196 protein-coding genes (2 of these 196 cut by a window edge) are annotated in these 230,686 nt (G+C 36.0%); 100 read left to right on the top strand and 96 right to left on the bottom strand.

Annotation, left to right across the window (positions count from 1 at the left end; translation table 11 throughout):
• The 4 genes from LPB89_RS13220 to LPB89_RS13205 all read left to right on the top strand — a co-directional run.
• Positions 1 to 1,158: the 3' portion of a BatA and WFA domain-containing protein gene (locus LPB89_RS13220; RefSeq protein WP_230702247.1), read on the top strand. Its footprint begins 771 nt before the window's first position; the window shows 1,158 of its 1,929 coding nt (coding positions 772-1,929); the start codon falls outside the window, past its left edge; the stop codon is at positions 1,156 to 1,158.
• 150 nt (positions 1,159 to 1,308) lie between these two features.
• Positions 1,309 to 2,565, top strand: a complete 1,257-nt coding sequence (locus tag LPB89_RS13215; RefSeq protein WP_230702246.1) for a dihydroorotase family protein — start codon at positions 1,309 to 1,311, stop codon at positions 2,563 to 2,565.
• 4 nt (positions 2,566 to 2,569) lie between these two features.
• A complete protein-coding gene (locus LPB89_RS13210; RefSeq protein ID WP_230702245.1) occupies positions 2,570 to 2,896 on the top strand; it encodes a hypothetical protein in 327 nt (108 codons plus the stop codon).
• 94 nt (positions 2,897 to 2,990) lie between these two features.
• The gene (locus LPB89_RS13205; RefSeq protein ID WP_230702244.1) at positions 2,991 to 3,635 is read left to right on the top strand and encodes an alpha/beta hydrolase; all 645 of its coding nucleotides are present in this window, start codon (positions 2,991 to 2,993) and stop codon (positions 3,633 to 3,635) included.
• A gap of 115 nt (positions 3,636 to 3,750) precedes the next feature.
• Here the strand turns inward: LPB89_RS13205 and LPB89_RS13200 are convergent, their stop codons facing one another.
• Together LPB89_RS13200 and LPB89_RS13195 are read right to left on the bottom strand one after the other, a co-directional pair.
• On the bottom strand, positions 3,751 to 4,254 hold the full coding sequence (locus LPB89_RS13200; protein ID WP_230702243.1) for a hypothetical protein: 504 nt from the start codon (positions 4,252 to 4,254) through the stop codon (positions 3,751 to 3,753).
• Between the two features lie 12 nt (positions 4,255 to 4,266).
• A complete protein-coding gene (locus LPB89_RS13195) occupies positions 4,267 to 5,031 on the bottom strand; it encodes an MBL fold metallo-hydrolase (protein WP_127337097.1) in 765 nt (254 codons plus the stop codon).
• Positions 5,032 to 5,121: 90 nt separating this feature from the next.
• Between LPB89_RS13195 and LPB89_RS13190 the strand changes: the two genes are divergently transcribed.
• Positions 5,122 to 6,582 (top strand): TonB-dependent receptor, encoded by a 1,461-nt coding sequence (locus LPB89_RS13190; protein WP_230702242.1) that lies wholly within the window; start codon positions 5,122 to 5,124, stop codon positions 6,580 to 6,582.
• A 336-nt stretch (positions 6,583 to 6,918) separates the two neighbouring features.
• On the opposite strand, the gene bcp is transcribed toward LPB89_RS13190, so the two are convergent.
• The gene (gene bcp / locus LPB89_RS13185) at positions 6,919 to 7,371 is read right to left on the bottom strand and encodes a thioredoxin-dependent thiol peroxidase (RefSeq protein ID WP_230702241.1); all 453 of its coding nucleotides are present in this window, start codon (positions 7,369 to 7,371) and stop codon (positions 6,919 to 6,921) included.
• A 165-nt stretch (positions 7,372 to 7,536) separates the two neighbouring features.
• Between bcp and nth the strand changes: the two genes are divergently transcribed.
• Entirely contained in the window at positions 7,537 to 8,190 is a 654-nt protein-coding gene (gene nth, locus LPB89_RS13180; RefSeq protein WP_230702240.1) for an endonuclease III, read from the top strand.
• A 115-nt stretch (positions 8,191 to 8,305) separates the two neighbouring features.
• Here the strand turns inward: nth and LPB89_RS13175 are convergent, their stop codons facing one another.
• From LPB89_RS13175 to LPB89_RS13135, 9 genes are all read right to left on the bottom strand, one after another.
• On the bottom strand, positions 8,306 to 9,361 hold the full coding sequence (locus tag LPB89_RS13175; protein WP_230702239.1) for a lipopolysaccharide assembly protein LapB: 1,056 nt from the start codon (positions 9,359 to 9,361) through the stop codon (positions 8,306 to 8,308).
• Between the two features lie 709 nt (positions 9,362 to 10,070).
• Entirely contained in the window at positions 10,071 to 10,214 is a 144-nt protein-coding gene (locus tag LPB89_RS13170) for a hypothetical protein (RefSeq protein ID WP_167470925.1), read from the bottom strand.
• A 50-nt stretch (positions 10,215 to 10,264) separates the two neighbouring features.
• Positions 10,265 to 10,849: an RNA polymerase sigma factor gene (locus tag LPB89_RS13165; RefSeq protein WP_127337092.1), complete on the bottom strand. Its 585-nt coding sequence runs from the start codon at positions 10,847 to 10,849 to the stop codon at positions 10,265 to 10,267.
• Between the two features lie 332 nt (positions 10,850 to 11,181).
• A complete protein-coding gene (locus LPB89_RS13160; protein WP_230702238.1) occupies positions 11,182 to 11,940 on the bottom strand; it encodes a family 16 glycosylhydrolase in 759 nt (252 codons plus the stop codon).
• A gap of 83 nt (positions 11,941 to 12,023) precedes the next feature.
• Positions 12,024 to 13,688 (bottom strand): family 16 glycosylhydrolase, encoded by a 1,665-nt coding sequence (locus LPB89_RS13155; RefSeq protein WP_230702237.1) that lies wholly within the window; start codon positions 13,686 to 13,688, stop codon positions 12,024 to 12,026.
• A gap of 11 nt (positions 13,689 to 13,699) precedes the next feature.
• Positions 13,700 to 15,322, bottom strand: a complete 1,623-nt coding sequence (locus tag LPB89_RS13150; protein WP_230702236.1) for a PKD domain-containing protein — start codon at positions 15,320 to 15,322, stop codon at positions 13,700 to 13,702.
• Between the two features lie 12 nt (positions 15,323 to 15,334).
• Positions 15,335 to 16,834, bottom strand: coding sequence for a RagB/SusD family nutrient uptake outer membrane protein (locus LPB89_RS13145; protein ID WP_230702235.1), 1,500 nt, complete (start codon positions 16,832 to 16,834; stop codon positions 15,335 to 15,337).
• Between the two features lie 11 nt (positions 16,835 to 16,845).
• A complete protein-coding gene (locus tag LPB89_RS13140) occupies positions 16,846 to 19,881 on the bottom strand; it encodes a TonB-dependent receptor (protein WP_230702234.1) in 3,036 nt (1,011 codons plus the stop codon).
• 240 nt (positions 19,882 to 20,121) lie between these two features.
• A complete protein-coding gene (locus LPB89_RS13135; RefSeq protein ID WP_305070302.1) occupies positions 20,122 to 22,923 on the bottom strand; it encodes a triple tyrosine motif-containing protein in 2,802 nt (933 codons plus the stop codon).
• 196 nt (positions 22,924 to 23,119) lie between these two features.
• Between LPB89_RS13135 and uvrA the strand changes: the two genes are divergently transcribed.
• Positions 23,120 to 25,915, top strand: a complete 2,796-nt coding sequence (gene uvrA, locus LPB89_RS13130) for an excinuclease ABC subunit UvrA (protein WP_230702233.1) — start codon at positions 23,120 to 23,122, stop codon at positions 25,913 to 25,915.
• Between the two features lie 77 nt (positions 25,916 to 25,992).
• Here uvrA and LPB89_RS13125 read toward each other — a convergent pair whose 3' ends face one another.
• From LPB89_RS13125 to LPB89_RS13105, 5 genes are all read right to left on the bottom strand, one after another.
• Positions 25,993 to 26,292 (bottom strand): hypothetical protein, encoded by a 300-nt coding sequence (locus LPB89_RS13125; protein WP_230702232.1) that lies wholly within the window; start codon positions 26,290 to 26,292, stop codon positions 25,993 to 25,995.
• Between the two features lie 494 nt (positions 26,293 to 26,786).
• On the bottom strand, positions 26,787 to 28,256 hold the full coding sequence (locus LPB89_RS13120) for a lipopolysaccharide biosynthesis protein (protein ID WP_230702231.1): 1,470 nt from the start codon (positions 28,254 to 28,256) through the stop codon (positions 26,787 to 26,789).
• A gap of 93 nt (positions 28,257 to 28,349) precedes the next feature.
• Positions 28,350 to 29,633 carry a glycosyltransferase family 4 protein gene (locus tag LPB89_RS13115; protein WP_230702230.1) on the bottom strand — a complete coding sequence of 428 codons (1,284 nt, stop codon included), beginning with the start codon at positions 29,631 to 29,633 and terminating at the stop codon, positions 28,350 to 28,352.
• 51 nt (positions 29,634 to 29,684) lie between these two features.
• Positions 29,685 to 32,150, bottom strand: a complete 2,466-nt coding sequence (locus tag LPB89_RS13110; RefSeq protein ID WP_230702229.1) for a YfhO family protein — start codon at positions 32,148 to 32,150, stop codon at positions 29,685 to 29,687.
• A 51-nt stretch (positions 32,151 to 32,201) separates the two neighbouring features.
• A complete protein-coding gene (locus tag LPB89_RS13105; protein WP_230702228.1) occupies positions 32,202 to 32,486 on the bottom strand; it encodes a DUF4834 family protein in 285 nt (94 codons plus the stop codon).
• Between the two features lie 125 nt (positions 32,487 to 32,611).
• On the opposite strand from LPB89_RS13105, the gene LPB89_RS13100 reads away from it, so the two are divergent.
• Together LPB89_RS13100 and LPB89_RS13095 are read left to right on the top strand one after the other, a co-directional pair.
• On the top strand, positions 32,612 to 33,604 hold the full coding sequence (locus tag LPB89_RS13100) for a transporter (RefSeq protein ID WP_230702227.1): 993 nt from the start codon (positions 32,612 to 32,614) through the stop codon (positions 33,602 to 33,604).
• Between the two features lie 41 nt (positions 33,605 to 33,645).
• Entirely contained in the window at positions 33,646 to 34,764 is a 1,119-nt protein-coding gene (locus LPB89_RS13095; protein ID WP_230702226.1) for a GNAT family N-acetyltransferase, read from the top strand.
• A 166-nt stretch (positions 34,765 to 34,930) separates the two neighbouring features.
• Here LPB89_RS13095 and LPB89_RS13090 read toward each other — a convergent pair whose 3' ends face one another.
• Together LPB89_RS13090 and LPB89_RS13085 are read right to left on the bottom strand one after the other, a co-directional pair.
• Positions 34,931 to 35,407 (bottom strand): hypothetical protein, encoded by a 477-nt coding sequence (locus tag LPB89_RS13090; RefSeq protein ID WP_230702225.1) that lies wholly within the window; start codon positions 35,405 to 35,407, stop codon positions 34,931 to 34,933.
• 122 nt (positions 35,408 to 35,529) lie between these two features.
• Positions 35,530 to 36,792, bottom strand: coding sequence for a pyridoxal phosphate-dependent aminotransferase family protein (locus tag LPB89_RS13085; protein ID WP_230702224.1), 1,263 nt, complete (start codon positions 36,790 to 36,792; stop codon positions 35,530 to 35,532).
• Between the two features lie 292 nt (positions 36,793 to 37,084).
• Between LPB89_RS13085 and LPB89_RS13080 the strand changes: the two genes are divergently transcribed.
• Entirely contained in the window at positions 37,085 to 37,861 is a 777-nt protein-coding gene (locus tag LPB89_RS13080) for an NYN domain-containing protein (RefSeq protein WP_230702223.1), read from the top strand.
• A 36-nt stretch (positions 37,862 to 37,897) separates the two neighbouring features.
• A complete protein-coding gene (locus tag LPB89_RS13075) occupies positions 37,898 to 39,406 on the top strand; it encodes an FMN-binding glutamate synthase family protein (protein WP_230702222.1) in 1,509 nt (502 codons plus the stop codon).
• A 58-nt stretch (positions 39,407 to 39,464) separates the two neighbouring features.
• Here the strand turns inward: LPB89_RS13075 and LPB89_RS13070 are convergent, their stop codons facing one another.
• From LPB89_RS13070 to LPB89_RS13060, 3 genes are all read right to left on the bottom strand, one after another.
• A complete protein-coding gene (locus tag LPB89_RS13070) occupies positions 39,465 to 39,899 on the bottom strand; it encodes a hypothetical protein (RefSeq protein WP_230702221.1) in 435 nt (144 codons plus the stop codon).
• Between the two features lie 225 nt (positions 39,900 to 40,124).
• Positions 40,125 to 40,526 carry a hypothetical protein gene (locus LPB89_RS13065; protein WP_230702220.1) on the bottom strand — a complete coding sequence of 134 codons (402 nt, stop codon included), beginning with the start codon at positions 40,524 to 40,526 and terminating at the stop codon, positions 40,125 to 40,127.
• A gap of 19 nt (positions 40,527 to 40,545) precedes the next feature.
• Positions 40,546 to 41,742 carry a glycoside hydrolase family 88 protein gene (locus LPB89_RS13060; protein WP_230702219.1) on the bottom strand — a complete coding sequence of 399 codons (1,197 nt, stop codon included), beginning with the start codon at positions 41,740 to 41,742 and terminating at the stop codon, positions 40,546 to 40,548.
• A 140-nt stretch (positions 41,743 to 41,882) separates the two neighbouring features.
• Here LPB89_RS13060 and LPB89_RS13055 point away from each other — a divergent pair, with 140 nt between their 5' ends.
• The 5 genes from LPB89_RS13055 (at position 41,883) to LPB89_RS13035 (ending at position 46,409) form a co-directional block, all read left to right on the top strand.
• Positions 41,883 to 42,287: a DUF2809 domain-containing protein gene (locus LPB89_RS13055; RefSeq protein ID WP_230702218.1), complete on the top strand. Its 405-nt coding sequence runs from the start codon at positions 41,883 to 41,885 to the stop codon at positions 42,285 to 42,287.
• Positions 42,259 to 42,837, top strand: a complete 579-nt coding sequence (locus tag LPB89_RS13050) for a non-canonical purine NTP diphosphatase (protein WP_230702217.1) — start codon at positions 42,259 to 42,261, stop codon at positions 42,835 to 42,837. The genes LPB89_RS13055 and LPB89_RS13050 overlap by 29 nt, the downstream gene beginning before the upstream one ends.
• A 204-nt stretch (positions 42,838 to 43,041) precedes the next feature.
• Positions 43,042 to 44,961, top strand: coding sequence for a DEAD/DEAH box helicase (locus tag LPB89_RS13045; protein ID WP_127337069.1), 1,920 nt, complete (start codon positions 43,042 to 43,044; stop codon positions 44,959 to 44,961).
• Positions 44,962 to 45,209: 248 nt separating this feature from the next.
• On the top strand, positions 45,210 to 45,983 hold the full coding sequence (locus LPB89_RS13040; RefSeq protein ID WP_230702216.1) for a carboxypeptidase-like regulatory domain-containing protein: 774 nt from the start codon (positions 45,210 to 45,212) through the stop codon (positions 45,981 to 45,983).
• An 87-nt stretch (positions 45,984 to 46,070) separates the two neighbouring features.
• Positions 46,071 to 46,409: a DHCW motif cupin fold protein gene (locus LPB89_RS13035; RefSeq protein ID WP_230702215.1), complete on the top strand. Its 339-nt coding sequence runs from the start codon at positions 46,071 to 46,073 to the stop codon at positions 46,407 to 46,409.
• A gap of 254 nt (positions 46,410 to 46,663) precedes the next feature.
• Here the strand turns inward: LPB89_RS13035 and LPB89_RS13030 are convergent, their stop codons facing one another.
• Entirely contained in the window at positions 46,664 to 48,124 is a 1,461-nt protein-coding gene (locus tag LPB89_RS13030; RefSeq protein WP_230702214.1) for an aminoacyl-histidine dipeptidase, read from the bottom strand.
• 109 nt (positions 48,125 to 48,233) lie between these two features.
• Here LPB89_RS13030 and LPB89_RS13025 point away from each other — a divergent pair, with 109 nt between their 5' ends.
• The 3 genes from LPB89_RS13025 to LPB89_RS13015 all read left to right on the top strand — a co-directional run bounded on the left by LPB89_RS13025 (position 48,234) and on the right by LPB89_RS13015 (position 50,622).
• Complete coding sequence (locus LPB89_RS13025) at positions 48,234 to 49,295, top strand: DUF3810 domain-containing protein (RefSeq protein WP_230702213.1); 1,062 nt, start codon at positions 48,234 to 48,236, stop codon at positions 49,293 to 49,295.
• Positions 49,296 to 49,486: 191 nt separating this feature from the next.
• Entirely contained in the window at positions 49,487 to 49,981 is a 495-nt protein-coding gene (locus LPB89_RS13020) for an RNA polymerase sigma factor (RefSeq protein ID WP_127337064.1), read from the top strand.
• A gap of 8 nt (positions 49,982 to 49,989) precedes the next feature.
• On the top strand, positions 49,990 to 50,622 hold the full coding sequence (locus LPB89_RS13015) for a hypothetical protein (protein WP_230702212.1): 633 nt from the start codon (positions 49,990 to 49,992) through the stop codon (positions 50,620 to 50,622).
• A gap of 111 nt (positions 50,623 to 50,733) precedes the next feature.
• On the opposite strand, the gene LPB89_RS13010 is transcribed toward LPB89_RS13015, so the two are convergent.
• Together LPB89_RS13010 and LPB89_RS13005 are read right to left on the bottom strand one after the other, a co-directional pair.
• Entirely contained in the window at positions 50,734 to 51,543 is an 810-nt protein-coding gene (locus LPB89_RS13010; RefSeq protein ID WP_230702211.1) for a 1-acyl-sn-glycerol-3-phosphate acyltransferase, read from the bottom strand.
• 124 nt (positions 51,544 to 51,667) lie between these two features.
• Entirely contained in the window at positions 51,668 to 52,318 is a 651-nt protein-coding gene (locus tag LPB89_RS13005) for a CoA pyrophosphatase (protein ID WP_230702210.1), read from the bottom strand.
• 91 nt (positions 52,319 to 52,409) lie between these two features.
• Between LPB89_RS13005 and LPB89_RS13000 the strand changes: the two genes are divergently transcribed.
• Positions 52,410 to 52,844 (top strand): DUF4268 domain-containing protein, encoded by a 435-nt coding sequence (locus LPB89_RS13000; RefSeq protein WP_230702209.1) that lies wholly within the window; start codon positions 52,410 to 52,412, stop codon positions 52,842 to 52,844.
• 105 nt (positions 52,845 to 52,949) lie between these two features.
• On the opposite strand, the gene LPB89_RS12995 is transcribed toward LPB89_RS13000, so the two are convergent.
• The 5 genes from LPB89_RS12995 to mnmA all read right to left on the bottom strand — a co-directional run bounded on the left by LPB89_RS12995 (position 52,950) and on the right by mnmA (position 59,849).
• Entirely contained in the window at positions 52,950 to 55,385 is a 2,436-nt protein-coding gene (locus LPB89_RS12995) for a T9SS type A sorting domain-containing protein (RefSeq protein WP_230702208.1), read from the bottom strand.
• A gap of 246 nt (positions 55,386 to 55,631) precedes the next feature.
• Positions 55,632 to 56,042, bottom strand: a complete 411-nt coding sequence (locus LPB89_RS12990; protein ID WP_230702207.1) for a hypothetical protein — start codon at positions 56,040 to 56,042, stop codon at positions 55,632 to 55,634.
• A gap of 17 nt (positions 56,043 to 56,059) precedes the next feature.
• Entirely contained in the window at positions 56,060 to 57,004 is a 945-nt protein-coding gene (locus LPB89_RS12985; RefSeq protein ID WP_230702206.1) for a nitronate monooxygenase family protein, read from the bottom strand.
• 12 nt (positions 57,005 to 57,016) lie between these two features.
• Positions 57,017 to 58,618 carry a S8 family serine peptidase gene (locus LPB89_RS12980; RefSeq protein WP_230702205.1) on the bottom strand — a complete coding sequence of 534 codons (1,602 nt, stop codon included), beginning with the start codon at positions 58,616 to 58,618 and terminating at the stop codon, positions 57,017 to 57,019.
• A 43-nt stretch (positions 58,619 to 58,661) separates the two neighbouring features.
• A complete protein-coding gene (mnmA, locus tag LPB89_RS12975) occupies positions 58,662 to 59,849 on the bottom strand; it encodes a tRNA 2-thiouridine(34) synthase MnmA (RefSeq protein WP_230702204.1) in 1,188 nt (395 codons plus the stop codon).
• Positions 59,850 to 59,993: 144 nt separating this feature from the next.
• On the opposite strand from mnmA, the gene LPB89_RS12970 reads away from it, so the two are divergent.
• Complete coding sequence (locus LPB89_RS12970; RefSeq protein ID WP_230702203.1) at positions 59,994 to 61,871, top strand: PEP/pyruvate-binding domain-containing protein; 1,878 nt, start codon at positions 59,994 to 59,996, stop codon at positions 61,869 to 61,871.
• Here the strand turns inward: LPB89_RS12970 and LPB89_RS12965 are convergent, their stop codons facing one another.
• From LPB89_RS12965 to guaA, 10 genes are all read right to left on the bottom strand, one after another.
• Complete coding sequence (locus LPB89_RS12965) at positions 61,872 to 62,429, bottom strand: DUF4956 domain-containing protein (protein ID WP_230702202.1); 558 nt, start codon at positions 62,427 to 62,429, stop codon at positions 61,872 to 61,874.
• Between the two features lie 134 nt (positions 62,430 to 62,563).
• Positions 62,564 to 63,283, bottom strand: a complete 720-nt coding sequence (locus LPB89_RS12960; protein ID WP_230702374.1) for a toxin-antitoxin system YwqK family antitoxin — start codon at positions 63,281 to 63,283, stop codon at positions 62,564 to 62,566.
• A 94-nt stretch (positions 63,284 to 63,377) separates the two neighbouring features.
• Positions 63,378 to 65,282: a membrane protein insertase YidC gene (yidC, locus tag LPB89_RS12955; RefSeq protein WP_230702201.1), complete on the bottom strand. Its 1,905-nt coding sequence runs from the start codon at positions 65,280 to 65,282 to the stop codon at positions 63,378 to 63,380.
• 76 nt (positions 65,283 to 65,358) lie between these two features.
• Entirely contained in the window at positions 65,359 to 66,975 is a 1,617-nt protein-coding gene (locus LPB89_RS12950; RefSeq protein WP_127337053.1) for a CTP synthase, read from the bottom strand.
• Between the two features lie 240 nt (positions 66,976 to 67,215).
• Entirely contained in the window at positions 67,216 to 67,446 is a 231-nt protein-coding gene (locus tag LPB89_RS12945; RefSeq protein ID WP_127337046.1) for a DUF3820 family protein, read from the bottom strand.
• 193 nt (positions 67,447 to 67,639) lie between these two features.
• Entirely contained in the window at positions 67,640 to 69,568 is a 1,929-nt protein-coding gene (nagB, locus tag LPB89_RS12940; RefSeq protein WP_230702200.1) for a glucosamine-6-phosphate deaminase, read from the bottom strand.
• 407 nt (positions 69,569 to 69,975) lie between these two features.
• Positions 69,976 to 70,377, bottom strand: coding sequence for an OsmC family protein (locus LPB89_RS12935; protein WP_230702199.1), 402 nt, complete (start codon positions 70,375 to 70,377; stop codon positions 69,976 to 69,978).
• Positions 70,377 to 72,482: a LysM peptidoglycan-binding domain-containing protein gene (locus LPB89_RS12930; protein WP_230702198.1), complete on the bottom strand. Its 2,106-nt coding sequence runs from the start codon at positions 72,480 to 72,482 to the stop codon at positions 70,377 to 70,379. Before LPB89_RS12930 ends, LPB89_RS12935 begins: the two co-directional genes overlap by 1 nt.
• A gap of 92 nt (positions 72,483 to 72,574) precedes the next feature.
• Positions 72,575 to 74,485 (bottom strand): LysM domain-containing protein, encoded by a 1,911-nt coding sequence (locus tag LPB89_RS12925; RefSeq protein WP_230702197.1) that lies wholly within the window; start codon positions 74,483 to 74,485, stop codon positions 72,575 to 72,577.
• A gap of 63 nt (positions 74,486 to 74,548) precedes the next feature.
• Positions 74,549 to 76,078, bottom strand: a complete 1,530-nt coding sequence (gene guaA, locus LPB89_RS12920; protein WP_230702196.1) for a glutamine-hydrolyzing GMP synthase — start codon at positions 76,076 to 76,078, stop codon at positions 74,549 to 74,551.
• A 207-nt stretch (positions 76,079 to 76,285) separates the two neighbouring features.
• Between guaA and LPB89_RS12915 the strand changes: the two genes are divergently transcribed.
• The gene (locus LPB89_RS12915) at positions 76,286 to 76,813 is read left to right on the top strand and encodes a hypothetical protein (protein ID WP_230702195.1); all 528 of its coding nucleotides are present in this window, start codon (positions 76,286 to 76,288) and stop codon (positions 76,811 to 76,813) included.
• A gap of 115 nt (positions 76,814 to 76,928) precedes the next feature.
• On the opposite strand, the gene LPB89_RS12910 is transcribed toward LPB89_RS12915, so the two are convergent.
• On the bottom strand, positions 76,929 to 77,636 hold the full coding sequence (locus LPB89_RS12910) for a hypothetical protein (protein WP_230702194.1): 708 nt from the start codon (positions 77,634 to 77,636) through the stop codon (positions 76,929 to 76,931).
• A 306-nt stretch (positions 77,637 to 77,942) separates the two neighbouring features.
• On the opposite strand from LPB89_RS12910, the gene LPB89_RS12905 reads away from it, so the two are divergent.
• From LPB89_RS12905 to LPB89_RS12835, 15 genes are all read left to right on the top strand, one after another.
• Positions 77,943 to 78,863: a DnaJ C-terminal domain-containing protein gene (locus LPB89_RS12905; protein ID WP_230702193.1), complete on the top strand. Its 921-nt coding sequence runs from the start codon at positions 77,943 to 77,945 to the stop codon at positions 78,861 to 78,863.
• Complete coding sequence (locus LPB89_RS12900; RefSeq protein WP_230702192.1) at positions 78,856 to 79,164, top strand: chaperone modulator CbpM; 309 nt, start codon at positions 78,856 to 78,858, stop codon at positions 79,162 to 79,164. Before LPB89_RS12905 ends, LPB89_RS12900 begins: the two co-directional genes overlap by 8 nt.
• A gap of 163 nt (positions 79,165 to 79,327) precedes the next feature.
• Complete coding sequence (locus LPB89_RS12895) at positions 79,328 to 79,711, top strand: RidA family protein (protein ID WP_230702191.1); 384 nt, start codon at positions 79,328 to 79,330, stop codon at positions 79,709 to 79,711.
• 159 nt (positions 79,712 to 79,870) lie between these two features.
• A complete protein-coding gene (locus tag LPB89_RS12890; protein ID WP_230702190.1) occupies positions 79,871 to 81,115 on the top strand; it encodes a chloride channel protein in 1,245 nt (414 codons plus the stop codon).
• A gap of 146 nt (positions 81,116 to 81,261) precedes the next feature.
• On the top strand, positions 81,262 to 82,266 hold the full coding sequence (locus LPB89_RS12885) for a bifunctional oligoribonuclease/PAP phosphatase NrnA (RefSeq protein WP_230702189.1): 1,005 nt from the start codon (positions 81,262 to 81,264) through the stop codon (positions 82,264 to 82,266).
• Between the two features lie 5 nt (positions 82,267 to 82,271).
• The gene (gene gldI / locus LPB89_RS12880; RefSeq protein ID WP_230702188.1) at positions 82,272 to 82,928 is read left to right on the top strand and encodes a gliding motility-associated peptidyl-prolyl isomerase GldI; all 657 of its coding nucleotides are present in this window, start codon (positions 82,272 to 82,274) and stop codon (positions 82,926 to 82,928) included.
• Between the two features lie 15 nt (positions 82,929 to 82,943).
• Entirely contained in the window at positions 82,944 to 84,020 is a 1,077-nt protein-coding gene (locus tag LPB89_RS12875) for a peptidylprolyl isomerase (RefSeq protein WP_230702187.1), read from the top strand.
• A gap of 27 nt (positions 84,021 to 84,047) precedes the next feature.
• The gene (locus LPB89_RS12870) at positions 84,048 to 85,190 is read left to right on the top strand and encodes a peptidylprolyl isomerase (protein WP_230702186.1); all 1,143 of its coding nucleotides are present in this window, start codon (positions 84,048 to 84,050) and stop codon (positions 85,188 to 85,190) included.
• 348 nt (positions 85,191 to 85,538) lie between these two features.
• A complete protein-coding gene (locus LPB89_RS12865; RefSeq protein WP_230702185.1) occupies positions 85,539 to 86,435 on the top strand; it encodes a DMT family transporter in 897 nt (298 codons plus the stop codon).
• Between the two features lie 84 nt (positions 86,436 to 86,519).
• Positions 86,520 to 86,876 carry a DoxX family membrane protein gene (locus tag LPB89_RS12860; RefSeq protein ID WP_230702184.1) on the top strand — a complete coding sequence of 119 codons (357 nt, stop codon included), beginning with the start codon at positions 86,520 to 86,522 and terminating at the stop codon, positions 86,874 to 86,876.
• 30 nt (positions 86,877 to 86,906) lie between these two features.
• Positions 86,907 to 87,641 (top strand): aquaporin Z, encoded by a 735-nt coding sequence (aqpZ, locus tag LPB89_RS12855; RefSeq protein WP_230702183.1) that lies wholly within the window; start codon positions 86,907 to 86,909, stop codon positions 87,639 to 87,641.
• Between the two features lie 17 nt (positions 87,642 to 87,658).
• A complete protein-coding gene (locus LPB89_RS12850; protein WP_230702182.1) occupies positions 87,659 to 87,898 on the top strand; it encodes a GlsB/YeaQ/YmgE family stress response membrane protein in 240 nt (79 codons plus the stop codon).
• Between the two features lie 185 nt (positions 87,899 to 88,083).
• Positions 88,084 to 88,911: a sterol desaturase family protein gene (locus LPB89_RS12845; protein WP_230702181.1), complete on the top strand. Its 828-nt coding sequence runs from the start codon at positions 88,084 to 88,086 to the stop codon at positions 88,909 to 88,911.
• A 120-nt stretch (positions 88,912 to 89,031) separates the two neighbouring features.
• Positions 89,032 to 89,310, top strand: coding sequence for a DUF2805 domain-containing protein (locus LPB89_RS12840; RefSeq protein ID WP_047775685.1), 279 nt, complete (start codon positions 89,032 to 89,034; stop codon positions 89,308 to 89,310).
• A 109-nt stretch (positions 89,311 to 89,419) separates the two neighbouring features.
• Complete coding sequence (locus LPB89_RS12835) at positions 89,420 to 91,276, top strand: peptidase M61 (protein WP_230702180.1); 1,857 nt, start codon at positions 89,420 to 89,422, stop codon at positions 91,274 to 91,276.
• A 163-nt stretch (positions 91,277 to 91,439) separates the two neighbouring features.
• Here LPB89_RS12835 and LPB89_RS12830 read toward each other — a convergent pair whose 3' ends face one another.
• Together LPB89_RS12830 and LPB89_RS12825 are read right to left on the bottom strand one after the other, a co-directional pair.
• Positions 91,440 to 91,883 (bottom strand): hypothetical protein, encoded by a 444-nt coding sequence (locus LPB89_RS12830; protein WP_127337022.1) that lies wholly within the window; start codon positions 91,881 to 91,883, stop codon positions 91,440 to 91,442.
• 275 nt (positions 91,884 to 92,158) lie between these two features.
• Positions 92,159 to 94,444: a GH92 family glycosyl hydrolase gene (locus LPB89_RS12825; protein WP_370635521.1), complete on the bottom strand. Its 2,286-nt coding sequence runs from the start codon at positions 94,442 to 94,444 to the stop codon at positions 92,159 to 92,161.
• 230 nt (positions 94,445 to 94,674) lie between these two features.
• Here LPB89_RS12825 and LPB89_RS12820 point away from each other — a divergent pair, with 230 nt between their 5' ends.
• Positions 94,675 to 95,295 (top strand): M949_RS01915 family surface polysaccharide biosynthesis protein, encoded by a 621-nt coding sequence (locus LPB89_RS12820; protein WP_230702178.1) that lies wholly within the window; start codon positions 94,675 to 94,677, stop codon positions 95,293 to 95,295.
• A gap of 100 nt (positions 95,296 to 95,395) precedes the next feature.
• Here LPB89_RS12820 and LPB89_RS12815 read toward each other — a convergent pair whose 3' ends face one another.
• The 4 genes from LPB89_RS12815 to LPB89_RS12800 form a co-directional block, all read right to left on the bottom strand.
• Complete coding sequence (locus LPB89_RS12815) at positions 95,396 to 96,004, bottom strand: GNAT family N-acetyltransferase (protein ID WP_230702177.1); 609 nt, start codon at positions 96,002 to 96,004, stop codon at positions 95,396 to 95,398.
• 104 nt (positions 96,005 to 96,108) lie between these two features.
• Positions 96,109 to 96,465, bottom strand: a complete 357-nt coding sequence (locus LPB89_RS12810) for a hypothetical protein (RefSeq protein WP_127337018.1) — start codon at positions 96,463 to 96,465, stop codon at positions 96,109 to 96,111.
• Between the two features lie 394 nt (positions 96,466 to 96,859).
• Positions 96,860 to 98,038: an AIR synthase related protein gene (locus LPB89_RS12805; RefSeq protein WP_230702176.1), complete on the bottom strand. Its 1,179-nt coding sequence runs from the start codon at positions 98,036 to 98,038 to the stop codon at positions 96,860 to 96,862.
• Positions 98,039 to 98,265: 227 nt separating this feature from the next.
• Positions 98,266 to 100,455, bottom strand: a complete 2,190-nt coding sequence (locus LPB89_RS12800; RefSeq protein ID WP_127337016.1) for a glutamine synthetase III — start codon at positions 100,453 to 100,455, stop codon at positions 98,266 to 98,268.
• 429 nt (positions 100,456 to 100,884) lie between these two features.
• Here LPB89_RS12800 and LPB89_RS12795 point away from each other — a divergent pair, with 429 nt between their 5' ends.
• The 3 genes from LPB89_RS12795 (at position 100,885) to LPB89_RS12785 (ending at position 104,211) form a co-directional block, all read left to right on the top strand.
• Positions 100,885 to 101,898, top strand: a complete 1,014-nt coding sequence (locus tag LPB89_RS12795) for a glutamine synthetase beta-grasp domain-containing protein (RefSeq protein WP_115847512.1) — start codon at positions 100,885 to 100,887, stop codon at positions 101,896 to 101,898.
• A gap of 180 nt (positions 101,899 to 102,078) precedes the next feature.
• A complete protein-coding gene (locus tag LPB89_RS12790) occupies positions 102,079 to 103,047 on the top strand; it encodes a TerC family protein (RefSeq protein WP_230702175.1) in 969 nt (322 codons plus the stop codon).
• Between the two features lie 162 nt (positions 103,048 to 103,209).
• Complete coding sequence (locus LPB89_RS12785) at positions 103,210 to 104,211, top strand: hypothetical protein (protein ID WP_230702174.1); 1,002 nt, start codon at positions 103,210 to 103,212, stop codon at positions 104,209 to 104,211.
• A gap of 68 nt (positions 104,212 to 104,279) precedes the next feature.
• Here LPB89_RS12785 and LPB89_RS12780 read toward each other — a convergent pair whose 3' ends face one another.
• The 3 genes from LPB89_RS12780 to LPB89_RS12770 form a co-directional block, all read right to left on the bottom strand.
• Complete coding sequence (locus LPB89_RS12780) at positions 104,280 to 104,795, bottom strand: hypothetical protein (protein ID WP_230702173.1); 516 nt, start codon at positions 104,793 to 104,795, stop codon at positions 104,280 to 104,282.
• Positions 104,796 to 104,919: 124 nt separating this feature from the next.
• On the bottom strand, positions 104,920 to 105,789 hold the full coding sequence (locus tag LPB89_RS12775; protein WP_230702172.1) for an alpha/beta hydrolase family protein: 870 nt from the start codon (positions 105,787 to 105,789) through the stop codon (positions 104,920 to 104,922).
• A 305-nt stretch (positions 105,790 to 106,094) separates the two neighbouring features.
• On the bottom strand, positions 106,095 to 106,967 hold the full coding sequence (locus tag LPB89_RS12770) for an AraC family transcriptional regulator (RefSeq protein ID WP_230702171.1): 873 nt from the start codon (positions 106,965 to 106,967) through the stop codon (positions 106,095 to 106,097).
• A gap of 449 nt (positions 106,968 to 107,416) precedes the next feature.
• On the opposite strand from LPB89_RS12770, the gene LPB89_RS12765 reads away from it, so the two are divergent.
• The 3 genes from LPB89_RS12765 (at position 107,417) to LPB89_RS12755 (ending at position 109,455) form a co-directional block, all read left to right on the top strand.
• Positions 107,417 to 107,824, top strand: coding sequence for a T9SS type A sorting domain-containing protein (locus LPB89_RS12765; protein WP_230702170.1), 408 nt, complete (start codon positions 107,417 to 107,419; stop codon positions 107,822 to 107,824).
• Between the two features lie 468 nt (positions 107,825 to 108,292).
• Positions 108,293 to 108,697: a T9SS type A sorting domain-containing protein gene (locus LPB89_RS12760; protein WP_230702169.1), complete on the top strand. Its 405-nt coding sequence runs from the start codon at positions 108,293 to 108,295 to the stop codon at positions 108,695 to 108,697.
• A 371-nt stretch (positions 108,698 to 109,068) separates the two neighbouring features.
• The gene (locus LPB89_RS12755) at positions 109,069 to 109,455 is read left to right on the top strand and encodes a secretion protein (RefSeq protein WP_230702168.1); all 387 of its coding nucleotides are present in this window, start codon (positions 109,069 to 109,071) and stop codon (positions 109,453 to 109,455) included.
• 70 nt (positions 109,456 to 109,525) lie between these two features.
• Here LPB89_RS12755 and LPB89_RS12750 read toward each other — a convergent pair whose 3' ends face one another.
• The 5 genes from LPB89_RS12750 to LPB89_RS12730 form a co-directional block, all read right to left on the bottom strand.
• Positions 109,526 to 110,356, bottom strand: a complete 831-nt coding sequence (locus tag LPB89_RS12750) for a hypothetical protein (protein ID WP_230702167.1) — start codon at positions 110,354 to 110,356, stop codon at positions 109,526 to 109,528.
• A gap of 178 nt (positions 110,357 to 110,534) precedes the next feature.
• Complete coding sequence (locus LPB89_RS12745; RefSeq protein WP_230702166.1) at positions 110,535 to 111,737, bottom strand: hypothetical protein; 1,203 nt, start codon at positions 111,735 to 111,737, stop codon at positions 110,535 to 110,537.
• A gap of 82 nt (positions 111,738 to 111,819) precedes the next feature.
• On the bottom strand, positions 111,820 to 112,428 hold the full coding sequence (locus tag LPB89_RS12740; protein WP_230702165.1) for a hypothetical protein: 609 nt from the start codon (positions 112,426 to 112,428) through the stop codon (positions 111,820 to 111,822).
• A 660-nt stretch (positions 112,429 to 113,088) separates the two neighbouring features.
• Positions 113,089 to 115,137, bottom strand: a complete 2,049-nt coding sequence (locus tag LPB89_RS12735) for a hypothetical protein (RefSeq protein ID WP_230702164.1) — start codon at positions 115,135 to 115,137, stop codon at positions 113,089 to 113,091.
• Between the two features lie 544 nt (positions 115,138 to 115,681).
• On the bottom strand, positions 115,682 to 119,122 hold the full coding sequence (locus LPB89_RS12730; RefSeq protein ID WP_230702163.1) for a methylmalonyl-CoA mutase family protein: 3,441 nt from the start codon (positions 119,120 to 119,122) through the stop codon (positions 115,682 to 115,684).
• A 308-nt stretch (positions 119,123 to 119,430) separates the two neighbouring features.
• Between LPB89_RS12730 and LPB89_RS12725 the strand changes: the two genes are divergently transcribed.
• The 8 genes from LPB89_RS12725 (at position 119,431) to LPB89_RS12690 (ending at position 127,580) form a co-directional block, all read left to right on the top strand.
• Positions 119,431 to 121,041, top strand: a complete 1,611-nt coding sequence (locus LPB89_RS12725; RefSeq protein ID WP_230702162.1) for a murein L,D-transpeptidase — start codon at positions 119,431 to 119,433, stop codon at positions 121,039 to 121,041.
• Between the two features lie 126 nt (positions 121,042 to 121,167).
• Positions 121,168 to 121,587 (top strand): cytochrome c oxidase assembly factor Coa1 family protein, encoded by a 420-nt coding sequence (locus LPB89_RS12720; protein WP_230702161.1) that lies wholly within the window; start codon positions 121,168 to 121,170, stop codon positions 121,585 to 121,587.
• A gap of 29 nt (positions 121,588 to 121,616) precedes the next feature.
• Complete coding sequence (locus tag LPB89_RS12715; protein WP_230702160.1) at positions 121,617 to 122,234, top strand: hypothetical protein; 618 nt, start codon at positions 121,617 to 121,619, stop codon at positions 122,232 to 122,234.
• Positions 122,235 to 122,260: 26 nt separating this feature from the next.
• On the top strand, positions 122,261 to 122,821 hold the full coding sequence (locus LPB89_RS12710) for a hypothetical protein (protein ID WP_230702159.1): 561 nt from the start codon (positions 122,261 to 122,263) through the stop codon (positions 122,819 to 122,821).
• 154 nt (positions 122,822 to 122,975) lie between these two features.
• Entirely contained in the window at positions 122,976 to 123,695 is a 720-nt protein-coding gene (locus tag LPB89_RS12705) for a DUF4197 domain-containing protein (RefSeq protein ID WP_230702158.1), read from the top strand.
• 132 nt (positions 123,696 to 123,827) lie between these two features.
• Entirely contained in the window at positions 123,828 to 124,682 is an 855-nt protein-coding gene (gene purU / locus LPB89_RS12700; RefSeq protein WP_127337000.1) for a formyltetrahydrofolate deformylase, read from the top strand.
• A gap of 901 nt (positions 124,683 to 125,583) precedes the next feature.
• On the top strand, positions 125,584 to 126,594 hold the full coding sequence (locus tag LPB89_RS12695) for an aldo/keto reductase (protein ID WP_230702157.1): 1,011 nt from the start codon (positions 125,584 to 125,586) through the stop codon (positions 126,592 to 126,594).
• 65 nt (positions 126,595 to 126,659) lie between these two features.
• Entirely contained in the window at positions 126,660 to 127,580 is a 921-nt protein-coding gene (locus LPB89_RS12690) for an AraC family transcriptional regulator (RefSeq protein ID WP_230702156.1), read from the top strand.
• A gap of 79 nt (positions 127,581 to 127,659) precedes the next feature.
• Here the strand turns inward: LPB89_RS12690 and LPB89_RS12685 are convergent, their stop codons facing one another.
• From LPB89_RS12685 to LPB89_RS12675, 3 genes are all read right to left on the bottom strand, one after another.
• Entirely contained in the window at positions 127,660 to 128,460 is an 801-nt protein-coding gene (locus LPB89_RS12685) for an ABC transporter substrate-binding protein (RefSeq protein ID WP_230702155.1), read from the bottom strand.
• A 166-nt stretch (positions 128,461 to 128,626) separates the two neighbouring features.
• A complete protein-coding gene (pyrF, locus tag LPB89_RS12680; RefSeq protein WP_230702154.1) occupies positions 128,627 to 129,445 on the bottom strand; it encodes an orotidine-5'-phosphate decarboxylase in 819 nt (272 codons plus the stop codon).
• 114 nt (positions 129,446 to 129,559) lie between these two features.
• On the bottom strand, positions 129,560 to 131,743 hold the full coding sequence (locus tag LPB89_RS12675) for a DUF5723 family protein (protein WP_230702153.1): 2,184 nt from the start codon (positions 131,741 to 131,743) through the stop codon (positions 129,560 to 129,562).
• Positions 131,744 to 131,903: 160 nt separating this feature from the next.
• On the opposite strand from LPB89_RS12675, the gene LPB89_RS12670 reads away from it, so the two are divergent.
• The 11 genes from LPB89_RS12670 (at position 131,904) to LPB89_RS12620 (ending at position 138,365) form a co-directional block, all read left to right on the top strand.
• Positions 131,904 to 132,377 (top strand): Dps family protein, encoded by a 474-nt coding sequence (locus LPB89_RS12670; protein ID WP_127336994.1) that lies wholly within the window; start codon positions 131,904 to 131,906, stop codon positions 132,375 to 132,377.
• Between the two features lie 104 nt (positions 132,378 to 132,481).
• Positions 132,482 to 132,667 (top strand): CsbD family protein, encoded by a 186-nt coding sequence (locus LPB89_RS12665; protein WP_230702152.1) that lies wholly within the window; start codon positions 132,482 to 132,484, stop codon positions 132,665 to 132,667.
• 160 nt (positions 132,668 to 132,827) lie between these two features.
• A complete protein-coding gene (locus LPB89_RS12660; RefSeq protein WP_127336992.1) occupies positions 132,828 to 133,379 on the top strand; it encodes an AraC family transcriptional regulator in 552 nt (183 codons plus the stop codon).
• 22 nt (positions 133,380 to 133,401) lie between these two features.
• Positions 133,402 to 133,851: a response regulator gene (locus tag LPB89_RS12655; RefSeq protein ID WP_230702151.1), complete on the top strand. Its 450-nt coding sequence runs from the start codon at positions 133,402 to 133,404 to the stop codon at positions 133,849 to 133,851.
• Between the two features lie 9 nt (positions 133,852 to 133,860).
• Positions 133,861 to 135,645, top strand: a complete 1,785-nt coding sequence (locus LPB89_RS12650) for a CHASE3 domain-containing protein (protein ID WP_230702150.1) — start codon at positions 133,861 to 133,863, stop codon at positions 135,643 to 135,645.
• A 135-nt stretch (positions 135,646 to 135,780) separates the two neighbouring features.
• Positions 135,781 to 136,347 (top strand): DUF4142 domain-containing protein, encoded by a 567-nt coding sequence (locus LPB89_RS12645; RefSeq protein ID WP_230702373.1) that lies wholly within the window; start codon positions 135,781 to 135,783, stop codon positions 136,345 to 136,347.
• 40 nt (positions 136,348 to 136,387) lie between these two features.
• Positions 136,388 to 137,035 carry a porin family protein gene (locus LPB89_RS12640; protein ID WP_230702149.1) on the top strand — a complete coding sequence of 216 codons (648 nt, stop codon included), beginning with the start codon at positions 136,388 to 136,390 and terminating at the stop codon, positions 137,033 to 137,035.
• A 37-nt stretch (positions 137,036 to 137,072) separates the two neighbouring features.
• Positions 137,073 to 137,225 carry a lmo0937 family membrane protein gene (locus tag LPB89_RS12635; protein ID WP_230702148.1) on the top strand — a complete coding sequence of 51 codons (153 nt, stop codon included), beginning with the start codon at positions 137,073 to 137,075 and terminating at the stop codon, positions 137,223 to 137,225.
• A gap of 45 nt (positions 137,226 to 137,270) precedes the next feature.
• Positions 137,271 to 137,555, top strand: a complete 285-nt coding sequence (locus LPB89_RS12630; protein WP_230702147.1) for a YtxH domain-containing protein — start codon at positions 137,271 to 137,273, stop codon at positions 137,553 to 137,555.
• A gap of 35 nt (positions 137,556 to 137,590) precedes the next feature.
• Positions 137,591 to 137,974 (top strand): hypothetical protein, encoded by a 384-nt coding sequence (locus LPB89_RS12625; RefSeq protein ID WP_230702146.1) that lies wholly within the window; start codon positions 137,591 to 137,593, stop codon positions 137,972 to 137,974.
• Between the two features lie 19 nt (positions 137,975 to 137,993).
• A complete protein-coding gene (locus tag LPB89_RS12620) occupies positions 137,994 to 138,365 on the top strand; it encodes a hypothetical protein (RefSeq protein ID WP_230702145.1) in 372 nt (123 codons plus the stop codon).
• 594 nt (positions 138,366 to 138,959) lie between these two features.
• Here LPB89_RS12620 and prfA read toward each other — a convergent pair.
• Entirely contained in the window at positions 138,960 to 140,036 is a 1,077-nt protein-coding gene (gene prfA / locus LPB89_RS12615) for a peptide chain release factor 1 (RefSeq protein WP_230702144.1), read from the bottom strand.
• Positions 140,037 to 140,505: 469 nt separating this feature from the next.
• Between prfA and LPB89_RS12610 the strand changes: the two genes are divergently transcribed.
• The 3 genes from LPB89_RS12610 to LPB89_RS12600 all read left to right on the top strand — a co-directional run bounded on the left by LPB89_RS12610 (position 140,506) and on the right by LPB89_RS12600 (position 142,398).
• Positions 140,506 to 141,045, top strand: coding sequence for a hypothetical protein (locus tag LPB89_RS12610; protein WP_230702143.1), 540 nt, complete (start codon positions 140,506 to 140,508; stop codon positions 141,043 to 141,045).
• 372 nt (positions 141,046 to 141,417) lie between these two features.
• Positions 141,418 to 141,987: a hypothetical protein gene (locus LPB89_RS12605; protein ID WP_230702142.1), complete on the top strand. Its 570-nt coding sequence runs from the start codon at positions 141,418 to 141,420 to the stop codon at positions 141,985 to 141,987.
• Between the two features lie 3 nt (positions 141,988 to 141,990).
• On the top strand, positions 141,991 to 142,398 hold the full coding sequence (locus tag LPB89_RS12600; protein ID WP_230702141.1) for a hypothetical protein: 408 nt from the start codon (positions 141,991 to 141,993) through the stop codon (positions 142,396 to 142,398).
• A gap of 207 nt (positions 142,399 to 142,605) precedes the next feature.
• Here LPB89_RS12600 and LPB89_RS12595 read toward each other — a convergent pair whose 3' ends face one another.
• The 3 genes from LPB89_RS12595 to LPB89_RS12585 all read right to left on the bottom strand — a co-directional run bounded on the left by LPB89_RS12595 (position 142,606) and on the right by LPB89_RS12585 (position 144,566).
• Complete coding sequence (locus LPB89_RS12595) at positions 142,606 to 143,070, bottom strand: hypothetical protein (RefSeq protein ID WP_230702140.1); 465 nt, start codon at positions 143,068 to 143,070, stop codon at positions 142,606 to 142,608.
• A gap of 3 nt (positions 143,071 to 143,073) precedes the next feature.
• Positions 143,074 to 143,901, bottom strand: a complete 828-nt coding sequence (locus LPB89_RS12590) for a GTPase domain-containing protein (RefSeq protein WP_230702139.1) — start codon at positions 143,899 to 143,901, stop codon at positions 143,074 to 143,076.
• A 254-nt stretch (positions 143,902 to 144,155) separates the two neighbouring features.
• Positions 144,156 to 144,566 (bottom strand): helix-turn-helix domain-containing protein, encoded by a 411-nt coding sequence (locus tag LPB89_RS12585; protein WP_230702138.1) that lies wholly within the window; start codon positions 144,564 to 144,566, stop codon positions 144,156 to 144,158.
• Between the two features lie 169 nt (positions 144,567 to 144,735).
• Between LPB89_RS12585 and LPB89_RS12580 the strand changes: the two genes are divergently transcribed.
• Entirely contained in the window at positions 144,736 to 145,044 is a 309-nt protein-coding gene (locus LPB89_RS12580; protein ID WP_230702137.1) for a hypothetical protein, read from the top strand.
• Positions 145,045 to 145,270: 226 nt separating this feature from the next.
• On the opposite strand, the gene LPB89_RS12575 is transcribed toward LPB89_RS12580, so the two are convergent.
• A complete protein-coding gene (locus LPB89_RS12575; protein WP_230702136.1) occupies positions 145,271 to 146,062 on the bottom strand; it encodes a DUF5995 family protein in 792 nt (263 codons plus the stop codon).
• Between the two features lie 324 nt (positions 146,063 to 146,386).
• On the opposite strand from LPB89_RS12575, the gene LPB89_RS12570 reads away from it, so the two are divergent.
• The 3 genes from LPB89_RS12570 (at position 146,387) to LPB89_RS12560 (ending at position 147,697) form a co-directional block, all read left to right on the top strand.
• On the top strand, positions 146,387 to 146,590 hold the full coding sequence (locus LPB89_RS12570) for a YqaE/Pmp3 family membrane protein (protein ID WP_370635514.1): 204 nt from the start codon (positions 146,387 to 146,389) through the stop codon (positions 146,588 to 146,590).
• A 280-nt stretch (positions 146,591 to 146,870) separates the two neighbouring features.
• A complete protein-coding gene (locus LPB89_RS12565) occupies positions 146,871 to 147,257 on the top strand; it encodes a DUF3805 domain-containing protein (protein WP_230702135.1) in 387 nt (128 codons plus the stop codon).
• A gap of 62 nt (positions 147,258 to 147,319) precedes the next feature.
• The gene (locus tag LPB89_RS12560; RefSeq protein ID WP_230702134.1) at positions 147,320 to 147,697 is read left to right on the top strand and encodes a hypothetical protein; all 378 of its coding nucleotides are present in this window, start codon (positions 147,320 to 147,322) and stop codon (positions 147,695 to 147,697) included.
• 115 nt (positions 147,698 to 147,812) lie between these two features.
• Here LPB89_RS12560 and LPB89_RS12555 read toward each other — a convergent pair whose 3' ends face one another.
• The 3 genes from LPB89_RS12555 to LPB89_RS12545 all read right to left on the bottom strand — a co-directional run bounded on the left by LPB89_RS12555 (position 147,813) and on the right by LPB89_RS12545 (position 150,443).
• Positions 147,813 to 148,190 carry a hypothetical protein gene (locus tag LPB89_RS12555; RefSeq protein WP_230702133.1) on the bottom strand — a complete coding sequence of 126 codons (378 nt, stop codon included), beginning with the start codon at positions 148,188 to 148,190 and terminating at the stop codon, positions 147,813 to 147,815.
• A 208-nt stretch (positions 148,191 to 148,398) separates the two neighbouring features.
• A complete protein-coding gene (locus tag LPB89_RS12550) occupies positions 148,399 to 148,794 on the bottom strand; it encodes a hypothetical protein (RefSeq protein ID WP_230702132.1) in 396 nt (131 codons plus the stop codon).
• Positions 148,795 to 148,799: 5 nt separating this feature from the next.
• Positions 148,800 to 150,443, bottom strand: coding sequence for a T6SS effector amidase Tae4 family protein (locus LPB89_RS12545; protein WP_230702131.1), 1,644 nt, complete (start codon positions 150,441 to 150,443; stop codon positions 148,800 to 148,802).
• 381 nt (positions 150,444 to 150,824) lie between these two features.
• Here LPB89_RS12545 and LPB89_RS12540 point away from each other — a divergent pair, with 381 nt between their 5' ends.
• Together LPB89_RS12540 and LPB89_RS12535 are read left to right on the top strand one after the other, a co-directional pair.
• Entirely contained in the window at positions 150,825 to 152,249 is a 1,425-nt protein-coding gene (locus LPB89_RS12540) for a serine hydrolase (RefSeq protein WP_230702130.1), read from the top strand.
• A 595-nt stretch (positions 152,250 to 152,844) separates the two neighbouring features.
• A complete protein-coding gene (locus LPB89_RS12535) occupies positions 152,845 to 153,642 on the top strand; it encodes a PhzF family phenazine biosynthesis protein (RefSeq protein ID WP_230702129.1) in 798 nt (265 codons plus the stop codon).
• Positions 153,643 to 153,732: 90 nt separating this feature from the next.
• On the opposite strand, the gene LPB89_RS12530 is transcribed toward LPB89_RS12535, so the two are convergent.
• Positions 153,733 to 154,035 (bottom strand): hypothetical protein, encoded by a 303-nt coding sequence (locus tag LPB89_RS12530; RefSeq protein ID WP_230702128.1) that lies wholly within the window; start codon positions 154,033 to 154,035, stop codon positions 153,733 to 153,735.
• A gap of 463 nt (positions 154,036 to 154,498) precedes the next feature.
• Between LPB89_RS12530 and LPB89_RS12525 the strand changes: the two genes are divergently transcribed.
• The 6 genes from LPB89_RS12525 to LPB89_RS12500 all read left to right on the top strand — a co-directional run bounded on the left by LPB89_RS12525 (position 154,499) and on the right by LPB89_RS12500 (position 161,065).
• A complete protein-coding gene (locus LPB89_RS12525; protein ID WP_230702127.1) occupies positions 154,499 to 155,059 on the top strand; it encodes a YdcF family protein in 561 nt (186 codons plus the stop codon).
• A 67-nt stretch (positions 155,060 to 155,126) separates the two neighbouring features.
• Complete coding sequence (locus LPB89_RS12520) at positions 155,127 to 155,879, top strand: AraC family transcriptional regulator (protein ID WP_230702126.1); 753 nt, start codon at positions 155,127 to 155,129, stop codon at positions 155,877 to 155,879.
• Positions 155,880 to 155,946: 67 nt separating this feature from the next.
• The gene (locus LPB89_RS12515; RefSeq protein ID WP_230702125.1) at positions 155,947 to 157,107 is read left to right on the top strand and encodes an NAD(P)/FAD-dependent oxidoreductase; all 1,161 of its coding nucleotides are present in this window, start codon (positions 155,947 to 155,949) and stop codon (positions 157,105 to 157,107) included.
• Between the two features lie 391 nt (positions 157,108 to 157,498).
• On the top strand, positions 157,499 to 159,802 hold the full coding sequence (locus tag LPB89_RS12510; RefSeq protein ID WP_230702124.1) for a type IA DNA topoisomerase: 2,304 nt from the start codon (positions 157,499 to 157,501) through the stop codon (positions 159,800 to 159,802).
• Between the two features lie 278 nt (positions 159,803 to 160,080).
• On the top strand, positions 160,081 to 160,560 hold the full coding sequence (locus LPB89_RS12505; RefSeq protein ID WP_230702123.1) for a DUF6265 family protein: 480 nt from the start codon (positions 160,081 to 160,083) through the stop codon (positions 160,558 to 160,560).
• Positions 160,561 to 160,612: 52 nt separating this feature from the next.
• Complete coding sequence (locus LPB89_RS12500) at positions 160,613 to 161,065, top strand: hypothetical protein (protein WP_230702122.1); 453 nt, start codon at positions 160,613 to 160,615, stop codon at positions 161,063 to 161,065.
• Positions 161,066 to 161,569: 504 nt separating this feature from the next.
• Here LPB89_RS12500 and LPB89_RS12495 read toward each other — a convergent pair.
• Positions 161,570 to 162,823: an MFS transporter gene (locus LPB89_RS12495; protein WP_230702121.1), complete on the bottom strand. Its 1,254-nt coding sequence runs from the start codon at positions 162,821 to 162,823 to the stop codon at positions 161,570 to 161,572.
• Positions 162,824 to 162,983: 160 nt separating this feature from the next.
• On the opposite strand from LPB89_RS12495, the gene LPB89_RS12490 reads away from it, so the two are divergent.
• From LPB89_RS12490 to LPB89_RS12475, 4 genes are all read left to right on the top strand, one after another.
• Complete coding sequence (locus tag LPB89_RS12490; RefSeq protein ID WP_230702120.1) at positions 162,984 to 165,299, top strand: TonB-dependent receptor; 2,316 nt, start codon at positions 162,984 to 162,986, stop codon at positions 165,297 to 165,299.
• Positions 165,300 to 165,474: 175 nt separating this feature from the next.
• Entirely contained in the window at positions 165,475 to 166,200 is a 726-nt protein-coding gene (locus LPB89_RS12485) for a DUF4198 domain-containing protein (RefSeq protein ID WP_230702119.1), read from the top strand.
• Positions 166,201 to 166,424: 224 nt separating this feature from the next.
• Positions 166,425 to 168,737, top strand: coding sequence for a TonB-dependent siderophore receptor (locus LPB89_RS12480; RefSeq protein ID WP_230702118.1), 2,313 nt, complete (start codon positions 166,425 to 166,427; stop codon positions 168,735 to 168,737).
• 126 nt (positions 168,738 to 168,863) lie between these two features.
• Positions 168,864 to 170,177: an APC family permease gene (locus LPB89_RS12475; protein ID WP_230702117.1), complete on the top strand. Its 1,314-nt coding sequence runs from the start codon at positions 168,864 to 168,866 to the stop codon at positions 170,175 to 170,177.
• A 280-nt stretch (positions 170,178 to 170,457) separates the two neighbouring features.
• On the opposite strand, the gene LPB89_RS12470 is transcribed toward LPB89_RS12475, so the two are convergent.
• Positions 170,458 to 173,091, bottom strand: a complete 2,634-nt coding sequence (locus LPB89_RS12470) for a valine--tRNA ligase (RefSeq protein ID WP_230702116.1) — start codon at positions 173,089 to 173,091, stop codon at positions 170,458 to 170,460.
• Between the two features lie 310 nt (positions 173,092 to 173,401).
• Between LPB89_RS12470 and LPB89_RS12465 the strand changes: the two genes are divergently transcribed.
• Entirely contained in the window at positions 173,402 to 173,782 is a 381-nt protein-coding gene (locus LPB89_RS12465) for a DUF1573 domain-containing protein (protein ID WP_127336963.1), read from the top strand.
• Between the two features lie 105 nt (positions 173,783 to 173,887).
• On the opposite strand, the gene LPB89_RS12460 is transcribed toward LPB89_RS12465, so the two are convergent.
• The 5 genes from LPB89_RS12460 to LPB89_RS12440 all read right to left on the bottom strand — a co-directional run bounded on the left by LPB89_RS12460 (position 173,888) and on the right by LPB89_RS12440 (position 181,737).
• On the bottom strand, positions 173,888 to 174,376 hold the full coding sequence (locus LPB89_RS12460) for a hypothetical protein (protein ID WP_230702115.1): 489 nt from the start codon (positions 174,374 to 174,376) through the stop codon (positions 173,888 to 173,890).
• Between the two features lie 150 nt (positions 174,377 to 174,526).
• The gene (locus tag LPB89_RS12455) at positions 174,527 to 176,653 is read right to left on the bottom strand and encodes an OmpA family protein (RefSeq protein ID WP_230702114.1); all 2,127 of its coding nucleotides are present in this window, start codon (positions 176,651 to 176,653) and stop codon (positions 174,527 to 174,529) included.
• Between the two features lie 10 nt (positions 176,654 to 176,663).
• Positions 176,664 to 177,593, bottom strand: a complete 930-nt coding sequence (locus tag LPB89_RS12450) for a type IX secretion system membrane protein PorP/SprF (protein ID WP_230702113.1) — start codon at positions 177,591 to 177,593, stop codon at positions 176,664 to 176,666.
• A gap of 31 nt (positions 177,594 to 177,624) precedes the next feature.
• Entirely contained in the window at positions 177,625 to 180,255 is a 2,631-nt protein-coding gene (locus LPB89_RS12445; RefSeq protein WP_230702112.1) for a gliding motility-associated C-terminal domain-containing protein, read from the bottom strand.
• A 156-nt stretch (positions 180,256 to 180,411) separates the two neighbouring features.
• Entirely contained in the window at positions 180,412 to 181,737 is a 1,326-nt protein-coding gene (locus LPB89_RS12440) for a PDZ domain-containing protein (RefSeq protein WP_230702111.1), read from the bottom strand.
• 122 nt (positions 181,738 to 181,859) lie between these two features.
• Between LPB89_RS12440 and LPB89_RS12435 the strand changes: the two genes are divergently transcribed.
• On the top strand, positions 181,860 to 183,056 hold the full coding sequence (locus LPB89_RS12435) for a pyridoxal phosphate-dependent aminotransferase (protein WP_230702110.1): 1,197 nt from the start codon (positions 181,860 to 181,862) through the stop codon (positions 183,054 to 183,056).
• Positions 183,057 to 183,117: 61 nt separating this feature from the next.
• Here LPB89_RS12435 and LPB89_RS12430 read toward each other — a convergent pair whose 3' ends face one another.
• The gene (locus LPB89_RS12430) at positions 183,118 to 184,254 is read right to left on the bottom strand and encodes an SGNH/GDSL hydrolase family protein (RefSeq protein ID WP_230702109.1); all 1,137 of its coding nucleotides are present in this window, start codon (positions 184,252 to 184,254) and stop codon (positions 183,118 to 183,120) included.
• A 527-nt stretch (positions 184,255 to 184,781) separates the two neighbouring features.
• On the opposite strand from LPB89_RS12430, the gene folE reads away from it, so the two are divergent.
• The 5 genes from folE to lgt all read left to right on the top strand — a co-directional run bounded on the left by folE (position 184,782) and on the right by lgt (position 188,662).
• A complete protein-coding gene (gene folE / locus LPB89_RS12425) occupies positions 184,782 to 185,453 on the top strand; it encodes a GTP cyclohydrolase I FolE (RefSeq protein ID WP_230702108.1) in 672 nt (223 codons plus the stop codon).
• A gap of 27 nt (positions 185,454 to 185,480) precedes the next feature.
• Positions 185,481 to 185,870, top strand: a complete 390-nt coding sequence (locus LPB89_RS12420; protein WP_230702107.1) for a four helix bundle protein — start codon at positions 185,481 to 185,483, stop codon at positions 185,868 to 185,870.
• A gap of 54 nt (positions 185,871 to 185,924) precedes the next feature.
• Positions 185,925 to 187,403, top strand: a complete 1,479-nt coding sequence (gene cysS / locus LPB89_RS12415) for a cysteine--tRNA ligase (protein ID WP_230702106.1) — start codon at positions 185,925 to 185,927, stop codon at positions 187,401 to 187,403.
• A 22-nt stretch (positions 187,404 to 187,425) separates the two neighbouring features.
• Entirely contained in the window at positions 187,426 to 187,665 is a 240-nt protein-coding gene (gene yidD, locus LPB89_RS12410) for a membrane protein insertion efficiency factor YidD (protein ID WP_230702105.1), read from the top strand.
• A gap of 64 nt (positions 187,666 to 187,729) precedes the next feature.
• Positions 187,730 to 188,662 (top strand): prolipoprotein diacylglyceryl transferase, encoded by a 933-nt coding sequence (lgt, locus tag LPB89_RS12405; protein ID WP_230702104.1) that lies wholly within the window; start codon positions 187,730 to 187,732, stop codon positions 188,660 to 188,662.
• A gap of 58 nt (positions 188,663 to 188,720) precedes the next feature.
• Here the strand turns inward: lgt and LPB89_RS12400 are convergent, their stop codons facing one another.
• From LPB89_RS12400 to LPB89_RS12350, 11 genes are all read right to left on the bottom strand, one after another.
• Entirely contained in the window at positions 188,721 to 189,335 is a 615-nt protein-coding gene (locus tag LPB89_RS12400; RefSeq protein WP_230702103.1) for an acyloxyacyl hydrolase, read from the bottom strand.
• A gap of 80 nt (positions 189,336 to 189,415) precedes the next feature.
• Positions 189,416 to 192,406 (bottom strand): protein translocase subunit SecDF, encoded by a 2,991-nt coding sequence (gene secDF, locus LPB89_RS12395; protein ID WP_230702102.1) that lies wholly within the window; start codon positions 192,404 to 192,406, stop codon positions 189,416 to 189,418.
• Between the two features lie 227 nt (positions 192,407 to 192,633).
• Positions 192,634 to 193,569, bottom strand: a complete 936-nt coding sequence (gene mdh, locus LPB89_RS12390; RefSeq protein ID WP_230702101.1) for a malate dehydrogenase — start codon at positions 193,567 to 193,569, stop codon at positions 192,634 to 192,636.
• Between the two features lie 110 nt (positions 193,570 to 193,679).
• Positions 193,680 to 195,620 carry a DNA topoisomerase (ATP-hydrolyzing) subunit B gene (gene gyrB, locus LPB89_RS12385; protein ID WP_154341077.1) on the bottom strand — a complete coding sequence of 647 codons (1,941 nt, stop codon included), beginning with the start codon at positions 195,618 to 195,620 and terminating at the stop codon, positions 193,680 to 193,682.
• A gap of 303 nt (positions 195,621 to 195,923) precedes the next feature.
• On the bottom strand, positions 195,924 to 198,656 hold the full coding sequence (locus LPB89_RS12380; RefSeq protein ID WP_230702100.1) for a pitrilysin family protein: 2,733 nt from the start codon (positions 198,654 to 198,656) through the stop codon (positions 195,924 to 195,926).
• 207 nt (positions 198,657 to 198,863) lie between these two features.
• The gene (gene asnB / locus LPB89_RS12375) at positions 198,864 to 200,480 is read right to left on the bottom strand and encodes an asparagine synthase B (RefSeq protein WP_230702099.1); all 1,617 of its coding nucleotides are present in this window, start codon (positions 200,478 to 200,480) and stop codon (positions 198,864 to 198,866) included.
• 234 nt (positions 200,481 to 200,714) lie between these two features.
• Entirely contained in the window at positions 200,715 to 202,391 is a 1,677-nt protein-coding gene (gene asnB, locus LPB89_RS12370) for an asparagine synthase B (protein ID WP_230702098.1), read from the bottom strand.
• A gap of 454 nt (positions 202,392 to 202,845) precedes the next feature.
• On the bottom strand, positions 202,846 to 203,295 hold the full coding sequence (locus LPB89_RS12365; protein WP_230702097.1) for a GreA/GreB family elongation factor: 450 nt from the start codon (positions 203,293 to 203,295) through the stop codon (positions 202,846 to 202,848).
• A gap of 249 nt (positions 203,296 to 203,544) precedes the next feature.
• Positions 203,545 to 205,299, bottom strand: a complete 1,755-nt coding sequence (locus LPB89_RS12360) for a TonB-dependent receptor (RefSeq protein WP_230702096.1) — start codon at positions 205,297 to 205,299, stop codon at positions 203,545 to 203,547.
• 93 nt (positions 205,300 to 205,392) lie between these two features.
• Positions 205,393 to 206,256, bottom strand: a complete 864-nt coding sequence (locus tag LPB89_RS12355; RefSeq protein ID WP_230702095.1) for a PhzF family phenazine biosynthesis protein — start codon at positions 206,254 to 206,256, stop codon at positions 205,393 to 205,395.
• Positions 206,257 to 206,357: 101 nt separating this feature from the next.
• On the bottom strand, positions 206,358 to 209,372 hold the full coding sequence (locus tag LPB89_RS12350; RefSeq protein WP_230702094.1) for a tetratricopeptide repeat protein: 3,015 nt from the start codon (positions 209,370 to 209,372) through the stop codon (positions 206,358 to 206,360).
• Between the two features lie 690 nt (positions 209,373 to 210,062).
• Between LPB89_RS12350 and LPB89_RS12345 the strand changes: the two genes are divergently transcribed.
• From LPB89_RS12345 to LPB89_RS12335, 3 genes are read left to right on the top strand one after another with little or no spacing between them, the layout of a single operon-like run.
• Positions 210,063 to 210,746: a cell division ATP-binding protein FtsE gene (locus LPB89_RS12345; RefSeq protein ID WP_127336939.1), complete on the top strand. Its 684-nt coding sequence runs from the start codon at positions 210,063 to 210,065 to the stop codon at positions 210,744 to 210,746.
• Complete coding sequence (locus tag LPB89_RS12340) at positions 210,746 to 211,633, top strand: glycosyltransferase family 2 protein (RefSeq protein ID WP_230702093.1); 888 nt, start codon at positions 210,746 to 210,748, stop codon at positions 211,631 to 211,633. Before LPB89_RS12345 ends, LPB89_RS12340 begins: the two co-directional genes overlap by 1 nt.
• Positions 211,634 to 212,560 (top strand): glycosyltransferase family 2 protein, encoded by a 927-nt coding sequence (locus LPB89_RS12335; RefSeq protein ID WP_230702092.1) that lies wholly within the window; start codon positions 211,634 to 211,636, stop codon positions 212,558 to 212,560.
• Here the strand turns inward: LPB89_RS12335 and LPB89_RS12330 are convergent.
• Together LPB89_RS12330 and LPB89_RS12325 are read right to left on the bottom strand one after the other, a co-directional pair.
• On the bottom strand, positions 212,543 to 212,950 hold the full coding sequence (locus LPB89_RS12330; RefSeq protein WP_230702091.1) for an FdtA/QdtA family cupin domain-containing protein: 408 nt from the start codon (positions 212,948 to 212,950) through the stop codon (positions 212,543 to 212,545). The two genes, LPB89_RS12335 and LPB89_RS12330, sit on opposite strands and share 18 nt — an antisense overlap.
• A complete protein-coding gene (locus LPB89_RS12325) occupies positions 212,947 to 213,774 on the bottom strand; it encodes a glycosyltransferase family A protein (protein WP_230702090.1) in 828 nt (275 codons plus the stop codon). Before LPB89_RS12325 ends, LPB89_RS12330 begins: the two co-directional genes overlap by 4 nt.
• A gap of 41 nt (positions 213,775 to 213,815) precedes the next feature.
• Between LPB89_RS12325 and LPB89_RS12320 the strand changes: the two genes are divergently transcribed.
• Complete coding sequence (locus tag LPB89_RS12320; protein WP_230702089.1) at positions 213,816 to 214,946, top strand: glycosyltransferase; 1,131 nt, start codon at positions 213,816 to 213,818, stop codon at positions 214,944 to 214,946.
• A gap of 37 nt (positions 214,947 to 214,983) precedes the next feature.
• Here the strand turns inward: LPB89_RS12320 and LPB89_RS12315 are convergent, their stop codons facing one another.
• From LPB89_RS12315 to LPB89_RS12280, 8 genes are all read right to left on the bottom strand, one after another.
• Entirely contained in the window at positions 214,984 to 215,910 is a 927-nt protein-coding gene (locus tag LPB89_RS12315; RefSeq protein ID WP_230702088.1) for a hypothetical protein, read from the bottom strand.
• Complete coding sequence (locus LPB89_RS12310; protein WP_230702087.1) at positions 215,910 to 217,349, bottom strand: MBOAT family protein; 1,440 nt, start codon at positions 217,347 to 217,349, stop codon at positions 215,910 to 215,912. The genes LPB89_RS12315 and LPB89_RS12310 overlap by 1 nt, the downstream gene beginning before the upstream one ends.
• Positions 217,350 to 217,606: 257 nt before the next feature.
• A complete protein-coding gene (locus tag LPB89_RS12305) occupies positions 217,607 to 218,881 on the bottom strand; it encodes an O-antigen translocase (RefSeq protein ID WP_230702086.1) in 1,275 nt (424 codons plus the stop codon).
• 1 nt (position 218,882) lies between these two features.
• Positions 218,883 to 220,019: a DegT/DnrJ/EryC1/StrS aminotransferase family protein gene (locus LPB89_RS12300; RefSeq protein WP_230702085.1), complete on the bottom strand. Its 1,137-nt coding sequence runs from the start codon at positions 220,017 to 220,019 to the stop codon at positions 218,883 to 218,885.
• A gap of 12 nt (positions 220,020 to 220,031) precedes the next feature.
• The gene (locus tag LPB89_RS12295) at positions 220,032 to 221,009 is read right to left on the bottom strand and encodes a GNAT family N-acetyltransferase (protein WP_230702084.1); all 978 of its coding nucleotides are present in this window, start codon (positions 221,007 to 221,009) and stop codon (positions 220,032 to 220,034) included.
• 60 nt (positions 221,010 to 221,069) lie between these two features.
• A complete protein-coding gene (locus LPB89_RS12290; RefSeq protein WP_230702083.1) occupies positions 221,070 to 221,672 on the bottom strand; it encodes a trimeric intracellular cation channel family protein in 603 nt (200 codons plus the stop codon).
• 48 nt (positions 221,673 to 221,720) lie between these two features.
• Positions 221,721 to 222,575 carry a hypothetical protein gene (locus tag LPB89_RS12285; RefSeq protein ID WP_230702082.1) on the bottom strand — a complete coding sequence of 285 codons (855 nt, stop codon included), beginning with the start codon at positions 222,573 to 222,575 and terminating at the stop codon, positions 221,721 to 221,723.
• An 86-nt stretch (positions 222,576 to 222,661) separates the two neighbouring features.
• Entirely contained in the window at positions 222,662 to 223,405 is a 744-nt protein-coding gene (locus tag LPB89_RS12280) for an RDD family protein (RefSeq protein WP_230702081.1), read from the bottom strand.
• Between the two features lie 20 nt (positions 223,406 to 223,425).
• Between LPB89_RS12280 and LPB89_RS12275 the strand changes: the two genes are divergently transcribed.
• The 7 genes from LPB89_RS12275 to LPB89_RS12245 form a co-directional block, all read left to right on the top strand.
• A complete protein-coding gene (locus tag LPB89_RS12275) occupies positions 223,426 to 224,403 on the top strand; it encodes a stage II sporulation protein M (RefSeq protein ID WP_230702080.1) in 978 nt (325 codons plus the stop codon).
• A gap of 12 nt (positions 224,404 to 224,415) precedes the next feature.
• Positions 224,416 to 225,192: a DUF4129 domain-containing protein gene (locus LPB89_RS12270; RefSeq protein WP_230702079.1), complete on the top strand. Its 777-nt coding sequence runs from the start codon at positions 224,416 to 224,418 to the stop codon at positions 225,190 to 225,192.
• A complete protein-coding gene (locus tag LPB89_RS12265) occupies positions 225,185 to 226,393 on the top strand; it encodes a DUF4350 domain-containing protein (RefSeq protein WP_230702078.1) in 1,209 nt (402 codons plus the stop codon). The genes LPB89_RS12270 and LPB89_RS12265 overlap by 8 nt, the downstream gene beginning before the upstream one ends.
• A gap of 41 nt (positions 226,394 to 226,434) precedes the next feature.
• Positions 226,435 to 227,448: a MoxR family ATPase gene (locus LPB89_RS12260; protein ID WP_127336917.1), complete on the top strand. Its 1,014-nt coding sequence runs from the start codon at positions 226,435 to 226,437 to the stop codon at positions 227,446 to 227,448.
• 203 nt (positions 227,449 to 227,651) lie between these two features.
• Entirely contained in the window at positions 227,652 to 228,983 is a 1,332-nt protein-coding gene (locus LPB89_RS12255) for a DUF58 domain-containing protein (protein ID WP_230702077.1), read from the top strand.
• Positions 228,984 to 229,056: 73 nt separating this feature from the next.
• Positions 229,057 to 230,151, top strand: coding sequence for a hypothetical protein (locus tag LPB89_RS12250; RefSeq protein ID WP_230702076.1), 1,095 nt, complete (start codon positions 229,057 to 229,059; stop codon positions 230,149 to 230,151).
• A gap of 79 nt (positions 230,152 to 230,230) precedes the next feature.
• Positions 230,231 to 230,686: the 5' portion of a phosphoglyceromutase gene (locus LPB89_RS12245; protein WP_230702075.1), read on the top strand. It continues 630 nt past the right edge of the window; 456 of the gene's 1,086 nt are visible here — the first part of the coding sequence; it begins with the start codon at positions 230,231 to 230,233; the stop codon falls past the right edge of the window.

The raw sequence follows: 230,686 nt of genomic DNA, 5'->3' as shown, positions 1-230,686 counted from the left end.
AAGACCATCATCAATTTTGACAACAAGAAAAAGAAAATCAATTTTACAATCCCCAAGGAAGCTTTTCACGGTTACGTAACCATTGAAGACAATGGTTTGAGTTATGACAACAAGCTTTATTTTAGTATTTCAAAAACAAAGAAAACAAATGTAATCAGCATTGGAGATCCGGAAAAAAGTAAGTTCTTATCGAGAATTTATACGCAGGCCGAGTTCAGCTATAACAACTATTCGCTCAGCAATCTGGATTACAACAGTTTAGAAAAACAAAATACTATTGTTCTAAATGAACTGGAGGAAGTGCCTCAGGCTTTACAGACAACCCTGAAAGCATTTGTATCAAAAGGCGGGAATTTAGTCATCATACCTTCCGAAAAAAGTTCGCTTAGCAATCTGAATACTTTTCTGGGCAATTTTGGAAAAATTCAGTTTAAAAGCCTTCAGAATACCAGTAAGCTGATTACTAAAATTAACTTTGACCATCCTTTGTTCTCAGGTGTTTTTGAAAATAAAATTACGAATTTTCAATACCCGAAAACTGCGCAATCCTTTGAAATTTCAAATCCTTATCCGGCAGTTTTATCTTATGAAGACCAAAGTGTATTCCTGACCATGGTTCAGAATCCGGTTTCGTCAGTTTCTGTTTTTTCGGCACCTCTTAATAGTGTGAATTCAAACTTTCAGCAGTCGCCTTTAATTGTTCCTCTCTTTTACAAAATGGGACAAAACAATCAAAAAACCGGAGTTAATGCACTGACAATTGGAAACAATCAGCCTTATTTCGTTGATGTTTTACTGACAAAAGATGCCATTTTAGAAATAAAAGGAAATGACGATTCCTTTATTCCGATCCAGCAGATATTGAATAATAAGGTAAAATTAGTATTTAATGATTTCCCTGAAACAGCCGGAAATTATAGTGCTTTTGATAAAAAAAACTGGGTAGAAAATCTGAGTTTCAATTACAAACGAAGCGAAAGTGACTTAAGCCATGCCAATACAAATGTGATTTCGGATTTTAAAACGGCCGATACCCTTTCGACTATTTTTAACACGCTACAAACTGAGCGGACTGACAGCCAGATTTGGAAATGGTTTGTTATCTTTGCCCTGTTATTTTTAGCATTGGAAATGGCAATTATCAAGTTTGTAAAGTAAAGTTTGCACACGATTGTCATTTCGACGAAGGAGAAATCACACAGGCTGAGAACGCACTGCAAGGAATATTTGATGCGATTTCTCCTTCGTCGAAATGACAAAACAGGGAGCTATAAATACAATTTTTAGAATAAAATAAATTCTCTACATATGAAAATAATCATCAGAAGCGCCAAAATTATCGACTCCACAAGTTCTTTTCACAACAAGACCGTTGATCTTTTAATTGCAGATGGTATTATAGAAAAAATAGGACCTTCAATTCTTGATATTGAGGATACCATCGAAGTGAAATTCGATAATTTGCATCTTTCCCAAGGCTGGTTTGACAGCAGTGTTTCATTTGGAGAACCAGGTTATGAAGACAGGGAAACGATTGCAAACGGATTGAATGTTGCTGCGAAAAGCGGTTTTACGGGCATTGCACTGCAACCCAACTCCTTCCCGGTTATCGACAATCAGTCACAGATCAATTTTGTAAAAAGCAAAGCAAATGGTTTTGCCACGGAACTTTTCCCGATCGGAGCTTTGACCAAAGCCAGTGAAGGAAAAGATATGGCGGAATTATTTGACATGAAAAAATCAGGAGCTGTTGCTTTTGGGGATTATATTAAAAGCCTTGACAATGCCAACCTTCTTAAAATAGCTTTGCAATATGTGCAGGATTTCGATGGTTTGGTCATTTCGTATTCACAGGATGCCAACATAAAAGGAAATGGTGTTGCCAATGAAGGAATTGTTTCTACCCGCTTAGGTTTAAAGGGAATTCCTAACTTAGCCGAGGAATTAGAAATTTCCCGAAATTTGTTTTTACTGGAATATACCGGAGGAAAACTTCATATACCGACTATTTCTACAGCAAAATCTGCTGCTATGATTAAGGAGGCGAAAGCAAAAGGCCTCAACGTTACCTGCAGTGTTGCCGTCCACCATCTGGTTTTAAATGATGAAAAATTAGAAGGTTTTGACACCCGATATAAAGTTACGCCGCCTCTACGCGCTGAAGCGGACAGAATTGCCCTTGTTGATGCTGTTTTGGATGGAACAATCGATATGATTACTTCAGATCACAATCCGATTGACATTGAGTTCAAGAAAATGGAATTTGATACGGCTAAAAATGGTACCATTGGACTCGAAAGTGCTTTTGGAGCCTTACTGACCGTTTTACCTTTAGAAACGGTAATCGAAAAACTGACTTCAGGAAAAACTGTTTTTGGAATTGAAAACAATACAGTTGCCGAAGGTTCCAAAGCTAATTTTACGTTTTTCACCACCGAAGGAAAATCCACTTTTACAAAAGAAAATATTCTTTCCAAATCTAAAAATTCTGCATTTTTAGGAACAGAAATAAAAGGTGCTGTTTATGGAATTTTAAATCAAAATCAACTTGTTATCACAAAATAATCACATGAATAATTCGATCGAAGAGGGAAAATCAATTGCCATTACCAGTTACATCTTAATAATTGGCGTTTTAATTGCAATGTCCATGAACTCTGAAAATAAAAATAGTTTTGCCTCTTTTCACATTCGTCAGGCGTTGGGTTTATCGCTGGCTTTCATTTCATTTGGAGCTATTATCAGCAATTTCGACAGCTTTTTCATCACTTTCCCAATGTGGATTTGTATTTCAATTCTTTGGACGTACGGCATTTTTAGTGCTATTCAGGGACAGACAAGACCGATTCCTTTGGTTGGAAATCTTTTTCAGAAATGGTTTAGATCCATCGGATAGGAAAATTCCAACTTTTTTAAATTCCAAATTCCAATAACTCTTTTATCAAGGTTGAAAATTTACAATTCACAACTCACAATTCACAATTAAAAAAATGAATCTATCTTTAGAATATAAAATACAGGAACCAAAAGTTATCTTAGACAAAAATCCCGTTTTACTTTTATTACACGGTTATGGCAGCAACGAGGCTGATTTGTTTTCGTTTGCAACAGAACTGCCGGACAATTATTATGTGATTTCAGCAAGAGCGCCTTATGATTTGCAATATGGTGCATACGCCTGGTACGCTATTAATTTTGATGCAGATCAGAACAAATTTTCAGATAACGAACAAGCTAAAACGTCACGTGATGTAATCGCTGGATTTATCGATGAATTAGTAGCGAATTATCCTATCGATCCCGCTAATGTAACTTTAATTGGCTTCAGTCAGGGTTCTATTCTGAGTTATGCAGTAGCGCTTTCTTATCCTGAAAAAATTCAGAAAGTAGTTGCGATGAGTGGTTATTTTAATGAAGAAATCATCAGGGAAGGTTTTGAACAAAATGACTTTACAAACCTGAAAATATTTGCTTCTCACGGAACTGTCGATCAGGTCATTCCGATTGACTGGGCGAGAAAAACACCTTCAATTTTAGAAAAATTAAATATTCCGGTTACTTACAAGGAATATCCTGTTGGTCACGGGGTTGCACCTCAGAATTTCTTTGATTTTAAGAAGTGGCTGGCTTTGTAGTTCTTAGTCGCGGTTTTCAGTCGCAGTTTTTAGCCTCAGTAATCAGTCTCAGTGTTCAGTCTCAGTATTCAGTCTCAGTATTCAGACTGAAAACTGCGACTGAAAACTGTAAACTTTATTTCTGGTACAGCAAAGACTGGTTTACCTCAAAACTAATACTTTCATCATCAGCAACAAAGTATTTCAATAACACTTCTCCCCAATATTCGCCATTGCTGTAATCTGCAATAATCCATCTGTGGTTTAGTATTTTAACTTTATTGATGATGAATTTTTTACCTTCAATTTTGTCCTGTCCTGTGTACGGATTTCCGTTTGGATTGGAATTGTAATCCAGTAATTTTTCGGTTACCACCGGAATTAATTTTTCGTAGAGAATAACTTTTCCACCGGAAGCGCTGTTATCAAAATAGTTCTGCGCATTTTCGTTGTTTTCAAGGGAAAAATAATTCGCCTCTGTCAGTTTTGTCGTTACCATATTTATGCTGTCTCTTAGCTTTTTGGTTGTTTTATCATATCGTTCCTGCCCGAATTTTACTTCTCGGCTGTAAAACATATAGGTAAAAACATTCATTAATATCGCAAGGATAAAAAGATAAAGCATTAAGGATTTTTTCATTTTGTAATATAATTAAATTGTAATTTCTAAATTATCGTAAGCCAGAAAAACATTTTCAGGAAGCTGTCGCTGCACTTCTTCGTGAAAACCCAATACATGGCTGATGTGTGTTAAATAAGCCACTTCAGGTTTTACCAAATCAATAAAATCAAGGGCTTCCTGCAAGTTGAAGTGGGTATCATGAGGTTCTACACGCAAAGCGTTGACAACCAAAACTTTCAGGTTCTTCAGCTTTTTAACTTCGGTTTCGTGAATGGTTTTCACGTCTGTGAGGTAGGCAAAATCATCAATTCGATATCCGAAAACCTGCAGGTCGCCATGCATGACATTTACCGGAATTGCTGTTTTATCACCGATAGCAAAAGGCTCATCGTTTTTAACTTCGATAGTTTTTACGCTTGGAGCACCCGGATATTTATTTACGGTTTCGAAAACATATTCAAAACGCCTTCTGAGATTGTCTATAACGCGCTGATGTGCATAAACAGGAATTTCACCCTGCCTGAAATTAAAAGGGCGGATATCGTCTAAACCTGCCGTATGATCGGCATGTTCATGGGTAAATAAAATAGCATCCAGCTTGCGGCATCCGCAGGAAAGCATCTGCTGCCTGAAATCAGGCCCGCAATCTATGACATACGAATGTGTGTCCCAAGTGATCCAGATGGACACGCGGAGCCTTTTGTCCTTAGCATCAGTGCTATTACAAACAGGATGGTCGACCCCAATAATTGGGATGCCTTGGGAAGTACCAGTACCTAAAAAATAGATCTTCAATTGAACTTAATTTTTTTACAAAAATAGGATTATTTCTCTTTCATTAGAAGCCTAATTTGCTAACTTTGTAACAAATCTATTTAAAATAAAATGGGTACAGAAATAAAACTCAAAGGTGACAAGGTCATCGAACAGATTCCTTCTATAAAAGACAAAGCGTTACGCATTAATTTAAACGAGAATATTTACGGAACATTTGCTGAAATCGGCGCCGGACAAGAAACAGTCAGGCATTTTTTCAGATCCGGAGGTTCATCGGGAACAATTGCAAAAGCGATGTCTGCCTATGACAAAGATTTTAGTGATGCTGTTTACGGAATTGAAGGCGACGGAAGGTACGTAACAGAAAACAGGCTTAAAAAGATGTTAACTTTCGAAGGCGAACTTATCGAAGAACGTCTGAGCCGCGAAAAACACCCCAACAAACTTTTCTTTAGCTACGCCAACACTGTTGCCACTATAGATTTTGCAAAACAATTTAAAGGTCACGGCTGGGTTGGAATCCGATACCAGATAGAACCGGACGAGGCTTACAACGAAATTATTCTTCACATTCGTTTTAAAGAGACTGACGCAAGACTGCAACAGGAAACACTCGGGATTTTAGGTGTAAACTTAATTTACGGTGCTTTTTACAAATACAACGATCCAAAACGATTACTTCGTTACTTATACGATCACTTAGACAAAGACCAACTCGAAATTGACACCATTAACTTCTCAGGACCTCGTTTTGCAGATGTTGATAATCGTCTGATGAGTTTACAACTGGTTAAAAACGGAATGACAGATGCCGTAATGTTTAATCCTGAAGGGAAAAATGTTCTACCGGCTGCCGTTTTATACAAAAAAAATCTCCTTGCTTTCAGAGGAAGTTTTCGTCCTGTTACAAATGTAAACCTTGACATGTACGAGAAATCATTAAAAATGTTTCTTGATGAAAACAAGGTTGAAAAAGACAATACTTTGGTCGTTTTTGAAATTACCCTTTCCAATTTACGTTCGGACGGTGAAATTGACGAACGTGATTTCATGGACAGGGCAGAATTACTTTGTTCATTAGGGCAAACGGTTATGATTTCTAATTTCCAGGAATATTATAAAGTAGTGGAATATTTTGCCAATTATACTAAAGCCAGAATGGGATTAGCAATGGGGGTAAATAACTTGATTGATATTTTTGACGAGAAATATTACCGTCACCTGAGTGGTGGAATCCTGGAAGCTTTTGGAAAATTATTCTACCGCGATATGAAAGTCTTTTTGTATCCGATGTTGGGTGATAATGGAGAGATTATTACGTCTGACAATCTAAAAGTACATCCGAGAATGAAGGAATTATATAAATTCTTTAAATTCAATGGAAAAGTAGTCGATATTGTAGATTACAACCACGAAATATTAAATGTATTCTCACGTGAAGTCCTGAAAATGATCAGTCAGGGAAAATCCGGCTGGGAACCTATGCTGCCTTCCGGAGTTGCAGAAATCATAAAAGAACACCACCTTTTCGGCTATCACCCCGAGAAAGAATTAGAACAAAACACTTAGGATTTAAAAAAAATCCCAAAAAAGAAAATTTCTTTTTTGGGATTTTTTTTTGTTTCAGGTTTTTTTTTTGTTTCAGGTTTCAGGTTTTCTTTGTTTCAGGTTTATTTTGTTTTAGGTTTTCTTTGTTTCGTGTTTCATGTTTTCAAATGCGTAAGATTTTAGCGTAAGGTCTTTTTTTTTTATAGTAGCTATTTAAATACGCAAAGTTCGCAAAGCTTGGTGTTCATCCAGCTTTGCGAACTTTGCGGTTTCTTATCGTGCTTTGCGGTTAAAATTACACGCCAGGATAAAACCTGAAACATGAAACCTGAAACATGAAACTTTAAACAAAAAAAACTATTTCAAAATCTGCGCTGCGTGTTCTTTTGTTTTTACATTTTCGATCACTTCGTCTATGATTCCGTTTTCATCAATTACAAAAGTGGTTCTGTGGATTCCGTCGTATTCTTTTCCCATGAATTTCTTAGGGCCCCAAACTCCAAAAGCATTAATTACCGTTTTATCTTCGTCGGCAATTAACGGAAAAGGAAATTCGTATTTGTCTTTGAATTTCCCCTGTGCTTTCTGACTGTCGGCACTTACACCCAGAAGTTCATAGTTATTCGCTTTAAAGCGCTCGAAATTATCCCGTAAGTCACATGCCTCTGCTGTACAGCCCGGTGTGCTTGCTTTTGGATAGAAAAAAACAACTAATTTTTTCCCGGCATAATCTGCCAGTGTATGTACTTTTCCATCCTGGTCTGTTCCTGAAAACTGCGGGGCTTTATCGCCTTTTTTTAATGTTATCATTTATATTGATTTTAGATTGTTGATTTTAGATTTTAGAGTAAAGAATATAGAGTAGAGAATAAAGATTATTGTTTTTGGATTATATTTAAAACTCATAACGCATAACACATAACTTCCTGCTTTTAACTTATAATTCATTATTTTTACGGGATTAAAAATACGGAAATGAATAAAGAAGCCCGCGTACAATTTGTTATAAATACGTTAAAAGAACTCTACCCTACTATACCTGTCCCTCTTGATCACAAAGACCCTTATACCTTATTGATCGCTGTTTTATTATCGGCACAATGTACTGATGTCCGCGTGAATCAAATTACACCCATCCTTTTTGCGAAGGCTGATAATCCGTACGATATGATAAAAATGTCCGTGGAAGAAATTAAGGAAATTATTCGCCCTTGCGGACTGTCTCCGATGAAATCTAAGGGAATCTATGGTTTATCGCATATCCTTATTGACAAACACGACGGAAAAGTACCGCAGAGTTTTGAGGCACTGGAGGAATTGCCTGCCGTTGGTCATAAAACAGCAAGTGTTGTTATGTCACAGGCTTTTGGAGTTCCTGCTTTTCCGGTTGACACACACATTCACCGATTGATGTACAGATGGAATCTTTCGAATGGAAAGAATGTGGTACAAACAGAAAAAGATGCCAAAAGATTATTCCCAAGAGAATTATGGAATGATTTGCATTTACAAATTATCTGGTACGGTCGTGAATACTCCCCTGCCCGTGGCTGGAGTTTAGAAAAAGATATCATTACGAGAACGATTGGAAAGAAATCGATTATCAATGAAATGAGTAAGGTGAAGTAATTCCAAATAAAGTAATAATTGCAACAGAATTTCCGTTACGCTTTATTTTATTGTATTCCTAAAAATCAAAGGCGCAAAGAAACCTTTGCACCTTTGTAACTTTAACCTCAACAACCTACATTCCCGCTTTTAAGGAATTGTATTCCGCTGTCATATCAAGTGATCTGTAAACACCTAAAAGTGTTTTTGCAACAGATTCATTTTTAGGCTCAATAAGAAGTGCTTTTTTAAGATAAGGAATGGCACTTCTGGCAATATCATCTTTTTTAGCGTTTAGTTTATCGTATTGCTGCATTTCTTTCGGACTGGTTCCTAAAGCTGAAATTTCTTCCGCTAAGGCCTTTTTTAATTCCAGTTTTAAGTACGCCAGATTAACGTAAGCATCAACACAATTAGGATCTATCTCCAGAATACTATTGTATGTTGTTTCTGCTTTGACGTAATCTTTTTTCTCCAGATACGAATAAGCCAGGTTTTTATTGACTTCTATTTTTTTTGAAGGAACAGATTCTGTTCTCGGTTTCTCATAAAGCCCGGCGTCAATAGCCGATTGTCTGGCTTTTGGTGAAATAAAGGTATCTTCTTCTTTTGTTTTTTTATTTGTAGCATAATAAAGAATCCCTTTTCCGGAAAAGTTAATCTTTTTCAACTGTTCGTAATATTTAATAGCAGAATCATAATCTTCTGCATTTACAGAGGCAGCAGCTGCATTGTACAAATTCAGGGTATCTTTTTTATCAAACAAATACACCTTAAAGCTCTTTTCTGCGCTTTCTTTAAACTTACCTGCCTTAAAATCATTCATTGCCCCATTTACAAGGCTCGATTTCATTTGTTTTAAGGCTGTACCGGCTTTTACACTGGATTTATATTTTCCGGATTCATTTTCATATAACATCACATCCTGATAGGCTTGTGAAGCGAGGGTAAAGTTATTGGCCGCGTCTATATCTTTAGTTGCTAAATCCTTTAATACATTTCCTTTCAGAAAATAAAAATCAGATTTGTCTTCATCAGGTGCATTAAGGATCATATATTCTGTTTTATTCAATATCGCTATTGCATTTTGTGGATTACCTTTTTCAAAAACAGACTGAGCTTCTTTAATTTGTGCATTTTGAGCATGCATGCCAACATTTATCAATACTATTGATAGTATTATATATTTCATTTTCATTTGAACTTAGGTTTGATGGTTAAATAGTTTTTGGTGTTAATTTCCTGAGCAATTTTCGCAAAAAACAGCACGCTTAAAGTTCTCAGGATTTTGAGTACATGTTTTTTATCTCCGGATAAAGCAGGATTTTGATCCGGAATTTTTCTTTAAGCAAAATTGCATTTTCTTCTAATTCCGATACCGGATTCAAAAGTTTATCAAACTGAACAAATTAATTAGTGTAGTTTTTTATCATATTAAATATTTTAAGGGGGTTAAAGATCTGTGGCTACTTCTTAGACATATCTACAAAAAACATATCATTTTAACAATATTTAAACTATAAATACCTTTTTATTAATTATTTATTACAAACAATTTATTTTTAACTAAAATAAAATTAAAAACTGAATAGACAAATTAAATACAAACAATTTTTTAACTAAAAGATAACGTTCCGTATAAAATAACCAATAACCTACATTACAAACAAAAATAAAAAGTTATTTACTACAAATAACGTTCCTGTTTGACTATAAATAATTTTATTTATTAATGTAAAGTATTATAATTCTTATGTATTTAGGAGAAGCAAATCAATGAATCCGATTTTAGACAAAAAAAAACTCACTATCTGTACTTGCATACAAATAGTGAGCTTTCAACCAAAACGACCATTTGGTTTTTCTTTCGAAATAAACATCCGACCATAGCAGCGGGCTGTTTAATTAGCTATAATATCAAAACTTTTTCCTTTTGTTTTCACAACCGTCAACGCTTGTGAGTAATTTAATAAAAAAGAAACGACTTCTTTTTTTGGTTTTAAGTTTTTAGAAGCTAATGCTTTTTTAGAGTAAATTTTCGCCATACCATGAAAGTGTTTTATAATAGTATAACGGGCTAATACTCAAAATAGTATTAGTTGGTTAAAATAATTTGATGTTTGTCAATTATTTTTCTCAGATTCATTAATGCATAACGCATTCTTCCTAATGCGGTATTGATACTTACGCCGGTCAGTTCTGATATTTCCTTAAAGCTCATATCCTGATACATACGCATCACAAGAACCTCTTTTTGATCCTCAGGAAGCTCTTCAATTATTTTTTTAAGATCTACTTCAACCTGATCAAAAATCATCTTATTTTCGATGGTTAAGGAATCATCAGACATCACAGAGAAGATAGAAAACTCTTCTGTTTCTCTGTACATCGGCATTTTTTTGTTTTTGCGGAAGTGGTCTACAATTAAATTATGGGAAATACGCATCACCCAGGGCAGAAATTTACCTTCTTCGTTATAGGAGTTACTTTTAAGTGTTTTGATTACCTTGATGAAAGTATCCTGAAAAATGTCGTTTGAAATATCTCTATCAGCAATCTTTGAATATATAAATCCATATATCTTAGACTCGTGTCTTTTAATTAATGTCGCTAAAGCATTTTCATTGCCTTCAACATAATTTTTTACTAATAGAGCGTCTGGAATATGCAGATCAGCCATAATACTACTTTTTTAGTTTCTGTTTAAAATTTGGAGTAATTTTTTTCTAAAAAGTAATTTTATGTAATAGGCGGATCTTTTTTATGGTTTTGTTAATATCTGTTCAAATTTAACAAATATTTATTTTAAAAAGCAAATACAAACAACAAATAATTAATAATAAAATGGTAATTAATGTAAATTAAAATTAAAAAATACACGTAAAGTCTTTAAAATTACCAAATAACGGGAGCGTTTTAACATTTAAAAAAAGAAGACAAAACAACTTAAACTACTTAATTTAAACAAGTTACGCCTTCTTTTTTTAGTACTATTTATAGCATTTTTAGTCGTTATTCGTAGACACGAACATAATCTATATAATATTTTTGCGGCAATACAGCATCGTCTACATCAGGTCCGCCAAAATTTCCACCTATTGCTAAATTGATAATAATGTAAAATGGTTTGTCAAAGGGCCAGGTATTTTCGTCTTTCACCTGAGGGTTAAAAGTATAGACCAAAGTAGTGTCTACAAAGAACTCTATTTTATCTTTCGACCATTCTATGGCATATACATGATATCCTTCTTCAATTGTTGGGAATTCTGTTCTTTTGGTATTGATTGTATTCCCGTGACTGTCCTGGGTATGCAGAGTGGTGTAAACCATGTGAGGATCCCTGCCTATGTATTCCAAAATATCAATTTCTCCTGTTTTGGGCCATTTCACTTCATCAATATTGGCGCCTAACATCCAGAATGCAGGCCACAAACCATGTCCGACAGGCAGTTTTGCCCTTGCTTCTATTCGTCCATACTTAAATTCTTTCTTTCCTTTTGTTGTGATTTTTGTCGAAGTATAGGTAGTTCCTTCTTTTCTGGCTTCTATAATTAAATTTCCGTCCTTTAGTATATGATTGGTTTTGGTATAAATTTGCCTTTCATTATTACCGTAGCCACATAAGTCCGGGCAGCCGTCGCCAAGCTCGAAGTTCCAGAAGGACTCATTTATTTTCTTTTTATTAAAATTTTCTTCCCAGATAAGCTTTCGATTGACTTTTTGTGCAAAACAAAAACTACTGATGAATAATAGTACAACTACTTTTTTCATAGTATCGTTTTAAAATTACTAAAATTAAGAAGGCCAGCCTTACACTGACCTTCTCTTTTCATTCTTACTAATTAATTAACAATCTATTGATAGACCCTTACATAATCAATCTCCATAGAAGATTGTGTAAAAGCAGCATCAATATTGCCTCCAAAATTACCTCCCATGGCGACATTCAAAATCAGGAAGAAATCCTTATTGAATGGCAGGGAAGCCTCATTCACAACAGAATGAATTAATTCGTCATCTACATAAATTTTTACCGATGCCGGTGACCAGATGGTTTTATAAACATGGAACTCTGTAGAAACATTCGGAATGGTTTTAGAACCGGTATCGCCGTTTCCTCCTGAATGTCCGGGATAATGAAGTGTGCCGTGAATGAGGTTCTGACTGTTCCCTACATGTTCCATAATATCAATTTCACCACAGGAAGGCCAGGCATTGGTGGCATAATTGGCCCCCAGCATCCAGATTGCCGGCCAGGTTCCTCCTCCTATTGGAAGTTTCGCACGAATCTCCACTTTACCATACGTAAAATCATATTTACCTTCTGATTTTAATCTGGCTGATGAATAATTAAATCCGCCTGAAGCTTCTTTTTTAGCCGTTATTTTTAAGTTTCCGCCTTGTACAATTACGTTGCTGGCAGAATTGGTATAGTTTTGTTTTTCACTATTTCCCCATCCATTATCGCCATTTCCTAAATCGTATACCCATTTTGAAGCATCCGGAGCGCCATCTGTATTAAACTCGTCTGACCATACCAGATTGGTATAATCTGTAGTTGGCGGATTCTGGTTTGGCGGTGTCGTGGTAAAGGTATGATACCAGGCCAGAGATGAATTCCCTCCCATTACTGCTCTTACCGTCATTCTGTTTTCTGTGATCGATAAAATCTCGTATGAACTTTGTCCGATATAATAACCCATAAAACCTCCATCAGAGAAATTCAGCATGGTTCCTCTGGTTTGCTGTGCGTGATTTGGATTCTTCATCACTACTGATTCTGAAGGCCCTAATAAAACTGTTTTAACCCCGCCTGTATTGTAGGGCAGACAGGCATCAGAACCTGAGCTTCCGCCTCCGACACTTTCGAAAGAAGCATTAAAGAAAGTAGCACCGCCGTTATCCAGTTCAAATTTCAATTGTTCACCCACTAAAGAGAATGTCAGTACATTTTCGTATAAACAGCTGCTTGTCGGAGAACCTGCTTTTTCAAAAGGAGCCGCTTTATAATAATCCGGAATCCAGTTTTTCTCTGCATTACTATCGTTTGGTCCTACCCCTAAGTGTGCAGCTTCTGAAGCGGCCCAATACCATTTTTTAGATGTTCCGCCTGTTAAAAACTGTACAGCCTGATCATCTCTAAAGTCACTAAAAACCTCAAGTTCAGTTGTTATATTGGTCGATACACCACCTTTTCCATAGGCAATAACGGTAACAGTATATTTGTTTATTCCTGTCTTGTTAAACCTTTTTTCAGTCATTCCGTTGGGTGCGTTATCTACACCACCGTCACTAAAAACATATTTATAAGAGATTACATTATCGGCTGTTGCTTTAAAGTTCACCTTTCCTGTTCCGTCTCCATAAGGAGCCTGGGCTGTTTTACCTACTATATCAAAAGTCACCTCAAGATTGGCCGGTGCCTCTAATGATCCGAACGTAAAATCATCTTTTTGACAACCCGTCATCAAGAGAATCGCAAATAAGGATACTATCTTTATGATTATTTTTTTGTTCATGATTTCTTCTTTTAATTGGATTGTTTTATATCATCAAAGTAATAGGTTGCCCCTGTTCCCGTTTGTCCAAAGTCAGGGAATAAAATTACTCTGTCATATTTGTTAGCTGTACTAAAACCGGGTGCAGTCGTTAAATCATAAGTCAGCACCTGCCATGCATTGGCTACTGTTGTTGCGGCATGCACTTCTATAAAAACAGTTGGATTTCCGTTTCCGTCTTTTGGAGAGGTTGAAACTTCCATTTTATATAAAATATCGGCTCCGACTTTTGGTGACCATACATTTACTTTTACCGTAGTTCCTTTGGTGTAATCTAAGGTACTTTCAAGATTTAAACTTGCTCCGCCCCAAACTTCTGCACCTGTTTTCTTATCCAGTTTTAAAACCTTATCAGATAGATTTGCTCCCGTTTTATTTGGGTTTGTAACAATAGCTGCATCAACATTTCCAAAACCACCCCAGGCATACGTCAGGGCAGAAGATTCAAAATCAAGAGGTATTGCAATCGACTCGGCAGGTTCTTTGTAGAAATAAATATTATCTATAAAGACAGTTCCTGCAGCCCAGGGTGTTCCTACCAGTTTCAACTGAAAAATATCCGCCACAGTGAATCCGGTCTGGCTTGTAAAGGCCGAAATAGGAATATCGATACTGGTCCACTGATTGGCAACAAGATCTTTTGTAACCGGTCTTTCTCCGTTCGCGGCTGTTTTACTAATTAAAGAAGTTTCAAGTTTCTGCACGTCTGCGGTCCAGACATCCAGGTGAATAAAATCCATACCGGAAACATCTATAGAAGTATTATCTGCCAGTGCAATTCCCTGATAACTTAATTTAATATAACTCAACATCTTATCTCCATTCAGATCAAACTCGCCCCAGCTGCTGCCCTGGCCTGCCTGACCCCAATCCGGGAAATAATTCGTTCCGGCAACATTCGTGTATTTAGAACCATAAATAGAAATCACATCTCCCGCCTGTCTGTTCGGAGGTGTTGGAGCAGATGCCGTTGGATTTAGAATAAGCTTTGCTTCAAACTCTGCCGTATATTCTGTAGTCTGAATGGCAGCACTTTTAGAAACTACCCTGATGGTATAAACTCCGGCATTCTGATACGTATACGAAACAGATTCACCATCATTTGCCGAAATTGGATCCGGTTTTCCGGGTTCTCCAAAATAAACGTCATAAAACAAGGCAAAATCTGCGGTTGCTTTAACGGTTACTTTTTTAGAAATCGCGAGGTCATTTGTAATAACCACCACTAAGTTTTCCGGAGCTTTGAAAGAAACCACCACTTCCTTGTCGACTTCGGTTGTTTTTCCGTTAATTCCCATTGCTGTAATCTTGGCATGATACACGCCTTCAGCATAAGTATGCAAAATTACTTCTCCGGGCCCTACATAAGGCGACGGGGTACTGCCATCACCAAAATTGATTTTATATTGTGTTACGCCTTCTCCTTTCGGGATAAAAGTTACCTTTCCGGTATTATCCTGCGTTACTGTTGTTAGCGCTGAAATATTTGTTGGCGCACTTACTCCGTCTAAATCAATATCACTGCCATCATCGTTTGCACAGCCTATAAGAGCGGCTAAAACGAAAAGACTTATAATAAAATGTATTTTTTTCATAATTCGTGTTTTTTAATATCCGGGATTTTGTGCCCAGTTTCCGCCAGCAAACTGAATCTCTTCAATAGGAATGGGAAATAATTCGTTTTTATTCGCTTTAAAACCAGGTATGGTTCCTGCTGCTTTTCCAGTTCGGACAAGATCAAAGAAACGTTGTCCTTCTCCGAAAAGTTCTACTCTTCTTTCATTTAAAATGACATCTGTCAAAGAAGCTCCGGTAAGGTTTACATCATGATTAAGATCTCCAAAAGCACGTCTTCTTACCAGATTCAGGTATTCTTTGGCTTTTCCGTCATCAATCGCGCCTCTGTTGTAAGCTTCTGCAGCCATCAGTAAAACATCAGCATATCGAATGGCTCTGTAATTATTCGGGTTCGTTAAATTTAAATCCCCCTGAGCCCCGTCACTTCTTTTTCTTGGCAGGTATTTTCTGTTAAAGAAACCGGTATCTTCATTCCCTTTTCCAAATTTAATTCCGTTCCCATTATCATAATTTGCATTAGCCAGTGCCCATGCATTTATATCTAATATGGCTACATTTTTACGTTTATCACCTGCCTGGAAGGCATCGGCACTTTCCTGAGTTGGAATATTAAAACTGAATCCTGAAGTAAAAAGCGGTCCGTCGTAACCTCTTACGCCACTGAAACCAACAGCCACATTTCCTTCACTACATTGTAAACATCCAAATCCTGCACCTTCGATATCGGTGTATTGTACTTCGAAAACAGATTCTGGTCCGTTCTCTCCTGCCATTTCAAATATTGAATTGTAATCTGTCACCAGCGAATAAGATCCGGTATTGATTAAAGCCTGTAAAGTCGTAGCTGCCTGGGCAAATTTATTCTGATACAAATAAGCCTTTCCCAACAAGGCTTGTGCAGCCCCTTTTGTAATTCTTCCTTTTTGAGTCGTTGTCGGAGCTAAATTAGCTACTGCATAGATTAAATCAGCTTCTATTGAAGCATACACTTCTGCAACAGACGAACGTGGAATTTTGGTTTCATCTCCAAGCTTAAACCTTGCATCTCCCTTCAAAGGGATACCACCAAACCATTTTACTAATTCAAAATGGTAGTATGCTCTAAGAAAGCGGGTTTCTGCAAGGAGTTGTGCTTTTCCTTCAAAATTAGTCTTGTCTTTAAATTCAAGAATATAATTGGCCCTTTGTACGCCGGCAAACATCCAGTTCCAGATATCATGTAAGTTGCTGTTAACCGGTGTATGTATCATATCATCTACTTGCTGGAAACCAACAACGTCGGTAGGGCTTTCACCTCCGGCTAAAGTATTATCCGAAGCGATTTCACCAAGCAAAACATTTACATAAGTAGATTGCAAAAGATCATAAGTGGCAACTAATGCCTGATCGTAGTCTTCTTTTGAGTTAAAATAGTTCTCAGAATCAATAGAATAATTAGGTTTGGTTTCTACAAAATCATCTGAACAAGAACTAAAAACTGTCGAAAACAGTATTCCTGTTAAAAGGAATAGGTGCGTATATTTTTTCATTTTGATAACAATTAAAAGTTAAGATTTAATCCTAAAAGATAGGTTCTTGGTATTGGATAAAACCCGTAATCGATTCCTCCGGCGATTGGATCTCCGGTAGATGCTCCAGGATCAAAACCTTTGTATTTTGTAAAGGTGTACAGATTATTCGCCCCTACATATAATCGTAGTTTTGTAATTCCTGCCTTTTGAACTATTTTAGGATCTAATGTATATCCAATCTGTACATTTTGTATTCTCCAGTATGAAGCATCCTCTACGTAATAATCAGAAAAAACACTATTTGCTGTAGCTCCTGTAGTGACTCTCGGCGTTGAATTAGAAGTTCCTTCACCCGTCCATCGGTCTAAAACGTAATTAAGATGATTGACATCCGAAAGATTTCTCTCGTAATTTCTAATTAAGTCATTCCCCAGTGAAGCATACGTATACACTCCAAAATCTAAATTTTTATAATTCATCTGGAAATTGAATCCCATGGTAGCAGTAGGAATCTGGTCTCCAATATTGGTTCTGTCTTTACTGTCTATGACACCATCCCCATTTACATCTACAAATCTCAAATCTCCGGGAGCTGCATTCGCACCTAAAGCCAGCTGCGAAGGATGTGCATCCACTTCGGCCTGATTTTGAAAAATTCCGTCTGTTTTATATCCGTAAAAATATCCGATTGGTTTTCCTTCTTCCATTCTGGTTGGCGCCTGTTGTCCTACAGAAAAAGCACCTCTTTCGATGTAATGCGTTTCATTTTTTACTTCCAGCACTTCATTTTTAAGGAAGGTTACATTATAGCCGACGCTCATTGAAAAAGCATCCGAAAATTTCTCTTTGTAATCTATCGCAAATTCGAAACCTGAATTTCGAACCGTCCCCGCATTTATGGTTGGCGCACCCGCACCCGGAGCTCCAATACCGCCAATACCGGTAACTGCAATACCAGGAATTAATAAATCTTTTCTGGTATCGATAAAATAATCCGCTACTACTGAAACTTTATTATCCAGTAATTTCATATCAACACCGACATCAAATTTCTTGGCTTCTTCCCATTTCACATCCGGATTTGGTAAAACGCCTTCCGCTCTTCCGCTGACCAATTCATCATTAAAAACATAGGTTGCTTCTCCTGAAAGCTGACCTAAATAGCGGTAATCCCCAATCTGGTCATTCCCTAAAGTACCGTAACTGGCTCTGAATTTCAGGAAATTAATTAGTTTGGGCTGCCCGAAGAAATTTTCATCGGAAACTACCCATCCTCCGGTAAAAGAAGGGAAATAGGCTATTTTATTATCCGGACCAAATTTTGTTGAGGCATCGCGTCTTATCATGGCAGACAATAGATATTTACCTTTATAATCGTACTGCAATCTTCCAAAATAAGATAACCTTCTCTGATCATAATCATAAGAACCGTTAGTCAACACTTTTGCTATCGTTGTGATTAATTTAAGATCGGCAAATTCCCAGGAGTTATAAGGCACATCGTAACCTGTAGCGGAAAGTCCGTTACCCCAGGTTTTAAAAATTGTTGTTCCTACCGTTCCTGTGAAATTATGGCTCTCTCCCAGTTTTTTAGTGTAAGTACCATAAAGGTCAAACGAGTAATCATTGTCGTTAACAGCTCCCTGTGTTACAGAACTTTGTTTTACATCAAATACTTTACCTCCATAACTGATTTGTTTTCCAAACGTTTTGGATTCACTGTTTGAACTGTTAAATCCAATAGCACCTGAAAGCACAAAACCCGGGAAAATCTTGTAATCCAAACCAAAATTCCCGCTGATTTTTTTATAGTTGTAAGTGTTATAAGTATTGGCAATTTGTGCCAAAGGATTAATAATTTCATTTCCTAAACCATTAAGTGGTATAAGTGTATAATCTCCCTTTGCATCATATGGACTTATAGTTGCAGGTATGTTTAAGGCATTGAATAAAACAGATCCAAGTCCGTTCTCATTCAGTGTTTTTCTTGAAAAATAAGTATAGATAACATTACTTTTAAACTTTAGTTTGTCTGTTACATCAGCACCAATAGCTGCTCTGGCTGTATTTCTTAAGAAACCTGATTTATCTCCGCCAACAATACCTTCCTGATCCAGATGTGATCCGCTAACCGAATAGTTAATTTTTTCTGAGCCTCCTGAAATAGACAGATCGTGATTGATAATAGGCACTCCTTTTCCAAAAACTTCATCCTGCCAGTTGGTTCCTTTTCCTAAGCCTGTGGCATTTGGGTAAGGAATTGGTTTCCCTCCGTTGGCATAACTTTCATTTAATAAAAGAGCATATTCTGTAGCATTTAGCGTAGGAAGTTTTCGTGATGTTTCCTGAAATCCTGAATAAGCATTATAGGAAAGTTTTGCTTTTGAATTTCTTTTCCCCATTTTAGTGGTAATCAAAATAACTCCATTTGCTCCGATAGTTCCATAAATGGCAGCTTGTGCATCTTTTAAAACCGTGATAGTTTCGATATCGTTCGGATTCAGTAAACTTAGATCTCCTACGTAACCATCAATGATAGCCGTTGGCCTGTTTTCTCCATTGGTAGCAATACCACGTATACGAATATCTAAGCCGGCACCCGGAGCTCCTGACTGACTGGTTACATTTACTCCTGAAACAGTGCCCTGTAAAGCTTGTTCTACTTTTACAGGTTTTAAAGCTTCAATCGTTTTGCTGTCCACAATACTTACGGCACCGGTAAGGTCCCTTTTTTTCTGGCTACCGTAACCAATCACGACTACCTCATCCAGTGATCTGGCATCATCGGTCATTTTTACGGTAATCTTAGTGCCCGAAACCACAACTTCCTGTGTTCGAAAACCAATATAACTGAAAACAAGTGTGGTTCCTTTCGGGAGACCTGATAATTTAAAAGATCCGTCAAAGTCTGTGGTTGTACTTTGCGATGAACTTTTAACTTTTACATTCACGCCCGGCAATGATAAACCTGAGCCATCCAGTACGGTTCCGGTTACATCAACATTCTGCGAAAATGCAAAAGATGTAAACAGTAACAATACCATTAGTAATAATTTAGATTTCATAATTAGTTAGTTTTTATTGAAAGCTAAATTTATCTTATCCTTTTAAGAATAAATCAAAATTAACCTCAACAAAAAACATACATCATAAAAAAATAGATTTAAAATTCAGGATATAACAAAAGAACCCGCATTTTACAACAAATTATGAATGTTAATTTTGTTAACATTTAAGTGTAAAAAGCACAATAAAACGTTAATGTTGTGGTGATGTATAGGTGTTTTCAGGTCATTATGACTTTCCTATACAGCCAGAATATACTCCACTAAACCGATTTCGTGCTGTAAATCCATTTTTTTACGCAAACGATATCTTTTTATTTCCACACTTCGAACGGAGATATTAAATAAAGGAGCAATTTCTTTTGACGAAAGATTCAGTCGAAGGTACGCACAAAGACGGAGGTCATTTGGTGTTAACAGGGGATGTAATTGTTTGATTCGTTTTAAGAAATCCTTATCGGCACTGTCAAATGCTTCTTTAAAGATTTTCCACGAATCTTCTTCTGTAATATTATCATTGATGGTCCTGATCACCGATTTGATATTTTTGCTGTCGTCCTGTGTAGTTTTCTTTAAATCTTCTTTAATAAAAGCCAGAAGCTCATTCTTACTGTTTAAACTCATCGTTGAAACGGCCAGTTCCCTGTTTTTATTATCAACATCCTGCGATAATTGCTCGTTTCGCAATTTCATAAGCTGTTGTTCATTTTCCAGCTCTTTTATCTCTAATAAAAGATTATTTTCTTCAATTAATTTTTCTTTCTGTTTCTGATAGAAATTACGGTACGCCTTATTGATGAAGTAAGCCAGAACGAGTATCAGGAGAAAATAAATAAAACAGGCCAGATTCGTCAGGTACCAGGGTTTTAAAACCACAAAGGTGTAAACAGCGTTATTTTGCAAAATGGTATTGGCATATTTGGCGCGTACCCTGAAAGTATATTTTCCGGGTGATAAATTTTTAAAATTAACCGATGATTTTGTACTCCATTCACTCCAGTCATTTTGAAATCCTTCCAAAAGATATTGGTATTCCGTGTTGATATACTTATTGTATTCCGGAACCGTGTAGTTTAAAGTGATATTATTTTCGTTCGATTTAAAACTTCCTTCTTCGTTTAAAGCGACATCGTTTAAGGTTTCATTTTGCTTATTGATCGAAATTTCAGCAATTGAAACGCTGTAGTTTTTAAAACTTAAATCATCAATATTTAAAATATAATAACCATCTGTAGTTCCTATTAAATAGGTTGATTTTGAAATCTGCCTGATATTCTCAAAACCGAGCATCGAATTGGTTAAAGACGACGGAATCGGAATGATATTTTGCTTTAACTGATTACTAAGTTTACTGGCAGAGAAATAGTGAATATAGTTTTTGGAAAAAAGCCAGATCCGGTTAGCGTCATCTACAATTAATTTACCGGATGTATATTCATCTTTCTCGAAAATAGAGCTCAGTAATGTATCTTTTTCAAATTGTTTCGATTTTGAATTTAATTTAAAAATCCCCTCTTTACAGGCGTAATAAATCGAATTATTGAATTTGGTCAGACTTGCATTTTTTCCTTTTTTCGGAGAGGAATACGAATAGAATCCACTGGTTTTTAAAAGCCCCTTATCCAGTTTTAACCTGAAAATCCCTTTGTATTCATGGCTGACATACACTTCAAGATCCTTGGTGATTTCGAAATAACGCGACGAATAATCAAATCCTTTTATTTTGTTTTTAAACTTCCACTCTTTCCCTGTCCTTTCCAGAACTGAAATTCCATAATAATTTCCCTGCAACAATTGATTTTCAGCATTAGGAACCCGCTCAAATTTCCAGGTACCGGAACCTGAAAAAATATTTCTTGCTGCTGTTTTATCAATAATAAAAGTTCCCGAATCATGTCCGCAAAAAAGCGTATGATCGTAAACAAACAGGGACCAGACCTGACCTTTTGTACCTCTTATAAACTGAAAATCTTCATTGCTCTGGTATTTCCTGCAAAACAACCCCTGATTCGTTCCTACGTACAATATTCCGTTGTATTCGATCGAAGCATATACCGTTCCTAAAACTCCTGTATCATCGGTAAAACTATGTACAGGCGTCTGAAGGTTGATGCAATTAATTCCGTTATCAAGGCCAATCCATACATTCTGATCTTTATCTTCAAACAAGGATAAGGCTGTGTTATTGCTCAGGCCTTTACTTTGTGAAATGTGATATTTCAGCTGGCCTTCCTTTGACAAAATAAAAACACCGTTAGAAACGGTCCCCAGTGCATAACTACCATCCTGAAGACGCTGGCTGCTGTATACAAAACTGGATTTTAATTCCGTATCGACAGCGGTTCGAAATGGTGTTAAAGTTGTCCCCGAAAGTTTATAAAATCCGTCGAGCTGGGTCTGGATCAGCAAACTGTCATCAAGGCTAAAAACATTGACAATGGTATATTTTTTTAAAACAGGATGATCGGAAATCAGTTTCCCTTTTCCGGCTTCTATTTCAAAAAGTCCTTCATTTATGGTTTGATAATATATAGAGGATTTGGTGCTAAACGACTTTATAACCCCGTTTTTAGGGGAAATAATTTTGAAGTTTTTCGTTTTGGTATCATAAATGTAAATTCTGTTCAGGGACTGAAACAAAATCCACTGATCGTATTTTAAAATGTTCCAAAACTGCTCATCGTCCAGAATTTTAGTTTTGATGGTATCACTTAACGATGTATATTTTAACTTCCCGTTGGCTTGTCTCGTCCAGTAGCCAAAATTCATGTAACATCCGGTATAAATCTTATTATCGATTACTTTCACCGAACGCATGATCGTTTCATTTGGAGTCGGGTATAATTTCCAATTGGTTCCGTTATATTCCAGAAGGCCCTCGTTATTGGCAAAATACAGATAATTCTGTTCATCCTGCGAGATCATCCAGCTTTGGTTCCCGGCCCCGTAAACCGTTGACGGGTATTTTACAATTGGCGGAAGTTCCTGAGAAAACAGGAATACATTCATCAAAAAACAAAGGATAGAAAATGTAGTTTTCAAATTGAGCCGTAGTATTAATTTAGTATAAAAACAGTTCTAAAATAGCGTATTTTATATTGAAATAACCAATTTTTAGTAAAAAAAAGAGCAATGCCGAAAAGATGGCAATTTTAGAACAATTAGTTAAAATTTGGAACAATGGCTTTAACAAAACTCAATTCAAAATTGATTACTTTTGTAGAAATTGACTTTTTTTATGCAAATTGACCTTTCTACACTCGACCCGAAACATAATATTATCATTAAAGGAGCACAAGTACATAACTTAAAAAATGTAGATGTCGCTATTCCCAGAAACAAACTTGTTGTCATTACAGGGCTTTCCGGATCCGGAAAATCAAGTCTGGCATTTGATACTTTATATGCTGAAGGGCAGCGTCGTTACGTAGAAAGCCTGTCTTCTTACGCACGTCAGTTTTTGGGGCGTCTAGACAAACCCAAAGTAGAATATATCAAAGGAATCGCTCCGGCTATTGCCATTGAGCAAAAGGTAAACACGACCAATGCAAGATCTACCGTCGGGACTTCGACTGAGATTTACGATTATATGAAACTTTTGTTTGCCAGAATTGGCCGTACGTATTCGCCAATTTCAGGTCAGGAAGTTAAAAAAAACACCGTTTCGGATGTCGTTTCAGATGTCAAAACACTGCCAATAGACAGCAAATGGCTTTTACTGGCCCCGATTCACCTGGAAGAAGGCCGACAACTGGAAGACAAACTAAAAGTACTTTTACAACAAGGTTTTGCCCGTATTTTAGTCAATAACGAAATGGTTCGTCTGGATGAATTTGAATCTGCTGATCTTCACCAGCTGGACAATAAAGATATACTCCTGATTATAGACCGAATCGTGGTCAAAGAAGAGGAAGAATTCTATAACCGTCTGGCAGATGCCGTACAGACTGCTTTTTTTGAAGGAAAAGGAATTTGTTATTTACAGCAATTAAATTCAGACAAACGTTTTTCCTATTCTAATAATTTTGAATTGGATGGTATTACGTTTTTAGAACCGAATGTTCACTTGTTCAGTTTCAATAATCCATATGGTGCCTGCCCTGTTTGTGAGGGATATGGTAATATTATCGGAATTGATGCTGACCTTGTGGTTCCGAATACGTCGCTTTCTGTTTTCGAAAGCGCTATTTACCCGTGGAGAGGCGACAGCATGAGCTGGTACAAGGATGAACTGGTCAAACATGCTTACAAATTTGATTTCCCGATTCACAAGCCTTTTTTCGAATTATCAGAAGAACAAAAAGATCTAATCTGGAAAGGAAATCAGTATTTTCAGGGACTTAATGATTTCTTCAGGGAACTTGAGGAAAAAAATTATAAGATTCAGAATCGGGTCATGTTGTCCCGTTACCGTGGCAAAACAAAATGTCACGCCTGTCGCGGAAAACGCTTGCGCGTAGAAGCATCGTACGTAAAAATAAATGGTAAAACAGTTTCCGATTTAGTCGATTTACCGATTAAACATCTGGTTACTTTTTTCAAAAATATTGACCTAAACGTTTACGAACAGCAAATCGCAAAACGTTTAATGATCGAAATCAATAATCGCCTGTCGTTTTTGACAGAAGTGGGTCTGGATTACCTTACTTTAAACAGAAACTCTGCCACGCTTTCGGGAGGAGAATCACAACGAATCAACCTGGCTACCTCTTTGGGGAGCAGCCTGGTGGGATCTATGTATATTTTAGACGAGCCAAGTATTGGCCTTCACCCGAAAGATTCCGAACGACTGATAAAAGTGCTGCTTTCGCTTCGTGATTTAGGTAATACGGTTATCGTTGTAGAACACGACGAAGACATCATGAAAGCTGCCGATATGATTATCGATATAGGTCCGGAAGCCGGTACTTACGGAGGGCATCTTGTAGCTCAGGGTACTTACGATGAAATATTAAAATTGGACTCTTTAACGGCCAAATATTTAAATGGGGATTTAGAAATAACGGTTCCTAAAAAAAGAAGAAAATTCAAAAATCATATTGAAATTATTGGTGCCAGGGAAAATAACCTGAAAAACATCAATGTTACTTTCCCATTGGATGTATTAACTGTGATTACAGGAGTTTCCGGTAGCGGAAAAAGTACGCTGATCAAGAAAATCCTGTTTCCTGCCATGCAGAAAAAACTTGAAAATGCCGCAGAAAAAGCGGGCCAGTTTACCGAAATAAAAGGATCCTTTTCTCAGATAAAACACATTGAATATGTGGATCAGAATCCGATTGGAAGAAGTTCCAGATCTAATCCTGTTACATACATAAAAGCTTATGATGATATTCGTGATTTGTATGCCAAAGAAAAACTATCTAAAATAAGAGGCTATCAGGCCAAACATTTTTCTTTTAATGTTGATGGAGGTCGTTGCGAAACCTGTAAGGGAGAAGGCTCTATAAACGTCGAGATGGTCTTTATGGCCGACGTTCAGCTGCCTTGCGAAACTTGTGGCGGCAAACGCTTTAAAAAAGAAATTTTAGAAATTACTTTCGATGACAAAAACATCAATGACATTCTAACCATGACGATTGATGATGCCATTGCCTTTTTCGAAAAAAACAAACAGGCAAAAATCACTCAAAAACTACAGCCGCTGCAGGATGTAGGATTAGGATATGTGCAGTTGGGACAATCGTCTTCTACGCTGTCCGGAGGTGAAGCACAACGTATTAAACTGGCTTCTTTTCTCGTAAAAGGAGCAACAAAAGACAAAGCGTTGTTTGTATTTGATGAACCTACGACAGGCTTGCATTTTCACGACATTAAAAAATTACTGGCTTCATTTGATGCCTTAATAGAAAAAGGCCATTCGATAATTGTAATTGAACACAATCTTGACCTTATCAAATGTGCCGACTGGATTATTGACCTGGGACCTGAAGGAGGTGAAAACGGAGGACATTTGTTAGCCACAGGAACTCCGGAAGAGGTGGCAAAAGTAAAAGAATCGGTTACGGGAGTTTATTTAAAAGACAAATTATAAAATCCTTTATCCCATAAAAAAATAAAGCGGCCAGAATTATAGAAATTCTGGCCGCTTTATTTTTAAATAGCTCTTAATTAAGCTACTAAGCACCTGTCTTCAAAAGGCAATCCATCTTCATCAATTGCAACTAGTATTTTTTTCTGTTTTGACGCTTCTATTGTAAGGTACAACCATGCAAAAGACCATAATCCCAGCGTAAGACAAAAAATAATAAAATTTAAACCATGATTAACTACTTTCCCTCCCTTTGAGAGAACCGCAAAAAGCAATTCATCGTTTCTCTCTTCTAATGTAAATCCATTATGAACCTTCTTTGATATCATATTGGAAAATACCTGAAAACTTTGTTCCTGACTCAGTTTATTGTTTTTCATAACCAGCAAATTAATTTAATCCAAATACTATTATATAAGTGTTAATTATTTCTAATATGGATAGGGATTTCCATATTAAGTTAAACATCATAAAGTCACTTTTATTGCATTATCTAAAATATTTTAAGCAAGACAATAAAAGCACTATCAAATTCTTACATAAATTTAATTTTTATTAATCAAATATCAAAAAAAAAAAATGTTAAAATTATTGATTAAATCACAATGTCAACAACTTAGCATTTTTATTTTAAAAATTAGAGACAGGAGTTTCACTTGCATTTCAGATCATTTCCAGCAATTAGTATTGTGTTTGGTTCCTTAACGCGTTATAACACAGTGAAATCATCCGGATCCACCTGATATTAAATGAATCGGCAATGCTTTGGTATAGTGAAAAACAGATAATCAATATTTTGAAAGTTATTTCTTTCAAAAATGTTTTTAATAGGAACCATAAAATTCCCGCGGGCCATTATTTCAGTAAAATGGCGTTAAATCTTAATTCCAATTCTTTTTGACAATCCTCTGATTACCTGATTAATCTCGGGAGAGATATTGAATTTATAATTCAGGTAAATATAAAGAATCGTTACCAAAACAGATTTCAACGCAATACTGATCAGCTGATAAAAAGGGAATTCCCAGAAATAAAACACCAGAAATAAAGCAAATGTAATCAGAATCGAATGTACAGTCTGTTTTGTAAACGGATACAAATGAAGTTTTTTAACGACAAACTGCAATTTGGCCAGACTGTATAACGTGATGGACAATAAAGTAGCAAATGCAGAACCTAAAATACCCTGAATTGGAATAAAAATCATGTTTAAAACAAAGGTTAAAAACACTAGCAATAATCCTAAATACAAGACCATTCGGTAATATTTAGTATTAAAAATAATAGCATTATTATTCCCTAAAATCAGATCGAAGTACTTAGAAATCCCTATCATAAATACAACTGGAATTCCCCCGCTGTATTCTTTAGGTACCAATTCATACAACTGATTGATATTTACAAAAATACACAACATCACGAAACCGCCCACAAACTGAAGGTTTATGGAAGTTTTTTTGTACAGTGAATTCAGTTCATCATGTTTGTTTTCATGCATTAATTTTGCGGTAATTGGGTATACGATCTGATGCATGGCCCGGCTTGGAACCGAAATGACCAGCGCAATATAAGTTGCTACCGAATAATATGCTATGTTCTCAATTTTCATATACTGATTCAGCATCAGTTTATCGCCATCCAAAAGCAAGTTCGCTACGCTTCCCGATAAAATAATAAAGAACGTATACTCCATTACATCTTTTACATTCTTAGGGATGTTGATTTGAAAATTCGGTTTTTTGACATAGAAAGCATAAAACATCGTCACTATAAAGGCTATGAAATAAATTACCGCCGTTACATATACAAACTCAATAAGTGTAATCCATTTAAAATACAAACCAACCAATGCAAAAGTAGAAAATAACCTTAGCCCGACTTCCTTAATAAAATTGCCAAAGACAGAATGCATATGCACCCTCGCCCAGGCATAAAAAATCTCAAAATACGCCATGCAGATTCCGATAAAAGGAATCAGGTACATGAATTCTTTTACAACAGGATTTTCTTTAGAAACAAAAGCCGTAATATCATCAAAGAAGAACAAACCAATAATACCTAACGGAATACACATTAAAATAGGAAACAATGCCGTAAAGGAGAGAAATTGCTCTCTTTCTGCTTCCGTTTTGTATTGCGAATAAAACTTAACCAATGTATTTTGCATTCCGATAGCGAACAAAGGCATAATAACATTTGCTGCAGAAAGAATATAATTCGTTAAAGCATAATAGGTAGCTCCTAAAAAAACCGGATACAGATAAAGTGTATTGATAGCCCCGATACCGAAGCCGATATAAGTAATAATGGTGTTTTTGAAGGACTGATTTAAGACAATACCCATGTTTTGATTGCAGCGTTTAGATTGTAGCGTTTAGATTTTGATTTTAAAACGCGTATGATTTTTGAAATTTTATTATCTTTTGAAATTGTTTATTTAGCGAATCAATTCTACTAATTGTCCGGTAAGATTTTTTCGCGAATATTGCTGTAAACCAATACCATTAGACTGTAATTTCCCTTCCAGAAATTGATTATAAAAGTCCAAAATTACACTTTTTAGCTTCGCTTTTTCAGAATAATCGAAAAATACTCCGGTATTCGTTTCTTTTACAATAGCAGCAAAATCAGATCCTTGTGGCCCAATAGCAATTATCGGACGTTCTGATACCATATATTCAAACAATTTCCCCGGAATAATACTCTTAGTATCTTCCGAATTGATTTCGATCAGCAATAAAACCTGTGATTTCTTCTGATGCGCAATGGCCTCACGATGCGAAACATAGCCCAAAAGATTCAAATAATCCCCGAGTTTATGCTGGTCAATAGCGTCCAGTACCTCCTGACTTACGGCACCGATCAGTTTAATCTCTAAATGAGATTTAAAATCCGGAATTTCAGTTAATAATTCCACCAGGGATTCCCATAAAAATTCAGGATTCCGATCGGATAAAAAAGAACCGATATGTGCCAGGGTAAATTTGGTATCTAAAACCTGCTTTTCGACATTTTCGACATCATAACCATTGGTAATGACCGAAATTGGTTTGTTGGTAATGGCCTCAAACTCTGTTTTAGTAGTTTTACTCGTAACGATGATGGTATCTGCCGAGTTTAGTACTTTATGCTCTAGTTTTTTATGTTTGCCTGCTGCATACGAAGATAATCGCAGTGCTTTATGATATCCGATGGTTGTCCAGGGATCACGAAAATCTGCCAGCCATTTTATGTTTAGTTTTTGTTTTAATTCCAAACCAATTAAATGCAGGCTATGTGGCGGTCCTGAGGTTACAATGGTATCAATATTATTTTCTCTGATGTATTTTTCCAGATAAACGACTGAAGGTTTTACCCAAAACACTCTCGCATCCGGAATAAAAAGATTGCCGCGAACCCAAAGAAAGGTTTTATCTAAAAAGGTCTGTTTTTTCTTTTGGGGAAAAATTCCTGAACTGATTTTTTTCGTTTTATTTTTAGAAAAAACAGAAGCCAGCTGGTAAGGTTCCCATATTTTATTCTTGAGCACAATTACCTGGTCAGAAATTTCACTGACCAGACCTTCATCCACTATCGGATAAGTTGGGTTTTCCGGAACATACACTATGGGCTGAATATTAAATTCAGGCAGATATTTTACAAATTTCAACCAACGCTGCACACCAGGACCTCCGGCAGGGGGAAAATAGTAGGTAATGATTAAGAGTTTTTTTTGTTCCATCAGTTTTGTTTCACAGAGACTCAGTAAGTTCTCACCAAGTTTCGCAAAGATTTAAATATTTTTTTGAGTATCTCCGTGAATTCTTTGTGAATCTTTGTGGTAGAATCTTTCAAAATAAACCCCGCCAATCAATAACAACAACATTCCTATTGTGCTTATCAATGTTATTGTACTTCCTGTTTTTACTACCTCTGGCTCGAATTTAAATTCAATAGTATGTTTTCCTCCGGGAATTTCCATTGCTCTTAAAACATAATCCACAGGGAAATGATCGGTTAATTTACCATCGATATAAGCATTCCAGCCGTTTTTATAATACATTTCAGAGAAAACAGCCAAACCGTCTTTTCCGTTATCTGACTGGTATTTGATATAATTGGGTTTGTATTCTACCACCTTAATCGTTCCGGTGGTATCCCATTGTTTCTTTAAGCGGGCACTTCTGAATTTACCTTCATGTTCACGAACGTTAAAAACGGCCACTTTTTTGGTATCAAGGTGATCTAAAGCTTTCATCACATCGTCCGGTTTATTGACAAGCCTTACATCGCTGACAAACCAGGCATTCCCATTCGTATTTGGATTAACCGTCGGGAATTCTTTTCCTTCCTTATCCGTCTGGATGATATATTTTACATTCAGCATATCCAGAACTTCCATATTGTTTTTGGCGATCTGGTAATCAAACAATTGCTGGATTCTTCTTGGTTTTGCGGCATGGTATCCTCCCAGTGAATGGTGGAAGTAAGAAGCACGCGCACTGGACATATTACCGTTTACCTCAAAAACCCTGTAATGTGTAGTATCTTTTAAAATCTGAGCATCAGAAGGTGTTTCCTGAAAAGGCGCTGCAATTTCTACAGGACTCACGAAATCTTTAGCGGAAACATATTTTTTATCGACAAAAAACAAATCGAAAATCATCAAAAGGCCTACAATGATCAAGGTTGTATTTTGTGAAAATTTATTTTTAATAAACAACCATAAAATTCCGAAAGTAACCACGATAAAGAACCCCGAACGCAATAAATCTGCAGAATACAAACTCATTCTGTCCTCTTTCAGCGCATCAACAAAGCCTGGTCCGTAACTTTCCAGGAAATAACTATCGCTGCTTCCTGTAAAATGAAACATACTTTTTGCAAAAACCAAAATCAGTAATACTCCAAGTCCGAAAGCTCCGGTCTGAACCAAGGCCTTTTGCTGTAGTTTAGGCTCGTCTTTCGCTTTAAAAAATGATTGCAGTCCCATTACAGCGAGTACAGGGAAACATAATTCAAGAATAACCTGAATTGAGGAGACTGCCCTGAATTTATCGTACATTGGAACGTAGTCGATAAAAAAATCGGTTAACAAAGAGAAGTTTTTTCCCCATGACAGCACTAGTGCCACCAATGCCCCTGAAAGGAAAACATATTTTATTTTTCTGTCATCAATAAACAACGCTAAAACACCTAAAAAGAAAACCACTACCCCAATATAGGCAGGCGCTGCAACAATCGGCTGGTCGCCCCAATAGGTAGGCATTCCCGATACAAAATCCTGTGCTTGTTCAGATGGTACTCCCTGTTCCGTCATAAAGGAATACATACGACTGTCGGTTCCTACATTTTCATGGTTAGAACCACCAAAAAGTCGTGGTGCAATCAGATTAAGACTCTCTGCTATTCCATAGCTGTATTCCGTGATATATTCATGGCTCAGTGCATTCTCATTGACCTTTTTAGTGCCGTCCGGATTAAAGGTCAGTTCACTATTGCTGCGGGTACTAAATTTAGCATATTCGCTTGTTGCGAGTAAATTAGTGGCATTGGCGCCAATAGCAAAAATTCCAGCTGCTGCCAAAACACCCAACGAGATTAAAAGCGGCTTGTATTCTTTTTCTTTAAGGAAGTTAAAAGCAAAATAACCGGAAAGGATTAATAGGAAAATCAATAAATAATAGGTCATCTGGAAGTGGTTCGCATTAATTTCCAATGCCACCGCAAACATGGTGAGTAAACCTCCCCAAATGTATTTTTTCTGAAAAACCAGTATAAATCCGGCAATCACCAAAGGCATATACGCAATAGCATGTGCTTTAGCATTATGGCCAACGCCTAAAATAATAATTAAATAGGTAGAAAAACCGAAAGCAATTGCTCCGATAAAAGCTTTAAGAGGATCTGTTTTTAAAACTAATAACAATCCGTAAAAACCTAAGAAGTATAAAAATAAATAATCAGCGGGACGTGGCAAAAAACGTAATGCATCATCTAATTTGCCTACATAATCGTTCGGATAATTGGCTCCAAGCTGGTATGTCGGCATTCCGCCAAAAGCAGAGTTTGTCCAGTACGGCTCAGTATGTTCCGTGGCTCTAAAATCATTTTGCTCTTTAGCCATTCCGGTATATTGTGCGATATCGGACTGGAAAATTTGTTTCCCTTGTAAAACCGGGTAAAAATAAATTAAAGAAACGAGAATAAAGCCCAATATAACAAGGGCGTGCGGATAGAACTTATTTACTATTTTCAATTTTGGCAGGTTTGGTTAAATGATGAAATCCTATTTTATTAGGACACAAACTTAATCTATTTCTTCGTAATCAACATAATCTCCCACTTTTTTGGTTTCACGGGGATTTTTAGCGTTCGCCGTATTGATAATGACCTCATCAGTATTACGTTGCGTTTTTTGCCATGAAGCATCCTGACTATATTGTTGTTGTCTCTGAAAATTCTCTCCTGCTTTTTCTACAGCCTTTTTTACCAATACAGGCAAAAAGATTCTAGCTAAAAATTTAAAAATATAATAAAAAGCCACGATGTAACAGATAGCTTTTATTAAACCTGAAAAAGATGCTTCTTGCATAATTGTATAATTTTTTTCCAAAATTAATAAATCCGTTGTTTAAAATTAAAATATCAATCTTAAATAAATAATAAAATATAGTACATTTGAAATGCGTTATTACTTTTTAATCAAAAATTACGTTTATGTTAAAAGCTAAAAACTTATTTATTGCCGCTCTTTTTTTTACACCTCAATTCTTTTTCGCCCAATATACCGATGTCATCAACTCCAACCGTCCCGGTGAAACAATGTCGGCTTTTGCTGTCGGAAAGTCTGTTATTCAGGCAGAAATTGGAATTTACGGAATAAAAGAAAAGCATGATTTATTAAATTATAATGCAAATGGATTTGGTACAGATTTAACATTCAGATATGGTGCCTTTCTCGAAAAACTTGAATTTGTGCTGGATTTACAATATCAGATGGAAAATTTTGATACTCCGTACACCAATTATAAAAAAAATAATTTCAGGCAAACTGTTTTAGGAGCTAAATATTTAATTTATGATCCTTTTAAAAACTACGAAAAGACAAAAAACATTTACAGTTATAAAGCTAATCACAGATTTGACTGGCATCAATTAGTACCGGCAATCTCTGTTTTTGCAGGAGCCAATTTTGTTGGCAAAAACAACCCTTACTCTTTTTCTCCGGAGTCCAGCATTTCCCCAAAAATAGCCTTAATCACTCAAAATCAATTTGGAGGCGGAAAATGGGTTTTTGTGACCAATATTATTGCCGACTATATTTCGACAGATTACCCAAGTTATGGTTATGTACTAACTTTAACCCACGGTTTTAATAGCAAATGGTCCGGTTTTGTTGAAAACCAGGGCTATAAAAGTGATTTTTACAGTGATGCCATCGTTCGTGGCGGAGCTGCTTACCTGATTAACCCCAATTTACAGGTTGATGCATCTGTCAGCAGTAATTTTAAGGGCACGCCATCTATACTTTACGGAGGAGTTGGTGTTTCATGGCGTTATGACACCAAGTACAAGGAAACACAAATGGAATTCAAGAAACAATCCCGAAAAGACAAGAAAAAAGACCCTAAAGATCCGGAAGGTGTAAAAAACAAAAAGGAAACCGATTATCAGGAACAGGAAAGAAAACGTAAATCCAAGTACGAATAATAATAACCAAATCTCGCAGAGATATTTTACAATACGATTTAATGATTACAATTAAAGAAGCCAAAACAAAAAAAGAATTAACCGCATATATCAAATTTCCTTTTTCATTATACAAAGACAATCCGTATTGGGTTCCGCCCATAATTGCAGATGAATTGGAGGCATTTGATAAAACCAAAAATCCTGCTTTTGAGAATGCTGAGGCCTATTTTTACCTGGCTTATAAAGACAATGAAATTGTGGGCAGGATAACCGCTATCATCAATTGGTCTGAAGTAAATAATCAGCACAAAAGGAAAGTTCGTTTCGGATGGTTTGATGTTATTGATGATATTGAAGTGACAAAAGCTTTGCTGGAAAAAGTTTACGAACTTGGAAAACAAAATAATCTGGAGCACGTTGAAGGGCCAATGGGTTTTTCGAACCTGGATAAAGTTGGCGTCCTTACAGAAGGTTATGATCAGATGGGAACGATGATTACGTGGTATAACAACCCGTATTATGTAACTCATTTTGAACAATTAGGCTTTCAGGTAGAGAAAGAATATATCGAAAGTATCTTTCCGTTTTCGAATGTGAAACCGGAATTTTTCCTGAAAGCGCAGGAATTAATCAAAAAAAGATACGGTTTACGATCCTTAACATTCACGAAAACAAAAGACATTATGCCCCATGTGGACAAAATGTTTGATTTGTTTAACGAATCGTATGCAAAACTAGCTTCATTTGTAGCTATTTCGGATGTTCAGAAAGAATATTTCAAAAAGAAATACATCAGTTTCATCAATCCTGAATACATTAAATTTGTGGTTGATAAAGACGATAATCTGGTTGCTTTTAGTATTGTGATGCCTAGTTTTTCCGAGGCTTTGCAGAAAGCAAAGGGAAAATTATTTCCGTTTGGATTTATTCATTTATTAAGAGCCCGAAAAAAGAGTAAAGACGTCGTTTTTTACTTAATCGGAGTTCATCCGGATTACCAAAATAAAGGGGTTACGGCTATTATTTTTGATGAATATTTTAAAACTTTTTCAGAAAAAGGAATCCAGAATTGCATCAGGACTCCGGAGTTGGCCGAAAACACAGCGATTCATTTGCTTTGGAAAAATTTTGATCCAAAAATTCACTGTCAAAGAAAAACATATTTAAAATACCTGTGAAAAAGTGATCAGTAGTCAGTCTCAGTCTCAGTTGACATAACGTAAACTGAAAACTGAGACTGAAAACTGAGACTGAGACTGAGACTTGAGACTGAGACTGAGACTGCAAAAAAAAACTCCATTCATATAAACGAATGGAGCTTTTTTTTTTATACTCTAAAGCTGATTACTCTACTTTACAATCCACTTTTGAAAGCACCACTTTTGGGTCAAACTTTAATTTTGTTTTATCCTTAAAACTTACCTTATTATTGGCATCGACGATATCTCCGAAACCTTCTATAAAAGTGTTTTCTCTTTGAAGAAAGGCAACTTCTCTCACAGACGAAACTCCTTCTGACATAAAGGTGTAATCTGCAATCAGGGTATCTCCTTTCATATTTCCGATAATCGTTCCTTCATTTTTATCTTTCCCGTATAAAGCATAACTCAGTTTTCCATTAACTTCCTGGTGTGAGTTTACATTAAAACTTAATTCAACAGTACTGTTGTTTGCAGTCGAAAGATAACACTGATCTCCTGAAGGTTCTGTAATTTCAGCCTCTTTTGGCGGGTTCGGTGCTATCTGAACCGGTTCAGGGGCTTTTTTACAGGAAGTAAAACAAGCCAAAGTGATTATCGTTAATGCGAGTAGTTTTTTCATAATATTTTGTTTTTAGAATTAGTATTGGAGTATAAATTTAATTATAAATAAAAAAAAATCCATTCTTTATCAGAATGGATTTTTTTACATAATTCCCACTACGGAAATTTATTTTTAGAATATTAAGCGTCTAAATCAACTTTAGTTCTGCTTGCAATTTCTTTATAGGTTCCGTTTTCCAGTTTCTCACGAATCGCTTCGAAAGCCACTAATGTCTCATCAATATCAGACAAAGTGTGTGAAGTTGTCGGGATCATTCTCAACAAAATAATTCCTTTTGGAATCACCGGATAAATTACGATCGAAAGGAAAATACCGTAGTTTTCTCTTAAATCATTTACCATTACCATAGCTTCAGGAACACTTCCTTCCAGGTATACCGGCGTTACACAAGTATTGGTATCCCCAATATTGAAATTTCTGGAACGTAAACCATTTTGCAATGCATTTACATTTTCCCAAAGTTTATCTTTCAATTCCGGGTGATTACGCAACAATTCCAAACGTTTCAAAGAACCAATAGTCTGAATCATTGGTAATGCTTTTGCAAACATCTGAGAACGTAAATTGTATTTTAAATAATCAATAATATCCTTATCTGCAGCGATAAAAGCTCCAATATTAGCCATCGATTTTGCAAAAGTCGAGAAATAAACATCAATCTGATCCTGAACTCCCTGCTCCTCACCTGCTCCGGCTCCTGTTTTACCAAGTGTACCAAAACCATGTGCGTCATCTACCAGTAAACGGAAATTGTATTTTTCTTTTAAGGCAACAATTTCTTTTAATTTACCTTGTTGTCCTCGCATTCCGAAAACACCTTCCGTAATAAATAAAATCCCACCACCTGTTTCCGTAGCCATTTTAGTAGCACGCTGCAGGTTTTTCTCCATGCTCTCCAGATCATTGTGTTTATACGTAAAACGTTTTCCCATATGCAAACGTACACCATCAATGATACAGGCATGAGAATCTACATCATATACAATAATGTCATTTTTGGTTACTAAGGCATCAATGGTAGATACCATTCCCTGATAACCAAAATTCAATAAATAAGCGGATTCTTTCATGACGAAAGCAGCCAGTTCATTTTCTAATTGTTCGTGATATTTTGTATGACCTGACATCATACGGGCACCCATTGGGTAAGCAGCACCAAACTCCTTAGCAGCATCAATATCTGCCTGACGTACTTCCGGATGATTGGCCAGACCTAAATAGTCATTTATACTCCAGTTCAAAATATTTTTTCCGCCAAATTGCATTCTCGGACCAAGTTCTCCTTCTAATTTAGGGAATACAAAATACCCTTCAGCTTGCGAAGCCCATTTTCCTAATGGCCCTTTATTGTTTTGAATTCTTTCGAATAAATCTTTTACCATAATATAATGATGTAATAATTTTAATTTTAAACAGCGTGCAAAAATAAATATTTATTCGATGTTATCATAATAATTTAAAAATGAATCGGATTCAAAAGCACTATTTGTTAAAGTTTTCTAAACAAATACTTAAAACTAAACTAAAAAACTTACAAAAAATAAATATTCTCTAAGGTGTTCTCTAATTTATACCTGTTATAAATTCTTCTTAAAGGGCCGTAATTGTTTATTTTTCACTAATTTTAAATGCTTTTTTAAAAAGAAATATCATAAATCATAACACCTTTATATAATGGCTTTAAGCACCTCAAAAGATTTAAAATTAGCCGTTCTTATTGATGCCGATAACGTACCTTACAGTAATGTTAAAGGTATGATGGAAGAAATAACCAAATTTGGCACACCCACAACCAAGCGTATTTATGCAGACTGGACCAAACCAAATTCCAACGGATGGAAAGGTGTTCTTCTGGAACATGCCATTACTCCTATTCAGCAATACAGCTATACAGTTGGTAAAAACTCTTCAGATTCCGCACTTATAATTGATGCAATGGATTTACTGTATTCAGGAAAACTGGATGGTTTTTGCATTGTTTCAAGTGACAGCGATTTTACCCGCTTGGCCATTCGATTAAGAGAATCCGGAATGAAAGTAATTGGCATTGGAGAAAAGAAAACCCCCAACTCTTTTATTGTGGCCTGCGACCGTTTTATTTACATTGAAGTTTTAGACGGGGCCATTCAGAAAAAGAAAACCAAAGTGGCGGCCGATGTTAAAAAACCGGTTGAAAAACCTGCCGAAAAAGCCTTACACAAAATTGACAAACAGACGATTGAACTTATTGAAGCCACCATTGAAGATATCGAAGATGATGACGGCTGGGCATTTTTAGGCGATGTCGGAAATCTTATTGTAAAGAAAAAACCTGAATTTGACCCTAGAAATTACGGCTTTACCAAACTGACACCCATGCTGAAATCGCTAACCGATATTCTTGAAATTGACGAAAGAGAATCGGATAAAAAAGGCATTAAACACGTTTACGTTCGTTTAAGATTCAACTAATTATACATTTATTACCTCTTTAATTTTTTAAAAAACATGAGAAAAAAATTCTTCATTTACGGATTCTTATTGTTTCTTGTTGTTGCCGCAGTCTATTATTATTCGGGACGTGGTTTTTTACTTGTAATTATTTTACCTATATTATTAGTTGTTGGAGTGTATAATGCCCTTCAGACGAAACATGCCATTTTAAGAAACTTCCCTGTCTTGGGTTATTTCAGGTATCTGTTTGAAATGATCGCACCGGAAATTCAGCAATATTTCATTGAAAGAGCTACTGATGGAAAGCCATTTTCCAGAAACCAGCGCTCTATGGTTTACCAAAGAGCCAAAAACATAGATTCCAGTACGCCTTTCGGAACACAGCAAAACTTAAATCAGGACAGTTACGAAGGAATCAAACATTCTATATTTCCGGCGAAAGTTAATGAAGAATTACCACGTGTTTTAGTGGGCGGAAAAGATTGCAAACAACCATATTCAGCTTCTCTGTTTAATGTTTCGGCCATGAGTTTTGGTTCGCTAAGTGAAAACGCAGTGCGCGCCATTAATTTAGGTGCCAAAAAAGGAAATTTTTACCAGAATACCGGAGAAGGCGGCTTAACTGAATTTCACCTTGCCGGTGGTGGTGATATTACCTGGCAAATTGGGACGGGCTATTTCGGATGCAGGGACGCTGAAGGGAATTTCAGCCCTGAGAAATTCTCGGAAAAAGCCAATCTTCCGAACGTTAAGATGATTGAAATTAAATTGTCGCAAGGTGCAAAACCCGGACACGGAGGTGTGCTTCCGGCTGCTAAAAATACCGAACAAATTGCTAAAATAAGAGGAGTTGAACCGCATACGATGATTCTTTCCCCTCCGGGGCATCATGCTTTTTCAGACAGTAAAGGACTGATTCGTTTTATTGCACAGTTGCGTCAGCTATCGAATGGCAAACCAGTCGGATTTAAATTATGTATTGGAAACACTGCTGAATTTGAAGCCATTTGCCATGAGATGATTGCAGAGGATACCTACCCTGATTTCATTACCGTTGATGGTGCTGAAGGTGGTACGGGAGCAGCGCCCTTAGAATTTGCCGATGGTGTCGGAATGCCTTTTGAACCGGCTTTGATATTCGTAAACAAAACCCTGATCGGCTTAAATATCCGCGATAAAATACGTATTATAGGAAGTGGAAAAATCCTTTCGGGCTATTCTATTTTACATGCTGTTGCTTTGGGGGCAGATATGTGCAATAGTGCACGTGGATTTATGTTTTCTTTAGGCTGTATTCAGGCATTACGTTGTCATAATAATGAATGTCCGACCGGAGTGGCAACCCAAAACAAAATGCTGATGAAAGGACTGGTAGTCACTGACAAATCAGACCGTGTGTATCATTTTCATAAAAATACGCTGCATGCGGCTAACGAACTTTTGGCCGCAGCGGGCAAAAACAGCTTTGCCGATGTCGATATTAATATCTTTATGCGCGGGGATGAGTTTAGTAATTTATCCGACTCGTACTTCCCGGATAGCTTAACAAATATTACCAAATAACAAAAAAAGCCTCTTTGATTAATTCAAAGGGGCTTTTTAACTAATTCAACTTCAAAAATTACAATTTTGCAGTTACCTTTTCTTTAGAGTCCCCTGCATTTTCTAAAAGTGCCAATTCTTCTTTATCAACTATCTGCTGAGCAAGAATAGCATTATTATAAGCTAAGAAATAAACATCAAACTTTACTCCCTCATCAATTAATGCCTTGGAAATCTGATCGTTTTTAATCATTTCTTTCAGCAAATCAGGAAATGATTCCTTGTATGTCAGTTTATTGGTATCGTTCTCTTCTAAATTGGTTTCAATTCTAATTTCAATTTTATTGTCATTTAGAAATGCTTTTGCCGTTGTACCGGTAATACCGCGGCCTGTGATTGATGAAGAATTATTATAAGTACTTACATGCTCCTGAATTTTTTGCTTGGTATTTTTACAACTTACCAATAGCAGCACGAGAATAAAAGCAAATGCGATTTGAGTAATTTTTTTCATAAATATTTAGGTTTTAGGTTATTTTTTAACTCAAACATAATGAACTTTTTAAACAAATACAACTTCATCAAGCAAAAATAAAAACTGTAATTATTTGACTACAAATTAATTATGCAAAATAAAACAATACACACACAATAAAATCAAACCGAAGTTTTCTCCTTAGTACTTTAGAGAAAACTATTCGCAATCAGTCAAACGTGAGTTTTTTTTTAGATCTTAATTTTACAAAAATTCTGCTATAGATTCCTTATTTAGTACTTCTTTCACAAGAACAGTATTGTCATTTGCCAAAAAATAAGCATCAAACTGAACACCTTCTTCAACGAGTTCTTTGGGAATCTGGTTTTTATGAATCATTTCCTTCAGTAGTTTGGGAAACTCGGTACTTGCTTTTACTTTATTAGCCTCTTTTTGTTCTAAACCAGTCTCAAATCGCAATTCAATTTTATCATCATTAATATAGCCTCTGGCAGTAGTAAGCGTCACATCATCAGCTTTAAAACTGGCCGCCGTACTATTGTAAGTTATCACATATTCCTGAAGTTTTTGTTTGGTGTTTTTACAACTTATTATCACTATTGCCATAATGACAATTAATAAAATCTGAACTATTTTTTTAATCATGATATAAAATTTAAAGTTTTTAGTTTTTTTGTTTTTGAAGTCTTAAAAGCGCTTCCAGATAATAATAGTCGGCATAATTAATGGAACAGTCAATTTCACTTCCGGCCGGTTTATGACCAGTTGAATGCAATAAAAAAGCCGAATTCACTTCCTGACTCTGATAATGCTCTGAAAGTGAAATAATCATTTTTCTTGACTTCGTTTCGTATTCCTTTTTAAGCGTTTTATCTTTAGTGTACGAACTCAATTCAATAAGCGCAGAAGATACAATAGCCGCTGCCGAAGCATCTTTGGGTTCATTTGGAATTCCGGAAGCGTTAAAATCCCAATATGGAATTAAATCTTCCGTCGTCAGTTTATCTAAATAGACGCGCGCCAGTTTATGGGCAAATTCCAGAAATTTCGGGTCTTTGGTTTCCCGGTACACCATCGTAAATCCATAAATCGCCCACGCCTGGCCTCTGGCCCACATACTATCATCACTGAAGCCCTGTGCCGTCATTCCTTTTATTTTTTTGCCGGTTTCATAATCATAAACCAAAACATGATACGAGGTATGATCCGGTCTGAAATGGTTCTTCATTGTCGTTTCGGCATGTTTTACCGCAATGTTGTATAATTTTTTACTGCCGCCATTTTTAGAGGCCCAAAAAAGCAATTCCAGATTCATCATATTATCGATAATCGTATTATGCCCACCGTATTTATTATGCGGCCATGAAAGAATGGTTCCCACTTTCGGATTGAAAAGGGGTGCCAGGGTATCGGCCGTTTTAAGGATGATTTCTTTGTATGCTGCATTTTTAGTCAGGCGGTAACCGTTTCCGAAACTATTGAAAACCTGGAAACCTAAATCATGGTCATTTGCTTTGCTTACGGATAAAGGAATCAGAAAACGACTAAATTTATCGGCTTGCATTTCCCATTTTTTATCTCCTGTAGCTTCATATAAATACCACAATTCCCCTGGCCAGAAACCGCTTGTCCAGTCTTTATAGTCCACCAATTTCCATTCTTTGCTTCCTGTCGGAATACTTCTCGGGGAGGTTCCGTTATCCGGAATCATTTCTAATGTTTTTGAAGCCTGCCCTGCACAATACTCCAACTGCTTTTTTATATCAAATGATTTGGTTTCCTTTTTTTGCTGTGCATAACCTATTGACACACAAATCAGAAGTAATGAAAGTAGAGAAACAAATTTAAGGTTGAGATTCATAGTAGTGGTTTTTGAAAGCTAAATTTATAAAATTAGAAAACAACTGAAGCATATTTATCTGTTGCAAGGACCATATCTGTACTATTTTCTACCCTTTTTATATCTTTGCTTAACGGAACACAACAAAACTCCATTCAATCGTGCACTTGAAAAAACCAAGAATTTATTACGGTCTAGCATTTTTTTTAGTAATCGGTCTCGGAATTCTTTCCAGGAAGATTGCCTTTATTCCGTTATGTATTGGAGATTTACTTTATGCGGTAATGATCTATGTACTGGTGCGAATACTATTCATCAACAAAAAAACACTTCAGATTATACTTATTTCTTTGGTAATCTGTTATAGTATTGAATTCTTTCAGCTCTGTCAGGACAGCCGGATTATTGCAGTCCGGAAAACACTTTTTGGAAAATATGTACTGGGGCAGGGATTTTTATGGAGCGATATTCTTGCTTACACCTGTGGAGTTGCCATTGCCTTTATAATCGAAAAAATTATCTTAAAATATTATAATTATGAATCTGGTTTTCGCATCAAACAATAAAAACAAAATTAAGGAAATACAAAGCATACTTCCTGAAACCATAAAAATTTTAAGCCTTGAAGAAATTGGCTGTTTTGAAGATATTCCGGAAACTGCCGCGACTATTGAAGAAAATGCAATCCTGAAGGCTGATTATGTGACTCAAAAATACGGTTACGATTGTTTTGCCGATGATACCGGACTTGAAGTTGCTGCTTTAAATGGTGAACCGGGCGTATATTCAGCACGCTATGCAGGAGAACAGCGCGATGCGAACGATAACATGAACAAACTTTTAGACGCTTTATCAGACCAATCCGATCGCAGCGCCCAGTTCAAGACCGTTATTGCCCTAAATTTAAATGGAGGACAGCATCTTTTTACCGGAATTGCCAAAGGAAACATTACTTTGCATAAAACGGGAAATCACGGTTTTGGATACGACCCTATTTTTCAGCCTGAAAGTTATACGGAAACTTTTGCCGAATTGTCGTCTGAAATTAAAAATAAAATCAGTCATCGTGCAAAAGCAACTCAGCAACTGATTGATTTCCTGAACCCCACAAAATAATTGTTTTAAATACAACATTTTAAACGCTAATTTTTAGATTTCACGACGTATTTTTTTTGATTTTTCTGCATTTTCTTATCAAAATCATTTCACGATAAAGATAACTTTTTGATAATCAAATCATAACAAATACATAAATCTTAAAATTGCATTAGTTTATCTGAATAATTAACAGTAATTTTGCACCCTATTTTAAAAATACATATGAATAAATTTGAACAATTAGGATTGAATGAATCGTTACTGAAGGCGATTTTAGATCTAGGATTTGAAAATCCGTCAGAGGTACAGGAAAAGGCGATTCCCCTATTATTGGAAAAAGACACAGATATGGTTGCGTTGGCTCAGACAGGGACAGGGAAAACGGCAGCTTTCGGTTTTCCGCTAATTCAAAAAATTGATGCTGACAACAGGAATACACAAGCATTAGTTTTATCGCCAACACGAGAACTTTGTTTACAGATTACCAACGAACTTAAAAACTACTCAAAATACGAGAAAGGTATTAATGTGGTAGCAGTTTACGGCGGGGCTAGTATTACAGAGCAAGCTAGGGACATTAAGAGAGGAGCACAAATTATTGTAGCTACTCCGGGGAGAATGCAGGACATGATCAACAGAGGATTGGTTAACATTAAAAATATAGATTACTGTATTTTGGATGAGGCTGACGAAATGCTGAACATGGGATTCTATGAGGATATCGTATCTATTTTATCTGATACTCCGGACGAAAAAAGTACATGGTTGTTCTCTGCAACTATGCCACAAGAGGTTGCCAGAATTGCAAAACAATTTATGAGCGACCCGGTTGAAATTACTGTTGGAGCTAAGAACTCAGGTTCTGCAACAGTTTCTCACGAATTTTACTTAGTAAATGCACGTGACCGTTACGAAGCCCTTAAACGTTTAGCCGATGCTAACCCTGATATTTTCTCTGTGGTTTTCTGTCGTACTAAAAGAGACACACAGGCTGTAGCTGAAAAATTAATTGAAGATGGATACAGCGCTGCTGCTTTGCACGGAGATTTATCTCAGGCACAACGTGATGGTGTTATGAAATCTTTCCGTGGAAGACAAATTCAGATGCTTGTTGCAACTGACGTTGCTGCACGTGGTATTGACGTTGATAATATTACGCACGTAGTAAATTACCAGTTACCTGACGAAATTGAAACCTACAATCACCGTTCAGGACGTACAGGTAGAGCCGGAAAATTAGGAACTTCTATCGTAATCGTTACGAAAAGTGAGTTGCGTAAAATTTCTTCTATCGAAAGAATCATCAAACAAAAATTCGAAGAAAAAACAATTCCATCAGGAATCGAAATCTGCGAAATTCAATTGCTGCACTTAGCTACCAAAATTAAAGATACTGAAGTAGATCACGAAATTGACAACTATCTTCCAGCAATCAATAACGTTCTTGAAGGTTTATCGAAAGAAGAACTAATCAAGAAAATGGTATCTGTAGAATTTAACCGTTTTATTGCTTACTACAAAAAGAACAGAGATATTTCATCTCAATCAGGAGAAAGACGCGAAAGAAGCGATTCTGCTGAACCAAGAGAATTCAATAATAACGGAGCAGTTCGTTATTTTGTAAACATTGGTTCAAGAGACAACTTCGACTGGATGTCGCTTAAAGATTATTTGAAAGAAACATTAGACTTAGGTCGTGATGACGTTTTCAAAGTAGATGTAAAAGAAGGATTCTCTTTCTTTAACACTGATCCTGAACACACTGAAAAAGTAATGGAAGTATTAAACAACGTACAATTAGAAGGACGTCGTATTAATGTTGAAATTTCTAAAAATGATGGTGGCGGAAGACGTGACCACAACGGACGCAGCGGCGGAGGCGGTGGACGTAGTTCTGCTCCAAGACGTGAAGGAAGTTTTGCTCCAAGACGTGAAGGTTCTGGTGGCGGTGGTTTCAGAAGCGACAGAAATGCTGCTCCAAGAGAAGGCGGTTTCAGAAGTGACAGAAATTCATCTGCTCCAAAAAGAGAAGGTGGTTTCAGAAGCTCGGCTCCAAGAAGTGAAGGTGGTTCTGAAAGAGCTCCAAGACGTTCTGAAAGCTTTGGTGATGCACCAAGACCAAGAAGACCAAGAAGAGACTAATACGTCAATTCGCTTACATACAAAATCCCAAATTCCAGATATACCTGGAATTTGGGATTTTTTTTTATACTTCGAATACCTGAATTGTTTTTTTTACTTTAAAATAATTTAATTTAAATCTCTACTATCCCATTTTAGTTAAATACCAAAAGTAACACTTCATGCTTTGTTAATTTTCTGATAATTATATTCGGAGACTGCGAAATATTTAATCCTGATTTACTACTTTTAGTGCTTTAAATCAGGATATGAAATATTTCGCAGTTTTCTTTTTTACATTATTATCTACCATTGGTTTTGCACAGGACACTCCGTCTGCAATTCCGCAAAGAGTTTCGGGCTATATTATTAATGACAACAGCAAACAGCCGCTTTCGGGTGTAAATGTTATCAATACCAATAAAGTACGGGGCGCGAAATCTGATGAAAAAGGATATTTTGAAATCGATGTACAGGTAAATGATACGTTACACTTCTCCATTTTGGGATTTCAGTCTCTTAGAATCAGGGTTACCAATGACTGGATCAAAAACAAAGTGACCCGAATTCAGCTTACTGAAAAAGCAATTGCACTGGAAGAAGTGGTGATTGCTCCTTTTAACCTGACCGGTTATCTTGAAGTAGATTCCAAATTAATTCCAACGAGAGAAAACTATCGTTATAGTATTTCCGGCCTTACGCAAGGGTATGAAGCAGGAGAATATTCTCCAAATGCTTTTGGAAAAGTACTGGGTTCCATATTCAATCCGGCGGATATGCTTTATAATTTCTTTGGAAAAAACGGAAAAGAACTCAAGAAGCTCAAGGAAATGAAGAAAGACGATACCGTTCGAAATCTTTTAGAATCCAAATACGATCGTGAAACGGTTGCTGTATTATTAGGCATCAGTAAAGATGAAATCCCTGAAATTATGCACCGCTGTAACTATTCGGATGCTTTTATCCAAACTGCCAACGACCTCCAGATTATGGATGCCATAAGCGGATGCTACGAACAATATAAAGTATTAAAACGAAATTAATATATTTCCCTAGAAATCAATCCTCAATTCTCTAATTGGGGATTTTTTATTTTAAATCCCCTTGATAAGTAACTCAAAATAAAAAATATGAATGCAATACTTTTTCAAACAATTGACTGGAGTCAGGTTGCAAAAACAGAACATAAAGGGGAAACCGGAAAAGCATTTTGGCAGACGATACAATCCGGAGGCTTACGAATTAGAAAAGTCACTTATTCTGAAAATTATATTGCCGATCACTGGTGCCAGAAAGGACATATCGTGCATTGTCTTGAAGGGGAATTCATTAGCGAATTAGAGAATGGCCAGCAATTCAAACTCACCAAAGGAATGAGCTATATCGTTTCTGATGATGTAAGTTCACATCGCTCTATAACTGCCAACGGAGTTGAGTTATTAATAATTGATGGAGATTTTCTGAAATAATATTCGAAGCAAATTAAAATATTGTGTGTACATTTACTCTATATACAATAAAAACAATTAATATTAAAAGATATGGCAAAGAGTCAGGACGCAAAAAAGACAGTTAAGAAAGAACCTCTTAAAACTGCAAAAGAAAAAAAAGAAGAAAAGAGAGAGAAGAAAAATTCTCCTAAAAGAGATTAATTTAGTATTCAGTCGCAGTCACAGTTTTCGTTGCAAACAACTGAAAACTGCGACTGCAAACTGAGACTATATTATTTCACCGGAATATTCGAAAGAATTTCCAGTACAAATTTCCAGTATTTCTGCGCTGATGAAATACTTGCTCTTTCATCAGGAGAGTGTGCTCCGTGAATGGTCGGACCAAAAGAAATCATATCCATCTCCGGATAATTTGTTCCCAGGATTCCACATTCCAAACCAGCGTGACAAGCCACTACTTTTGGTTTTTCGTTGTTTTGTTTTTCGTAAATTTCCTTTAAGACTTCTAAAATTTCAGAATTTACATTTGGCGTCCATCCCGGGTAGGAACCTGAAAGTTCCACTTCACATCCCACTAATTCAAAAGCGGAACGCAATGCGTTTGCCAAATCAAATTTTGAAGTTTCTACAGAAGAACGCGTCAGGCATCCAATTAAAATTTCACCCTCTTTCACGATAACACGTGCAATATTGTTTGAAGTTTCAACTAAATCGTCCATATCGGCACTCATTCTGTAAACACCGTTGTGTGCTGCGTAAATTGCTCTGATAATCCCTTCCTGAACACCTAAATCCATTACTTTCTCCGGTAAATCGCATTTGACGATTTCGATAGAAAGATTTGGTTCTGTTGTTTTATATTCCGCTTTGATATCGTTGATGATTTCCTGCATATCAAAAATATAAGCTTCATCAAACATTTCAGAAATAATCACTTTTGCTACACTTTCCCTTGGAATTGCATTTCTTAAACTTCCACCGTTGATCTCCACTACCTGCAAACCGAAGTTTTCAAAAGCATCAAACAACAAACGGTTCATAATTTTATTGGCATTCCCCAGACCTTTATTGATATCCATCCCCGAATGACCTCCATTTAGCCCTTTTACGGTAATAATATGCCCAACAGAGCCTTCCGGAACTTCTTCTTCATGATACGTTCTTGTAGCCGTCACATCAATTCCTCCCGCACAGCCAATATCAATTTCATCATCTTCTTCTGTATCCAGATTCAGCAAAATTTGCCCCTGAAGAATTCCGCCTTTTAAATTTAAAGCTCCTGTCATTCCGGTTTCTTCATCTATGGTAAACAAAGCTTCAATAGCAGGATGCGGAATATCTTTGCTTTCCAGAATAGCCATTATAGTAGCAACCCCTAAACCATTGTCGGCACCAAGTGTAGTACCTCGCGCACGAACCCAGTCCCCATCCACATACATATCAATTCCCTGCGTATCGAAATCAAAAACAGTATCAGCGTTTTTTTGGTGCACCATATCCAGGTGTCCCTGCATGACAATCGCTTTACGGTTTTCCATTCCCGGAGTTGCCGGTTTTCTTATAATTACATTTCGGATTTCGTCTTCAAAAGTTTCTAAACCTAAGCTGTTTCCAAAGTTCTTCATGAACTCGATTACTCGTTCTTCTTTCTTTGACGGACGCGGAACGGCATTCAGATCGGCGAATTTATTCCATAGCGCTTTAGGTTCCAGATTTCTTATTTCCTGACTCATTATATTTTGTTTGAAGTTTAACAATTAAGAGCTCCAAAGTTACAAAGTTTAAATTCTTTTTCAGTGGTAATTCAGATTCATTTATATTTACGTATTCAAATTTTAAATCGTGAAAAGAAAATATATTTTACCTTTATTCCTTCTCGTACAGATTATCATCTTAAAAATCCTTCCATTTTTCCCGGAATTCACCGAACGCTTTTACAGCAACGGATTGTATGTGAAAATCTCTCATTTTTCAAGAATACTTTTGGGTAAAGTTCCCTTTTCAGTTGGCGATTGTATGTATGCTGTTTTGGTTTTATTTCTGCTTCGATGGCTCTGGAAAACGCGAAAAACCTGGAAATTACAATGGAAAGATCATGTATTAAAAATGCTAAGCTGTGTTTCTGTACTTTACTTTTTCTTCCATTTTCTATGGGCATTTAACTATTACCGTGAGCCGCTTTTTGAAAAAATGAAAATTCAAAGAGAATATACGGATGCAGAATTATTAGCTTTTACTAAAAAACTAATCGTTAAAACCAACGAAATTCATTTTGAGATCACAAAAAATGACAGTGCCAAAATCGTTTTTCCCTATTCGCAAGAAGCTGTTTTTAAGATGAATCTGAACGGATATAACAATCTGGCCAAAGAGCATCCTTATTTTAAATATGAAATCCCAAGCGTTAAAAAATCACTTTTTAGTGTACCACTGACTTATATGGGTTTTGCAGGTTACCTCAACCCGTTTACAAATGAAGCCCAGGTAAATTATTTACTGCCCATGTATACTTTTCCGCTGACAGCCAATCACGAAATGGCGCATCAAATGGGATTTGCCAGTGAAAATGAATGTAATTTTATTGGCGTGCTGGCTTCTGTTAAAAATGAAAATTTATATTACCAATATGCGGGTTACAGTTTTGCTTTACGTTATTGTCTGGGAATCTGGCATTTTAAAAATGAAAAGATTTTTAATCAGTTAAAGAAAACGGTGCATGTCGGAATATTAAAAAACTATCAGGAGAGCGAAGATTTCTGGATGCAGTATGATACTTTTATCGATAAAGCTTTTCATTTTCTTTATGATAATTTTTTAAAAACAAACAACCAGAAAGACGGAATGGAAAGTTATAGTAAATTTATTGATCTGATGGTGAATTATTACAAAAACAGGGAACTATAAAAGTTTGCCACTAATTTCACGAATTGGACGAATTTCCATGAAACAAAAAAGACGAATCTACTTTTTTGAACATTCTTAATAACTACAGTAGAGATTAAACCGTAATTCGGGAAAATTGGTGAAATTCGCGGCAAAAGAAAAAAATTAACAACCACTTGTAACAAAATAGATTTCAATACTACTAATACTTTATGAGCGATACTCTAGAACAGTCATTTGTTGCGCAATTGCAGGCAAATCAGAATATAATCCACAAGATTTGTAGATTGTATACTGCTGGCGAAGATGCTCATAAAGACCTGTTTCAGGAAATTACTATTCAATTATGGAAAGCGTATCCGAAATTCAGGGGCGACAGTAAATTCTCGACCTGGACGTATCGCGTTGCCTTAAACACAGCCATTACCTTATACCGAAAAACCAAAAGGACCATATCTACCGTAGATTATGAAAGTCATCAGCATTTTGTAAAAGATGTGGATTACAACTATGAAGAAGAAGAACAGATTAAACTGATGTATAAAGCCGTTTATCAGCTGAATGACATCGAAAAAGCGTTAGTTTTTATGTATTTAGAAGACAAAGATTATCAGGAAATAGCAGAAACCTTAGGAATAAGCGAAGTGAATGCACGAGTGAAAATGAACAGAATTAAAGGGAAACTTAAAAAAATACTAAATCCTTAAAAATTATTATGAAAGAACTGGATTTACTAAAAAAAGACTGGAAAAAGAATGCCGATTCTTTTCAACAAATTTCAGAAAATGAAATCTACAAAATGATTCATAAAAAATCATCTTCCATCGTGAAGTGGATTTTAATTATAAGCATTCTGGAGATTTTATTCTGGACGGTATCGAACCTCTTTTTCAGCACGGACGAAATGTTAATCAAGATAAAACATCCTGAAATGATTTTATATCTGGAAGTTTTAACATACTTCAATTATGTGGTAGTGCTGATTTTTGTCTATTTTTTCTACAAGAATTACAAAACGATTTCTACTATTGAATCTACCAAATTATTAATGAGCAGTATCCTCAAAACCCGAAAAACAGTTCAGTATTATGTCTGGTACAATTTAGGAATGGCTGTTATAAGTTCGATCATCAGTTTCTTCATTGCTTTTGTCTACAATCCGGACATGACCTATTTGAGGGAAAAAATAGCTACAAACGGCAAAGCGATGTTTGTTACCGGCGGAATCTTATTGCTGGTTACCTTAGCTTTTCTGGGCATGTTCTGGTGCTTTTACAGATTGTTGTACGGAACACTGTTACGCAGGTTGTACGCTAATTATAAGGAGCTGAAGAAAATTGATTTGTAGTTTTTTTGAGGTGCAAAGGTGCAAAGGCTCTGAGGGACAAAGGTTTTTTAACCTGAACTTGAAACCTGAAGCAATTTCAAAATCTAAAATCTAAAATCAGAAATCTAAAATTTAATAGTCCCATCTTCTCATTTGGTTCAGTTCTTCCTGAATTTTTAGTTCTTCTGCGGGGATAACTTTTAAAAATGACGGATGCTGTTCTATGGCAAATTCTACTTTTTCTACGATTTCATCAATGGTATCGTTGTCATAATCAATATCAAGAGGTTCTTTGATAATGAAAGATTGCAGGATACCTTTCTTTTTCATTCGCAATCCTTTTTTATCAAAGGAACGACGGAAGCCGTCAATTACAATTGGGATTACGATAGGTCTGTGCTGTTTTATAATGTGGGCCGTTCCTTTACGAACCGGTTTAAAGGATTTTGTAGTTCCCTGCGGGAATGTAATTACCCAGCCATCCTCAAGGGCTATTTTGATATTTTCCGTGTCATTTGGGTTTACATCACGTTTTTCGGTAACATCCACTCCTTTGGCACGCCAGGTTCTTTCTACGGTAATCGCTCCGACATACGCCAGGATTCTTGGCAGCAAACCGGCCTGCATGGTTTCTTTGGCGGCCACATAATACAAATTCATTTTGGGCTGCCACAAATAACCAATATTCTTAATCGTATCCTGACGACCTGATAAACTTGCATTAAAAACATGGAACATCGCTACAACATCAGCAAAATAGGTCTGATGGTTGGATATAAACAAAACATTCGTATCCGGCAACGTTTTGATGATTTCAGACCCTTCAATCTGTAAATCATTAAAACCTCTGTATCTTCGGTGCGTCATGGCTCCCAAAATTCGGATTAACCATTTCTTGATGAATAATATATGTCCGAAAGGATTTCGTTTAAACAATCCCATAGCTCTGTATCGTTATTTTTAGTTCAGTCGCAAACATACAAAAATAATTCATGTGGCAACACCCTTAAGTAATTTCTAAGACAAATGGTTATTGTAATGAATATCAAATTGTTAATTTATTGTTTCATGAATTTTCTTCAAAAGTCAATTTTAAAACATCTCTCAATTCACTTAATATCATCGCAGTGGCACCCCAAACAATATGATTTTGAATATTAAAGGCAGGAACCAAAATATTAGGCCCGTAAGAAGTTGACAATCTGGCCTCGATGATAATTTCGTCATTTAAAAAAACAGAAAGAGGCAATTCGATTACATCCGCCACTTCCCTTGCGTCCGGATAAAACAAAAGTTCTTCTGAAGAAATTCCCAAAAAAGGATGCACCAGAAAATTACTGGGCGGAATATACATGGGCGTAAACTGTTTGATTACTTCAATTTTCTCCGGAGCTACCCCCACTTCTTCCTGTGTTTCTCTCAGGGCAGTCTCTTCGTAACCTGAATCGCTACTTTCGTACTTTCCACCCGGGAAAGCAATTTGTGAAGAATGAACGCCATTGTAGGCATTCCGGACAATTAAAACCAGATGTGTTTTTTCGTTTTTGGGATACAACAGCATCATGACCGCTGCAATACGCGGATTTTCCGGTTTTAAATCAGGATCCTTCAAGGCTTCTATTCGTTCTTTCGGGGCCATTTTTATATGTGACGAAAGGGCCGGCAGTTCCACTGGAATTAAATTAGGAACATATTGCAAAAAATCCTGAAAATCCATAATCAAAGTTTATTTTTGTACTTTCAAATAAAATATAAATATAGTTTAGAAAAGGCGGTTCTCCAAGCTTTCTAAAATCAAAGCCATAAAAATGTACAGTAAAGCAGAATCACAAAAAATAAAAAGAGAGTTCTGGGTAGCTTTCGCCGAAAAATATCCACGCAAATGGGTGCTTTATGACACGAAGATTAAGGATTTCTCTTTTAAATTTTACGTAGACAATAAAAAAGCACAGGTTTTAATCGATATTGAACAGCGAAGCGATGAGAAACGAAATGCTTACTTTGAAAAACTGGAAGCCTTAAAAAATATTCTCGAGGAGGAATTTATTAAAGATTTGGTTTTCGAAAAAAATTATACACTGGAAAGCAGCAAAACCATCAGCCGTATCTGGACCGAAATACAAGGCGTAGGTTTTAGCAACCGCAATAACTGGGATACTATTTTTGATTTCTTTTTCGAAAAAATGAATGCTTTGGAGTTATTTTACCTGGAGTACGACGATTTTATTAAGGATATTGAGTAGGGAGCTTCTAAGGTTCTAAGTTACTGAGATACTAAGGTTTTTATATAACAAACCCGACAGGTTTTAAAAACCTGTCGGGTTTGTTATTATTAGATTTGTAACTTTTTACTTTTTAACTATTTTCTTTGTAACTACTCCTGATCCGGAAAAAAGTTTGACAAAATAAATTCCGGAAGCAAACTGAGACATGTCAATTTCAAGATTGTCTGTGCTTTGTACTTTAGCAGCATAAACTTCTTTTCCGTTTAAAGCATAAACGGCGATCTTGTTTGGTACCACTGCCCCGGAAAAGGACAAACTCACTTTTTCTGCTACAGGAACCGGATATACCTTAACCGCTGAAAGTTCTTTTTCAGGAGTCGGACCAACTCCTAATGATGATTTACCAAGATTGACTTTTACAATTACCGAAGATTTACCAGTGTTACCATTTACGGTTCCAATAGCGAACATATAATTATCTGAATCTGCTTTTGAATTTGCTTTTCGCCCGGCTGGTGAAGTTGTTTCTTCACCCAAAGCAACAAGATCTGTTATATTATCAATCACCTGCGGCATCTCAAAATCCTTAACAAATGTACCGTCAAGATTGATTGCCGTAACATCTGCATTTCCTTCCGTAATATAGATGACGTTTCCTACTTGTTCGATTTTTCTGTAGTCATGGTTGGTGCTGATTCCTATTGTATGTGCTTTTTGATTTTCAATAAATTGCAGATCCATTTCACCATCTTTTGAAAGCTTAACAATTTGATTCGGGACAGGAATTCCATTAAAATTTAAAAAATCTCCAGCCACAATAATTTCACCTGACTCCAGTATTTTAATTTTATTAATTGATGTATCAGGTCCTGAACCATTTATTTGAAAAGTCTCATCAACAGTATTATCAAGATTAAACCTCAAAAGATTATAATAGTATGGCGTTCCACTAAAGTCATTATGCATAGCGCCAAAAATAATTTTATTATCCTGAAGTTGGAATTTAAGCCCGGTAAACCAATAGTAGGCATCCGATTTTAAGCTATATCTTATTAATCCCCCATCTACTTTTGACATATACAATCCATTTTGGTCTGAAAACACAACATTTCCATCACCTAAAACTTTAAAATTCTCTACTGAAGTTAAGTATATATCACTAAAATCAAAGTCTTTCAAAACTTCTCCTTTATTATTCAGTTTTAAAAGTTTCTTTTGGGCACTTACAAAAATGGTTGTATTGTCTATAACCTGAAATTGTGTAATATCTCCAATATATTTTGGAAAAACAAATGATTCATCAACCGAACCATTCTCGTTTAACAAGGCAATTCCATAAGTCGCTACATCATTTACTTTCATAAAATCACCTTTGACTACTAATTTACCGTCAAAATATTCCCCTTTGTCAAAGCTTCCGTATTGACTTGGTTTTAATTCAGCAGAATCTAACGGATTACCATTTAGATCACAGGCAGATACACCATATTTATTTCCCGTATTACCTGAATTGTTATACAGAATTTTATCTCCTATAATACCCATTGTAAAAAACTGATCCCCATTATCATTCAATTTGCCATGCGAAAAACTTTGATTCAATGATCCATCCGGATTAAGTTTAGCGATATAACATTTAAATTCAGCAGGTTCATACATACCGAAATAGATATAAGAATCTTTTACTATAATGGTAGAAGCATGAAAACTATAATAATTAGTATTAAAAGTTTCATCGATTGTTCCATCAGAATTTAATCTGCACATATTATAGGTGGGCTGATCCAGCATCCTTAAAAAATGTCTTCCTATTAGCAATTTACCGTCTTCCTGAAGTGTCAAAGAAAACAGCTGTCCTTTTGTCCCTTCTCCCACATCAAATGTGGTATCAAGTACGCCATCAGAATTCAGTTTTACAAGACTGTTTTTTGTAATCCCATCTACAGCTGTAAATGTTCCGCCTACATACATACCCTCTGCAGATACTGCAACAACAGTTGTTGCTCCGTTAAAAGCCAGAGCATTATTGAAGGTTTCATCTAAGGAAAAATCGCTATTGAATCGGTTTACGTAACAACTTGTAAAATTGTAATACCCTATTGCACCGCCGGTAACCACTATTTTATCATCGGACTGAACAGCAATAGCGGTTGCATTAAAAACGTCGCTAATCTCTTTTATAATTCCACCATTTGCATCCAGCTGATACAAAGTAAAATAATCGGCAAGTCCTAAATTATCTTTGGTCGTTAAAACTATAATGTTGCCATTACTCTGAAATTTGACATCTTTAATTTCTAATTTCGGATCTCCGTTAAAAACAAAAGTTTCATCAAGCGAGTAATCTGCATTTACCCGGATCAGGTTCGTAACTTTTTTATCCTTATAAAACTGGATATGCCCTCCGAGTAAAATTTTACCATCCGGAAGTTCTTTTATAACCGTAATTTTTGCGGCCTTATAAGGTACCGGCTGGACGAAATCTTGATCGACAGTCTGAGCATGAGAGGATAAAATTGCGAAAACGATAAATAGTAGTAGTGAGTAAAGTTGCTTCATTCGCAATGTTTAGAGGTTAAATTGTACTTTTTTGTTTAATGATATTTTCAATTAAGCTATCAATTCAATTTTCTTTTTAAGTAAAAAATGCTTGAATCTTAATTAATTTAACAGTTCAAATATAGTTTATTTTGAAAGAAGACTTCAAAAATTAATTGTGTCTATAAGAATGTTTTTAGATATAACAAACCCGACAGTTTTTTAAAAAACTGTCGGGTTTGTATATAGATTAAAACTTATGAAATCCTACACACTCACAATATTATACACAATAATCTGATTGTCGTAATTAATGTAAAGCTGCTTGCGGTAGTCTTGTTTTTTTCGGGTAATGATCGAGAGTTTGCATTCATTTCCACTATTATCTTTACATAAGAAAGAATATACAATGTCTGTATCATTTTCTTCCCGTTCGATATATTCGCTAATGTTAAAAAGTTGAATTTCCTGCGAATATACTACAATCCGGTGTTTATCGGTATCCAGAATTACAGAGAGATTGACAAGGTCAAGATTGGACCATTCGCCCCATTTTCCCCTTTCGTTTTTTTCCAACACGCTAAAGCCCGAGGTTTTAAAACGATAAGACTGGCTGTAAGCCTGCTGCAAACCAAGTCCTAAAAAAAGGATTACTATATAGTTACGTAAAGTATTCATGTTGTATTTCGGGGCTATTAGAACTCAAATTTAGCTTTTTCCTTGCTTGCAATTTCAAAATCAGCCATCATTTGTTGAATAATTTTTTCTACAGGCAGAATTTCATGAATAATTCCGGCAATTTGCCCAATTTCCAGCTCGCCTTCTTCAAGATCACCTTCAAACATGCCTTTTTTGGCTCTTGCTCTTCCTAAGAGCTGTACCAAATCTTCTTTCGAAGGTCCTTTTTGATATAACTCCTGAACATCGTTATAAAACTTATTTTTGATTAATCGAACGGGGGCCAGTTCTTTCAGTGTCAATTGCGTATCGCCTTCCTTTACATTTACGATAGTCTGTTTGAAATTATCGTGGGCAGAGGATTCTACAGATGCTGCAAAGCGACTCCCTACCTGAACGCCATCGGCCCCTAAAATCAGGGCGGCCAGCATTCCTCTTCCGGTTGCAATTCCTCCGGCAGCAATAATTGGAATCTGAATTTTTTCTTTCACCATCGGAATCAGGGTCAGCGTCGTTGTTTCGTCACGCCCATTGTGCCCGCCTGCCTCGAAACCTTCTGCTACAATAGCATCTACACCTGCTTCCTGTGCTTTTAAAGCAAAAATACTGCTGCTCACTACATGAACTACCGTAATTCCTTTTTCCTTCAGAAAAGAGGTCCAGGTTTTAGGGTTTCCAGCAGAAGTAAAAACGATTTTCACGCCTTCTTCCACCACAATATTCATAATTTCTTCGATATTAGGATATAACATCGGAATATTAACCCCAAAAGGCTTGTCTGTTGCTTTTTTACATTTCTGAATATGGCCGCGCAGTACTTCCGGATACATAGAACCGGCACCAATAAGTCCTAAACCTCCTGCGTTGCTAACAGCACTGGCCAGTTTATACCCGCTGTTCCAGATCATTCCTCCCTGAATTATTGGATATTTTATATTAAAAAGTTGTGTGATTTTATTCATGCAAAAATGCTGTTATTGTTTGATAATCTTTCCTGTTTTGTGCATTCCTTCTGCATCAAAAACATAAAAGTAGAGTCCGCTTTTTAAGGATTGCAGGGAAAGTACCGGATTTTGATTTGTAATTTGTTGTTCGATAACTTTTTGTCCCAGAACAGAATAAATGGCTACAGAAGCGGTGGTCTGATCGGGAAATGAAAAAGAAACCGCAGTTTTTACCGGATTTGGATAAATCGAAAAAACAGGAATTTCGAAATTCTCCACTCCCAGGGTAGCACCGAAATTTGGAATTCCATACCCATAGAAATTGTCTGGGACAGCATATTTATCTGAAGACTCCAAAATCATTTGTCTGATTTGCTGATTGGTTTTAGAAGGAAATGCCTGCCACAAACAAGCGATCATACCGGCCATTATCGGGCACGAAAAAGAAGTCCCGTTAACCGTGACAATGGCACCGGAAGTATTCGAAACAACTGCTGCTGTTCCCTGTGCCATTACATCGGGTTTGATCCGGTTATCAAAACTTGGCCCTATGGAACTGAAATCAGATCTGACTTTTGACGCTGTAACTGAACCAACTGTTAAAACGGAAACGGCATCTGCAGGCCCTCCGATATGTCTTTCAGCAGTATTTCCTTCATTACCGGCCGAAGCGACCACGATAATTCCTTTGCTAAAAGCCATTTCGGCACCACGGGAAATAAAATTTGTACTTCCGTTCATATCATTATACGTATGGCTGTAATTGGCATTATCATATTCAAAATAGCCTAACGATGTTGTAATAATATCTACTCCTAAACTGTCGGCCCTTTCTGCAGCTTCTACCCAGAGTGATTCTTCAACCGGGTTTTCTGAAGCAGCATTTTCTGTAATGAATAAATAATATGAAGCGTCCGGAGCAGTTCCTATCAAAGCATTTTCTTTATAGCCTCCCATTGTTGAAAGTACCATTGTACCATGATCATCTCCCGTGTAAAAATTATCATTTCGGGACACAAAATCATAACCTCCGAGAATTCTGTTATTATTAATAAGATTCTCAAAAGGCTGAGCCGTATTTACTCCCGGAAAACCCGCATCTAAAACAGCTATTATTTTACCGGATCCGGTATGATTTTGTTCATGCAAAACCTGACCGTTCAGCATTTGTATTTGATTTGCCGAAGCTCCGTAGGCATAATTAACGGTAGTTTTAAGCTTATCTTTTGTTTGTGCTGTTTTATTACTTTGTACTTTTTTTGAAGTCGTATTTAAAGTTTTATCTGCAAAGACCACTTTATCCACAAAAGCTAAGTTTTTTAAAGCCGTAACATTCGCCTGGGTTCCGCGAATATGGAGTGCATTCAGCCATTTAGATCGCGCCATTATTGTAATTCCGGCACTTGATTTTATCTGGCTGACATACGTTTTTTCTATTGGAGTGTCGTTAATGCTTAAGGCAATATTTTGATTGATACGGCGATCTATAGACCGTTGCGTAAGCATCTGAAGAGGATTGTCCAAATACATTTGTGCACTTGGTTTGGCATTAAAATACACCCAGGCATCTTCTTCCTGTGCAAATAATGCAGAAGAAAGTAATAATAACAAAAAGAGGTAGTTATATTTCATAGTTTACTTTTTTAAAGGGAAAACCTTCTTAAAAAGTATAAAGCTAAGAAATTACTCCCGAACCAACTAATTCATTATCGAAATACCAGGCTGCAAACTGCCCTTCTGTTATGGCAGATTGCGGTTCGTCAAAACGAATATACATTCCGTCTTCAAATTGATATAAAGTTGCTTTTTGTAAAGGCTGACGGTAGCGAATTCTGGCCATTACTTCCATACTTTCTCCCACTTTTAAAGCAAGATCAGTACGAATCCAGTGTACTTCAGATTTCTCTATAAATAAAGCTTTCTTAAATAAACCCGGATGCTGGCTGGTTAAACCGGTATAAATCGTGTTCGTTTCAACATTCGTCGCAATTATAAACAACGGATCTGTTGTTCCTCCCACATTCAGTCCTTTTCTTTGTCCAATGGTAAAATAATGGGCTCCCTGATGTTTCCCTACTACTTTTCCCATTGTCGGAAGATAGTTTAGTTTCTGAGCTTCTGCTTTCAGTTCTTCCTCTAGAGACAGGCCAACTGGTTTTTCTATGGTATAAATCGGATCGTTTTTATCAACCTGAACAATTTTACCTTCTTTAGGCTGTAATTTTTGCTGCAGGAATTCCGGCAAACGTACTTTTCCAATGAAACAAAGTCCCTGGGAATCTTTCTTTTCAGCAGTTACCAAATCCATTTCGGCAGCAATTTCGCGGACTTCCGGTTTGGTCAGTGCTCCAATTGGAAACAATGATTTTGCCAGTTGTTCCTGCGATAACTGACATAGAAAATAGGATTGATCTTTATTAGTATCCGCACCTGCAATTAACTGGTAAACCGGTTTACCGTCGACTTCGATTTCATTTTTTTGACAATAATGCCCGGTTGCTACATAATCAGCACCCAGACTTAAGGCAATTTTCATAAAAACATCAAATTTGATTTCGCGATTACAAAGTACGTCCGGATTTGGAGTTCTTCCTTTTTCGTATTCGTTGAACATATAGTCAACGATTTTTTCTTTGTACTCCTCACTCAAATCAACGGTCTGAAACGGTATCCCCAGTTTTTCAGCTACTAATAAAGCATCATTACTATCTTCCAACCACGGACATTCATTCGAAATCGTAACCGAATCATCGTGCCAGTTTTTCATAAAAAGGCCAATAACTTCGTATCCCTGCTGTTGCAGCAAATAAGCGGCAACACTAGAATCAACTCCTCCGGAAAGTCCAACAACTACACGTTTCATTTTAACTCGTTTATATTTTTACAAGGGTGCAAAGGTAAGCCAAATTCCATATAATTGCGATGGTTTTGATTAGTTTATATAATCCCGCGGTAGATAAAACTTATTGCTTTTTTTAATTACTTTTAATCCATCAACTAAAGCACTATGTCAAAACAGGTTTACAGTATTATTTTCCTGATTCTTTTTACCTCCCTGAACGCCCAGAATTACACCTCGACTCTGACCGGTTATCAGGCGTATAAGGCATTCAAAGGAAAACCATTATCCGATAAATTCTCCAATATAGAGTCGGTAAAAGTGATTTATGATCTGAAAAACCAAAAAATATATTATTTCAACAGCAGTCTGATTCGCCTGCACTATGATTTTGTAACGGACTATCTGGGCTATGCTAAAGGGCTGGATGTTTTTAATGACGATAATTACAGTGACACTGAAAAAGGCAGGGATTTTTTGTTGGGGAATCTCAATCATATTAAAGGAAGGGAGAAATGGGTTTTCGAACTTGCAGCGTCAGACCACATGCCCGTTTTGTTGATAGAGCGTTTTTACAATCTGGTTGTGCAGTCTACTTTTATAGGTAAGGATTTGAAATTTTACCTGAACAATCCGGAAAAACTGCAATGGAACCAGGAGCATAAATTTAAAATCCCCTGCGTCAAATCGAATTATATTTTTGATGAAATCACCTATCAGGAAGTCGTTTCCGGAAGCAATGTCGGAATATTAAAACAATATAAAACAAAGGAGTTAGAAAGCATTACTCCCAATCCGGATGAAATTATTATTCTGGACGGGACGCCGGATATTTTACCCAATGTCAGGGGAATTATCGTAAATGAGCTGCAAACTCCATTAAGCCATTTGGTTTTATTAGGCAAAAACAGAAAGATCCCAATTATGGCTTATACCACTGTTCTAAAGGATCCATATATTAAAAGGTTGATTTCGAAAAAGGTAGAGCTTAAGATTGCAGCAGACACCTTTTACATCAAAGAATCCACCAAAAAAATAGCGCAAAAGACTATTAAGAAGAAGAAAAAGTTAATTGTTGACAATAGCGTCACCAGTTTGGTTGATTTGAATAAAATTCCCAAAAAAGGCGTGAATTATATTGGTTCGAAAGCACAAAATCTGTCCTGTCTAATTGCAATTTCAAAAGAAATTCCGTTTAAGACACCGGAAAATGCCCATGCGATTCCGTTTTACTTTTATACCAGTCATGTTCAGAAAAAATCCACTGCTCCTTTAATTCGGGAGCTTCTGGCTTATCCACACAAAGATTCTGTTGTTTGGATCCACAAGCAATTGAAAAAAATACGGGCTGCCATAAAAAAGGAACCTATCAATCCTGAATTAATAGCAAAACTGAACGAGACTTTTAAAAATGCCTCTTTTAAAAATTTCAGGTTCCGATCTTCAACAAATGCAGAAGATATGGACGATTTTAATGGTGCGGGTTTATATGATTCCAAAACGGGAATTCTGGGCGACACTATAAAAAGTTTTGAAAAGGCAATTAAACAAGTTTGGGCCAGTACCTGGAATGAGGCTTCCTACACGGAAAGAGAACTTTTTGGAATTGACCAGGAGAGTATTGCCATGGGTGTACTGGTTCATCGTTCTTTCCCTGATGAATTGGCCAATGGCGTTATCATCACCAAAAATATTTTCAGGGAAAACTTCTCAGGAATCACAGTCAACGTTCAAAAAGGAGAAAACTCAGTTGTGAAACCGGAAAAAGGTGAAATCTGCGAACAGTTTGTTATCTATCATTTTAATAACGGAACCGACCCTGACGATTTTGAAGTGGATTATACTTCGAATTCAAACCTGAATAAGAACGAACCCTTACTGACGAGAAAAGAAATCAGCACTCTTTTTATTGTCAGCAAAAAAATTGAGTCCAAAATGTACCGTTACTGGAGAAAAAACCTTTTTCATCCCGTAGATATTGAATTCAAGATTGTTGGAGAAAACAGGGATTTGTACATCAAACAAGTTCGTCCTTTTAACGAATAGTCAATAAAAAACCAAAAGATCAATTTCGTTTGAAACAGTATTGACATTGACAATCTTAAATTCGAAATTCTCAATTTTAATTTTATTTTGAATGGATTTGCGAATATTTTCGGGGTTTAAAATAAAGTCATCTTCCAGCATCATTTTCAACTCAACACTATTTAGAAATTTAGATGCTTTTTTATTTACTATAACCGAAGCAATGATATAAAAACCAATTATAATCAGTTGAAAAAACAAAAGCACCTCTATTTTTTCATAGGGATACATAATATCAAGAATAGAAAGTGTAATCGTAGCAAACAGAAAAATGATAGCATTTACGGTAAAAGACTGTGTCCTGAATCGTAAAATAGAAAAAATAGCAAACAGACCAAAACCAATTCCTACTCCTATTTCTATTTTTGTAAACAAATAACAGAGGGAAAAAGTACATAGTCCAACGATAACCATCAAAGGATTTATGGTTTCATTATCTTTTCTGTTCGAAAAAAAGTAAAGAATCAGGATTGAAAAAAACAGCAACAAAAATCTCCCGGAAAGCTCGTTTAAATCCATTTACAGTAAATATTAGTGAATCAAATTTAGAAAAAAGTTTGCCACGAATTTCACGAATTTCCACGAATTACAATTAGTGTGAATTCGTGAAATTCGTGGCAAAAAAAAAGTCAGCATCGCGGAATACTCTAAATCTATTCCATCTTAGGCTTCGAGTCCGCCTTATAACTGCTTTTCGGATCACTCATGTTTACCTCTTTGGTTAGTTTCCCTTTTAAGTAGAACTTCCAAATTCCGGCTTTTTTTCCATTAAGAAATTTTCCTTCAGAAGCTACTACGCCGTCAGAATCATAGAAAACAGCATCACCATTATATTGATTGTTCTTATAAGTAGTCTTTTCCAATATGATTCCGTTTTGCCCGTATTTTTTATATACGCCTTCTTTCTGGCCATTTACATACGTGATCTCTTCCGCTATTTTAGCATTTGGATAAAACACAGTCCTAAGACCTTCCAGCTTTCCATTTTTATAATTTTCAGTAGTCATCAGTACTTTTGAGGCTTTATGATAATACTTCCACTCGCCTTCATAATTCTTACCAATTACTTTTCCTTCACTTACTTTATTTTTAGCCTGATCGTAAAAAATATTATAAGCGCTGCCGTCGTTAGCCGTAAAATCGCGTGTGGCCACAACATCTCCTTTTTTGGTATCATCAAAAAATTTAAATATTCCGGTTTCCGTTCCGTGGCTGAATGTTCCCTCGTATCGGGGGCGCTTGGAAACTTCATAAGTTCCTTTCCATAAACCGTCTTTTTTACCGTTGGCATCCAATTTATTGATGTCTGCCTGGGCACTTATCAGGATTGAATTCAACAGTGCCAGTCCGAATATTATTTTTTTGAAAATCATCATATATTCAATTTTAAGCTTTAACGAAATTGTACTTTATAAAGTATATCACAGGTATAAAAAAATCCCGATAAATCGAGATTTTTTTAAGAACTTATTTCTTTTTATTCTGAGCTTTTGTTGCTTCTTGTTGCTCCATCACTTCCTGAAGACGTTGTTGGAACTTGCTTTGTTTTTTAGGCTCTTTCAATTTGTTTTCCTGAATCTGAGCGTGAATTTTATCTGTATCCACAATATAATTTTTAATTACAAACATAATTCCGATTGTAATTAAGTTAGAGATAAAGTTGTACAAACTCAAACCTGCACCATAACTGTTGAAGAAAATCAACATCATTAATGGCGAAACATAAATCATGATTTTCATCATTTTTGCCATATCCGGCATACCTTCCTGCTGAGGCGCTGCCATCTGCTGATCTCCTGATGTCATTTTCATGTAGAAGAAAATTGCAATTGCTGCCAAAATCGGAAACAAACTGATATGGTCTCCATACAACGGAATGTGAAATGGTAATTTTACTACTGCATCAAAAGAGGACAAATCATCTGCCCAAAGGAAACTCTTCTGTCTTAACTCAAAAGCAGACGGGAAGAACTGGAATGACGCATACATAAAAGGAAGCTGAATCAATGCCGGGATACATCCTGCCATTGGGTTTACCCCTGCTTTGTTGTATAACTTCATTGTTTCCTGCTGTTTCTTCATTGGGTCTTTTTTGAATTTTTCTCCCAACTCTGTAATTTCAGGACGCAAAACTTTCATTTTTGCCTGAGAAAGGAACGACTTATAGGTAATTGGCGACATCGCCAGTTTGATTATAATCGTAAAGATAATAATCGCAATTCCATAAGCAATAAAAGAGCTTAAGAACCCGAACAACGGAATAAAAATCCATTGGTTGATCCAGCCGAAAATCCCCCATCCAAGTGGAATAATTTTCTGGAAATTTTTATCATACGATTTTAATATTTTATAATCCGATGGTCCGAAATACCAGTTCATTTTATAATCAACTTCTCCATTTGTAAACGCCAAAGGAACAGTTGCTTTAAATTGTTTGATATAAGTAGTATCAATATTTTCGTCTTTTACTAAATCATCTGATTGTAATTTGGATTTTTCAAATGCTTTATCCGTAGACAAAATTGCCGTAAAAAAGTGTTGTTTAAACGCGATAAAACTCACTTTTTCAGGAGTATCTTCTTTTCCTGCCCCAAGACTTACCGAATTGTATTTTTCATCTCCGTATTCATATTCCAGCTGAGCGTAACGCTTTTCAATGGAAACACTTTTCTCATTTCTGAACGATTTTAAATCCCATACTAAATCTAATGGTTTAGACGAATTTAAAACTTTATTCAATCCCTGAGAGCGAATGTCAAAACCAACTAAATATTCATTTGATTTTAATACGTATTTGTATTCTAAAAATTCATTTGCACCTGCTTTCAGACGCATTGTCAATATTTGGTCGTTACCGTTTTTAGTCAGTGTTGGCTCAAAGAATAAATCTTTAGAATTTAAAGTCCTGTTATCTGTTGTCTGTAACTGAATGTTTAAATTAGAGTTATTGTCTTTGATTAATTCCACTAATTGTCCGGAATTTTTTTCAAACCTTTTGAATTCTTTCAATGTAGCTTCTACTATATAACCGCCCTTATTAGCGATTTTAAGTTTTATCTTATCATTTTCAAGAGTAGTAAAACCTTCTTTTGCAGTCGGAAGCGTTGCAGAATAAGCAAAACCACCTAATGTTTTTTGCAATTGCGCTAACTGAACTGTATCTCCCGGCATTGCTGCTGCCACTGGCAAAACTGCTGTTTTAGTCTTATCTGCTTTAGCCTGAGCTTCTTGTTTTGCTACTAATTCTTTCTTGGCTTTTTCAGCAGCAATCTCTTTATCAGAAGGTTGATTTTGGTACATAATCCAAATCAAAATTCCAAATATCAATACAAAACCAATGATTGAATTAAGGTCAATTTTTTTTTCTTCCATTATATTTAAAAAAGTTATTCGTTTAAGGATATTGGTCTGAGATTTACTCAAAAGTTACATCCCCTTAGAATATTAATTATTGTTTTTTATGTGCATTTACCGCTGCAGCCACAAAGTTTACGAAAATTGGATGTGGATTGGCAACTGTACTTTTGTATTCCGGGTGATATTGTACCCCTATGAAAAACGGATGGTTTTCAAGCTCTATGATTTCCACTAAACCAGTGTCAGGATTGACTCCGGAAGCAATCAGACCTGCTTTTTGCAATTCGTCTGCATACTTATTATTATACTCATAACGGTGACGGTGACGCTCTGAAATGGTCTTTTGACCGTAAATTTTATGTGCCAGCGTATTTGGTTTAATATCACATTTCCAGGCTCCAAGACGCATTGTTCCGCCTTTGTCTGTAATTGTTTTTTGTTCTTCCATCAAATTCACCACAGGATGTTTTGTTTTCTCATTCATCTCTGTAGAATTCGCTTCTGCGTATCCTAAAATATTTCTTGAATATTCGATAACAGACATTTGCATTCCTAAACAAATTCCGAAAAACGGAATATTATTTTCACGTGCAAAACGAACTGCTTCAATTTTTCCTTCAATACCTCTTTCTCCAAAACCAGGAGCTACTAAAACTCCGTCAAGAGTTCCTAATTTTTCGGCTACATTATCGATATTAATATGTTCTGAATGTATCGAAATTACATTTACTTTTGTTTCATTTGAAGCTCCGGCATGAATAAATGCTTCCAATATGGATTTGTAACAATCCTGCATTTCAACATATTTCCCGATCAAACCAATATTTACGGTATGTTTTGGATTTTTTAAACGGCGTAAAAAAGTATTCCAGTTTTTTAAATCCGGTGCTGCTTTTTTAGGCAGATCTAATTTTTTCAAAGCTACCACATCTAATCCTTCTTCAAGCATTAAATTAGGAACTTCATATATCGTTGAAGCATCAATAGACTGAATTACCGCTTCTCTTTTTACGTTACAGAATAAGGCTAGTTTATTACGCAATTCATCTGAAAGTTCATGCTCTGTTCTGCAAACCAGAATATCAGCTTTGATACCGCTTTCCATCAATGTTTTTACAGAGTGCTGTGTTGGCTTTGTTTTTAACTCACCCGCAGCAGCCAAAAATGGAACTAATGTTAAATGAATAACAATTCCGTTGTTTTCTCCCAATTCCCAAACCAGCTGACGAACAGACTCTATATAAGGTAAAGATTCGATATCACCAACCGTTCCGCCAATTTCAGTAATCACAATATCATAATCGCCGGATTTACCCAACAATTGCATTCTGTCTTTGATCTCATTTGTAATATGAGGAACAACCTGAACTGTTTTTCCTAAAAATTCCCCTCTTCTTTCTTTTTCAATAACGGAAAGATAAACTCTTCCTGTAGTAACGTTATTGGCCTGAGAAGTAGGAACGTTAAGAAAACGTTCGTAATGACCTAAATCTAAATCAGTTTCAGCACCATCATCAGTTACATAACATTCTCCATGCTCATATGGATTTAACGTACCCGGATCTACATTTATATACGGATCAAATTTTTGAATAGTTGTACGATACCCTCTTCCTTGTAACAATTTTGCTAAAGATGCTGCGATAATTCCTTTTCCTAAAGAAGAAGTCACACCGCCTGTAACAAAAATATATTTTGTCTGATTCATTCTGTTGTTGTTTGTATTGTAGTTGTGTAAAAAACTTGGCAAAAGTACAAATTTAATTGGACAATTTATCAATTACAGAATGAGATAATTTGCAAATTTATAAACAGATCGATTACTTGTTTCCGTAATCCGTAATTTTAGATTTTAAACGGCCTAATTTTTAATTAATCTGTTTATTTGTTTCTGGAATTTCACATTATTATCATTACTTTTCCAATAAAAATAATACCTATTTTATTTCTATGGTTTCGGGTATCTTTTCTTAATATTTCGGATTAATTCTTCCAAACCGTTTAGTTTTAGCTCGTAGATCAGTTGTAGTTGCTGGCCCAGCTCTCCTTTTGGAAATCCTTTATTCTGATACCAAACGACATAATATTCGGGTAAATCGATTAAGAAACGGCCTTCATATTTCCCGAAAGGCATTTTGGTATGGGCTAATTTTATGAGAAGTTTACTGTCTTGTTCCATTTTTTTTAAAGAAAAAAGAAGCAAGAGAAGAGAATACAGATTGATTCCCTTTCTTGCTTCTTGTTGGTACAAAGCTATTATTATTTTTTATTTTTTGCCAGTTTTAAAATAGTTTTCAGTCGCAGTCTCAGTTACAGGAAGAGCCAACTGATCACTGCGACTGTAAACTGAGACTGAGACTATAAACTAATACCTAATAATGCCATCTCACGAAAGCTTCCATAGCCGCATAGGTCGCTAAACCTAATTCCTGATATAGGGCTGCTGTTTCTGCATTTCGGTCTTCGGCTCTTTGCCAGAATTCCCTGGCGTCTGTTCCCTGAAAAACAACGCCGTCTTTTTGTGACTGGTGTTTGAAGATTCCGTGGCGTTTTGCCAGCACCTGATCAGGACTCATGGGTACTGCCATTTCGACTTCGTCAATGCCCCATTCCTGCCATGCTCCACGGTACAGCCACAACCAGCAGCCGTCCATAAAAGGTTTTGGTTTTAAGGCTTTGACAGCTTCAAAAATAGCATCCAGACATACTTTATGGGTTCCGTGCGGATCCGCTAAATCTCCGGCCGCGTAGATTTGGTGCGGTTTGATTTTTTCAATTAAATCGATTGTCAGCTGAATATCTTCCGGGCCGATTGGTTTTTTCTCGATTGTTCCGGTTTCGTAAAACGGAAGTTCCATAAAATGAATCTGATCGTCTGTCAAACCTACAAAATGACTTGTGGCTCTCGCCTCGCCTTTTCTGATGAGTCCTTTGATGTAACGTACTTCCGGAATGTCTATTTCGCTGTTCTTTTTATTCTCCAGAAAAGTTTGTGCTTTTTGGTAGATTGTATCGGCTTCAGCGCTTTTGATGCCGAATTTCTCATTGTAGTCAATCACGAATCTTGCAAAACGTAAGGCTTCATCGTCAGCAACAGCAATATTTCCGGAGGTTTGGTAGGCTACATGCACTTCATGTCCCTGTTCCTGCAGACGCATGAAAGTTCCTCCCATACTAATGATATCATCATCAGGATGCGGACTGAAAATCAGTACACGTTTTCTGGCCGGCTCTGCTCTTTCCGGACGGTTGGAATCATCAGCGTTTGGTTTTCCGCCTGGCCAGCCTGTAATGGTATTTTGTAGTTTGTTGAATATTTTAATGTTGATATCATAAGCAGGACCTGAATCTGCCAGTAAATCACTCATTCCGTGTTCAATATAATCGGCATCGGTAAGCATTAAGATTGGTTTTTTAAGCTGAAGTGCCAATCCTAAAACGGCTTTACGGGTTAACTTATCGGTCCATATCACTTTCTCTACCAGCCACGGTTTGTTAATTCTGGTAAGTTTTGAAGAGGCCTCTTTATCTAAAATAAAAACGGCATTGTCATGTTCCTGCAAAAAGGATGCGGGTACCCTGTTCGTTACTTCATCTTCTACGGATCTTTTTACCACATTTGCTTTTCCTTCTCCCCAGGCGAGTAAAATCACTCTTTTGGCTTCCATGATTTTCTTTACTCCAAGTGTGATGGCTGTTCTAGGCGTATTGCTTAATCCGAAGAAATCTTTACTTGCGGCAACTCTTGTAATGTGATCTAAAGCTACCAGACGTGTTTTAGAGTTTTGTAATGAACCGGATTCGTTAAAACCAATATGCCCGTTTCCTCCAATTCCCAGAATCTGCAAATCGATTCCGCCTAAGGCTTCAATTTTAGCTTCATAATCATGGCAATAATCGGCAATTTGTTCTTTGGTTAGAAGTCCGTCCGGAACATGGGCATTTTCAGGTAAAATATCGACGTGGTCAAACAACAATTCTTTCATAAAACGAACATAACTATTGATGGAGTTAGGTTCCATCGGATAGTATTCATCCAGATTGAAACTGATTACGTTTTTAAAACTCAATCCTTCTTCCTTATGCAGACGAACCAGTTCAGCGTACAATCCTTTTGGAGAGGATCCGGTAGCAAGGCCCAAAATACAAGGTTCACCACTTTTTTGTTTGGATTGAATTAAAGTTGCAATTTCCTGGGCAACAGCTTTAGAAGCTTCATTGGAATTTTCGAAAACAACCGTATTGATATTTTCAAATCGTTTTTCAAAACCTGTCGCTTTGTCTATTTTACTTTTTAACATGATATAGTTTTTTTACTTTTCTAATTATAATTTTCAAATAAAAATTTTATTTTTCACTGGCAAAATCTCACATCAATACATCGCTAAAAAAATAGCAATCAGAATTATACAAAGATAAAATCTTTATAAAGCAATTCAGTAAAATTTAAAATTATTGATTGGAAGCAGAATTTGGAGTACTTCTTTTATCTCTTATAAAAAAATCCAAAATAAATATTGAAAACAGAATCTCATTTCAGCCTCAATAAATTGCGTTATTTTTGCATTAAAATGCATTTTTTTTGCAAAACAAAGATACTACATTATATTTTTCCTGACCAAAATTAGGTATGAATATTTTGTTAATTCTTCCGTGCAAAAAAAAAGCCGTCAAGAATATTGACGGCTTTCTGTATTATTTCAAAGCATTACTTCCAGTTGAAAGTAATTTTCTTTTCGATATCTGTATTAAGACTCAAAAAAACCGGACAGGTCATCGCAGCACGTTCCAGGATGGCTCTGCTTTTTTCATCTTCAGTACCTTTCATTTCAAAAATAATTTCAATTGCACCAATTCGTCTTGGTTCGGCATTCATTATTTTCGTTACTTCGGCAGTTGAGTCGTTAAGGCTGATTTCCATATCACGGGCTTTGATTCCCATAATGGTCATCATACAGCTTGCTAAAGCATTGGCTACAGTATCTGTTGGAGAAAATGCCTCTCCTTTTCCGTTATTGTCTAATGGTGCATCAGAGATGATTTCACTTCCTGACTGCACATGAACTGATTTGGTTCTTAAATCCCCTAAATAGGTTACTTTTGATGTCATTAATTGGCTACTTTTAAAGTTAAGTCTGAATCGTAATATAAGATGTACACTCCTTTATTGGCATGTCCGCCATCTTCTTTTTTGTAATATTGAAATTTATTGTCAACCTGTTCTGTTGTCAGTAAATCTGTGGTTTCCTGATATGTTTTTCCCTGTACCAGACGCATCATTGTGTCGAAAGTGACATCAAAACCACGGGTCGCATACGTATTTGGATTTACTTTATTTTTAAGTCTGTATTCTTTTTCAAAGATCAAAACTGCCGGATCGTCGCTTTCGCGGGTCACCGAAGGGTACATTAATTTCAGTTTCACCAGACTCTCAAAACTAATTTCATCTGTATCCAGCGTACTGTTCGGTTCTAAAATTACCAGCTGCACCTGACATGTTTTTTGAACATCCAGTAACGCTTTTATAGTGGTCTTAACCATGGCAGTATTACCGGTTTCCATCACCACATAATTCATTCTGTTGGGCAGTAAAAGGCTTTTTAAACTGGCAACATCCAAACCTCCTGTTTCTGATAAAGCCGCAAAAACAACTCCTTTTTGGTTTTGTTTGATATAACTGATTACCGATTCTTTTTTCTTGTCTACAACAGCAACGATGTTTCCGTTTTTAGATCGCATATAATCAAAAACAGCACTTCTGACCACATCATTAGTTGGAATGGACTGGTATAAATTATCAATTGGGTTCGCTGTATCTTTTGACAATGGAGAGATCACAGGTATATTGTATAAACGCAATGAATTCGCCGTGCTTTCCGCATTACTTTGATAAAATGGCCCTATAACGGCATTCGCTCCCTGTAATTTATTCTGAGAAATTAAAGCAGAAACATTGGAGGAGCTTTTTGTTTCCTGCGAATCAAAAATGCTGACATCAATGGGTAATTTCAAAACTTTCGCTGAGTCGATCGCCATCATGGCCCCTGAATAAAAATCAAGCGTCATGTTCAGAAACTTATCATTTTTAATTCGATTGGCAGAACTCATGGTATCCGACTGCATTTTTGCCAGGTTAAAAGGAAGTAATAAAGCTAGTTTTTTACGCTCGTTTTGTCCTCTTACTTTTGTCAGTTCCACTACTTCAGGATCTGCTGAAACGGTTTCTGATTTTACTTTTTCAAGAATTTTAATCCCTCCTGAAGCTGAATTGTCGATTGGTTTTTCAACGGTTTTTTCTACCTGTTGCGGCTGCTGCTGCGCGATAATAGGAGCAGGTGCCAGGAATCCGGACGGAACTTTCAAAACCATTCCTTCTTTTACACCTTCAGCAAGTGACGGATTTAATTCTGTTAATTCGGCCTGTGTTAACTGAAACGTTCTGGATAAACTGTACAAAGTTTCTTTTGGTTTTACCTGGTAATCCATATAGGTAGTACCTTTTTTTACAGCTTCATCTGCCTTTTTAGTCTCTGCAGGTTTCGATGTATTTGAAGCTACAGCTGCATTTGTATCGGTTTTTGGAGCCGTTCCTTTAATGGTTACGCGATAGCCTACAGGCAAATTCGAGACAATTTCAGGATTGCGTTTTTCTAAATCTTCAACTGTCGTTTTATATTCTTTTGCAATTGAATATTTGGTTTCTTTTGGTAAAACATCGTGATAAACGTACTTTTCCGGACCAGTTTTAGCCGTTTTACCAGTTGCCGCTACACCTGCTTTTACGGCAGCACCTTTGGATGGAATGGTAAGTGTCTGACCAATTTGTAAACCATTTGTCACCAAAAATGGATTTGCAGCTTTTAATGCATCATCAGAAATGCCATATTTTTTCTCTATTCCAAAAAGTGTTTCTTTTGGCTGCACTTCGTGTGTCGTTGTTTTTCCTGATGTGTTTGCTTTTACCGCTACAGCTTCTGTTTTACCTGAATCCGGTTTACCAGCTTTAGTCGGAACCAGTAAAACGGTATTGGGTGCAATTCCGGTACGCGCATCCGGGTTTAATTTGTAAATATCGTAAGGCGTTACCTTAAATTTCTGAGCGATCTCATTGATCGTTTCTCCACTTGAAACCTTATACTTCACCACTTTTTCCTGTGAAAAAGCAGAACAGGTAACTAAAAAAACAAGAGAGAATAATGTAAAATAATATTTCATAATAGGGCTTAAAACAATTTAATTTATTTCAAAAAACAAGTTACTAATTTCTGTTAAAGCAAGATTCAGGCCACTTGTTATTTTTTCGATTATTATCTCAGATCAATTTCAACCTTTGCAATAATAATGTTCTTATATAACTCATCTTCTTCATTTTTCTTGCATTCATATAAAACTTCTTCCATATTTTGATACCTGTCAGTATAGACATAGTACGAAAGGCTGTTTATATTAAAGAAAAAACTGGCGTTAAAATCACCGGAATCAATGAGTTTCATAATCAGCTTATCCCTCGGTGACGCATCGGTAAATATACCTAAAACTAAGTAATAGCCGTTTGAAACTTCTTTAAGATTATCATAAACTTCGATCTTAACGTTCTTTTCGTTTTTAAATGGATTTTCTTTCAGTTCACGTTTCATTTCTTCCAGCGAAACCAATTTTGAAGTTCCGGCCGGATCTGTTTTCTGATTCTTAATGGCTTCATCCTGATATTTCTTTAATTTCATCAAAGCCACTTTATCATCGAATTTTCTGGCTTCCATACTGTAATACGTCGCTTTGCTGATATGGCGTTTGATTTCGATGGTTTTCTGCGTATCAAGCGAATCAATTTTTGCAATTAACAACTGATTTTGCGCATCGCCCTGCTCCTGCTCTATTTTGTATCGTTTTATTTCGTCAAGCGAAAGACGCTGCTGTAAGGAAGTGACGTTGTTATTTTTTTCGCTTTCACGGATTTTCTTTTTGTACTCCTGATTTTCTTCTAGTGCGATTCGCTCTACCTTGTTCATTAAACCGGCATACGCTTTTCGGTTTTCGGCCAGTTCTTTCTTTAACTGCGAAGACAAATCGCTTGTTTTGCTAATGCTTTCATACGATTGTTTTTCCAATCGTTTGGATTCATCCACATTCAGCACATCCATTCTTTTCAATTCAACCAGATCATTGTTCATCGTGTTGACTAACGAATCTAATTTGGCCATTAAAATATCCTGTACATTTTTATTGGCTTCCAGAACCAGTCGCAGTTTTTCCACCGAATTTTCTTTGGAACCGTTCATATCATTCAGATTGACTTTCAGATCATTGATTTTTATAATCTTCTGATTCATTTCTTTCTGAATAACCAATCGGTCTTTTAAGTCCTCTAATTCAATGGTTTTTGCTTTTCCTTTTTCAACCACCACTTGTTTTTCGGCCAGGGCCAGCATCAGTTCTTCACTTTCATTTGCGGGCTTAATTTCCTTTGTATTGATAGCCAGCTTGTTTCCAACCACCAATCCGTTTACAATTTCCGGATTTTGGGATTCTAACTGCTCTATTGTAATTCCGTATTTTTTAGCTATCGAAAATTTGGTTTCTTTGGGTTCCACCACATGAAAAACTGTTTCCTGATTAATCACACGAACTCTTCCGTCTAACGTTTTTCGCTTGTTTGGAATTGCAATAGTTTGTCCGATCTGTAAACCGCCCAGAATTAAATTCTTATTTAGGTTTTCCAAATCCTGAACCGAAACATTATATTGTCTGGCAATACTGAACAAAGATTCTTTGGCAACAACCTGATGGGTTACTTTTGATGAAACTGTATTTTCAGTTTTCGAAAGATTTGCAGCAGGTGACGGAATAGTTAATTCCTGACCAATCTGAAGTCCGCCTGCAAGAATGGGGTTGGCATTCTGAAGCGCTTCAACAGAGACATTGTATTGTTTTGATAATCCGAAAAGAGTTTCTTTGGCACCAACAATATGAGTAATTTGCTGGTTTGAATTTTGTTTTTCTGCTGCGTGAACAGGAATCTTAATAATTTGATTGTCCTTAATTCCGCTCTCCGATTCGGGGTTGAGTTTGTAAATTTCTTCAACAGAGACCTTATATTTCCGGGCAATAAAATAAGCCGTTTCTCCTTTTTGAATTTTGTGTTCAATAATTGAATCTTGCGCAGTTATTCTGTTAAAAGACAAAATAAAGACAAGAGAAATCGTTAAAAGTTCTCTCATAAATAGTAGGTTATAAAAAATTAAGGCGTTACAAATGTAACGCCTTAATTTGAAAAAATAGTACTATTCCCATTCAATTGTTGCAGGTGGTTTTGAACTTATATCGTAAACTACACGGTTCACGCCTTTTACTTTGTTGATAATGTCGTTTGAGACTTTCATTAAGAAATCATAAGGCAAATGAACCCAGTCAGCGGTCATACCGTCTGTAGATTCAACAGCTCTAAGCGCTACTACTTTTTCGTAAGTACGCTCATCGCCCATCACACCAACACTGTTTACCGGAAGCAGAATTGCTCCTGCCTGCCAAACCTTGTCGTACAATCCCCATGATTTTAATCCGTCGATAAAAACGGCATCAACATCCTGTAATATCTGAACTTTTTCCGGAGTGATATCTCCCAAAATCCTGATCGATAATCCTGGTCCCGGGAAAGGGTGTCTTCCTAATAGCTCAGGATCTATTCCTAAAGTAGCACCTACTCTTCTTACTTCATCTTTAAAAAGCATTCGAAGCGGTTCTACAATTTTTAATTTCATATAATCCGGCAATCCACCCACATTGTGGTGCGATTTAATCGTAGCCGATGGTCCTTTTACCGAAACCGATTCGATTACGTCAGGATAAATAGTTCCCTGTGCCAGCCATTTTACATCTTCTATTAAATGTGACTCATCGTCAAAAACTTCGATAAATACACGTCCGATGGTTTTACGTTTGGTTTCAGGATCACTGATTCCGGCCAATTCGCCCAGGAAACGATCTCCGGCATCTACTCCTTTTACGTTTAATCCCATTCCTTTGTACTGATCCAGTACATTTTGGAATTCATTTTTACGAAGCAGTCCGTTATTTACAAAAATACAGTATAGGTTTTTACCGATCGCCTGGTGTAATAAAACTGCCGCTACGGTAGAATCTACTCCTCCTGACAATCCTAAAACCACTTTATCATTCCCTAATTTCTCTTTTAGTTCTCCCACCATCTCTTCTACGAAAGCACCCGGTGTAAAGTTTTGAGGAACTTCTGCAATGTTTACCAAAAAGTTTTCGAGCATTTTTGATCCATCTGTAGAATGGAAAACCTCCGGGTGGTATTGAATGGCATAAGTCGTTTCACCTTCAATTTTATAAGCTGCGTATTCTACGTCATGCGTACTGGCTAATTTAACAGCATTAGTTGGAAGTGCTTTGATGCTATCGCTATGGCTCATCCAGACCTGGCTGTTTTCTGAAACTCCTTTAAAGAAAGCTTCATCTTCTTTAATATAAGATAAATTTGCTCTTCCGTATTCTCTGGTGTTTGAAGCCGCTACTTCTCCGCCACTAAAGTGTGCTAAATATTGTGCTCCGTAACAAACTGCCAACATGGGAAGCTTGCCTCGAATCTGAGATAAATCAGGATGCGGAGCGTCTTCTGCACGAACAGAAAATGGGCTTCCTCCTAATATTACGGCTTTATAAGGTGATAAATCACTAGGAAAGTGATTGTAAGGGAAAATTTCGCAGAATATATTTAATTCGCGAACTCTACGCGCAATAAGCTGTGTATATTGCGATCCGAAATCTAAAATAAGTACGTTGTGTTGCATGCGCAAAAATACTTTTTATATTCGAATTTGAAAAATGGAATTTTGATTTTTTTTATAAAAAAGGTTCTGAGGTTCTGAGTCACTAAGGTTCTGAGATTTTACCACCTAAAAAAAGAAAAAACTTATTTACTTAGCACCTTAGAAACTTAGTACCTTTACAAAAAACCAGATCCCTCAAAAAAACGTATCTAGAAAAAACACATACTCATGAAATCCAAATTAACTGCTCTTTCTCTTGTACTGTTCTTATTCGTAACATCTTGTAATGCTGTTGATGATTTACTGACTTTTACCATTTCAAATACTGCATCCATTCAGATCAAAAGCACTGCGCCGATTAATTTGCCTTCGGAGATTGTAACTCCTGACGTAACAACAAATTCCTCCGCTGAATTTAAAAACAATAATACAAAAGCAAGTCTGGTAAAAGATGTAAAGCTGAAATCACTGCAATTAAACATTACAGATCCGGACGGAGAAACATTTACGTTTTTAAAATCGATTCATTTATACATCTCAACAACTGATTCTGATGAAATAGAACTGGCGTATCAGGATAATATCAATTCGACAGCCAAAACGATTGATCTCATTAGTACAGATGCCCGATTAGATCAGTACATTAAAGCGGATCAATATAAAATCAGAACAAAAGTTACGTTAAAAGAAACGCTTACCAAAGATGTGACACTGAAAGCAGATATGAAGTTTAGAGTCACTGCCGATCCTTTTTGATTTTTTTTTTGAGGTTCTGAGGTGCTGAGTTGCTAAGGCTCAGAGATTTTAGTTCATTAAAAAGAAAAAAACTTAGGAGCTTAGAGCCTTAGAAGCTTAGCACCTCACTAAAAAACTACTCTCTGGTCACTACAATTGAAGCTTTGAAACCGGCTGCAAGATTGTTCCAGTAATCATTTGTGATTAACACGCCTTTGTCGTCATAAACGCGGATTTCGGCGGTATTTCCGCCTAGTGCTCCTATATTTAAGGCTTCGAAATCCAATTTATTAAAGCCGGGAGTCAGATTAATTTTTACTTCCTGAAATTCAGAATCTAGTAATACCTGGCTTCTAACTACCTGATCATTATTGGAAACCTTTACCAAATCGCCATCGATAGCACCAAAATCGCGGAATCTCACTATAAAGAAACCTGACTTGGTTTTAAAATCTCCTAAAGAAATATTTTTCTTAACCAATTCTCCTCTGCCCTCTCTAAGCCCTTCCGCTTTTAAAGCTTTATCAAGGTCTTTCTCCATTTTAGCCACGTAACGGTCTCCGGGATTAGCAAAATCAGTTTCGGTAGACATGGTAAATTTGCTTTTCTCCTCTCCTATCTGAAGTTTGGATTTTTGGGTTATCGCGGTATTGTCAAAAACATTGGGCGTTTTTATACCTGGAATATCTGAGTTTTCTCCTTTGGGATCTTTAACTTCCGGAAGTTTTTTAGGTTTTGCGCTAAATTTAGGTGCCGGAATAGACTTGAATTTTGTACTAAATTCAGTTTGGGCGGATACTGTTATAGCAGTAAAGAATAATATGAAAAATAAAATGTGCTTCATTGAAAAAAGTATTATTGAATACGCTTTTATGATTATTATAAAATTAAAGTATAGCCTTCACAAAAATAGCATAATTTAAACAGGCACTACAACTTTAAGAGTTTTATAACAATATATTAGGCTAATTTTTGGAAAACAAAAAACTTGCCAAAAAACTAAAACATCCTGTAGTAAATCCAAAAATAGAACAGGAACTCCTTAAATATTTCTTTTTTTTTGATTTATGGAAAAATATAGCATTTTGATAATTAGCAACTTATTCCTAACTTCAATGTTTTAATTTTCACTTAGTAAAAACCTATCAAAATGGATTATATAGACTATTATAAAACATTAGAAATTACAAAATCTGCCACTGAAGCGGAAATAAAAAAAGCCTACCGAAAAGCTGCCCGAAAATACCATCCTGATCTGAATCCGAATGATAAGGAAGCAGAGAAAAAATTCAAGGAAATAAACGAGGCCAATGAAGTTTTAAGCAATCCTGAAAATCGAAAAAAATACGATAAATACGGAAAAGACTGGAAACACGCCGATGAGTTCGAAAAAGCAGGATACGATCCTAACCAGCAACAATATTCCAGACAGCAACAGGGAGGCAATCAAGCGTATACTGACTTTGGCGGTGATTTTTCAGGCAGTGATTTTTCTGATTTCTTTAATTCCATGTACGGATCTTCCGGAAGAAGTTCCAGAGGACAGGCCAAGTACAGAGGACAGGATTTCAATGCGGAGTTACAGTTAGATTTAGCTTCGGCTTACACCACCCACAAACAAAATCTTACGGTTAATGGTAAAAACATTCGCATTACCATTCCGGCAGGAGTCGAAAACGGACAGATTATCAAAATTCCGAATCATGGCGCGCCCGGTGCCAATGGCGGACCAAATGGCGATTTGTACATTACTTTTTTAATCGATAATGATTCTGAATTCAAGCGGGAAGGAAACAATTTATATGCTAATGCTGACCTTGATTTATACACAGCTATTTTAGGCGGAGAAATCTATGTCAATACTTTTGATGGAAAAGTAAAAATAAAAGTTCCCGCCGAAACGCAGCCCGGAACCAAAGTAAAACTGAAAGGAAAAGGATTTCCGGTGTACAAAAAAGACAATCAGTTTGGGGATTTGTACATTACGTATACTTTAAAAATTCCGACGAAATTGTCTGCAAAAGAAAAAGAATTATTCGAAGAATTAGCTAAATTAAGAAATCATGAATAGTAAAAACTTAATTCAAATAAAACAGTTTTGTGTGTATCACGAAATTGAAAATACTTTTATAACAGAGCTGCACAATTATGGTCTGGTAAAAATTATAGTGCTGGAAGAAGATGAATATTTACATCCGGAACAACTGCCTAATGTCGAAAAAATGATTCGACTGCATTATGACCTTAAAATCAACTTAGAAGGTATTGATGTTATTGCCAACCTTTTGGACAAAATTGAAGTCTTGCAGCAAAACCTGACAGCTACCCAAAACAAACTTCGCCTTTACGAACAACATCAAATTGAAGAATAAAGAAAATATTTCCTTAACCAGAATATCACAAAAAAGAATCATTTACGAAGGGATTTCAGAGAAACAACACGCTTTATCAACGGCATATTTTCTAAATTGCACCAAAATTAACTAACCCGGATTTTGACTTAAAAAAATAAGCAAATTCGATAAAACAGAAGAAATGAAAAGAGAAAACATCTTAACAGGATCTCCCTGGGAGGACAAAATGGGATATTGCCGTGCGGTACGAATTGGCAATATCATTGAAGTTTCAGGAACTGTGGCGATAGTTGACGGTGAAAAAGTAAAAGCTGACGACGCTTATGCCCAAACCTACAATATCCTCGAACGTGTTGAAAAAGTGCTGGAAGATTTGAATGTCGGAATGAAAGATGTCATCAGAACCCGAATTTTCACCACTGATATTACTACTTTTGAAGACGTAGCACGAGCACACTCTTCTTTTTTTAAAGATGTAAAACCTACAACCGGTTTTTATGAAATCAGCAAACTTGTGGCTCCTGAATATTTAGTTGAAATTGAATTTACCGCTGTTGTGCAGTAATTTTTTGCCACTAATTTTCACTAATTTTTTTGCCACTGATTAAAATGATTATTCCATTTTTCGTGAATTATTAATGATCTAATTCGTGGAAATTTGTGACTCGAGCGATAGCGAACAGGCGAAGCAAATTTGTGGCTAAAAAACTTTCTTATATACTTAATGAGTACTCAAAAACTAAAAGAATTATTTTTCACATTATTCAAATGGATTCTTATTTGCCTTCTGATCGGCATTTTGTCCGGATCTGCTTCCGCCTTTTTTCTGATTGCGCTGGAATGGGTGACGCAATTTAGAATTCAGCATAACTGGATCATCTGGCTTTTACCTCTTGGCGGATTACTGGTTGGATTGAGTTATTACTATTGGGGCGAATCGGTCGCAAAAGGCAATAACTTATTGTTGGAAGAATACGAAAATCCAAAAAAAACAATTCCGTTTAAAATGGCTCCGTTAGTGCTGCTGGGAACCTTACTCACGCATTTATTTGGAGGCTCAGCAGGTCGTGAAGGCACGGCAGTACAAATGGGAGGTGCTATTGCCGATCAGTTCACCAAATTTTTTAAACTCGATAATTCTGAACGAAAAATTTTAATCATCCTCGGAATCAGCGCAGGTTTTGCCTCTGTTTTCGGGACACCTCTGGCAGGTGCCATTTTTGCCTTAGAAGTGGTCTATTTTAGTAAAATTAACTTAAAAAGTATTTTTCTGTCTTTTCTGGTAGCATACACCGCTTATTTTACGGTTGAATTCTGGCAGGTTAAGCACACTCATTACAGCATTCCTGAGGTTCCTGAAATCAGTATTTATAACCTTTTTTACACTATTATCATCAGCATAGTATTCGGATTTGCGGCCTTATTATTTTCGAGAACGACTCATTTTTGGGGTTCTCTTTTTTCAAAATACATCAAATATCCTCCGCTGCGTCCGTTTGTGGGAGGAATCTTTTTAGCCATCGCCATTGCAGGTTTTGGCTTCACAAAATTCTCCGGATTGGGTGTTCCGGTAATTGTCGATTCTTTTTTGACTGCCAGTCCGTGGTATGATTTTTTACTGAAAATTTTATTTACCGGTTTTACGTTGGGCGCCGGTTTTAAAGGCGGTGAAGTAACTCCGCTATTTTTTGTCGGTGCTGCTTTAGGAAGTGCTTTATCGCTTATAGTACCTATGCCGGTTGCGCTTTTGGCCGGAATGGGTTTTGTCGCAGTTTTTTCGGGCGCCACCCATACACCTATTGCCTGCACCATCATGGGAATCGAATTATTCGGACTTCAGCCCGGACTTTTTATCGCTATTGCCTGTAGTGTCGCTTACTTTTCTTCAGGCCCTGTCGGGATTTATAAGTCTCAAATTGTAAAGGGGGCTAAGTATAAATTGTATCGAAAATTAAATTCCAATTTTTAAAATCCAAATTCCAAACCTAAATCTATATCTCAAAACTCATAACCCAAAACTCATAACTCACAACTCATAACTCCTAACTTTATAAAAGTGTGTTAATCTCGAAAATGTTTTCAGCATTACATTAAAAAAATGTAAATTCGCACACTATGAAAATAAAAGATATTCAAGCGATCCAATTGTTGCTCGCAACCCCAAAAAAAATCGCTATAATTCCGCATAGAGGTCCTGATGGTGATGCCATGGGTTCTACACTGGCTTTATACCACTTTTTATTAAAAAATAATCACCTTCCAACCGTGATTGCTCCAAACGATTTTCCGGATTTCCTGGCCTGGCTGCCGGGTTCTGAAACGGTTAAAATCTTTGAAAAAGACACAGAAAATTGCACCCAAATATTAGAAGAAGCTGAAATAATCTTTACACTTGATTTCAATGCTTTTCACCGTACAGGCGAAATGGAGCATACTTTAGCAAAGCTAAAAGCGCCTTTTATCATGATTGATCATCATCAGAAACCGGATGATTATGCCACCTATATGTATTCTGATACTTCTTTTGGCTCTACGTGCGAAATGATTTATAACTTCATTTCGTTTTTAGGCAAAAAAGACGACTTAGACAAAACCATTGCTACCTGTATTTATACCGGAATATTGACCGATTCAGGTTCTTTCCGTTTTCCGAAAACTACCGGAAATACGCATCGCATTGTGGCTGATTTAATTGATTTAGGGGTTGAAAATACCGAAATTCCGGTTTTATTATTTGATAACAGTTCGTACAGCCGCTTACAATTATTAGGTCGTGCTTTACAGAATATGAAAGTTTTTGAAGAACACAAAACTACTTATACTACGCTGGCTCAGAGTGAACTGGATGCCTTTAATTACGTAAAAGGCGATACCGAAGGAATTGTTAATTACGGATTAAGCATAAAAGGAATTAATTTTACCGCTATTTTTATAGAAAATAAAGACGAGAAAATCATCAAAATTTCTTTCCGTTCGCAGGGAGGATTTGATGTAAATCAGTTTGCAAGAGATCATTTTAACGGTGGAGGACATACCAATGCCGCCGGCGGAAGATCGGAAGCTTCGATGGAAGAGACCGTTAAAAAGTTTGAAGATTTAGTAACAAAACTAACAATATAACCACTATGAACTACTTAAAACTAAGCATTTCTGCCCTGCTTTTTGCTGTTTTATGTGTAGGCTGCAAACAGCATGAAGAGGCCAGAAGACCTATTTCAAGAGCTTCAGGAACTTTCATGAAAAAATCGGCTGAACGCAATAAAAAATTGGTTGCCAGTGAAGAAGATGTCATAAAAAACATCATCAAAAGCAATCCGAAAGTAAAGTATTTTGCTTCGCAGAAAGGATACTGGTATTCGTATGAAGAACAAAATACCGCTGATACCTTAAAACCAAAAAGAGGCGATATCGCTTATTATAATTTAGAAGTAAAAGATATAAAAGGCAAAGTTATCTATGCGGAATCAGAATTAGGCCCGCAAACGTACCATGTTGACAAACAGGAAATCATGATGGGATTGCGTGACGGTATTAAACTGATGCACAAAAACGAAACGGTCAACTTTTTATTTCCATCCCACATGGCGTATGGCTATCACGGAGACAACAATAAAATCGGAACCAATCAATCCCTGATCTGTACGGTTACCCTTCGTAATTTTGTTCCGGAAGAAGCAGCTGCGACAGCCGTTCCGGGAACACAAACACAAAAACCGGCAGCTACAAAGCCTGCAGCTACAAAGCCGGCAGTTCAAACTAAAAAAGACACTTTAAACCCATAAAACAACATTTAAAAAATGAAAAAGAGTATTTTAATATTATTATTAGCCGCTACCTCGTTTTATTCCTGTAAAGACAAACACAGTGACCTTCCGGATGGTTTGTATGCTGAAATTGAAACCAATAAAGGAAGTATTATTGTTGAACTGGATTATAAAAAAGCACCTGTTACCGTTGCCAATTTTGTAACACTGGCTGAAGGTAAAAATGAATTTGTAACGAAGGAAGACCTTAAAAACAAGCCTTTCTACAACGGACTAAAATTCCACAGAGTTATTGAAGATTTTATGATTCAGAGCGGTGATCCGTTAGGAACAGGTTCTGGTGACACCGGATATAAATTTAAAGATGAAATCAGTGATTTAAGATTTGATAAAGGCGGTATTTTAGCGATGGCCAATAACGGTCCCGGAACAAACAGCAGCCAGTTTTTTATTACGCATGTTGAAACGCCCTGGTTAGACGGAAAACATACTATTTTCGGTCATGTAGTGGACAAGGGAATGGAAGTAGTAAACAAAGTGGTGCAGGGTGATAACATTGTTGCAGTAACGATTATCAGAAATGGTGAAGCCGCTAAAAAGTTTGATGCTGTAAAAGTATTTCATGACTATTTTTCTGAAATAGCAAAAGAAAAAGGAAAATTTGCAGGAGTTCAAAAAGAGAAAGTAGCCTACTACGCGTCATTAAAACCAAAAGCTACCAAAACCAGTACTGGTTTAGAATATGTTATTACTGAAAAAGGTACAGGTAAAAAACCGGCAACGGGAACTCAAATATACATTCATTATGCAGGATTCCTGGAAGACGGAACTTTATTTGATACGAGTATTGAAGACGTTGCTAAAACTTACGGGAAATTCGATCAGGCAAGAGCTGAGGCTAAAGCCTACCAGCCACTTCCTTTTCAGGCAGGTCGTAAAGACGGTATGATCCCGGGATTTATTGAAGGAATCGAAAAACTTTCTTTTGGTGACAAAGCCGTACTTTTCATTCCATCGCATTTAGCTTACGGACAAACAGGAGCCGGAGGAGTTATTCCACCAAACGCGAATATCATTTTCGAAATCCAATTATTAGAGAAACCACAATAATTAATATAGACTTAAATTCGAAACGCAATGAAATTTAAATTTCTATTCTTATTCTGCCTTGCAGTAGTAAATATTCAGGCACAAACGACAAAGAAAACCACTGCAAAAAAACCGGCCGGAAAAACAACAACAGCCAAGGCAGTTACTAAAACTGTAAATCCGGCAGAAGGGATTTTTGCAACCATTTCTACTACGAAAGGTGATATCGTTTTATCTCTTGAATACGTAAAAGCTCCGGTAACAGTAGCTAACTTTATCTCTTTGGCAGAAGGTAAAAACCCTAATGTAAAAGTGGAGAAACTGAAAGGAAAACCGTTTTATGACGGACTGAAATTTCACAGAGTGATCAATGACTTTATGATTCAGGGGGGTGATCCTGACGGAAATGGTTCAGGAGGACCGGGTTATTCTTTTAAGGATGAATTCGTACCGGAATTAAAATTTGAAAAAGGCGGTGTTCTAGCCATGGCCAATTCAGGTCCGGCTACAAACGGAAGCCAGTTTTTCATCACACATAAAGATACACCATGGTTAAACGGAAAACATACCATTTTTGGTCATGTTGTTTCAGGAATGGACGTGGTAAATAAAATTGTTCAGGATGATATCATGACAAAAATTACGATCACCCGCAAAGGTGCTGCAGCAAAGAAATTTGATGCCTTAAAAGTAATCAGTGATGATGCCAAAAAAGGAGAAGCTCAAAAAGCGGAAAGTCAAAAAGTAGTGACGGAGAAAGCCGCTTACTTTGCCGCTACTAAAGCAACTGCTACTACAACGGCTTCAGGCTTAAAATATAAAATTACACAAAAAGGATCCGGTGTAAAATTACCGGAAGGATCTAACATTTATTTTCATTACGCCGGTTATTTCGAAGATGGAAATCTTTTTGACAGCAGCATTGCCAATGTAGCAAAAGCGTATGGTAAATATGATGCCAACAGAGATGCACAAAAAGGATATCAGGCTTTTCCATTCGTGGTAGGTAAAAAAGACGGAATGATTCCAGGTTTTATTGAAGCCCTTGACATGATGACCGATCGCGAAAAAGCCATATTCTTTCTTCCTGCAAGCTTAGCGTACGGAGAAAAAGGTGCAGGAGGCGTAATTCCGCCAAACGCTACTTTGGTTTTCGAAATCGAAACCTATAACGCTCAGCCTGTAAAGTAATTTCTTCGGACTGATTTTCAGTATAATCTAAACCATCAGAATTTATTTTTTGGTGGTTTTTTTATTGCAGTCCATCGTTTTGGTTTTATATTTTAAACACAAAGAAACTTCGCCCCAAAACCACAAAGCTTTGCGAACTTATCCCCATTTGCCAACCATCATGCATTAATTTACCTTGCGTTCCTTGCGGTTAAAAACAAACAGCCATTTCCTGCCAAATCAATAATTTAAACCTCAAATCAAACCTTCACATTATCACTCCTACAAGGTTTTTACAGATTTTATACTAAATCCCAAACAAAATACCTTACCTTTGCCGGCTTGAATTTTTAAAACAAAAGAGTTAGGATGTCACAAAATAATGTATTAAAAGGAGTATTTTTTGTTGCTTTAGGAGCTACAACTTACGGAATGTTAGCCACTTTTGTAAAAATGGCGTATTCAGAAGGATATACCACTGCCGAAGTAACAACCTCTCAATTTGTACTGGGAATTATTGGTATCTTACTGATTAATACCTTTCAGAAAATAAAACACAAAAAAAACGTTGTAAAAGCAACACCAAAAAATATATTCAGCCTGATGCTGGCCGGTACTTCATTGGGAATGACAAGTTTATTCTATTATTTAGCCGTAAAATTTATTCCGGTTTCAATCGGTATTGTCTTATTAATGCAGACCGTCTGGATGGGTGTATTACTGGAAATGATTTTAGAAAAAAAATTGCCTTCGAAACAAAAGGTTTTCGCGGTATGTATTGTACTGATCGGAACTGTTCTGGCAACTAACATTATCCATAACGATATCGCGCTGGACTGGAGAGGTCTTGCATGGGGAATTATGGCAGCAGCTTCTTTTACCACCACCATGTTTACGGCCAATCGCGTAGCTACTGAAATTTCATCGGCGCAACGCAGCTTGTACATGCTTTTGGGTGGGGCAATAATTGTATTTACATTTGCTTTTTTCACTCAGGTAACTCCTTTTAATCTTGCTATTTTCCTGAAGTGGGGAATTGTATTGTCCCTATTCGGAACTATTATTCCACCAATGCTTATGAATATTGGTTTTCCGCTCACCGGAATTGGCTTGGGAAGTATAGTCTCCGCACTGGAACTTCCGGTTTCGGTAATGATGGCGTATGTTTTATTAGATGAAAAAGTGATTTTTCTGCAATGGGTTGGTATTCTGCTGATCATTCTGGCCATCATTATAATGAATGTAAATTTTAAGCGTAAAAATTAACTTATTTTAAATAGTTTTAAAATAATAACTTTATAATACAATATTTGTTAATTATTTTATAAATTCGTGATAAACTATATTATCATGAATTTACCCTGGCATTTATATGTAATGGCCTTTCTCTATATAATCGCCGGAATTAATCATTTTAAAAATCCGGGAATGTACATCAGGATCATTCCCCCTTTTTTTCCAAATCCCAAATTATTAAACAAGTTAAGCGGAGCTGCAGAAATTATTCTGGGTATATTGCTGACGCTTCCTTTTGCAACGCCTTATGCTGCCTGGGGAATTATAGCCCTGCTAGTGGCTGTTTTTCCTGCTAATCTGTACATGTTTCAAAAGAAAAAGGGAAGTTATTCTATCGTGAAATTTATTTTATTAATACGTTTGCCCTTACAGATTGTATTGATTTTATGGGCATACCAATACACCCGTTAACAATCAACTATTAATTAAAATTATTGTATCATGAAAAAATTATTTGCTGAGTTCTTCGGAACGTACTGGCTGGTTTTTGGAGGTTGTGGAAGCGCCATTTTTGCTGCCGGATTTCCAGAATTGGGGATTGGATTTGCAGGTGTCGCACTTGCATTTGGACTGACCGTACTGGCAATGGCGTATGCAGTCGGACACATTTCCGGCGGGCATTTTAATCCTGCCGTTTCCGTAGGCCTTTGGGCCGGAGGTAAATTTCCTGCCAAAGATCTTATCCCTTATATCATAGCACAATGTGTGGGAGCTATAGCCGCAGCAGGAACACTTTATACCATAGCATCCGGAAAAGCCGGTTTTGCCATTGATAGTACCAAAGCGGGAGCTTTTGCCTCAAACGGATTTGGTGCATTTTCTCCTGATGGATATTCTTTACAAGCTGCCTTTATAGCCGAATTTGTACTGACTTTATTTTTTATCCTTATCATCATGGGCGCTACAGACAAATTTGCCAACAGTAATTTTTGCGGAATTGTAATAGGCCTTACCTTAACCGTTATTCACTTGATTAGTATCCCGATTACCAACACTTCCGTAAATCCTGCCAGATCGCTTTCTCAGGCGCTTTTTGTGGGTGGCGGCCCCTTATCCCAGGTTTGGCTGTTTTGGGCTGCTCCTGTTTCAGGTGCCCTCCTGGGTGGATTTATCTATAAAAACCTATTACAAAAGCATTCTGAAGAATCACAAATAAACAAATCAACTATTACATAACCCTTAAAACATAAATTATGGAGTTTTTATATTTCTTACTTATCGGAGCAATTTCGGGCTGGTTAGCCGGTCAATTATGGAAAGGTGGCGGTTTTGGCCTTCTGGGTAATATCGTCGTGGGTATTATTGGCGGAATATTCGGCGGATGGCTGGCTCCTAAACTTGGCATTGGAGGAGGCGGACTGCTTTGGCAGATTGTTATAGCCGCCGGAGGTGCATGGATTTTGCTGTTTCTTATTAGCCTGATCAAAAGATAATATTAAAATAAATCGTACGTATTTACGATAACTGTATCCGGGAGAAAAGTGAAAATAGAATTTCACTTTTCTCTTTTTTTTATGCCAACGAAAGATAAACAACTCTTAAACAATTACATATCTGCTAAAATTCATATCTTTATTTCATTAAATTGCTTAAATTTGATTGAATACACGATACGATTATGAATGAAATCATTGCCTATTTCAGTACGATTCCTTCCTCGCACAGAAGTTTAATTCTGGTGGGCGGAATCACTCTTTTTTGGTTAATTGAAAATACCTTTCCGCTGTTTCAGATGCAATACAAAAAGTGGAACCATGCGGGTATCAATTTCTTTTTCACCCTTACGACCATTATTGTCAATTTTATACTGGCTTTTATTTTAATCAGAACAGCCGGCTGGACGACTCAAAATCATTTTGGAATTTTAAACTGGCTGCCCGAAATCCCAATCTGGCTGTATACGATTATCGGTTTACTGCTCTTAGATCTAATTGGCGCCTATTTAGCTCATTTTACACAACATAAAGTGAAGGTTTTATGGTGTTTTCATCTTATTCACCATACCGATACCTGGATTGATACGACAACAGCCAACAGGCATCATCCCGGCGAAAGCGTGATCCGTTTTATATTTACTGCTTTCGGAGTCTTAGTAGTCGGAAGCCCTATGTGGATGGTATTTTTGTACCAGTCACTATCGGTCGTGGCTTCTCAGTTCAATCACGCCAATATTTCAATGCCCGCAAAGCTGGATAACGTTTTGAGCTATTTTATCGTTTCCCCCAATATGCATAAGGTACACCATCATTATGTCCTGCCTTATACAGACAGCAATTATGGCAATATCTTTTCGATTTGGGACCGTCTTTTCGGAACTTTTACAACCTTACCAAAAGAAGATTTAATCTATGGCGTAGACACGCACATGCTGCCGGAAGACAATAACAGATTAAAAAAGTTACTCCATATTCCCTTTGAAAATTCAAGATCTGCAAAAAACAGTTAAAATCATAAAAAAAGTCTCACTGATCGAACCAACTAATTATTTTTTTTATTAATATTGATATATAAATTGAAAATCAATCTACTAATCATTAACCCCTATTTTTGAATTAATTTTCACGTGATGAAAAAGAGTAACCGCAAAGAATTGAATTGGGAACAAACGGAAAAACTTGTTTCGTTAGCCTTGGAAGAAAAGAATCCATTTGAAATTATAAAAAAAGAATTTGGATTGGCAGAAAAAGAAGTACTGGAAATCTTGAAGAAGAAGATGCCTCTTGAAAAATTTGAGATGTGGAAAAAAAAGGCCTTAGCAAATAAGCCAAAACCAAAACCCGTTAAAATTGATGATTTTGATGAAGATCTGGATGGAAAATATTATATAAAGAATAAACTAGACTAAAAAAAGCTCCTGGAATTCAGGAGTTTTTTTTTATTTTTATAAGTTTTATGACAATTCTGTAACAATTTTACGTTTTGTAAGTCAAACACGAATAACTAAACTCAAGCAAATGAAAAAAATAATTTACACGTTAGCGCTCGCAGTAACATTGTGGAGTTGTAAAACCGGTTCTGCCGGAGCTGCTAAAAAAAATACTGTAGATGTTAACATTAATCTTACTGACGTAAAAGACGATAAAGTTCTGGTAACGGTTACAGCACCGGAAATAAAAACAGATGAAGTAACGTACAGCATTCCTAAAACAGTACCCGGAACCTACTCTACTGATAATTACGGTAAATATTCAGGCGATTTTAAAGCCTATGATGCCAAAGGAACTGAATTGGCAGTTAAAAGAATTGATGATAATTCATGGTCGATTTCAAATGCAAAAACATTACAAAAAGTAACCTACCTGGTTGGGGATACTTTTGACACTGAAAAAGGAACCGGATTTGGTAATGATGACGTTTTTTCGCCTGCAGGAACCAACATTAACGCAGGAGTTAACTTCATGGTAAACACACACGGTTTTGTAGGTTATTTTCAGGACAAATTAGATGTACCTTACAAGGTAACTATAACGCATCCTGAAACACTTTGGGGAGCGACTTCAATGACAGACGAGGATGCAAGCAAAACAAGCGATGTTTTTACAACACCGCGTTATGCTGTTTTGGTTGAGAATCCAATTATGTATTCTAAACCGGATTACACGACTTTTAATGTAAACGGAATGGATATCCTGATTGCGGTTTATTCTCCAACAGGAAAATTTACGGCAGAAAGCATCACTCCGGAGATGAAAACAATGATGACGGCTCAGAAAAACTTTTTAGGAAAGGTAAACGCCACTAAAAAATATACCGTTTTATTGTATTTATCAAGTATGGCCAAAGACGATGCACACGGTTTCGGAGCTTTGGAACACCCAACAGCGACAACGGTTGTTTTACCGGAATCTATGCCTAAAGAAAAACTGGTAGAATCTATGAAAGACGTCGTTTCTCACGAGTTTTTCCATATTGTGACACCGTTGACCGTTCACTCCAAAGAAATTCAGTATTTCGATTACAATGCACCAAAAATGTCAGAGCATTTATGGATGTACGAAGGGGTAACAGAATATTTTGCCAATCTTTTCCAGATCAATCAGGGATTAATTAACGAAGCTGAATTTTATACGCGTATTGCAGATAAAATCCAACAGTCAAAAAGCCTGAACGATACGATGTCGTTTACGCTAATGAGCGCGAATGTTTTAGAGCAGCCTTACAAAGACCAATACTTAAACGTATATCAAAAAGGTGCTTTAATTGGTATGTGTATCGATATTATCATCAGAGAAAAAAGCAACGGAGAAAGAGGAATTCTTGACTTAATGCACAAATTGTCTAATGAGTATGGTATCGAAAAACCGTTCAATGACAATGAGCTTTTTGCTAAAATCACAGAATTGACATATCCTGAAGTAGGTGAATTTTTGAAAACCTATGTACAGGGAACCACTCCAATTCCTTATGAAGTTTATTTGGCTAAAGTGGGTGTAACAAAATCAATGGAGAAAAAAGCAGGGCCTGTTTTCTTAAAAGGACAAACGCCTTATATTAGTATTGACAAACAAACCAAAGAAATTATTGTACGTCCTGATATTGAACAAAATAATTTCTTTAAGAATTTAAACTTAAAAGGTGGTGACATCATTGTTTCTATAAACAATAAACCATACTCGGTAACAAACATCTATGATTTAATTACAGAAAGTGAAAACTGGAAAGAAAACGATCCGATTACATTGGAAATTAAACGTGGTGGTGTAGCGCAGACTATAAAAGGAACGGTAAAACTACCATCTGAAGAAACAGAAACTTTTAAAGCTACTGATGCTTCAAAAGACAAACTTAGAAATGCATGGCTAAAAGGGTAATCTTTTAATGTCAAACATAAAAAAACCGACAAGTGATTGTCGGTTTTTTTATGTCTTGTATTTTTTTACAATGTTTTCTTGGGTCGTCAGACTGAGCGAAGTCGAAGTCCCGTAAGCCGAATCTCTTTGCGAGACTTCGCCTTCGCTCAGTCTGACAGTATTATTATTTCTTAACCGGAAACTTCCAGTCAAATTCATCTTTATCATTAATTATAGCTCCGATTTCAAACTTTACCACTTCATCAAATTCCGTCTGAAGGATAAACCAGTTGTCTTCATTGAAATAATTCTCGAACGTATCAAAAGTCTCCTGATTGTATTTTGTGATTCCTTTTGTTGCCAGATCTTTTTTTACATCCGCAATTTTTCTTCCGATTAGTTTGTATCCGAAAACTTCCAGATCGTTGCTGGAAGCTACCAAATACCCTAATTTCAGCTCTTCTTCCTGATAAAAAGTCAGTCTGATTTTTTGGGCATTGTATACGAAAATAACATTATCATCTTCGTCTGTATAATTTTTATCCGGTTTTCCCAAAGCAGCTGTTACATCATTTTGCTTCATTCCGAAAAGCAATTTATCAATTCCCGATTTTAGATTTATTTTCATATGGATTGTCATTTTATTTGAAGTGCAAATTTCGTGAAGTTTTTGGGAACTCTGTTATGTTTACTCTTTTTGTTTGCCACGAATTACACAAATTTTCACGAATTTTATCAGGCTGAGCGGAGTTGAAGCCCTACCCTTTTCAAAAGCCTTCGACTTCGCTCAGGGTGACATCAAACTGAGTGAAGTAAAAATACTCTGTCAGGCTGAGCGGAGTCGAAGCTTTGGCATCCAGAAACCTGACAGATTTTAAAACCTGTCAGGTTTAATTGATGGACCTAATAGTTCTTCTTATTCGGCTTAGCGCTCATATAAAAAGTGATTTTACCACCATTTAATACATCCGAATGTTTCAGGAAAGGTTTGTCTAGCTGTTTTCCGTTTAAAAGAACTTTACTCACGAACACATTTTTATCCGATTGATTTACCGTTTCCACTTCAAATTTTTTACCGTTCTCTAAGTTAAAGACCGCATTTTTCACCAATGGACTTCCCAAAGCATATTCGTCAGAACCCGGAGCTACGGGATAAAAACCTAAACTGCTGAAAATATACCAGGCACTCATTTGCCCGAAATCATCGTTTCCGCCTAAACCGTCGGCTCCGTTTCGGTACATTTTCTTCAGGATCATTCTGATTTTATCCTGTGCCTTCCACGGCGAATTGGTCCAGTTGTATAAATACACGACATGGTGTGAAGGCTCATTGCCATGAACGTAGTTTCCGATGATTCCGTCTCTGGTGATATCTTCGGTATTTTCGAAATATTTGTCCGGAAGATGCATATTAAACAAAGAATCCAGTCGTACATTGAATTTATCATTTCCACCCATCATTTTAATCATTTCTGCAGGATCCTGCGGCACATACAAGCTGTAATTCCATGAATTCCCTTCAATGAAACCCTGTCCGTGTGTATCTAACGGATCAAATTCTTTCTTGAACGTTCCGTCGTTTAATTTCGGACGCATGAAACCTGTTTTGGCATCATACACATTTTTATAGTTTTTAGATCTTTCGATGAATTCATTGTAAATTTCAGTTTTCCCTAATTTTTTGGCAGCCTGAGCAATCGCCCAGTCATCGTAAGCATATTCTAAGGTTTTGGAAACCGATGCCCCGTTTTTGTCTTCCGGAACATAGCCCATTTTCATGTAATAGTCCAAACCATCATAATATCCCACTTTGGCGGTATTCACACATGCCTGTAGCGCTTTTTCCCTGTCAAAATTTCCATTTCCTTTTACGATCGCATCGGCAACTACAGAAACGGAATGATACCCGATCATACACCAGTTTTCATTGGCATAGTGCGACCAGATCGGCAGCATTTTATGTACACTCTGATCCGAATGCGCCAGCATCGAACTAATCATGTCTGAATTTCGGCTTGGCTGCACAATATTAAATAAAGGATGCAAAGCCCTGTACGTATCCCATAACGAATAGCTGGTATAGTTTTTAAAGTTTTCGGCTTTGTGAACATTCATATCCAGCCCTTTATAGTTTCCGTCGAGATCCATATATTCTGTTGGACCTAAAAAGGCGTGATACATGGCGGTGTAAAAGTTCACCAGGTCTTCTTTATGAAGGGTTTCGATCTGAATTTTATTCAGCTCCTTATTCCAGACTTCCTGACTTTGTTTTTTAACACGTTCAAAATCCCAGTCCGGAATTTCTTTTTTCATATTTTCAAGCGCTCCGGCAGAACTTACCGGCGATAATGCCATTTTAATTTTGATCTTTTCTCCTTCCTGTGTATCAAAGTCGAAGAACAATTTCAGGTTTTGCCCTGCCATTTCCGGAAAGTTTTTCGTTTGATCAAATCTTCCCCAAAAGCCTCTGTAAACACTTTTTTCCAAAGCTGCCTGTCCGTAGCTTTTAATGGGTTTATTGAAAGACATGGCAAAATAAACCGTTCTGGTTCTCGCCCAGCCGTTGGTCTGGCGGTATCCGGTAATTAAAGTATCGTTTTCTACGCGAACAAAGGTCCAGACATTCTTTTTATCATAGTTATAAATCCCCGAAGTTAAATCCAGAATAATATGTGCTTCATCTGACTTTGGAAAAGTATATTGATGCATTCCAACGCGTGTTGTAGCTGTCAGTTCCGCTTTGATGTTGTGATCTTCCAGCAGAACACTATAATAAGCAGGCGCTGCTTTTTCTGTGGCGTGGGAAAATGCGGATCGATATCCTGATAATGGTTTTGAGGCAACTCCGGGATTCAGTTGCAATTTTCCGGTGGTTGGCATAATTAAAAAATCACCCAGATCCGAATGGCCTGTCCCGCTGAAATGCGTGTGACTGAAACCTACAATCGTTTTGTCTTCATATTGGTATCCTGAACAATATTTATAAACCTCACCATTGTATTTTCCGTTTAAACCGTACGCAATGGTGTCGGTTTCCGGACTTAATTGTACACTTCCAAACGGAACTGTTGCTCCCGGATACGTATGTCCCATTTTTGCCGTACCGATCATGGGATCGACGTACTGAATTAAATCTTTAAGCGTATTGGCTTTTTTCTGCGCATGGATTGTAGTCAGACCACCAAACATTACGATTAATGATCCAAAAAGGAAACTTTTACTTTTTACTATATTCATTAAGTAGTTTTTTAAAAGAATAATTATCCGAATTTAAATCCAAAGTGCTGAAATTGCCACCAGAATCCAAATTGAATTTCATGCTTGAAAATTACAATAAATTATGGCTTTAAAAAATATAAATACGCTTCAATCTCCATTCCTTTTGAATATCTTTGATTTGTTAAAAGACAATTCCATCCATGAAAAATTATATTTTAGTTTTATTTCTTTCGGTTTCTACCTTCGGTTTCTCGCAAAAAACAGACAGTTTTATATTAGATAAAGAGCAGATCATCCAGAGAGAAGTGAATGGCTTAAGTGATTTTCCTATTTACCGAGCCTACGAGTTTCAGGATAAAAGCGGAGTTTGTGAATTGGTTCTATTCGAAAACAGAAAGATTGTTTCGAAAAAAGATACTTTAAACACTAAAATTCAGGCAATTTGTGCGATGAATGATCATGGCGGTTTTCGGGAGCGATGGACGATTAACGATTTAGTGGATAACGAAGAAGCAGAAACAAACATTTGGTTCTGGACGAAATACTGCTCTGTTAAAGATCTGGACGGGGACGGTTACATAGATCCTGTGATTGTCTATGGAACAAGGGATGAAAACGAGTACATTAAACGCGTTAAAATTATTACGGTTTATAAGGATAAAAAGTACGCCATACGTGCCGTGGAATCTGAATTTGATCTGGGCAGAAGTTTTAAGAAAGATGCCCACTGGAAATTACTGCCTCAGAAAATAAAAACCTATATAGATCAATTGGTTATAAAACTACGAAAAGAGCAGGATTTACTTTTGAAAGACGGGTAAAATAAATTCCAAATTTTAAATTCCAAATTCCAAACCGGGATGGCAAATTCAATGGTAATACCAATGTAACTCGTTATCTGAGTGATTCGGAAATAAAGTTTTAAAGTTTTCTTTTCAGGTTTTCTTTTACTTCATCGAACCATTCGTCTCTAAGAATACTGAGTACTATCGAATTGCGACGCACATCGCTGTTTGCTGTTGGCATATGACTTCTCAGGACGCCTTCTACTTTACAGCCGATGCTTTTCATGGCGGCTATGCTGCGTTCGTTATTATTATCGGCGCGGAATTCTACACGTTCCATTCCGAGTGTTTCGAAAGCAAATTGTAGTAACAGGAATTTACAGTGTTTGTTCAGGCCTGTTCCTCTGAATGCTGAACCGTACCAAGTATATCCCATTTGTACCGTTTTGTAATCCAACTGGATGTCGTAAAAACGGGTTGAACCGGCGTATTTTTGAGATTTTTTATCGAAAACAATGAAAGGGAATTCTTTTTTATTTTCTCGTTCTTTTACAGCAGACTTAATATAATTAATCAGGTTTTCTTTTCCGTCAGCGCCAACCAATGAATATTTCCAGGTTTCCGGTTCGTTGATCGAGATTTCTACTAAATTATCGACGTCTGTTTCCTGCAAAGGACGCAATAAAACGAAGTCGTCTTCTAAAATGACAGGGTCTGAGAAATTGAAATTTGATGTTGTACTCATACTTTTTTTATTCTTAGTGTAGCGCTGTAAAATCTTTGTACGCCTTTGTGTTATAGCTATTTTGCAGAGATTCACAGAGAATCACGAAGCTTCGCAAAGTTTAATTATTCACTCATTTCATCATAGCGCTCCGGAACCTGCGGATCGTACAACGGGCATTTGAATTCTTCCATCAGGCTCACCAGCTGGTTCATCGTTTTGCCCTCGGTTCCATAGCAGTCGATTCTTACGCTTTGTGGCGTTGTTATGACCTGAAAAGCGCCTTTCCCTGCGGTATTTTTCCAGCTGTTGTCATCTACTTTTTCCCATTGCGAAAATACCGATCGGATTCGGTTCATAATCACATCCACCGGAAGTTTCTCCAGGCCTTCTACTTCCTGCTCTTCCACAAGGGCTTCATACACTTCGTGGTGGTTCAGGTAAATTTCGTCTAAATATTTCCAAAAAAGTAATTCGTACATATGTTTGTTTTTTTTACCATATTAGTGATTATAAGATAACATAAGCCATTCGGCATTCTAAATGAAGCCTATGATCTTGTAAATTAAGAAGGAGGCTTCGACTTCGCTCAGCCTGACAATTTGAATTTGTTTAGCTTCACGTTCACTTCGCTCAGCCTGACAATTGAATTCATTTAGCCTGACTTTGCTCAATCCAAATTAAACTTCCATTCTTCATTTACTCCACTGAGCCTAATTCTTAAATGAACTTATAGTACTTATATGGTGAAATAAATTAATATATAAATATTTGGCAATTCTCCTATAATAGTTAGACGCACTGCTGTGCGTCTCTACAACGCGCCTCTACAGCGATTAACCTTTGAACCTTTGCCCCTATGGACCTCAAAAAAAACTAATATTCAAATGTTCCGTATTCGCTCGTAATGGTAAGCTTTTTAGCATCAGCGGCTTCTACCCTGCCCACAATTTGTGCGTCAACATTAAATGTTTTTGAAATCGCAATGATATCCTGCGCAATATTTTCCGGCACATAAATTTCCATACGGTGGCCGCAGTTGAAAACCTGATACATTTCTTTCCAGTCTGTTTTTGACTGTTCCTGAATCAGTTTGAATAAAGGCGGAACCGGAAATAAATTGTCTTTTATTATATGTAAGTTCTGAACGAAATGTAAAATCTTAGTTTGTGCCCCGCCACTGCAGTGCACCATTCCGTGAATTTCGTTTGGAGTATACGTATCTAAAATTTTCTTGATAATTGGCGCGTAAGTTCTGGTCGGAGATAATACCAACTGACCTGCGTTTATCGGACTGTTTTCTACAGCATCCGTTAAATTTACCTGACCTGAATAGATTAATTCTTCCGGTACCAGCGCATCGTAACTTTCAGGGTATTTTTTAGCTAAATATTTACCGAAAACATCATGACGGGCAGATGTTAAACCATTGCTCCCCATTCCGCCATTATAACTTTTTTCGTAAGTCGCCTGACCGAAAGAAGCAAGACCAACAATAACATCACCAGCTTTGATATTGGCATTATCTACTACATCGCTGCGTTTCATACGGGCTGTTACCGTAGAATCTACAATTATGGTACGAACCACATCACCCACGTCAGCTGTTTCTCCGCCTGTAGAATGAATCGTTACGCCAAAAGATTTTAACTCATTGATTAATTCCTCTGTTCCGTTGATAATAGCAGAAATCACCTCAGCAGGAATCAGGTTTTTATTTCTTCCTATTGTAGAAGAAAGCAAAATATTATCGGTAGCACCAACACATAACAAATCATCGATATTCATGATTAAAGCGTCCTGAGCGATTCCTTTCCAAACTGAAATATCACCGGTTTCTTTCCAGTACATATAGGCCAGAGAGGATTTTGTTCCTGCTCCGTCTGCGTGCATAATCAGGCAGTATTCTGAATCCTGAGTTAAATAATCAGGGACAATTTTACAGAATGCCTGCGGAAATAAACCTTTATCGATATTTTTAATGGCGTTGTGTACGTCTTCTTTTGATGCCGAAACACCTCTTTGTGCGTACCTTTTGCTAGAATCTGAACTCATGAAAATTAGTTTGTGTTGATGTGGTGCAAAGATAATCCCTTTTTTTAATTCTTTGAATGATTCGTAAGTTGATTGTAAAAAAGTTTTGCCACGAATTGCACTAATTTTCACTAATTTTTTTCTTTGAAAAACAAAAATCATCCTTAGCGGATGATTTTTGAATGTTTAGGTTTTCTTAGAGAATGAAAATAAAATTCGTGTGAATTCGTGAAATTAGTGGCAAAAAACTATTTCGTAAACAACAATTCTCTGTATTTGGTTAAGGTCCAGCTTTCGTCGTCTACCAATAATTCTAATTTGTCGCAGTGATTGCGGATATCTTCAAAATACGGTTTTACTTTATTGCAATAGGTCTCTGCCATTTTTTGTGCGTCGGTCAGCTGATTGGCTGTTTTTCTTTCATTTGTCATGGCCAGAACTTTAGAATTGATTCCCTCAATATGACCTGAAATTTCTTTTATCAAAACAATCTGCTCTTTTGCAATCGTTTCAAACTCTTTTCCGAAGATTTCTTTTAAGCCTTTTACGTTTTCAATTAACGTATTCTGGTAACGGATTGCAGTCGGAATAACATGATTTCTCGCAATGTCGCCCAAAACTCGACCTTCAATCTGAATTTTCTTGGTGTATTCTTCCAGTTCAATTTCGTAGCGGGCTTCCGCCTCCACATGGTTTAAAATTCCCAACTCACCGAATAAATCCAAAGCTTGTTTTGAAACTTTTGCTTTAATCGCTTCCGGGGTGGTTTTAAAATTACTTAAACCTCTTTTTGCTGCTTCTTTTTCCCAGGCGTCGCTGTAACCGTCCCCTTCGAAAAGTATTTTTTTAGACTGCTTGATGTATTCTCTTAAAACATTGAAGATGGCGTCGTCTTTTTTCATGTCTTTGGAATCAATCAAATGATCTACTTCTGTTTTGAAGTCTTTCAGTTGTTTGGCTACGATAGCATTCAGAGTCGTCATCGCGTTCGAACAGTTGGCATTAGAACCCACAGCCCTGAACTCAAATTTATTTCCGGTAAAGGCAAAAGGAGATGTTCTGTTTCTGTCTGTATTATCCAGAAGAACATCCGGAATCTTACCCACCACATTCAGTTTCAAATCTGTTTTTTCTTCAGGAGATAATTTTCCTGTAGTCACGCTTTCTAACTCTGACAATACTTTTGTCAACTGCGCCCCGATAAAAACCGAGATAATGGCCGGCGGTGCTTCATTAGCGCCTAACCTGTGATCATTACTTGCCGTTGCGATAGAAGCTCTTAGCAATGTTTCGTAATCATTTACCGCTTTAATGGTATTGATAAAGAAAGTCAAAAACTGCAAATTACTCATCGGTGTCTTGCTCGGACTCAATAAGTTAACTCCAGTATCGGTTGCCAGCGACCAGTTGTTGTGTTTTCCGGAACCGTTTACACCTTTAAAAGGCTTTTCGTGAAATAACACCTTGAAATCATGACGCTCTGCTACTCTTTGCATGACATCCATCAATAAAGAGTTATGATCTACGGCAAGATTGGTCTCTTCAAAAATCGGAGCCAGCTCAAACTGATTCGGTGCTACTTCGTTATGACGCGTTTTTACCGGAATTCCCAATAACATACATTCCTGCTCTAAATCTCTCATATAGGTTAAGGCACGGGTCGGAATAGAACCAAAATAATGGTCGTCCAATTGTTGTCCTTTTGCTGATGTATGTCCAAGAAGGGTTCTTCCTGTCATTACCAAATCAGGACGGGAATTGGCCAGCGCTTTGTCAATTAGAAAATATTCCTGCTCCCAGCCTAAAGTCGCAGTTACCTTTTTTACGTTTTTATCAAAATATTTACATACTTCTGTAGCCGCTTCATCCATCGCCGATAAAGCTCTCAATAACGGAATTTTATTGTCTAATGCTTCTCCGGTGTAAGCAATAAATACGGTTGGTATACATAAAGTGGTTCCGTAGATAAACGCCGGTGAGGTCGGATCCCAGGCCGTGTATCCTCTGGCTTCGAATGTGTTTCTGATTCCCCCGTTCGGAAAACTGGAGGCATCAGGTTCCTGTTGTACCAATTGTGCTCCGCCAAATTTTTCTACAGGATCACTGCCGTCATAAGAAGTTTCAAAAAAAGCATCATGTTTTTCCGCAGTTGTTCCCGTCAATGGCTGAAACCAGTGGGTATAATGGGTAACGCCTTTGGCAAGAGCCCACTCCTTCATTCCCATGGCAATATAATCGGCCAGTTTTCTGTCTATTTTAGTTCCGTGCTGAATAGCATCCCGTACTCCTTTTAAAGCATCTGAAGTCAAGTATTGCTTCATTGCTTTTTCATTAAAAACATTTAAACCGAAAATATTTGACTTTCTGTCAATTTCTTCAAAATGTACCGGCTTTCTGGTAGAAGCTTCTTTTAAAGCTTGGAAACGTAATGTTGACATGTATATAATTTTAAAATATTCGTATTAATTTTTACTAAAAAAAGAGGAACAAATATAAGCAATTAAACCCCCTGTTTTATGTATAAATTATAGAATTTTATGCGAAGATTTTTCAACAGAAGGAACTTTTTACCAAGAATAATGAATTTGATTTGAAGAAATATAACAAATTATGTTACTATTCCTGATTAAATAAACAATTTTTCGCAATTGATTGGGCACAAAATTCAAAAAACATCCCTGATTATTACGAATTTATTTTTTATAGCTGTTAAAAATTGCTTTTTTAAAAATATACCCCTCTCAAAATTGCGCTTATCCAAAAAATTATAGTCGACTAAACAAAATAGCCCCCTAATTTTTAGGACTAAAAAAATAAATCTATATTTGACCCAGCGAAAAAACAAAAAAAAATAAATTTATATTATTATGGCTAAAATTAAGTTAGAGTACATTTGGTTAGATGGATATGAACCAACTCAAAATCTTAGAAGTAAAACTAAAGTTGAAGAACACGAAAATTTCAAAGGAACATTAGAAGAACTTGGAAACTGGTCATTTGATGGTTCATCAACAAAACAAGCTGAAGGTGGATCTTCTGACTGTTTATTAGTTCCTGTTGCAATTTACCCGGATCCAACACGTATTAACGGTTGGCTGGTAATGACAGAAGTAATGTATGCTGATGGTACTCCACACGCTTCTAACGGTAGAGCTACTATTGATGACGATGGTGATTTCTGGTTCGGTTTTGAACAGGAATATTTCATCATGGACACTAAAACTTTATTGCCATTAGGTTTCCCTGTTGGAGGATATCCTGCTCCACAAGGTATGTACTACTGCTCTGTAGGTGGAAAAAACACACACGGAAGAAAATTAGTAGAAGAGCATGCTGATTTATGTATTGCTGCAGGAATCAATTTTGAAGGAATCAACCAGGAGGTTGCCTGCGGACAATGGGAATTCCAATTATTTGCTAAAGGTGCTAAAAAAGCCGGAGATGAAATCTGGGTTGCAAGATACTTATTAGATCGTTTGACTGAAAAATATGGTTACTATATCGAATATCACCCAAAACCACTTGGAGATACAGACTGGAATGGTTCAGGTATGCATGCTAACTTCTCTAACGAGGTGTTAAGAACATGTGGAGACCAGGCTACTTACGAAAGAATTTGTGAGGCTTTCAGACCTGTTACTGCTGAGCACATCGCGGTTTACGGAGCTTACAACGACCAACGTTTAACTGGTAAACACGAAACTGCTTCTATTCACGATTTCTCTTACGGAGTATCTGACAGAGGTTGTTCAATCAGAATTCCTTTAATGACTGTTCAAAAAGGATGGAAAGGTTGGTTAGAAGACAGAAGACCAGCTTCAAACGGTGATCCATACAAAATTGCTGCAAGAATTATCAAAACTGTTAAATCAGCGCTATAATTCATTGCTTACATTATATCCGAAAGTGCCATCAGTTATGATGGCACTTTTTTTTTACAAATAAACCCGACAGGTTTTAAAAACCTGTCGGGTTTATAAAATTTCAGAGTAACTTTCTTATAATTAATTTTTAAGTTAAAATTCAAAAACTATCTTTGTAAATCATTAAAAAAAAATACCATGATAGTCTGGATTCTGTTTTTGTTAGCCGTTGTTTTTATTCTTGCTTTAGACTTGGGAGTCTTCAATAAAACACCCCACATTATCAGCACTAAAGAAGCCAGCAAATGGACGCTGATCTGGGTAACACTATCGTTTTTATTCTCCGGTGTAATTTACTGGCTGTATACTACTGATTATATTGCCAATCCGGATCAACTGAAACCTGCAGTCGCTTCCATGAAGTTCATCACAGGTTACCTGATTGAATTATCACTGAGCGTTGATAATATTTTTGTGATCGCCATCATTTTTGCATCATTCAAGATACCTCAGAAATACCAGCACCGTGTTTTGTTCTGGGGAATTCTGGGCGCTGTTATTTTCCGCGGATTAATGATTTTCTTTGGTGTAATGCTGATCAATAAATTTACCTGGACAACTTATGTATTTGGTATCTTCCTTGTTTTTACTGCTGTAAAAATGTTGTTCTCGGGAGATGATGAGGATTTCCACCCAAAAGATTCTTTTATATACAAGGCACTTGGAAAAATCATTCCGATCACCTCAGAAATGGATCATCAGAAATTTTTCATTTTAACCGAAAGAGGGAAAAAAGCGGCTACTCCGTTATTCGTAGCTTTGATTGTTATTGAAGTGATGGACGTACTTTTTGCCGTAGACAGTGTTCCGGCTATCCTTGCCATTACATCAGATCCGTTTTTAGTTTTCAGTTCGAATATATTTGCGATCCTTGGATTGCGTTCTATGTATTTCTTCCTGGCGAATATGTTGGCGAAATTCAGTTATTTAGAATACAGTCTTGTGGCTATATTAGCCTTTGTAGGTCTAAAAATGCTGTTACATGATTTCATTCAGGTTCCGGAATGGGCTTCTTTGGCGTTTATTGCCTTGTCCCTTCTGGTAGGAATTTTGGTTTCTTTAAAATTTGGAAAAGAAAAAGAACTTACGGATTTAGATATCGAATAGTTTCTTGAAACATAAATATATAAAAAAAGGAAATCGTAATGATTTCCTTTTTTGTGCTTTTAAAATAAATAAAGTAATACAATTATTACAATTTAACTATTAAAAGTAAGATTATATCTAATTAAATATTATTTTTGTGTCATTATAAATAAAAATTTTATCATGAGACAAATTTATTTTTACTTTATGTTAACCCTTATTATCATTAGCTGTGACAATAAAGAAGATGTTAATTCGAAAACCCAAGCTCTTAATAATCCTACACAAACCTATATTATTAATGGAGACATTGAATATATCTCCGAAATAACTGATGGCTCAAAGCCAAAAAAGCCAATACTTGTATATGACATTCCAAACTATTCAGATAATAATAATACAGCATCTAAATCTTCTGAACAATCAACTTTCTTAAATTTTCACTATGGCTTATACAATCCTACAAAAAGCGGCTGTACTATAACAAGATATTTGGATTCGGGCAAAAGTTTTGAAACGGATCTGGGAGTATATGGACCAAATCCTTATCCTCAAATTAATGGCTATCTTGTAAGGGGATTTGGAGTACCTCATCAAAATCCTTATTATGGAGCATTAGTTTTAATAGCAAGTAATAAGGGAAGAAAAGTTAACACCAGAAGAGGAGTCATGGAAGAAAATCAAAAGAGAGGGTCTGCAATTTCAATTGAATTTCCCTTTGCGAAAAATGTATCTTATGAAATAACGATTAGAACTAAATTTCACGACAATCGATATTTAATTGACAAAAAATACAGTGACGGATATCCAACAGTATATGTACAACTAAAAGATGATGGAATTATTACATTACCTAATCTTAGGGATCAAAATCAAGATCCTTGTGAAAGAAAAGATTTAAATGAGATTGGTAGATCTGGGATTGATAATTACAAAAGATCCTATACCCCAGATAATGGCGTCGAAGCGATAAAAGATATATCTTTCAAATTTTCACCAATAATTGAAAAAAAAGCGTTACTAGTCTCACTACATCCAAAAATGAGGACTGAAGGTTATGGGGCAATACCAATAAACGGCCATACAATGATTATACTATCTATAACGATAACTGAAAAACCCTTTGACTCTTCTGTCAATGTAAATATTCCTGAACCTGTTAGACGACGCTATACTATAGATTAATTAAACTTTAATAACCAAAAAACAAAAAGGAGATCTATAGATCTCCTTTTTGTTTTTTGGTCTAACAATTAGTTTAAGCTCTTAACATTACTATCATCAATATTATATTTTGCAATAACCGCATTATAATCTGAATAATCTGCTTTTACCTTTTTTGCATTTACTCCATCATCTCCTGGAATAATAACAACCCTGAATGTTTTTCCTAACCTAAAAGTAGATGGTAACTGAGATAAATCACTTAAACTTCCATCAATAAAAACCGTAACTCTGTTTTTAGAAAAGTTAAAGTTATATTGAGCAGTTTCTAAACCATCATTAAAGTAATATATCTGAGGCAACAATGCCCAGCTGTCTACTCCCGTTGTGCTAACTAGCTCATATACCAAAACATTATCTCCCGACAACATTCCTGTCGGTGTGCTAGTCACAGCAAAATCTGGCCCAGCAAAGTTAACATTATTCATTTCATAAACATAAGGAAGTAAAATTCCGCCATCTTGTCCCGGAGCCCCTTCTGGTCCTTCACAGCTTGAAAATGCGATTAATCCAACAACTGCGAAAAGGGTAAGTATCTTTTTCATAATTTATATATATTTTAAGGTTTATATATAAAGGTATTCCAAAAATCAAACCAAAAAAAGCAAATGCAGTTAATTTGTTATAAATTTTATTACTTTTTACTATTTCTTATTATATCCTTTAGTATTATTTTTTGACAACTACCTGATTTTTAAGCAGTATTTTATTAAAGAACAACAAATGATACGGAAGTGAATTTTCCCAATAGTCCCAGGTATGTGCTCCCGGACGTTCGGTGTAATCGTGATCTACCTTATTATAGACTAATCTTCGGTGTAGCTCTCTGTTGGGTTCTATTAAAAAGTCATCCACACCACAATCTATAATTAAAGGCAATTTGTTTGCTTTTATTTTATCCAGCATTCCCAATACGGAATTCTGCTCGTACAATTCAGAGTTACTGCTTTTATCACCAAAAACAGGCTGCATCAATTTTATCACCTGAGCCGACGAATCCCGATTGAGCATAGCGCTCATGTCTACTGCCCCGCTCATGCTTCCGGCAGCACAAAACAAATCAGGATGCCTGGCCGATAAGTACAAAGCGCCATGACCGCCCATTGAAAGTCCGGTAATCACACGTCCGTTTCTGTTACTAATGGTTCTGTACGTTTTATCTACTTTCTGAATGACTTCCTGGGTGATAAAAGTTTCAAACTGACTTTCCTTGTTTACAGGACTGTCCAGATAAAAACTAAAGGTCTCTCCTTCGGGCATCACAATAATGATATTGTATTGGTCCGATAAGCCCTGTACTAATTTTTTATTTGGCGTGTTTTTTAACCAATCGCCAAAATGCCCGTAAGCACCGTGCAACAAATACAGCACCGGAAAGGTTGATTTGCTTTTCGAATAAGAACCCGGAAGTACAACTGCGGCTTTGTAGGTTTTGCCCATAGCTGTACTTGCAATTTGTAAAGTATCCACTTTTGCAGCATAACTCATTGAGGAAATGCACAACAAAAATGCAAACGCTAAAAATTTAAAGTTTTTCATATTGATATTTTTTCTGATTAGGGATTGTAAATATAACTTTTTCAGAATATAGTATATGAAAAATCTGATTCCTTTTTTGGTAAAGGATGAGTAAGTTTAACCGCAAAGTTCGCAAAGGTTTTTTTCTATGCTTTATGAATAGTTAGGCCCGCAAGGGTGCGTACGAATATAAATGATGCTGGGTTAACCGCACGGTTCACAAAGATGTTTTAATAGCAGTATATATTCTTTAAATCTCACAGCTTTGCGAACTTAAAAATATACCTGGCTAAAAAGCCTTTGCGAGCTTTGCGGTAAAAAAAACTTTATTTAATAATGATTTTATGTTCATTTCGGTACTGCGAGGCGCTTTTACCGGTATATTGTTTAAAAGACTTACTAAAGTGGCTGAAATTATTAAAACCGCTTTCGTAGCAAACTTCATTTATAGTAATAGGTTTCTCGGCCAGAAGTTTGGAGGCGTGAACCAGACGATATTCGTTTACAAACTCCGTAAAGGTTTTGTTGGATATTTTTTTGAAGTAACGGCAAAATGACGGTGTGGTCATACTTACCAGACTCGAAACTTCGTCTATGGCAATCGATTCCTGAAAATGGTCTTTTACGTAATTGAAAACCACATTGATCCGGTCACTGTCCTGTGCATTCAGCTCAAGGGAAAAACCATCGGCGTTGAGTACTGTATATTCGTCTGAAGATTCCAATTCGTCCAGAATACTAAGAAGTGTCATCAGACGTTCTAACGGAGGTTGTTTTTCCATCATTTCGATCTTCTTGCCTATTTTCTTTTTGGTTTCCCCGCCAAAAGCGATTCCGCCTTTAGACTGGCTCAGGATATTCTGAACCTTTTTCATTTCCGGTATTCCAAAAAAATCACTCCCTAAAAATTCAGGTTTGATGTGAATTACAATTTCGTTGATATTTCCGGTTTGTTCATTAGTAAAACCACAATGCGGCAGATTAGAACCGATCAGAATCAGACTTCCGTTGGTATAGTAGGAAACATGGCTTCCTATTTGTCTTTTTCCCGCGCCACCATTGATATAAACCAATTCAATTTCGGGATGATAATGCCATAAATGGGCTTTACTATTGGTTTTTTGAGCATGCTTCGTATAAGCAAAAGAGCTTCCGTAGGTATTAGAGATGACTTCAAGAGCCGGGGCGATAGTCTTCATGATCAAATCTTTAAAAAATAATAGCAAATTTAACAAAAATACCTAAAATAATTTAAATTTTAACCTATAACGGTTTCGCAACTGAGAATAAAGCACAATATTTTAAAAATTACCATCTGGGAATAATCGGTCAAATCGCCGATTTTTTTGTGTCTCATTTTTTTTCCTGCTTATTTTTTTATTAATCTTATTTAATTGGGTGTTTTTATACGTATATCTCATTTTTGTAAGAAATACGGAAAATTTAAGAAACTTTCGTTTTTGAATAAACATTGAAAAATAATAACTGAATTAACAAAAACGCCTCAAATAATTCAAATTTTAACCTATAACGGTTTCGTAAATGAGAATATAGCACATAAATTGGCAAATAGAGTTGTGATAAAAAATGTAATGTTGAAGTAATTTAGCATCAACAAATAAGAACAACAATTTAAAAAAATAAAGCCATGAAAAAGATTTTAAAACTTAGTATAGTATGTGCAGTGCTTTTTACAGGAATGAGTACTTACGCAATTGACGGGAATGATGATTTCAACCTTCACGTATTAAAAGGAAATGGTAAAATAATAACATTCGCTCTTAATCAGGTTAAAAAAGCAAACCTTTCTATATATGATACAAACGGAACTTTACTTTATTCTGAAAGTGCTTCAGGAAAAGAGGGTATCCTTAGAACTTTCAGCTTAGAAGAATTTCCGGCAGGAACTTACTTCTTAGAAGTGGAAGACAGTGCAAAAAAAGTAAGACATGAAATTATTGTGACTGATGAAACATCTGTTTTATCTACAAAAGCAGTTTCATCTACATATAAAGCAGATTCAACTGCTAAAAATACAAGCGTAGCAACACGCTAGAAAAGTTTATACTCGCATACAGTATAAAAATGAGGTTAGATAGTTAGTAAAGTTTAAAAACATTCAATTGTTTTTTAAAACAGCTCTTTGTGGTTATTGAGCTGTTTTTTTTATGCCTTTTTTTAACCGCAAGGGCGCCAGGGTTCTCGCAAAGTTCGCAAAGTTTAATAGTAAGCTTTGCGAACTTTGCGTTTTTTATTTCATTGCGATCCTTGCGTTTAAATTTTTCACATATGATATTTTTTGTAAGAACATAAGATTAATTTACATTCTCTTAATTCAAACGAAACATTGAAAAATAATAACCTAATTAACTAAAACGATAAATATAATTCAAATTTTAACCTATAACGGTTTCGTAAATGAGAATACAGCATCGAAATAAGCCAATAGAGTTGTGTGTGATTCTGTAAGATATAAGTAATTTAGCATCAGAGAATTAGAACTATTAATTTAAAAACGAAAATCATGAAAACAAGTTTAAAATTAAGTTTAGTATGTGCAGTGCTTTTTGCAGGAACAAGCTCTTATGCAATTGACGGAAATGAAGATTTTAATCTTCATGTATTAAAAACGAATGGAAAGCTGATTACGTTTGCGCTTAACCAGGTTAAAAAAGCAAGCTTAGCGATCTATGACAACGAAGGAAATCTAATTTATTCTGAGAATGCTTCAGGTAAAGATGGAATTTTGAGAACTTTTAGCTTAGAAGAATTTCCTGAGGGAACATACTTCTTAGAAGTAGAAGATAATGTAAAAAAAGTGAGACACGAAATTACCATTACTGACGAAACAACTGTTTTATCAAAAAAGGCATTTTCATCTGTTTACAAAGCTGGTTTCGATAAAAACAGCACCGTAGCAGCACGTTAATTTTTTTATACCCGCATAGTATAAAAAATGAGGTTAATAGCTTAGTACAGTAAAAAACTGATGGTTTAAGAACAGCTCTTTGTGGTTATCGAGCTGTTTTTTTATGCTCAATTTTGACTAAACCATCATCATTTTTTTTCAATTGAAAAATTATTCTTAATAATTTTAAAAGGCTGTTTTACACGACATTAAAAAAAATCACTTTTAAAACATCCAAGAGCCCAGTAATTGCGTACATAGTTCAGACAAAACGCAGAAAGAGTTTTAATTCAGCAACTTATGTCTTTAAAAAAGATCGTTTTTTGCATTAAATTCAAATTTCTATTTGTAGTTTTGCCACACCACGATTAAAACTAAAATTTTTAAAAAACATGACAAAATTTACTAAACTGGGCTTAGTTGTAGCCGTATTTTTAACAACTGTTTTCACTTACGCAATTGATGGAAAAGGGGATTATATCTTGTATATAAAAACCGGAAACGGAAAAGTAATTAGCTTTACTTTAAACTCTGTTGAAAAATCAAGTTTTTCAATCTTCGATGCAAACAATAATTTATTGTACACAGGAAACTCTGTGGCAGATGAATTAGAAATTTCAAAAACACTAAGTTTAGAGGCATATCCAGCCGGAACTTACACTTTGGAAGTAAATGAGAATGGCAAAATTGTAAAACATGCGATTACAGTTTCAGCTAAGAAATCAAAAACAGTTAAACTTGACGAATCTGTAAACGAAAGTCCAGCATTCCGTCGTTAATTTTTGGTTTTAATTAAAATGCGAAAGACAGCTTTTCCAGAGCTGTCTTTTTTTGTTTTTAGATTTTGTACTAATTAACCACAATATTTCCCTGAGTATCATAAACAAATGTCCATCCCATCTCTTTCGTTGAAACAGTGTCATAGTAATACAAAGTCTCTGTATATTTTCTGAAATTATTTCGGGAAAGCGAACGATAAAAATAGTCTTCTAATAATTGCATTCTCTTAAACGGATTATAAGAAGTATCATAATCTTCAAAAGTTCTTACGATTCTTTCGCCTTCACTCTTTCCGTTATGCAACTCTGTATATTCGGTCTTTGTCAGGTTGTTGTTGGCGTCGTAGAAGAATTTCTCAGAGAATGTCAGTACATAATCTGTGGGATCCTCCGGGTAGTAGGTCATATTGGGATAACTTGTAACCACCTGTGTAAGTTTGCCCTCTGCATATTTATAAACCTGTTTTTTGGCATTAATAGCAATCGTGTTGGGAACTTCTTTTTCGGCAATCAGATTGGCACTGTTTAAGGTGTAATAAATGGTTCCTTTACTGACTGCATAAATATCTGAATCATAAAAATTTTCAACAGTAACCTTATTACTGCTGTACACTAAGGAGGTATATAACTTATCAGAAAAAATTCTGTCAAAACCTGTAGCAGCACCAAGTGCTAAATAACCGCCCACTTTTTTGGTTAACCTTTTAGTATTGTCATATTCAAAACTAAAGTTTATCTCCGAGGGATTAACAGGAAAACCGTTATTAGCACCGTCAAATTTCATTTGTTTTACCAAAGGATCCGTAGTGGTATCCGGCACGTCCTCATCAGAATTACTGCAGGAAGCCAGACAGATTCCGGCAACTAAAATTGTAAAGAAATGTTTTATAGTTTTTGACATAAAGGCTGTTATTTTTTTAGGCAAGATAGGAATTACTGTCAGAAAAAAACTGTGGCAAAAAATTAATTTATTTTTATTTGCCACACAAATTGTGGCAAAAATTAATTCTATTTTATTTTGCCACATAAATCGTGGCAAATTTACTTTATTTTTTATTTTGCCACGGCTGGACTTTTCTTTAATTGGTTTCCGTAATCATTTTATACAATTCCTGACAGTACGCAAACTTGTCATTTTGCTGATTTCGTTTATATTCCTGCCCGGTTTCATAAACCGAGACCTGAAACCAATTTAGTATCCGGACAGCCATATTTTGGGCTAATGGATTTTTATCGTCTGCCTTCATCACATTCAGATCGTTAATTTCAGATTTCCAAAACTTAAAATTAGTCACAGGCTTAGTCGATTTTAATTCCTGGTCGAAACGATGCCAGAGTTTATCTAAAATTTCGTTTTCCAAAACCTTTATTTTCTCTGTTTTTGCTGTTCCCTCTTTGTACGGTTTGGATTTTTTGATTTCGGTAATCTTGGCCCTTAGAAAATTATCATCAGTTGTATTCAAAAAAGTAATTCCTTTTTCATAGGCATTCACCGAAAGCAACAGTTCATTATTTGCCTTTAGGCTATCGGCAATTCGCAGATTGGTGTCATAAATTCTTTTAAGAACGGAATCGTTTTTGGGTCTTATATTTTTCCTGTAGGCCTGAATTTCCAGCCAGTCAAAGGCGCGGAGCATTTCAGACGGTTTCGGCCAGGCATGTTCGTCATGCGTACTAAAAAGCGTGTTTACAATCTTTGCGTTGTTAAGCCACGCTTTGTTTTCTGTCATTTCCAGGTAATTCATATCCCTGTCTCCCACCATACCCACATAAGAGAAATTATTAGAAGGCGGTATAAACTTATCCATATCATTAAAAGAAGCGCCACAAGCAATGACGCCCTGAAAAACGCCTGTGGAGATCCCGAAATAACTGGCCAAGCGCGCACCACCCGAAAAACCGGCGATATACAGTTGTGAAGTATCAATCCTGTAACTTTCCAATACAGCATCAAATAATCTGTTGGCGATCGCAATATTGTTTTGGGTGGATCCGTTTTTTAACGTATTCGAGCATACCAAAATATACTGGTACGTTTCGGCAGCCGGAATAAAGGGCGCAATGCCTTCTTTGCCTCTTGCAGCCGGTTCAAAAATAAAAACCACTGCCAATGGCGTTTTTCCATCGTATTTTTTAGGGAAATAAATGGTATACGATTCTGTTGGAGCAGTGGCCACTTTCACCGAATCGATAATAACGCCCGTTGGTAGCGATGGCTTGTCCTGCGTATACCCAAAAACCGTAACCAAAAGAAAGAGAATAGAATAGACAGCTTTTTTCATAACACTAAAATAAAAAAAATACATATTCCTTCTACAATTCCCTTCAACTTGAAACAATGCAAGATACTCTCCTATTATTTTTCTAAAAGTTAAATTTAAATTCCTTTGTAGGTGGTAACTTATCCTTATTCCATTCTAACTGAATGTATTTTGATGCATGTTCTTTCATATCAGGAAAATTATCAAGTAAAATCGCCGAACCCCCATTTTTTACTGCTTCTTTTACCAATTTAAATGTAAGCTCAGCTCCTTGAGCATCCAGTCCTGCTAAATCAAATATTATATCTTTTGTTTTTGAAAAAGCTACATATAAACTTATTAGCTTTCGTTGGGTTCCTCCCAGACTATTCATCTTAGTTTTCCTTGTAACATATTTATCTTCAAACAGTTTTACTAGAAAAGGATTGGTTAGATCTGCGTCTTTTTTAACGTATCTGTTAACTTTTGAAGGAAAAAAAACATCTATGAAATTCGACTCTCTAAAATAATCAACAAACATCATTCTTTTATTTGTAGTAACATTTTCATGTTTTATATTGCCACAAAAAATATCCTTTAGAAACATTTCAGTATCATAGTAATAGCCTCCTCCAAATAAATACAAAACAACGACTTCGCTTTCTAGCAAAACAAAAGCCGGCACATAAAAAGAATCTGTTTTGATTCCTTTATTTTCTATTACAATATTCATTATAACTTCAAGATTTGGTTTTAAATATACAATAAAAAATACTGCGAAAGATTTGCATTAAAATAGAAAAGCACCAACCGTGGCTGATGCTTTTTTATGAATAACCGTATTGCTGTGCGAAGTCTCCCGACTTCGTACTCGTCGTTATATTCCGTTTCAATTATTTTTTTATTCTCTTTGTGGATTATTGGAGCGGGTACGAAGTCGGGAGACTTCGCACAGCCGATCTCACGAGCAGGACGCTCGCGCTAGCGAGGGAATGATTTTCTTTTTTTGCTATTTCAAAGCGGTGTAAACATAGCCGGTGGTTTCAACCACGGGAACGTAATATTGTCTTTCTCATATTGTGTATCCGTGGTTGAAACCACGGGCTATATTTGATAATAGGATTTTTGTAGTTTTGCTGGCGCTGATGAATTTCAATTGCGAATTTCTTTGTCATGGACGGATTAAAATCCGTCCCTACAATATGCTTTGTTCCTTCGGAACTCTTTTTAAACTTCATCAAAAATAGTCATAATATTGTCATTTCGACGAAGGAGAAATCTTCGCAAGTAACTCTGCAACGAAAGTTCAATCTTTGTCGAGCTTCTCGTGGGGATTTCTCCTTCGTCGAAATGACAAACTGTGTGGAATATTGTTATTCTGCTGGTGAGAGGATTATTCTACATACCTGTTTTCAAATTCTCTTTTGAATTTATTAATTATTTCTGTTGTATGTTTTTTATTATTCATTTTCGTTAGCCAAATCCAACCATTTTTTACTTTTTCTTTATTGAAAATATATGAACGACCAAAGAGTTCAGTTACAAATACCAATACTAAAAATAACCATATATATAATTGACTATCTCCCAAAGATTCCATCCAAGTATTTAAAGTTTTATTTGCTTTTAGAATAAATCCAATTACTATTGGAAGAATTGTAACGATAAATACAAAAATTGTATAAATTAAATTAAGGTTTCTATTTTTTTTATACGCTCTCCAGCTTGATGCAATATAATCTCCTTCCTCTATATTTTTATATTTTTCTATTTCTAATGCTTCTAATCTCTTTTTTTCTATGTCAAGTCTTTGAATTACTTTTTGTAACTCTTCATTTTGCTTTAAAGTTTCTTGAAAAACTTGTTCCTTCTTTTCTTTTTCCCTAAACAAATCTTCAAAATATGTATCGCTGTTTAAAAATTCTAAAGAATTATCAAGATTATCAATTGAAATCTCTTCTGGTTTATTTGGTTTCTCTCGTAATTCATAACTGATTTCTATAGCAGATTCTTTCGATAAAGTACCATTTTTTAATTGTTCTTGAATTCTTTTGTATTCTTGATAAACAGACTGATTAAGTTGAGAGGATAAAATAATTTGTGCTTTAGTTACAACATCAAATGATTTAGGCAAACTTGATTTATCGCTAAAACCCTTTTTTAATTTAAACCAAAATTTATTTGTGATGTAATCAATATCTTTTGCAAAAGGAATATCATCTGCCTCAAATTTGACTTTTGATTGGTGAGCTAGATATAGAGCAAATCTGTTACCCGTTATAAAAATATGTCCAATTTTTTCAAAATTTATTTTACTTTCCCCCCCTCGAAAATAATTTACTTTTGTGAAAATTTTAAAGAATTGTCTACAAAGGTTTTCATCAAAAAATTTTCCTTTTTTTTCAGATTCATTTTTTAATTCATTTAATATACTTTCATCTTCAACTACATATTCAGGATAATCATAAATAGAACTTTTAAATTCCTTTAAATAAATCCCCATAGATTTTAAATCATTTTCAAATTTTATTCTTTTACTAACTATATCGCTAGGATTAGAACATTCATTTAATATTGATTTCATCGCTGTTTTACTTGTATCTAAAGGTATTGAGCCTTTAAGAATACTTTCTGCTGTTTGGAAAAAATAATTTACTTCGTTTTTTGTTTCCTCTAGATAGTAAAGGTTTATTAATTTATCGCCATTTTTGTTTTTACTAGAGGAATTAATTTCCCTTACTAAATTGTAAAAATCATCAAAAATTTGTTTGTAAAGTAAACCATTAAATCCTAGCGAGTTAAATAAATGTTCAGTACTTAAAAAAATTGTTAATTCACTATTCCATTTACCAAGTTCATTTATATCTGCTGTATATTTTATTCCTTGATATAAAATAATCCCTTCCCTTATCAAGTTTAAATTACTTGTAAATTCAAAATTTGATTGGTTTTTAATAATGAATGCACTAATATATTTTGAATACTTATCTGTGACTCCATTGTCCAACAAATATTTATTAAAATTTTCAATTACAAAATACTTTTCGCTTTCAGAAATTTTATTTTTTTCAACTTCTTCAATATAGTTTAATAATTGTTCAATTATAACTTTTTGCTTAGTTTGGATTGAAATAAATTCGGTGTTTAATTGTTCAAAATCATCTTTAATAATTGTATCAAAGACATAATGACCATCTCTAGAGCTTACGGTATCTTTAAGCCTATTTCTTACGGTTGTTCTTACTACAGATTCAGGAATTTTAAAATCATAGATTTTTTCTAATAAATACGTAAGTTCAGTTGATGTTATTGTCCATTTATTTTCTTGTACAACAACTCCCTTAATAAATTCAGCTAAAATATCGGTAACACTTGTAAATTTATCATTGTTGTAAAGTTCACTAAATAGTGCAACTGATGCAATTAAATTATTTTCGTTCATTTTTTATTTTATTTTTCTAATATTTTTTTTAGAATATTTCCAAAAACGTTGTAGTTTTTTGATTTTATTTTTTGTGATTCGTGATTTTAAAATTTCTTTATACTTACTATCCAAATTATCTATAAATAAATTTCATTTATCTTTCCAATATAGATGCAATTTTTTTTTAATTTTTATTTTCGAAAACAAATTCAACATAGTAATTAAGTCTATTTTTTTTTACTTTTTCAGTAAAAATATATGGTTTCGGTATTGAAAATATAAACAATGATTTTTCTCTCTTGCTTGCTCAAGCATCCTGTTCTTGCAACATAAATATCTATATTGTTAATTATTCATGTAGTATTGGTTTTTAATCAAATGTATTAAAAGCTTTGTAATAATAAGCACGTATAAATACCCGCTAATAAAGTATTCATAATTATTGTTGGAGGTCTCCCTACTTCATAATCTCACTATATTCCATTCAATTATTTCTTTTCATAAAAACAAAAAAACCTCCCATTATCTGAGAGGTTTTTCCATAAATATAAAAAAGCAAATTCTACATATTCCTTCTATACTGCCCACCCACTTCAAACAAAGCCGAAGTAATCTGACCCAGCGAACAAACCTTTGTAGCTTCCATTAAATGTGCGAATAAGTTTTCGTTTTTAATGGCGGCTTCCTGCAGTTTGTTTAAGTGCTCGTTTACTTTTGCTTCGTGAAACTGGTGCAGGTTATCGAGCATGGTAATCTGATATTGTTTTTCTTCTTCGGTGGCGCGAATGACTTCTGCCGGAATTACCGTTGGCGAACCTTTGGAACTCAGGAAGGTGTTGACACCCACAATTGGGAAATCTCCATTGTGTTTCAGGGTTTCGTAATACAGGCTTTCTTCCTGGATTTTAGAACGCTGGTACATGGTTTCCATTGCCCCAAGAACACCACCACGTTCTGTGATTCGGTCGAATTCCTGCAGAACGGCTGCTTCTACCAAATCGGTTAATTCTTCGATGATAAACGATCCCTGAATCGGGTTTTCGTTTTTCGCCAGTCCTAATTCTTTATTGATAATCAACTGAATCGCCATCGCTCTGCGCACTGATTCTTCGGTTGGTGTGGTAATCGCTTCGTCGTAAGCATTCGTGTGCAGGGAATTACAGTTGTCGTAAATCGCATACAAAGCCTGCAAAGTGGTTCTGATATCATTGAAATCAATTTCCTGCGCGTGTAACGAACGTCCGGAAGTCTGAATATGGTATTTCAGCATCTGTGCTCTTTCGTTGGCGCCGTATTTGTTTTTCATGGCTTTCGCCCAGATTTTACGTGCCACACGTCCAATTACCGAATATTCAGGATCTACTCCGTTCGAGAAGAAGAACGATAAGTTAGGTCCAAAATCATTGATGCTCATGCCACGGCTCAAATAATATTCCACGTAAGTGAAACCATTCGAAAGCGTAAAGGCCAATTGCGTAATCGGGTTGGCTCCTGCTTCGGCAATATGGTAGCCTGAAATCGAAACCGAATAAAAGTTACGAACGTTTTGGGTAATAAAATATTCCTGCACGTCACCCATCAATCGCAACGCAAATTCGGTCGAGAAAATACAGGTATTTTGTGCCTGATCTTCTTTCAGGATATCAGCCTGAACCGTTCCACGAACTTGTGACAGGGTTCTGACTTTGATTTCGTTGTACACTTCCAAAGGTAAAACCTCATCTCCGGTAACCCCCAAAAGCATTAATCCTAAACCATTGTTTCCTGCCGGTAAATCACCCTGGTATCTTGGGCGTTCCAGTCCTTTGGCTTTATAGATCTGGTTGATTTTAGCGTCAACTTCTTTTTCTAATTCGTTCTCCTTAATATAGTACTCACATTGCTGATCGATGGCGGCATTCATAAAGAAACCTAACAGCATTGGTGCCGGACCGTTGATGGTCATACTTACTGAGGTCATGGCATGTACCAGATCGAAACCGGAATACAGTTTCTTGGCATCGTCCAGACAACAGATCGAAACTCCGGCATTCCCGATTTTCCCGTAAATATCAGGACGGATATCGGGATCATTTCCGTATAAAGTCACACTGTCAAAAGCGGTTGAAAGCCTTTTTGCCGGCAAGCCCGCACTTACGTAGTGAAAACGTTTGTTGGTTCTTTCCGGTCCGCCCTCGCCCGCAAACATTCGGGACGGATCTTCGCCTTCACGCTTAAACGGATATAATCCTGAGGCAAAAGGAAATTCTCCCGGTACATTTTCCTGTAAATTCCAACGCAGGATATCACCCCACGCCTCATATTTAGGTAAAGCTATTTTTGGAATCTGTAAATGCGATAAACTCTCGGTATGCGTGGCAATTTTGATTTCCTTATCACGAACTTTAAACGAGTACACCGGATTTTTGTATTTGTTTACTTTTTCGTCCCAATTCAGGATAATTTCCCAATTGTACGGATCTAAATCCATTTTTACTTTGTCGAACTGATTCAGTAGAAGATTTAGGAAGATTCTGTTTTCGTCAAGCCCTTCGACTCCGCTCAGGGTGACACTATTGTCATCGATTCCGGCTTTGGTAATTTGCGGTACTTTTCCGGAAACGGATTCTATGGTTTTAAAAATTCCGTATAGTTTCTGTGCTACTTTTTGCTGTGAAAGGGCCGTTTCATCATATCCTCTGTTGCTCTCGGCAATTTCAGATAAATAACGGGTACGGTGTGGCGGAATCACAAAGATTTTCTCGCTCATTTCACGCGTAATTTCAAAAGTCGAATGCAGGTTAGATTCCGTTTTTTCGACAATTTTATCCATAATCGCTTTGTAAAGCGTATTCATTCCCGGATCGTTAAACTGCGAAGCAATCGTTCCGAAAACCGGCATCTCATCCGGGTTTTTATCCCACAGATTGTGATTACGCTGGTATTGTTTTTTGACATCACGAATGGCGTCTAACGCTCCCCTTTTGTCGAATTTATTCAACGCTACTAAATCAGCAAAATCAAGCATGTCGATTTTCTCCAATTGTGTTGCTGCACCAAATTCCGGAGTCATTACATATAAGGATACATCAGAATGGTCCATAATCTCGGTATCCGATTGTCCGATTCCGGATGTTTCCAGAATAATCAGATCGTATTTGGCGGCTTTTAAAACCTGAATCGCCTCAGCTACATATTTGGACAACGCCAGATTGGACTGACGTGTGGCAAGTGAACGCATATAAACTCTTGGGTTATTGATCGCGTTCATTCGGATTCGGTCTCCTAAAAGAGCCCCTCCTGTTTTTCTTTTCGACGGATCGACAGAAATTAACCCGATTGTTTTTTCAGGGAAATCAATTAGAAAACGACGCACCAGTTCATCGACCAAAGAGGACTTTCCGGCGCCACCTGTTCCAGTGATTCCTAAAACCGGAATTTTAGAATCGGCGTTGTTGGTATGAATCTGGTCGAAAACCGGTTTGGCAATTTCAGGAAAATTCTCAGCTGCCGAAATCAAACGGGCAATTGCCGTTGGAATTTTATTTTCGATATGATCGATTTCTCCGTTTAATTTGTCTCCAATCGGATAATCGGAACGTTCTACCAGATCGTTAATCATTCCCTGCAATCCTAATGAACGGCCATCATCCGGAGAATAAATTCTGGTAATGCCATATTCATGTAATTCTGAAATCTCGCTTGGCAGGATTACGCCGCCTCCGCCACCAAAAATCTTAATATGTCCGGCTCCTTTTTCCTGAAGCAGGTCGTACATATATTTAAAGTATTCATTATGTCCGCCCTGGTACGATGTCATGGCAATGGCATTGGCATCTTCCTGAATGGCGGTATTGACCACTTCTTCAACACTACGGTCGTGACCCAGGTGAATTACCTCTACACCGGTGGACTGAATAATACGTCTCATGATATTGATCGCAGCGTCATGTCCGTCAAACAGTGAGGCAGCAGTGACAATTCTTACTTTATTTTTAGGATTATATGGTTTTTGTTGTTCCATTTTATGAATATGATAATTTTAAGGGAGCAATTTACAAAATATTATAATATTTGATCCGCCTTATATCTTTTTGTTAACAAAAAAAAGAAACTTTTTTTAAATGGCCGGGGTAACAATTTAAATCCTTATCTGATTTATCTTATATAAGTCTTATAGAAATGTTAATAACATGGCAATTTCGAAACATTTAAATAAAATACAACAACTTGTTTTCCAGCCATGTAAGTAATTTAGCAGTGTAGAAATGCCCCAAATTTTTACCCGATACTTTCCTACTTCAACTTAAGTAGAACGTAAAATTTAATACAATGAAAACTTTATATCCACTCGCCATAATTCTATTTGTAGGATTCATAACTTCCTCTTTTGAGTCGAACAAAAATGACTTTACAGAAAGTAAAAAATCATATAATTTTTATTTTGATTTCGTACATGATTCTGATCTAGTGATAGATAATGACGTGCTGAATGATTTTTTTAAACGCTATGCCAATTTAAAAAAATACCAAAGCAAAGTTTCTGCCTTATACCAAAACAGAGCTTACGAATCCATCTGGTATGAAGACAATAAAATAACTGAATTTGGTAAATTACTGCACCAAAAACTTAAAGTAACACATGAGGAAGGACTGGAAATCGAAATTCCTTATGAAAATGAGATTGACAAAATCTTTAACACCAAAAGTAAAGAAAGACCATCAAAATTAGATTCAGACCTTTTATTAAGCAGTGCCTACATTATCTATATGAGCCAGGTGTACGAAGGACTGGATGCCGAAACCGTTAAAAAAACAGGCTGGATGCTGCCTAAAAAACAGTTGTCTTACGAAACTTTATTAGATTCTCTTATTGTAAACCCTGCTTTATTAGAGAAAAATGACGAATTGCTTTTTGATCAGTACTATAAATTACAAGGCGCACTGGAAAAATACAGACAAATTGAAAAAGACGGTACCTGGACGCCTATAGAAACTGAAACTCCTTATAAAGACTTACGCCCTGATGCTGTTTCGAAAACAATTGCTCAGGTAAGAAACCGATTGTTTGTAATGGGCGATCTAAAAAACGATTCCAAAAGCGATGTCTACGATCGTGAAATGATGGATGCCGTGATGAAATACAAATTGAGAAATGGTTTTAAACCTAACTATATTTTAGCCGAAGAGCATATTAAAGACATGAATACTCCAATAGCCGATAAAATCACTACACTGGCTGTTAACATGGAACGTTGTCGCTGGATTTCGCCAAAACTGGTAAAAGACAAAGAATATATCATGGTGAATGTGCCTTCTTTTGAATTAGTATATGTAAAAAATGGAAAAACAGAACTGGCATCACGCGTTTTTGTGGGGTCCTTATTAACCAAAACATCCATATTTAGCGGAAATATTGATAAAGTGGTTTTTAGCCCTTACTGGACTGTTCCGCAAAGTATTGTGGATAATGAGCTGAAATCAAAAATTGCATCCGATCCAAATTATCTGGCAGAACATAATATGGAAATGAAAAATGGTCTGGTGCGACAAAAACCGGGTCCAGAAAACTCTCTTGGGTTAGTGAAATTTATTTTCCCGAATCCGGAAGATATTTATATGCACGATACACCGGCAAAAACACTGTTTGATTTTGAAAAAAGAACGTTCAGCCACGGATGTATTAATGTAAAAGAAGCCAAAAATTTAGCTATTGCCATGCTGAAAGATTATCCGGAATGGACCGCTGACAGAATCAATAAAGCAATGGAAGGTAAAGAAGAAACTACTTTTAAATTACCAAACAAAGTACCAATCTACATTTGTTATTTTACTTCATGGGTAAATGAATCAGGCGAAATTAGCTTTTTTCAGGATGTTTATGAGAAAGATAACGATCTGAACAAAATCATGTTTCAGGAATCTATGGCATTTAACAATTAAAATAAGATTCTAAAAACAGATATTTAAGTTTTTTACCGGGTAATTTTAGGTTTGATTTAGAATTTGAAAGAAAAAAGAATATCTTTCAGGTAGTAAATTCAAATTTAAAATTACCCTTTTTTTTATATGGAAGAAAATTATAACGAAGTAAAGAAAAACTGGTGGGACAGAAACTGGAAATGGTTTGTTCCAACCGGATGTTTAAGCCTTATCGTTCTTTTTGGTTTGTTTATTGCCGGGATTTTTTTCGGAGTCACTTCATTCATGAAAGATTCTGATGTCTATAAAGATGCTATCTATCAGGTAAGACAGAACAAAGAAGTGATACAGCAATTGGGAAGTCCTGTTGAAACAGACGGAATGCCTTCGGGAAGTATTAATGTTAGCAATAATACAGGTGAATGTGATTTGGAAATCCCGATAAAAGGTTCAAAAGGAACGGGGATTTTATTCGTAACAGCCCATAAAAGAGTAAAATGGACGTATGACGAATTAACCGTTTATGTTAATGCAACCGAGAAAGAAATTAATTTACTGGAGAAATAAAATTACAACATTCAGATCCCTTTCAATTTATGAATACACGACTTCTCGCCCTGCTCCTCTTTTTAAGCCTTAATGCTGCTGCCTCTAAAACATCATTCAGCCGTCAGGTTCTTCCTTTACATAAGAAATGTTACGATTCAATACTTTCAGACCAGGGTGTTAAAATATTCTGGCTGGAAAATGATACTTTCCATATAAATGAAAGTTATCTTAAAACCATAATCCAGCAGCAACGTGCCGCTTTGGGCTATGTTACGACTTTTGTAGGCAATGATTGCGACTGGGACGGGGATAAAAAAACGGACGGAAGTAATTTAAAATGTAAATTACTGGCAGCTCTTGAGCTGGGGTATCAGTGTTCGGAGAAACATCTGTCTTTTTTAAGAGAATGGTTCAAAGGAGATCAAAAAATTCTTGAAGATTTACAGACATGCAAAAGAACGCCCGCTTCGGCCAATATTCAGGACAGTTTTATCGAACTCCGCATGCTTACCGTTGATAATACCATTACCATCACGTACAGTGCCGTTGGTTTCGATTTTAAGGCGAGACATAAATGGAACTGGACTGAAGAATCTATCTTTACTTTCACCAAAAATGAAATCAAACGCACCAGCAGAAAAAACATTGAAGGTGGATTTAATTAACGATCCGCAATTTAAAATAACATCCTATGAAATCATTCTTACTTTTATGTGCTGCCTTCCTAAGCACTATTGTCCTCTCAGCACAATCTGATGCAAGATACCATACCCATACCGAACGAATTGCACAATTTTCAAAACCCAATAAACTTTTATCCAGTACCATCGATGCGGAAGGAAATGGTTCGCTGGAATATACGAATCCTAAAAATCAGGTGCTTCGTTTTCGATTATTGAATCATAGACTTCAAATACAACATGGCGGCATTGCTTTCCAGTTGTTTTCGTACCAGAATAATGAACTGCAAAAAATAGAAAATTTTGACCTGCAGGGAAAATTAGCCGGGGAAAGGGTCTCTCAAAATGAAGCCGTAACAGAATTTATAATAGAGAAAAAAGACGAATACCTGAAGAAAAAGAAATTGATTGATGCTGCTGAAGGAAATATCGACCTCGCAGATGATAGTCAGGAAAAAATCATCCGAGTAAAATTACTGGACAGCAAAAGAAAACCCATATCCGAAAAAGAACCATCTTATATCTCCAGTAAAACGTATTGGAATTACGCCGTCAGGATGTACTGGCCTTAACAAAATTAAATTCGTTGTACTCCCATTTTAAATTAAAAACAGGAATATAAGCTGTAATGTTAATTCTAAAACAAATTGTTTCTGCTGCTGAAATAAAATTGTGGCGTTGTTTTTGAATAAGTAGTATTTTTGAAACTTAATAAATCCCCAATAAATGAAAAAGATTATCATTCTGGCACTCGCATTTTCGCTTACTTCCTGTGCCCAGGTACAACAGACATTAAACCAGTTACCGCAATTATCCTCACAGTTTCCAGGAGTTGGAGGTGTTGACATTGCTTCCGGTCTAAAAGAAGCTTTAAATAAAGGAATTACACAACAGGTAAGTAAACTAACGGCCGTTGACGGTTTTTACAAAAATGAAGCCGTGAAAATCTTAATGCCGGAAGAACTACAAAAAGTAGATGCTACTTTGCGAAAAATAGGATTAAGCTCTCTTGCCGATGAAGGAATCAAAGTGTTGAACCGCGCTGCAGAAGATGCCGTAAAAGAAGCCACACCAATATTTGTTTCGGCAGTAAAAAATATGTCTTTTACTGATGCGAAAAATATTTTGTTAGGAAACGACAGTGCTGCCACCAGCTATCTGCAAAACAGTACGACAACGGCTTTGTACGGAAAATTTAATCCGGTAATCAAAAGCTCGTTCGAAAAAGTAGGCGCCGATGTGGTTTGGACTAAAATCATCAATAAATACAATACCATCCCTTTGGTTAAGAAAGTAAACCCTGATCTGACCGATTACACGACCAACAAGGCTTTATTAGGTGTCTTTAAAATGATTGCCGTGGAAGAAAAAGAAATCCGTAACAATATCAGCGCAAGAACAACACCTTTGTTAAAAAGTGTTTTTGCCATGCAGGACGGAAAATAATTTTTACTGTTTAACCGTTAAGTCGGTTATTTGTTAAATCGGGATGGCCGGGATAACAATTTAACAAGCAACTAGTAAGCGATTAACCAGATAGACGATTAACCGATTAACCGATTAACCCTATAAACCGAAATGCAAAAAATAACAATTCTGATTCACTGCAAAGACCAAAAAGGAATTATCGCTGCAGTTACTACTTTTATCGCCAAAGTCGAAGGAAATATTATTTATATCGACCAGCATGTTGATGTGGAGCAAAATGTTTTTTTCATGCGTCTCGAATGTGAACTGACCCACTACAACAGCAGCATTGAAGCCATAAAAGAAGAGTTCAGGCAAACCATTGCCACGGATTTTAATATGTCCTGGGACTTGTACAATCAGGAACAAAAGCCGAAAATGGCTTTGTTTGTATCCAAATACGATCATTGTTTGTTTGACATTTTGGGGCGTTACAGTGCTGATGAGCTGAATGTGGAAATTCCGGTGATCATCAGCAATCATAATGATTTGCGATCCATTGCAGAGCGTTTTGATATTCCGTTTCACTGTGTACCTTTTACAAAAGACAATAAGGAAGAAGGTGAAGCCAAACAAATTGAATTACTCAACCGGTATCAGATTAATTTTATCGTTCTGGCGCGTTATATGCAGATTATCACCCCAAAACTGATTTCGCTTTACGAGAATAAAATCATAAATATCCATCATTCGTTTTTACCTGCTTTTCCGGGGGCAAAACCATATCATTCGGCTTTTAAACGCGGTGTGAAGATTATTGGGGCCACGAGTCATTATGTCACCGAAGAATTAGATGAAGGCCCGATTATCGAACAGGATATTGCGAGAGTTTCGCATATTCACTCTGTTGAAGATTTTATTATGAAAGGCCGCGACCTCGAACGAATTGTGCTCGCTCGCGCGATCAAACTTCATGCAGAACGTAAAACAATGGTTTACAGCAATAAAACGGTAGTTTTCTCTTAGAAAATTTAACAGACCACTTTAACAAAAACAAACCCGACAGGTTTTTAAAACCTGTCGGGTTTTATCATTTTGAACGGTTTTCCTCATTCAATTGTTAATTTTTATCATGACCTATATTTTTGACATTTAGCATTTTAGCATACATAATGAGAAAGCTTTTGGATATTCATAAATAAAACTGTTTGTCGTTATATTATAATAATTAAACTTTATAAAGAAGTGGAGAATCTTTATAAATAAATATTCAAAAATCTTAACTTATGTCCAACAAAGTAATAACAAAACCTTAACAGCATCAGATTCATATATGTCTGATCTTTGTAATGTAATAAACTGGTTATTTATTATTTTGGTTTTGGTTAGTTAAATGATGCCGGCGTCTTCGAGATGCCGGCATTCTTTTTTTGTATTAGTTTTTGTTTTTTTTTGTTTCAGGTTTAAAGTTTCAGGTTGATTTACTTTTGTGATATTTAACCGCAAGGTTCGCAAAGTTTTCGCAAAGTTCGCAAGGTTTATGTTACATAGCTTTGCGAACTTTGCGTTTTAATAAAACCCTACATTGTAAAATTCTTTGCGTGCTTTGCGGTAAATCATTTTTGTTTTTTTTGTTTCAGGTTTAAAGTTTCAAGTTGATTTACTTTGCGATATTTAAACGCAACGCACGCAAGGTTTTCGCAAAGTTCGCAAGGTTATCACATAGCTTTGCGAACTTTGCGTTTTATAAGACGTCCCATATATAAAAAACCTTTGCGTGCCTTGCGGTTAATTGCCTTGTGGTTAAATTGCCTAGCGGTTAAAATTCATTCTGGATACAACTAAACGAGATTTAGATACTTTCTGAAACTATTGTTGTCAGATCTTTGCTGTATTAATTTTTGAGCTAAAATTTAAAATCGCACTTATGAGTACAATACAAAAATTTAAATTAGGAAATCAGGGACTTATTGTTCCGAATATTGGTTTGGGCTGCATGGGAATGACACAGATTGCCGGAATGGATATTTACGGAAAAGCCGATGAAACCGAAGCAATAGCTACTATACACCGTTCGCTCGAACTGGGAGGTAACTTTTTGGATACAGCCGATTTATATGGGCCTTTATTTAACGAAAGACTGATTGCAAAAGCCATAAAAGGCAATCGAAACGCCTATACTATCGCCACAAAATTTGGTTATGAGATTGATGATAACGAACAGCTTACCTGGCAATTTAATGGGAAAAAGGAATATGTGAAAAAAGCCGTTGAGCGTTCCCTGAAAAACTTAGGCACCGACTATATCGATTTGTACTATTTACACCGCCTTGATCCTAATACGCCAATTGAAGAAACGGTACAAGCGATGTCGGATTTGGTTAAAGAAGGTAAAATAGGCTATATCGGATTGTCTGAAGTGTCATCGGAAACAATTCGCAAGGCACATCAGATTCATCCTTTAACAGCCGTACAGACAGAATATTCTTTATTCGAAAGAAGCGTTGAGGAATCCGGTATTCTGGATACACTGAAAGAACTGGGAATTGGTTTTGTCGCTTACTCACCGCTGGGTCGGGGTTTTATTTCCGGAGACATCAAAAGTCCGGATGATTTTCCTGACAATGATTTCCGAAAAAGCATTCCGCGTTTTCAGGGAGCGCAATTTCAGAAAAATATGGAACTGGTAAAGGAAATCGAAAAATTAGCGGAAGAAAAACAAATTACCGCTTCACAGCTGGCCCTTTCGTGGATTGCCTCTAAAAACATACTGGCAATTCCGGGAACTAAAAGGGTAAAATACGTGGAGCAAAACATTGCAGCCGCCCAGATGATTCTGACGGAAGACGAAATGAAACGTTTAGAAAATATTATTCCGCTCGGTACCATAACCGGCGCCCGATATGATGAAGCCAATATGGCCGGAATTGATCAATAAAAAATCAACAGGAAAGGTTATCTTTACGGTAGCTTTTCCTGTACTTTTCCTTTAACTATTTTGCTATGAAAAAAGAAGTCCACACGCCTTACACCATTCATTCGATTTCAGAAATGCATTCGTTATTGAAAATTCCAAAACCGGAACACCCTTTAGTGAGTTTTGTCGATCTGAGCCAGATTACCTGTCATTTTGATGATAATTTAAAAAGTGTGGTCTATTCTTTTTATACCGTTTGCATCAAAAAAGGCTTTACCGGAAAAATGAAATACGGGCAAAATTTTTATGATTTTGATGAAGGGGTCATGACTTTTATGTCTCCGGGACAGGTGATTTCGACCGAAGTGAGTGTAGACAGTGCCGTCTATGGTGCCATGCTGGTCATACATCCAGATTTTATTCAGAATTATGCTTTGGCAAAAAAGATAAAAGAATACGGCTATTTTTCGTATGATGTGAGTGAAGCGCTCCATCTTTCTGAAAAAGAACAAACCATGATTACCGGGATCATGAAAAATATCGAACAGGAATATTGTTCTTCTATCGATGCTTTTAGCCAGGATGTGATGGTTTCGCATATCGAATTACTTCTTAATTACTGCAACCGGTTTTACAACCGGCAATTTATTACACGAAAAAGTGCCAATAATACGCTCCTAAGCCAATTGGAAAATCTGTTATCCGATTATTTTGAAAGTGATAAAGTACAAAGACTGGGTTTACCAACTGTATCCTATATTTCTGATGAACTGCATGTTTCCCCTAATTATTTAAGCGATATGTTACGGTCCTTAACAGGCCAAAGTACACAGCATCATATTCACGATAAAATTATAGCCAAAGCAAAAGAGCTGCTCACCACCACTTCCTTAAGTGTCAGTGAAACCGCTTTCCAATTGGGTTTTGAGTATCCGCAGTCCTTCAACAAATTATTCAAAAGCAAAACCAATCTTTCGCCTTTAGAATTCAGAAGTTCGTTTAATTAGATTCATCTAACCGCAAGGTCCTGAAATAAAAAACTTTGCAAACTTCGCGTTTAAATCACCACAATCAAAAAATTGGAATTTAATCCCTTAGTCTTTCGTGCAGCAATTTAAAATACGGAAAAGCCTTTAATAACCGGCTTCCGTGCCAGGAGAACATTTCGCCGTCTACGAAGACTGTCTTGGCGTGATGCGTAAAACGTCCGATTTCAAAAGCATCTTCTTCCTTGAAAGGATAAGGTTCTGAGGATAATAAAACCAAATCGGGATCGCCTTCCAGACGCATTTTTTTAAGCTCTATTTCAGGATAGCGCCCTTTGTCTTCGTAAATGTTCTGAAAATGATTGAGTTTTAACAACGCATTGATATACGTATCCTTTCCCGCCACCATAAAAGGGTTTTTCCAGATAAAATAAGCGGTTTTTTTCACTGAAATATCGGCCATGTATTTTTTGAAATCATCTAAAGCAAAGGCCAGCTTGTTGTTCCATTTCTGCGCTTCGGTTCTGCAATTGAAGACCTGACCAAAATCTGAAATCATCTGGAAATTATCTTCGATGGTCACGATATTGGTGACCCAAACTGGACAGATGGTGCTGAGTTGTGCTACAATCTCAGCGGTATTCTCTTCTTTATTGCAGATGATAATATCCGGCTGCAACAGTTTTATTTTTTCGAAGTGGATTTTCTTTGTGCCGCCCACTACTTTCTTTGTCGACTTTAAATGATACGGATGCACGCAGAACTTGGTGATTCCGATGATTTTTTCTTCTAAACCTAAATCATATAATAATTCGGTTTGGGAAGGTACCAACGAAATAATACGTTTTGGCGCCGTTGCAAAAGAATGTAAGGTGCCAAGCTGATCTGAGAATTGTTTCATTTAATTTTTTTTGTTTCGGGTTTTCTTTGTTTCAGGTTTCATGTCGTTTAACCGCGAAGAACGCAAGGTTTTACGCTAAGAACGCAAAGCTTTTTCTTTGTAAACCCATTGCGGTAAATTATGTTCAAAGTAAAGCAACCTGAAACTTTAAACCTGAAACAAAAAACTATTTAGCACCAATAATCGATGCCATTTCCTGCTGCACCTTCAACGCTTCTTCTCTTGCTTTTTCAGCAAAATCAATTCCGTTTGAAGCGTAGATAATCGCTCTGGCAGAATTGACCAGAAGGCCGATTTTAGCATTCATTCCGTATTTGCATACTTCAGACAAACTTCCGCCCTGAGCGCCGATTCCGGGAACCAGCAAAAAGCTGTCCGGAACGATTTTCCGGATGTCTGCAAAATATTCTGCCTTGGTTGCCCCTACCACATACATCAGGTTTTCACTGTTTTTCCATGTTTTGGAAGTTTCGAGAACCTGTTTGTACAGCTCTTTTCCGTTTGTTGTTAAAGTCTGGAAATCGAAAGCGCCTTCATTAGAAGTCAAAGCCAGCATAATGGTATGTTTATTTTCGAAAGCCAGGAAAGGCTCCACAGAATCTTTTCCCATATATGGTGCAACGGTTACACTGTCAAAATTTAAATCTTCGAAAAAAGCTTTGGCGTACATGCTCGAAGTGTTTCCGATATCACCTCGTTTGGCATCGGCGATGGTAAAAATATCGGGGTGCTTTTCGTTGATGTAATTAATCGTTTTCTGAAGCGAAAGCCATCCTTTTATACCATACGCTTCGAAAAAAGCCGTGTTGGGTTTGTATCCTACCGTTAAATCGTGTGTAGCATCGATTATGGCTTTATTGAATTCGAAAATAGGATCTTCGGTTTCTAATAAGTGAGGTGGAATCTTCGTTAAATCAGGATCTAATCCAACGCATAAAAATGATTTTTTCAGAAGAATTTGTTCGTGTAGTTGTTGTGTAGTCATTCTTGTTTTTTTAATTCTTCTACTTGGTAAGAAGCCGTTCTTTTTTAGAAGTATGCAAAAATAAAAAAAGCCACTCAATTAAGAATGGCTTTTTGGTATTATATTCAGTACTGTTTACAGATTCCCTAAATAAACAATTTCGGTTCTTCTGTTTTCAGCTCTTCCTGAAGCGGTTTTGTTTGACTTCACCGGTTTTGTAGCGCCAAATCCCTGAGAAGTTAAATTAGCAGGATTTACGCCCTTTTCAATCAAAAGATCCATGATTACTTTTGCTCTGGCTTCTGATAATTTCTGATTGGCTTTTGCATTCCCAACATTATCCGTATGACCGTTAATCGCAAATTTAGCATTTGGATAATTCTTCAATATTTCTTTAATAGCGTCCAGTCTTCCCGATGTTTCTTCTTTTCTGGCAGCATTAAGGGTAGCTTTACCTGTAGTAAAAAAGATCGATTTTGCCTCTACACGCAATTGCTCTAAAGTCGCTTTCGAAACTTCGGGACAACCTTTATTCGCTATCGGACCTGCCAGTAACGGACAATCATCTTCTTTATCATTAAGACCATCTTTGTCTGTATCTAAAATTGGACAGCCTTTGTTTTCAACCAGACCCGGAACATCAATACACGCATCGTCCTTATCCAAAACACCGTCTTTATCAGTATCCGGCCAAGGGCATCCTTTATTTTCAACCGGACCTGCCACTGCAGGGCAGGCATCAACATTGTCTAATAAAGTATCCCCGTCGGTATCTTTCCACGGACAACCTTTATTTTCTGCCGGGCCTTTTGTATCCGGGCAGGCATCGTCTTTATCAAAAACTTTATCGCCGTCTGTATCCGGCCACGGGCAACCGTTATTTTCTGCCGGTCCCGCTACTTTTCTGCAGGCATCCTCTTTGTCGATAACACCGTCTTCGTCTGTATCTTTAAATTTCTTTTCATATACGGGAATCTTCATTCCTACATGGAAATCAGCTCCTTTAGATTCTTTCGAAACTACATTACTAAGAATAGATCCTGAACCTATGAAGAATACTCCCGCACGAATTCCGGAACCCACCTGCATTCCGCTATATTCCATCCAGGTTACCGGTACGTAAAAACTAAACCATCTGCTTTCGTAACGCGGTGTCAGGCTTACACGGTCTGCAATACCATAACCGTTAATTTTATTGGCAGAAACCATATTGATATCTCCATTCAGATTCAGATAGAATTTGTTGTACATGTTCCAGTCCACATCGGCGTGAAGCGCGGTGGGTAAATTGGTCTTTGCTCCTTTCGAAGTAGACGTTTTCGTATAATGCTCGTTTAAAAAGTCGTATATATTATCGATATCGTCTATCATTTGCTGTGTTACAACACCGGTTACATTATAGGTATCCTGTTTTGCATTTCTGTAATCGATAGATCCGATGTCTGTCACCGACAATCCAAAACGGACTTTGTATTTGTTTAAGTCCCTGAAATTATTGTCCGCAGGTGTTGCCCTGCTGATATCATACTGGTCGTAATCAGGTCTCCATTCGTAAACAAGTCCGAAATCCAAACCGAATCCTCTTGAACCGGAATCAAAATCATAGTCTTCTTTGGCTTCAAAATCCTGGCTTGCTCCTATTGTGATTTCTCCGGTGGATGCCAGGACACCTGCCTGGGGATTAGCTGTATTTTCAAGGTAGGTTACCTTAACATCTTTTCCCTGTACATATCCGTTTACACCGCCTTGCAGATACTTGGCTGTTATACCACCTTTCAGGAAATGCTGGTTCTTCTGGTACAAAACAGCAGCATACGAAATTCCAAGTTCACCCCAGGTGTTTGAAGTTCCGTTTACGTTTCCGGCATTGTAGTTAAAATTACCGGATTGATCCAGTCCGTTTTTCACCTGATCAATAAGGTATCCGTTTACATTTCTGACATTGCTTACAGATCTGGCTCTTGTAAATACCGCCAGGGTATGTTTTGGTGCTATGTTGAACATAAAAGAGGGTCCCATGATATCAAAATTGGCACGGCCGTTATTTGCATTAGAGGGAGTTCTTTTCGCATCTCGGTCCAAATCATAACCGTCTTTATACACATCAAAAACATTAACGCCGTACAAATCATTTTGTACCGACCCGCTTACGGAAAAGATATTAATATCTGTTTTAAAACGAGAGTCGGCTATAGAAGCCGGGTTAAAAAGAACACTTTGCACACCGGCATAATTGTCCTGAAAATACCCCAGATAGGATTGGGCTTTTACAGTAAATGAGGCGGTAATAAGTAATAAAATGAGTAATTGTTTTTTCATTCAACAAGGGGGTTTTAGTTTGATTTGCGGCAAAACTACAATAAATGATCCATTAAGATGTTACCGCAACATTGAATTCATGTAACATCTTCTATAAATTATGTAAGATATAAAACCGACCTCTGCTTTATTTTTGTAAAAAACCGTAAATCAAACAACTATGAGCCCGAATATTGGAATTTCTACAAAAAACCTAAAGAAAAGTGCCACAATATTAGCCACGATTTTATCTAACGAAATGACCTTATATGTAAAAACCAGAAAGTTTCACTGGAATATTTCAGGAAACAGTTTTATGGAACTGCATAAATTGTTTGAGGACCAGTACAGAATTTTAGAAAACAACATTGACGAAGTAGCCGAACGCATTAGTCAGTTAGGTGAAAAAACAATAGGAACGATGAAAGAGTTTATCGAAAACTCTACCCTGAAAGAATCACCAAAAGAATACGCATCGCAAAAACATATGCTGCAGGAACTTCTGGAAAACCACGAACAACTGGTTACGGAATTCAGAGATTACATCCCTGCATTTGAGAACGACAATCACGATATAGGTTCTGCCGATTTTATTACCGGTTTATTACAACAGCACGAAAAAATGGCGTGGATCCTGAGACGTTATCAGGTTTAAAGGCGCAAATGTGAATTATAAAACATTCTGGAGAATTGATATAAGAGCGCATCAATGATTAATTTGCAATTTTACAATACTATTAATCATTAAAAAAAAATATCATGAATACTACAGAAATAAAAGGAAACTGGAACGAAATTAAAGGGAAGCTGAAACAAAAATATGCTGATCTTACAGATGATGACCTATTGCATGAAGAAGGAAAAGAAGACGAAATGTACGGAAGACTTCAACAAAAATTAGGTAAGACTAAGGAAGAATTTAAGCAAATGTTATCAGAATTGTAAAACCTTTTTTGACCCAGAGAAAATACCGTCTAAACTTTAAGCTAGACGGTATTTTTTTGGTTAAGTCAGATAACAACTCCGGACCCTCTAAATATTAATTAAATCTATAAGCCCAAAAACCAAGAAAAAATTAATTATCTTTAACCCTATTTTAATCCCTATGAAACTATTTATAAAGTTCGACATCAACACAATTTGTACTCTTTTTTTGAAAGAAAAATTAGAACAGGAAAACATGAATTTTAGCACATTAGGTTTTGGCGAAATTGAATTGGACGAAAACCTTGATGTTGAGGGTCTTGACAATTTAAAAAGTAAACTGGCCCCTTTTGGTTTTGAAGTTGTTGAGAATCAAAAAAGCGTTTTAGTCCAAAAAATTAAGGACGCGATTATCGAACTTGTTTATATGGATGATAACAATAATTTTAAAAGTTCTGTTTTTTTAGCAGAGAAACTAAATCATAGTTATGGGTATTTATCGAATGTTTTTTCGGAAGTAACCTATTCTTCTATTGAAAATTTCATCATTTTGCAGAAAATAGAACGAGCCAAACAATTGATGTTAGTCAATGAGATGAGCCTGACTGAAATTGCTTTTTTACTGAATTACTCCAGTGTTGCCCATTTGAGTACACAGTTTAAAAACACCACCGGAATAACGCCATCGGCTTTCCAGAGGATTATAAAAAAGAGAAGAGAAAATTTAAAATAAAACCTAAATACCACTAAAATCAATGCAAAAAAACGCATTACACATTTTACTCGCTGATGACGATGAGGATGACAGACTTTTTTTTAAAGATGCCTTTGAAGAAGTAAGAGTTCAAACCAAAGTTACATTTGTCCACGATGGTCTTCAACTCATGGAACACCTGATGACACCGGATGTCAAATTACCGGATATTTTATTTCTGGATTTGAATATGCCGAAAAAAACAGGAAAAGAATGTTTGATCGAAATCAAAAAAACCGAGCATCTTAAAAATATAATTATTGCCATCTATTCTACTTCGTCCTCTGAAGAAGATATAGAAGATACCTTTATTGAAGGGGCCAATATTTATATCAAAAAACCAAGTGATTTTAATACCTTGAAAAAAATTATTAATGAAGTCGTTACCTTAAATTGGCACTATCACACATCTGGTCTGAACCGTGATAATTTTTTGTTGCGCCTAAAATAATAACATTGCATGAAATGGGTACCCAGGTTTAATGCTTCAAACTCATTGAGAGTTATTTTTGTTATTGCAGTTTTCATTCTGTTATTTCTTTCCTCAATTGCATACAAACACAACCAGGATCTTAACGAATCCAGTAAGCTTGTCATGCATACGTATGAGATAAATATTCAGTTAGAAAGATTAATGTCTGCGATAAAAGATGCCGAAACAGGACAAAGGGGTTATATCATAACACGCAACAATCGTTTTTTGGCACCTTATACGTATTCACGCGACAAGGTCAACACTTCATTTATTACTTTAAAAAAACTTACGGCAGACAATCCGGTACAACAGCAAAACCTTCGAAGATTATTCAAACTAATCATTCAGCGTTTTACCTCTTTTGAAAACTGCTTTAAATACAGCGATCCCAAAACATATGATAAACGAAAACTCGACAATCATATGTTTGGCGGTCGGATCCTGATGGAAAACATTCGTTTTCAGGTCGACAAGATGAACGATATTGAAAAAAAATATCTCGACAGAAGACTTAAAATTTACGATCAGGAAATTTCCCTAAGCCCGGTATTTTCAATTTCCCTATTTCTCGCCGCCTTACTTTTTATTTTATTGGCTTACAGACAAATCAGCAGGGACATTCAGCGCCTTAAGGTTTTCAATAAAAAACTGCTGATCTCTTCCCGATTAATGTCTGAATCCGAAGCTATTGGTAAATTCAGCACCTGGCAATGGGATCTGGATACCCAGAAAATTGACTATTCCGACAACCAGTATCGTTTACTGGGAGAAAGACCAAATGCCTTTACTCCCGAAAAAGAAACTTTTCTGGATTTTGTACATCCGGATGACAAGGAAGCCATTGCCGCTTCTATGGAAGGTATCCTGACTAAAAAACAACTTCCGTTTATTTATTATAAGGTATTGCGTGCCGATCGTGAAATCAGGTATTTCAAATCAACCGGAAAATTACTGACCGATCAGCAGGGCGGGAATATCTTACTCGGAATCAATTTTGACATTACAGATGAGCATTTGCTGAATATCGAATTGCAGGAACGCAACGATGAATTGGAAAAAAGCAATAAGGAACTGGCTTCTTTCAATCACGTGGCAAGTCACGACCTGCAGGAACCGCTTCGAAAAATCCAGACCTTCATCTCGAGAATTTCTTCGGCCGATAAAGCAGAACTGTCTGACAGCGCAAAAGACTACCTTCATAAAATTGAAGTATCCGCCAAAAGAATGCGCGTTTTAATTGACGACTTACTTTTGTTTTCAAGAACCAATACGACTAAAAAGGAATTCATCAAAACCAATCTGAATGAACTGGCCGAAAATGCCAAATCTGAATTACTGGAAATTATCGATGAGAAAAAAGCAGTGATCACGATTTCCAAATTGCCAAAACTGGCTGTTATACCGTATCAGATCGAACAGCTTTTTATTAACCTGATCGGAAATTCATTAAAGTACAGCCGTCCGGATACCATTCCTGAAATTCATATTGAAAGCGAAAAAGTCAATTCTTCAGATTATCCCGGACTACTGGATCAGAATACCCGAAAATTCCATAAAATCACTTTTACCGATAACGGAATGGGATTTGATCCGCAGTTTAAAGAAACTATTTTTATACTCTTTCAGCGTCTGCATTCCAAAACCGATTATCCCGGAACAGGAATTGGACTGGCCATCTGCAAAAAAATAACCGACAACCACAAGGGCTACATTATAGCAGACAGCACCCCCGATAAAGGCTCGGAATTCACGGTTTTCCTTCCTGAATAAATCCTACAAAAAGACACACCTAAAAACGTTATATAAATCCATTATGGGAATTATATAACGTTTCTTTTTTATGCTGTAAAGTAAAATAATCATTTCGTTAGCATCTTTGTAATGTAATACTTTATGAAGTAATTGATGGAAGCAAAACCCATAGTAAAAACAAAAATTTTGAGAATCTTTTTTTTATTGATCATTATAATATGCACATCCTGCAGAGAAAATAATCCGATAGAAACAACCTTAAAAAATGAAGTTTTTATAAAAAGTGACAAAGAACATAGTGAAGCTTATTTTTTAATTGCGACGGCAAATATCAGTAAGTCCATTATTGCGAAAAGTCAGATTGCCCAACATGAAAGTTCAGAAAGTAAAATTTGGCAAATCAGTAAGAGATTAGAAAATCAACAAAATCTTTTGTTACAGGATGTAATGAAAATGGCCAATAACAGGTTAGTGATTGTTGCAGATATAAATACCGACAGTAAACAGGATTTATATGCACGAATCGATAGAAATGACAACAATTTCAATAAAGCTTACATGAATTCTATTGCAGAATCATTAGCCGGACAAATTAAGTTATTCGAATCGATTTCCAAAGATACAAATGATAAGATGATTTTAAAATTGGTATTACAGTATTTGCCCGAGGATTACCAGCTGCTTAGGGAAGCAGCACAAATTAGAGAACAAATTAATTAAATGCCCGTAATGTCCATTATTAACTAAATTATTTAAAATTATGAAAATTCAATCAAAATTATTATTCGCCGTAACACTTTTTATGACCGCTACATTTGGAGCGCTGCACGCACAAAGTGAAAATGTAACCACAGAATTTGGTGTAAAAGGTGGTTTCAACATGTCAAACCTTTATGATGACAACAACGATCCGGACGACAACAATGTATTATATGGTTTTAATGCCGGTGTATACGCTACATTACCAATATCAGATTATATCGCTATTCAGCCAGAGCTTTTATTTACTACAAAAGGTGCTAAGTTAGAATACAACAATGCTTTCGCAGAAGGAGATGCAAAATTCAAATTAAATTATATAGAACTTCCTTTATTAGTACGTGTAAACGTGACTAAAAACTTTAACATTCAGGCCGGTGGTTATGCTTCTTACCTGGTAAGTTCTAAAGTTACAGGAAGTGGAGATTTCGACTTTAACGAAGATGTAGACACAGACGATCTTAACAAATTTGACGCTGGTCTGTCTGCAGGTCTTGGAGTTGACTTCAGCCCGGTAAGTATTGGTGTACGTTACAACTACGGTTTAACAACTGTTGGTAAAGAAAGAACTGTTGCAGGAACTACTTATACATTTCCGGATGCAAAAAACAGCAATTTAACACTATACTTATCGTATAAATTAAACTAAAAAATAAATTAAAAACTAACCCTAAAATAATAAGACCATGTCAAATTTATTATATACAATCGCAGTAATCCTTGTTATTCTTTGGGCCCTTGGGTTCTTTGTTTACAGCCTTGGAAGTGTAATACACATCTTATTGGTAATTGCAATCATTGCGATCCTTTTCAGACTTATCAAAGGTCGCGATATTTAAATCACATTAAAATCAAATTTATATTAATCCATTAAATCAAATATTATGAAAACTAGTAGCACAATTTTAGGAATTTTAGGAGCCGCAGCGGCGGGAGCATTTTTAGGAGTTTTATTTGCACCGGACAAAGGTTCAAATACAAGAAAAAAAATCTCAGATAAATCTAAAGATTACGGAGATAACCTAAAAACAAAAGTAGACGGAATTATCAGCACTATTACTTCAAACGGTAAAGATATTATCGATGAAGGAAAAGCAAAATTCAACGCTGCAAAAGAAGACTTCAATTCTATTAAAGATGAAGCAAAAACTGTAAAAACGAACTATTAAAAAGTGACTTTTTTAAATCCTAAAATACCTTTATCATGGAAACAAATGCAACAACAAACGAGAACTTAAATCTTTATGAAAAAGCAGAAGACTATACAAAAACGAGTTTAGAATTAATTAAACTCAAAACTATATCAGCTGCGGCAGACGCATTGTCTACCGTTACATCTAGAATTGCGGTTGGAGCTGTTGTTGCATTTTTTACCTTGTTTCTTAATATCGGACTTAGTTTATGGATTGGAAAAGAACTGGGTGAATATTATTACGGTTTTTTTATCATAGCGTTGTTTTACCTGATTGTAGCCATTGTGCTCCATAAAGCACAATACAGTCTTATCAAAACACCTATAGGAAATATGATTATTTCCAGCATTTTAAAAGAAGAAACTAAAAAAGAAATCACTCCTGATTTAAATTAATTAATTAAAAAAAACTGTTATGGAAACTGTTTACAATATTGATACATTAAATCAGAGGATTCAGCTATTGGAAAATCGACAGGACGAAGAATGGTGTGCGATAAAAGAGGAGATCGATGACATAAAGGAAAATCTGAAACCTCTCAATCTTATCAGAAACACCGTCGAAGAAATCAACGAAACCGTTGGCTTTAAAAGCAACCTGGCGCAATCGGCAATGAGTATCGGAATCGGATACCTGGCCAAAAGATTTATAGTCGGAAAAAGCGACTCTATTTTCAAAGGCATACTGGGATCTGTTTTACAGCTCGTCGTTACCAATTTAGTTTCCAAACCACATCATGAGGATTCGAAAGAAGAATCATCACATTATGAATCATCACAAGAGTAAGTGTCTGACTTAAATTTATTTATTATGGAAAAGTTAAGCGAAATAGTATTAAAGAACGGTGTGTACATGTACTCTAACCTATATAAATGTTTTGAATTTACGAGAGTATTTTTAGGTATCTAACTTGCTTTATACGTTTTATAAACAAACGGTTAAACAGTTAATATCCGTCACTATATATTTTTCTTCTGGTTAACTTTAAAGGTACTGAGGTACTAAGACGCTTAGGTTCTAAGGTTTTTAGGTACAGAGGCGCAAAGGTCCAAAGGTACAGAGGTTTTTTAGGAGAAATAAGAAAAAGAGATTGTTTCATTTGAGACAGTCTCTTTTTTATTTTTAAGGGGCTGAGGTTCTGAGTGGCTAAGGTTCTAAGTTTTTTTTTTAGGTTCTGAGTGGCAAAGGGACAGAGGTGCAAAGGGTTTAATAAAAAAAGAGAGATTATTTCAGAAATGAAATAATCTCTCTTTTTTTATTAAGTCGCAGTGGCAGTCTCAGTCTCAGCATCTAAGACTTTGTCCCTTTGAACCTTTGTTCCTTTGCACCTCTGAAGCAAAACCTCAGAACCTTAGCCACTCAGCACCTTAGAACCTCAAATTAAAACACCTCTGAAGCTTCCTTCAGTTTCTCCATATTGTTTACCAACTGTAATTCGGCAACAATTTTCTGGATATCACCATTCATGATGTTTCCTAGATCGTAAAGTGTTAAACCAACGCGGTGATCGGTTACACGACCCTGAGCGTAGTTGTACGTACGGATTTTAGCCGAACGGTCACCCGAACTTACCTGAGAGGTACGTTTGGTAGCATCTTCGGCTTCTTTTTTGGCCAGTTCCTGTTCGTATAGACGGGAACGTAATACGTTCAGTGCTTTATCTTTGTTTTTATGTTGTGATTTCTGATCCTGACATTGCGCCACCAATCCCGTAGGAATGTGCGTTAAACGTACGGCAGATTTCGTTGTATTTACCGATTGCCCTCCAGGTCCTGACGAACAGAAGAAATCGACACGGACATCGTTCATATCAATTTGTACATCAAACTCTTCCGCTTCCGGTAAAACCATTACCGTAGCTGCTGAGGTATGCACACGACCCTGAGTCTCTGTCTGAGGTACACGTTGTACACGATGTACTCCGGCTTCAAACTTCAAAGTTCCGTATACATCCTCACCCGAAACTTCAAAGATTACCTCTTTGAAACCTCCCGAAGTACCTTCGTTCATATCTACCACCGAAGTTCTCCAACCCTGGTTTTCGCAATATTTGGTATACATTCTGAAAAGATCTCCTGCAAAGATACTGGCTTCATCCCCACCCGTTCCGGCGCGAATCTCAACCATTACGTTTTTGGCATCTTCAGGATCTTTTGGGATCAGCATAAACTTGATTTCTTCCTCAAGTTCCGGCAATCTTTCTTTTGCTTCATCCAGCTGCATTTTGGCCATTTCGGTCATGTCCGGATCACTTCCGTCTGCAATAATTTCGTTTGCCTCATCTATATTAGCCATCAAAAGCACGTATTCATCGCGCTTTTCAGCCAATGCTTTCAGGTTTTTGTACTCTTGATTCAATTGTACATAACGTTTCTGATCCGAAATAACATCCGGCTGGATAATTAAGTCCGAAATCTCGTCGAAACGTTGTTTTACTATTTGAAGTCTATCTAACATTTTCTAATTCCTTTTATTGGAGTGCAAATTTACGAAATTTTTGTTTAAAATTCTAGTATTGATTTTTTGTGTTTTTAGGAGCTGTTTCCCGGTTGAAGAGATATGCTATTAAAATTTTAAAAAAGTTACATTCTGTTTGCCCGACCATCAATTTTTGTTCCCTACAAAAAAACATATCGGTACTTGTACAAAAAAGCACAACAAAAACCACAACACACTACAAAACAGCGTATTAAGGCAAAATAAAATATTAAAAAATGTAAATTATATACAATTTTTCTTATTTTTGAAATTCAAATTTAAGCCAGAAAGAACCTACAATCCAATTTTACGCCTTATCTTTTTTAATTAGTCGCGCGTAGACTAAGTACTATTAAACTTACACGATATTTCATAATTACAAATTATTATAAGGCGGAATCCGAAAAGCCTATTGATAATAGAGTAGGAAAATCTTAAATTATTTATTATGAATTACAAAGAAGGTATTAAAAGTATTGATCTGTACAAATCAAGAGCTGAGGTCTCACAGCAAAGAGAAATTGAAAAGTACCGTCGTTTTCATGAATCACTTTTGGGGGTTCCTTCAGAAGAGCTGTCGAATAAGATTGCCGAATTTGAAGAAAAGCAACTAAATGCTATTCAGGAATCTGAAGAAACTCCTGAAAATCCGTGGTATGGCGGTGGTGTTGCCGTAACATTTGGAGTGGTCTATGGCCGTTTTGATGCTAAAATTACATTCATGGACGGCGACTACCAATTTGAAACCAGTTTTTGGGGATTTGGCGCTGCAGGGGTAACTGCCGGAGGTGGTGGTCCATGGGGTACGTACTGGAATTCTCCCGGGGATCTTGAAATGAGTTTCGAAGTTTTTAGCGGCTCATACGGAGCTGGACTTCTTCAGGTATTCTGGATGTACAACGGAAGTATTGTAGGGAGTTTTATTGGCCCTGCCATTGGTGGAGGAGGTGTTGTTGGTGGCGGAAAAGGAAAATGGAAAAAAATATAAAACACCTCAAAACAAACCAATCTCACCTAAATTAAAGCATAGTTAATGCAAACTGCTCAAAGTTGAAAGATATTTTGGGCAGTTTTTTTATGAGCTTCTTTCTGCTATCCGCTATATCATTTTAGGCGGAATATTTTGTTTATAATTTAGATGTTTTTGGTTGCCTAAAGGATGCCGCTGCTATCAGGGTTAGGGCTTTTGGGTTTTTAATGGGCTTTTATGGATTTCCGTAAAAGCATTTGATTAAAGAGATTTACTTTTAGCAAAAAGTATTCTACATAAAATCAGGTGTTTTTACGTGGTGGTTAGTTTAGATTAAAGACGATGTTTGTTTACTAAAATTATATAAAACCTTTAAAATAATTAAATAGTATGGAAATTAAATTCAACATTACTACAGAAGTAAGCGAAGAAAATTTATTAAAATCAATACTTCATTGTAATGATGCAGAATTAAACGATAAATTAAATAAGGTTGCTCAGGCTTCTTTTGAAGAATATCGTAAAATGATTCTTGGTCAAAAAGTTTTCACTCGTGGCCGAGACATAATGGAATTTCGACTTTTTATTTTTATAAAATATTTTTTCAGCGGTAAGATTCCGGATGAACAAAAAATATGCGATTTATTTCAAGTTACAGCAACTGAAAGTAGGGCTCTTATAAAATCAATTATGTCGAAATATCAATATGATCTTAAAGAAACTATAACAAGCTCTGTAAAAGAAGAAGTCCAAAGTATAACAAAAATGGCTAATGGTAATGATTATAAAATATCAATCCAAAATCAATATTTTAAAGATGAACTAAATAGGATACTTGGAAGTATAGATACAAGTTTACCGATAATTGAAAAAGAGAGAGGAACAATTTCAACCTATGTTATCAAAACTTCGTCTTATTTAAAACTTTGTCAGCATTTTAATGTTCAACCAATCTTATAAAAAATGTCAGATTTAATATCCGCAAGCAGTTTACTCTTGGCAATATTGACAACCTTATTTGGTACATATTACTCGTCAATTAATGAAATACTCAATTTGGAGCCAAATAATTTTAAAGACGATGACAAGGCTAACTATGCTATGGCAAAGATCATATTAAAAACTAAGCTCATTCCTTTATTATTGTCATCAATATTTTTAACTGCTATATTTATTCCAAAAGCCATAGAATTAGTAATTACCAGCTATAATAACGTTAGTACTGTCAAATTTGAAAAAATTAAATATGATACCATATCAACGTCATATATCGCAGTAACAATTTTTATGATTTCTCTCACAATAAATATTATAATTATTGCTTCCAAATTTTATAGAAAAATGAAAAGTATTAACCCTAATAGAAATTGATATATCACTCAAGGTCTCACCACTTCGTACTCGTTTCAGTAACCAGCTCTCCGAAGTGTTCCTTATAAAAAGTAACGATCGCTGTGCGAAGTCGGGAGACTTCGCACCCACTCCAATAAGCCACAAAGAAAAGTAAAAACTATTCTATAGGAATATAGCAACGGTTACGAAGTCGGGAGACTTCGCACAGCAGAGGAAAAATCACTTTTACAACTTCAAAGAGTTATCTGAATAAGTATTTTCTTTGTATTTTGTTGAGAATTTAATTCTTTGCAAACGCATTTCAATAATTGCAAGTTCCATCATTGTCATATTTAATCTATATTTATTAACATTTTTAACTTCATAAATCATTTCAATTAATTTATACAAAATTTCATTCTCAATTCTCAATTCATCTCTAAACTTAGTTAACTGTCTAAATAAGTTCATGTACAAAAGAGTAAAAATTATAATTAGAAAACTAATAATTCCTAACAAATAAGTTTGATTAAATTTATAAATATCAAAAGATAACAATAGTCCTGATATAGCAATAGTTGCTGTCAAAAGAACTATAAATGTTTTATAAGTATTAATCTTTTCAGAATAAAATTTTGCACTAGCAGAACTTTTTTCCGCGATTTCAACTAAATCATAAAGCTCATTTTGTTTATGTTTTTCTAAATCCATATTTTAAGAATTAAATTCAGCAATTTCATTAACAAAATTAAGTGTTAATGCCTTAACATTTTCTATCCCTCCAATGTTTGTTTTTACAATTTCCTCATTCCATTGTAAATCAGACTGCCAAGATGATATTGGTATAACTTTACATTTTATATTTAGTTTACCAATATGGTTTAAAGTCTCTTCCAAAAGTTTTGCAAATGGACTATTATTCCCTAAATTATAATATTTTTCAGCATCATCTATTTTATCAAAATATAAGTCAACTTTATTAACAGCAATTATTATCCACTTGGGACCTTTCCTCTTAACATAAGTTTCCTTTATTAATTTTAAAACTTCTGCAAAATCCTCAAGTTCTATGTTAAGATTAAATTCACGTAACTTCTCGATAGTATCAATTTGTTCCTCATCAATCATCGTTTTTTTAACAACACTATCACGAGGATCGGTATATCCCCAATCGACTACATAAATAATTCCATCTGGGACTTGTTCCGCTTCAAATATACTTCCGAGAGCAGCAATTCGCTCTCTTGTTCCTTGTCCCGGAATGACTCTAACTATTTCTGCCCAATTACCTAGAGATATTGCTTTTGTCTCCACATCTTTTGAGGTTCTAGGTAAATCATATCCTAAATTAGTAGTTTCACCATATAAATGTGAACAAAATAAAGATTTTCCAACTGCTGGCCTACCTAAAATCACTATATCTGTATTTCCTGAATTACAATATACTTGAAATTTCTTCCACAACTTTTGTATCAGTACTCTATTTTTATAAATATTAATAGGTAACTTTAAAACCGTTGGCAATAATTCGCTCCAATTCATTCTTTAGTTTTTTTTCAAATATACTTAAATTGCTTATTAAAAAACAATATTAACATGTATATGAAAAATAGTGAGTGCTTTTTTATTTGCAAAGCTCCTCGCGAGTGCGAGCCATAGTTCTTCGAAGTGTTCCTTCTTAAAAGTCGCGATCGCTGTACAAAGTCTCCCGACTTCGCACAGCAGATTTTTAAAAAAAAATGTGCAAAAGTCAAAACAGACATTTGCACATTTTTTATAAAAGACTCATTTGAGTATTATTTCCCTTTCAGTAATTCCACCTTTTCTCTTTCGGCCTGAACCAATTCTTTTTCAGCCAGAACCAAACGCTCGTACAATTCAACGACTTTATCAAGAGGATTGAAAGTACATTCATTATTATATGTACCATTTCCGAAACTACTACCTGAAACAGTTTCATTAAAAGTGTTGAAATAATTAAACACCCCTTCTTCCGAAAAGTTTTTAATAGCCTCTACAGTTACACCAAGAGCCTTTGCTACTTCAACAAGTTTGCTTTCCTCTACAGTTTCACTAGCTTCAAGATTAGAAACCGTCTGCTGGGTTACGCCAATTGCCATAGCCAAAGCTTCCTGTTTCATGCCTTTTAGTTCTCTGATCCGGGTTATATTTCTTCCGATGTGTTTTGGTTTTGCTGCTGTGCTCATAAATCAAAGGTATTAAAATTCTTAAAGTAAAAATAGGTTTTTGTAAAAAACAAAGTCCATTTGTTGCATACAAACCTAAATATTTTTATATCATGCAATCTCTGGCTTACTTGCCGTTAATTAAACAAAAGTAAGATTTTTATATCAAATTAATTTAAAAGTATAAGCCATGAAAGACAAAAGTAATGAACCAATCTTCCATTTTTTGGAGCTGGCAGAGCAAATGAACTATTTTACAAAGCTGCAACCGGATGCTAAAAATACTAATTCCTTTAAGACCGATTTAGAAATTACAAGTTACAGCGAGTTAAGCCATAGTATTTCTTCTCTGCTGAGAACCAGTATTTCGATTCTTAAAAACGATCCCTCGGAAGTGGGCATAGAAGTTATGCTGCTAATAGAAATTGCATATAAATTGCTACCCCATGACGAAATGGAATTGTTAGATGAATTGTATCCCTTAATAAAGCAAAGTTAAAAAACCATCGCTCTACGAAGTGTTCTTTATGAAAGCTACGCAAATGTCCACCTCTGTATGAAATCTCCCGACTTCGTACCCACTCCAATAAGCCACAAAGAAAAGTAAAAACTATTCTAAACGGAATATAGCAACGGGTACAAAGTCCGGAGACTTCGCACAGCAAAAGACTTTACAAGGCAGATTTGAGCATAAAATACCTAAAAGACAAAGCTATCGTTTGAAATTAGGCAACTGCACATTCCATATTGTTTTCTTCCATGATCTGCATATCCATTATTTTTTGAGCGACAGTTCCTCTTTCGAATAATCGAATGAACTTGAAAACGGCACTCACAAAATATCCGGGGTTTGACACTAATCGGGCAATTTCTGTGATTCGTTGATCTCTTAGCTGTATACAGGCTTCTATTTGATTTTCGGGAACGGCCACAAATTCATTGGCGAATTTCCATGCACCATCTCTTGCGGTTTGCATGCTAAAATCAATAAAGAAGGTGTCCATTTTACCGGTCCATTTTAGTATCATAGTGAGCGTTGGCCAAATTTTGATTAAGCATTTTTCGACACCGCCTACCAAATTGCTCAGAATGGCGTTTATCTGATCGAAATCGGATTTTAAATCCCCGATATCTTCTACCGTGCTGACTTGGGCTGAAGCGATTCCTAAATCAAGATTTACATGTGCATTAATTCCCAACAGTAAATGCTGCAGCACTATGGGCCAAAATTTTTCTGCCTCTTCAAAAGCAAATCCCCAACATTCAGATGGTTTTTCTTTGGCCTGATATTGATAATACGCTTTTAAATACCGATTGGCAAAAATGACATCCAGTTTTTCCATTCGTTCACCATTCTGAAAAGAACCATCGCGAATACCTTCCTTTACTTTTACAGTAACTTCACGGTATAAAATCGCAAACAAACCTATAGCGCTTTGCTCTAGTTTTGATTTTTCTATTATTTCATCCAGTAACTGAATTACTTCGGCTATAGTCGCTGCTTGTTTTATACTCATTTATAGTGGTTTATAGTTAAATTAAGAAGAACGAATATAATTATTTTAATCTTTTGATGAGTGTTTTTTGAAGCAATTATCTTGTTATTTTTTTTATTTTAATTCTTATAGAAACTTTAGATGCGAGGAGACTCCGGGCTGCCTGAAATGTTTTTTTCTTAATAAAGAGAATTAAAACCATTCTAAACGGAATATAGTGGCGGGTACGAAGTCGGGAGACTTCGCACAGCAGGCTATTGAAACTTCTAAAACTGAAATTGGATTCTGAAAACTAGCCCTGCAAAAAATCATGCATTTTTTTTTATATTTACAGAAAACAAAAAAATGATGACATTAATTGCAATTTTCTTTCCCTGTGTTTCTTTCTTTTTGAGAGGAAAAATAGTAACTTCAATTATTTGTCTAATCTTGCAAATAACTTTAATTGGCTGGATTCCTGCAGCAATTTGGGCCGTTATTTCTTTACAAAATTCAAGAGCTGATAAACGAAATAAAAAACTAATAAAAGCGATAAAAACCAAATCTTAAAAAAACAAAGAATATCGTCAGCTCTCCGAAGTGTTCCTTCTTAAAATATCACGATCGCTGTACGAAGTCTCCCGACTTCGTACCGACTCCAATAAGCCACAAGGAAAATTAAAAACTATTCTATACGGAATATAGCAACGGGTAAGAAGTCTGGAGACTTCGCACAGCAGAGACAATCTGAATAAAATAAAATATACAAATGAAATTCTATCACCTATTACTATTTCTATTATTCATGAGTTGTAATACTAAAACGAACAATAATATTTTTGTTTCTAAATTGGGATATACAATTGTCTTACCAGAAAACTGGGCTGAATACGAAGATGAGAAAAATACAAATGCTTTTTTTGACACAACAGGCTGGACAGGAAATCTAAGAATAACTCCCATCAAAACTGATACAAAAAAAATCGCTGAATTATTTGAATCAGAAGTAAAAGCTTTAAAAGGAAGAGCAGAAAAATTTAAAACTCAAAATAGATTTGAAGGTGTAAAATATTCTGAAGCAGAGAAAGAAAACTTTATGTATTACTGGTACTTAATTGTAAAGGACAAAATATTTATTTGTTCATTTACAATTAATTTGACAGAGAAAGAAACTCAAAAAAATAAAATGGAATTAATAAAAGTCAATAAAATAATAGATTCAATACAACCGGAATAAACAGATTTATAAGTTATTAGCGAAAAAAACTTTTTACATCAAACTTTAGACATAAAATAAAAATGCAAAAGAAACAGAGACATGGATGTTTAACGGCTTGGTTAACTTATTTAATAATGGCTTATTCATTTAGCACGCTTTTTTATTTCTTTAAAACTGATGAAATGTCTAAGATTGCTCAATATCAAATTTCAGAAGATATGATGTTAATCCATAGCTCACTTGGATTATTAGGTATCATATTCTCCATAATGCTTTTTAGATGGGTGAAATTAGGATTTTGGGGTATTTTAACTATTAGTGTAATATTATTTGTACTACAATTACTAAATAGTAATAGAATTATGTCGCCAATTTTCATTGTGATTTGCTTGATAATCCTATTTTCATTATTACAATTGAAAAAAGCTAATGTGAGCGGTTGGAATAATTTAGAATAAAATCTCCAGCCTTAAAAGTACTACAATACAACAAGCCACAAAGAAAATTAAAAACTATTCTATACGGAATATAGCAACGGGTACGAAGTTGGGACACTTCACACAGCAGAGACAATCATTCCCCAATTGGACAATAATTCAATAGAAAAACGCTATACAAAACAACTTTCCTTTTTTTCTTTTCGGTGAGGTCAATGATATAGAACGTTTGTGATCGGGATAATAATTCGCAAACAATATATTCTTCTGTAAAATTTTTGAGAAAGTCTAAATCAATTATATCTTTTTGATGTTTTTTTAAAAAGGATTTGTTTTCAATTCTGGTATCAATTCTTAAAGAACCTTTTTCACTCATTGAATTTTTACGATCTGGTTTACTAAATAGTAATTGTTCAGTTCGATTTTCTTTTTTCGAATTTAAAGACAAGGTATATTCTCTGAAATTATCAGAATATATCTTTTTTTCCAGATTTTTTCCTTTTGTAAATGCCACATAAACCGTATCAAGCGTTTTTATGTGATTAATATCCTGACAAAAAGCAAAACTGGAAATAAAAAATAAAATGATTATGGTTTTCATATTAATTTATTATAGCTTATACTCAATATGTTTTTCAGTAAATTATTTTTTTTAATTATCGCCAGTTTTATGTTTGTATCAAGTTTATCAAGCTTTAACCATCTTTACAGCATATTATGTATTATTCATTTTTTAAATGTTCTTTGTAAGCAGATTTTGCAATAGAGTCTAATTCTCTGCTTGCATAATAATGTAAACAATTTGACATATAATAATTTTCACCTTCTTTACAATTCTCACACATTTTAGGTTTTGGCATGTTCTTAACAATGTTCTGTCCCATTTTTCTAGTTTCATTCAAGGCTTTAAGACTTAAACCATCGTATGGATTTAATGCATCTTTCTGCTCTATTAGTTCATAAATAGAATCGTTTTTATAGCTTTCCTTAAGACAAGCGAAAAAAACATTATCCTTATAGGCTGTTATCCATGGATTATTACTTTTGGTATAACTAAACTTTTCATATGAGTTTTTGCCGCAAGAGCAGAAACATAATAGTATTAAAATGTATTTCATAATTTTTAATTTAAAATCCATATATCTAATCTATAAATAGGGGCGTCATAAAAATGACATTCATTTCCGCAAGTAGCATCACTTTTTAGTAAATCAGCATGTCCTGTTGCCCAGTTAAAATTACTTGAGTAAATAGAGTATATTCCTTTTTTTCCTAATAATAATCTGGGCAAATTTACACCATTAGTACCAGCATCTGCTTCTGAATATTGAGAATGATTGGGATTGTAAGGTGTTTTAGGATTTATCGTTGAGGCAGGGTTAGTGCCAAAAGTTGCTCTCATCCATAAATTAATTTCATAAGCAGCTTTAAAATAAAATTTATTATCTGCTCCCTTAAAAGTTTTACCAGGTAAATTGGGTATTATTACACCAGAATAATTTAATGCTTTTGATAAACGTATAGCACAGGTATTAGTTTTAGGTCCTGAATATAAAGAGGCAACATCACCTCCTATTGAATTATACATTTTTTGAGGAGTATCGTATTTAGGATCAGAATCATAGGGAAAATTTGAGCTAAAATCTGACCATTTAGGTAGATTTTGTTTTGGAAAAGTCAAATTAGGGTTCTCCCAAAATACAGGATCATATGTTCCATCATTTCCTTCTGAACTACCCATGAATCGATTTTTAAATTGTTCGAATGTTACAGATGGATTGTTAATGAAATAATTAATTGCCCAAATACCAAATTTTTTCGCCGCAGCATTAGTATTCTGATCCAGGTAATTTTTTACTTCCGTAGCAATGTTATCGTTGTTGAATAAAAAGGTTAATTGTTCAAAATTAAGTGTATTTCCTAATAATACGTTGATGTCGTTGGCCAGTATCGGCACCTCACAATCTAAAGACTGACAGGAAGGAGGCAAAGAAATTCCGGTATCCACCGGGCCACTGCCGCCGCTTCCCGGAGTGCTGCTGCCGCCACCTCCGGCACCACTTTGGTCTCCGCCCATGCCACCGCCACCCATGCTCTCTCCGCAAGAGGCAATTTGGTAAGCAACTACCTGATAAGTCGAATAAGGCAAAGAACCTTTACCCTCACAATTGGCTGCTTCAGAAGCTCCGGAATGGTTTCCGCTGTAACATTTATGTGCAGTTTCAATGACCATATATTCATACGTATTTTCACAGGCCGATTTAGAAGTCAGGTTGTTAAAAGAAAAGGTTTCGCTGTTTACGGCTTTAAATCCGGTAACCTTAAAATTTTTATGCTCACTCGCGATCCCGTCAGGAAAGAAATAGGTAATAATGTACGCTTTGTATTCCTCTTCGTTAAATCGTTTGGTCAGGATTAGATTTTCGATCGTGTTGCTGGCGGGTGAATAATCATTTCGCTCGATATAAAATGTAAAAGACTCTTTGGCTTGTTTATCATTTTTTACATAGGTCAGCCTGTCGGTAAAGATTTTAAAATCCAAAGCCTGAACGGTTCTTTTGGAAGTTGATTTTTGAGTTTCTGAGTTGGTGATCACCTTAAAAAGCGATTCCCTGGATCTAAGGAATTCATAATTTTTATGAAGCATTACTGCCCCTTTTTGATCGGTATTTTCTGTTAGCTCTGACTCGCTGCTGCAGCCTGACAGACTTAATACAATGGCAAACACCACTGTTTTAATAAACGGGATGATTTTTTGGGTTGGCATATAAATGGTTTTATAAATTACAAATTTGGCTTATAGGGGGATATATTTCCGGCTAATTTATAAAAAAAAAGCTACAAACAAAATGCGGCTGTATTTTTTTTATAAAAAATAAATCAGGCTGTTATAAACTGTAAAACACTTTACTTCAGAGGCTTTTTAGAAGTTTAGCTACTATTATTATTCTCCATTAAATCTATATAAAAGTTGGTTTTTACGAAATTCAGATTTCATCCTCTAAATTTAAAGTTGATTTTGTATTTGTAAACTTTATCTTAAAATTATACATTTGGGCTGCCTCTATTCATAACCGCTCAAAATCACGGAAATAATATTCCGGACTGATAAATAAGAATAGTTGTAACATCAATCAAATCAATCAAAATGAAGTACCTCACTAAATTTATCCTAATCTGTCTTTTTTTCGCCAGCAGCTTAGCAGCACAAACAACTCCGGAAAAAAGAATCGATTCCTTATTTTCTAAGTATAACTCCAAAACTGCCGGTGTCGCCGTTGGTATTGTTAAGGACGGAGCCCTTATTTTTAAAAAAGGATATGGAATGGCCAACCTCGAATACGACATACCGATTACATCAAAAACTATTTTTAATGTCGGTTCCGTTTCCAAACAATTTACCACTTTCGCCATTTACCTGTTAGAGCAACAGGGCAAAATCGCATTGGATGATGATATCCGAAAATACCTTCCCGAGTTGCCGGTTTATGGAAAAACGATAACCATCAGACATTTATGCTCGCACACCAGCGGGTTAAAAGACCAGTGGTCTCTGTTGACATTAGCGGGCTGGAGAATGGATGACGTCATTACTTCCGAGCAGGTAATGAAAATAATCTGCAATCAAAAAGAACTGAATTTCGAACCCGGAAGCCAATTTAAATACAGCAATTCAGGATTTACATTATTGGCCGAAATTGTAAAAAGAGTTTCAGGAAAAAGTTTTGGTTCCTTTGCAAAAGAAAATATTTTCGATCCGCTTGGCATGGAAAACACCTTAATATATGACGATAACGAAAAAATAGTGAAGAACAGGGCCTATTCGTACGGCAGTGAAAACGGATTATATAGCAAAAGAAACCTCAACAGTTCTTCTCCCGGGCCTACAAATGTTTATACAACCGTAGAAGATTTAAGCAAATGGACGACTAGTTTTGAAAATCCTACCTTAGGCAATGCCGATTTTATTAAACGTTTTAATGAGCAATCCCTCTTAGATGATGGAAAACCAACGATACTGGCAGTACGGGACGGCGAAACGATTTACCACGCAAAAGGTCAGTTTATACGAAATTACAAAGGCCTTACCGTATACAACCATACCGGAAGTGATGCGGGTTTTAAAGCTTATCTGGGTCGTTTTCAGGACCGTAAATTATCGATTATACTTTTGAGCAATGATGAAAATTTTGTAGCCTATAAAGCCGGAATGGATATTGCCGAATTTTATTTGGCTGATCAGTTTAAAAAGAGAGAAAAAGTAGCTGCAACTGAACAGAAAGCCGAAGAAAAACCAAAACCTTCTAATACCAATCTAAAAGACTTTGAAGGGACATTTCAGAATAATGATTTATCCTCCCTTTTTAACCTCAGAGTTATTGATGGAAAGCTGACCATGACCCATAACCGGTTAAGTGATGTTGTGCTGACTGAAGTAGAGAAAGATAAATTTTCGGGAGCCATTACATTTTCTGCGGAAGTAAGTTTTCAAAGAAACAAGAAAAACCAAATCACAGCCTTAAGCATTACAAATTTTGGAGCAACAAATGTCAAATTTATGAAACTAAAATAGTGACTGCTTTGCGAGAACTATGCTAACCCAAAACTTATGCTGAAAAGATTATTTATATATCTGATTCTGTTAATTATATACCTTTTTATTCCAGGAATTAGTCAGCAGATTTTCATGAAGTATGACGATTACTGGTTTTATGTACTTTCAACATTGTTGTTTGGTATAAATTTGTTGTTTGCTTTCATCTTTTTAAAATTCCCTAACAAGTTCTATAATTTTATAGCCGCTTTTTTCATTACGTCGATTGGAATTTTATCAGTAATTATAGTATTGAATTTAAAATTAGGATGGGAAGCAATTGAAATTTCTTTATACAGTGATGCCATTTCTTCCCTCATAGCATGGGAAGTTGTATTTCAAATTAAACAGAAAAAATTTGACCTTTAAAAATAATTTGTAATACAGTCCCGCTTCCACCAAATCTCCGAACCTTGTAACCACTGCAATAAGCCACCAGAAAAACCAAACTATTCTAAACGGAATATAGAAGCGGGTGCGAAGTCAGGAGACTTCGCACAGCAAAAAAAAAACTTCAATAAATTCATTTAACATTCCTACTTTTAGTAACTCTAAACCCAGAACATAAAAAAGAATGAAAACCTATTTTGTTGACTCGTTTACCAATCAAAAATACAAAGGCAATCCCGCAGCGGTTTGTCTTCCGGAGACCGATTTAGATGCGGCTGAGATGCAAAGCATTGCGGCTGAAATTGGCTTTTCGGAAACTGCTTTTATCAAACCACTAACGGACAATACATACAGCATCAGGTTTTTTAGTCCAAAGACGGAGATTCCGTTGTGCGGGCATGCGACGCTGGCTTCTTCTAAGATTGTTTTCAGCACCACTTCGCTGGACAGCATAACGTTTATCAACTATGACAATGTGGAATTGGCGATTGAAAAAGAAGACCAGAAAATCAAAATGTTTTTTCCGGTTTATGACACCGAAGAGACAGTTGTACCCCAAAAAATGCTGGATGCTCTGGGTATTTCTGAAACCATATCTCTACGATACAGTCCCAACAATAAAATAATCCTGATCGAAATCGAAAGCGCCCACGAACTGGCCGATTTAAAACCCGATTTTACGGCATTGATAAATTCGCACACCGGAATAAGCGGCGTACTGGTAACCGCAGCTTCAGATAGCACCGATTTTGATTTTCACTACCGCTATTTCTGGCCCTGGGCAGGAACAAACGAAGATCCGGTAACAGGCGGTATTCAGACCTTTTTGACCAAATACTGGGCCACCAAACTCAATAAAACAAAACTTCGGGCGTATCAGTCTTCCTTACGAACCGGAACCATGAGTACCGAACTTTTACAGGACAAGGTTTCTATTTTAGGCGAAGCTGTGATTGTTTTAGAGGGTGAGTTTATTTTATAAATCTCGCGATTTGCGAAGTTTTTATCTTTAAAAAAGTCCAAAGTGATAGATGTATGAAGTGGGGAGACTTCATACAACATCATTGGTTTATCAAGCCTTCAGATGAATTTTGTGTAAATCATCCAGTAAACCCATTTCATCCTGCGGCAGCAATTGGAAAGCAATTTCAACTAAAGTCATGGCATTTATATCAGTGCCGTTATCCTGAAGCACCATAATACTTGCTTTTAGAAGATCTGAAATCATTAGTTGTAATTCATTATAAGACGATACTTTTAGGGTTACACTAAACGAATTGTCAATACGATTCTCCGGTTTTAATCTTGTGAAAAAATTAATTTTAGTCATTAATTCTAAAAATTCTGTTACTACTTTGTGTTCTTTCTCTTCCATGGTTTTAATTTTTAATTGATTTTTTTGATGGAAACGAAATTACAAGTAACAGATTAATTTTAGGTGATTGTATAGAACTGGTTGTATGCAACTGATTGTATTCAACCGATATTGAAAGCTGTGTGAGGTTTGATTTTATTTTCACTTTCACATAGCGTTGTCGAACTTTATTTGTTTTTTTTTTAAATTTTACAACAGAAGTTTTACAACCATTATTTTTATTTTGTACGACTTAAAATCTCGATAATGGCCATGAAAATTGTTCTAAAAAACAATTCTAATTATTTTGGCTTCATAATGCTGATCATTGTCGGTCTTGTTTTTTGTAGTATTTCAATAGGAAATTTGCTAGGATATAATGATATATTTTAGCTAGCTAAATTAAAAAAAGTATAATCTTACTACTTTCGTAAAAAAACAAACTTTTCTTCATTCCAATGCGCAAAACATTCTAACTCATTTTATGAAAAACCGAAAGTCATTATTTAAAGTACTCCTCACCCTATTCCTGCTATGGTTTTTTGGACATATTCTCTATAGTACCATTGATGGTTTGAGCGATAGCGGGAAAAAAGCAGATATTGCGGTTATTCTGGGCAATAAGGTCAACGAAGACGGAACGCTTTCGGAACGTCTGGAAAAACGTCTGGAATGCGGCCTAAACCTGTACCGAAATCATCGCGTGAAAAAAATAATCGTAAGCGGCGGTTTAGGGAAAGAAGGATATTATGAAGGGGATAAAATGAAAGCATTTTTAATGGCTAATAAAGTTCCTGATTCGGTTGTAATTGTGGACAATCTGGGCAATAATACGCGTGCGACGGTAGACAATACCCTTAAACTAAAAGACAGCCTGCATTTTGAAAGTATACTTGTGGTCTCCCAATATTTTCATGTCACACGAACAAAAATGTTATTTAAAGAACGTGGCTTTCAGAATGTCAGTAGTGTAAGTCCGAATTATTTTGAATTTAAAGATCTTTATTCCATCCTGCGGGAATTTGCCGGATATTATACACAATAAAAAAATCCTGTTGCAAATACTAAATAACTTAGTCTCTTTGTACCTTAGTGGCTAAATCTGTATTGAAATGAACAAAGACTTCTATTACAAATTTATCCTGCCGGAGCAGCCACTAGCTGACTTTGTGGAAAATATTGGAATGATTCATAACCAGTCAGATAAAGCAAAAGAAGTTATCCTAATGCCCGATGCAAGGGTTGATTTGTTCTTTTTAGAATCAGAAGCTGAACCTTTTCGTATTGCCCTTATAGGTCTGGAAACCGTTCCGGAGCAACAAAGCATTCCGCCACACACACTTGCCTTTAAAGTCAGTTTTAAACCGCTGGGGGTCGAATATCTCTTAAATACTTCTATTGCCGAACTTTTGAACAGTGCAAAATATTTACCTCCCGATTTTTGGGGCATCACCGCAGCTGATTTAAAGGATTTCGATGCTTTTCATCAAAAAATACTACTCAAACTAAACGCACTTTTACCTGCAGCAATTGACGAAAGGAAACGCAGGCTTTTCGATTTGATTTATACTTCCAATGGCGAAATCAAAGTACAGGAGCTCTCCCAAAGAATCGAATGGAGCAGCAGGCAGATCAACCGGTATTTCAATAAACAATTCGGGCTTTCGCTCAATGCATTCTGCAAAATTTTACGGTTCAAGGCGTCCCTGGGACATATCGCACAAGGCAGGCTTTTTCCGGAGCTTAACTTCACCGATCAGACGCACTTCATTAAGGAAATCAAGAAATTCTCCGGTGTAGTGCCCAGCGAATTATTAAAAAATAAAGATGACCGATTTATACTATTAACCGTCCTGAAAGAGTAATAATTTTGTCCCGTTCGCAAGCAAGTAAGCCGGACGGAAATAAAATTAATCTAAAAATCAGACGAAAATGTTACTAGAAAATAAACAAGTTGCCATTGTGGGCGGAGGTCCCGGCGGACTTACATTAGCCAGACTTTTGCAATTGCAAAATGCAAATGTAAAAGTATATGAAAGAGATTTGAATAAAAATGCGAGAGTGCAGGGTTCGCCGCTGGACATGCATGAGGAATCGGGTTTGGCAGCGATTCACAAAGCCCATTTATTTGAAGAATTTAAAACCAATTTTATCCCGGGTGCAGATAAGACACTGATCCTGGACGAAAATGCCACGATACACCTGAGTGATCACGACACCAACCGTGAGGAAGATTTTGGCAATACTTATTTCAGACCTGAAATCGATCGTGGTGTACTGCGAAAAATGCTATTAGAATCCTTACAACCTGAAACCATCGTATGGGACAGTCATTTTCTTTCGATGGAGCCACAAAATGAGGGCTGGTTACTGCATTTCAAAAACGGTACCTCAGTCTACGCTGATATTGTAATTGGTTCTGATGGTGCCAATTCTAAAATACGCCCGTACATCACCGATATTAAACCTTTCTATTCCGGTATAACGATGCTTGAAGGGACGATTTACGAATCTAAAAAAGCAGCACCTCATATCCATTCCTTACTCAATGGCGGTAAAATAATGGCATTCGGCGATACCAAAAATATCCTGATGGGACAAAAAGCCGAAGATGCCCTTGGGTTCTACGCCAGCTTTAAAACCGATGAACAATGGGCAGCAAAAAGTGGCCTTGACTATACTAATCCAACACAGATATTAGAATGGTTTAAAAAGGAATATCCGGAATGGAGCAGTATGTGGTACGAATTATTCGAAAATGTGTCAGTACCTTTTATTCCACGTCCCATTTATTCGATCCCTTTAGATCAGACCTGGGCACCTTTGCCAAATGTTACCATCATTGGTGATGCCGCACATGTCATGCCTCCTTTTGCAGGTGAAGGTGCCAATATGGCCATGCTTGATGCTCTGGAGTTAAGTGACTATCTTACTTCTAATCAATATAAAACCATACCGGAAGCTATTGCAGCCTACGAAAACAAAATGCGCGAAAGAGCCGCAAAAGCAGCACAGGAATCACTGGAAAATGGTGAGAAAATGCATTCCAAAGATGCATTGCAAACAATGTTGGGCTTCTTTGGCGGAGAGTAGCGTTGCTGAGCTACTAAGGTCCTAAGTTACTGAGGTTCTGAGATTCTGAGGTTCTGAGAAAAACGTTGTGTTTTTTTTGTGATTATTTTTTTTCAACATCAATGCGAAATTTTCACGCAAAGTCGCAAAGACGCCAAGTCTAAAATTTTAAAAAAACTTTGCGACTTGGCGCCTTTGCGTGATTATTTTTTTACTTTTCTACATCAATAATAAATTTTCACGCAAAGGCGCTAAGTCGCAAAGTAAAGATTTAACAAACAAACAAACAACTTCGTAACTCTGTGCAAAAAAAATAAACCTTTGAATCTCTGCCTCTTAGCATCTTTGTCCCTTTCTAATTTCAATACCAATTTCAAAATCCCTAATTTCGCTTTTAAATTAGAAAGAGAAAATGAAGGTCTGTATTGCTGAGAAACCAAGTGTAGCACGTGAAATCGCATCTGTTTTGGGCGCCAATACCAAACACGATGGCTATTACGAAGGCAACGGTTATGCCGTGACCTATACTTTTGGCCATCTATGTACCCTAAAAGAACCCAATGACTACAAACCCCACTGGAAAAGCTGGGATCTGAACAACCTGCCCATGCTTCCTGAAAAATTCGAAACCAAAGTGGTGCAGAATGCAGGAATCGAAAAGCAATTTAAAATTATAAAAAGCCTCTTTGACAAAGCCGAAGTAGTCATAAACTGCGGGGATGCCGGACAGGAAGGAGAACTCATTCAGCGTTGGGTGATGAACGAAGCGCATTACAAAGGCGAAGTGCAGCGCTTATGGATTTCCTCCCTGACTACAGAAGCCATAAAAGAAGGTTTTGAAAACTTAAAACCTTCTGCCAATTACGATAATTTATTCTACGCCGGTTTTTCCAGAGCGATTGGCGACTGGTTATTGGGAATGAATGCCACGCGTTTGTATACTGTAAAACATGGCGGTTACAAACAGGTATTGTCTATTGGCCGCGTGCAAACGCCAACACTGGCCATGGTAGTCGATCGTTTTAAGGAAATCGAAAATTTTAAACCCCAACCCTACTGGGAACTGCAAACCTTATATCGGGAAACGCTTTTTAGTTATGAGGAAGGCCGCTTTTTGAAAAAAGAAGACGGTGAGCTTCTGGCGAATAAAGTCAAGGAAAGTGAATTTGAAATCGTATCCGTCGAAAAAAAGAACGGGAATGAATTTGCGCCAAAGCTGTTTGACCTGACGGGATTACAGGTGTTTTGCAATATAAAATTCGGATTTTCGGCAGATGAGACGCTTAAAATTGCCCAAACGTTATACGAACAAAAAGTAATTACCTATCCCAGAGTGGATACTACTTTTTTACCCAACGATATTTATCCGAAAGTACAGGGCATCTTGCAAAAACTAACGGATTATGCCGCTTTAACGCAGCCTGTTTTAGAAAAAAAGATCAAAAAATCGCCTAAGGTTTTCAATGATAAAAAAGTGACCGACCACCATGCGATTATTCCAACAGGGGTACAAAGCAATCTGCAATACAATCAGCAGCAGGTGTATGATATTATCACAAAACGCTTTATTGCTGTTTTTTATGACGACTGTCTGGTTGCCAATACAACGGTAGTAGGAAAAGCGGCCGACGTGATGTTTAAAACTACCGGAAAGGAAATCCTGAAAAAGGGATGGAGAATTGTTTTTGAAGATCCGAATGCCAAAGAAAAAGAAGCTGATTTGTTACCTAGTTTTGTGGTGGGCGAAAAAGGGCCACACGAACCTTCGTTTTTAGAGAAAGAAACGAAACCACCCAATCAGTTTACCGAAGCGACTTTACTGCGTGCTATGGAAACTGCGGGAAAACAGGTTGATGACGAAGATTTGCGCGAACTGATGAAAGAAAACGGTATCGGGCGTCCGTCAACGCGTGCAAATATTATCGAAACCCTTTTTAAGCGTCAGTATATTGTTCGAAACAAAAAACAGGTATTGCCAACGCCAACGGGAATCCAGCTGATAGAAACCATTCAGAACGAATTGATCAAATCGGCTGAATTGACAGGTTCCTGGGAGAAACAACTGAAAGATATTGAAAAAGGAACCTTTACCGCAGCCGCCTTTATCCGGAACATGAAGCGAATGGTGGAAGCGTTGGTGTACGAAGTTCGAAGCGAAACCAGGCATGCTAATATTTCGCATGCAGCCACTACTGAGAAGGAAGTTGTAAAAACAGAAAAAAAGAAAGCAGCAGGGATTTTGGCCGAAACCTGTCCGAAATGTAAAAAAGCCACGCTGGTAAAAGGAAAATCTGCCTACGGATGCGGCAATTATAAAGCGGGTTGTGATTTTCTTTTGCCGTATACTTTTGCCGACAAAAAAATATCGGAAAATCAGTATTTAAGACTGGTTCAAAAAGGATCAACCGTCAATATTAAAGGTTTTAAAACCGATGCCGGCACTGTAGAAGGCCTGATACGTTTTGAAGAGAATTACAAACTCAAATTAGAGCCTAAAAAAACAGCTCCAAAAGCAAAAGCAGAGACTACAACAGATGTATTAATTTGTCCGAAATGCAAAAAAGGAACAATCCTGAAAGGAAAAACTGCTTATGGCTGTGGTGATTATAAACTGGGCTGCGATTTTAAAGTCACTTTTGATGCCGTACGCGCGAAACTAAATGACCAAAAGCCAACAAAAGAACTGGTGTATTCCATTTTGAATGAAAGTGTTTAATTTTTTTTGCCACAGATTATAGGATTAACAAGATTTTTTTTTGCCACTAATTACACGAATCTTCACGAATTATTTTTAATAGCAGATACGCAAAAAGCATATTAAAATCATTTTAATCTTCCATCCCGATAGCTATCGGGAGTGGCATATTTTCGTATTATATTTGCATAAATAAATTCGCGAAAATTCGTGAAATTCGTGGCTAACTTTTTTTAAAGCAGACTATTCTATTTTTTTATAAATTAGCATAATCACTGTAACATCAAATACCTAATCCTATGTTTCAAAAAATTACACTTTTAATGCTTTTAGCAGTTGTTGTTTTTTCGTGTCAGAAAAAGGAATCTGTTGAAAAAGATAAAATCAAAATAGCAGATTGGCTGATCGGGAACTGGGAAAACAAATCACCTGACGGCTTGCTGATAGAAAACTGGCAAAAAGTAAACGATAGTACTTTCAGTGCGACTTCTTATTTTATAAAAGGAAAAGATACTTTGCATTTTGAAAAGATAGTCTTGTCTCAAAAAGGCGAAAAGCTGACGTACAGCGCGACAGTAAACGGGCAAAACAATGACAAGGCCATTGATTTTCCTTCTACCAGCGAAACTGAAACTAAATTGGTTTTCGAAAATCCACAGCATGATTATCCTCAGAAAATCACTTACACCAAAGGTGCGAATAATAGTATGACAGCTGAGGTTACGGGAAAACTGCAGGGAAAACTGACTACGGAACGATTTATTATGGTGAAGAAGTAAGCTGATTTTTGTGAAAAAGTAAAATGTAGCGAATACATAAAACAGCCATAATTTGAAATACAAGTACAATTATATAAAATCTACAATGCTCTTTTGTGTTGTAGGCTTTATTATTCCGGGATTTACAGCAATTTTTTTAGTTGGTCTTCAAATGATTTTGACGAAGTTAGGAGTTGAATGTTCAAATGCCTGGCAAATATTCTGGCTCTTCTCCTGGATTGGAATGATTGTTTTACCAATTTTATTTTTTAAAAATTTAAAGAAAAAAGAAAAGGCATACTACAAACAATTAAGAACCAATTTAATTTTCTTCAATCTGTTTGAATATATTTTTATACAAACTGCCTTAAGTATCTTTTTTACCAAAGCAAATACTTTATGTTATGTTTCGGATGGTCAAAATGGAATTGAATTAGCTTTTACAGCCTGGCTTGCTCTTCCAATTCTAATGATCTTCAGCTACTTTTTTGAATATCATACGGAAACTATTAGTGAAGACAACTAAAAATGAAAAGACTCTTTTTTCTAATTCAACTATTTCTACTCTTAAGTTGCAGCAATAAAAACCAAAATAGTGTTGAAAACGTTTTGGATAATTTTTCATTCAACACAACTAAATCAAATAGTACCCAATTAATCATCAAACTTTACGATACTACAATTACCAAAAAAAGGTCTTCTGATGTTGAGTCATTTATTTCAAAAAAAGAATTTAAAACAGCAAGTAAACGACAAGTCATAGATTTTGATAATGTATTTATAAATGCAGAAAAAACAGGATATTGCTGTTGTCCCGAGGCCATTTATTCTATTCATTTTTTTAATAAAAAGAAGAACTTGACTTTTTCTATGCCGATACTCTTGAATTCAAAGATAAAATAAGAATCTATGAAAAAAAATTTCAGTATTCCTATATAGTTGAAAAGCAAAAATGGAAAAATTATCTTGCTGAAATTCAAAATAAAACTTAGCCCCTCAGCAACTTAGCGCCTCAGCAGCTTAAAAAAGCCTACTCCTTCTCTCCGATCTTATTAACCATTACAATCATTAGTATGCCTAAAAGTGCCATTACTAAAAAGGCCCATTTCATACTTAAATATTCAGATATAAATCCCACCATTGGCGGAACAAGTAAAAAACCAAGATAACCAATAGTAGAAATAGAGGTTAAAGCAGAACCGCTGCTCAATTTTGATGATCTTCCGGCAATGCTAAACACTAACGGAACCACGCAGGAAACCCCAAATCCGATTAAGACATACCCAAAAATAGTGGGATACACGTACGGAACAAGAAAACAAATGGAAAATCCTAAAGTGATAAAAATACCGCTGTAAAAAAGAATTCGTTTCGTACCAAATTTCATCACTCCGTAGTCTCCAAACAAACGCCCTAAGGTCACTGCGGTTGCAAAAAATACAAATGCAGCACTCGTTAACTTTGGAGAAGCATGCAGAATATTTTCAAAATAGATACCGCTCCAGTCGTACATCGTATTTTCACAAGCCATAGAAACAAAACAAATCAGGGCAAACTTGACCAGGTTTTTTTCCGGCATCGAAAAGAACTTCTTTTTAACCGGTACCGGATTATTATGAATACTCAACGGATAAAAACAAGCCGTAAGACCCAGCATAAAAATACTTACTCCCAATAAATGATGGGATGGCGCAATATGCTGCGTTACCATGATATACCCTAAACCTGCTCCTGAAAAAACCGCAATACTCCAAACCGCGTGAAAACGGGTGATGATAGATTTTGGATATAATTTCTGAACTTCAAGGGATTGTGCGTTAATTGATAAATTGAAAATATTTCGGGAAGCTCCAAAAATCAAAAGGATGAAAACCAACTGCCATACGAAAGCAGCCAAACCGGGTAAAGACAGGACTATATTAAACATGATTGCCCCTATCAGCATGATATAACGGCTGCTGTATTTATTGAGTAACATTCCTGTAAACGGCATGGTCAGCATTAAACCAATCGGAAAGGCAAATAACACAGCGCCAAATTCAGCTTCAGATAAATGCAGCTGTGCCTGTATGTGCGGGATTCTTGATACCCAGGAAGAGTATCCAAATCCGGAGAGGAAAAAAAATACGGTGTTTGCTATACGGAATCCTCGGGGTGTGTTTTGTATTTTTTTAAAAAAAGGTAAAATCATGAGGACGGTTTCATTTAATGCCGCAAAATTAAGGTTTTGAAGTGTAATTTCTACCCTTTTTACCTTTTTTATAATGTCATAATTACAGGTCATTTAACCTCCCGTTGACAAATTTCAAAAAAAGTTTACCCAAATATCACAAAAAGTATCTCAAATCAAATGAAATAATGTTTGGTAAGGAAATACTATTTTTTACATTTGCACTGTTTTTATTCAATCTAAATAATTATAAACAAACCAAATTTTAAACGCCATGAAATTAAAAACAGTACAACATTCCAGATATTTCCTTTTGGCCAGTATGCTGTTTTCAGTCTTTACAGCACTGGGACAACAAAGCAACGGGAAAATAAAAGGAAACATCACAACCTCTGACGGGAAACCGGCATCTGACGTAAATCTAATTCTTAAAGACTCAAAATATGGTACAAGTGCCAATGAATATGGTGCTTTTGAATTTAGCAAAGTAAAGGCCGGTTCGTATACTTTACAGGTTTCCCTGACCGGGTATGAAACTTTAGAACAGAAAGTAAATGTAACTGAAAGTGAAACTACAACGCTTAATTTGCAACTGAATGTTTCGGACAAGGAATTAAAGGAAGTAATCATTAACAATGATAAAATGATTTCCAAAAAAACCGATTATGTGTCGCGCATGCCTTTAAAAAATCTGGAGAATCCACAGGTATATAATATTATAACAAAAGAAGTTTTAAAGGAACAAATCGCAATAGATATTAAAAGTGCCGTGCAAAACTCGCCCGGCGTAGTACCCATTATTTTTCCTTCGGGAGGTTTGGGAGTTACGTTCAGAGGTTTCAACACAGGTATTAATGCGAGAAACGGAATGGAAACGGTTTCCGGAAGAAGCTCCGTTTCTGTCGACAATGTCGAGCGTATCGAAATCATGAAAGGACCATCGGGGACTTTGTTCGGATCTTCGGTTTCTTCATTTGGAGGTGTCGTGAATCTGGTGACCAAAAAACCTTTCGAGGCAACAAAAACCGAAATAGCCTACACCGGCGGAAGTTTTGGGCTCAACCGTGTTGCACTGGACATTAACACCCCTTTGACATCCGACAATAAAGTATTGTTCCGTTTAAATGCCTCCCTGAGTACGGAAAATAGTTTCCTGAACTATGGTTTTAATAAAACATTTCTGTTTGCTCCAAGCTTTATTTACAAAGCAACAGACAAACTGACCTTAAGTTTTGACAGCGAAATCTACAACACCAACAATACACGCCCGATGTATGCACGCTCGTATGGCGCCGGAATTACAAATCCAAACGATATAAAACTGGATTACAGAAAAACGTTATTCAACGATTATGCCGATGCGCAAACCTCTTCTTCAAAAGTTTTTGTTCAGGCTGAATATAAATTATCCGACAATTGGAAATCTACTACTCTTTTTTCTTTCGTAGACGAAGATGTAGATCACAGTTATCAATATTATACGTCCTGGAGTTCGCCAACACAGGTAAGCAGAAGCGTCTCCCGTTATGGACCGGTAGTGAACAAATACACCAATTTTCAGGAAAATATTAATGGTGAATTTTCCACCGGAAGCATCAAACACAAATTATTGCTGGGTGCGAATTACCGATTTACAAAAACAGCCTTTACCTATGGCACAACAGGAATTCTGGATAATATTGACATCACACAGCCTTATGAGGTTATAAGCAGAAAAGCTGTAGATGCAGTAGTATCAGAGGTGGTATATCCTGTTCCGGAAGAAAATACCTTTAGTGTCTATGCCTCTGATGTTATTAATTTCACGGATCGTCTTTCTGCTATGTTAAGTCTTCGTATGGATAATTTCGTTCAGAAAAAAATAGGCGAAACAGGAGGATATAATCAAACTGCCTTGTCTCCTAAATTAGGTTTGGTATATCAGGTTATTGAAGATCAGGTTTCGGTATTTGGAAATTATATGAATGGTTTTCAAAATGCTGCCCCGGTATCACAACCTGATGAATCGCAGCTAATTTTAGATCCGATTTATGCCAATCAGTATGAAGGCGGTATCAAAGTGGAAGCTTTTGACAAAAAATTGAGCACAACCATCAGTTACTACAGCATCAATATTGATAATGCTTTGCGAACAGATGGTGACGGTTATAGTTTTCAGGATGGCAAACAGGTAAGTAAAGGTTTCGATTTTGAAATTATTGCAGCTCCTGTGGTAGGTTTAAATATTATGGCCGGCTATGCTTACAATGACAACCAGTTAAAATCTTCAGATCCGGCTGTCGGAGAAATGAAATCGTCTAATGCTCCGGAAAATGTAGTCAACTTCTGGCTGTCTTATAAGTTTCAAAATGTACTAAAAGGTTTCGGACTTGGATTTGGCGGTAATTATGTGGACAAGCAATTCAAATTTGACGATGAAGGCTTTTTCGTTCCATCCTACTCTGTTTACAATGCTGCTTTGTTTTATGACCAGCCCAAATGGAAAGTTGGGGTCAAATTAAATAATTTAAATGATAAAAAATATTGGGATGCTTATGGAGTCCCACAGGCTCCGTTAAACTTTCTGGCAAGCTTAACATTAAAGTTTTAACAGACTTATTGAAAACACCTCTGCCTCAAAAACAGGGGTGTTTATCTGTTACAAGCTTTTAGAAAGGAATAATTGTAAAACACTACTGTTAATTTTGTTTTTTATTTTTATTTATTCTAAATAAGGCTTAAGTTTGTAAAAAAAATAATTATACCAAAAATTTAAACTTCATCTTATGAAATCTAAAACTTTAAAATCAGTCGCTTTTTTATTATTTATGTTAGTGGCAAGTCCTCAACTATTTGCTCACGCCCTTTGGATCGAGACTAAAGCAACTGGAACAAAAGGAAAGGCTCAGGAAATTTCAGTGTACTTTGGGGAATTCTCTGAAAATGATATTACAAAAGCTGATAAATGGTTTTCTGATTTAAAAGATTTTTCGCTGGTCGTTATTAGTCCATCAAAAAAAGAAATTAAACTTACTGCAACGGCTTTAGAAAATAAATATCAGGCGTTTTTTACCCCTGATGAAGACGGAGTTTATACCATTGTCATGCACCATAAAGTAAAAGATGTTTACGGAACTATGGTTTTAGATTATAATTCAAGTGCTACAGTTACTGTTGGTAATACAGCAAAAGGAAATGACGCTGCCGTAAATTCTAACGTTATCAGTTTATTCTCCAAAGATGTTATAACAGCAAAACAAAAAACCAAAGTTAATGTGAATGCTTTATATGAAGGAAAGATAGCCAAAGAGCAAAAAATGAAAGTTATTGCCCCTAATGGTTGGGAAAAAGAATTGTGGAGTAATGAAAATGGAGAAATTTCATTTACACCAATCTGGCCGGGAAATTATATGGTAGAATTTGCTTATACCGAAAAAGCTGCCGGAGAACATAATGGCAAAAAATACGACGAAATCTGGAAAATGGCTACTTACCTGATTACAGTTAAATAAATATTCAAAGAAAAAACATTCACTTACTGAAATACGGGACATTTTGTAGAATTAGTCCCGTATTTCATAAACAACTCATTTACTTTAAGTTGAGCAAAAACAATCTTAATCTTTAGTTTTTCTTAAGACAATCTTAAGACAACCTTAAGACAAATAAATTCCAATCACCTAAAGTCAGGATTACTTTTGCGGCAATTATTTTTATTTATTCCAAATAAGACAGTATGAAATATATTTTACTTTTCACATTTTCATTTTTAAGTCTGGCTTCCTATAGCCAGGAATATACCAGCAATGATTCCGGTCATGCAAACGATACCGTAAAAAACAAAAAAGGAGAAATCCTTAACGAAGTATTGATTACAACCAACAGGGAGCCTAAACCTGTTACAGCAGTTCGCTCCGGTTTAAAACCAATGGACAATCCGCAAAGTATACAAGTGATCGGATCTGATGTAATCGAACAGCAGCAAGCGATTCGTCTTAGTGAAGTTATCAAAAACGCCAATGGTGTTTACGTAGGTTCTGCCCGCGGCGGAGCTCAGGAATCTTTTTTCTCGAGAGGATATGACATGTCTGCCAACAATATGTTTAAAAATGGGTTTCGTTATAATGCCGGTTCTATTCCTGATGTTTCCGGCCTGGAAAAAGTGGAATTTCTAAAAGGCGGTTCTGCATTATTATTTGGAAATGTGGCACCGGGCGGAATTTTAAATCTGGTAACCAAAACGCCATCCTTCAAAAAAGGAGGAGAAATTGCGATGCAAATGGGAAGTTATGCTTTCTACAAACCTTCTTTTGATTTTTATGGGCCACTTAGCAAATCTATTGCTTTTAGAATAAATGGTTCTTATGAAAACTCAGAAAGTTTCAGGGATGTGGTGAAAAATGAGCGTTTGTACGTGAATCCTTCCTTGCTTTTTGCCGTAAGCCCTAAAACGCAAATTACCGTTCAGGGAGATTACCTGACTGCAGACTGGACTCCTGATTTCGGAACGGGGATTGTCGGAAAAAAAATCCTGGATATTCCGCGCAGTGAATTTTTCGGATCTCTTTGGTCTAATGGAAATACCAAGTCGGCCAGTGCTTCTGCATTATTAAACCATGATTTCAATAAAAACTGGAAACTTAATTTCAATAGTTCTTTCCAGACTTACGACAGAACTCAAAAATCAACAGCCCAATTATCTACTGTTACAGAAAATGGCGACTGGAACAGAGGGTTGACTCAAAATAAAAACTTAGAGCAAATATTGGGAGACCAGTTAAGCTTACAGGGAAATTTTAATACAGGAGCGGTTAAACATCAGGTCTTCACAGGAGCGGATTGGGAAAATTCGTTTGCAACGGCTTATACCTATGCTTTTAATGAAAAGTTTCTGGTAACTGCCACAAATCCTGACGGATCTCCAAAAACATATGATCCAAGTATTTACGATAAAATCAATCTTTACAATTTCGATCCTTCGACACAAAGAAATGATATTCCTAATGCCCGCGCTACCCAGATTGCAAAAACAGAAACCAATCGTTTTGGGGTCTATTTCCAGGATTTAATTTCGATTACCGAAAAATTAAAAGTGCTGGCAGGTATCCGTTGGTCCTGGCAGGAAGCAGAAGTAACTACGTATAAAGAAATACTGACTGCCGGAGTTCAGACGACAGCACCGGAAAAAACAACTCCTGTTGTTGGTGCTAAAAAACTGGACAACGCTTTTTCTCCAAAAGTTGGATTAATCTACCAGCCGACCAAAGAAATTTCCTTATTTGGCAGTTATTCAAGTTCCTTTACACCGAACACCGGAACAACTGTCGATTTACAGCCTATAGAGTCATCTATTATTGACCAATATGAAGCTGGTATCAAAACCGATTTCTTAAAAGGATTATTAAGTACGAACGTAACGGTTTACCAGATTACGAACAGTAATTTAGCACAAACTGCCCCTAACAAAGCAGACGGAAGTTTAAACACCGATACTACTTTAAAAATATTAGGAGGAAGTACCAAAAGTAAAGGAATTGAAATTGATGTGACTGCAAAACCTGTAGACGGCTTAGCGGTAAGCGCCGGTTACAGTTATAACGATATGCGCTACACCAATACTTCAGGCACTAACGGAAGTTTTATTGCCGGAGATCGTGTGGTAAGAACACCAAGAAATACAGCTAATCTAAGTTTCTTCTACAAAGTACCCGAAGGAATGTTAAAAGGGATAACTTTTGGCGCAATAGGCAATTATATCGGTGATCGTTTAGGCGGATGGAATGATGATTACCAATGGACAGCCGTTAAACCAACACCTGCCAATCCAAAACCGGATCCGGCTTACATTGTAACCATCAGAGATCGTGATATTCCACTGGAAGGTTATACTACTATTGATGTTTCTGCGGGCTACGAATGGAGAAAATTTTCTATCCTGTGTAAATTGTCCAATATAACAAACGAATTAAACTATACGGTGCACGAAAATTACAGTGTGAATCCGATAGCGCCTCGTCAGATTTTGACAAGCCTTCGTTATAAATTCTAAAAACCTGAATTCAATTTACTTTAAGCATACAAAACCTCATTTAGTAATAGATGAGGTTTTTGCTTTTAACAAAAGAAAGTGTTTTAATTATATTTACTTTTGCCCATCAAACCAAAACCTTTAAACATGTCAGATTCCAAAAAGAACCAACTCAGGAAAACACTTGGTCTAAGTTTTAATATTGCTGTATTAATCGGAGGTACCATCGGAGTTGGAATTTTACGAACGCCGGGGACGATTGCGGGATTATTAGATAACTACTGGCTCATTATTGCTTCGTGGCTTTTTGGTGGTTTATTTGTCTTAATAGGTGCCAACTCGTATGCAGAGCTGGCTACTATGCTTCCTAAAGCCGGAGGTTCTTACAACTATATCAAAAAGGCCTTTGGTGATTATGCCGGCTTTATATCAGGCTGGTTTGATTATATTACCAATGCCATTCCGCCCGCTTTTTATTGTATTGTAATCAGCGAATATATTATTATTTTATTTCCGTTTTTGGGAAATTATTCGACCGTAATCGCTATTTCGTTATTAGTTGCTTTTGTATTATTACACTTAAGCGGTGTCAAAAACGGAAGTGCCTTTCAGCAAATAACAAGTTTTATAAAGGTGATTTGCTTTGTGTGCCTGGTAGTCGCCTGTTTTATGTATTCGGGCGTGAAAGTGCCTGTGATAGAAAAAGACAGTTCTTTCTTTCAGATTGGGTTATTATTTGGAATTTTCAAATCGCTTCAGTTAATCATCGGAACTTATAATGGCTGGAACAGCGTTTGCTTTTTTGCAGAGGAAAATGATGATCCGGGTAAAAATATTCCACGCTCTTTGTACAGCGGGGTTTTACTTGTAATTGCTATTTATGTGCTGCTGAACCTTGCTTTTTTTCATGTTTTATCTCTGGAAACGATCGCTAAATCTAATTTGGCCGCTGCCGAAGTGGCCAGCGTTATTTTTGGAAAAAACGGAGCTGCGATCGTTATCGTAATTTCTATTTTTTCACTGATTAGTATTTTGAACGCTTTTATGATGATTCCGCCAAGAATCTTATTCGGATTAAGCAGAGATGGCTTTTTCATCGAAAAAGGAACTACAGTAAACAAAGGAGGAACTCCGATAATTGCACTATTAATTTCATCCTTATTCAGTTTATTTTTAATTTGTATCGGTTCGTTTGAAGTCCTGTTCTCATTTGCGGCCTTTACCTCTGTTATTGTCTGGGGACTGGCTTATTTTTCGCTTTTGAAATTAAGAACATCAGAACCTGATTTACCAAGACCTTATCGTTCGAAATTCCATCCCTGGCTGACGATTTTAGCTATTATTGTTTCACTTGCACTTCTGGTGGGTTTTGTTTACAGTGATCCTAAAGGTTTCGGAGTTATAGTGGTGATTAGCTTAATTTCTTATCCTTTGTTTTTGATTTTGAAGAGAAGGAAATAAGCACAATATCTATTTAAAAATCGTTTTTACCCGATAGTATTGTCATTTCGACGAAGGACCGGGGTATAGCGAACAGACGAAGTCAGTCACATCCGGAGCGCAACGTACGATGTGGATTTAGCACATGTGATTTCTCCTTCGTCGAAATGACATCCGGAGTGCAACGTACGATGTGGATTTAGCACATATGATTCCTTCGTTCCTCGGAATGACGAACAATAAAAAAAATGGACTGTCTTTTTATAAGACAGCCCATTTTTTATTTATAGAAACCTGATTCTTATTTCAAACCGGCTAAACTTTGCTCAATTGTAGCAATTTTTGCCAATGCATCGGCTTCTTTTTGTCTTTCGTTAGCCAAAACTTTTTCCGGTGCTCCGGCAACAAATTTTTCATTGGCCAGCTTCGACTGAACAGATTTTAAGAAACCTTGCGTATATATCAATTCTGCATTCAGTTTTGCAATTTCAGCCTCAACATCAATATTTCCGGTAATTGGAATAAAGTATTCGTTTGACTTTACACGGAAAGATAATGCGCCGTCTACTTTATCGGATATATATTCCAGTGCAGTAATGTTTCCCAGTTTGGTGATCACCGAATCAAAGTAAGTGGACGCTTTATCGTTGTTTACTGCTTTCAGTTCAATGGCATCCTTAAAGGGAATATTCTTGTCTTTACGAATGGTTCTGATTCCTGAAATTACTTCAATTGAATTTTCAAAATCGGTTATTAATTTCGCGTCAAATGATTTTAATTCCGGCCAGGTCGAAACAATTAGAGCTTCTTCCGGAGTTCTGTCTGCAATGAATTGCCAGATTTCCTCTGTCAGGAAAGGCATAAACGGATGCAGCAATTTCAGGTTGCTTTCCAACATTTCAATGGCTTTATCAAAAGTCTTTTTGTCAATCGGCTGCTGGTAAGCAGGTTTGATCATTTCAAGGAACCAAGAACAGAAATCATCCCAAACCAGTTTATAAATAGCCATCAATGCATCTGAAATTCTGTATTTCTCGAAATTATCTTCAATGTCAACAAGCGTCTGCTGCAATTTCGCTTCATACCATTCGATCGCTACTTTTGATGATTCCGGCTGTGGAATAGTTTCGGAAACTTCCCATCCTTTGATCAGTTTAAAGGCATTCCAGATTTTGTTAGAGAATGCTTTCCCCTGATTACACAGTTCTTCATCAAACATAATATCGTTTCCGGCAGAAGCACTTAAAAGCAATCCTACACGAACACCATCGGCACCGAATGTATCGATTAAGTCTAAAGGATCAGGAGAATTTCCTAATGATTTAGACATCTTACGACGCTGTTTGTCACGTACTAAACCTGTCAGGTATACATTTGTAAATGGTTTTTCCCCGGCATATTCGTAACCCGCAATAATCATTCTCGCCACCCAGAAAAACAAAATATCCGGACCGGTTACCAAATCATTGGTTGGATAGTAATATTTAAAATCTTCACTTTCCGGATCCATAATTCCGCCAAAAACAGACATTGGCCATAACCAGGATGAAAACCAGGTATCTAAGGCGTCAACATCCTGTTTTAAATCTTTTATTTCAAGTTTCAGGTTTGAAGTTTTCTCTCTGGCTAATGCTAAAGCCTCTTCGATATTTTCTGCTACTACGAAATCTTCTTTTCCGTCTCCGTAATAATAAGCCGGGATTTGTTGTCCCCACCATAACTGACGGGAAATATTCCAATCACGGATATTATTCAACCAGTGTGCGTATGTATTTTCGAAACGTTTTGGATGCAATTTAATAGCTCCGTCAACCAAAACTGATTTAATTGCCGGTTTTACCAAATCTTCCATTTTCAAAAACCATTGATCGGATAATCTTGGTTCGATTACCGCTTTGGTTCTTTCAGAAGTTCCCACTTTATTTAAATGGATTTCGGTTTTTGCCAAAGCTCCAATTTCTTCTAATTCTTTTGCAATTTCAGTACGAACTACAAAACGGTCTTTTCCCTGATAATGCAATCCGAAGCTGTTTAACGTAGCATCTTCATTGAAAATATCAACGATTTCAAGATTATGTTTTTCTCCTAACGTTTTATCGTTCATATCGTGTGCCGGAGTTACTTTTAAACATCCGGTTCCGAATTCGATATCTACATACTCATCTTCAATAATCGGAATTACTCTTCCACAAATTGGAACGATAGCGCTTTTACCTTTTAAATGCGTAAAACGTTCGTCATTCGGATTGATACAGATCGCAGTATCCCCAAAAATTGTTTCGGGACGTGTTGTGGCGATGGTTAAGAAATCTTCAGATCCTTCAATTTTATATTTTAGGAAAAATAATTTGCCTTGTTGTTCTTCGTAAATTACTTCTTCGTCAGACAAAGTGGTTTTCGCTTCCGGATCCCAGTTAACCATTCGGTATCCCCTGTAAATTAATCCTTTGTTGTATAAATCGACAAAAGAACGAATTACAGAAGCCGACATGTCCGGATCCATAGTAAATTTGGTACGTTCCCAGTCGCAGGAAGCACCTAATTTCTTAAGCTGGTCTAAAATTACACCACCGTATTTATCGGTCCACTCCCAGGCATGGGCTAAAAATTCTTCACGTGTTAAATCATTTTTATTGATTCCTTCCGCTTTCAGTTTCGCTACTACTTTTGCTTCTGTAGCAATAGAGGCGTGATCTGTTCCCGGAACCCAGCAGGCATTAAATCCTTTCAGACGGGCGCGGCGAATTAAAACATCCTGAATGGTATTATTCAGCATATGCCCCATGTGAAGGACTCCTGTGACGTTTGGCGGCGGAATTACAATTGTATAAGGTGTTCTATGATCTGGTTCTGAATGAAAATAGTTATTTTTCATCCAGTAATCATACCATTTGTTCTCGATCGTCTTAGCGTCAAATTGTGCAGGAATACTCATTTATAGGTTGTTTAATCGTGGATATGTTTAATCTTTAATTGGTGTAATTGTTTAATCGTTAAATTGTTGGTTTGTTTAGTCGTTGCGCTCTTAATCGTTGATTGCTTTTGGTACATTTAAACCAAAATTTTACGAGTCAATTAAATGACTAAACCGTTAAACAATTAAACCAAAACAAAATTGGTTCAATTTTTGTAATTGTAACTGACAGCAAAAGTAAATAATTAAGTACATTATAAAAAGAGAAATAATAATTTGTGTATTAATTAAAACAAAGTATATTTACTTACAACTTAAAAAAAAAATTCGCATGAAAAATGTAGCCACTTTTATTGTAATCGCATTGTTTAGCACAATTGGGTATGCACAAAACGGGCCAAAAATTGAATTTTCAGCCCCGGACAACACCATTGATTACGGAAAAATCTCAAAAAATGATAACGGACTTCGATCTTTCGAATTTACCAATACCGGAGATGCCCCTTTATTAATCATCGGAGCAGAATCTACAGTTAGCTCGATAGTGGTAACAAAACCTGCCGCTGCAATTCAGCCTGGAAAAAAAGGAAAAATTGATGTCAAGTACAATATGGCCGCCGGTCCAATCCGTAAAACCATTACAGTGGAGACCAATGCCGTAAATTATCCTGATGGCAGAGTCGCCCTTAAAATCAAAGGGGAAGTCTTATAAAGAATTAAATCTAACAATAATAGCAAAGCCGTTTCCAATAGAAACGGCTTTTTTATGAAATAAACCCGACCGGTTTTAAAACCTGTCGAATTTGAAATGTATCTTTTATTTTGATTTCTCCATGCACTCAGCAACGTCAAATTTATATTTCACTCTTTCAAAATCGATCGGTTTATCTTTAACCAGATAGGTAACTCCCATCGTAGTCTGCATGGTTCCGTTTCCTAAAATAAGTTGTTTCTCACGTTTCAGAAACGCCATTGGATTTTTGAATGTTTTATTTTTATTGGTGATTTCCTGAAAAGTATAATCTGCAAATAAGGTATCGCCATGAAACTCTCCTGCAATTTCCCCTGTTTTTTCGGGAGCACCAAAAACCTTCATGCTCATGTTTCCACTCAGCTTTCCACTTTTTAAGGTATTCAGTTTTAGATCAATTGTATCTTTTTCATATACTGCTTTATAACATTCGGTACTTACGATCTTTTCGGCATCTGCTTTAGCAGCTCCTGTTTCTGTCTTCGTTTCATTTTTTTTACAACTTTGGAGTCCAATGCAAGCTACCAGTAAAAAGGATATTGCTAGATTTTTCATAATTAGTTTTTTTAGGTCATTGTTATTCTATAAAATTAAATAAAAAAGAAGCCAAAAAAAAGCTTCTAAATTAAAATTTCAATTTATTAAAAAAACAAACCCGCCAGGTTTTTAAAACCTGACGGGTTTAGTTTACATAAGATTCGTAATCTATAAATTTTTAATGACGAACTCACTTCGTCTGTTCAGTTCATGTTCTTCTTCTGTACAGGAGTCGTCTGTTTTACATTTTATAATAGGTACCGATTCTCCATACCCTTTTGCGATTACCCGATTGGCCTCAATGCCTGATTCCAGTAAAAATTCCCTGGTTGAAGATGCTCTTTTCTGCGATAAGTTTTCATTGAACTTCGCGCTACCCCTGGTATCTGTATGCGATCCTATTTCGATCACCATTCCCGGATATTTTTTCATAAGGGCCACTACCCTGCCTAAAACTACTTTAGATTCTTTACGGATGTACCACATATTGTAATCGAAATAAATAGGATCGGTCTTTATGATCAATCGGTCTTTATCCCGTACCACATCTTTTTCCTGCTTTAAAATCTGCTCTACTTTTTCTTTTTTCTTAATTTCAACAGCTACAATTTCATCTGCTTTTGCTTTTTTCTCTGCTTCTTTTAACGCTATCACTGCCAGGGCTTCTTTTTCCTTTTTCTCTACGACAAGACGCTCCTCTTCCTTCTTCTTCTTTTCCGCCAGCTGTTGCTCTTCCAGACGAATTGCGTCCAACGATTTAAGTGCCATAGAAGCATCGTTGCCTGCATCTCTCGTTTTACCGGTAGTTATTGCCCTGGACTCATTGGTATACTTTTCCTTAAAGGCTACAACGGTAAAAGAACTTTCGCAGGGCACCGTAAAACTAAATTTACCATCTGCAGCGGTAGTACTTGTATTTAATGTTTTTTTATCAGCATCCTGCAACATTACCGTCGCATGTTCTAGTACAATCTTTGTATCAGCATCTGTAATGGTTCCGGCAATAAATTGTTTGCAGTCCTCGACAATCAGGTCTTTGATTTCTTTAAACTGATAGATATCGTCTTTTCCTTTACCGCCTTCTCTGTTCGAGGCAAAATAACCTTCTTTGTTGTCTGAGATCGTAAATGAAAAATCATCTGAATTAGAATTTAAAGGCAAACCAATATTTAATGGTTTTGAATATTCATTTCCGTTAATTTCGGATACAAAGACATCCAGGGAACCATATCCCAAATGTCCGTCTGAAGAAAAATAAAGTTTATTGTCCGGCGAAGCAAAAGGAAACTGTTCTCTTTTACTGGTGTTGATAACAGGCCCAAGGTTTTTTGGCGTATCAAATGCTCCCTTATTGATGTTGACGGAATAAATATCAAATGAACCAAGTGATCCCGGCATATCGGAAGAGAAATAGAGCACTTTTTCATCAGGACTCAAAGCCGGATGTTCTACAGAATAGTCAGCACTATTAAACGGAAGCGAGGTTACATTTGTCCATTTCCCTTCTACTAATTCTGCTTTAAAAATCTGAAGATTGGAAATGTTCTGCTCATTTTTTTTCTTCTTGCCGTTTTTGGAATTATTACGCGTAAAATAAATCGTCTTGCCGTCTTTTGTAAAAACTGCATTTGATTCGTGCATTCCTGTTTTTAATTCCTTCGCGAAATAATGCACTATAGAATCCGCGGAATTAATGTTTTTTAATGGTACTTTGACCAAATTGAGATAGGTCTCGTTGTCCCATTTAAACTTTTTATCCAGCAATCCGGGCTTTAGCTTTACTGCGGCAAAAACCAGATTGTCATTGTATTTAACAGCACCAAATTCAGAGTTAGGTGTATTGACAGCCAGATTTTTAATTTCAAACCGATTGCCAATTGCCGAAACATTTTCTAATTCTTTCAGTTCTTTTTCAAAAGAAGCAACATCCTCACTATTGGCAGATTTTGAGTAATATTCTTTCAAAGCAGCATTGGCATCCTCATAACTGTTACTTGCTTTTAAGGTTTGCGCATATCTATAGTAATATTCCCTGTCTAAATCTTTATTATAATTTTTAACTAACAGTCTGTAATAGCGTTGCGCTTTTATTAAATCATTCGTGTAATAATAAGAGTCGGCCAAATTTTTAATGACCTCCTGTGAAGGTTTTTGTTCCGCCAGTTTTTCATATAAGATAATAGATTCACTGTAATAGGTTTTATCAAAAAATCGTTTGGCTCGCACCAAATCCTGATCCTGGGCGTGTATAAACTGTATTAAAAATACGAATATAACAACGAGTATTTTTTTCATATTTTTCATTTTAGAAGAATCTTGGTGATTTATCATATCCTTTCCCTAATAAATCTAAATCAAAAAGAAGCATAATTTCGTGTGTGCCTGAATTAAACTGTCCCAGGTTAGAAAGCGTATAATCGTACGCATATCCTACCCTAAGCGATGGTGTCACATTAATATTACACAAAGCACTCACAGCATCGCCCAGACGATACGCCGCACCTAATTCAAATTTATTGTTATATAAAACATTCGCCGTCAGATCAACAGTCATTGGTGCTCCTTTGACAATTTTTGACATAAATGCAGGTTTTAATTTCACCCTGTCACTGATCTGAAAAACATATCCGGCTGTTAAAAAAGTATGAATTGCTTCTGATCCGTAAGCGTTTATTCCTGATTTTTCTTCAATATGTTTGGAACTCAACAGATTTGGGGCCGATATTCCCGCATAGAAATTATCTCTGAAATAGTAGGCTCCGATTCCGATATTAGGCCGGGTTACATTTATGTTTTGCGAGAATGCAAGATCTGTTTCCGGATCCGTGAAAAGAAATCCGTTAAAATTAGTCTGCAGGGAGGTAAATCCGGCTTTTAGTCCGAGTGAAAGTTTATTTTTTCCGCCTAAATTAAGGACATAAGCAAAATCAGCATAAAAATTATTTTCTTTTTTGGCACCATCCCCTATATCATCCGAAACTAACGACAAGCCAACTTCTATCTTATCACTTATCGCTGTATGTCCGAAAAATGTAAATGTTTTCGGGGCACCATAAGCTCCCACCCACTGGGTTCTGTAGAGTCCCCCAAGATTCAGCATGGCAGGAGTTCCTGTCGCATAGGCCGGATTCACCACGCTCATGTTATACATATAATGCGTGTATTCAGGGTCCTGCTGCGCTGAAACAGAGGTGATATAGAAGAGAAAAGTTATAAAAAATATTATTTTTTTCATTTGAAAATCATATTAAAGAATGCAAAATGAATCATCTGTTTAAATAAAGACGTCCTTGTCGGGGCGGTTTATTATCTTTATTAAAATGAAGCACATAAAAATAAACCCCATTGACTGCTATGCCGCTGCTTATGCCGCTTGCTTCATAATTCAATCCGTCCCATCCCGGTTTATTTTTAAATCCTTTGTACATTCTGCTTCCATACCTGTTGTAAATTTCAAGTATATAATCCGGGTACAGAAAATCGATATCCGGAATCACGAAAGCATCATTTACACCATCTCCATTAGGAGAAAAGCCATCAGGGATAAAAAGAGTTTCGGGCGCATCACAATTCGTTAGCGACACGACAACTTCGATACTTTTTTCTGAGATACAATTGGTTTGGTTTGAAAAATCAAATCCGTAATATCTTCCGTTTTCCACCAAAGGCGTAGTGGAAGACAATACATTACCATTCGTCTGAGCATCGTACCAGACTACCGATGCAGGTGAATTGGTTCGATTAGACAAATCCAGAATCGTAGGATTATCCAGTCCGCAAAAACCGGAGCCTTCTGAATTTAATTCGGGAGCAGCGGGATCATTTATGGTCACTGAAATCATCGTTGCTTCTGATGTACAGCCAGCAGAAGAGGTTTCTTTTACGTAATAATTTCCAGTCTGTAAAACATCGGTAGCCGGAAGAGGTGTCGTTGCAGTTTCGGAAGCGTACCATTTGTATTGGGCGCCGTTAGGCTGCAAGCTGGCTACTGTTGCGTTATCGACTTTACAAAAGGGCTGGGACACTGCGTTCGGGGCAGCCGGAATTGCATTTATCAGGAATGCATAAGATAAATTGCTTAGCGTAGCACCGCAGCCATTCTCATTATTTGTCAATTTTAATATAGAAACAGTATAAGATCCCGGATTTGAAACTGCAGTGGCAGGAAGTATAAAACTGGTGGTTCCTCCTGACACCGGCAAAGTAACCGTTAGCGGTATAGCATTATTGTTATGGGTAACCGTATAGGATAAGGTGATATCTGTTAAAATTCCCAGTCCGCTCATTGAAACCGAAACAGGTTTTTCAAAACAGACATTATTAATCTGCATTCGTACCGCTGCTGTATTGGGCAAGGGATTTATTAGAATATTGCCAATCACATTTGCGGTACTGGAGCATTGAGAAACTACATGCGTAATATTTGTAATCGTTAGTACTGCATTACCGGCATTGAAACTTAAATTAGGAGACAACGTAAAACTAGCATTTCCCCCCGTAAATGTAACCCGCGCTATTTGTCCGCTTGCCTGATTGGCTCCTGCCAGATTATAAGTAAGATCATAAATTCCGTCTGCAAGTTTTATGGCATCAGAAATTTGTATCAGGGCACCTTCGTTTTGGCAGGTTGTTGTCGGTGCTATTTTTGCGTTCTCCAAATCCGGTAAGGGATAGATAATTAAATCATCTGATAAGTTACCCATGATATTAGCACATATTCTGACACTATTGTTTTTATAGATACTTATAATATTTACATTAAAAGTTCCAACCTGCTGAAAATAATTTGAATCTATAGGAAATACAAGGACACCGTTATTAAAATTTGCTGTTACAAGTTCAGTTTTTGCATTAGGTCCTGATACCCGGAATATCACATTGTAAGATCCGTTAGGAATAGGTGCCGTTCCCTTTTTAATGGTCACTGAGTAGCTGGCAGTTCCTATTTCGGTTTCACAAATATCATTATTAACGGTAACGGTAGCACCCGTAAAATCAAGTTTGTTCTCAAGTTTGATAAATGTGACTCTCTCTTCGTCCAGACAAATTGGTTTTGGAGATAAAACCTTATAGGCAAAGTAATAATATCCTTCGCCAAATCTGTCATATATCTTTTCAATATCAACAAAGCGATCTCCTGCAAATGTTAGTTCTCCTGTGCTGATACGGTTACCATCTCTCCAGGTTCCACCCGGATCCTGACCTGTTATTAAATTAGTAAGATCAAAATTCTTATATGCTGACAATCCATCACTGGCGCACAAAGCTAAATTTACAGCAGTTCCTGCTTTGGGGGCTCTGGCAACTGTAATAACAGCTGTTGAAGATACCGCAGGACAAGTACCGATTGCGGGCATGGTATAGGTAAATTCGTAATCCCCTTCAAATTCAGAAATATTAATAACGGCATCTACTTTTTTATTATTAGTGTTATCGTACCATTGTCCATTGTATTGCGGTCCTAAAAAAAGACCATTAAAAGCTTCGAAAAGGTTAAAATTTATAGTAGCACTACATTGCGTGGAATTTGAGGCAACCCCGGAATATCCTCCTATAGTAACGGTTACTACAGCGGAATTATCGGCACAGCCTGCAGCTCCGGTAACGGTATAAGTATAACGGTATATTCTGCTTTGGCGAATAAGATGCGCATTTAAAACTCCTGTATTTGCGTCTAATCCTCCCGATTCATCATCATCTGACCATGTTCCTCCTGGTGTTGGCGTTCCTCCCAATGCTGTATAAAGATTAATCGTCTTATTGGCAGGATTAGGAATATCACAAACGGGCAATTCCCCATCATCACCTGCACATTGTGCCTGAATGTTGCCGGAGAAAAAGGAGAAAAAAACAAAAACCAATATAAAGTGTAAGAATTTGATGTAGCCTTTTACCATAGATTATTATTTTTCTATAACATAAGAAAAACAGCGATGTTTTTCAAACAAAAAGAATTGTTTTCTTATTAATTATAACTAAATACAAATGTATCACTAAAAATTACACTAATTTAGTATTATTTGAGCCAAAAGCGTTTATTATGCGGCTAAATATTATAATTCATCTTCAAGCTTAAATCTGAATTTCAGAATCAGACTATTTCGTTCCACTTCCAGATTAATCCAGATATCATCTTCTGATTTTAAAAGAGCATTTATTTGCTGCAGGCTATATTTGTAGGGAACTACTTTATTGATGCTCACAATAATATCTCCCTTTCTCAAACCACATTTTTCAGCAGCAGAATACTTGCGGATATTTACAATCTCATAAACGGGCTTTAGTAAAAATTTATACCTGAAATTGTCATTTTTATTTAGAGTTTCATTGACGTCCGCCATAGATGTTGCCACTTGCACGGTCTGTAAATGCACGGTTTCCTGTACCCATTGCAAACCGTTATGCTGAACTGTAATTCCGCTTTTATTGTAAGTAAACGGCTCTGAAAATTTGCTGTTTTTTTTCAGGTATAATTTCTGGTCTGCATAATCCAGCACTATCGTAAATCTTTTCAGTACTTCTCCTCCAATGGACCCAATACGGCCGGGAACCATTTTGACATTTCGAATTGATGTAGAATCAGGAAAAGAAACAATTGGATTTTTAAAATCAAAATCAGCTACCGAAAATCTCGAAATCTTGGCCCGGTGTCCTTCAATATCCCCGCTAAAACCCTTTCCCAAAAAGTCGGGAAAATTCTTTTTAGGCAATCTTATTTTCTCATTTTCAAAAACCCAAAAAGCATCACTATTCCCAATATCAATAAGCAATTTAGCTGTCACGTCTTCGCCCTCAACAACAGCTTTGGCCTGAATATAAGGTTTTGATTTCTCTATCGTGATCGGAACTGAGGTGAATTTTTTCCGCAGTCTTTCCCTTACCTTTTCATTATTGGAATGAACGATAAGTTTCTTCTTCTGATAATTAATTTCAACTATATTATTTTTAAAAAACTTGTAGCCAATAATTCCGTTTACAGGAATTCCAATATGTGAGGACAAATTAAAATTCTGATCCAGGATAATATAAACCAGATGATTTATTGATTTTAAACCATGACTTTCCAATATATTGTTTTTTGATTTCAGCCCTTCAATTTCTTCTTCACTGCCTAATCCTCTTAGCTTTATTTTTTCAATATTATTAAAGCTGACCTCCTGCTTCTCTTCCATACTGAACAAAATTGTCTCTTCAACACCGGAATCGAGCAGAAAATTTAATTCAACCCCGTTGACTTTTATAGGAATAAAAACAAGATTATTTATCAATTGAATTGGGATTGTCACCTTAGCACGATTGTTCTCCATCAAGAAATCATTTTGAGCATTAAGCAAAAAAGGTGTTAAAAGTCCAAAAAACAATACAATATATTTTTTCATTGATAATTTTTTAATATAAAATTAATAAAAATATTGATAATTGTTACATTTTAATAAGTAGCATTATTGTGTACGTAAAATTGGAAAAAAAAATGCAAATTTGCACTTCAATACTAAATCACATGCCAACAATTTCACTAAAAGGCAGAAACATGCCCGAATCACCGATACGTAAACTTGCTCCTTTTGCAGATATTGCAAAACAAAAAGGACATAAGGTGTATCACTTAAACATTGGTCAACCGGATATCAAGACACCCGACGTGGCCATCGAGGCAGTAAAAAATATTGATTTAACTATTATAGAATACAGTCCTTCTGCAGGATATGAAAGTTACAGAACCAAACTAGCCCAGTTTTACCAGCGTCAAAATGTAAATGTCAATTCAGAAGATATCATTATCACTACCGGTGGTTCTGAAGCCTTGCTGTTTGCGCTGGCCACAATAACAGATCCTGGGGATGAAATCATCATTCCTGAACCTTTTTATGCGAATTATCATGCATTTGCATCCTCTACGAGTGCAACGGTAATTCCCGTAATTTCTTCCATCGAAAATGGCTTTGCTTTACCGAGCATTGAAGATGTCGAAAAATTAATTACGCCAAAAACCAAAGCTATTTTAATTTGTAATCCCGGAAATCCAACCGGCTATTTATATACCGAAGCTGAAATTAAGCAATTAGCAAGTCTGATCAAAAAGCATGATTTGTACTTAATTGCAGATGAAGTGTACCGTGAATTTCTTTATGATGCTGATGATGTTCATTATTCTGTCATGAATCTGGACGATGTACAGCAAAATGTAATCATGGTCGATTCTGTCTCTAAGCGTTACAGCATGTGCGGTGCGAGAATTGGTTGTCTGGTAACAAAAAACAAGAACGTTCTGGCAACTGTAATGAAATTTGCACAGGCCCGTCTAAGCCCTCCGACTATTGAGCAAATTGCCTGCGAAGCTGCTATAGATACGCCTCAGAGTTATTTTGACGAAGTTATTTCAGAATACAAAAGCCGCCGTGATACTTTGATTACCGAATTAAATAAAATTGAAGGCGTGATCGTAACCAAACCCAAAGGTGCGTTTTATTGCATTGCCCAATTACCCATTGATGATGCTGATCAATTTGCACAATGGCTTTTAGAAAGTTATGATCTAAACGGAGAAACTGTTATGGTCGCTCCCGCAGCAGGTTTTTACTCGACTCCGGGAATGGGTTTAAATCAGGTTCGAATTGCTTATGTTTTAAATAAAAAGGATTTGATAAGTGCCGTAAATGTTTTAAAAGAAGCGCTTTTGGTTTATAATAAGAAATAATCCAAAAAATAAAAGTAAAAAGGCAATAATTTACTTTGATTATTGCCTTTATAAGAGAATTTTAGAATATAAAAGGACAGTCAACCTTTAATTGATCATACATCTTTGTATATGCCAGAGGTGTAGGATGTATACCGTCAAAAAACACGTAATCTTTTTTCCAAATTGACGAATCATCTGAAATAGTCACCGCTTTATTCATATCCACATAAATTTCACCACTTGAAACTATCCATTTATTTACTACATCACCTGTTTCAGAAAATTGAAATGTTGCTCTGGGAGTTAGAGTCACTAGAATTGGAATTTGACCATTAGCCTTCAATATTTCGATTACTTTTTGCATATAATGTATATACTGCTGAGGATTCTTATTATTGGTGCCAATACTTAATATTACATATTTAGATTTATACCAGGAGTTTTCCAGTGTAAATCTGTCAAGAAAAGATTGTGAAAGCATATCACCTCCTTTACCATCGATCAAACAATTATCAGCACCTATATCATTAGATAATTTCGCACACCATCTATTTTTCAAACTTAAGTTATTAACTATCAAGGAAAAACCTTCTATAAAAGAATCTCCATAAATACTTATTTTTGGTTTATTTTGATAATCAGAACTTAATAATGATTCAGAAACGTTAAAACTCCCTTTGGAAATTTTAAAATAGGGTTTGCCTCTTATAATACATTGATTGAAATTTTCATCATTATTATAAACCTTATTTACGGAAATAGAATTTCCTTTTAAATAAAAACTAGTATTTTCAAGTGTTTTTTTAAATCCCATTTGATAAACAACATTTTTTTCTAATGGACTGGAAAAATCTATTTTTTCATTTAAAACAACATCTTTATAATCAGAACTTGCTTTATAAATTTCAAGATAATTATTACTAATTTTAATACATACAAAATCAGCTCCGGTAGATATTAAAATTGGTTCATCATTTAAAATTTTAAATTTTGTATTAAATGACAAATTCCCAAGAGCTAAATCATGGTCAAAAAGTACTAATTTCTCTTCATCATTTATTACTGTATAGTCAAAAGGAACAAAATTTACAACCTGGTTTTTATGACCAAACTTTATAAATTCTCTGTCAGTATTTAAAGAATCAGCATCAGAATCAGAACATGCTACACAAAAAAGAATAGATAATATTCTCAAAAAAAAATTAAAAATTTTCATTGGATATTTTAATTATATTGGCACAATTTGGCAACAAATATAACTTTTTTAAACATATAATTGGCTTATGTGTTTTTTACCCGATACTCGCTTTTTTTTACTGTTAACAAGTTGTTTTTTAATAGGTACAAAGACTACAATTTCTCAAAATTTTGTCCTCATATTAGGCAGATATTCTTACGAATGTTCTTATGTCAAATTTTAATTTATGGTTTGTTAACTTATGGAATTTTCATTTTTAAATAATATATAGATTCAAAATATTAAACTTATCGTTTTCACAACAATATTTTCAATTATTCCGAGACCTACTTATAAACTTTCTATTTCTAAATATAAAAATAAATAACTATTATTTATTTGACAAAGCATGTTAGTGAATAATAATAATAATAATAATAATAATAGCTTATTAAACTTTATCCAAAAACTAACCACTAAATAGTAATAACCATAGAAAAGGTTTGCTTTTTATTAATTATCTTTACCGCCTTAAAAAGATATACCCACTATAATAGTAGTTTTTAATGATAAATAACGAAGATTTTTTAGACGAAACAGGAGACAATCATTTTAGCAGCAATGCACAAAATCCTTTAAGACAGGACGCTTTTGATCTAAGTGATGATGAAAAAATAGAACAAATAAAAAAAGATGTCGAAAACATCCTTCAGACTCTTGGAATGGATTTGACAGATGACAGTATAAAAGGGACTCCAAACAGAGTAGCCAAAATGTTTGTAAAAGAGATTTTTGGTGGTCTTAACCCTTCTAAAAAACCAAAAGCCTCCACTTTTGAGAATAATTACAAGTACGGCGAAATGTTAGTAGAGAAAAACATTACGCTTTATTCTACCTGCGAACATCATTTATTACCGATTATAGGAAGAGCCCATGTGGCTTACATTTCCAGCGGAAGAGTTATTGGCTTATCTAAAATGAACCGTATTGTTGAATATTACGCTAAAAGACCTCAGGTTCAGGAACGTCTTACCATGCAAATCGTTCAGGAATTACAAAAAGCACTTGGTACCGAAGATGTTGCCTGCGTTATAGACGCGAAACACCTTTGCGTAAACTCAAGAGGAATTAAAGATATTGAAAGCAGCACTGTAACCTCTGAATTTGGCGGAAAATTTAAAGACCCTCAGACCAGAAGAGAATTTTTAGATTATATTAAGCTGGAAACTCATTTCTAAAAAGTTTATTGTTTTTAGTTTATTGTTATGGGAAAAATACAAAAATTTGAAGATCTGGAAATTTGGAAATTAGCCCGGCTAATATGCCAACAGATCGAATTCCTGATACAGAATACAAATCTAAAAACAAACTATTCTTTAAAAGATCAAATTGACAGAAGCTCAGGTTCTATTATGGATAATATTGCTGAAGGGTTTGAACGAAATGGCAACAGAGAGTTCATTCAGTTTTTGAGTATTGCAAAAGGTTCGGCTGGTGAAGTAAAATCACAATCTTACAGAGCTTTTGATAAAAATTTGATTTCTGAGGAACAGCATTTAAAATTAAATGAAACAGTTGAATTAGTAAAAAATAAAATAGGTGCGATGATGAACTATTTAAATAATTGTGAAATCAAAGGACTAAAATTCAAATAATTTTCCGATATTCAAACTAATAACAATAAACCACAAACAAAAAACAATTAAACAATGCCTCTATACACAAGTCAGTCCCTGAAAATATACAATTCGCTTTCGGGTGAAAAAGAAAGTTTCAACCCTATTCATGAAGGAAATGTTGGAATGTATGTTTGCGGACCAACGGTTTATAGCAATGTACACTTAGGAAACGTGAGGACTTTTATGTCTTTTGACGTGATATTCAGATATTTTTTACATCTGGATTATAAAGTGCGTTACGTAAGAAACATTACCGACGTGGGACATATTGTAGATGATGTGGATGAAGGGGAAGATAAAATTGCCAAAAAAGCACGTTTAGAGCAGTTAGAACCTATGGAGGTGGTACAGCGCTACACGGTAGATTTTCATGAAATACTCAAAGCTTTCAACTTTTTACCACCCAGTATTGAACCAACTGCCACCGGGCACATTATTGAACAAATCGAAATCATCAAAAAAATTATTGATACCGGAATTGGTTACGAAGCCAACGGGTCTGTATATTTTGATGTCGTAAAATATAACGAAACCAACAACTACGGAGTCTTAAGCGGCCGAAATATCGAAGATATGCTTGCCAATACCCGCGATCTCGATGGTCAGTCTGACAAAAGAAACCCGCAGGATTTTGCCCTTTGGAAAAAAGCAGAACCACAGCATATCATGAGGTGGCCTTCTCCATGGAGTGACGGTTTTCCGGGCTGGCATCTTGAATGTACAGCGATGAGTACCAAATATCTTGGCAATCATTTTGATATTCACGGCGGCGGAATGGATTTAAAATTCCCGCATCACGAATGTGAAATCGCTCAAAACGAAGCTTGTACAGGCCAATCTCCTGTAAACTACTGGATGCACGCCAATATGCTTACTTTAAATGGTAAGAAGATGGCAAAATCGACCGGAAATAATATTTTGCCGGGCGAAATTTTAAGTGGAGACAACAACATTTTAAGCAAAGCTTTTTCTGCTTCTGTAACCCGTTTCTTCATGCTCCAGGCACATTACAGAAGTATTTTGGACTTTTCTGATGATGCAATTGTGGCTGCTGAAAAAGGATACAAAAGACTTATGGAAGCCGTTGACGCTTTATCGGGAATTTCAGCAAGCCATACAAGTTCTATCGATATTGCATCGTGGAAACAATTGTGTTATGATGCCATGAATGACGATTTTAATACGCCAATTTTAATCGCGCAACTATTTGAAGCCGTTCGTTATGTAAATTTATTGAAAGAAGGAAAAGAAACTATTTCCGAAGGGGATTTAAAAACATTCACAACGGCAATTAATGCTTTTGTTTTTGATGTTTTAGGTTTGAGCGACGAAAAGGCGGCCGATAGTAATAACGATAAATTAGATGGCGTCATCAACATGCTTATCGGCATGAGAAATCAGGCCAGAGCGGATAAAAACTTTGCGCTTTCTGATCAGATTCGCGACCAGCTAATTGGTTTGGGAATTCAGTTGAAAGACGGAAAAGAAGGCACCAGTTTTTCATTGTAATACATTCAATTTCTAATAAACCATGAAAGTAACCACTCCATTTGTTTTATTAGTGCGCTTTTATCAAACTGCCATTTCGCCGTTTACACCGGCAAGCTGCAGGTTTGAACCAACATGTTCGTCTTATATGATTCAGGCGCTGCAAATGCACGGATTATTTTACGGAGGCTATCTGGGAATAAAACGGATCCTGAGTTGTCATCCCTGGGGAAGAACAGGCTACGATCCCGTTCCCGAAAAGAAATGTTCGCATAAACATTAACTTTAAATAAAGACTTACTCTGTTTTAAATATTTATTTTTACAACACAAAAAACAATTTAACCTATGACACACGCCTTAAATATCATTTGGAATCCTTCAGAAGGAATCGATTTAGGATTTTTTATGATTCGTTATTACAGTTTAATGTTCGTAATTGCCTTCGGACTAGGATGGTTCATAATGAAAAAGATTTTTGAACGCGAAAATGAACCACTTGACAAATTAGATTCTTTATTTGTATGGACTGTTTTAGCAACTTTAATTGGCGCACGTTTAGGTCATGTTTTATTTTATGACTGGGAATATTTCAGAAATCATTTACTTGAAATCTTTTTGCCTTTTAAATTTGAACCAAAATTTGAATTTACAGGCTTTCAGGGATTAGCGAGTCATGGTGCTGCCATTGCGATTATCATTGCCATGTATTATTACAGCAAAATGATCCTGAAACGTCCTTTGTTATGGATTCTGGACAGGGTTGTTATTCCTGTTGCCAGCGGTGCAATTTTTGTTCGTTTAGGTAACTTCTTCAACTCTGAAATTATCGGGCATGAAACTGTTTCCCCATTTGGAATTCGTTTTCTTCATGATAAGTACAGCAAGGCAGAAGCTGTAAATGCGACTAATATTCCGAATCCAAAAGAAGCTTACAATGCTATTGTTACCGATCCTAAATTTGCTGATTTATTAGCACAGGTTCCCGCAAAACATCCAACACAGCTTTACGAAGGGTTTTGCTATATTTTTGTATTTGCCATTTTATTCTTTTTATACTGGAAAACAAATGCAAGACTGAGATCCGGTTATTTATTCGGGCTGTTTTTAGTGCTTTTATTTGTAGTTCGTTTTATTGTAGAATTTGTAAAAGAAAGCCAGGGAGGATTCGAAAACGAATTAGGCATATTTTCAACCGGACAGTGGTTGAGCATACCTTTTATTATAATTGGTCTTTTCTTTATCATCAGAGCGAAAAGAAATCCATTAGCCACTTCATAAGTAATAGAATCAAAAAAAATATAAAAGCGTCCGGTATTCAAAATACCGGACGCTTTTTTTATAGCGAACAGGAAACACCAAACTCAATATTTTTCGTATTATACCCGGCATTTGAACTCCCCAGCCCCGCATTTGAAACATGCCGTACACAAGGACGAATGTCAAATTGAAATCTTTGGACTTTAGCCGAAAAACCAACTGCCAATACATCAGCGAAAGCAAATCCCTCAGACATGCGTTCTGTTTCCGTATCGGTTATCATTGGACCAATACTTGCTAAAAGATAAAACGAGAAACGCTCACTGATTGGTTTTCTGATTAAAAAACCAATGTTTAACACATATTCATGAACATCCTTTAATTGTACATATCTAGCCCGTTTTTCTATGTAATCCGGTTCTTCCGGTTTAACAAAGTAGAAATTCAGTAATTGGTGCGCCCCAAAATTAACTTCCGGCTGAACCAAAATTTCATATTGAAAATTTCTGGTTTCCTTTAGCCTGTAACACAACTGGGCTTTATAAAAATGATTCGTAAAGGTATAATTCCGATTATTGAATTCACTTCCGAATCCGTAATTAAAACCAACCGAAAAATTGCTCTTCCCCTCCTGCCCTTGCATTCTGAACAGACATAAAAACAACAACAGACCAAATAGTACTCTTCTATCCATACATTTTCTTTATGGATTAAATATAGCACAAAAAAAAGATCCAACTTTCGTTGGATCTTTTTTTATATAAAAATAGCTTATTATGCTTTGTTATGCTTGTCTTCAATAGTGTGTTTATCATCTTTAGAAATCGTGTCAACCAATACCGGTGTCGCGATGAATAATGAAGAATAAGTACCTACAACAATACCCACTAACATGGCAAAGATAAATCCTCTGATAGACTCTCCACCGAAAATAAACATTGTCAATAATACGATGATCATCATTAATGAAGTATTCAACGTTCTTGATAATGTAGTGTTAATAGAAGCATTTACAATATCTTCAAAACTTCCTTTACGGTTTCCGATAATGAACTCTCTGATTCTGTCGAATACAATTACAGTATCATTCATCGAGTAACCGATTACGGTAAGAATCGCAGCAATGAAGTGCTGATCCATTTCCATGTGGAAAGGCATGAATTTGTAGCATAAAGAGTAAATTCCTAATACGAAGATAACGTCATGCGCAACAGCTGCAATCGCACCTAATGAATACTGCCATTTACGGAAAGATACCATTAAGTATAAGAAGATCGCTGCCATAGCACCCAAAACTGCCCAATATGAGTTTGTTTTGATATCTTCAGAGATCGAAGCTCCAACTTTAGAAGCCTGTAATACTCCAACTTTTTTACCGTCGTAAGTGTTTGTAAATTTATCATAAGAAGTGTTAGGATAATATTTCGCTAACGCTTTGTATAATATTTGATTTACTTCTTCATCAACTGCTACTCCGTCTTCTTTGATTTTGTATTTAGTCGTAATTTTCAACTGATCATCATCACCTAAGATTTTAGCTTCTACAGGAGTTCCGAAAGCAGCAGATAATTCATCTGAAACTACAGTTGCATCAACCGGTTTTTCAAATTTAACCTGGAAAGTTCTTCCTCCGACAAAGTCAACACCCTGATCTAATCCGTTAATGAAAAAGATAGAAATCAAACTTACTACAACTACAATTGAAGAGAAGATATAAGTAAATTTCTTGATTTTGATAAAGTCAAAGTGGAAGTTCGTAAACCAGTTTTTAGTGATATTGGTAGAGAAAGTTAAATCACCTTTTCCTGCAATGTTTCTGTCAATAAAAATTCTTGCAATAAAGATTGACGTAAACATAGACGTTACGATACCAATAAGTAATGTTAAAGCAAAACCTTTGATTGGTCCTGTTCCGAAAATAAACAAGATCGCTCCTGTTAAAACGTGCGTAACGTTTGCATCAATGATCGAACGCATTGCTCCGTGCCATCCGTAAGATGTAGCTACTGCTTCCGCCAGCGATTTACCATCACGTAATTCCTCTTTTGCTCTTTCAAATATAATAATGTTAGCATCTACCGCTGTACCTAATGTTAATACGATACCTGCAATACCTGGCAATGTTAATACAAAACCAAAACTTGCCATAATTCCAAATAAGAAAAGTAAGTTTAATAATAAGGCAAGATTAGCATACCAACCTGCTTTACCGTAATAGAAAACCATCCATAAACAAACTAATAAAAATCCAATTACAGATGACATTGTCCCTGCATCAATTGCAGCCTGACCTAAAGATGGTCCTACTACTGTTGATTGAATAATATCTGCAGAAGCCGGTAATTTACCTGCATTTAATACGTTAGCTAAATCTTTAGTTTCAGCTACATCAAAAGAACCTGTAATTTCAGATCTTCCTCCTGCGATTGGTCCGCTGGTTACACCTGGTGCAGAATAAACGATATCATCTAAAACAATAGCGATATAACTTTTTTGAGAAAAAGCTCTTCCTGTTAGTTCTTCCCAAACTTTAGCACCCTGACTGTTCATTTGCATAGAAACAGCCGGTTTACCCATTTGGTCAAATGTATCTTTTGCATCCGTTACAAGACCACCGTTCATAGCCGGAATATTGTCTCTGTTTCCTTTTAAAGCATATAATTCAACTACTTCAATATCCTTCGCATTTTTAATATCTTTTGATTGCGGGTCTTTTATAGTAGTTGGTTTACTCCATACAAATTTTGCATAATGCTGATCGGCAGCCAGTAAAATTCTGATTTCCGGTCTTTTCAGGTATGAATTGATAGTTGCAGTATCTTTTGGAGCAAAATAACCTAAAACCGGTCCGCCACCCTGACCTAAAATTTTGTCAAATAACGGGTTGTTTCCTTTTTTAGCTTCAGTTGAATCTTTTGCATCAGTCAATAAAGCATTCAATGAATCTTTAGCAACTATTTTAGTTTCTGTCTTTTTGATTTCAGTTTTTTTCAGTGCTTCGTTTGCAGACACTAAAAAGTTTCCTATTTCTTCTACTTTATAAGTTTCCCAAAACTCCAACTGAGCTTTTCCTCCTAATAATTTTTTAATTCTGTCCACATCTTTGGCACCAGGAAGTTCCACTAAGATTCTTCCTGTAGATCCTAATTTCTGGATGTTTGGTTGTGTAACACCAAATTTATCGATACGCTCTCTTAGTACTTTATAAGCACTTTCGATAGACTCATCTACTTTTTTTCTAATTACTTTTTGCGCTTGTGCATCAGTCATTTCAAAAGCAATTCCGCCTTCACCTTGTAAGTTTCTGTTGGCGAAAATTTCAGGAGATGCTAATTTTGTTGCACCGTTTGAATTTGCATCAAAAGCCTCAAAAAATTTATCTAAATAACTTTTGTTTCCTTCCAGATTTGCAGTCGCATCAGCTAAAGATTTATTGAAAACCGGGTTTTTAGAATTGTTTGCTAAACCTTTTAAAACATCTTTAATAGAAATCTGAAGAATAACATTGATTCCTCCTTCTAAGTCAAGACCTTTGTTGATTTGCTTGTTTTTTACTTCATTATAAGTAAAATTCGTAAATCCAAGATTCAGTACACTTACCTTACCAATAGAATCTAAATATTTTAGCTCTTTATCAGGATTATCTCCTGCAAAAGCCTTAGCCTCACTTTTGACATTGCTTGCCACATAAGTGAACGAAAGTTGGTAAATACTTACCAATGCAAATAGAATTGCGAAAAATTTAATAAGTCCTTTATTCTGCATTATTACTAAAAATTAATTATGTTTTATTGTTTGTTTTTGTTTTAAAGTCCCATAAAATAAGCCCTGACATGATTTTTTTAAAACTAAAAAACTAGATCACGAATTACAACATTTTTTTTAAACCGAGCAAATATATAATTTACGAAAAGATTAACCAATTTATTTATTAATTAATCTCAAAAAAAAGACTGCAAAAGTGCAGCCTTATCTTTTTTTTACCAAAATCCTTATACTAAAATCGATTTTAGAGCATCATTCATCCCTCTAACTGCATCTGCACTTTTGGCAAACAAAGCCTTTTCCTGCTCGTTTAACTGGATATCCAGAATTTCTTCTACTCCGTTTTTACCAATTATACAAGGTACTCCTATGCATATATCGTTCTGACCGTATTCTCCTTCTACAAAAACAGAACACGCAATCATTTTTTTCTGATCATTTAAAATACTATCCACAAGGTACGCTACAGAAGCTCCCGGCGCATACCACGCAGAAGTTCCTAAAAGACCTGTAAGGGTAGCTCCGCCAACCATCGTATCTGCGGCTACTTTTTGCAATGCTTCTTCTGAAAGAAATTCCGTCACCGGGATTCCGTTATAAGATGCCAGGCGGGTTAACGGAATCATAGTCGTATCACCATGACCTCCAATAACCATTGCAGAGATATCGTTTGCCGGCTTATCTAAAGCCAGGGACAAATAGGTTCTGAAACGGGAACTATCTAAAGCACCTCCCATACCTATAATTCTGTTTTTTGGCAATCCGGTAGATTTTAAAGCTAAATACGTCATAGTATCCATTGGATTAGAAACTACAACAATGATGGTGTCCGGCGAATGTTTTAACACGTTCTCAGCAACTGTTTTCACAATTCCTGCGTTGATACCAATTAATTCTTCACGGGTCATTCCTGGTTTCCTTGGAATTCCGGATGTAATGACAACTACATCACTTCCGGCTGTTTTAGAATAATCATTGGTTACTCCGGATACTTTGGTATTAAAACCTGTGTTTGTAGCACATTGCATAATATCCAATGCCTTTCCTTCGGCAAAACCTTCCTTAATATCCAACAACACTACTTCGCTGGCAATTCCTCTATAAGAAATAACATCTGCACATGTAGCTCCAACATTTCCTGCTCCTACAATGGTAACTTTCATATTTTATACTTTATCGGTTATTAATTAATTTGTATGTCTCTAAATGACAATTCGCTTAATTGTTTAGTAAATTTAAACAATTAAACGAATTGATTTATTAAACTTTTATTTTATGCGTCAATATTTGCATAAACCGCATTTTTCTCAATAAACTCTCTACGTGGCGGTACTTCGTCACCCATCAGCATTGAGAAAACCCTGTCGGCTTCTGCCAGACTGTCGATTGTTACCTGACGTAAAGTTCTGAAATTCGGATCCATGGTAGTTTCCCACAATTGCTCCGCGTTCATCTCTCCAAGACCTTTATAACGCTGAATAGCAGCACTTCCTCCCATTCTTTCGTTCGCCTGATCACGCTGCACATCATTCCATGCATATTCTTTTTTATTACCTTTTTTAACAAGATATAAAGGCGGAGCTGCAATGTAAACGTGACCTTCTTCGATCAGTTCTTTCATGAAACGGAAGAAGAACGTTAATATTAAGGTAGAAATGTGACTACCATCGACATCGGCATCACACATGATGATTACCTTATGGTATCTGAGTTTTTCAAGATTTAAGGCTTTACTGTCTTCTGCAGTACCAACAGTAACTCCTAAAGCAGTAAAGATGTTACGAATCTCTTCGTTTTCGAATACTTTATGGTGCATCGCTTTCTCCACATTCAGAATCTTACCACGTAAAGGTAAAATGGCCTGAAACGCACGGTCACGACCTTGTTTTGCTGTTCCACCAGCCGAATCTCCCTCGACAAGGTATACTTCACATCTTGCAGGATCCTGTTCAGAGCAATCTGATAATTTCCCCGGCAATCCGCCACCGCCCATAACGGTTTTACGCTGTACCATTTCACGTGCTTTTTTAGCAGCGTGACGGGCCTGTGCAGCCAAAATTACTTTCTGGATAATGATACGGGCATCATTTGGATTTTCTTCCAGATAATTCTCTAACATTTCCCCAACAGCCTGAGAAACCGGAGAAACTACTTCTCTGTTACCTAGTTTTGTTTTGGTTTGTCCTTCGAATTGCGGCTCGGCAACTTTTACCGAAATAATAGCTGTTAGTCCTTCACGGAAATCATCTCCTGCAATTTCGAATTTCAGTTTGTCCAGCATTCCGGATGCATCAGCGTATTTTTTAAGGGTTCTTGTCAAACCACTTCTAAAACCCTGCAAATGCGTTCCTCCTTCGTGCGTGTTGATATTATTTACGTAAGAGAAAATATTCTCTGTATAACTTGTATTGTAAATCAGGGCAACTTCAACCGGAATCTCCCCTTTTTCGTGATCCATGCTGATTACATGAGAAATAATAGGCTCACGGTTACCGTCTAAATAACGAATGTATTCTTTAAGACCTTCGTCTGAGTGAAAAACTTCCACTTTAAACTCTCCTTTTTCATCTACTTCCCTTTTGTCTGTAAATGTGATGGTAATTCCTTTATTCAGAAAAGAAAGCTCACGCATACGCGCTGATAATGTATCATAAGAGAACTCAATAGTCTGTGTAAAGATCGTATCATCCGGGTAGAAAGTCTGGCGTGTACCTCTTTTATCGGTTTCACCAACTTGTTTAACAGGATATATGGCTTTACCTCTTTCGTATTCCTGCTCGTATATTTTACCGTCTCTGAATACAGTCGATTTCATATGAACGGAAAGGGCATTTACTACTGAAACCCCAACACCGTGCAAACCTCCGGAAACTTTATAAGAATCTTTATCAAATTTACCTCCGGCACCAATCTTAGTCATTACTACCTCAAGTGCCGAAACACCTTCTTTTTTATGTAAATCAACCGGAATACCACGACCATTATCTTCAACTGTTACTGAACCATCTTCGTTGATTGCAACACCAATAGTATCACAATGTCCTCCCATCGCCTCATCAATAGAGTTATCAACAACCTCATAAACCAAATGGTGTAGCCCTCGAACCCCTACATCTCCAATATACATCGATGGACGCATTCTTACGTGCTCCATTCCTTCTAATGCCTGAATACTATCTGCTGAATAATTGTTCTTCTTGATTTCTTCGCTCATATAATTTATTCTAAAAAAATGTAATTATTGTCTAACACGCAAATATATAAAAACGCAAATTATATATCCGTTAAATTACGATTTAAAGCTGGTAAGTTATTAACATATTGTCAAAAAAAGCCAATAAAAAAAGGAACAATCGATTTAAATTCCAAATTTTTAAAATTCCAAATTCCAAAAGTTGATTATGCAAAAAAACCGAAACAAACATCGGGATGTCATTTCGGTTTTTGAAGTTTTTATTTTTAAAATTTCAAATGCTAAATTGGAATCTGGAATTTTAAAAAATTGGAATTTATTTTATTATTTTTTATTAAAATCTCCTGCATAGATTGAAGTCATTCTATCCAGACTTAAATATTTCTTTAAAGCACTATTTACTTCTTGTATTTTCAACGCTTTAACTTTCGTTTCTAAATCATCATAATCTTCCAGTGGGATTCCGTAAGTAAGATGTGTATTCACCAGACTCATCAAAGTATCATCACTTCCTAATCTGGTTTTTCTCTTATTCTGCCAGCTAACCAGATTTGTTTTCAGTTCTTCTTCTGTAAATCCGTCTTTTAATGCTTTTGTAATTTCCTCTTTTGTCGCTGCTTCAACAGCCGATTTTTTCGTAGGATTTAAAAAAGCGTAATATTCCCAAAAAGCAACATCATTCGTGATTGGCACATCAATAAATGAACCTGCTCCGTAACTGATTCCTTCTTTTTCTCTTAATCGCATCGGAATTCTTGAAGTTAAAAAACCTCCGCTTCCGATGATCTCATTCACCATAATGAAGGCTGGGTAATCCGGGCTTTTGGTATTCATTTTTAAACTCATTTTCCCAATAGCCACCGCATTTTCCTTGTCCGGAGTGCTATAATCTTTATCTAATTTCTGAGTGTCGAAATACGTTGGGTTAGCCAGTTCGTATTTGGATTTAGAATTCCATTTACCGAAAGTTTTTTCAAGGATTTCAACGGTGCTTTTCGCGTCTAATTCTCCGATTACGCAACCTGTCCCGTTTTGTCCTCCCAGAATGTTTTTGTAAAAATCTACTATTTCGGATTGCTTGATTTTCTTGTAAGCCTCTATTTGCTCCTGAATTGTTGAGGTGTAAAAAATACTTTCTTTCGGATATTTAGAAGTTATTCTTGTAATTTCGGTAAAAGCTACAGTCTGAGGATCATTCAGGTTAGATTCTAAATAAGTATTGTATTCCGTAATGGTTTTTGTCAATTCATTTTCCGGGAAAGTAGAATTCACCAGCAAATCAGACAAAATATCCATTACTTCTTTAAAGTTTTCTTTATAAGTACTGACATTGATCGATAAAGTCTGTTTTGAAAAACTAAAATTCACACTGGATTTCAACTGATCTAACCGATCCTGAATTTGTTCTTTGGTTCTGGTTTTGGTACCTGTTTTCAGTAATTGTGCTAAAATCGCCCCAACATCTGACTTACCGGCCAAATCCTTTTCATTACTTACCGGGAATTTAAAACTTGCCTGAACTTTTCCGCCTTTTATTTCCTTTTTAACCAATCCGTATTTTGCACCATTACTTAGTTTCCCTTCTACCAGATTTTGTTTTAAATTTTTGATGGAAGCTTCAAATGCAGCTGTTTCTTTTTCTAACGCTTTTCCTTTATAATCTTTAGTAAGTGCTGCTATTTGCTCGTCTGTAATTTCTACGGATTTCAATCGTTGCTCTTCTTTAGACGGAATAAAAATTCCAACCGTTCTGTTATTGCTTCTGAAATATTTCTCTGCAACTCTTTGTATATCTTCTTTTGTCAATTTCTCGACAGCATCACGATAGATAAAACCAAGTCTGTAATCTCCTGCTCCGATAATTTCCGTCAGATTGATTGCATAAGAAATGGTGTTGTTTTTTATACTTTCGATCTGTTTAATGATTTTTGCTTTCGCTCTCGCTACATCTTCATCGGTATATTTTGTTGTCGGGATTTTATCCAGTTCTGTTCGTACGATATTTTCAGTTTCCTTAATGTCTTTATCGTTAGGCACAGCGACTCCGAAATACACAAAACTTGCATCTCTCACAGTTGGCTGCCAGCTGTAAATACTGGATACTTTACGCGCTTCTACTAATGATTTATAAAGATAACCGGAAGGATCTGCCGTTAAAATCTCGGTCAAAGCATCAATGGCGGCGTAATCTTTATCAGCGTAAGGAGCGGTGTGGTACAAAGCACCTACGTTTTTACTGTCACCTGCTCTTTTTAATTCTACAAATTTCTCCCCGTCCTGAGCCGGCTCAAGGGTATAGGTTTTATCCAAAACTCTTTTTGGTTTTGGTATAACTGAAAAATACTGTCCAATGTATTCCAGTGCCTTTTGCTCATCAAATTTACCTGCGATCACCAAAGTTGCATTGTCAGGCTGATAATATCTTTCGTAAAAAACCCTTAATGTATTTGCTTTTACGCGTTCTATGTCTTCTTTGCTTCCAATAGTACTATTTCCGTAATTATGCCATAAATAAGCCGTAGAAATTATTCTTTCCTGCAAAACGCCATCGGGATTGTTTTCTCCAATCTCAAATTCATTTCTTACTACAGAGAATTCTTTATCCAGATCGGTCTGCAGAATCGTAGAATTAACCATCCTGTCTGCTTCCATCTCCAGGCTCCATTTCAGATTTTCATCATTGGAAGGAAAAACTTCATAATAATTGGTTCTGTCCAGCCAGGTCGTTCCATTGGCATTTCCGCCTTTGTCTGAAAGCATTTTTTTGATATCACCCAGGTTTTTAGTACTCTTAAAAAGCATGTGCTCTAGTAAATGCGCCATTCCTTTTTCGCCATACCCTTCATTTCTGGAACCTACATTATAAATGATATTCACCACCATATTACTTTGGGAAGCATCCGAAATCAAGAGTACTTTTAATCCATTATTTAATGAATATTCCTTCACTCCTTCTACATTGGTAATGTATTTGGGGGTTTCCTTTTTTTGAGCGTAACCAGAACTCACTACGCTCAGCGCGCAACACAAAATTCCTTTAAGTAATACTTTTTTCATATTTTCATTCAATTATTAAAACACGATTAATTATTTATGACTGAACCAAATATAGTACTTTTCTTAGACACAGCTAATCTTAAAAATAGAATCCTATAAAAAAAATCCGAAACAAACTTTTAAAATGTCGTTTCGGATTTTTATGTTATTCTTGTAAATCCAATTGCTATCTGGATTCTATTTATTTTTCAGTGAAGATTTTATCTTTTAAACCGCTACACCGGATTTTGCAATTTTAACATCCGCTTTCAGGTGGGCTGCATTTGCCCTTCCGCTTGGATCCTGGTTTTCCTGCCATTTTGGAATCCATTTTCGAACGGTCTGCGCCGCACTCACCTGTGGATAATATTTGTGGAAAATCGATCGGTATAAATACGCTTCTTTTGTGGTTGGAGAATTGTATGGGAATTCTGCATTGGCACTCTGTAATTGCTCGTCTGATACCTGTGTCGCACAATATTCAATTAATTCGTCAATCCAGTTGTATCCGACTCCATCTGAAAATTGTTCTTTCTGACGCCATAAAACCTCTGTCGGCAAATATGGATTCTCGGGAGTATCAAATGCTTTTCTCAGAATATATTTCTCAATTCCGTCGTATGTTTTAGGCTGTTTTTCGTCGGGTTTGATCAGCATATTGGCATCAAGGAAATCTTTGTCTAAAAACGGAACTCTTGTTTCGATACCATTTGCCATGGTCGATTTGTCAGCGCGCAATAAATCTGCCGTAAACAGTTTCTGCACTCTTTCGATCGTTTCTTTTTGAAATTCTTCTGTTGACGGAGCATTTCTAAAATACAAATGCCCTCCGAAGATTTCATCAGCACCTTCTCCGGACAAAATCGCTTTTATACCTTTCTCTGCTATTGCTTTCGACAATATAAACATGGGTACACTCGCTCGTACCGAGATGACATCGTAGGTTTCAATATTCTGAATTATTTTTTCTAACACGTCAATTCCTTCCTGAACAGAAAAATGAATTTCGTGATGTTCTGTTCCCAAAAATTCAGCTGCTTTTCTGGCAATTTTATTATCGGGAGCATCAGCATTTAAGCCAATTGAAAAGGATTGTATTTTTTTACCGGTTCCGGCCAGTAATCGGGCCGCAATCGAAGAAATCAAAGAAGAATCCAGACCACCCGAAAGCAAAACGCCGACTGGTAAGTCACCCATTAATCGCTTGCGGACTGCTTCTGTCAGTGTCTCTCTTATTAAAGATAAATCAAGATCATGATTTGCCTTTTCGTAATCCTCATATTCAGGCTTGTAATATTTTACAAAACCGGTCTTTGGGGTATAATAATGCCCGGGAGGAAAAGTGGAAAATGTTTTGCACTGATCTGCAATTGGTTTCATTTCAGAAGAAAAATAGATTCTTCCTCTTTCATCCAGACCATAATACAGAGGCTTAACGCCCAACGGATCCCTGCCGGCAATATAATCGTCTCCATCAATGATTACAAAAGCAAAATCCCCGTCCAGTTTATTACAAAAATTATATCCGAATTCCTCGTACAAATGCACAATAACTTCTGAATCTGATTTCGTTCTGAACGTATACGCTTTTAAAAGCCCGTTTTTTAATTCCTGATAATTATAGATTTCCCCATCATGTGCCATCCAGGCATTTTTAGTTCCCTGAATAGGCTGTTTCCCTGAATTCAAATCTATAATAGACAAACTTTCATGGCAGATAATACTGCCATTTTCCATGATCTGATACCCTCTTTCATCAGGACCACGGTGCGACATTCTTTTAGAAAGCTCTCTCACGAGCTGCGGGTCTTTTCCTTTACCTATAACGGCTAATATTCCAGACATACCATTCTTTTTTTTATTTCTATTTTTTTAGCAACCTTAAATTTTATCTCACACTATTTTTAAAGTTCATTTTCAGGATATTCTTTGGGGAATGTCAAATATAAAAAAGAAAGTTAAATAATTGCCAATAATTATTTTTAAGTAGCTAAAATAATACAATTTAACATTTAACGAAGAAAAACGTTCCCGAGAGGGGAACGTCTTTCATATTAACAACTTTTAATTTAAATATTCTTATGCTTTTGCGTAGGCATCATCGTGTACGCTGGCTACTGCTCTTCCGGAAGGGTCATTCATGTTTTTGAACGCCTCATCCCACTCCAGGGCAATTTTTGTACTGCAGGCCACACTTGCTTCCTGAGGCACACACAAAGCGGCTGCATCACTCGGGAAGTGTTCTGCAAAAATAGAACGGTAATAGTATTCTTCTTTTGAAGTTGGGGTCTGCAATGGAAATTTAAATCTCGCATTGGCCAGTTGTTCATCTGATACTTCTTTTCCAACTACTTCTTTCAAAGTATCAATCCAGCTGTATCCTACTCCGTCAGAAAACTGCTCTTTCTGTCTCCAGGCAACACTTTCCGGCAACATGTCTTCAAATGCTTTACGAACTACCCATTTTTCCATTGGGTGCTCTTTGTTGATCATTTTATCCTGCGGGTTGATGCGCATGGCAACATCCATAAATTCTTTGTCTAAAAACGGCACACGGCCTTCAATTCCCCAGGCTGCCAGACTTTTATTGGCACGCAGGCAATCATACATATGCAGTTTGCCTAATTTACGAACGTTTTCTTCGTGGAATTCTCGTGCATTTGGCGCTTTATGGAAATACAAATATCCTCCGAATAACTCATCTGCTCCTTCACCTGAAAGTACCATTTTGATTCCCATTGACTTGATAACTCTCGCCATCAGCCACATTGGAGTTGAAGCCCTAACTGTAGTGACATCATACGTTTCCAGGTTATAAATTACATCACGAACCGCATCTAAACCTTCCTGAATGGTGAATTTAATTTCATGGTGAATAGTTCCGATATGTTTGGCTACAATTTGAGCTGCAGCTAAATCAGGAGAACCATCTAATCCTACTGAAAAAGAGTGCAATTGCGGGTACCAGGCATCTGTGGTATCATCTGATTCAATACGTTTTTGTGCAAATTTTTTGGCTACAGCCGAAGTAATAGACGAATCTAAACCTCCTGAAAGTAAAACTCCGTAAGGAACATCACTCATTAATTGTCTGTGTACTGCCGCTTCCAATGCCTCTTTAATTGCAGGAATGCTTGTTTCGTTGTCTTTTACGGCATCATAGTCTGTCCAGTCTCTTTTGTACCATTGTACAAATTCGCCATCTTTACTGGTCATATAATGTCCCGGAGGAAACAACTGAATTTTGGTGCAATATCCTTCTAAAGCTTTCAATTCAGAAGCTACATAAAAAGTTCCGTGCTGATCCCAGCCAATGTACAACGGAATAATTCCCATATGGTCACGGGCAATAAAATACTCGTCTTTTTCTACATCATAGATTGCGAATCCGAAAATTCCGTTCATTTCATCCACAAAATGAGGTCCTTTTTCCTGGTAAAGAGCTAAAATAACTTCGCAGTCACTTTCGGTCTGAAAGTTATATTTTCCTTCAAATTGTTTGCGCAATTCCCTGTGGTTGTAAATTTCACCGTTTGCAGCCAGAACCAGTTTTTTATCTTCTGTAAATAAAGGCTGTTTTCCAGAAGCCGGATCTACAATTGCCAGACGCTCGTGAGACAGAATGGCTTTTTCATTGCTGTAAATTCCGCTCCAGTCCGGTCCGCGGTGACGAATGATTTTAGACATTTCTAATACTTGAGGTCTTAAAGTTTCGGCTTTTTGTTTTAGATCAAAGGCACATACGATTCCACACATAACTATATATTTTTTATTTTTAAATTTTATTTTGATAGGGCAAAGATGCAGTAATGGTTATAATTGAAAAACACAAAACCAAATTTGGGTTATAATTTAAAACCATAAAATGAATTTTACATATAAATTGTAAAATTTTAACACCAAATAAAGCTTCAAACTTGAAAATTTCAATTTTGAAGGTAAACAAAGAACAAAACTCAATGTTTTAAAGAAATTATTGAATTATAACGAATGATGTTTTAAATATAATGAAAGATTACAAATAGAAGGAATAGATATTCTTTAAAAAATGCTATTTCTAAAATCTTGTCGTGTGGATACGCTCATAAATACATTATTATTTTAGAGGTAAGCATATTTCTACGCTGCAGATGTGGCACGCAGATTTGGCAGATTAAGCAGATTTACCGCTGTTTTTAATTATCTGAAAAAGAATAAATGACGTGGATTTTTATAAAACACTCTCGATCGTATAATGCGTTTTATTAATCTCAAACTGAAACCCCACTTTATTTCCCATTAAATGCGAACCTAAAGGGGATTGAGGTGAAAGGGCGATCACATTTATACCGTCGATTGTGATTTTGGGAAGGGCAACGCTTAAGTACAGGTAAATTCCGTTGGCTTTGACCAGACTTCCGGAAATAATATTTTCTGCTGTTTTGGTGGCATCAATCTTATCTAAAATTGCTTTTTGAGCGATTGCTTCTTTTAGTTTATTGGTCAGTTTTTCCTGCTCGATATGCATCATCGACAGTGCCGTTTCATGCTTGTCGCCGGCCGAACCTTTTGCATCGTTTTTAGAATCTTCAGTCAAAGCCGAAATCATGTCCCTGAAAACATCTATCCGGTCCTGGACCATTTGTAAATAATGCGTATGTATTTTTTGTTTGAATTCCATTTTTTTAGGGACTGAGGTTCTAAGGTACAAAGATGCAAAGGTTCTTCTTTTTTCGGCCACAAATTACACAAATTTGCACTAATTTTTTTTCACTGATTAAAAGGATTATTCTACTTCAATTAATTTATAAGGCGTCGATTCGTGAGAATTCGTGTCATTCGTGGCTAACTAAAAGCAAAGTTCGCTGAATCTCTTTAAAGACTTAGCGAACCCTGCGTAAAACTTAGCGCCCTTTGCGGTAAAAAAAAATTAAAAATCGAATTTATAATTGGCACCACCTAACACCTGAAATCCCTGTACGGGATAATTCAGCCATTTTTCGTAAGCCTGATTTCCGATATTATTCAGTTTTAAGAAGAAAGTCAGACGCTCACTATATTTGTATCCTAAATGCGCATTGGCATCAAAATAGCTTTTTAAAGTTACAATAACAGGATCTGTAGCAAAATCTAAATTCGACTGCATATCCTTGCGTTCTCCCACATAAAAAACATTCAGGCCGGCATACCATTGTTTGGTGATATTGACATCCAGGTTTGAGCTTACTTTGATTGTTGGTAAATTCCAGGCTTCTAAAGCACCGTCATTTTTGTAGCTGTTAAAAGTTCCGTTGATTCCAAAAGTAACATTTTCAGAAAAATCAGCTTTTAGTTCCCCATAAAAACGAAATGTTCTTACGTCCTGATACACCACTCCGAAAGAGTTTCCGTAGGCGTAATTTTCATTCGCAAGGTCTTCTGTGTAATCATTGCTTTTAAACAATGCTTTATTCTTTTCATTCAGATAAGAACCTGTTACGTTATAATTGATATTATTGGCCAGTTTCCCTTTCAATCCTGCAAAAACAGTGTATTGATTACTAGTAGGCCTCATGTTAAGCGTTGGAGAAAGAAATGGGTTTTCGGTTACAAAATCAGCATAGGAATTCTGATTCAGGCTACCATTTGCTCCGGCATAAAAGATCATCAGGTCACCTACTAATTTATAAGAAGCATTTACTTTTGGATAAATATAAAATTTATTCCCGCTGTTTTCAGAGTCCAGACCGTAAAACAATCCTGCCCCTAACTCTAATGTCCAGTCGTTTTCAAGAATCACAAAACTAGGCTCAATTCCAAAATTAGTCAGGCTGTATTTTAAAGGCTCCGTATTATCATTCGCATAATTATTTTCGAAACTTCCGCTTACGTGATCTACAATAATATTGGTATTGATAGACTGGTCCATCACGTCTACTTTAAACGATGGTTTTAGGTAAAACCTGTTTTCAGAAGAAGAAAAACTATCGGAGAAATGGGTAAATCGGGTAGTTATTTTATTAAAAACACCTTCCGTAAAATCAATATTCCCACCTAAGGAAATGGTGTTGTACGAGTGATTCGGATTGATTTTATCAACCAGCTCCAAACGCTCGCCGGGAAGCAAAGCTGAACCAAAGGCAGCAGGCAAACCGTACCAGTTGTAAATCTGATTTTGATATCCTAAATCGATGGCCCAGGACATATCGCGATTGTTGGCACCGTAGCCAATATTTAAAGCGGTATCATAGAATTCGTCATTCAGTTCTGCGTCTTTTATGCCTCCCTGAGACGAATGATGGCGGAACATTCCGGAAAGGTAATCGTTATTTCCTAAATCCTGTGTTACAAACAATTCCGCATTTAAAGTCGAATAATTCCCTACTCCTACAGTCGCATAATTGCTAAACAAACGTTCCTGTTTAGACTTCTCTACGCCTTCTGCTTTTCCTTTTGAAGGCGTAAAAGTGGAAGCCACCGGAACAGACAAAATACTGTATTTAATCGTTTCTTTGGGCTGGTTTCCCGCATCGTCAAGCGAAGGTGTTTCTTTTACCTTAAAAGCGTCTGAGACTGTCGGCGAATAAGGCTTTACCACATTTACCGTTTCTGTCCCGATACTTTCTTCTTTCGTCTGCGAAAAGGAAAGCTGAACAGCAAACAGCAAAATCAAAAGGATCGTTTTATTATTGAAATTCATTTTCATATTTATTTTATTTTGTAAAATCTAATTGGTGAAATGCAAAATGTCTTTTTACAATTAGTTATTACATTATCAAATTTTCTAATTTTCTAATTATTATGCTTCCCAATCTCCTTTGGCAATAAATTGAGATTTTCCTCCAATTTGTATCGTATACTCGTTCTCTGTCAATTCTCCTTTAAAATAAATTCGGGACGGTCGGTTTATAAAATCGCCCTGATGGTTTATCGTCTCTATTTTAGCGGAATGGTATTTCAGAAGAAAAGCCTGTAGGCAGGTACTAGCACTTCCTGTTGCCGCATCTTCCACGAGTTGATTGTATTCTACACAAAGCATTCTGCTTATTATTTTGGAATCTTCCAGGCAATAAAAATATAAGGCTCTGTGATTTGTTTTGCAATTTTTCATCAGCCATTCATTCGTTTTATCTTTGTCTAAAACCAATGCCTCCAAAGCTTTTTGATCTTTAAGCGGAACGATCACAAAAGCACTTCCGGTGGTCACTTCCTGAATAGGATACTGATCCTCAAAATCTTCACTTTTTAAAGTACTGAAGGATAAAAAGTCTTCCTTATCGAAAACATTTAAAAATTCCGGCTGAGCCGCTTGTAACCAAATTAAATCTTCTGTTTTACGAATTGCAATTTCTCCAATCGGAACTTTCAGTGTAATGGCATCAGGTTCATTTTTGAATATTTTATGAATCAGCACCCATGAAGTTCCGATAATGGGATGCCCTGCAAATTTCATTTCGCTTGCCGGCGTAAAAATTCTGATCTCTGCGCTATTATTTTCAAAATCCAGCTTTGTAATAAAAGTACTCTCGGCAAAATTGATTTCTTTGGCGATCCTTTGCATTTCTTCCGAACTTAGATTTCCTGCTTCTAAAAAAACCGCCAGTTGATTCCCGGCATATTTATTTTCAGCAAAAACATCAATGATATAAAAGGGTAAAGTCATTTTTCTGTTTTTTAAAGAGAGTATAGAGAAAAGAACATAGAAAATAGATTTTTCCTCATCTACCTCTATTTTCTACGATTTATATTCTTTCTTCTATATTCTTATTTAGTAATCGATGAATTCGTTTTAGACTCTTCCAGTTTAATAGCGCTCAGTTCTCTTTTCGCTTCTTCGACTACATCCGGATAATCGGTGAAATTATTGATGACGTTATCTAAAATGTACGTGGCCTGATAGCTGTCTTTCAGTCCGTAGAAATTTCTGGCCATCAGCACCAGACTTTTCGCACCGTAATATTTATAAGCAGAATAACTCTTCGCTAATTTCTGAACTGCCACATTGGAAGCATCAAATTTGCCCTCTTTGGTTTTAAAGTAGGCATCATAATACAGCGCTTCTGCGGCCAGTTCTCCTTTTGAGGTTGTTGACAATTTAGCATAGGCTGCTTTGGCTTTGTCTTCATCACCGGTCTGTATTGCGGCACGGGCTACGATAATCTGTGCATCTGCTTTTACGTTTGCATCTGCTTTTGGATTTTGCAGTACTTTGTCAGCGTAGACTACTGCATTTGTATAATCTTTTTTATCGTAGTAACACTTCATCAGATTGGCCTGTGCGAAGTTTTGGTTCTGGGCAACATCGGCTTCATTATCTAAACGAACCAATACCGGAATCGATTTGTCACAATCTTTTGCTTTCAGGAAAATCTGGGCCAGTCTGTTTAAGGACTGCTCCGTAAATTCATTTCTCGGCTGATCGGTTACATATTGGTAATTGGCAACCGATTTCGTTTCCGAGCCTTCTGCATAATACAATTGTGCTAAATAATAGTTTGCCTCCAACGCATGAATTCCGGTTGGGAATTTGCTGATGTAACCTGTAAAACCGGTAATAGCCACTTTGCTGTTATTCTGACTGTATTGTTTAAAAGCTCCTTCGTATGTATCGTTATCGAGTTCTGCATCTGTCACCGCGACAAAATCCAGCGTGCGCACCCAGGTGGCATATTCGTCTACTTTTCCGGAATCAACATAGATTAATCTGGCAGTTGAGACTGCTTCTAAAGCTTCCGGTGTTTTTGGAAACTCGGCAGCAACTTTTTTAAATTTTACTAAAGCTTCATTGTCACGATCTGTATTGTAGTACACCAAACCCTGTTTCAGGATTGATTTTGAAGTAAATGCTCCGTTTTTGTATTCAGAAATCAACTGATCGTATGTTTTAATGGCTAAATCATTCTTTTTCTGGGCAACGTAAGTATTTCCTAATTCATACAAAGCGTCGTCCCTGTAGGATGATTTTTTATACATCAGCAGGAAATTATTCAGTTCTTCGATTTTTTTATCATTTTTAGACATAAAGCCGTAGGAAAGTGCTTTTTGATATTGCGCATAATCCGCATCAACGCCTTTTGCTTCCATGGCTTTGGCGTACGCTTCCATGGCCGGGCCGTATTTGGCACTCACGAATCGGCAGTCTCCTAAACGCAGGTACGAATCATTTAAACGTACTTTATCTTCTTTCGAAGTATCAATTTGGGCCTGAAAATAAGTACCGGCCTGATCGTATTCTTTCAGTTTAAAATAAGTGTAGGCAATATTGTAATTGATGTTTTTGTATTCGTCAGTTGTTTTTGCCGCAGCCAGTCCCGCAAATTGTTTGTAACTCAGTAAAGCAGCCTTAAAATCATCGGTCACATATTCCGATTCTGCTTTCCAGAAGGTAGCCCTGGCCGTAAAGTCAGGATTTTTTTGTTCTTTGACAGCGCTATTGAACATTTTTAGTGCTTCATCATAATTGGCTTCATTGTACAATTCCACACCTCTGTAAAAAAGGACTTTCTGGTAGGCTAATTTATTTTCGGGAGTTCGGTTTTTCTCCAGTAAAACTAAAGCTTCCTTGTAATTTTTTGAAGAGATATACGAATCCACCAGTAGTTTTTCTACTTCTGATCTGCTGGAATTGTTTGGGTATTTTTTTAAGAAATCAAGCAGAATTCCGGGAACGGTTTGGTACGCATTTCCGATTTCATAACTCAGTTTAGCATAATTTAAAGCGGCGTCTTCCTGAATCTGGGTGTTGAAATCCATTTCGGAAGCGTTTTTGAAAGCATTTAATGCCTCTTGTTTTTTCCCGGTATTCAGGTAACTCAGACCTAAATGATAATAGGCATTTTGGGCTACGAAATCTTTTCCTTCAATAATTTTATTGAATTGGGAAATCGCACTTTCGTAGTTTTTTTGCTCATAATAAGCATACCCCAGCTGATAAAAATCGGTGTTATTCCATTTTCCTTTTCTTCCTTTGTATTCCTGTAAAAACGGAATCGCTTTGTCGTATTGTTTTAAGTTGAAATAACTTTCCCCAATAATTTTATTCAATTCCGATTGCTCAAGGGCATTTGATTTCCCCATTGCCTTTTGGCCCAAATCAATTGCTTTTTGGAAATTTCCTAATTTGAAATTCATATCGGCCTGATAGTACGACAGCTTTTCTTTGTATTTTTCTTCGCCTGAAACTTCATCAAAATATTTCGTCGCTTCTTTGTAATCGTCTCCTTCATATGCCATAAACCCTAAGTAATATTTAGCCTGAGAACCAAACTCGGGAGAATTCACTACCTTATTGAAATAGGTTGTTGCTTCTTTTTTGTTTTTAGCATTAAAATAACTGTATCCTTTCTGAAAGTTGAATTTATCCAGATCAGACTTGCTCATATAGCTTTCATCTACCTTGTCAAACCACTGCAAAGCTTTCGGATAATTGCCCTGTTCGAAGAAAAAATGAGCCACTTCTACATACGCCTGATTTTGTTTTGTACTTGTCGGATAGTCGGTTACAAACTTTTCCATCAGTGCATCAGCATTCGCCTGATTGGTCCTGATGGCGCAGTTGGCGATATAATACGCACAATCAGACTGAACTTCTTCTGTTGTGGCGCTATTCTTTACATATTCAAAAATATGTTGTGCCGAAGCGTATTGTTTGTCATTGTATAAAGCCAGTGCTTTGTCAAAATCCTTTAAATCGTAGGTATATATAGCTGATTTTTGCGCCGATACCAGGGTCGAAAAAAGGACAATTGGTAGTAAAAAGAACCAGAAAAGTTTACGCATTTTATTGTTATTTAGTATTCAAATTTATCATTTAATACCGTTTATAACGAAACGTTTCCGCCTTTTATTATAAAAAAACATTTTAAAAACTTATATCTGACAGCTTCTGCAAGCATATCTCTTAACCATATAAGTTGTGTAAGTTATTATAAGTAAGACTCTTTAACAAAGCGCTCCATGAGATTGAGAGTATATCAATTTCATAAATAAAAACCTTACCCATCATTTCCTAAAATGAACTTATATCGCTTATGTGGTTCAATTTTTCAAGAGCTAAAAACTTTTATAACGTACATATTTCTTTAGAATTCAATGCAAAAAACTTTCGCCATCATTTCCTAAAATGAACTTACATCGCTTATGTGGTTCAATTTTTCACGGGCTAAAAACTTTTATAACGTACATATTTCTTTAGAATTCAATGCCAAAAACTTTCGCCATCATTTCCTAAAATGAACTTACATCACTTATGTGGTTCAATTTTTCACGGGCTAAATATTTTTATAACGTACTTATTGCTTCAGAATTCAATATCAAAAACCTGCCACAGCATTCTCTAAAATGAACTTATATCGCTTACAGGGTCTGCTTTTTTATTTCTTTCTATTATAGGTTTTCTTCAGAAATGATTGAAATTTATTTTGAATCCATCCGTTATCTTATTACTTTTACCATTCAAATCAATTTATTATGTCACAAATCGTACTGTCTCTTAAAGAAGTCACTATATATCAGGAAGGAAGAAAAATTTTATCTCATATTAATTTAGATGTTCAGCATGGTGAGTTCATCTACATCATTGGAAAAACCGGTTCGGGAAAAAGTAGTTTCATGAAAACTTTGTACGGTGATTTGCCTTTAAGCGAAGGAGAAGGCCATATCGTTGAATTTGATCTGGCGACTTTAAAGGAAAGTGAAATTCCGTTTTTGAGACGTAAAATTGGAATTGTTTTCCAGGATTTTAAATTACTGCCGGACCGTTCTGTAAAAGACAATATGCTTTTTGTATTAAAAGCAACCGGATGGCATGAAAAAGACGCCATGGAACACAAAATCGATGAAGTTCTGGACAAAGTCGGAATGAAAGAATTTGTAAACAAAATGCCTCACCAGCTTTCCGGAGGAGAACAACAACGTGTTGCCATTGCACGAGCATTGCTAAACGATCCTGAATTTATACTGGCCGATGAGCCAACCGGAAACCTTGATCCGCAAACGAGTTCTGAAGTATTGGAGGTCTTGAAAAAAATCAACGCCAACGGTAAAACGGTTATCATGGCTACGCACGATTATGCCTTATTAATGAAATTCCCGTCTAAAACTTTAAAATGTGAGGACGAAAGAATTTTTGAAGTGGTACAGCGCAGCGTGTAATGCTTTCAATTCTAATTCCAGTTTATAATTATAATATTTGCCCTCTCGTAGCGACTTTACACCGTCAGGTTTTAGAATGCGAAATCCCTTTTGAAATTATTTGTCTGGATGATGGTTCTCAAAAATTTTTAAGTGAAAATCAAGAGATTAGTAAATTAAAAAATACTGGTTATTCCATTTTAGAAAAAAATATCGGCCGCAGTGCCATTCGAAATTTACTGGCTCAAAAAGCAATTTATGACAACTTGCTTTTTTTAGATGCTGACACAATTCCTGTACACGAAAATTTTATATCAAATTATATTTCCCAAATAAACGATAGTAAAAAAATCGTTTATGGTGGAATTCGCTATCAGGATATTCAACCTTCCGGAGATGAAGTTTTACGATGGATTTATGGTACAAAAAGAGAAGCCCTGACAGTTTCAGATCGGAATAAAAGCCCCTATATTTCATTTTTGACGCTGAACTTTCTGATCAAAAAAAGTATTTTCTCGGAAGTAAATTTTAATGAAAGTATTCCAAATTTAAGGCATGAAGATACATTATTTTCATTTGAATTAATGCAAAATCAGATAGCCATTGTTCATTTTGAAAACCCTGTCTATCATCTGGGATTAGAACACAGCCAGACATTTTTAAGAAAATCTGAAGAAGCTGTTGTTGCCTTGAAGAACCTCACAGATTCAAATTTAATTTCAACTGAATACGTAAAGCTATCGCATTACTTTCAAATCCTTAAAAAATATTATCTTCAACCTTTAGTTGCTTTTTGTTTTAGAATAACAAAACCTTTATTTTTGAAGCAATTGTTAGGTAGAAAGCCATCACTATTGCTATTTGATCTTTACCGATTGGGATATTATTGTACCTTGAAAACTAAATAAATGCCGTTTTTTTCTATCATTATTCCGTTATACAACAAAGAAAACTTTATCGAAAATACGATACAGAGTGTGCTGGCTCAGACTTTTCAGGATTATGAAGTGATTCTGGTGAATGATGGATCAACGGACAGCAGTGAGACAAAAGCGCTTCAGTTTAAAGATCCCCGAATTCAGTATTATTCCAAAAAGAATGAAGGCGTTTCACTGGCAAGAAATTTCGGTATTGAAAAAGCCAGCGCACAACACATTACTTTTCTTGATGCTGATGATTACTGGTACCCTGATTTCCTGCAGGTAATGTTTGAACAAATCAGGCAGTTTCCGGAACAAAAAGTTTTTAGTGCCGCGATTGAAATTGAAACTTCAAAAAAAGTATTTGCTGCTCAATATTCGATACCCAAAACAGATAGTTCCGAACTTGTAAATTACTTTAGCGCCAGTACAAAAGAACCTATTATTTGTACTTCCTGCGCGGTATTTCACAAAAGCATTTTTGAAGAAATCGGAGTTTTTGACCCCAAAATAAAAAGCGGTCAGGATACCGATCTCTGGATTAGAATCGGATTGGTTTATCCCGTTTTATTTTCCTGGAACATTCTCGCGCGTTACGTCTATGACAACAACAGCCTGTCGAAGGACGATACATTGCTGCATGCAAAAATGGATTTTTCGAAATTTACAGCACTTGAAAAAACCAATGCTGACCTGAAGTATTATTTAGATTTAAATCGATTTTCGCTCGCCATAAAAAGCAAATTAACCGGCAACAAAGCCCTTTTTACTCACTTTTATACCGGAATTGATTTAGGGAAAATAGGCTTCAAAAAAAGATTTATACTAAGCCTTCCCTCCTCTTTATTATGGCTGTCGATTCAGATAAAATTAAAAATGGCTGACCTTGGTATAGGATCATCGGTTTTTAAATAGTTTGAAATTTTTATATTCCCTGATGTAATCTTCTTCGTCAAATTCGTCCGAAGCCAAAACCAGGCAAACTGCCCCGGAAGAAAAATTTTGTAATTCCCGCCAGATCCCTTCTACGATTAATAAGCCTAAATTAGGCTTATTTAGTGTCACTATTTGAGATGATTTTCCGTCTTTTAGGACTACATCGAAACTTCCGCTTAATGCAATCAAAAATGCTTTTTGATTTTTATGGGCATGTCCACCGCGCTTACTTCCGCTTGGAACATCATATAAATAATAGACTCTTTTTGAGGCAAATGGAATTGTATCCCCTTCTATAACCGAAAGATTGCCACGCCTGTCCTGAATTTTTGGAATTTCGATTAACTGAATATCAGTAATTGTAGTCATAGTTTATGTTTCGTTATTTCTCTGAATTTTGCGATTCCTGCTAAACCGGTTTTATATTTTTCTCCAGCTTCAGAAAAGCGAATGTACTTTTTTCTAATCAAAAAAAAGACATATTTGGCCAGCCAGACCAAAGCAAAACTTCCATGCAGTTTATAAAACAAGGCCGCTCTCGAATAAATTAAAGTATCAGATCCTTCGTCTTTTCCGGATGAAAATTCAGGATGCGAAACTATAATTTCCGGGCTAAAATAAACGTTCCCCTTTTGATTTAAGGCTGTTTTTAAAAATAAAAATTCTTCGGCAGTTTCAAAAAAAGAACCCAGTCCAAAATTGGTGTCAAAAGCGATATTCTTTTTTTTTATCTCTGTTAGTTTGAATGCAATTTCAATGGAACTTACACTCCATATGGTTTTTGAATTATGCTTAAAAGGTGAATTCCATTTTTTCTGCGGCTGCAAAGCACCAATCCGCTGATGATTAAAGGTAATGATGTCTGCTTTATCCTGATTTTGGAAAGCTAAAAGAATATGGCTTCTGAAGTTTTCTGCAAAAACAACATCATCATCGGTGATTAAACAGATTTTTTTTGAGGCATTCTGAATGGCTTTGTTCCTGCTTTTAGACAGACCTTTCTCAGTACTATTAATTACCTTAACAAATTCAAAATCAGAAGACAAAATCTTATTTTTCGATTGATTTACAATCAAAATATTGAAATTTGAAAAATGCTGAAACGGAAACATAGGCATCAAAAAATCAAAATTGCTTCTATCTTTGGTAGCAATTAAAATTTCGAAGTCCTTTTCAGAAAAAACATTTGACATTTTCATATATATTTACGTAAATATAAATATTTCCGTCACAAATGAAAGTACTATTGGTAGGAGAATATAGCAGGCTGCATAATTCTTTAAAAGAAGGACTGGAAGTGCTGCAGCATGAGGTCACCATTATTGCAACAGGGGATAGTTTTAAGCAATTTCCCGTGGACTATTCTATTTTTCCCAGGTATTTTATGGAGAACAAGCTTTTAATATTTTTAAACAAAATTCTGTTCCGTCTTTTCAAACTAGATTTGCCACTGGCTGAAAAAGGAATTCGTTTCTGGTTGTTTTTACCCCGATTAAAAGAGTATGATGTCGTTCAGTTGATCAATTCCAACGCAATTGAAACCTATCCTTTTTTTTCTAAATTTTTATTAAAAAAACTCTTTCGTCAGAATAAAAAAAGTTTTCTGCTCGTTTGCGGTGAAGACACGCCCATAATCGATTTCATGCTAAAAGATTCTTTACCATATTCTATTTTGACACCTTTGCTAAAAGACAGGAAACTTGCTTCTTATTATCGTTTTTCACTAAAATACACTCAAAAAAAATACCGCGATTTATATGATTTTGTAAGCGAAAGCGTTTCCAAAACCATGGTTTCTGATTTGGATTATAAAATTCCATTACCGGAAAAAACCTTAATTCCGAATCCGGTAAATACCGCTAAAATTGCTTTTGAACCGTTGGATAGCGTCCAAAAAGTCATCATTTTTTTAGGCGTAAATAATACAAGCAGCATAAAAAAAGGAACTCCTTTTTTCGAAGAAACTCTTAAAATTATTCAGCAAAAATATGGCAACAAAATAGGTATCATCAAAACTGAAAATGCTCCTTATAAACAATACATCACCCTTTACAATCATGCTCAAATTGTATTAGATCAGGTGTACTCGTACGATCAGGGATACAATGCCCTGGAAGCAATGGCAAAAGGAAAAGTGGTTTTTACAGGCGCCGAAACTGAATTTACAAACTATTACCACCTTACCGAAAGAGTCTGTGTAAATGCACTTCCGGATGTAGATTATCTGGTTGCTGAATTATCTTATTTAATCGAAAATCCCCAAGAAATAATTGCAATAGGCATGCGGGCCAGAGCTTTTATAGAAAAGGAGCATGATTATGTAAAAATTGCTGAGCGCTATTTGAATGTTTGGAGTACAAATTAAAAAAAGAAATTGTATGAACTTTCAATTGGGAATCAAATTACAAATTACATTTTTTTTTAAAAGTGTTTACAATTAATGAGCATTTCTCGGCTCCCTTTGTATGCAAATGATCCGGATCATAAAAATCATCATTTGTAAATCTTGAATCGGTAAATAAATTTAGGTATCTCACATTTAAATTTTTCTTTTCAAATAATTGAGCCGTTTTTATAATCCTATTTAATTTAAATCTGTTTACTCTCTTAGAATATGCCCTTGAAACAGGCATCGTTACTAAAATCACTTCAATACCTTTTTCTTTACATTGATGAATAATTGATTCAACTACCGAGATATTTTCAGAAAAATCCAACAAATTATCTTCATGACGTTTTATCGTATTAGCTGCAAGTTCATCTATATTTAAAAATCTCTTTTCTTTGGTATAATTAGTACCAAAACCATTTGCATCACAATCGGTAAGAGTTCCTTCTGAAAAATAGCGATCCACTAATTTTATATTTTTATTAAACGGTCTTTTCGATGATACGAAATAGTTCCCATAATCAAACTTAGAGATTATTGGAACATCCAAATCCATATAACTTTTATAATAGTATTTTCTCCAGCTGTCTTCTCCTGTATCTTTTAATTGACTTAAACTCGTGTATTCAATATTTAAAATAACGCATTTGAGCTTTTTAAATTTATCTAAATGCTTTTCAAATAAAAGCTGATCAAAATATAAAGATTGACTAATATTAGATAAATTAAATGTCGGTTTATCAAAAAAAAATGGATTCAAGCCATAAAAGGTATGGGAATTTCCTAATATTAAGACCTCTGTTGTTTCATATCTTTTCTGAACATTTTCATTTTTGAAAGAATAATTATTGGGCACGACCCTGTAAAAACATTCTATAAAAACAAATACCAATACAATTGGTAGTAAAAAAACTATTAGCTTCCCTATTAATTTCTTCATTAAAATTGAAAATATATAAATTGTAAATCCTTACCGGAATAATATAAAACTAGTATCGTCAAAACATAATAAAAACCGATCCTAATAGGTTTTGCCCAGGTCAATCCTAATTTTTCAATAGCAAAATAATTTTTCCTTCCGCTCCATTCAATACACATAAATAAAAACAAAACTGCAATTATTGTTTTAGGAAATATTTCCGGAAAAGTAAATAAGGTATTAGAAAATATTTTAGATATATAAAAAAGAGCGTCTCCTACAGTATTGGATCTAAAGAAGATTCTAGCGAACGTAACTAAACCAAAAGTTAAGATAATATCAAAAAAAACTTTACTATTTGCTACAAAGCCACTAGCGGATACTATTTCAATATTTTTTCTATTTTGGCGTAGCAATAATAAAGGAAGAATATATAAAAAATTAATAAACCCATAGATTATAAAAGTCCAATTGGCGCCATGCCAAAAACCAATTAGCATAAAAACTATAAAAACATTCCTTACCTGTTCCCATTTGGATCCACGTGAACCCCCAAGGGGTATATAGACATAATCTCTAAACCAGCTTGATAAAGAAATATGCCATCTTCTCCAAAATTCGGCTATATCACGTGAGAAATAAGGATAGGAGAAATTCTGCAATAATTCAATTCCTAATAGTCGGGCAGTTCCAATGGCAATATCTGTATAACCCGAAAAATCCCCGTAGATTTGAAATGAGAATAAAATTGCCCCAATAACCAAAGTACTCCCTGAATAATCGGATGGGTTATCAAAAATTAAATTAACATATTCGGCACAGTTATCTGCAATAACCACTTTTTTTACTAATCCCCATAGTATTTGTCTTAATCCACAAACAGCATTGTTATAATCAAAACTTCTCTTTTTTTGAATTTGAGGTAAAAGATGTTGCGCTCTTTCTATTGGACCAGCAACTAACAAAGGAAAAAAACTGACAAATAGAGCATAATCAATTATACTGTTTACCGGCTTGATCTTCTCTTTATAAATATCAATTACATATGATAATCCATGAAAAGTATAAAATGAAATTCCTACAGGCAAAATTATTTGTAGTGTCCATGTATTAATTTTAAGTCCTAACCCCGAAAAGAGTTCTGAAAAATTATCTATAAAAAAATTGTAATATTTAAATAAACCCAGAAGACTCAAATTAAGAATTACACTTAACCAAAGCCATCGCTTTTTCAAGCGGGAATTATTTATATTATCAAATATCTTTTTTCCCGTATAAAAATCTAAGCCAATAGAGAAAGCTAGTAAGAAAGTAAATCTTAAGTCCCAGCAGCTATAAAAAAACAAACTAGACAGCAACAAAAATAAATTTTGCCATTTTAGACTTTTATAAAATACAAACCAATATAATATAAATACTAGTGAAAAAAAGAGGGCAAAGTTTAAGGTATTAAATAGCATAGAATTTGATAGTATTTTAAGGCTTAAAAAAAACTATTAAATAAATATATAAAGTAGCATTAATCCAATTTAAGTTAGCTACTAAAAATAATTTTTAGGGTTGAGTTTCCCAAGTTATTAAATCCTGTTTTAATTACGAATGCTAAAATAATAAATACTCAAAATATTTAGCATTACAAAGAGAAGACTATATTACCAAAAAAAGAACATGATTATGTGAAAATTGCTGAGAAGTACCTGAGTGTGTGGAATGAGGATTAAATCAAACTCTTCCTAAAATAAAAACACAAAACAATCCAATACATAAAATTATCGAAGGCCTGAGCCATTACTACGCCTTCAATTCCGTAATGTTTCATAAAAAACAAACTGGCAAAATATAAAACGGCCAGAGAAAACACCTCAGAAATTATAAAAGCTGTCGTTAACTTTTTAGCGAAGAACTGATATCCTAAAATTAGGGAGGCCACTTTAAAAACATCACCAATCAATTGCCAGAAAAACAAATTGGTAACCGGTAAAAATTCTTTCGTAAACAATACGTTGATTATGAAAAATCTTGAAAAATAAACCATAAGTAGTCCTCCGATAAAAACAGGTAAAATTGTTTTATAAAATGTCCAAAACACTGTTTTAGTTTCTTCCTTCGTTTGTGCGATTGAAAGTTTTGGCAAAAAATAAACGGTCAAGATTGTACTTACAAACATCAGGTAATAAGAAGATATACGCGTCATGGTTTCCCAAAAGCCCGCCTGATCAATGCCTAAATTTTCGATAATTTTATTTCGGATGGCCAAAAAAACAACAGGGCCAAAAACTGATGAAACCAGCGCCATTACAGAATAAGAAGACAGATTTTTTATGATTTTAAAATCGAACAAATGCAAACGAACCGATCCCAAAAAGTTGATTTCCGTATTTATAAAATAAAAAGTGACGAAAAACAATATGGCAGGCGTAATTACAATTGCCAATAAAGCACCGAGGGTTTTAAATTGTAAAATCATAAAAACAGATACAATCAAACCAATGGCATTGCCGATAATATTGATTCCTATTACTTTTTTAAACTGGCTCAATCCGTTTAAGATCGCCAGTAAAAATACCGAAACGGCGTACCAGGGCAAGGCCAATGCTAAAATTTTAAAAACAAGGGAATAATCCAATTGATTGCTGAAAATTTTAGCATTCCAGAATGTCGCAAAAAAATACAAAACAAAGCTTAGAATAACCGCAACGGTAACTAAACTTATAAAAACGGTAGCAATTATTTTTTGAAGTTCACTCTTGTTCTTTTGGTTTTCAGCTACATATTTTACTATTCCGTTTTGAAAACCAAGTGTGGAAATGCTCTCTAAGGAAGTTAAAAAATTGCGTAAATTCCCAACCAAAGCCATACCGCCGGGACCAACAAAAATGGCAAGTATTTTAGAAGTAATTAGGCCAATTCCTATTTTTAGCGCTACACTAAAACTGTTTAAAGAAGTAATTTTAAACAAAGTGGTCTGCATTATTTTTTTTAAGGAATTCAAATTAATAGCTATTTAAAACATCAATAATACAATCCACTTCATTTTCTGTCAAAACAGGGCTCATGGGCAGACTCAGGACCTCTTGATGAATCTTTTCCGTGATCGGGAATGATAAATGATTCCACTCTGAGAAAGCTTTTTGCTTGTGTACCGGAATTGGATAATGAATAACGGTCTGAATTGTTTTCTGAGTTAAATATTCCTGTAAACCTTCACGATCTGAAGTTCGGATAACAAACAAATGAAAGACATGATTATTTGAAAAATCCCAAACCGGAAGCACTATTTTGTCGTTTTTTATTTCGTTTAAATATCTTTTGGCTATACTTCTGCGTCTATCGTTATCCGCATCTAAATTTGGTAATTTTAAATTCAAAAATGAGGCCTGAATTTCATCCAGTCTTGAATTCACACCAATGTACTCGTTATAATATTTTTTTTCGGAACCATAATTTCGCAGCGAAAAAAGCACTTTTGCTAATTGTGAATCGTTTGTAGTTATCGCTCCCCCGTCTCCTAAAGCACCCAGATTTTTTCCCGGATAAAAGCTGTACGCCATTGCGCCTGAAGACTTTTCGTCTTTGTTCCAAGTGACATTATTGGAATTTGGAACTTTTACCCTATTGGAATTTTCAAAAGCCCCATGCGATTGTGCGGCATCTTCCACCACTATCAAATTATTCTGTTTTGCAATTTCGTTAATTTGATCCATTTCGGCCAGTTGTCCGTATAAATGTACGGCCAGAATAGCTTTTGTTTTCGGAGAGATTTTCTCCTGAACCAAATCCGGATTAAGATTGTAGGTTTCTAATTTTGGTTCCACCAGAACGGGCACTAAACCGGCTTCAACAATGGCCAGAATACTGGCAATATAGGTATTGGCAGGCACTATAACTTCATCTCCTTTTTGCAGTTTTCCTAATGTTATATAACCTTTAAAGATTAACACCAAAGCATCAAATCCATTTCCTGTGCCAATACAGTAATCGGTTTTACAATAGGCAGCGAAAGCTTTTTCAAATGTTTCTACTTCTTTTCCTAAAATATACCAGCCGTTATCAAAAACCGACTTCAGTTTTTCCTGAAAAGCAGTTTCATACGGTTTGTTTATTTTTTTAAGATCCAGAAAGGGTATCATGTGTTTGTCTGATTAGATAAGAACGGTTTCTAATTTACTATAATTTGCGGTTTCCACTTCATAAAAATCATGAATTATAGTACCGGCACCAAAACTTTCTTTCCAGTACGATAATCCTTCGTTAAGGTTTTTCCCCTGATTTTCGTTCGAAATTCCAAAATCGAAAAACTTCTTTCCGGCAAATCTTTCCTGAATTAAATACTGAAATAAGTAATCTAAACTGCCCAGGTTGCCCTGCTTTTCATTTTTCGAAATATACTGACAATGCGCTACCGTTTCGGTTTCAAAAATAGTAGCTCCTGCCACAATTTTAGTATCGGAGTACACATTAAACTGATGTATGTTATTCGGAAAAAGTGCTTTTAGCTGATTCATTTCGGCTATCGAATGAACGGGTTTTGCCTGGTGTTTGTCGGCTAAATTCGGAATCAGGATTTCATTCCAAAAGGATTCAAAATCATTTTCTTCTTTTAAAACCAACTGATTTGAAATGGCTTTCTGAAAACCTCTTTTCCTGATTTTTGAAATGTTTTTTTCCTGTGATAAATCAATTACGGAAAGCGAATCGCGCCGGACCAGTTTGGCGTCAGCTAAAAACAAACTATATAAAATTTCGTCAGCAGGCTGGAGATGATAAATAAACGGAATCGCTTTGAAATATAATTTTTCGAATTCATTTTCCTTTAGAAAAAATAAAATAGCCTTAAAAATTTCAATTATCGAGGCTAGTTTTGTACTTCCCTCATACACCAGTCCTCCGTACGTTAATCCCTGATGCGAATGGATCGAATTTCCTGCTTTATTTGCAGGTAAAACTGCTTTTATTTTTTGATTTTCAAAAATCAAAAGTGAAAAATCTTCAAAACGGTCCGCATGATATTCCATGAAATCCCTGTGAAATAAAAACGTAGCATTCCTGGCCTGAGCAACAAATGCATTCCAGGTTTTATAATCACTTTTTTGATATTTTCTTACGGTATATTTTGTCATTTTCCTGCCACAGGTTTAAGGATCTTAACCTTCAAGGCGGCTAATATATTATTTAAAATCTTATTTGTGGTCAAATGCCGGTAAATACCATTTGAATTTTACTGCCATTAACCGAACTGAAATAATTACAACAGAAGTCGCTAAATATAAAATATCATTTTCCAGATTCAGTTTTTTCAGAATAAAGAATACGATTCCGCCCAGAATACAGATTGTTGCATAGATTTCCCTTCTGAAAATAGTTGGGATTTCGTTGCAAAGAATATCCCGTATCACACCGCCAAAACAGGCTGTCATTGTTCCCAGAGCGATACAAATAACAGGATGCAGCCCAATGGAAATTCCTTTCTCCAAACCAATTAATGTAAAAACACCCAACCCGATCGTATCAAATAAAAACAAGGAAGTCCGTAATTTATCAAATTTTTTCCTGAAAAGAATTGCCAGTCCAAAACCTAAAGTTATCACATATACATATTGCAGGTCCTGCATCCAGCCTACCGGAGTTCTGCCGATCAGAACGTCACGGAGTGTTCCGCCGCCAACGGCAGTAACAAAAGCAATAATAAAGACCCCAAACGGATCGAGCTTTTTATGCATGGCCGTTAAGGCACCGGACATCGCAAAAGCCATGGTACCGATTATATCTAATAAATGAAACATTTTCTCTTTTTAACGGCCAGGATTTTAATTCCCGGTTGGATTTAATTTCTATCTTTTTACGTAAATCGGACTTCTTTTTAATAAATACGAAACAGAATCGATCCAGCTGTCTTTCAGGTTTAGGAAAGGCTTTCTGGTTTGCGAATAAATTTTTGTGCCGTTTTTGTACATGTCAAAATACACCGTATAATAATAGTACATCTGCGTATTGGCAGTGGTTGTCGAAATATCGTTTGTTTTTATTTTTTTGTCGTTGTCGCTAATTTTTGCATTTCCGCTGTTATAGGTCGTAGCTGTTGAACTTGAAGACATGGTAAACGAAACCTTCGCAGCAACAATATTGTCAACCCCCAAAATTCTTTCCAGGTCCTGGATCGGTGTATCATCAATATTGTTATGATCAATACCGGCTTTGTGCAGTAAGCTGTTTGTCGTTCTTAAATCCTGTACCGTAAGCGGTAAAATATTGGCCGACTTGTCTAATAATTTATTGTACAAGTCATTCTGGGCAAATTTTGACATATCTTCCGAGCTTTGCAGATTATCTGAATTTACATAAGGAACCGGCAGTACAGCAATCGTATTGGTTTTCATTTCTGCATTGGTTATCACCTGACCTGGTGAACTGCTATTGCCGGCATTGCCCGCAGGAGCAACATCGAAGGTCTGGGAGCGGCCGCTTGAAAAATCAATTCTGGCGATCTGGGAAACATCAAGTGAGATCTGCAATGTTTCTCCCGGTAAAGAATATTCGACTGTTTTATCGGACATTTTTGAAATAGTACACTCAATAATCTGATAATCACGTTTTATTATTTTATCTAATTTTTTACTTCCGCCCTGAGCAAAACCGGCTACTGAGAAAAGGAACATTATAATCGTAAAAATCTTTGTAATTTTCATACTCTTCAATTATTTAAGTTACCCTACTCTTATGGCTTTTCGGTTCCGCCTTTTATTACTACTTTGTTATTTTTAAAATTATTGTATTACATGTTCTGTGTGTAAAAATTGTAATCCTTTAAAATCACCCGAAGGAAATCACGTTCATTTCCTGATTGGTTTTTGATACCGGAAACGCTTTCAATTTTAGAAACCAGTTTGTGAATCGTTTCGTAATCATTTCTAAGATCAGCTTTTTGAAAGGTCTCTTTGATAATTCGCATATCATTATCAGACAATTTAATCACCAAAGGATACGTTGGCACATACGCATCACCGATTTCTTCGAGAATCGTATGGCTGATGTTAATTTTATTTTTTAAGGTAATGACTGCCGTACCCGCCACCATATCGCCCAGACGCTGCCCTTTTTTACTGGAAACCACTGTTATCATAGCGATAATTCCGCTCAGAATTGAAATATCTATCAGCCTGAAAAACCATCGCATCAGATAGTCTCCAAAACCAGCCTGATAACCATCAATTTTAACTACTTTTATTTTTATTAGTCTTTTGCCAATGGTCTGTCCCTCAAAAATGCTTTCCAGCGTGATCGAATAAATGATAATCGGAAAATAAAGCAACAAAAGAATGGACATTCTGGACCAGCTGTCTAAGGTATCCAGTAATTTCCCCAATTGCAGCCAATAAAAAAAGAGGAGGGAAATCACTATCCCGTAGGCTATTTTAATGGTTAAATCGACAAAATAAGACCCTATCCGCTCGCCGGCAGAAGCTGCTTTAAAATTTATTTTGACATTTTGCGTCGTATTAATTGATAATTCTGACATATTTTATATTTTAGCCCTTAATGAGAGAAATCGCCTTCATAAAACAAAATAAAGAAAAATGGCTGGAATTTGAGCTGGCAATTTTCGGTAAAGCTAAAAAAAATCCTGATGAGTTAGCTAATTTATACATTCAAATGATGAATGATTTATCTTACGCGCAAACTTATTACCCCAAAAGTAAAACCGTGGTTTACCTGAATCATCTGGCTTCACAGATTTATCAGAAGATTTACAAAACCAAACGGGCAGAGAAAAACAGGTTCATGGAATTTTTTAAAACTGAAGTTCCGCTGCTTGTTTACGAATATAGACGGTATCTTATGTATTCATTCGTCCTCTTCTTTCTAACCGTGGGAATAGGCGTGATTTCGGCAAGATACGATCAGAATTTTGTCCGTTTGATCTTAGGTGACGGTTATGTAAACATGACCCTCGAGAATATCAAAAAAGGAGATCCCATGGCCGTCTACGGAACCGGAAGCAACTGGGGAAGTTTCATCGGCATCACCATGAACAATTTGTATGTTGGGGCAAGATGTTATATTTACGGCATTTTTGGTGGTATCGGAACTTTTTACATTTTCCTTCAAAACTGCATTATGCTGGGATCTTTCCAATACTTTTTTTACGAACAGGGCGTTTTCTGGAAAAGCGTCCGCGGAATCTGGATTCACGGTTCCATGGAAATTTTTGCTATTGTAATTGAAACTTGTGCCGGATTTATTTTAGGCGCTTCTATTCTTTTTCCGAAGACTTTTTCGAGAATAAATTCTTTTAAAATCGGCTTTAAAAACAGTTTCAAAATATTCCTGAGCACATTTCCGTTTACCATAAGCGCCGGATTCCTGGAAGGTTTTATCACCCGGTATTCTATTGATATGCCGAACTGGCTCAGCAGTTTTATTATCCTTTTTACCTTAAGCGTAATTTCCTATTATTATCTGGTTTATCCCTATATCGTTCACAAAAAAACACAACTATCAGCCAAATTGACCTAATCAGAACCGGTAATGAATAAAATTTTCTTTGTTTTATCTTTTCTATTTTTCTTCAGCATTTCCCATGCTCAGGATTCTGTGACCGTTGCAATTGATCCTCCCAAAATTTCATCCGTAAAATACACGGAGAAAGATATTAAAATCGATACCACTACGGTTGAACGGAAAACCTTTTCTAAAAATTTCAAAAAAAAATATACCGACTCCGATTTTGTATACGAATACAAAGCACCGGAAAAGAACGCCTGGGATTATTTTAAAGAGTGGCTGGCGGAAATTTTAAGAAGCTTATTCACTTTTAACAATCCTGAAGCAGCACTCCATTTTGTGGCAATCCTGATGAAAGTACTGGCTGTGCTGATTATTGTTTTTGTGATATATCTGATTGTAAAAGCCCTGGTTGGTAAAGAAGGACGATGGATTTTCGGAAAAGATTCCAACAAAAAAACCATCTACTATTCGGAACTGGAGAAGAACATTCACCTTTTGGACTTCAAAAAACTGATTCAGGAAAGTATCGAAAAAGGCGAAAAAAGAATTGCCATCCGTTACTATTATCTTTGGCTGTTGAAGGTGATGGCGCAGAATCATTATATCGAATGGGATATCGAAAAAACCAATTCCGATTATTTGTACGAGCTTCAAAGTCCCGTTTATAAAGAAGAGTTTACGTATTTGTCCTATTTGTACAACTACATTTGGTACGGTGAATTTGAAATTGATGAAACCACTTTCAAAAAAGCCGAAAACCGTTTTAAGAATTCCATAAAAACCTTTGGCAATGAATAAGTCTATCAAAATTTACATCGCTATACTGGTTTTTGTTTTTGCCATCATTTTAATTGCAAGTTCGAACAAGCAAAAACCAATCGATTGGAGACCCACTTATTCTGTTAATGATAAAATCCCTTACGGATTGTATATTTTTGACAAGGAAATCAGCGGCATTTTAAAAAATCAAAAGATTGAAAGGGTTTCCACCATAACGCCTTATGAATTTTTAGATTCCAAATATGTACCCGATACAATCGAGGGGAAATATAAAATTAAAGGAACTTTCCTGAACATAGCTGCATCGGGAGAAATTGACAATCAGTCGGTAACAGAACTTTTCTATTTTGTGTCTCATGGCAATAATGCCTTCCTGAGCATGCAAACATTTCCACAATCTTTACTGGACAGTTTGAAAATTGAATTAAATACCCAATTTCATGCTCCTGTCCCTAATACAAAAATGTGGATGGCTAACAAAAAAGTAACCCCAAAAAAATATCATTTTGAAGACATTGATACAGAAAATTATTTTGCTAAAATTGACACTTCAACGACCACGGTTTTAGGATATCAGGGTAATGAAAAACAAAAACATGTTAATTTCATTAAAGTTCCTTACGTGAATGGTTATTTTTATCTGCACCTGCAGCCTGTCGCTTTTACCAATTATCATTTACTAAAAGCAGATCATTACCAATATACCCAGAATGTGCTTTCCTATGTTCCGAAAGGCAATATTTACTGGTACACCAAAGGACAAAACAGCGAATCGATTTCGGATTCCCCTTTACGGTATATTTTAAGCCAGCCGGCACTGAAATGGGCCTGGTATTTATTTTTAATCGGAATGCTTATTTTTATTCTTTTTAATGCGAAACGAAAACAAAGAATTGTTCCGATCCTGAAACCATTACCTAATCTAACAGTAGATTTCACCAAGACAATTGGTAATTTATATTATCAGGAAGGAGATCATTATAATATTATCGATAAAAAAATCATTTACTTTTTAGAAAGAATGAGAAATGAATATTTACTCGATACCACAAAACTCGATGATACTTTTATCACAAAACTGCACCATAAGTCCGGAAAAGACGAAAATGATATTCGGGAACTCGTATTTTTGATCAACGAACACCGGAAAAGTTATCACGGAAGTCTCGAGGAAGATTTAATCCGGATTAATAATGCGATCGAAAAGATTTTAAATTAATATTTTTAACAGAAATTCATTCAAAAGAAAACATACCAAACATGGACGATTTTAATACACCAGAACCAGAAGTTACCAACGAAAACGTAAATTTTGAAACACGATTAAATTTAGCGCCACTTTTAGAGCACGTTAATACGATCAAAAAAGAGCTTGAAACGGTAATTGTCGGCCAGCATAAAATGATTGACCAGCTTTTGGTTGCTATTTTATCCAATGGGCATGTTTTACTGGAAGGTGTGCCGGGAGTTGCCAAAACGATTACGGCTAAATTATTATCCAAAACTTTAAATATTGGCTTTAGCCGAATTCAGTTTACACCGGATTTAATGCCTTCTGATATTTTGGGAACATCAATCTTTAATTTAAAAAATTCAGAATTTGAATTTAAAAAAGGGCCGATTTTCTCCAATCTGATTCTGATTGACGAGATCAACCGTGCTCCTGCCAAAACACAGGCAGCCCTTTTTGAAGTTATGGAAGAACGTCAGATCACCATTGACGGATCGGCTTATATCCTTGAAACGCCTTTTCTGGTAATTGCTACGCAAAACCCAATTGAGCAGGAAGGAACCTATCGTTTGCCGGAAGCACAATTAGACCGTTTTTTATTCAAAATTACCATCGATTATCCGAAACTGGATGAAGAAATCCTGATCATTCAAAGGGAGCATTTGTTACAGGATCACGGTAAGTTAGAAGCCATCAAAACAATTCTTTCTGCGGAAGAAATCAAAGCCTATCAGGCACTGATCAAACAAATCAGGGTCGAACAGAACCTGTTGGAATACATTGCCAGAATCGTCGTTAATACCCGTGAGAATGCTTTCTTATACTTAGGAGCTTCTCCCCGTGCCTCAATAGCCATACTAAATGCATCCAAAGGTTTTGCAGCCATTCGTGGCCGTGATTTTGTAACACCCGAAGATATCAAAGAAGCAGCAGTTCCTGTTTTACAGCACCGTGTTATCGTGACACCGGAACGCGAAATGGAAGGTATTACAAGTGCTGAGATCATTAAGCAGATCATCGAAACAGTTGAAATTCCGAGGTAGAAAAGAGTCGCAGTTTTCAGTCACAGTCACAGTTTGCACACTGAAAACCGAAAACTGTAACTGAGACTGTGACTGAGACTGAGACTGCGACTGTGACTGAGACTGTGACTGAGACTGTGACTGAGACTGTGACTGAGACTGTGACTGAGACTGAGACTGAAAACCGTGACTAAAAACCGAGACTGAAAACATAAAATAAAAAAATGAAATTCATAAAAAGCCTATATCTCAACAACTTCTTCTTCTATGTGCTTTTAGGTATTATAGGGATGTTTGTTTGTGCTTTTATTTTTCCACGTTTATATGATGGTGTCTGGTTTGTTGTTTTGGTTTTAAGTACGTTTCTATTGCTTGATATTCTGCTTTTGTATTTAGCAAAAACAGGCATTGAAGCAACGAGAAATACTCCGGAAAAGCTTTCGAACGGGGACTTAAACCCGGTCAAAATTGCGATAAAAAATCAGTATACTTTTCCAATTTCAGTGAAGATAATTGACGAGATTCCTTTTCAGTTTCAGGTACGGGATTTCAAAATTCTGAAAAATATAAAAGCTTCTGCCCACGAAGACATCCAATACGAGCTGCGTCCGACAGAACGTGGTGAGTATTATTTCGGGAACCTGAATATTTATGTTTCTTCCCCGCTAAAATTAATTTCAAGACGATTTACTTTCGACAAAGACCAGATGGTTCCGACCTATCCGTCTTACATTCAATTGAAAAAATACGATTTGTTTGCCTTTTCGAATAACCTTTTTCAATACGGAATTAAAAAAATCCGCCGTATCGGACATACGATGGAATTTGAGCAAATTAAGGAATACGTTCAGGGCGATGACCTTAGAACCTTAAACTGGAAAGCCACAGCAAAGAAAAATGCATTAATGGTCAACCAGTTTCAGGACGAAAAATCGCAATCGGTTTATCTGGCGATTGATAAAGGACGCAGTATGCAAATGCCTTTTAACGGCTTAAGTCTGCTGGATTATGCCATAAATTCAACTCTGGTTTTATCCAATGTTATCCTGAAAAAGCAGGACAAAGCAGGGATTTTTGCCTTTTCTAAAAAGGTTGAAAACAGGGTTTTTGCCGAAAAAAGAGGCTCGCAAATGCAGAAAATCCTCGAAACACTATACAATATCAAAACTGATTTTTTTGAAAGTGACTATAGCAGATTGTATGTCGACATCAAAAAGAACATCAACCAGAGAAGTCTGATTATTTTGTACACGAATTTCGAAACCATGGATGGCCTGAACCGTCAGCTGCCTTATTTGAAAGGAATTGCAAAAAGCCATCTTCTGGTCGTTATTTTCTTCAGCAATACCGAACTGAACCAAATCATCAACAAAAAAACCGAAACGATTCAGGAAGTATACGATAAGGTCATTGCTGAAAAATTCATGTTCGAAAAGCGCTTAATTGCCAATGAACTCAAAAAATACGGTATTCATTCCATCCTGACGCAACCGGAAAACCTGACCCTGGATGCTATCAATAAATATTTGGAGATTAAGTCAAGGGGGATTTTGTAGGTTTTTTCTAAGATAAGCAGGTTTTATAAAATGTTCTTAACAAATATTCGATTATAATAAAAATTTAAAAAGTATGAACTTGAAGAAAACCCGAATTGAAGGAATGAAAGTCTTTAAAGTAAGTACTGAGATTTTAAATGATAATTCTGAAGAAACAAAAAAAATAGTAAAACAAGCTTTACATGAAAAACCACTAAAAATTTGGGAACAAGAGCTAAAACAGAATAAATCAAATTTATTACTTGCTAATGAAGACGGAGATTTTTTTCAGGCAACAACATTTATAAATAAAAGGATAGTTTTTGCAGGGATTGCTCCCAATTTAATTCAAGCATATTTTGATTTAGCATATGAGCAAGTTCAATTGACTAACAAATATGCTGAAACTTTTCATTATATCGCATCAGAAAAATTCGACCGTGTAAAGCTTATCGATACACCAATATTTAATCGTTTCATACAATATAGAATTAGTGCGATTATATTTATTCATCTTTCAGTAGAAGCTTTTCTTAATTTTATAATTCCCGAGGATTTTATTTATTCAAAAATCGAGAAATCAAATTCAAATAAATTTCAAGAACAAATCACTAAACTTAACAAAGAAAATATTGAAAGATGGGTGAGTTTTAAAGAAAAAATCGAAGAAGTAATTACTAAAATACCCAATGTAAAATTTGATATAGAAAAAAACAGAACTATAATTGGACAAATACTTGAAATTGAAAAAATTAGAAATGAAATTATTCATTTAAAATCTAAAGAATCAAATTCAAATATTCATTATCAGCAAGTATTTGCTTTCCTAGCTTCTAAAGATTTGAATTTGTATTTATCAGCAACTAAAAAATTTATAAATATTTTACAAAAAGATTTTATAAAAATTGAAAATTGTCAAGAAAATTATAATTCACAAGAAATTCATATAAAAAAAGAGGAAAATTTACATATTGGAATTTATTTTGAAATAATCAAGGTAAAAGAAAAAAGAATAACAGTGGTAATTAAAAAATGGAAAGGACTGACAAAAGAAAGTGATTATTTGAAAACTGTGTTTTCATATCTCAAATTGATGGAAAATATGGATCTAATTGTGGACTATTGGATAAAGGAAGATTCAAATAATTTTAAATTAGAAATATTCAAAAATGACGAACAAATAAAATAATATTTTGTTATCATGCTCTAAATATCTTTAAAAAAAAATCTTTGAATCTTTGTTTTACAAACTTTATAATCAAAAAAATATGAAAAAGATATTTATAATTCTATGCATTTTCACCAGTCTGTTGTCTCAAGCACAAAAAACAGAAAACATTATTATCATTACCACAGACGGTTTTAGATGGCAGGAAGTTTTTAAAGGAATGGATGCTGCAATTGCCAATGATAAAAACTTCAATCAGGGAGACAGCACTTACATTTACAAAAAATACTACAGTGCAGATCCCAAAGAAAGCCGCAAAAAACTGATGCCATTTTTATGGTCTGAAATTGCTTCCAGAGGTCAGATTTACGGCAATCGTGATTTAGGCAATAAAGTTGACGTTTCGAATCCGTATTGGTTCAGTTATCCGGGCTACAGCGAAATTATGACCGGCAATGTGGATCTTTTGGTCAACTCTAATTCATACAAGGCGAATCCAAATGTGAATGTGCTGGAGTTTTTAAACCAGCAATCCAAAATAAAAGGAAAAGCAGCC

Source organism: Flavobacterium sp. ENC (assembly GCF_020991415.1).
Lineage (GTDB): Bacteria > Bacteroidota > Bacteroidia > Flavobacteriales > Flavobacteriaceae > Flavobacterium.
The sequence above is the reverse complement of the archived record's forward strand: the minus strand, read 5'-3'. Positions and strand labels throughout refer to the sequence as shown.

Excerpts from the sequence above, each read along its gene's own strand:
- LPB89_RS12985 (WP_230702206.1), bottom strand. The coding sequence starts at position 57,004 with ATGAATAAAATCACACAACTTTTTAATATAAAATATCCAATAATTCAG.
- LPB89_RS12490 (WP_230702120.1), top strand. The coding sequence starts at position 162,984 with ATGAAATTAAAAACAGTACAACATTCCAGATATTTCCTTTTGGCCAGT.
- LPB89_RS12795 (WP_115847512.1), top strand. The coding sequence starts at position 100,885 with ATGGCTAAAATTAAGTTAGAGTACATTTGGTTAGATGGATATGAACCA.
- LPB89_RS12805 (WP_230702176.1), bottom strand. The coding sequence starts at position 98,038 with ATGAGTTCAGATTCTAGCAAAAGGTACGCACAAAGAGGTGTTTCGGCA.
- LPB89_RS12645 (WP_230702373.1), top strand. The coding sequence starts at position 135,781 with ATGGAAGCAAAACCCATAGTAAAAACAAAAATTTTGAGAATCTTTTTT.
- LPB89_RS13120 (WP_230702231.1), bottom strand. The coding sequence starts at position 28,256 with ATGGGTATTGTCTTAAATCAGTCCTTCAAAAACACCATTATTACTTAT.
- LPB89_RS13160 (WP_230702238.1), bottom strand. The coding sequence starts at position 11,940 with ATGAAAAAAGTAGTTGTACTATTATTCATCAGTAGTTTTTGTTTTGCA.
- mdh (WP_230702101.1), bottom strand. The coding sequence starts at position 193,569 with ATGAAAGTTACCATTGTAGGAGCAGGAAATGTTGGAGCTACATGTGCA.
- LPB89_RS12665 (WP_230702152.1), top strand. The coding sequence starts at position 132,482 with ATGAATACTACAGAAATAAAAGGAAACTGGAACGAAATTAAAGGGAAG.
- LPB89_RS12530 (WP_230702128.1), bottom strand. The coding sequence starts at position 154,035 with ATGGAAGAGAAAGAACACAAAGTAGTAACAGAATTTTTAGAATTAATG.
- LPB89_RS12720 (WP_230702161.1), top strand. The coding sequence starts at position 121,168 with ATGGAAGAAAATTATAACGAAGTAAAGAAAAACTGGTGGGACAGAAAC.
- lgt (WP_230702104.1), top strand. The coding sequence starts at position 187,730 with ATGACACACGCCTTAAATATCATTTGGAATCCTTCAGAAGGAATCGAT.
- LPB89_RS12465 (WP_127336963.1), top strand. The coding sequence starts at position 173,402 with ATGAAAAATGTAGCCACTTTTATTGTAATCGCATTGTTTAGCACAATT.
- LPB89_RS12365 (WP_230702097.1), bottom strand. The coding sequence starts at position 203,295 with ATGGAATTCAAACAAAAAATACATACGCATTATTTACAAATGGTCCAG.
- LPB89_RS12460 (WP_230702115.1), bottom strand. The coding sequence starts at position 174,376 with ATGAAAAATCTAGCAATATCCTTTTTACTGGTAGCTTGCATTGGACTC.
- LPB89_RS12580 (WP_230702137.1), top strand. The coding sequence starts at position 144,736 with ATGAAAGACAAAAGTAATGAACCAATCTTCCATTTTTTGGAGCTGGCA.
- LPB89_RS12780 (WP_230702173.1), bottom strand. The coding sequence starts at position 104,795 with ATGAAAAAGATACTTACCCTTTTCGCAGTTGTTGGATTAATCGCATTT.
- LPB89_RS13165 (WP_127337092.1), bottom strand. The coding sequence starts at position 10,849 with ATGGCTGATCTGCATATTCCAGACGCTCTATTAGTAAAAAATTATGTT.
- LPB89_RS12630 (WP_230702147.1), top strand. The coding sequence starts at position 137,271 with ATGAAAACTAGTAGCACAATTTTAGGAATTTTAGGAGCCGCAGCGGCG.
- LPB89_RS13170 (WP_167470925.1), bottom strand. The coding sequence starts at position 10,214 with ATGGCGAAAATTTACTCTAAAAAAGCATTAGCTTCTAAAAACTTAAAA.
- LPB89_RS13010 (WP_230702211.1), bottom strand. The coding sequence starts at position 51,543 with ATGGGATTGTTTAAACGAAATCCTTTCGGACATATATTATTCATCAAG.
- LPB89_RS13030 (WP_230702214.1), bottom strand. The coding sequence starts at position 48,124 with ATGAGTCAGGAAATAAGAAATCTGGAACCTAAAGCGCTATGGAATAAA.
- LPB89_RS12420 (WP_230702107.1), top strand. The coding sequence starts at position 185,481 with ATGGGAAAAATACAAAAATTTGAAGATCTGGAAATTTGGAAATTAGCC.
- LPB89_RS12875 (WP_230702187.1), top strand. The coding sequence starts at position 82,944 with ATGAAAAAGAGTATTTTAATATTATTATTAGCCGCTACCTCGTTTTAT.
- LPB89_RS12945 (WP_127337046.1), bottom strand. The coding sequence starts at position 67,446 with ATGGAACAAGACAGTAAACTTCTCATAAAATTAGCCCATACCAAAATG.
- LPB89_RS12290 (WP_230702083.1), bottom strand. The coding sequence starts at position 221,672 with ATGTTTCATTTATTAGATATAATCGGTACCATGGCTTTTGCGATGTCC.
- LPB89_RS12575 (WP_230702136.1), bottom strand. The coding sequence starts at position 146,062 with ATGAGTATAAAACAAGCAGCGACTATAGCCGAAGTAATTCAGTTACTG.
- LPB89_RS12435 (WP_230702110.1), top strand. The coding sequence starts at position 181,860 with ATGCCAACAATTTCACTAAAAGGCAGAAACATGCCCGAATCACCGATA.
- LPB89_RS12295 (WP_230702084.1), bottom strand. The coding sequence starts at position 221,009 with ATGACAAAATATACCGTAAGAAAATATCAAAAAAGTGATTATAAAACC.
- LPB89_RS12730 (WP_230702163.1), bottom strand. The coding sequence starts at position 119,122 with ATGGAACAACAAAAACCATATAATCCTAAAAATAAAGTAAGAATTGTC.
- LPB89_RS12835 (WP_230702180.1), top strand. The coding sequence starts at position 89,420 with ATGAAAAAAATAATTTACACGTTAGCGCTCGCAGTAACATTGTGGAGT.
- LPB89_RS12355 (WP_230702095.1), bottom strand. The coding sequence starts at position 206,256 with ATGACTTTACCCTTTTATATCATTGATGTTTTTGCTGAAAATAAATAT.
- LPB89_RS12820 (WP_230702178.1), top strand. The coding sequence starts at position 94,675 with ATGAAAAATTATATTTTAGTTTTATTTCTTTCGGTTTCTACCTTCGGT.
- LPB89_RS13070 (WP_230702221.1), bottom strand. The coding sequence starts at position 39,899 with ATGAAAAAAATTACTCAAATCGCATTTGCTTTTATTCTCGTGCTGCTA.
- LPB89_RS12705 (WP_230702158.1), top strand. The coding sequence starts at position 122,976 with ATGAAAAAGATTATCATTCTGGCACTCGCATTTTCGCTTACTTCCTGT.
- LPB89_RS12360 (WP_230702096.1), bottom strand. The coding sequence starts at position 205,299 with ATGAAAATGAATTTCAATAATAAAACGATCCTTTTGATTTTGCTGTTT.
- LPB89_RS12675 (WP_230702153.1), bottom strand. The coding sequence starts at position 131,743 with ATGAAAAAACAATTACTCATTTTATTACTTATTACCGCCTCATTTACT.
- LPB89_RS12935 (WP_230702199.1), bottom strand. The coding sequence starts at position 70,377 with ATGACATCAAAAGTAACCTATTTAGGGGATTTAAGAACCAAATCAGTT.
- LPB89_RS12655 (WP_230702151.1), top strand. The coding sequence starts at position 133,402 with ATGCAAAAAAACGCATTACACATTTTACTCGCTGATGACGATGAGGAT.
- LPB89_RS13150 (WP_230702236.1), bottom strand. The coding sequence starts at position 15,322 with ATGAAAAAAATACATTTTATTATAAGTCTTTTCGTTTTAGCCGCTCTT.
- LPB89_RS12300 (WP_230702085.1), bottom strand. The coding sequence starts at position 220,019 with ATGATACCCTTTCTGGATCTTAAAAAAATAAACAAACCGTATGAAACT.
- LPB89_RS13210 (WP_230702245.1), top strand. The coding sequence starts at position 2,570 with ATGAATAATTCGATCGAAGAGGGAAAATCAATTGCCATTACCAGTTAC.
- LPB89_RS13065 (WP_230702220.1), bottom strand. The coding sequence starts at position 40,526 with ATGATTAAAAAAATAGTTCAGATTTTATTAATTGTCATTATGGCAATA.
- LPB89_RS13075 (WP_230702222.1), top strand. The coding sequence starts at position 37,898 with ATGAGAAAAAAATTCTTCATTTACGGATTCTTATTGTTTCTTGTTGTT.
- LPB89_RS13050 (WP_230702217.1), top strand. The coding sequence starts at position 42,259 with ATGAATCTGGTTTTCGCATCAAACAATAAAAACAAAATTAAGGAAATA.
- LPB89_RS12585 (WP_230702138.1), bottom strand. The coding sequence starts at position 144,566 with ATGAGCACAGCAGCAAAACCAAAACACATCGGAAGAAATATAACCCGG.
- yidD (WP_230702105.1), top strand. The coding sequence starts at position 187,426 with ATGAAAGTAACCACTCCATTTGTTTTATTAGTGCGCTTTTATCAAACT.
- LPB89_RS12430 (WP_230702109.1), bottom strand. The coding sequence starts at position 184,254 with ATGAAAATTTTTAATTTTTTTTTGAGAATATTATCTATTCTTTTTTGT.
- LPB89_RS12340 (WP_230702093.1), top strand. The coding sequence starts at position 210,746 with ATGCTTTCAATTCTAATTCCAGTTTATAATTATAATATTTGCCCTCTC.
- LPB89_RS13015 (WP_230702212.1), top strand. The coding sequence starts at position 49,990 with ATGAAAGAACTGGATTTACTAAAAAAAGACTGGAAAAAGAATGCCGAT.
- LPB89_RS12265 (WP_230702078.1), top strand. The coding sequence starts at position 225,185 with ATGAATAAGTCTATCAAAATTTACATCGCTATACTGGTTTTTGTTTTT.
- LPB89_RS12505 (WP_230702123.1), top strand. The coding sequence starts at position 160,081 with ATGTTTCAAAAAATTACACTTTTAATGCTTTTAGCAGTTGTTGTTTTT.
- LPB89_RS12865 (WP_230702185.1), top strand. The coding sequence starts at position 85,539 with ATGTCACAAAATAATGTATTAAAAGGAGTATTTTTTGTTGCTTTAGGA.
- LPB89_RS13100 (WP_230702227.1), top strand. The coding sequence starts at position 32,612 with ATGTTAAAAGCTAAAAACTTATTTATTGCCGCTCTTTTTTTTACACCT.
- gyrB (WP_154341077.1), bottom strand. The coding sequence starts at position 195,620 with ATGAGCGAAGAAATCAAGAAGAACAATTATTCAGCAGATAGTATTCAG.
- LPB89_RS12895 (WP_230702191.1), top strand. The coding sequence starts at position 79,328 with ATGAAAAGAGAAAACATCTTAACAGGATCTCCCTGGGAGGACAAAATG.
- secDF (WP_230702102.1), bottom strand. The coding sequence starts at position 192,406 with ATGCAGAATAAAGGACTTATTAAATTTTTCGCAATTCTATTTGCATTG.
- LPB89_RS13060 (WP_230702219.1), bottom strand. The coding sequence starts at position 41,742 with ATGAATCTCAACCTTAAATTTGTTTCTCTACTTTCATTACTTCTGATT.
- LPB89_RS12695 (WP_230702157.1), top strand. The coding sequence starts at position 125,584 with ATGAGTACAATACAAAAATTTAAATTAGGAAATCAGGGACTTATTGTT.
- LPB89_RS13085 (WP_230702224.1), bottom strand. The coding sequence starts at position 36,792 with ATGGTAAAAGATTTATTCGAAAGAATTCAAAACAATAAAGGGCCATTA.
- LPB89_RS12915 (WP_230702195.1), top strand. The coding sequence starts at position 76,286 with ATGAAATCCAAATTAACTGCTCTTTCTCTTGTACTGTTCTTATTCGTA.
- LPB89_RS12825 (WP_370635521.1), bottom strand. The coding sequence starts at position 94,444 with ATGTTTGGTGGTCTGACTACAATCCATGCGCAGAAAAAAGCCAATACG.
- LPB89_RS12620 (WP_230702145.1), top strand. The coding sequence starts at position 137,994 with ATGGAAACTGTTTACAATATTGATACATTAAATCAGAGGATTCAGCTA.
- LPB89_RS12785 (WP_230702174.1), top strand. The coding sequence starts at position 103,210 with ATGAGACAAATTTATTTTTACTTTATGTTAACCCTTATTATCATTAGC.
- LPB89_RS12830 (WP_127337022.1), bottom strand. The coding sequence starts at position 91,883 with ATGAAAATAAATCTAAAATCGGGAATTGATAAATTGCTTTTCGGAATG.
- bcp (WP_230702241.1), bottom strand. The coding sequence starts at position 7,371 with ATGATAACATTAAAAAAAGGCGATAAAGCCCCGCAGTTTTCAGGAACA.
- LPB89_RS13145 (WP_230702235.1), bottom strand. The coding sequence starts at position 16,834 with ATGAAAAAATATACGCACCTATTCCTTTTAACAGGAATACTGTTTTCG.
- LPB89_RS12885 (WP_230702189.1), top strand. The coding sequence starts at position 81,262 with ATGAAAATAAAAGATATTCAAGCGATCCAATTGTTGCTCGCAACCCCA.
- LPB89_RS12890 (WP_230702190.1), top strand. The coding sequence starts at position 79,871 with ATGAGTACTCAAAAACTAAAAGAATTATTTTTCACATTATTCAAATGG.
- LPB89_RS12280 (WP_230702081.1), bottom strand. The coding sequence starts at position 223,405 with ATGTCAGAATTATCAATTAATACGACGCAAAATGTCAAAATAAATTTT.
- LPB89_RS13005 (WP_230702210.1), bottom strand. The coding sequence starts at position 52,318 with ATGGATTTTCAGGATTTTTTGCAATATGTTCCTAATTTAATTCCAGTG.
- LPB89_RS12470 (WP_230702116.1), bottom strand. The coding sequence starts at position 173,091 with ATGAGTATTCCTGCACAATTTGACGCTAAGACGATCGAGAACAAATGG.
- LPB89_RS12450 (WP_230702113.1), bottom strand. The coding sequence starts at position 177,593 with ATGAAAAAAATAATATTTTTTATAACTTTTCTCTTCTATATCACCTCT.
- LPB89_RS12445 (WP_230702112.1), bottom strand. The coding sequence starts at position 180,255 with ATGGTAAAAGGCTACATCAAATTCTTACACTTTATATTGGTTTTTGTT.
- LPB89_RS13040 (WP_230702216.1), top strand. The coding sequence starts at position 45,210 with ATGAAATATTTCGCAGTTTTCTTTTTTACATTATTATCTACCATTGGT.
- LPB89_RS12285 (WP_230702082.1), bottom strand. The coding sequence starts at position 222,575 with ATGAAAATTACAAAGATTTTTACGATTATAATGTTCCTTTTCTCAGTA.
- LPB89_RS12960 (WP_230702374.1), bottom strand. The coding sequence starts at position 63,283 with ATGATTTTCAAAAAAATAATATTCGGACTGGCACTGTTGAATTCAATC.
- LPB89_RS12250 (WP_230702076.1), top strand. The coding sequence starts at position 229,057 with ATGAACTTGAAGAAAACCCGAATTGAAGGAATGAAAGTCTTTAAAGTA.
- LPB89_RS12860 (WP_230702184.1), top strand. The coding sequence starts at position 86,520 with ATGAATTTACCCTGGCATTTATATGTAATGGCCTTTCTCTATATAATC.
- LPB89_RS12595 (WP_230702140.1), bottom strand. The coding sequence starts at position 143,070 with ATGGATTTAGAAAAACATAAACAAAATGAGCTTTATGATTTAGTTGAA.
- LPB89_RS12545 (WP_230702131.1), bottom strand. The coding sequence starts at position 150,443 with ATGCCAACCCAAAAAATCATCCCGTTTATTAAAACAGTGGTGTTTGCC.
- LPB89_RS12850 (WP_230702182.1), top strand. The coding sequence starts at position 87,659 with ATGGAGTTTTTATATTTCTTACTTATCGGAGCAATTTCGGGCTGGTTA.
- LPB89_RS12765 (WP_230702170.1), top strand. The coding sequence starts at position 107,417 with ATGAAAAAGATTTTAAAACTTAGTATAGTATGTGCAGTGCTTTTTACA.
- LPB89_RS12625 (WP_230702146.1), top strand. The coding sequence starts at position 137,591 with ATGGAAACAAATGCAACAACAAACGAGAACTTAAATCTTTATGAAAAA.
- LPB89_RS12670 (WP_127336994.1), top strand. The coding sequence starts at position 131,904 with ATGAGCCCGAATATTGGAATTTCTACAAAAAACCTAAAGAAAAGTGCC.
- pyrF (WP_230702154.1), bottom strand. The coding sequence starts at position 129,445 with ATGACTACACAACAACTACACGAACAAATTCTTCTGAAAAAATCATTT.
- prfA (WP_230702144.1), bottom strand. The coding sequence starts at position 140,036 with ATGTTAGATAGACTTCAAATAGTAAAACAACGTTTCGACGAGATTTCG.
- LPB89_RS13020 (WP_127337064.1), top strand. The coding sequence starts at position 49,487 with ATGAGCGATACTCTAGAACAGTCATTTGTTGCGCAATTGCAGGCAAAT.
- LPB89_RS13000 (WP_230702209.1), top strand. The coding sequence starts at position 52,410 with ATGTACAGTAAAGCAGAATCACAAAAAATAAAAAGAGAGTTCTGGGTA.
- LPB89_RS12740 (WP_230702165.1), bottom strand. The coding sequence starts at position 112,428 with ATGAATATTGTAATAGAAAATAAAGGAATCAAAACAGATTCTTTTTAT.
- LPB89_RS12925 (WP_230702197.1), bottom strand. The coding sequence starts at position 74,485 with ATGAGAGAACTTTTAACGATTTCTCTTGTCTTTATTTTGTCTTTTAAC.
- LPB89_RS12325 (WP_230702090.1), bottom strand. The coding sequence starts at position 213,774 with ATGTCAAATGTTTTTTCTGAAAAGGACTTCGAAATTTTAATTGCTACC.
- LPB89_RS12810 (WP_127337018.1), bottom strand. The coding sequence starts at position 96,465 with ATGTACGAATTACTTTTTTGGAAATATTTAGACGAAATTTACCTGAAC.
- LPB89_RS13095 (WP_230702226.1), top strand. The coding sequence starts at position 33,646 with ATGATTACAATTAAAGAAGCCAAAACAAAAAAAGAATTAACCGCATAT.
- LPB89_RS12660 (WP_127336992.1), top strand. The coding sequence starts at position 132,828 with ATGAAACTATTTATAAAGTTCGACATCAACACAATTTGTACTCTTTTT.
- LPB89_RS13155 (WP_230702237.1), bottom strand. The coding sequence starts at position 13,688 with ATGAACAAAAAAATAATCATAAAGATAGTATCCTTATTTGCGATTCTC.
- LPB89_RS13115 (WP_230702230.1), bottom strand. The coding sequence starts at position 29,633 with ATGGAACAAAAAAAACTCTTAATCATTACCTACTATTTTCCCCCTGCC.
- LPB89_RS12495 (WP_230702121.1), bottom strand. The coding sequence starts at position 162,823 with ATGACCTGTAATTATGACATTATAAAAAAGGTAAAAAGGGTAGAAATT.
- LPB89_RS12685 (WP_230702155.1), bottom strand. The coding sequence starts at position 128,460 with ATGAAACAATTCTCAGATCAGCTTGGCACCTTACATTCTTTTGCAACG.
- mnmA (WP_230702204.1), bottom strand. The coding sequence starts at position 59,849 with ATGAAACGTGTAGTTGTTGGACTTTCCGGAGGAGTTGATTCTAGTGTT.
- LPB89_RS12910 (WP_230702194.1), bottom strand. The coding sequence starts at position 77,636 with ATGAAGCACATTTTATTTTTCATATTATTCTTTACTGCTATAACAGTA.
- LPB89_RS12725 (WP_230702162.1), top strand. The coding sequence starts at position 119,431 with ATGAAAACTTTATATCCACTCGCCATAATTCTATTTGTAGGATTCATA.
- LPB89_RS12440 (WP_230702111.1), bottom strand. The coding sequence starts at position 181,737 with ATGAAAAAATATATTGTATTGTTTTTTGGACTTTTAACACCTTTTTTG.
- LPB89_RS12755 (WP_230702168.1), top strand. The coding sequence starts at position 109,069 with ATGACAAAATTTACTAAACTGGGCTTAGTTGTAGCCGTATTTTTAACA.
- LPB89_RS13105 (WP_230702228.1), bottom strand. The coding sequence starts at position 32,486 with ATGCAAGAAGCATCTTTTTCAGGTTTAATAAAAGCTATCTGTTACATC.
- asnB (WP_230702098.1), bottom strand. The coding sequence starts at position 202,391 with ATGTGTGGAATCGTATGTGCCTTTGATCTAAAACAAAAAGCCGAAACT.
- LPB89_RS12900 (WP_230702192.1), top strand. The coding sequence starts at position 78,856 with ATGAATAGTAAAAACTTAATTCAAATAAAACAGTTTTGTGTGTATCAC.
- LPB89_RS12800 (WP_127337016.1), bottom strand. The coding sequence starts at position 100,455 with ATGTCAACATTACGTTTCCAAGCTTTAAAAGAAGCTTCTACCAGAAAG.
- gldI (WP_230702188.1), top strand. The coding sequence starts at position 82,272 with ATGAACTACTTAAAACTAAGCATTTCTGCCCTGCTTTTTGCTGTTTTA.
- LPB89_RS12540 (WP_230702130.1), top strand. The coding sequence starts at position 150,825 with ATGAAGTACCTCACTAAATTTATCCTAATCTGTCTTTTTTTCGCCAGC.
- LPB89_RS12255 (WP_230702077.1), top strand. The coding sequence starts at position 227,652 with ATGAAATTCATAAAAAGCCTATATCTCAACAACTTCTTCTTCTATGTG.
- LPB89_RS12870 (WP_230702186.1), top strand. The coding sequence starts at position 84,048 with ATGAAATTTAAATTTCTATTCTTATTCTGCCTTGCAGTAGTAAATATT.
- LPB89_RS12535 (WP_230702129.1), top strand. The coding sequence starts at position 152,845 with ATGAAAACCTATTTTGTTGACTCGTTTACCAATCAAAAATACAAAGGC.
- LPB89_RS12930 (WP_230702198.1), bottom strand. The coding sequence starts at position 72,482 with ATGAAATATTATTTTACATTATTCTCTCTTGTTTTTTTAGTTACCTGT.
- folE (WP_230702108.1), top strand. The coding sequence starts at position 184,782 with ATGATAAATAACGAAGATTTTTTAGACGAAACAGGAGACAATCATTTT.
- LPB89_RS12840 (WP_047775685.1), top strand. The coding sequence starts at position 89,032 with ATGAAAAAGAGTAACCGCAAAGAATTGAATTGGGAACAAACGGAAAAA.
- LPB89_RS13045 (WP_127337069.1), top strand. The coding sequence starts at position 43,042 with ATGAATAAATTTGAACAATTAGGATTGAATGAATCGTTACTGAAGGCG.
- LPB89_RS12590 (WP_230702139.1), bottom strand. The coding sequence starts at position 143,901 with ATGAATTGGAGCGAATTATTGCCAACGGTTTTAAAGTTACCTATTAAT.
- nagB (WP_230702200.1), bottom strand. The coding sequence starts at position 69,568 with ATGTTAAAAAGTAAAATAGACAAAGCGACAGGTTTTGAAAAACGATTT.
- cysS (WP_230702106.1), top strand. The coding sequence starts at position 185,925 with ATGCCTCTATACACAAGTCAGTCCCTGAAAATATACAATTCGCTTTCG.
- LPB89_RS13190 (WP_230702242.1), top strand. The coding sequence starts at position 5,122 with ATGGGTACAGAAATAAAACTCAAAGGTGACAAGGTCATCGAACAGATT.
- LPB89_RS12735 (WP_230702164.1), bottom strand. The coding sequence starts at position 115,137 with ATGAACGAAAATAATTTAATTGCATCAGTTGCACTATTTAGTGAACTT.
- LPB89_RS12510 (WP_230702124.1), top strand. The coding sequence starts at position 157,499 with ATGAAGGTCTGTATTGCTGAGAAACCAAGTGTAGCACGTGAAATCGCA.
- LPB89_RS12315 (WP_230702088.1), bottom strand. The coding sequence starts at position 215,910 with ATGAAGAAATTAATAGGGAAGCTAATAGTTTTTTTACTACCAATTGTA.
- LPB89_RS12330 (WP_230702091.1), bottom strand. The coding sequence starts at position 212,950 with ATGACTACAATTACTGATATTCAGTTAATCGAAATTCCAAAAATTCAG.
- LPB89_RS12990 (WP_230702207.1), bottom strand. The coding sequence starts at position 56,042 with ATGAATACTTTACGTAACTATATAGTAATCCTTTTTTTAGGACTTGGT.
- LPB89_RS12965 (WP_230702202.1), bottom strand. The coding sequence starts at position 62,429 with ATGGATTTAAACGAGCTTTCCGGGAGATTTTTGTTGCTGTTTTTTTCA.
- aqpZ (WP_230702183.1), top strand. The coding sequence starts at position 86,907 with ATGAAAAAATTATTTGCTGAGTTCTTCGGAACGTACTGGCTGGTTTTT.
- yidC (WP_230702201.1), bottom strand. The coding sequence starts at position 65,282 with ATGGAAGAAAAAAAAATTGACCTTAATTCAATCATTGGTTTTGTATTG.
- LPB89_RS12345 (WP_127336939.1), top strand. The coding sequence starts at position 210,063 with ATGTCACAAATCGTACTGTCTCTTAAAGAAGTCACTATATATCAGGAA.
- LPB89_RS12335 (WP_230702092.1), top strand. The coding sequence starts at position 211,634 with ATGCCGTTTTTTTCTATCATTATTCCGTTATACAACAAAGAAAACTTT.
- LPB89_RS13215 (WP_230702246.1), top strand. The coding sequence starts at position 1,309 with ATGAAAATAATCATCAGAAGCGCCAAAATTATCGACTCCACAAGTTCT.
- LPB89_RS12320 (WP_230702089.1), top strand. The coding sequence starts at position 213,816 with ATGAAAGTACTATTGGTAGGAGAATATAGCAGGCTGCATAATTCTTTA.
- LPB89_RS12995 (WP_230702208.1), bottom strand. The coding sequence starts at position 55,385 with ATGAAGCAACTTTACTCACTACTACTATTTATCGTTTTCGCAATTTTA.
- uvrA (WP_230702233.1), top strand. The coding sequence starts at position 23,120 with ATGCAAATTGACCTTTCTACACTCGACCCGAAACATAATATTATCATT.
- LPB89_RS13200 (WP_230702243.1), bottom strand. The coding sequence starts at position 4,254 with ATGAAAAAATCCTTAATGCTTTATCTTTTTATCCTTGCGATATTAATG.
- LPB89_RS12275 (WP_230702080.1), top strand. The coding sequence starts at position 223,426 with ATGAGAGAAATCGCCTTCATAAAACAAAATAAAGAAAAATGGCTGGAA.
- LPB89_RS12515 (WP_230702125.1), top strand. The coding sequence starts at position 155,947 with ATGTTACTAGAAAATAAACAAGTTGCCATTGTGGGCGGAGGTCCCGGC.
- LPB89_RS12640 (WP_230702149.1), top strand. The coding sequence starts at position 136,388 with ATGAAAATTCAATCAAAATTATTATTCGCCGTAACACTTTTTATGACC.
- purU (WP_127337000.1), top strand. The coding sequence starts at position 123,828 with ATGCAAAAAATAACAATTCTGATTCACTGCAAAGACCAAAAAGGAATT.
- LPB89_RS12635 (WP_230702148.1), top strand. The coding sequence starts at position 137,073 with ATGTCAAATTTATTATATACAATCGCAGTAATCCTTGTTATTCTTTGG.
- guaA (WP_230702196.1), bottom strand. The coding sequence starts at position 76,078 with ATGCAACACAACGTACTTATTTTAGATTTCGGATCGCAATATACACAG.
- LPB89_RS12770 (WP_230702171.1), bottom strand. The coding sequence starts at position 106,967 with ATGAAGACTATCGCCCCGGCTCTTGAAGTCATCTCTAATACCTACGGA.
- LPB89_RS12600 (WP_230702141.1), top strand. The coding sequence starts at position 141,991 with ATGTCAGATTTAATATCCGCAAGCAGTTTACTCTTGGCAATATTGACA.
- LPB89_RS12775 (WP_230702172.1), bottom strand. The coding sequence starts at position 105,789 with ATGAAAAACTTTAAATTTTTAGCGTTTGCATTTTTGTTGTGCATTTCC.
- LPB89_RS12745 (WP_230702166.1), bottom strand. The coding sequence starts at position 111,737 with ATGAAAAAAGCTGTCTATTCTATTCTCTTTCTTTTGGTTACGGTTTTT.
- LPB89_RS12570 (WP_370635514.1), top strand. The coding sequence starts at position 146,387 with ATGATGACATTAATTGCAATTTTCTTTCCCTGTGTTTCTTTCTTTTTG.
- LPB89_RS13175 (WP_230702239.1), bottom strand. The coding sequence starts at position 9,361 with ATGAAATATATAATACTATCAATAGTATTGATAAATGTTGGCATGCAT.
- LPB89_RS12750 (WP_230702167.1), bottom strand. The coding sequence starts at position 110,356 with ATGTCAAAAACTATAAAACATTTCTTTACAATTTTAGTTGCCGGAATC.
- LPB89_RS12845 (WP_230702181.1), top strand. The coding sequence starts at position 88,084 with ATGAATGAAATCATTGCCTATTTCAGTACGATTCCTTCCTCGCACAGA.
- LPB89_RS12550 (WP_230702132.1), bottom strand. The coding sequence starts at position 148,794 with ATGAAATACATTTTAATACTATTATGTTTCTGCTCTTGCGGCAAAAAC.
- LPB89_RS12480 (WP_230702118.1), top strand. The coding sequence starts at position 166,425 with ATGAAATATATTTTACTTTTCACATTTTCATTTTTAAGTCTGGCTTCC.
- LPB89_RS12710 (WP_230702159.1), top strand. The coding sequence starts at position 122,261 with ATGAAATCATTCTTACTTTTATGTGCTGCCTTCCTAAGCACTATTGTC.
- LPB89_RS12815 (WP_230702177.1), bottom strand. The coding sequence starts at position 96,004 with ATGAGTACAACATCAAATTTCAATTTCTCAGACCCTGTCATTTTAGAA.
- LPB89_RS13205 (WP_230702244.1), top strand. The coding sequence starts at position 2,991 with ATGAATCTATCTTTAGAATATAAAATACAGGAACCAAAAGTTATCTTA.
- asnB (WP_230702099.1), bottom strand. The coding sequence starts at position 200,480 with ATGTCTGGAATATTAGCCGTTATAGGTAAAGGAAAAGACCCGCAGCTC.
- LPB89_RS12260 (WP_127336917.1), top strand. The coding sequence starts at position 226,435 with ATGGACGATTTTAATACACCAGAACCAGAAGTTACCAACGAAAACGTA.
- LPB89_RS13140 (WP_230702234.1), bottom strand. The coding sequence starts at position 19,881 with ATGAAATCTAAATTATTACTAATGGTATTGTTACTGTTTACATCTTTT.
- LPB89_RS12560 (WP_230702134.1), top strand. The coding sequence starts at position 147,320 with ATGCAAAAGAAACAGAGACATGGATGTTTAACGGCTTGGTTAACTTAT.
- LPB89_RS12455 (WP_230702114.1), bottom strand. The coding sequence starts at position 176,653 with ATGAAAAAAATACTCGTTGTTATATTCGTATTTTTAATACAGTTTATA.
- LPB89_RS13080 (WP_230702223.1), top strand. The coding sequence starts at position 37,085 with ATGGCTTTAAGCACCTCAAAAGATTTAAAATTAGCCGTTCTTATTGAT.
- LPB89_RS12270 (WP_230702079.1), top strand. The coding sequence starts at position 224,416 with ATGAATAAAATTTTCTTTGTTTTATCTTTTCTATTTTTCTTCAGCATT.
- LPB89_RS12475 (WP_230702117.1), top strand. The coding sequence starts at position 168,864 with ATGTCAGATTCCAAAAAGAACCAACTCAGGAAAACACTTGGTCTAAGT.
- LPB89_RS12790 (WP_230702175.1), top strand. The coding sequence starts at position 102,079 with ATGATAGTCTGGATTCTGTTTTTGTTAGCCGTTGTTTTTATTCTTGCT.
- LPB89_RS12520 (WP_230702126.1), top strand. The coding sequence starts at position 155,127 with ATGAACAAAGACTTCTATTACAAATTTATCCTGCCGGAGCAGCCACTA.
- LPB89_RS12690 (WP_230702156.1), top strand. The coding sequence starts at position 126,660 with ATGAAAAAAGAAGTCCACACGCCTTACACCATTCATTCGATTTCAGAA.
- LPB89_RS12380 (WP_230702100.1), bottom strand. The coding sequence starts at position 198,656 with ATGAAAAAAGTATTACTTAAAGGAATTTTGTGTTGCGCGCTGAGCGTA.
- LPB89_RS12760 (WP_230702169.1), top strand. The coding sequence starts at position 108,293 with ATGAAAACAAGTTTAAAATTAAGTTTAGTATGTGCAGTGCTTTTTGCA.
- LPB89_RS12970 (WP_230702203.1), top strand. The coding sequence starts at position 59,994 with ATGTCAAAACAGGTTTACAGTATTATTTTCCTGATTCTTTTTACCTCC.
- LPB89_RS12980 (WP_230702205.1), bottom strand. The coding sequence starts at position 58,618 with ATGAAATATAACTACCTCTTTTTGTTATTATTACTTTCTTCTGCATTA.
- LPB89_RS13125 (WP_230702232.1), bottom strand. The coding sequence starts at position 26,292 with ATGAAAAACAATAAACTGAGTCAGGAACAAAGTTTTCAGGTATTTTCC.
- LPB89_RS12605 (WP_230702142.1), top strand. The coding sequence starts at position 141,418 with ATGGAAATTAAATTCAACATTACTACAGAAGTAAGCGAAGAAAATTTA.
- LPB89_RS12485 (WP_230702119.1), top strand. The coding sequence starts at position 165,475 with ATGAAATCTAAAACTTTAAAATCAGTCGCTTTTTTATTATTTATGTTA.
- LPB89_RS12950 (WP_127337053.1), bottom strand. The coding sequence starts at position 66,975 with ATGAATCAGACAAAATATATTTTTGTTACAGGCGGTGTGACTTCTTCT.
- LPB89_RS12610 (WP_230702143.1), top strand. The coding sequence starts at position 140,506 with ATGAATTACAAAGAAGGTATTAAAAGTATTGATCTGTACAAATCAAGA.
- LPB89_RS12310 (WP_230702087.1), bottom strand. The coding sequence starts at position 217,349 with ATGCTATTTAATACCTTAAACTTTGCCCTCTTTTTTTCACTAGTATTT.
- nth (WP_230702240.1), top strand. The coding sequence starts at position 7,537 with ATGAATAAAGAAGCCCGCGTACAATTTGTTATAAATACGTTAAAAGAA.
- LPB89_RS13035 (WP_230702215.1), top strand. The coding sequence starts at position 46,071 with ATGAATGCAATACTTTTTCAAACAATTGACTGGAGTCAGGTTGCAAAA.
- LPB89_RS12715 (WP_230702160.1), top strand. The coding sequence starts at position 121,617 with ATGAATACACGACTTCTCGCCCTGCTCCTCTTTTTAAGCCTTAATGCT.
- LPB89_RS13090 (WP_230702225.1), bottom strand. The coding sequence starts at position 35,407 with ATGAAAAAACTACTCGCATTAACGATAATCACTTTGGCTTGTTTTACT.
- LPB89_RS12350 (WP_230702094.1), bottom strand. The coding sequence starts at position 209,372 with ATGCGTAAACTTTTCTGGTTCTTTTTACTACCAATTGTCCTTTTTTCG.
- LPB89_RS12650 (WP_230702150.1), top strand. The coding sequence starts at position 133,861 with ATGAAATGGGTACCCAGGTTTAATGCTTCAAACTCATTGAGAGTTATT.
- LPB89_RS12525 (WP_230702127.1), top strand. The coding sequence starts at position 154,499 with ATGAAAAACCGAAAGTCATTATTTAAAGTACTCCTCACCCTATTCCTG.
- LPB89_RS12400 (WP_230702103.1), bottom strand. The coding sequence starts at position 189,335 with ATGGATAGAAGAGTACTATTTGGTCTGTTGTTGTTTTTATGTCTGTTC.
- LPB89_RS12905 (WP_230702193.1), top strand. The coding sequence starts at position 77,943 with ATGGATTATATAGACTATTATAAAACATTAGAAATTACAAAATCTGCC.